This is a genomic window from Shinella sp. HY16 (assembly GCF_028534175.1).
Taxonomy (GTDB): Bacteria; Pseudomonadota; Alphaproteobacteria; order Rhizobiales; family Rhizobiaceae; genus Shinella.
In genome coordinates this window covers 1,939,269-2,162,853 of sequence record NZ_JAHYXL010000001.1, presented here as the reverse complement: position 1 = coordinate 2,162,853, position 223,585 = coordinate 1,939,269, and the positions used below count along the sequence as shown (strand labels likewise).

Below are 223,585 nucleotides of genomic sequence, written 5' to 3'. Positions count from 1 at the left end.
CACCTTCTGGGGCGCGGGCCTGTCGGCCTGCCTCCTTCTGCCGCTGACACCCTGGCTGCTCGGACCGGTCGATCCCACCCTGTGGAAGACGGCAACCTGGATGGCGTTGGCCTATCTCGCCTTCGGCGTCACCATCCTCGGCTATGTTCTCTGGTATTGGGCACTCGGCCAGGGCGGCGTCGGCCGCATGAGCCTCATGCAGTTTCTTCAGCCCGTATCCGGATTGACGCTGTCTGCCGCCCTGCTGGGCGATCGGATCGGCTTTTCCGTGATCATCGCCTCCGCCCTCATCGTCGCCGGAACCTTTGTCGCGACCATCGGGGCGCGGTCGGGTTGAGGGCGCCGAGATCGCTGAAGAAAGGACTGGGTCCCATGCGAAAACGATCCTCTGCCATCCGCACGGTTCGTGTCGCGGCGGAGGTCTTCGGGAGTGTGACGACGGAAAATGCCCGGGTGAACTCAGCGGGTGATGCGTTCGCCAGAGGCGCGGCGAGGGGAGAAGGTATTGATGGAACTGTCTCAAAACACAGATACGCTTGACGGGAGCTTGCGGTTTTCGGCGCATACGAGGGCAATCGCCAGCGAAGGGGCGGCCGGCTGGGCCATCGCCGATGCCGCGGCGGATGCGTTGGACCGCGGAGAAGATGTGGTCAGTCTTTGTCTCGGCGACACCTCCTTCGACACGCCCGTCAGGATTACCGATGCCGCGATCCGAAGCCTTCGGGCGGGGCGGACGCACTATGCACCGGTTCCGGGGACGCCGGAGCTTCGCAGGAACGTCGCCCGTGCCCAAAACCGTTTCGACCTTCAGGATTGGTCGGCCGATCAGGTGACGGTTTTCGCCGGCGCCCAGAACGCGCTTTTCGCCGCCATGATGACCGTCGCGGGGGCGGGGGACGAAGTGCTCTACCTGGAGCCCTGGTATGCGACCTACGAGGCAACCATCCGTGCCGGTGGCGCCATGGCGCGCCCGGTCAAACTATCCATGGACGCCGGCGGCGCGCGGCTTTCGAAGGAATCGATCTTGGCCCAGGTGACGGAGCGGACCCGGGCGGTCCTCCTCAATTCTCCCAATAATCCCGGCGGCTACGTGCTCGATCGCGCTGAACTCGAAGCCGTCGCCTCCGTTGCGGAACGGCACAACCTGTGGATCATCAGCGACGAGGTCTACCGGAATGCCGTCTTCGACGGGGCGTTCCTTTCCGCCGCGTCGCTGCCGGAGATCCGGGAGCGCACGATCATCGTGAACAGCCTGTCGAAATCCCATGCGATGACCGGCTGGCGCGTGGGGTGGACGCTGGGCCCATCCTCGGCCGCCGCCCATCTCCAGAACATGGCCCAATGCATGCTGTTCGGCTCGCCGACCTTCGTTCAGGATGCGGCGGCGGTCGCACTGGAGGCGGCGGGCGATGAGGACGTGTTGTTTTTCTCCAACGAACTGCGCCGCCGTCGCGACCTCATGAGTGCCGAACTTTCGCGGCTGCCGCAGCTGCGTTTCGTCCGGCCCGTGGGCGGAATGTTCTGTTTCGTCGATGTCTCTGCGACCGGGCTTTCGGGGACGCAATTTGCTGAACGCCTGTTCGCTGCGGAAGGCCTTGCTGTCGTGCCCGGCGTCGCATTCGGGCCCAACATGCACAGCTTCATTCGCCTCTCCTTTTCCGGATCAGAGGACCTGATTGCGAAGGGGCTGGGGCGTCTTCGTCGTTTTTGCGAGGCGCTTTGAGAACGCGGGATTCCGTCCGGATTTGCGTGGAATCCAGGCCCAGGAACCGTTTGACCCGGCCTCTCGCGGAGAATATCAGTCCGACGTGCCGAATCTGCGCAGCAGACCTGCCGTCGCGGAGAACAGAACGATCAGCGTGCCGTAGCCCAGCGTCGTCGCCGTCAGCCCGAACATGCCGACGGCGATGCCGGCGAGCAGGGTGGGGAGGCCGAAGGCGAGATAGCTCAGCGTGAACAGTGCGGCGAAGAGCTCACCGCGCTCGTCCGGCCGCACGACCGGGACGATCGACCGCAGCACGCCGTAGAAGCAGGTTCCGAAACCCGTTCCGGCGATCACCAGAGCCACAAGATAGGCGGGCAGCGATTGCCAGTTGATCGCCGCAAGCGTCAGCGCCGTTCCGATCGAAAGCGCCGAGGTTCCGTAAAGCGTCACCCGCCGCGAGGAATGTCCGCGTGCGATGTAGCAGGCAACCGCGCCGGCGGCGCAGAGCAGCACGATCACGCTCGCCTGCGTCACATGATCCTTCGCGCCGAAGACGTGCCGGACGATCGGTGCGCCGAGCGAGAGATAGAGCCCGCCCGTCGCCCAGCCCGCGATAACGGCGGGGGCGCTCCGCCAGAATGGTCTGGCGGCGGCGGCGGGTATGCCGACCCGCGGGCGAAGCGAGGCCCAGACACCTTCATGCCGTGGCGCGGTCTCCGGGATGAGCCAGATCGCAGCGGCAAACAGCGCATAGGCGACGACCAGCGTGCCAAACACATCCGCCTCCGCCATGTCGGTCGCATCCATCAGAATGCCGGCCGCAAGAGCCCCCACGGCGAGCCCGCCCAGCGGAACAACCGAGTTCCAGACCGCGGCGCTGCCCGGCCTGTCCCTCGGTTCGAGATCGACCACGGTTGCCGACAGCGCGGAGAGCAGCAGCCCCGCCGCGATGCCCTGCAAGGCGCGCGCCAGGATCAATCCGCCCACGTCGCCCGCCTGCCAGAACAGCAGCAGGCTCAGCGCCATCAGCGCAAAGCCGCCGGAGATCACCGGCCGCCGGCCGACATGGTCGGACAGCGATCCCGTGACGAGCAGCGAGGCCAGCAGCGCGACGGTGTAGACGGCGAAGATGCCGGTCAGCGTGGCCGCCGAAAAACCGATCTCCTGCTGCAGCAGCGGATAAAACGGCGAGGGCGCGCTGGCGCCGGCCATCATCACCGCCATGCCGGCAAGCGTGATGCGGAAGCCGGTTCGGCTGCGTAGCGGCGTGAAGAGCGTCGCATCGGTCACGGGGCACCTGATTGTTCGAATAATTTCGAACCAATATCTACTATCATTTCCACCATGGTTCAACTAAATTCGAACCATGGCGCCCGAGATACCAGAACTCCCGCATCCCGCCCGCAAGGATATGCGGCTGACCGACGTGCTCTTCGCGTTGAGTGATCCCGAGCGGCTGGCCATCGTGCGCCAGCTCGCCGACGGCCCGCTCGAGATGGCCCAATGTCATCTTTCCGACCCCTCGATGCCGAAGTCGACCAAGTCGCATCTGATGAAGGTGCTGCGCGAGGCCGGCATCATCCGCAATGAGCCATTGGGCCGCGGCCGCCGCCTCAGCCTCCGGCGCGACGACCTGGAGGCGCGGTTTCCGGGATTGATCGGTTCGGTGCTGTCCGCCTCCGCCGAGACATAGCCGACTATCCGGGACGGCGGCGCGAGATCCTCACGGTGTCCTGGTTCAGCGCAAACGCTCAGGGATTGCGGAGAATGCCCCGCAGGATCGTTTCGGTGATGGTGGTCGCTGCCTTTTCGTAGTCCTCGGCTTTCAGGCGCGACTTCTTCAGGGCGTCGGCGGCGACGGGTTCGAAGTCCGCGTAGAACTGCGTCGATGCCCACAGCATGACGAAGAGGTGGCGGGGATCGACCGGCAGCATCTTGCCGGCGGCAATCCAGCCCTCGACGACGGCCACATGCGCATCCGTGATCTGGCGCATGTGGTCGCGATCCTTCTTCTTCAGGAACCGCGCGCCCTGGATGATCTCGCTGGCGAAAAGGCGGGATTCCGCGATGTTCTTGCGCGTGTATTCGAGCTTTGCCTTGATGTAGAGCCGGAAGGCCTCCGCGGGCTCGCGTTCGGGCGAGATGTATTTCAGCGCATCGTCCCAGCTGGCGATGAGATGCGCGATGATCGCGGTGTAGATCTCCTCCTTGGAGGAGAAGTAGTAGTAGACATTGGCCTTCGGCAGGCCTGAAGCCTCCGCGATCTCGGCGATGCGCGTGCCGTCGAAGCCCTTGCGCGCGAAGACTTCGATCCCCGCCTTGATGATGAGGCGCATGTTGCGCTCGCGGATGCGCTCCTCGGGATCTTTAGCTGACCTTGCCATGTCGTTCCGCCTCCATCTCGCCGTCGCTTCGTACCAGGCAATCGTGCGTGGTGGCGGGATCGTCTGCGCAATTGCCGCGTTTTCCGGCGAAATGCAAGCGTTTCGATCTTTGCCAAAAGCTGACGTATTTGTCAGGAAAAATTGACCGAGTCGTCATTTTTTAACTTTTAGAAAGTTGACACTTTGGTCAAGTTTTGTCTAGTCTCCCCTTCAGTGGACGGAAGGGGAGGCCGAGATGTCGATGCGGTTGAGGGAGGCGATGGCGCAGACGCTTGCCGGCTGGGAAGGCGACCTGCCGCAGCTCTGGCGTGCCGCACTCGGCTCCGTCGGCGCGGATTTCGATCGTGTCGGCGGCGATCTCGAGCTGGAGGCGTGGGAGCCGATCTTTCCGGCCCGCCGTGGCAAGGTTTTTCCCGGCCAGCCGCCGGGGGCGCATATGCTCGCCGCCTTTGACGGCATTGCGCCGCGGGATGTGCGCTGCCTGATCCTCGGGCAGGATCCTTATCCTGAACCCGGTTTCGCAACGGGCCGCGCCTTCGAGGCCGGCAATCTTGCTGGCTGGGGTGAGCTGGACAAGATGTTCTCGAAGAGCATCCGCGCCTATATGCAGCTCATCGCGGCCGCGCGCCTCGGCGATGAAAGCCTCGCACGGGATTTCGGCCGATGGCCGGATGTGCGCCATCTGCTGTGTGATCCGGCGGGGGTGTTCGAGGCACCCAGCCTGATTGCCGACCGCTGGGTGAGGGAGGGTGTCCTCCTGCTCAACGCATCGCTGACGCTCTCCCGTTTTCGCGTCGATATCGATCCGCACCAGTCGCGCGGGCATCTGCCCTTCTGGCGGCCGTTGATGCTGCGCGTGGTCGAAACGCTTCTGGCGCGGGACGCGCCCGTCGTCTTCCTGGGTTTCGGCGCGGCTGCCGCCGATATCTTTGCCGCGGCCGGTGTCGGTGAGGGGCGTGAGGGCCATGTCGCCTATGTCCAGCGCGCGCATCCCGCTTTTGCCGATGATGTGCTGGGCCGGGAAAATCCGTTCCTTCTGTGCAATTCCTACCTGGAGGCGATGGGCGGCCAGCCTGTCGCATGGTGATCCATGGCGTCTGCCCCGGAATATGATTTCATCATCGTCGGCGCGGGGTCGGCCGGCTGCGTTCTTGCGAACCGCCTGTCGAAGAACCCGGCGAACCGTGTGTTGCTGATCGAGGCGGGCGGCAAGGATCGTAATCCGCTGTTCCGGCTGCCGATGCTGATGGGCAAGCTGTTCCATTCGGGCATCTACAACTGGCATTATCACACGGAGCCCGAGCCCTACCTTAACGGCCGCTCGCTCTACTGGCCGCGCGGCAAGGTGCTGGGCGGGACCTCGACCATCAACGGCATGATCTACGTGCGCGGCAATCGCCACGATTATGACCGCTGGTCGCAGCTCGGCTTGCCCGGCTGGTCCTATGACGAGGTGCTGCCGGCATTCCGGCGCTCCGAGACCCATATCCAGCGCAAGGATGCGTTCCACAGCGCAGACGGCGAACTGACCGTCTGCCGGGCCCGTGGCCACAATCCGCTGATGGACGTGTTCTGCGAGGCGGGCCTGCAGGCCGGCTACCCGGACAACGACGATTTCAACGGCGCCACCCAGGAAGGGTTCGGCCGCTACGACTTCACCATCCGCAAGGGAAAGCGCTGGTCGACGTCCTGGGCCTTCCTGCGCCCCGCGCTCGATCGCAAGAACCTGACCGTGCTGACGGGGGCGGAAACGACGCGCCTCGTCATCGAAGACGGCCGGGCATGCGGCGTCGACTATGTCAGGGACGGTCGGTCGGGGCGCGCCCATGCGGGGCGTGAGGTCATCCTGTCCGCGGGCGTCGTCAATTCGCCCAAGGCCTTGCTCCTCTCGGGCATCGGGCCGGCCGACGAGCTGCGCGCACTCGGCATCAAGCCCGTGCTCGATCTTCCGGGTGTCGGCAAGAACCTTCAGGATCATGTCGACTGCGTCATGAGCTGGGAATGCCGGGAGCCGATCACCCTGTTCGGCGACCTGCGTGCCGACAAGCTCATACCGGCCGTTGCCCAGGGCATGCTGTTCGGGGAAGGCATCACGACGACCTTTCCCTACGAGGCTGGCGCTTTCATCCGCTCGAACGATGGTCTCGTCGCGCCGGACATCCAGCTGCATTTCATGCCGGCGCTGGAAAAGACGGCCAACCTGCACTTCCCCAATCCGTTCCGCAAGAAACAGGCGGTGGAAGCCAACCACGGATTCACGATCCGTGTCGGCCCCGTCAATCCGGTGAGCCGCGGCGAGATCACGCTGCGGTCGGCCAATCCCGCCGACAAGCCGAAGATCCTGGCTAACTACCTGCGCGACGAGTTCGACATTCGCACGATGATCGACGCCATCCGGCTGACCCGGGACATCGTCGGCCAGAAGGCTTTCGACCGATACCGCGGCAAGGAGCTCGCGCCCGGGCCGGAGGCGCTTGACGATGCGGCGCTGACACGCTGGCTTCGTGCAACGGCCATGACGACCTTCCATCCGGCGGGAACGGCGAAGATGGGCAACGATCCCATGGCCGTGGTGGACGCGCGGCTCAAGGTCCGCGGCATCGAGGGGCTGCGCGTCGCCGACGCCTCGATCATGCCGATCATCTCGAGCGGCAACACCAATGCACCGGCCATCATGATCGGCGAGAAATGCGCCGAGTTCATCCTGAACGCAGAAGGAGCGATCCGATGATCCTCGAACACCGCACCTATACCTTCAAGCCCGGTACGGTCGATAAGTGGATGAAGAAATACGAGGCTGACGGCCTGCCCGTGCAGAAGCGCCACCTCAACACCTTTGTCGGCCTCTATTCCTCGGAACTCGGCACCCTTCACACCACGGTTCTGATGTGGGCCTACGACAGTCTCGCCGACCGCGAGGCGCGCCGGACGGCGATGTATGCCGACCCCGACTGGCAGACGTTCATCTCCGAGGTCTGGGCGCTGGACGCGATCCAGAAGCAGGAGGTGATGATCATGAACCCGGCCTCCTACTCGCCTCCTCTTTGAGGCGGCAACCGATGCGCAGCAGGGCCTGCGCGTCGGTGAATGCGCATGCGAAACGACAATCGATAAAAGAGGGAACCACCATGACAGACAAGACTGGGGCCAATGCACAGCACAGGATGCATCGCCGCACATTCCTGCAGGCGAGCGCAGGCGCCGCGGCGCTTGGCTTTGCAGCCAGCATCGTGCCCGAATTCGCCCGCGCCTCCGGCGGACTGGTCGCGCTCGTTCATACGCAGGCGGCCGGCGACAACGGTCCGGTGGACCAGATGATCGCCAAGCTCAAGCAGCTTTCGGAGGAAAAGGGCTTCGAGTACCGCGCCATCTACGCGCAGGATCCGGCGACCTACGAGACCATCTACCGCACGCTTGGCGATGCAGGAGCTGCGATCATCGTCTCGACCTTCAACGAAGTGGCCGAGCCCTTCAAGGCGCTGGCGCCGTCCTATCCCAACACCAAGTGGATCCAGCTTTTCGGCGACCCCTTCGAACCGGCGATCCCGAACGTGGTGACCGTTTCCTACGACTACTATCTCGGTTGCTATCTTTCGGGCGTCTTTGCCGCCAGGATGACCTCGACCGGAAAGACCGGCTTCATTGGCGGCGTCTCGATTCCCCCGCTCAATGCCGATTTCAACGCATTCAAGGCTGGCGTGCACTCCATCCGGCCGGATGCCAGCGTCGTCGCCGCCTTTGCGGGCTCGTTCCAGGATCCCGCCAAGGGGCAGGAAATCGCCACCCAGATGTACAATGACGGCATCGACTACATCCAGACCGATGCGGCGGCCACTGATGGCGGCATCATCGCTGCGGCCAATGAAAAGGAAGGTCGCATGGTGAGCTGCCTTGCGCCCGGGCAGTACGAGCTCGGTCCGAAGTCGCTCATCTCCATCGTCAGCCTCGATTTCGGCGTCTCGCTCTACAATGAGGTCACCAAGGCCGTCGGCTCCGACTGGAAGGGCGGCACGCATGAGCATACGGGCCTCGGCACCGGCGTCATCGATTTCATTCCTTCGCCTGTTTTCGCCGAGCAGGGACCGGCAGATCTCAATGCGAAGGCGAAGGAAGCGCTCGTTGAGGTCGACAAGGTTCGGGCGGGCATTCTGGACGGATCCATCAAGGTCCCGTTCAACACAACGCTTTGAGCCTCCGGCGCCGGCCCATCGGGCCGGCGTGGAGCCTTGACGGACAATCGGCATCGGCCGTCCCCGAGGGATGGTCGCGGGAGGTTCGCGGCTCGTCTCCAGCCCTGTTGACGGACGTGAACCTCTGCTCTCGTTGGGAACCGTATCATGCCCAATCTTCCGAAGTCGGCCCTGGAGTGCCGCGACGTCACCGTGAAGTTCGGTGACGTGACGGCTCTGTCGGAGGTTTCAGCCTCCTTCGCTCCGGGCCAGATCCATGCCGTCGTGGGCCAGAACGGCGCCGGCAAGACGACCTTCGCCCGTGTCGCCGCCGGCCTCGTGCGGCCGACTTTCGGTGCCGTCGACGTGATGGGGCAGGAAATCCGCACGGGGCAGGTCAGGGAAAGCCGCGCCGCGGGCGTGGAACTCGTCCACCAGAGTTTTGCCCTGCCGCCGTCCTTCACCGTTGCCGAGGCCATGGAGTTCGGGGCGACGGGCAAGGGCGGCATCTACAGCCGCAAGGCGCTTGCGGAGAAATGGCGGCCGCATCTTGCCGGGCTCGACGTTCAGGTCGATCTCAACCGGCGGATCCGCGACCTGCCGATCGAGACGCAGCAGGGCATCGAGATCGCGCGTGCGCTGGTGACGGATGCGCGCGTGCTCATTCTCGACGAGCCGACGGCGGTGCTGTCGCCGGCGGGCATCGACATGCTGTTTTCCCGCGTTCGACGCCTCAAGGCGCGTGGTGTCACCGTCATCCTCATTCTGCACAAGATCCGTGAGGTGCTCGGTATCGCGGATACGGTCACGGTGCTGCGCGGCGGCCGGAAGGTGGAGGGGCCGCTTCCGATCGCCGAGGTCCCGGCCGAGCGGCTGGCCAACCTGATCGTCGGCGATGCGGTGGCCAGGACGCTCGATGGGCACGACCGCGACGCCCTGGTCGGAACGAAATCCCCGGCCGGCGGGGATGCCGACCAGCCGTCCCAGGCAAAAGGCCCTGCCGTCTTGTCGATGAAGGCCGTTTCCACCCGGCCGGACAGCGAGGGCATCGCACTCGACACGATCGACCTTGATATCCGTCCGGGCGAAATCGTCGGCATCGCCGGTGTTGAAGGCAACGGGCAGAAGACACTGGTCCGGGCGATTTCCGCCCTCGCGGACCTCGACGGCGGCTCGATCGCTCTCGCCGGGCAGGACGTGACCCGCCAGCCGCTTGCCGCCCGCCGTGCGATCGGTCTCAGGATCATTCCCTTCGAGCGCAACGTGGAAGGCCTCAGCCTTACCAGTTCGCTCTGGCAGAACTGGAGCGCGCGGGACCTGCTGCAGGGCAGTCTGCTCAAGGTCATCCGGCCCGCGGTCATCCGCGAGGCGTGCGACCGCTCGCTCAAGGCATGGAGCGTGCACTACCACAATTGCGGGCAGAGGGCCGGCTCGCTCTCCGGCGGCAACGCACAGAAGGTGATCCTCGCGCGCGAGGTCGATCCGGCCGCGCGGCTGATCATCGCCGCCCAGCCGACACGCGGCCTCGACATCGGCGCGACCGCCTTCGTGTGGCAGGCGCTGAGGCAGGCCCGCGACCGCGGTGCCGCCATCCTGCTCATCTCGTCGGATCTCGATGAGCTGTTCGATATTTCCGACCGCGTCGTGGTGATGTTGTCGGGACGGCTGAATGGGGAGTTCCGCGCGCCCTTCGACATCGGGTCGGTGGGGGCTGCCATGACCGGCGCTGCTGTGAGGGCAAACGCATGAAAGACAGCCTTATCACCGTCCTCCGCAGTCTGGTCTTCGTCATCTTCGCGCTCGTGCTCTGCGCACTCGTCTTCCAGCTTGCCGGCTACAACGCACCCGTCATGCTCTGGGCGGTGCTCGACGGGGCGTTCCTGCGCAGTGGCGCGATCGAACAAAGCCTCCGGTGGGCGCTGCCGCTGTTCATCACGGCAGTCGGCGTCGGCATTTCCTTCCGGGCGGGGTTCTTCAACATCGGCGCGCAGGGCCAGTTCTATGTCGGCGCGATCTGCGCCGCGTTTGCGGCCGAGGCGCTGAAGGGCGGGCCTGCCGTCCTGGTCATTCCCGCACTGCTGCTTGCCGGCATGCTGGGCGGCGCCCTCTGGGCTCTCTGGCCGGGTCTGCTGCGCCTTCGCTCCGGCACCGACGAGGTCATCACCACGCTGATGGGCAACTTCATGGCAGGCCTGCTTCTGGTCTATGTCACCGCGGGACCGCTCAAGGATCCCTCGGGTTCCGGCCAACAGGCATCGAGCCGGCCGCTCGATGCGGCCTACCGCATTTCCGATTCCCTCGGCCTCTCCCCGACCATCATTGCCATCGCGGCCATCGTCGGCATCCTGATGTGGCTGCTGGTGAACCGGACCGCCTTCGGGGTGCTGGCGAGCCTTGCCGGCCGCAACGGCACGATGGTCGAGTGGCAGGGGGCACGGCTCTGGAAGCTCGGCCTGTCCAGCTTCCTCATTTCCGGGGCGCTGGCGGGCCTTGCCGGCACGATCGAATTCATGGGGCCGAACGGCCGTATCGCTTCGGGCTTCCTGCCGGCGCATGGCTTCACGGCGATCCTCATCGCGCTCGTCGCCAATCTCTCCGTTGTCGGAACGGCGGTGGCAGCCGTGTTCTTCGGCGGCCTTGCTTCCGCGGCGCTCTACCTGCCGATCATGGCGGGGCTGCCAGCGGCGGCCATCGACATCATCAATGCAGCGATCGCGCTGTTCATTACGGCACGGTCGAAGCTTGTCGACAGGGTGCTGCGTTTTGGAGGGCGTTCGTCATGAACGAGATCATCATCGCCATCCTGCGTTCCGGAACGCCGCTGATCTACGTCACGCTCGCCGGCGTCATCGCCCAGCGGGCAGGGGTCTGGAACCTCGGCCTTGAAGGCCTGATGATCATCGGCGCCTGTGCCACGATCCTCGGCATCATGCTTACCAAATCCGTGGCGGCGGCCATCCTCATCGCCATCCTTGCCTGTGTGCTGGCGTCGGTGCTTCTCTGGTTCGTCATCGACAGGCTGAAGGCCAACCCCATCATCGCCGGCCTCGGGTTGACGGGGCTCGGTGTCGGCGGCACGGCACTCGCCGTCCAGTCGATCTTCGGCAGCCAGGCGACCGTTACGGCCCCGTTCGGCATTCCCAAGCTCGGGCCGGCCTTCGGCACCTACGGAGTGCTGTCGATCTCTGTGGCCGCCATGCCCTTCGTCGTCTTCGCCATGTGGGTCCTGCTGCGGCGAACACGTTTCGGCCTTCGGCTCGCAGCTTGCGGCGAGCACCCCTTTGCCGCCCGTGGGGTCGGCGCCAACCCGTCGCGCATGCGGCTCGTGGCGCTTTCGATCGGCGGGGTTCTGTGCGCGATCGGCGGTGCGGAACTTGCCGCCGGGAGCCTGCAGTTCTTCGCCCAGGGCATGACCGCCGGGCGTGGATTCATGGCCTTCGCCGCGGTCATCTTCGGAGCCGCTCATCCGGTGGGCGCGACCTTCGCCGCGCTCTTCTTCGCGGTGGTCGGGGCGATCGGCATCCGCGCCCAGCTCATGTTCGGCGACAGGATCCCGCACGATCTTCTGCAGGCGCTGCCCTATCTCGCCACCGTCTTCGGCGTCTGGCTTTCCGGCAAGCTGCGCGGCGGGGCGAAAGCGGCAAGTTCCTTCGCCGAACTGCGGGACCAATAGGAGGCATCATGATGTTCGCACAACGCCATCCGATCCGGGACGTCTGTATCCTGGTCACCGATCTCGAGGCATCCATCCGCTTCTACACGCAGAAACTCGGCTTCAAGCTCCAGCATCGCGCGCCGGGCTTCGCCGACTTCATCGGTGCGGGCCTGACGCTTGCGGTGTGGGACCGGGCGCATATCGAGACGCATGCCAATGTGTGCGTGCCGAAAGGGTCGGCCTCGGCCGTGCTCGTCGCGGTAAGGCTCGACAGCCCGGCCGATATCGATGCGCTCCATGCGGACCTTGCGACGGAGGGCGTGGTCTTCGTCGGGCCGCCGGCCGACTATCCCTGGAATGCTCGCTGCCTCTATTTCCACGGGCCGGACGGCGAGACCTGGGAGCTTTACGCGTGGCTGGAAGGCGGCGCGCCGGGCAAGGTGGCGGCATGATGCGCAAGCTCATCATCCTCACCGATCCCGGGCAAGACCAGGCCGCTGCAATCCTGATGATTCTCGGCCAGCGGCAGGCCTTCGACGTGCTCGGCCTCGTCGCGACGGCCGGCAACATCAATCTGGAGCATACGGTCACCAATTGCCTGAAGCTGATGGAACTGGCCGGTCGGCCGGATGTTCCTGTCTTCGCCGGTTGCCCGCATCCGATCATCCGCCCGCTGGTCATGGCCGAGCATGTGCATGGTCCGACGGGTCTTGATGGCCCGGACCTGCCGCCGCCATCCATCAAAGCCCGGGAGAAACACGGTGTCGATTTCATCATCGATACCGTCCGCGCCCATCCCGGGGAGATCACCATCTGTGCGCTCTCGCCCGTGACGAACCTCGCGATGGCCCTGCGCAAGGCGCCTGACATTGCCGGAAAGATCCGCGAGGTCGTCGCGATGCTCGGCGCTTATTTCGAGGTCGGCAACATAACCCCGACCGCGGAGTTCAATTGCTATGTCGACCCCGAAGCCGCCGATATCGTGCTGAGGGCCGGCATCAGGACGACGCTGCTGCCGCTCGACGTGACGCACCGGATGCGCTCGACGCGTGCGCGGCTCGATGCGATGCGGGCGCTTGCCAACCGCTGCGGGGTGGCGACGGCGGAGATGCTGGAATTCTCCGAGACCTTCGATCTGAAAAAATATGGCTGGGACGGCGCGCCGCTGCATGGGCCCTGCGTGCCCGCTTTCATGCTGGCGCCGGAGATGTTTTCGGGGCGTCAGATCAATGTCTCCGTCGAACTCAACGGCACTTTGACGGCCGGCATGACGGTCGCCGACTGGTGGCAGATCACCGACCGGCCGAAAAACGTGTTCTATGTCCGCGACGGCGATCCCGCCGCCTACTACGATCTCCTGCTGCAATCCCTCGGAAACCTGCCATGAGCGAGACGCTGATCCGCAACGCGACGATCGTCGCCATGGACGCAGAGCATGGTTCGGCTCCCTTTTCCGGCGATATCCTCATCGACGGTGCGACCATCAAGGCGGTCGGCGGAACGATCGCCGCTGGGCCGGGCGCACGCATCGTCGAGGGGCGCGGCAAGCTGGTCATGCCCGGGCTCGTCAACGCGCACACCCATTCCAGCGAGACTTTCCTTCGCGGTCGCTACGAGCGCATGCCGCTCGAGATCTGGCTGCTCTATGCCTATCCGTTGCTGATGAACGACCCGATCGGCGAGCGGCTGCTCTATCTGCGCAGCCTGCTGCTGGCGATGGAATCGCTGCGCAACGGCGTCACCACCTTTTGCGACGACTTCTTCGACCCGCCAAGGCACGACCTAGACCGGCTTGCCACGGTGTTCCGGGCCTATGAAGATGCCGGCATTCGCGCCAATGTCTCGAGCGCCGTGATGAATGTGCACACGCTCGACGCCTTGCCCTTCGCGCGCGAGGTGATGCCCCCTGAACTGCAGGCGCGTCTCGATTTCGGGCCCCCGATGACTGCGGGCGCCTATATGGATTACTGCCGTTCCGCCTTCTCCAGCCTGCACGGCAAGGCGGGCCGATTGAACTTCATGATCGCCCCCTCGGCGCCGCAGCGCTGCACGCCCGATCTCATGGCCGCCTGCATGGACCTTGCGGTCGCACGGCATGTGCCCTTCCATACCCATATTCTCGAGACGAAGACGCAGGCCGTGACGGGCCCGGTGCTGCATGGCAAGTCTCTCATCGCCTACATGCACGATCTCGGTCTCCTGAAGCGCAACACGACCATTGCACACTCCGTCTGGGTCAGCGACGAGGACATGCGGCTGATGGGGGACGCGGGCGTCTCCGTCGCGCACAATGCCGTGTCGAACCTGAAGCTCGGCGCAGGCATCGCCCCGATCCGCCGTCTGCTCGATGCCGGTGTGACGGTCGGGCTCGGCACCGATGGTGTTTCCTCGAACGACACGTCGCGCATCTTCGACGTCATGCGCGTTGCCGGCCTCGTGCACAGTGCCGCCGGACCCGACCACGAGAAATGGGTGGCGGCGCATGAAATCCTGACCATGGCGACGATCGGTGGCGCGAAGACGGCCATGCTGGAGGAGGTGACGGGCTCGCTGGAGGTCGGCAAGGCGGCCGATCTCCTGATTCTCGATCTGAAGACCTACCCCTTCATGCCGCTCAACGATGTCGCCAAACATCTGGTCTATTCGGAAAACGGATCCTCGATCGAAACGGCGATGGTCGCCGGACGGATCGTTATGCAAGGCGGACGTCTGACCACGGTGGATGAAACGGCCGTCTTTGACGAGGTTGCCGCGCTGGTGCCGGCCTATCTTGCCGAGCATGCCGAGCTCGAGCGTCGCAACGCGGTCTTCGAACCTGTTATGGCCGAAATCCATCGTAGGGCGACGGGGATGGACATTGCCATCAACCGCTATCAGGGCGATGGCGGTTGATCAGCGCTTCGAGCCGACAGGGCTGAGCTTTTGCAAGATCTCCCGTAGTGCCGGCATGCGCCAGACCGGCTCGAAGCATTCGCCGACATTGGCGGTGACGGGCAGGGCGACACGGCAGCCGGTGCTGACGATGGTCAGCGAGATGGTGTGCTTTCACGCCGTAGGAAACGTCTCTTCCTTTTCGGAGAAAAGCCGGGAAGCCCGCCCGCGTGGCGGAGCCGCACGGGCGGGGTCTGAGAGGAGGCGGAGCCTGCCTCGCTAGAGCGTTTCCGCTTTTCTTCGAATTGCGAAAACGCACTATCTGTTTGTTTTTACGCAATTCCTGACGCAAGAACGCTACGCACTTTTGCTGGAATTGCTCTAGATCCCAGATCCGTCGAGCTGTTGGGCGTCTTCGCCCTCCCAGGGCGCGGGTGCGGAGGCCCGGCTGAGGCTGGCCGAGGGCATCGGCATCCAACACTTCAGCTCCGGTTCGGCATATTCGATGACGCGGCCGGGGGAGGAGTCGGAGGCGCGCCAGCCTTCTGCGCCGAAGCGGTCGCCATTCGCCCAGTAGGCGACGTCGACTTCCGCCGGTCCCTGTTCGGACGAGCGCACGGTGACGAGAATCCGGCTACCGTCTCGCGGCGCGCTTGCCATGTGGCGCCACCGGTCTGGTTCGTCCATTGGTTTTCCTCCTGCCTTCTCAAGGACTGAAGTGTCGCTGCGCCGTCGAAAGCGGTCAACCCAAACTTTGCACAACCCTGCCTCTTTCCATCGGCAATTGGGGTTGCCGCGCGCAGCGATAAACTGGTTGTGATATGAAACCGGTTAGCCTAGTCTGTCGTTGATTGCCAGTGCGATCGGAACCAGGCGAACGTGCCGATCGGCAGAGGAGGCGGCAGTGGCGAAGCTGGTGTTTGGAATGAACCAGTCCCTGGACGGTTATGTCGATCATACGGCCTTCGCGCCAAGCCCAACGCTCTTCCGGCACTTCATCGAAGAGGCCCGCGGGCAGACCGGCAGCATCTACGGCAGCCGCATATACGAGATCATGCGCTACTGGGATGACGAACACCCCGAATGGGGCGCGGACGAGCATGCCTTCGCCGTGGCATGGCGGAGGCAGCCGAAATGGGTCGCGTCGCAGTCGCTGCAGTCTGTCGGGCCCAATGCTGCACTTCTCGGCGATGACCTTGAGGCGGCGATCCGTGCCTTGAAGGCCGAACATGAAGGGGAGATCGAGGTGGCCGGTCCGCATCTTGCAAAGAGCCTCGGCGACCTTGGTCTGATCGACGAATACCGTATCTACCTGCATCCCGTCGTGCTCGGTCGCGGCACGCCCTATTTCGCCGGTCCCCGGCCACCGCTCCGCTTTGTGGCGAGCGAGAGGATTTGCGAGGACGTGATCCGGCTGACCTACGTTCCTGCCTGATCGGGGATATGCCGGAGGGGAAACGCGTCCGGCAACCGACACCAACGCGTGCCCCGTCAGGGGCACGCGCGCGTCCGGTCCCGGTGGTTCGGGCCTACTTGCTTGCGCCAAGAACCGCATCGACATTCTCCGCGGTGACGGCGAGCCACGGCACATAATAGTGTTGCTCCTTGCCGCCGTTCCAGGCGAGCTTTCCACCATTCACATCCCAGACGGCGGCGCGGGGCTTGTAGCTTTCCCCGGCCAGCTTGCTGAGGGCGAGGTCGATGGCACCCTGGGCCTGACCGCTGGCATCCTGAAGGATGGACATCTGCTGTTCGCCGCGCTTCACGGCCTCCAGCGCGTCCTTGATGCCGTCGACGCCGGCAACGGGGACGCTCTTGGGATCGAGGCCATGGTTGCGGATGCCTTCGATGGCGCCGACGGCCATCTCGTCATTTTCCGCCAGAACGCCCTGTACATCCTTGCCGTGCGCGGTGAGCACGTTTTCCATGAGCGTGATGGCCTCCGCGCGCGACCAGTTGGCCGTGTTCTGCTCCAGGACGGTGACGCCCGGATTGTCCTTCAGCACCTTCTGAATGCCTTCGAGGCGCTGGACCTGTGCAGACTGGCCGAGCATGCCTTCCAGGATGACGATCTTGGCGTCCGGTCCGGCCTTGTCGATCACGGCCTTTGCCAGAAGCTCGCCCGCCTCGACGTCGTTCGAGTTGATATAGGCGTCGTAGAGCGCGGTGTTGGAGACGACGGTGTTCGAGCCGAACACCGGAATTCCGGCGGCCTTCGCGCGCTCGATCGGTTCGTTGCCGGCATCGATGTCGACGGGGATGAAGACGATGGCGTCGTACTTTTCCGTAATCGCCGTGTCGAACAGGTTGGACTGCGTCAGCACGTCCTGGCGGCCGTCGAGGATCGTCAGCGTCGCCGTGCCGTCGGAAAGGGCGGGATGCGCCTTGGCGGCGTCGGCCCAGAGCACGTTGTATTCGGTGTTGAGGCTCTGAACGATGGCGGCGATCTTCAAGGCTTCGGCGTGAGCGGCCGAACTGGAAAAGCCGGTGGCAAGGCAAAGGCCTGCTGCGGCGCCAAAAAGCGAACGTCGGGTCATTTTCATAGTGCAATTCCTCCAGTTGCAGGCGGCGATGGCCGCGTTCCAGGTGTCATTCGCTCCGCGCGCGGGAGCGGTCGATCAGCACCGCGAGGACGATGATCGAACCCTTGATGATCTGCTGGTAGTATGAGGACACCCCCATCAGATCGAGACCGTTGCTGATCATGCCGATGATCAGCACCCCGACGAGCGTGTAGCCGATACGGCCGATGCCCCCGGTGAGACTTGTTCCGCCGATGACGACGGCGGCGATGGCGTCGAGTTCGTAGCCGATGCCGGCTTGCGGCAGGGCCGAGGTGGTGCGTGCGGTCAGCATGACGCCGGCAAGACCCGCGAGTGCACCCATGATCACGTAGACCGAGAAGACGATGCCGTTCGTGTTGATGCCGCTGGTCTTGGCGCTGCGCGGATTGCCGCCGACCGCATAGATCCGGCGCCCGTAGACCGTGTAGCGAAGCACGATCGCGGCAATGGCGAAGACGATGGCGAAGATGATGACCGGCACGGGAATGCCGAAGACCAGGCCCTGGCCGAGCCAGCGGAATTCTGGGCTGAGATTGGGGATGGGGCGGCCGCCGCTGTAAAGCAGCGTCGCGCCGCGCGCCACGCTCAGCATGCCGAGCGTGGTGACGAATGCCGGCACCTTGAAATAGGCGATGATGCCGCCGTTGACGACGCCGCAGGCGGCGCCGGTGGCGATGCCGGCAAGCACCGCGATTGCCGGGTTGAACGCATCCGCGCCGGTAACCAAGCTTGCGGCCACCGCGCCGGCCAAGGCCAGCAGCGAACCGATCGACAGGTCGATCCCCGCGGTGAGGATGACATAGGTCATTCCGACCGCCAGCACGCCGTTGATCGACACCTGCCGAAGGACATTGAGCAGATTGTTCGTCGACAGGAAGTTGGACGAGGCTAGGGACAGGATGATGAAGAGCAACACGAACGAGATCACGATGCCGTAGCGGGCGATCAGCGTTCCGATCTGGATATCGCGCTTGAGAGCGTCGGTGGAATTCATGGTGGTCTCCTCCACGAGCGATGCGTCCGGTCAGGATGCCAGGTGGACTAGGGTTTCTTGGGTGGCGTCGGGGCCGGAGACTTCGCCCGCGATCCGGCCGCGGTGGAAGACGATGATGCGGTCGGCATTGCCCAGGATCTCGGGCACTTCCGACGAGATCATCAGCACCGCGTTGCCCGCTTTGACGAAGCTTTCGAGGAAGGCGTAGATTTCGCGCTTGGCGCCCTCGTCGACGCCGCGGGTCGGCTCGTCGCAGATCAGGATGCGCGGATCGGTATCGATGCAACGCGCCAATACGACCTTCTGCTGGTTGCCCCCGCTCAGCGATTGCACCGGCAGGTCGGCGGAAGCGGTCTTGATCGAGAAGCACTTGATGTGCGCGCGGACGCTGCTAGCCTCCGCCGCACCTTTCAGGAAGCCGCCGCGCGTATAGTGCGGAAGGTTCGCCACGGTGATGTTGTGCGCGACGGAGGCGGTCAGCGACAAGCCCGTCTGCTTGCGGTCCTCCGTCACCAACGAGATACCGGCACGGATGGAATCGGCCGGCGTTCGCAGGTCGGTCGGTTTGCCGTCGATCAGGACCTCGCCCGCATCGCGCGGTTCGTTGCCGTAGAGGGCGTTCACGAACTCGCTGCGACCGGAGCCGAGCAGGCCGTAGAGGCCGACGATCTCGCCGGCATGCAGGGTCACGTTGATATCGCTGAACCGGTTCTTTGCCGAGAAACCGCGGGCCTCCAGCAAGGGTTTTTCGGTGTCGAAGGATTTTGGCTCACGGCGGTGATCCAGCAGGTCCCGGCCGACGATCGACCGGATGAGACCCTTGCGGTCGATATTCGATATGGCTCCGCCCTCGACGAAGCGGCCGTCGCGGAAGACGGTATAGTCATCAGAGATTTCGAAGATTTCCGTCAGGCGATGGGAAACGTAGATGATGCCGACGCCCTCGGCCGTCAGGGTACGGATCGCGTCGAAGAGCATCTGCGTTTCGCGTTCGCCGATGGCCGATGTCGGCTCGTCCATGATCAGGATGTCGCTGCGCCGGCTGATCGCCTTGGTGATCTCGACGAGTTGCGACTGGGCAACGGAGAGATCGCGCAGCCGGGCGCTGGCCGGGATGTCAAACTTGAGGCGCGCGAGGATATCCTCGGCCTCCGCGCGCATGCGCCGGTCGTCGACGAAGAAACGGCCGCGCCGCTGCTCCCTGCCGAGATAGAGGTTCTCGGCCACGGTCATGTCGAGAAACGGGCTGAGCTCCTGTGTGATGATGGCGACGCCTGCATCGAGCGCGTCGGCCGGCGATCCGAATTCGACCTCCCTGCCGCGGATGGAGACCCTTCCCGAATCGCGTCGCAGCAGCCCCATCAGAATGCCGAGGAAGGTCGATTTGCCGGCGCCGTTGCCCCCGCAGAGCGCGTTCACGGTGCCGGCCCGCAGCGTGATCCGCCCATCGATGAGGGCGGGAACCTTGTTGAAGGTTTTTGAGAGGTTCAGGGCCTGCAGCAAGGGCGGCGGTGTGTCGCCCCCGTCTTGCAAAGTCGGTTCATTCGCAACCATTGCGCTCCTCCTGCATGGTCGCCCGCCTCAAGGGCGGGAATTTGTCGATGTGTGGGGAGAGGCCGGCCTTCGGGCGGCAGAAGCGGGGGCGCTTTAACGCGCCCGCTGATGATGTCAGCCCTCCCGGCAGCCGGCGAAATCGCGCTCGCCATGCACACCACCTAACGCAAAAAAATTGGCGACGCAAGGTTTGTTGCTTAAACATGCAAATTATATCGGATGAATGACCGTTTTGGTTGTTGCGTCTGGTGGTCTTTCTCGATCATGAAGGTGGATTTTATGATTTTTACGCACTTTCCAGGATATTGAACCGCTTTTAGGCATTTTTATCCCAAAAATATTTGTTGCGTAAAAATACTAATAGAGATAGCCATGTCGCCAACGAAGCGACTTTGCGGAGGAAATTGTGATGCGTCGACTGGGTATTCATTCATTTGTTTGGACGGGCGGCCAAACCCAGGAGGGGCTTGAGATGGCCCTGCGCAAGACCGCCGAGCACGGCTATCGCGCGATCGAATTCGCCTATCTGCGACCGGAGAAGTTCGATCTCGATCACCTGGCGAAGCTCGCTCAGTCCCTCGATGTCGAGATCGGCGTGACGATGGGGCTTCCGATCGATCGCGACGTTTCGAGTGAGGATCAGGCCGTCGTTGCCGGCGGCAAGGCGATGCTGGCGGACGCCGTGCGCGCCGTGCGCGACATCGGCGGCACCAAGCTTGGCGGTATTCTCTATTCCGCGCACACCAAATACGGTCGGCAGCCGACGAAGCGCGGCTGGGACAACAGCGTCGCGGCGATTGCCGGAACGGCCGAGACAGGCAAAGCCGCAGGCGTCGATATCGTTCTCGAGATCGTCAACCGCTTCGAGACCAACCTTCTCAACACGACCGCCCAGGGCCTGAAGTTCATCGCGGACACCGGCTCGGATCATGTGCGCCTGCATCTCGACACGTTCCACATGAACATCGAGGAGGCCAATCCCGCCGCAGCCATCCGGCTTGCAGGCGACAAGATCGGGTACTTCCACATCGGCGAAAGCAATCGCGGCTATCTTGGGGACGGTGTCATCGATTTCGATGCGATCTTCGACGCGCTCCTCGACATCGATTACAAGCGCGACATCGTGTTCGAGAGTTTTTCCACAGCGGTGGTCGATGAGGGGCTGTCGCTCGTCTGCGCCATCTGGCGTGATACCTGGACACAGAACGACCCGCTGGCGGCTCATGCCAAGGGTTTTATCGAGATGAAGCTCGAAGAGGCCAAACGCCGCCGGGCAACGAACGCCCGGCCCTAAAGGCTCTTCTAGCAACGTGCTTTGTCCGTGTAGGGTCGAGGCGGGTTCATTCGGGGGGATCGGGAGATGAGCGACATCGTTTCCATCGGCAGCACGCCGCGCCGCATTCGGCAGAACAACATCGTGGCCGCGCTGCAGGCGATCTACAGCAACCGCTGCATGAGCCGGGCGGAGCTGGCGCGGCAACTTGCCATGAACCGCTCGTCCTCGGGGCAGATCGTGGCGGAGCTGACGGGAAGCGGTTTCGTCGAGGAGATCGATGGCGACGGCCCCGACCGCGCCGGCCAGGCCCGTGCCGGGCGGCCGGGGATCATGCTCCAGCTCGTGCCCGATGCCGCCTTCTTCATCGGCGTCGAAATCGGTGTCGAGCACATTTCGACGACCGTCGTCGACCTTGCCGCCCAGGTTCGGCTCTATCGGAGCGAGGCGTTTGACACGGTCTCCTCGACCGTCGAGGCTGCGATGCAGCAGGCGATCGAGATGGTCGTCGGTGCCATGGACCCGGGCATGCTTGCCCGGTGCAGGGGGCTCGGGATATCGACCCCCGCGCATATCGGACCGGACGGGGTCGTTGCGCTGGCGCCGATCATCGGATGGCGAAACGTGCCGCTCGGGCAGATCGCCCGCGATGCCGTTCCGGTTCCCATGCCCGTTGCGGTCGAGAACGATGCCAATGCCTTTGCGATCGGCGACAGCTACCGGAACGGCCGGGCGGGCGTCACGCTCTTCCTTTCGATGGAGACCGGCATCGGCGGCGGGATCATGATCGATGGCAAGCTCTTTCGCGGCGGCCATGGCCTTGCGGGCGAGATCGGTCACATCCTGGTGCCCGGCAGCGGCGGGCAGAAGTTCGAGCAGCTGATCGGGCGTGAGGCACTCGTGGCACGCTATCGCGCGGCGACCGGTTCGGCGGCGCCCGGACTGCACGCTTTCATCGCGGATGTGCGCGACCGTGTTCCCGCCGCCGTGAACATTGCCGAAGACTGGTCGCGGTATCTCGCCTGCGCCCTGCTGCAGGCATGCCGCCTCATCGATCCCGAGCGGATTGTGCTCGGGGGATCGGTGGCCGGGCTCTATCCGCTGGTCGCGGCCCGCGTAGCCGCGCATATGGCGGAGGGGCAGAGCACGCTGTTCCCCGCGCCGGAGATTTCCGTCGACGACACGGAAATCGGCCCCGCCTTCGGGGCGGCCTGCATGCTGCATCAGCGCTTCCTGTCGCTCGAAAATGAAGACCTCGGTGCCGATGATCCGGCGCTGCAACGCTCAACCGCCACCTAGGCGTGGCCCCCAGCATCAAAGCGAGGTATCCCTCATGACGTCTGCACTGGCACCGGATGCGCTCGGCCCCACGATCTGCGTGGGCGAGATCCTTGTCGAGATCGTCGCGACGACGGTCGGCACGGGATTTGTCGAGGCCCAGCCGCTGATCGGCCCCTTTGCCAGCGGTGCTCCGGCGATCTTCATTTCCCAATGCGGGCGCTTCGGCGGCCAGGCCGCGATGATCGGTGCCGTGGGCGATGACGATTTCGGGCGCGTGAACGTCGAGCGCCTAAAGCACGATGGCGTCGATGTCTCGGCCATTTCCATCGATCCCGAATTCCCGACGGGCAGCGCCTTCGTCCGCTATCGGGACAACGGCTCGCGCGACTTCGTGTTCAACATCGCGCGGTCTGCCGCGGCGCGTTTCGGATGGAGCGTACCTGTGAGCGACCTTGTCGGGCGGGGCGGGCACCTGCACGTCATGGGCTCGGCGCTGTCGATGCCCAGTGCCATTGCCGTCATCGACAAGGCGGTCGATATCATCAAGGCCCGTGGCGGTACGTTGTCCGTCGATCCGAACATCCGCAAGGAGCTGAAACTCGACGCGGAAACCGAGCGCCGTTTCGATCGCCTCGTCTCCGCCGCCGATCTGCTCCTGCCGTCGGGGGAAGAGCTGGAGCGGGCGGCCGGCGTGGATGGCGAAACGGCTGCGGTTCGCCGCCTGTTCGAGCGCGGCGTGAAGGAGGTCGTCCTGAAGCGCGGCGCTGATGGGGCCAGCTATTTCAACGGTGACGGAACGCGGGTCGACGTGCCGGCCTTCGTGGTCGAGGAGGTCGATCCCACGGGTGCCGGCGATTGTTTCGGCGGCGCCTATGTCGCCGGCCGCCGCCTTGGCCTGACGCCGCAACACGCCCTGACCTATGCCGCCGCCGCAGGTGCCCGCAACGTGACCCGCCTCGGCCCGATGGAGGGCGCGGGAACGCGGGACGAACTCGACGCTTTCATCGCTTCGACGGGGAGGTATTCGTGATGGGGGTCGCGCTGGGGGAACTTGCGGCGCTGCGGCGCCAGGGCACGCCGAAGGGCGTCACATCGGTCTGCTCGGCCCATCCGCTGGTCCTGCGGGCGGCGCTGCGGCATGGCGCAAAGACCGGACGTACCGTGCTGATCGAGGCGACGTGCAATCAGGTCAACCATCTGGGCGGCTATACCGGCATGCGGCCGGCGGATTTTGCCCGCCTTGTGCACGAACTGGCCGTGGAGGAGGCCTGCCCACGGGAGCTTATCGTCCTCGGGGGGGATCATCTCGGCCCCAATCCATGGCGCGAGCGGCTGGCCGAAGAGGCGATGGCCGAGGCGGAGGCGATGGTCGCGGCCTATGTCGATGCCGGCTTCCGCAAGATCCACCTCGATGCCTCCATGGGGTGCCGCGGCGAGCCGGCGGCGCTGGATGACGAAACGACGGCGCGTCGTGCCTGCCGGCTTGCCGCCGTTGCGGAAGCGCGTGCGGCTGCTGCCGGCGGCGCCATGCCTGTCTATGTCATCGGAACGGAGGTGCCGCCGCCGGGCGGCGCCGATCACGCCCTGACGTTGATCGAGCCGACGGACGGTGTGTCTGCCCGCAAGACCATCGAAATCCATCGACGGGTCTTCACCGAAGCCGGGCTGTCGGCGGCCTTCGAGCGTGCAATCGGCCTCGTCGTGCAGCCGGGCGTCGAATTCGGCAACCACAATGTGATCTTCTACGACCGGACAAAGATCGCCGGGCTTGCGCAGGTTCTCGACGCGGAACCGCAATTCGTCTTCGAGGCGCATTCGACCGACTACCAGGGAACCGGTTCGCTCGCCGCGCTTGTCGAGGATGGCTTCCCCATTCTGAAGGTCGGCCCGGAACTGACATTCGTGCTTCGCGAAGCGCTCTATGCACTGGATGCTATCGCGTCGGACCTGGTCCCCGACTACGGGGAGCGCCCCCTCATGGCGGCCATGGAGGCCGTCATGCTGCATCACCCCGAGCACTGGTGCCGGCACTATCATGGCGTGAAGGAGGAGCGGCTGCTGCGGCACTATTCGCTTTCCGACCGCATTCGGTACTACTGGGCGACCCCGGAAGCGGGGGCCGCCGTCGGGCGGCTGTTTACTGCCTTGAAGGACCGCACCGTGCCGCTCCCGCTGTTCTGGCAGCACATGTCTCCGGCGGGCCGGTTCGCCGACAGGCCGCTGGACCCGGAGGCCGTCGTCATCTGGCGGATTGCGCAAACGCTCGCCGCCTACGCCGCCGCCGGCAACCGATAGATCGATTTTCCGGCGCAAGGAAACCCGTCGTGCTCTTCAGCATGGAAAACGCCACCCCGGCTTCTGGGCCGGGGTGGTGTTCGCGTTGCTACTCGATGACGGTGATCTTCGAGCCGTTGAGGAATTTTGCAGGCTCGAAGCCGCGCGCGACGGCCATCGGGACCATCAGAAGCTGGATGGGGAGGATTTCCAGCACAGGCAGAAGCCCTTCCGCAACATCGGGCAGGGACAGGACCGGTTCGTTCCCCGCAACGGCCGCTGCCGTGGCTTCCGGCGCGATGACGAGGCACCGGCCGCCGAAGCGGGTGATGTCGGCGACGGTCTTCAGGTTGAGGTCGAGCGTCGCACCGGCGCCGCCGAGGAACAGCAGGCTGCGGAACCCGTCGCGCACCAGTTCCAGCGGACCGTGTCGGAACTGGCCGCCGGACAGTGCCTGTGTCGGTGCTTTTGCGGCCTCAGCCGTCACCAGCGCGGCCATCTGGGCGCTGGCATAGCTTGCGCCGCGGCCGATGAAGGTCAGCGGCCTGTCGTGACCGAGCGTGGCCAGCGTTTCGCCCATCCGCGCGGGCAGGGTGGAGAGCAGGGTTTCGGCGGCATCGGCGAGCGTGGCGATGTCTGCTGCCAGGGTGTCGCCGTCGCCGGTCAGCAGGCGCTCCAGGATATAGAGGGTGGCAAGGCCGGCGGTATAGGTCTTGGTCGATACGGTCTGCTCGGGGCCGACCTCCGTCGCCAGCGCCAGCGTGGCCCAGCGGGCGAGGGTGTTGTCGCTGGGATTGGTGATCGCAACCTTGACGGTGACGCCGGCGTCCAGTTCCGTCATGCGGCGCAGTTCGACGCTTTCGCCCGACTGCGAGATGGCGATGACCATGGTGCCGGCCCGCAGCAGCGCCGGCGCCTGCTGGATCAGTTCGGACGTATCCCAGAGCGAGACCGGGACCGGCAGTGCCTGGCTCAGCCGCAGCCAGGTGCCGTAGGCGCTGAACAGGGAGCCGCCCATGCCGGTGAGAAGGACATGCCGCACATCGCCGTTGTCGATCGCGGTGCGGATCGCCTTGGCCTTGGCAATCAGGTCGGGCGTGACGAGCCGGCCGAGCTTGCGGATTGCCGCCGGCTGTTCGGCGATTTCGTCGAGATAGGACTGGGACACGGAAACTCCATCATGGCTTGGTGGTGGGAAAGATCTGCGCTGCCGCACCGATGATGCCGGCGTCGTTGCCGAGAGAGGCAAGCGCGAAACGGACCGGTGCGAGATAGAGGTCGAGGCCCGAGAGCCGCGCCTCCCGCTCCAGCGGGGCGAGCAGCAGGTCGCCGGCCGCGCTCAACCCGCCGCCGAGCAGAATGACGTCGGGCGCGAAGATCTGCGCCCAGGTCGCCGCACCGCGGCCGAGCCATCGCCCGACATCCGAGAGCATCGCCTTTGCGGCCGCATCGCCGGCAAGCGCTGTTGCGATGACATCGGACGCATCGGCCTCCCGTCCGTGGTCACTTGCTCTTCTGGCGAGTGGACTGTCCGGCACCTCGACGCAATAGCGCCGCGCGATGCCGTTCAGGGCGTCGCCGGACGCCAGCGATTCCAGGCAACCGACGCATCCCTGGCGGCAGGGGCGGCCGTCGCTGCCGTGGATGATGAGCTGCCCGGCATTGCCGAGGCCTCCGCCCGACGTGATGAACGGCTTTCCGTCGATGGTGAGCGCAACGCCGATGCCGGTCCCTGCCGCGATCAGGAGAAGGCGGCGGGCAGCGCGATCCTTGCCGAACATCGCTTCCGCAAGACCGGCTGCGGTTCCGTCGTTCTCCATCCGTGCCGGAAGGGAAAACAGCCCGCCGATCCGCTCGGCCAGCGGGAAGTCGTCGAGGGCAGGGATGTTGCCGAGATCGCCGGACAGGTTGTCCGGATGGATGCGGCCCGGGAAGCCGATGCCGATCCCCAGCACCCTCGCCGCCGGATGTGCGCCCAGGATGTCGCGAACCGTTTCGGCATACTGCGCGACGATCGTGTCCGCATCGTCGGTATCGCCGACGACCACGCGCCGTCGCTCGATGATCTCGCCCCCAGTCGAGACGAGGCCGATCTTCGTGCTGCCGCCGCCGATGTCGATGCCGATTGCGAAATCCTGTTGCGACACGGGTGCTCCTAGAGGCGATATCGATTGACGTTCAGCATGAAGCCGTCGCCCTTGTAGACGGACTTCACATATTCGACGGCCTGGTCCGTATCGGTGACCGTGACACGCCAGACGGTGAGAACCGGTGCGCCGGGCGCGATCTTCAGATGGGCGGCCTCTTCGTCCGTGGCCGCTGCCGGCTCGAACAGCGCGTCCGTCCAGGTGGGCACGATGCCCCAGGTCGATGCCATCTCGGCATAAAGCGAAGCACCCTCGAACATCGCCCGCGTTGCCGAAGGATAGAGCGCGGCAGGCAGGTATGCGTCCTCCAGCGCCACCGGATCGCCGTCGATGCTGCGCACCCGGCGCAGAAAGAGGAAATCCGGGCCGCTTTCGCTCTCGGTCTGGAGATGCTTGCGGAAGGCGGGCGACAGAGGCTGTCCTTCCGCGAAGGCGACGACCACAGAGCCGGGCTCGGCGCCAAGCTTGCGCACTTCCGTCGTGAAACTGTGGAAGCCCGAGACGCCCTTCATGCGCGAGGCGGTGCTGAAGTAGCCGCGGCCGTGCTCGCTATAGATGACGCCGCGGGTTTCGAGCTGCTTAAGCGCCTGGCGGATGGTGACGCGGGAGACGCCGAATTCCCGCGACAGTTCACCTTCCGAGGGCAGGGCGAAATGCGCACCGTTGCGCGCCTTCACCGCGCCGTCGAGGATTTCGGCCACCTGCGCATACATCGGGACAGCGCCGCTCTTGCGGATCGGTTTCTTCTTCAGCCATGTCTCGGTCATCGGTTTTCCTTTCTCGTGAGGCGGTCAAACCAACAGTCTCTAACATGTCGAGACAAGTCGGCAAGCGCACCTTGAGAATGTTCCCTTCGCCGTCAGCGCCGCGTCATGGTTGCGGCGATCTTTTCCGCGACCATGATGATCGGGGCGTTGATGTTGGCGGAGGGCACGCGTGGCAGGATGGAGCCGTCGACGATGCGCAATTTTTCCAGCCCGTGCACCCGGCCGGCGGCGTCGGTGACGGCATGGTCGTCCGCGCCCATGCGGCAGGTGCTGGTCGGGTGGTGTTCGGTGTTGGCGACGGTGCGCAGCCACCCTTCGATCTCGGCGTCCGAAGCCTTGAGGCCGGGCGTATCGACCGGCTGGCCGCGATAACGATCCCAGGACGGCTGGTGCGCCATGTCCAGCGTCTTGCGGATGCCGTCGATCATTTCGAGCGTGTCGCGCCGGTCGGTGAGATAGTTGAAGCGGATGGAGGGTTTTGTGGCGGGGTCGGCGGATTTTAGCGCGATCCGGCCGCGGCTGTAGGGCCGCATCTGGCTGACGAAATACTGGAAACCATCGGAGATCGTCACCTTGCCGGATTGGAAATCGGCGAGGAACGGCAGGAATTCGTGCTGCATGTTGAAATAGGGCACGGTCTCGCTGCTCTTGAAGAAAGCGCCGACCTCGAAGAAATTGGTCGCGCCGAGGCCGCGCTTGAACAAAAGCCATTCGATGCCGAGCTTCAGCCGGCCGAGCATGTTGAGCTGCCGGCGGATCGAGACGCCGCCCGGCGAGGTGAAACGCAACGGGGCAACGACATGGTCCTGTAGATCGGCCCCGACGCCGGGCAGGTGGGCGGCGCTGGCGATGCCGTGCTCCTTCAGGGCCTCACGGTCGCCGATGCCGGAGAGCATCAGCAGATGCGGCGAGCCGACCGTGCCGGCCGACAGGATGGTTTCGCGGGCGGCGCGCAGCGTCTTGCGCTCGCCGCGCTGCAAGAGCGTGACGCCCGTCGCTGTGCGGCCGTCGAGAAGGATCTTTTCGACGAGGCAGCCTGTCATCACGGTGAGGTTGGGGCGATTTTTTGCCGGGGTGAGGTAGGCGAGACTGGTGCTGCAGCGCACGCCGTCGCGGATGGTCGCCTGGGTGATGTGGACGCCGTCTTGCGCGCCGCTGTTATAGTCGCCGGCATCGGGCAGGCCGAACTCCTGCCCAGCCTTCAGGAAGGTGCGGTAGAGCGGGTGGTCGGCCTTGCTGCGCACGACATCGATGGGCCCTGCACCACCGCGCATCGGGTCGCGGCCGCCCTCGAAGTTTTCCAGCCTCTTGAAGAAGGGCAGGCAATCCTCGAAATCCCAGCCATCGACGCCGAGTTCGCGCCAGCCGTTGTAGTCCTCTTTCGCGCCGCGCACGAAAACCATGCCGTTGATCGAGGAGCTGCCGCCGAGGCCGCGTCCGCGCGCCTGACCGATGCTGCGGCCATGCAGTTCCGGCTCCGGCTCGCTTTCGAATTTCCAGTTGTAGCGGTCGCTTTCGATGGGGAAGGTCAGCGCCGCGGGCATCCGGATGAAGAGGCTGCGGTCGCTTGGCCCAGCCTCGACGAGGCAGACGGAAACGGCCGGGTCGGCGCTCAGCCGGTTGGCCAGCACGCAGCCCGCCGAACCGGCGCCGACGATGACATAGTCGAATTCCTGGGGGCTCTTGCGCATCGCATCCTCTTCGTCTCGGCCTGTCGCCGGATAGTCTGACCGTTCTCGTCCGCTGGCAAATCCATCGATGGTGGGCTTTCCGCCGTTCGATGCGTCTGCTCGGGCACTAGACAGGGCTTCAAGCCTGTGTTAGCTGGTCTTTAACATGTAGTAACAAGTTGTCAAGTGAACAACTTACTGCGTGGGGATCAAAACCAACCGGGAGCATGATCATGAAACGAAGGGCATTTCTCGCGCTGACGGCCGCCTCCGTCGCCTTCACGCTGTCCACCAGCGCTCACGCCATCGACTGGAAGCAGCAGTCCGGCAAGGAAATCACGGTGCTGCTCAGCGAGCACCCGTGGACAGCCGAGCTGCGCAAGCATGTCGGGGAATTCGAGGCGGAGACCGGCATCAAGGTGAAGATCGATGCCTTTGCGGAGGACCTTTATTCGGACCGCATGAACCTTGCCGTCCGCTCGGCCAATTCCGTTGCCGACGTCTACATGATCCAGATGGACTCGGCGCTCTATACGCAATGGGAAGCCGGTGTCGTCGAGCCGCTGACGCCCTATCTGAACGATGCCGCCAAGACGGATGCCGACTACAATCTCGCCGACTACCCAGAAGGTTTTCGCGCCGGTGCGTCTTTCCCGGTCGGCAAGCCCGATCCGCAGCTCTATGCGATCCCGATCTCGTTCGAGGCCTATACGCTCTTCTACAACAAGGCGCTGGTCGACACATATCTCGGCGGCAAGGTGCCGGCGACGATGGACGAATTGATCGCCGCTGCGAACGAGATCAGCGCCAAGGGCGAGGGCAAGATTTTCGGCGCCTCGATGCGCGGCAAGCGCTCGGCCGAACTGGTCGATACGATGACGGGTATCGTGCTCGACGCATGGGGCAACGAGCCGGCCGACCTTCCCTACAACATCTGGTTCGATGGAGACTGGTCGAAGCCGCGCTTCGACGATCCGCGCATCGCCAAGGGCCTTTCCTACTATGCCGGCCTCCTGAAGGCTGGTCCGCCGAGTGCTTTGTCCTATGGCTGGGAGGATGCCAGCCGCTTCTTCTCGCAGGGCAATGCCGCCTTCTTCGTCGATGCCTCGGTCTTCGGTCCGAGCTTCGAGGATGCGAAAACCTCGGCCATCGCGGGCAAGGTCGGCTATGCGCCGCTGCCGGCCTCGACGGGTGATATCGGCTATAGCGGCCATTGGTCCTGGGGCATTTCCATCGCCAAGAACTCGCCGAAGAAGGATGCCGCCTGGCTCTTCGTGCAATGGGCGACGAACAAGAAGATGACGGCGGCGCTGGGTGTGGCGACAGGCGGTGCGCCGCGCGATTCCGCATGGGCTGATGCCGACTACGTCAAGGCACTTGATGCCGGCTATGTCGCGGCCGTGAAGACTCAGATGCAGCACACCCGCCCCACCTCGGTGTTCCGCCAGGGCTGGAACGACGTCGTGCTCATGATCGTCGACGCCATCCACCAGATCTACCAGGGTACGTCGCCGGAGGATGCGGTGGCCGAACTCCAGACCAACGTTCAGGACACGCTCGAATAGACCGTTTCTCCCGCGGGGCCGGCCTGTCCGGCCCCATTTTTCCCGAAAGCAGGATCGTATCGACCATGCGCCGAGACAAACATATCCGCTGGCTGATCGCGCCGGCCCTCGTGCTTCTGGCCGCCGGAACGCTCTACCCGGTCGTCTATGCCGGCTATCTCTCGCTGCTCCAATGGAACTGGGGTTCGGAGGCGAAATTCGTCGGGCTGCGGAATTTCGTGCGTATCCTGTCGGGCAGCGGCTTCTCGAAGGCGCTGTTCAACACCTTCTATTTCGCTGTCTTCGCCGTGGTCATCGAGACCCTGCTCGGCCTCGGCCTGGCGCTCGCCATCAACCGTATCCGCATCGGCGCGGGCCTGATCCGCACGCTGATGATCCTGCCGCTGATGGTTTCTGGCATCGCCGTGTCGCTGATCTGGAAGGTCATGCTCGATCCGACGCTCGGCATCGTCAACTACCTTCTGTCGCTCGTCGGCATTCCCGGTCCCGCCTGGCTCGGCACGGTGCCGACCGCCATGCCCTCGATCATCATGATCGACACCTGGTGGCAGACGGCCTTCACCTTCATCATTCTGTCCTCTGCGCTGAAAAGCCTGCCGGCCGAGCCCTTCGAGGCAGCGCGGCTGGAGGGGGCGACACCCTTCCAGACCTTCCGCCACGTCACGTTGCCGATGCTCAAACCGGTGCTGATCACCATTGTCATCTTCCGCACCATCGACACGCTGAAAGTCTTCGACATCATTTTCGGCACGACCGGCGGCGGGCCGCTCAGGGCCACCGAAAGCGTGCAGACACTCGCCTACCAGACGGCCTTCAAGTCCTACAAGTTCGGCGAGTCCGCGGCCATCGCCGTCGTCTTCTCGCTGATCATCCTGACGCTTTGCATCATCTACCTGATGATCGACACCGATGAAGGAGAAAAGGCATGAGCGCTTCCACCCGCCGCGCCCTCTGGCCCTATGCGGTCGCCGTCCTCGCCGTCGCCGTCTCGCTGTTTCCGATCTTCTGGATCCTGACCATCGCGCTGAAGACGCAGGTCGACGCCTTCGCCATGCCGCCGGTCTGGTTCTTCACGCCGGTCTGGGAGAATTTCGTCAAGGCGTGGTTCTCGACGGGTTTTTCCGGCGCGTTCCTCAATAGCTTGATCGTCTGCGCCATCGGCAACGTGCTGGCTCTCGCCGCCGGCATTCCGGCCGCCTATTATCTCAACAAGAAGCATGTGCCGGGACGCCGTACGATCCTGATTTGGCTGCTCGTTTCCTACATGCTGCCGGAATTCCTGTTCATCGTGCCGATCTATGTGCTGTTCCAGTCCATCGGGCTCTACGACACGGTGATCGGCCTGGCGCTGATCTACCAGGTCTTCACGCTGCCCTTCACGATCTGGCTGCTGCGCGCCTTCTTCGCCGATATTCCCGAAGCGCTTGCCGAAGCGGCGCGGCTGGAGGGCGCGAGCACGTTGCGCATCGTCTGGACGATCTACGTGCCGATCGCGGCACCGGGCATCGCCGCCACCGTCATCCTCAATTCCATCAAGATGTGGAACGAGCTGACCATCGCGCTCGCGCTGACCTTCGAGAAGGCGCAGACCGTGACGCTCGCCGTCGCCGGTTTCCGTGGCTACGCCTCCATTGACTGGGGCGCGATGTCGGCTGCCTCCATCATCATCATCCTGCCCATGGCTCTGTTCGCCATTCTGGCGCAACGGCGCATCGTCCAGGGTCTCAGCCTCGGCGCGGTCAAGTAAGCCCCCGATCAATCAAGGAAAAAAGCCATGTCCGCCGTTTCCCTGGAAGGCATCGATATCTCCTACGGCTCCGTCGATGTCGTGCGCAATCTCGATCTCGACATCAAATCGGGCGAGTTCGTCGTCTTCGTCGGCCCCTCCGGCTGCGGCAAGTCGACGACGCTGCGCCTGATCGCCGGGCTGGAGGAGGGCCGCTCCGGCAACATCTCCATCGGCGGCCGCGTCGTCAACGAGGTCGATCCGGCCCGGCGCGACGTCGCCATGGTGTTCCAGAACTATGCGCTCTTCCCGCATATGTCGGTTGCCGACAACATCTCCTTCGGCATGCGGCTGCGCGGCGAGGCGAAGGACAAGATCGCGGCGAGCGTGGCGGAGGTGGCGCGCATGGTCGGTCTTCAGGATCACCTGCACAAGCGGCCGGGCGCGCTTTCCGGCGGCCAGCGCCAGCGCGTGGCGCTCGCCCGCGCCATCGTGCGCAAGCCCGCGGTCTTCCTGTTCGACGAGCCGCTCTCCAATCTCGACGCCGAATTCCGTGCTGCCATGCGCCACGAGCTGAGCAAGCTGCACCGCGAGCTCGGCTCAACCATGATCTACGTGACCCACGACCAGGTCGAGGCGATGACGATGGGCGACCGCATCGCCGTTCTCGCCCCGCTGAAGCAGGCGGGTCGTTCGAACCTCATGCAGTTCGGCACGCCGGAAGAGGTCTATCATCGCCCCGCCAACCTTTTCGTCGCCAAGTTCATCGGCTCGCCGCCGATGAATTTCTTCGAGGGCCGGGCGGACGGCGGCGACATCCGTATCGGCGGTCTGACCCTTCCCGGCGCGCGCCATCTTCCCGCCGTACTGACCGTCGGTGTCCGCCCGGAACACGTTCGCCTTGGCGCGGGCGAGGGGGCGTCCATCACCGGCACGGTCGAGGGCGTCGAAAACCTCGGGCACGAAAAACTCTGGTTCCTGTCCACCCCGGAAGGCCGCATCATCGCCCGTACGCCCGATGGGGTCAGCCATGCGGTTGGCGAGCGTGTCGATGCGCATTTTGCAACGGACAAGCTGCACCTCTTCGACCGCGCGACGGGCGGGCGGGTCGAGATAGAGGGGTAGCGACGCGCCATCAACCGCCCGGTCACCGCGAGTGGTTGTCATCGGGGTGCCGGCAGTGCTCGCCTGTGGGGTTACGAATTCACCACCGTGCGAAACGCCTGGGCGAGTTTCCGGACTGCGACGTCCATCTCCGCCGGCGTATAGGCGGCAAAGCCCATCAGGAAGCCCGCCTTGCCATGGCCGCCTGCGTGAAGCGACGACAGGCCCAGCAACTCGATACCGGTCCGGCGGGCTGCCTCGACAGCGGCATGTTCGGAGAGGTTGCCGGTCAGCACGCACGGCATCTGCAGGCCGCCGATGGGAACGCGCGGTTCCACGAACTCGGACAGATGTGTCCGAACGAGACCGACCAGCACCTCCAGGCGTGCGGCATAGACGCTGCGCATCGTGCGGACATGCGCACCAAAATGCCCACCTTCCATGAAGCGGGCGAGCGTCAGCTGCGCAAGCGGCGCCGAATGCCCGTCGAGCAAGGTGCGCGCGACGGTCATCGGCTGCACGAGCGCGGGCGGCAGCAGTGCATAGCCGATCCTCAGGCCCGGAAAGAGCGATTTGGTGAAGGTGCCGATATAGATGGTCCGCTCGTGCGGATCGAGGCCCTGCACGCAGGCGGTCGGTTTGCCGGCATAGTGAAACTCGCTGTCATAGTCGTCCTCGATGATCCAGCCCTCGTGGCGGGCCGCCCATTCGATGAGGGCGAGGCGGCGGTCGAGCGCCAGCGTGGCGCCCGTCGGGAACTGGTGGGAGGGCGTCAGGAAGACAGCCTTGGCACCCCGGGGCTCGGCCATGATCTGTTCGGCCATCAGCCCCTGGCGATCGAGGCGGACGGGCACGCAGTCGAGTGCCGCTGCTTCGAAGGCCCTGCGCGCGCCATAATAAGCCGGGTCTTCGATGAAAATGCGGTCCCCGGGATCGAAGAGCATCGTCGCGCACAGCGTCAGGGCCTGTTGCGAACTGGTGAGAACCAGCACCCGGTCGGCTGTGGCGCGGGCACCGCGCTCGAGGTTGATGTAGTCGGCAATGGCGCGTCGCAACGGTTCGGTTCCCTGCGGATCGCCGTGAAGCAGCGCGCCGGTGCCGACCTCCTTCAACACCTGCCGCTCGAGGCGTTCCCACAGATGCAGCGGTAATGTGCGCGTCTCCGGCACGCCGGGTGCGAAAGGTCTCGGTGCGAGCGGTTCGCGAACGCCGCCGCTGCGGAACATGGCTTCGCCGCGCTTGCTGAGGGCGGGCGCCTGTTTGCGCACCCGCCGGTCGCGCGGTGCGGGCCGGCGCGGTGGCGAGAACTCGGTCATCTCGGATACGAAGCTGCCGCTGCCGACCCGGCGCTCGATGAAGCCCTCGGCGTGAAGCTGGGCGTAGGCCGCCTCGACAGTGTCGCGCGAGACACCGAGCGACCCGGCAAGCGCCCGCGAGGCGGGCAGGGGCTTTCCCGCGCCAAGTGCGCCGTCGAGAATCAACTGCCGGATCGCCCGCTGGATCCGCGCGTGAAGCGGCAGGGCCGCATGGGCGGGCTGGGCAAGCCAGGCCTTTACGGTTTCCAGTTGGGAATGCTTGAACAATTGGTCTGAGCCTTCTTGACGAAATGGATGGGATAATCCGGCCATTTGCCGGCTAGATGTCAAGCCCTTCGTCGGCCATGCGCCGTCGCGTCCAGGAGCTTCGTCACAACATGTCCCCCGTACCATCGCCCATCCGCCTCCATGATCTGACGCATCCCGTCGTTGCCGGGCTGATCTCCGTCATCGTCAATTATGGCGGCACCTTCATTCTCGTCTTTCAGGCCGCCAAGGTCGCGGGCCTCGGCCCGGACCTGACGGCGTCCTGGGTCTGGTCCGTTTCCATCGGCGTCGGCGTGACCGGGCTTGTTTTGAGCTGGCACTATCGCGAACCGATCATCACCGCCTGGTCGACACCGGCGGCGGCGTTCCTCGTCACCGCGCTCGCCACCACGCCCCATGCGGAAGCGGTCGGTGCCTATATGGTTTCGGCGGCTGCCTTCGTCGCGCTCGGTCTTTCGGGTTGCTTTGAGAAGGTCATCCGGCTGATCCCGCCGGGCATCGCATCCGGCCTGCTCGCCGGTATCCTGCTGCAGTTCGGCATCGGCGCGTTCAGCGGCGCGAGCGTCGATCCGTTGCTGGTCGGTCTGCTCATTCTCGCCTATGTCGTGTTGAAGCGGTTCTGCGCCCGTTATGCCGTGGTCGGCATCCTCGTGCTCGGGCTGGTCTTCCTGCTTGCGCAGGGCAGGGTCGAGCTGTCAGGCCTTGCGCTGAAATTTGCCGCACCGGTCTTTACCATGCCAGAATTCTCGCTGAATGCGCTGCTGTCGGTCGCGTTGCCGATGTTCCTCATCACATTGACCGGCCAGTACATGCCCGGAATGCTGGTGCTCCGCAACGATGGCTTCAGGACGAGCGCCAATCCGATCCTTGCCGTGACGGGGCTCGGTTCCCTCGTCATGGCGCCCTTCGGATCCCACGCCTTCAACATCGCGGCGATCACGGCTGCCATCGCCACCGGCCGGGAAGCCCATGAGGATGGTCGCAAACGCTGGATCGCCGGGATTGCCGCAGGCTGCTTCTACGTGCTCGTCGGGGTGTTCGGCGTGACGCTTGCGGCCGTCTTCATGGCCTTTCCCGCAACCTTCATCACCACGCTCGCCGGTCTCGCCCTGCTCGGCACGATCGGCGGCAGCCTTGCGGGGGCGATGGCCGATCCGTCCTCCCGCGAGGCTTCGCTCATCACCTTTCTCGCCTCCGCCGCGAACATCAACCTGCTTGGCATCGGCGGGGCCTTCTGGGGGCTGGTCATCGGACTTCTTGCCTATGGCGTGCTGAACGGCCGGGTGCGTCTGCCCCGGCCTACGGGGCCTGTCAGCCCCGGAAAGGTGGCGGACAGGCAATGGCGGCCATAAGTTTGTGCTCCTAGAACGTGGTTTCAAGCTCGGCCACGAGACGCGCCAGTGCCGTATCGCAACGCTCGAGCTGGGCGCGGCTGACGAATTCGTCCGGCTTGTGGCCCTGCTCCATCGAGCCGGGGCCGCAGATCGCGGTGGAAAGGCCAAGCCCCTGTTCGAAGAGGCCGCCCTCGGTGCCGAAGGCGACCTTGTGCGTGCTCTCGTCGTCGAGGATCCTCTTCAGGAGACCTATGGCGGGCGCGTCGGTTCGGGTGTTGAGACCGGGATAGTCCGAGACGGGCTCGATCTCGATACAGGCCATGGGAAACCGATTGCGATAGGGGCTCGCGATGGCCTCGGCATCGGCCGCGATGGCGGCGAGGATGGCGTGCGGGTCGTCCTCGGCGATGGTGCGGATCTCGAAGTCGATCTCGCAGCGGTTCGGCACGATGTTGAGCGCGGTGCCGCCATGCATCATGCCCGCGTGGATGGTCGAATAGGGAACATCATAGTCGGGGTCGCGCGCACCGTTTTCCGCAAGCGCCTCTTGCCGCGTCTGCAGCGCCTTTATGAAGGCAGCGCCGAGATGCAGCGCGTTGAGGGCGTTCGGGGCGAGGGCGGAATGGCCTTCCTGTCCGTGGCAGCAGGCGCGGAGCGCCTGCTTGCCCTTGTGGCCGGTGGCGATGCGCATCTCCGTCGGCTCCCCGACGATGCAGAGCGCCGGCCGCTCGGCGCGCCCCGCCAACGCCTCGATCATGCCGCGCACGCCCATGCAACCGATCTCCTCGTCATAGGAAAGCGCGAGATGCAGGGGGCGTTTCAGCGGCCGGCCGGCAGCAAGGAGCGCGGCGCGAAGGCTCGCCGCGACGAAACCCTTCATGTCCGCCGTACCGCGGCCGTGGAGACGTCCGTTGCGCTCGGTCAGCGTAAAGGGATCGCTGCTCCAGGCCTGTCCCTCCACCGGCACGACGTCCGTATGGCCCGACAGGACAACGCCGCCCGGCCCCTCGGGACCGATGCTGGCCCAGAGGTTGGCGCGGCTGCCGTCCGGATGGGCGAAACGCTCGATGCGTGCGCCTGCCGGGCGCAGAAGCCCTTCCACATGGTCGAGCAGCGCAAGGTTCGAGCGGCGCGAGATCGTCGGCTCTGCGACGAGGCGGGCGAGAATGTCGGGCGTCGAGGGGATCATGGTTCAAAGATCGCCCGGCACGCCGTAACTCGGCGCCCCCGAAGGATTGAGCGCACGCGTCACATAGGCGTCCATCTCGCCGCGCCAGCGCTCCCACAGCGCCGCGCAATCTTCGATCGGGTCGCCGTCGGTCCAGTCGACGCGCAGGTCCGCAACGTTCCAGGAAACCTTGTCGACCATGACGAGGCCCATGGAATGGACCGGTCCTTCCTCGCCGCCGGCTGCGACGGCCGCACGCATCGCTGCAATCAGCCGGTCGCCGAGATGCTTTCCGGCGGCGGCTTCGAAGGCCTCGACCATCGTCTGCGGGATAGCCGTCGTCGTCAGCATGTTGCCGGCGGCGATCACGTTGTTGCCGCGCGCCGTCGCATGGGTGCCGAGGGTTCTCGCGCCCGAATAGGCGGCCGTGCGGCCCGCCGCATCGACGAGGGCGAGCTGGCGGTATTCGATATGCGGGGCTTCCGCAACGAGGCGTTCGAGTGCGGCCTCAGCCGACAGTCCGCCCGCCATCAGCTCAAGCCCCTTCGGGCCGAGCCGGGGATCGGTGACGTTCTGCGTCGAGACGGCGCCGACGCCAGCGCGCACATGGGCGCAGCGCGCCGCAACGCTCGGCGAGGACGAGGACACGGCGATGCCGAACATGCCGGTATCGGCGCAGCGGCCCGAGACGGAAAAGGTCATGCGGTCCTCCTTCACGCTTCGTCGGGAATGACGGCGGTCGCCTCGATCTCGACCAGCCATTCCGGACGGGCGAGCGCCGAGACCACGAGGCCGGTGGAGACGGGGAACACGCCCTGGAGATACTTGCCCATCTCCGTATAGACGGCCTCGCGATAGCGGATGTCGATGAGATAGACGACGACGCGGCAGATATGGCTGAGGTCGGAGCCCGCCTCCTCGAGCAGCATCTTGATGTTTTCCATGGCCTTGCGGGCCTGCGCGCCGGCATCGCCGATATGCAGGCTCTCGCGCGTGTCGAGATCCTGCGCGATCTGCCCGCGCACGAACACCGTCGCCCCGCGCGCCACCACCGCCTGGCAGAGGTCGTTGTTCAGCTTTTGCTCGGGGTAGGTTTCCTTGGTGTTGAAGGGGCGGATGCGGGTGTGCACGGGCATGGATGTCTCCTTGACGATGGCGGGGAGCGCCGCGGTTACCCGCGGCGCCATGGCGAACTATTGCAGAAGCTGTGTCCAGACGCGGGTCACGAGGTCCTGCGCGGCGGCCGAGCAGGTGCGCGAGAAGGTGATCGGCACGTCGGGATAGAGCTCGGGTGCCTTGTCCTTGGTGTAGGTGACCTTCGCCTGCACGACCTTCATCGGCGAGGAATGGGCGTAGAAGTTCATCTGCTCGGTGGCGTTTTCCTGTGTGGAGAGGAACTCGATGAACTTTACCGCATTGTCGCGGTTCGGCGCGCCCTTGGGGATGACGAGGCTGTCCATCCAGCCGACAAGCCCTTCCTTGGTCATGGCGAGGCTGACGGGCGAACCGGCCTTGCGCGCCTTCAGCGAATCCCCGTCCCACCAGAAATGGGCCGAGACCTCGCCGGAGGCGAGACGGCTTGCGATATTGTCGGAGGAGTAGGCGGCGACAGCCGGCTTCTGGGCCATCAGCAGATCCAGAACCTTCTTCATCTCCGCCTGGTCCTCCGAGCAGAAGGGCACGCCGAGATAGAGCTGGGCCGCGCCGATCACCTCGTCGGGATAGGAGAGCAGGGCGATCTTGCCCTTCAGCTCACCGTCCGGCTCAAAGAAGTATTTGAAGCTGTCGGTCGGTCCCTTGTACTGATCGGTGTTCACCACGAAGCCGGCAGTGCCGTAGGCGAGGGGGATCGAATAGGCCTGTTGCTCGTCCCACCACTGGTTGCGCCATTTCTCCTCGATGTTCTCGTAGGCCTTCAGCTTGCTGGCCTCGAAATTCTCGATAAGGCCCTCGTCGATCATGACGCGCAGGAAATGCTGCGACGGCGTGGCGATGTCGTAGCCGGAAGAGCCGGCCTGCAACTTGGTGAGAAGGTCCTCGTTGGAGGTGAAGCTGTCGACATTCACCTTGACGTCGTTCTCCTTGGAGAACTTTTCGATGAGGGCCGGCGAGATGGATTCGGCCCAGGCATAGATGTTCAGTTCTCCCGCGGCCTGTGCGCCGGTGGCGAAGCAGAGGGCAAGGGCCGTGGCTGCAAGATAGGTCTTCATTGTCTGTTCCTCTCTTTGATTATGGTTCGGCGTTCTCACGGGCGCCGCGCGCCGCGACCAGGAGCGCGACGGTGGCAAGGATGAGCGAGGCAAGGATCAGCAGGGTCGCGATGGCGTTCAGCTCCGGCGATGTGCCGGCGCGGATCAGCGAGAAGATGTAGACGGGCAACGTCGTCGAGCCGCCCGTGGCAAGCAGGTTCGAGGTGATGAAGTCGTCCATCGAAATGAGGAAGGCGAGCATCGCGCCGGAGAAGACACCGGGGAAGATCAGCGGCAGCGTCACCCGGCGGAAGGTCGTCCAGCGATCCGCATAGAGGTCGGCGCTTGCCTCCTCGAGATCGAGCGACATGCCCTGCAGGCGGGCGCGGATCGGCAGGAAAGCGAAGGGCGTGCAGAAGGCGGAATGAGCGACGACGAGCCGCAGCATGCCGTTCTGGATGTCGAGCAGCGAGAACAGGATGAGCGTGGCGACGGCGAGCACGATTTCCGGCAGGAGCAGCGGCAGGTTGACGATCGTCTCGGAAAGCTTGCGGAAGCGCAGGTCCTTGCCGCGGATGATCGCGAGCGCGGCGGAAAGCGCGATGAGGGTGGAGACGGCGGTCGCGATGGCGGCCACCGTCAGCGAGGTCCTGAGTGCGTTCATCAGGGCGGCATTGTTGAGTGCCGAGCCGTACCAGTCGAGGGAAAAGCCCGTCCAGACACCCGCAACGCGGTTGGCGTTGAAGGAGTAGACGACGATGATGGCGAGCGGGGCGTAGAGATAGAGGAAGAAGACAGCGGTGAGGGGCCCGAGGCCCGGGTAGTGCTTGACGTCGTGGCGAATGTTCATGGCGTCACCTCCCGGCGGGCGGCGCGCAGCGCGGTGACGATCAGGAAGACCATGACGAGCGCCATCAGCGCCATGGCGATCGCCGCGCCGAAGGGCCAGTTGCGGCCGCCGCCGAACTGCAGCTGGATCAGCGAGCCCATCATCATCTGCTTGCCGCCGCCCATCAGCGTCGGCTCCAGCACCGCGCCGAGCGAGGGCACGAAGACGAGGATGGCGCCGGCCGTAAGGCCAGGGGCGGTCAGCGGCAGGATCACCCGGCGCAGCGTCACCCAACGGTCGCCGTAGAGATCGTGCGACGCCTCGATCAGTGTGCCGTCGAGCTTTTCGATGGAGGCGAAGACCGGCAGGACCATCAGCGGCATGGCGGTATAGACCATCGCCGTCAGCGTCGCGCCGTCGTTGAACATGAAGCTCATGCCGGAAGAGAACCCGAAGGCTTCGAAGAGGCGCGGCAGGGTGCCGTCCTTGCCGAGAATGATCATCCAGGCATAGACGCGCAGGATCATCGAGACCCAGAACGGCAGCGTCACGAGATAGACGAGGATTGCCTTGCGGCCGGGCGGCTGGCGCGAGATGAAATAGGCGACCGGCACGGCGAAGAGAAGGCAGATCAGCGTCGTCGCGCCGGCCAGCAGGAAGGTGCGGCCGATGATCATAAGGTATTGCGGGGTGAACTCCAGCTCGCCCGTCCAGCCCTCGTTGAAGAGGATCTGGCGATAGCCCGCGAGGTTGAGGTCCCAGGCAAAGCCGCCATGGGCGCCGCGCGTGGAGAGCGAGACGGCGGCGATGATGAAGATCGGCAGGATCAGCGCAAAGCCCATCAGCAGCCGTGACGGCAGCAGGCCCCAGAAGGAGAGGTCGTGCCAGAAGCGGGTGCGCGGGGCGCGCTCCGTTCCGGCGGGGGCGTGGAGGGCGGTGTCGCTCATGCCGTCAGCACTCGCGCCGAAGCCACGACGAAGCCGACCGGAACCTTTGCGCCGAGCGGGATCGTATCCCCCTCGCGCGAGGCGTTGCGGCGCGAGGCGCGCAGTTCGGTGCCCGCGACGTCGAGCGTGTAGTGGGTGTAGCCGCCCATATAGTTCTTGTTGGTGATGCGCCCCTCGAAGGTGACGCCGTCCGTCGCCCCCTGGGCCTGATTGCCGAGGTTGATCTTTTCCGGACGCACGGAAAGCGTCGCACGCCCCCGGGCGGTGGGGCCGGTGGCCGGTACGGTGATCGACAGGCCGAAGGGCGTGCGGACGGTCGCTTCCCCGGCCGCGGTTTCCAGCACTTCGACCTCCAGAAAGTTCGTTTCGCCGACGAAATCGGCAACGAAGCGGTTGACGGGCTCCTCGTAGATTTCCGTTGGCGTACCGATCTGCTGCACCTCGCCGCCACCGAGAACGGCGATACGATCGGACATGTCGAGCGCTTCTTCCTGGTCGTGGGTGACGAAGACGAAGGTAATGCCGGTGTCGCGTTGCAGGGTGCGCAGTTCGTCGCGCATCGCCTGGCGCAGTTTAAGGTCAAGGGCGGAGAGCGGTTCGTCGAGCAGCAGCACTTCCGGCTCCGGCGCAAGCGCGCGGGCGAGTGCGATGCGCTGGCGCTGGCCGCCGGAAAGCTGGGCGGGCTTGCGCTTCGCCATCGCGCCCATGTGCACGCGTTCCAGCATCTCGCCGACGCGGCTCTTGATACGCGCCTTGTCCCAGCCGAGGTTTTCCAGGCCGTAGGCGACGTTCTGCTCCAGCGTCATGTGCGGGAAGAGGGCGTAGCTCTGGAAGACGGTGTTGACGCGGCGCTTGTGCGGCGGGATGGCGACGACCTCCTTGCCGTTGAGCAGTATCGAGCCGGTGTCCGGGCTTTCGAAGCCGGCCAGCATGCGCAGCAACGTGGTCTTGCCGCAGCCGGAGGGGCCGAGCATGGTAAAGAACTCGTTGCTGCCGATGTCGAAGCTGACGGATTTCAGCGCCTGATAGGCCCCGAAGGACTTCGAGACCGATTTCACTTCGATGGCCTTGGGCTGCTGGGTCATGCCGTGCTCCTCACGCCGGTTCGAGCTGGGTGACTTCGCGGCGGAAGGGCAGGTCGTCGCCGATATCGGGCGTGTCCAGTTCCCGCGCGTAGCGATGGCCGGCATAGGTCGCCCAGGCGATGGGGGCCGGCGCCGCGGCGTCGCCGATGATCTTGATGCTCTTGATGCCGGCGTCGGCCCAGTCGGCTTGGCGGGCGATCAGGTCGTTGTAGAGCGCATCTTCCGAAAGGCGCGAGGCAACCATGACGACGGCGTCGCAGCCGATGGTCTTGCTGCGGCCGGTATAGGTGCAGTTGGTCTCGACCTCGCCGGCGCGAATGGCGGTGACGCCGCGGTTGAGGCGGATGTCGACGCCGAGATCGTCGAGGCGCACATGGATCGCGCCCTGTTCCAGCGTGTTGCGCGTCCAGTCGGAGACATAGGCCGAGGGCGTGACGAGGATGACGCTCGCACCGGCCTTGGCCATCACCTCGGCCATCACGCCGCCCATGTAGTAGTGGTCGTCATCGTAGACCACGACGGTCTTGCCGACGAGGTTTTCCGGGTGGACCTTCGCCATGATGTCGTCGGGCGTCCAGACGGTCATGGCGGGATCGATCGGCATGGGCACGACATGCTGGCGGGCGACGCCATCGCGCCGCCAGCGCGAGCCGGTGGCGATGGCGACGTGCTCGAAGCCGAAGCCGAGCACGTCCTCGGCGGTGAGGCGGCTGTCGAAATAGGTTTCGACATTGGTGCGCTGGGAAATCTGGTACTGGCGGTAATCGACCACGCGGCCCCAGGCGGAAAGGCCGGGCAGCAGCCGTTCGCGCGAGACACGGCCGCCGAGCGTCGTGGTGGCTTCGGCCAGCGTCACGTCATAGCCGCGCAGCGAGAGGGCGCGGGTGGCCTCCAGCCCGGCGGGGCCTGCGCCGACGACGAGCACGGTCTGGCTCTCGCCCTTCTCGTTCATGCGCTCCGGGTGCCAGCCCTTGCGCCATTCCTCCATGAAGGTCGGGTTCTGCGTGCAGCGGCTGATCGACATGGTCATGTCGCCGGTGATGCACATGTTGCAGCCGATGCACTCGCGGATATCCTCGATGCGGCCTTCCTCGATTTTCTTCGGCAGGAAGGGATCGGCGATGGAGGGGCGGGCGCAGCCGATGAAATCCAGCACGCCCTGACGGATCATGCGTGCCATCACATCCGGCGAGGTGAAGCGGCCGACGCCGACGACGGGTTTCGAGGACAGTTCGCGGATGCCCTTCACCAGAATTTCCTGCGCGCCCTCCTCCTTGAAGCGGGAGGGCCCGGAACAGTCTTCCCATGCGCCGTGCGCGAGGTCCCAGAGATCCGGCAGGTCGGCGTTCATCTCGACGAATTCGCGCACCTCCGCATTGGAGAAGCCGAGTTCGCCGATGGTCTCGTCCAGGCTGACGCGCATGGTGATCGCCGTCGTGTCGCCGACGGCATCGCGGATATCGGCCACCACCTCGCGGGCGAAGCGCGAGCGGTTTTCCAGGCTCCCGCCATAGTCGTCGGTGCGCTGGTTGGTGGCGCGCGACAAGAAGTGCTGGAAGATGCCGAACCCGTGCGCGCCGTAAAGACAGATCAGGTCGAAGCCGGCGATCTTCGAGCGCTTGGCGGCGTTGACGAACCAGCGGCGGAGATTCTTGATGTCGGTGAGGTCGAGCGCGCGGGCCTGCACCGGATCGTTGGTGAAGGTGCGGATCGGCAGCGCGGAGGGCGCGAGCGGCACTTCCTTGGTATAAAAGTTCGGGCCGTTGATGCCGGAATAGGCGAGCTGGATGCCGGCGAGCGCGCCGTGCACCTTCATCGCGTCGGACATGCGGCGAAGGCCGGGAATGTCCTTGTCCTCCCACAGGCGCAGCTCGATGAAAGGCGTGATTTCCGAGGTGTGGTGCATCTCGGTCTGCTCGGTGAAGATGACGCCCCAGCCGCCCTCGGACTTGATGCCGCGCATCGCCGCCGCCGCCGAGGGGTCCCGGTAGCCGCCGCCGTTGCAATGCGGCACCTGGTAGAACCGGTTTTTGGCGACGTGCGGGCCGATCGCGCGGGGTTCGAACAGGATGTCGTATTTGGCGTCACGCATGGCAATCCTCAGGGTTTGTGAGGCTATAGGATTGGGGGAAGGGCTTCGGGTAAATGATGCGTTCCGGAAGCATGGATTAGGTTCAGGCTAATCGAGACTGTTTGCCGGACGGCCCGATATCCTCGATCGATGCGAGAATATTCAGTCTCTTGGAAAATATCTTTTGATTTCAGTCAATTATGAAAAATTTGGCGCCGGCCCCCCCGCAATGCATGTGATCGCGGCGGGAGCCGGCGCCCTGATGGTCGATGGCCGGGCGGCCGATGCCTAGTATTTCACCCACACGGTTTTGAGCGCGCAGTACTTGTCGAAGCTGTGAAGGGAGAGATCGCGACCGAAACCGGACTGCTTCATGCCGCCGAAGGGTGTCATCGCCGAGAGCGCGTCGACCGTGTTGACCGAAACCGTCCCAGCGTGGAGACGGTCGGAGACGGAGAGCGCACGCGAAAGGTCCTTCGTCCAGACGGATGCGGCAAGCCCGTATTCGCTGTTGTTCGCCATGCGCAGCGCCTCTTCGTCGCTGTCGAAGGGCGTGATGGCGAGGACGGGGCCAAAAATCTCCTCGCGGGCGATGCGGGCATCCGGCGCGACGTCGTTGAAGATCGTCGGCTGGATGTAGCAATCCGAGCCGTTGCGTGTCTCGCGTTCGCCGCCATGGGCGAGGCGGGCTTCCTTGCGGCCGATGTCGATATAGGAGGCGACACGGTCGGCATGGGCCTTTTCGACGAGCGGGCCCATGCGGGTTGCGGGATCGAGCGGATCGCCGAGTGGCCAGGCGGCGGTGGCGGCGATGACCTTCTGTGTGAACTCCTCCTGCACGGAGCGGTGCACCAGCAGGCGCGAATTGGCCGAGCACACCTCGCCGGAGTTGAACAGGATGCCGAAGGCCGCCATCTCGGCCGCCTTGTCGAGATCGGCATCGGCGAAGACCAGACTGGGCGACTTGCCACCGGTCTCCAGCCAGACCTGCTTCATGTTGCTTTGCCCGGCATAGGTCATGAAGAGCTTGCCGACCTTGGTCGAGCCGGTAAAGACGAGCGCGTCGACATCGCCATGCAGGCCGAGCGCCCGGCCGGCATCCTCGCCATAACCGGGCACGACATTCAGCACCCCGTCCGGCAGGCCGGCCTCGGAGGCGAGTTCGGCCAGCATCAGGGCGGAGAGCGGCGATTGTTCGGCCGGTTTCAGCACCACGGAATTGCCCGTGGCGAGCGCCGGCGCGAGCTTCCACGTCGCCATGTCGAGCGGAAAGTTCCACGGCACGACGGCGCCGATGACGCCGAGCGGCACGCGGCGGATCAGGGCGAGATCGCCGCGGCCGGTGGGCGCGATCTCGTCGTAGAGCTTGTCGATGGCCTCCGCATGCCACTGGAAGAAGTGGGCGGAGCCGGGCGCGTCGATGGTCGAGCTGTCGGTGATCGGCTTGCCGACGTCGAGTGTTTCGAGAAGGGCGAGTTCCGGGATGTTGTCGCGGATGAGCGCGGCGAGGCGCAGCAACACCTCCTTGCGCTCGGCCGGCGACTTGCCCGACCAGCGGCCGTCGTCGAAGGCGCGGCGGGCAGAGGCCACTGCAACATCGATATCGTCAGCGGTGCCGCGGGAAACCGCCGTCAGCACTTCGGCATTGGCCGGGTTCACGGTCTCGAACCGGCCGCCTTTCGCCGCCTCGCGAAAGCTTCCGTCGATGTAGAGGCCGTTGCGGAACTTCAGGCGTGCGGCTCGCTCGCGCCATTCGGTCGTCGTCGTCATGAATTGCCTTTCTCTTGCTGGGCGGCATCGGCGCAAACCGGCAGGTCCATGCCCATGCCGCGGATCGTCTCGCCGCAGAAATCGATGAAGCGCCGGACGGTGAGTGCCGGGGTCGAACCGGCCATCGACAGGATGCCCATGCGCATCGGACGCAGGTTTCCCGTCAGCGGCACAAAAGTCAGCCGGCCGCCATCCAGCGCATAGGTGGAAACCGGCCGGATATTGGCGATGGAATAGCCGAAGCGGTTGGCGACCATGGCGCGCATCACGGACATGTCGCGTGTGCGCTCGGCGATATGCGGTGTGAGGCCGGCCTCGCGGAAGAGCGACAGGAAGTAGGCCGAGCTGTGCGGCAGGTCGAGCAGGATCATCGGATGGGGTGCAAGATCCTCCACCGTGACACCGCTGCGGCCGGCCAGCGGATGATCCTCGTGCAGCACCGCATAGGGCGGCAGGACCGCCAGCTCGTGGAAGGTCACGTCGGCGGGAATGTCGAGGTCGTAGCTGAGTGCGATGTCGAAGCGCGCCATGCGCAAGCCTTCGAGAATGCGCGCCTGGTCGCGCTCGTACTGGAAGAAATCGACGTCGGGATAGGCGTCGGAAAAGGCGCGGCGCAGCGAGGGGATGACGGCCTGCGCAAAGGTGACGAGGCAGGCGACATGCAGCGGCCCGCGCACCTGGCCCGTCAGTTCGTTGGAAAGGGCGTTGAGCTTTGCGGCCTCTGAGAGGATCTGCCGTGCCTGCGCGACGAAGCTGTGGCCGGCCTGGGTCAACGACAAGCCATGTGCGTGACGGCGCACGAAGAGGTTGATGCCGAATTCCTTCTCGAGCTGCGAGATCGCGGCCGAGACGGATGGGGCCGAGACGTTGACCCGTTCGGCCGCCTCGGTGACCGAGCCGAATTCCCCGACCGCGACGAGATATTCCAGTTGCCGGAGCGTGAAGCGCAACACCATGTCTGTTCCCCTGTTGAGGCGCCAATTAAGGAACAGATTCGCACGCGCGGAAAGGGCACGCTCCTCGGGATTGTGAATGACGGGCTCGTCTTCGGGGGCTGGATGTCGGTTCATGGCATGCTCGCTTCCTCCTTGCGGGCTTTTGGCGCCGTCGGATTTCAGGAGGCCGCGGCGATCCGCTCCGTACCGCGGTGCTCGGCGATGTAGCCGGCGAGGTAATCCGCATCGTGCCAGCAGCCCCAGATGAAGGAGGAGGCGCGGCGAGAGAGCCACGGCAGGCCGACGAAGAAGAGACCCGGCACCCTGGAGACGCCGCGGTCGTGGACGGGGCGGCCCTTTTCGTCGAGGGCGTCGAGCTTCAGCCAGCCGTAATCGACCGCATAGCCCGTCGCCCAGATGATGGTGCTGATCCCGGCTTCCTTGAGGTCGAGCGCGAGGATCGGGTCGGTCAGGCAGGCCGGATCCGTCTCACGACGGCGCGCTTCGGGATCCTCCGGCAGGTCGAGATGGTTTTCGGCGGCATAGGCGTCGGCGCGATCGAGCAGGGAGAGGTGGTTGGCATCGCCCCGTGCAATGTTGTCGGCAAGGTCTGGGGCGACATGCAGCACGCCGCCGGAAAAGCTTTCGGCCCGGCCGAGCAGGGTCATGCCTCGATTGCCGAGGCGACGGAAATCGACGGTGTTGCCGCCATAGGCACCGCTGACGGCGATGGTGACGTGTTCGGTGTTCGGCGCGGGCACCTTGAGGTCCCAGATGCCGAGCACGCCGAGCCACCAGCAGAAATCCTTGCCGCGGTAGCGCCGCGGCGGCCGGTCGTGCGGGCCGATGGAAAGATAGACGCGTCGGCCGGCCCGCAGCAGCTCATCGGCGATCTGCGTGCCGGAAGAGCCGGCTCCGATCACCAGCACTGCGCCCTCGGGCAGCTGACCCGGATTGCGGTAGGTGTTGGAATGGATCTGCGTGAGGCCCTGTTGCGCCGGCACCAGGGCGGGCATGACCGGGCGCTGGAAGGCACCCGTTGCGGAGACGACGTTTTTCGCCTCGATCACGCCGTCGGAGGTCTCGACGCGGAAGATGTCTCCCTCCTTGCGCACGGACCTGACCTCGACGCCGCAGCGGATCGGCGCCTTGATCTTCTCCGCATAGGTGACGAAGTAGTCGGCCACCTGTTCCTTGGGGGCGAAGGCGTCGTCGTGGAGGTCGACAAAGGTCAGGCCGGGGAAACGGTCGTGCCAGGCCGGGCCGTTGGCAACGAGGCTGTCCCAGCGGGCGGTGCGCCAGCTTTCGGCGATGCGGGCTTTTTCGAGAACGAGATGGGCAAGGCCGCGTCTGCCGAGGTGCTCGCTCATCGCAACGCCCGCCTGACCGGCACCGATGACGAGCGTATCCACTTTTTCCACTGCCATGCCGCTTTCCTTCCCGTTTCCGGAGCACCGGCCCCTGCTGCTGTATCGGGGTCGATGTGTAGTGGAAGGCGGAAAGCGCCGACATGAGCGTTTGATTCAGCGCTGATTAGGCGGCCGCTAAGCTGGCCGAATTCTGCGGGCGCGCGCAGGGCATGCCGGTGGATCGGGAAGGGATGAGCGGCCCCGGCGGGTTCGCCGGGGCTTGCCGTCAGATGCCGCCCATGCAGAGATATTTCATCTCCAGATAGTCCTCCAGGCCATGGCGGGAGCCCTCCCGTCCCATGCCGGACTGCTTGACACCGCCGAAGGGGGCGGCTTCCGAGGACATGCGGCCTGTGTTGATGCCGACCATGCCGTATTCCAGGGCCTCCGCCACCCGCCAGACGCGGCTGAGATTGGAGGCGTAGAAATAGGCGGCGAGGCCGTAGATCGTGTCGTTCGCCTCGCGCACCACCGCATCGGCATCCGTGAAGCGGATGATCGGGGCGAGCGGGCCGAAGGTCTCCTCCTGTGCGATGCGCATGTCGCGCGAGATGCCGGTGAGCACGGTCGGTGCAAAAAAGGTGCCGGCGCCCTCGATGCGTTTCCCGCCGCAATGGATGCTGCCGCCACGGTCGACCGCATCGGCGACATGGGCCTCGATCTTGGAGAGCGCCCGGGTGTCGATCAGCGGGCCGAGCGCGACATCGGGGTCGAAACCGTCGCCGACGGAGAGCGTGCGCACCCGCTCGGTGAATTTCCGTGCGAATTCGTCGTGCACGCCGGCCTGCACATAGAGCCGGTTCGCGGAAACGCAGGTCTGGCCGGCATTGCGGAACTTCGCCTGGATGGCTCCGTCGACGGCAGCATCGACATCCGCGTCGTCGAAGACGATGAAGGGGGCGTTGCCGCCGAGCTCCAGGCTGAGCTTCTTCACCTGGTCGGCGCATTGCCGCATCAGCAGCCGTCCCACTTCCGTGGAGCCGGTGAAGCTGATCTTGCGCACCGTCGCATTGGAACAGAGTTCGCGGCCGATGGCGTCGCCCTCGGCGGCATAGATCAGGTTGACGACGCCCGGCGGAAAGCCGGCCTTTTCCGCCAGCGCGAACATCGCGCCAGCCACGAGGGGTGTCTGTTCTGCCGGCTTGAGAACGACCGTGCAGCCGGCGGCAAGCGCCGGCGAGATCTTTCGCGCGACCATCGAGGCAGGAAAGTTCCAGGGCGTGATGGCGCCGACGACGCCGATCGGCTGCTTGATGACGATCATGCGCCGGTCGCGGGAGGGGGCGGGGATCGTTTCGCCATAGACCCGGTTCGCTTCTTCCGCATACCATTGCAGATAGGCCGCGGCATGCGAGACCTCGGACTTCGCCTCGGCAAACGGCTTGCCCATCTCTGCGGTCAGAATCGTCGCAAGGTCGTCCGTGTGCTGCACGATCAGCTGGTGCCAGCGCCACAGTGTGTCGGACCGCTCGCGCGCGGTGCGCGCGGCCCATTCGGTCTGTGCTTCGCCGGCCCGCTCGATCGCCGTGCGTGCTTCGACGACGCCCATGTCGGGGATGTCGGCCAGATGTGCGCCGGTGGCGGGATTGAAGACCGCGAAGGTGGGGTTGTCGGCGGCAAGGCCGAGCCAGGCGGGATCGCCGATCGCTTCGAACAATGCCGGGTTCTTCAGGCGGCTGATGAGATTGCGAGACAGGGCCAAACGGTGTCCTCCCGATGAGACGTCCTCGAAGATGCAATAGGCGAGCAACCGCGCGCCTGCAATCGGGATGATGCCGCATGCTCCGGCCACCCTTTTCGGCCGGCTCCTTCCTGTGATCGTCGACCCTGCGTCTTGGCGATTGCGGCGGCCTGAGAACTGGCGGTTTGCGCATGAGGGAGCCGCAGGGCCGGCGCCCGACGGCGGCAAAAAGCGGCGGGGGATTGTTGGTGTGGCACTTTGACCTCACGCCGGCTTTCGGCGATGAATGGGCATGCGGGACGCGGCGGGCACCCGATCCAGTCGCGCAGGGCAACACATCAATCGCCGGTGCCTTCGAGACGTTCGTCAGCCGGCGCATACCAATAGGTGACGGAGCATGGAAATTCTGACAGCGGCCGGACTGACGGCGCTCTTGCAGGTCATTGCAATCGATCTCGTCCTCGCGGGCGACAATGCGGTGGTCATCGGTCTTGCGGCGGCGGGTCTTCCGGCCGAGCAGCGCAAGAAGGCGATCCTCGTCGGCATCCTGGCGGCGACCGTGCTGCGCATCGCCTTTGCGACGGTCGCGGTGCATCTGCTTGCGATCATCGGCCTCCTGCTCGCCGGTGGCCTGCTGCTGCTCTGGGTGTGCTGGAAGATGTGGCGCGAGCTGCATGCCGGCCATGGCGGGGAAGAGGAGGCGAGCCTGCAGGACACGCCGAAAAAGACCTTCCTTCAGGCCGCCACGCAGATCGTCGTTGCCGACGTTTCCATGTCGCTCGACAATGTGCTTGCCGTCGCCGGCGCCGCGCGCGAGCATCCGAGCGTGCTGATCATCGGCCTTGCGCTCTCGATCGCGCTGATGGGCATCGCGGCCAATTTCATCGCCAATCTGCTCAACAGGCACCGCTGGATCGCCTATGTCGGCCTTGCGATCATCCTCTATGTCGCGCTCGACATGATCTATCGCGGCGCGCTGGAGGTGATGCCCTATCTGGCCGCTGGTTAGGCGTGACGTCTTCGCGGCAGCCGCCGTTGCTGCCTGCCTGAAAAGGGATTGCCCGGTTGCGATAGACGGCCGCGCCGGGCTAGCCTGCAGGCAAAGTGCAGGAGATTTTCATGACGCGACGGTTGATTCTCACGGTTTCCCTCATTGGCTTGATTGCCGGCCTTGCCTCATCCGCTGGCGCGGTGGAGCTGGAAAAGATCGCGGGCCGCACGATCGAGATCAAGGAGCGGGATTTCGAGAAGGTGCTCACCGTCGACGGCCGGGAACTGCACACCAATGCGCTCATCTTTCTGGACGACGTCTACGCCTTCGGCGGCACGGTCGTGGTCGTGGGCACGAGTTCGGTCGGGGGCAATGCCTGTGAAGGTTCCCCCTTCGTGCTGTCCTTTCCCGAAAAGGGGGCGCCGCGCATAGACGGCCCCCTCGACAGCTGCACGCCCGTGTCGCATTCGGTGGACGGCCCGGCACTGCTGTTCTCGACGGCGAGCGTTCCCGGGCGCGATACCGAGCGCTGGCAATGGACCGCCGACCGGGGCATGACGCCGCTTGCGCCGGTGGCCTTCCAGCTGGACGAAACGCGCGGCTGGGGCAATCTGCGGGAGCGCACCTTCGCGCATCCCTCTGACGCCTTTGCCAATGCCGAGATCGCCGCCAGCCTGAAGATGGTGCTCGGCTCGGATTTCTCGCAGTTCCAGCAATTGATGAGCGGCGTGGGAAGCGGTGAGTTCAAGGGAGACGACTTCGTCGGCACCGCGTGCCGCCCGCATGCATGCCTTGACGAGGCGGGGCTGGTCTTCCTCTCCTCGAGCGACCGTCGCGCCTATGTGGCCTGGAAGCCGGACGGCGAAAAGATCGCTGTCTTTCCCGCCCCGGTGACGGGCTGGCCGGAGAAGGCAAGGGCGGAGCTGAAGGAATGGGCAAAACAATGGCCGTAGGCACTGCGAAGCACGGCCTGCGAAACGCAACAGGGAGGCAGCGATGCCGCATGTGATACTCAAGATGGTCGAAGGGCGCACGGAAGAGCAGAAGAAGGCACTTTCCGACGCCCTTACCCTGGCCGTCACGACCACGCTTGGTTGCGGCGAGGACCTCGTGTCGGTCGCGATCGAGGACGTCAAGGACGAGGAATGGATGGCCAAGGTCTATGTGCCGGATATCCAGAGGCAACCCGACAGGATCTACCGGATGCCGGGCTACGGTCCCGAAGACTGAGGCCGCAGGTGCCGGTTCCGCGGGTCCCTCCGTATGTTTACCTTCGGTCGGTGCCAGGCGGGGGAGGTAGGCCGGTCGGCACGGATTGCAGCCGAACCGCGAGGAGGCCGGGCATGACATCGATGGGCAAGGCGGGCTTCGTGTCGGGGATGGTTTTCACCTGGTCCGCCGCAACGGCGATGGCAACGCCGCCGGACGCGCTCTCGGTGCGCGACGAGGTGTTTGGGGTCGGTGCCCGCGAAATTCTCGTCCTGCGCACCGTCAGCGACAATCTCGGATCCTACAACGCGACCGTCAGCACGGTTTTCGTCGTGCTCATCGATGCGGCTACGGCGCAGGAGGCACTTTGGCCGGTCTACAGGACACGGCTGGTGCCGGACTATGAGAGCGATCCATCCGGCCTGACGCCGAGCATCCGGAACGAGGCGCTGGCCCAGCGCCGGGATGCCTTCGACCTTCTGTCCGAGCGAAAGGCCCTGCCGGCGGGCGGCGTATCGGCCCGGGACGAAACGCCGGATGTCATGACCTATTCCATGCAGGCCGGCATCGATGTTCGCTACCTGGACGGAACCCGCTACGGGCTGACGGCCGGGGAACTGCGCCGGCGGTGGGAGATTGCAGCCGACCAGCTGGCCGCGGCGATGGAGCCCTATGACCGGCTTGGCCCGCTTGCGGCGGTGGACCTGATCGATGACGGAGCGCTCGACCTTTCCGCATGCACGCTCGCGGATCCCGCAACATGGCGCCTTCCCGTCGGGGCCGGCTCCATGCAGGTCCTGCGCATCACCTGTGAAGGGGAAGGTCTCTCCTGGTCGCGACTGCTCGTCGTGCCGTCTCGGCAGAAATGAACAGGCTCGGGGATTTTTGGCTCGAAGCCTTCGGCGATGAGCGGGGCCGGCTCTGGCGGTATCGGCGGTGACATCCCGAAGTGTTCCCGCCGCGGCGCACGCTGCTCCTACATGAAGATCAGAGCCATGCCGGCGACCACCAGGAGGGCGCCGGCCCAGGCGCCGCCGGCGGGCCTTTCGCCGGTCTTCAGCCAAAGCATGGGCAGGATCATCACCGGCGAGGTGGCCGACAGGGTAGAGACGATGCCGACCTTTCCGCCGGAAAGGGCAAACAGCAGCAGCGTCATGCCGATGGCGAGCGCGAGGATGCCGGTCAGGGCGGTGAGCGCAGCGACCTTCAGCGTCAGCGGTCCCTTCGGCTTGACGGAGGGAATCGGTAGCTGGATCAGGATGCTGAGGCAGAAGGCGGCGACGCCGACGCGCAGCAGCGAGGCCAAGAAGGGATCGATCCCGGTCGCCATGACCGGTCGGGCGAGGATGGAGCCGATAGCCTGACCTGTCGCAGCGCCGATACCGAGCAGCACGCCGATGGAAAGCGGTCCCTTGATCGTTTCCCATTGATGCATCTGCGCCCGGCGCTTGCCGAAGACGATGGCGAGCAGCACGCCCGACGCGGTCATCAGGATGCCGGCCACTGCGAAGGGCGACAGGGTCTCGCCGAGAACCAGCCACCCGAGCAGCGCGGCAATCGGCGCATTCAGCGCGAAGAGGATGCCGGATCGGCGCGGGCCGAGGCGGTTGAGCGTTTCGAAGAGCAGCGTATCGCCGATGAAAATGCCGATCAGGCCGGACAGGAGCAGCGGGCCGGCGCTTGCCATGTCCAGGTCGCGCCAGACTCCGGTGGCGAGGACGTAACATGCCAGGAGCGCGGTGACGAAGATCTGGCGCGCCCGGTTGAAGGCTGGCGCGCCGAGATGCCCGGCGGGGCCTGCCGAGATCAATCCCGTCAGGGCCCAGCAGGTTGCCGCGCCGAGTGCTGCAAGTTCGTGGATTGGCATCGTCTTCCGATCGCTACATGTCGTGCCGGGACGTTAAAGCGGGATCGGACGGCCTTCGTCCAGCGCTGCTTGCATCCGTCAACAGGGACTTTCGGTTCCGGTGCGATCGGTATGACCTCCAGCGGCAAGCCCGGTACGCTGCGCCATCGATGGAAGGTCTTCCGGTGGTCGAAGGGCGCAGGTTCAAGGTGTTTTACAATGATGGAAAATCCTTAGCTGGCTATTTTTCTCCTGGATGTGCTGCTGAACATAGGCAGGTCGTCCGCCAGTCAGGGCAGGGCAACGCTCCATCATCATGCGGCGTGTTCGCAGGGTGCCGGCCGTCGCCACGGCGCAGGCGGCGGTGTCACATAGGTGTCAAGCGACCGGGGTAGGGAGCGATGACGTTCCCGGAAGGATGCTCCCATGAAAACCCTTGTTTCCGCCGCCGCCCTCCTCGCCGCCAGTTTCGCCGCCCTGCCGGCCTCCGCCGCAAATCTCGTGCTCTACACCAGCCAGCCGAACGAGGACGCGCAGGCGACCGTCGATGGCTTCATGGCTGCCAATCCCGATATCAAGGTCGACTGGGTGCGCGATGGCACGCCGAAGATCATGGCCAAGCTCCAGGCCGAGATCGCAGCCGGCAATCCGGTTGCCGACGTGCTGCTGATCGCCGATACCGTCACGCTCGAACGGCTGAAGCAGGACGGCAAGCTGCTCGCCTATGCCTCGCCGGAAGCCGGAAACTACGATGCCAGCCTCTATGACAAGGACGGCTATTATTACTCTACCAAGCTGATTACCACCGGCATCGTCTACAACACCGCGGCCGCCATGAAGCCGGCAAGCTGGCAGGATCTCACGAAGCCGGAGGCCAGGGGGCTTGCCACCATGCCGAGCCCGCTGACGTCGGGCGCCGCCCTCATCCACACCCAGACGCTGGCGGCCGTCGATGGCCTCGGTTGGGATTACTACAAGGCGCTCGCCGAAAACGGCGTCACGGCGGCGGGTGGCAACGGTGCGGTGCTGAAGGCGGTTGCCTCGGGCGAGAAGGCCTATGGCATGGTCGTCGACTACATGCCGATCCGCGAGAAGGCGAAGGGGGCACCTGTCGCGTTCGTCTTCCCGGCCGAGGGCGTTTCCGCCGTGACCGAGCCTGTCGGCATCCTCGCATCCTCGAAGAATGCCGAGGCGGCCAGGAAGTTCGTCGACTACGTTCTTTCGGTCGAGGGGCAGGAAGGCTTCGTCAAGCTCGGCTACATCCCGGCACGCAACGGCATCGCCATGCCCGAAGGGTTTCCCGCACGCGAGACCATCCGCGTTCTGCCGCTCGATGCGGCGACCGCGCTGAAGAACGCGGATGCGGACCTGAAGACGTTCTCCGGTTCCTTCGGCTCGAACTGAGGCGCGCCGCGACGTTCATGTACGGTTATGTTCGTCCGGGAAGCAGCCAGCCGATCTGGCTGCTTCCGCTTATCGCAGGCGTGGTTGTCGTCCTCAGCGTGCTGCCCCTGGCGCGGCTGGCGGTGACCGGCATCATCGCCTTCGCCGATGGCGGCGCCTTTGACGTGCTCACCGATCGCGCGCTCTGGTCGGCGACTTACTTCACGCTCGTCACCGCCGTTCTGGGCACGGTCATCTCGCTGGCGATCGGCTCGCTCTTCGCTTTCCTGCTGACCTTGACCGACATGCCGGCCCGGGGAACGCTCAGCTTTCTCTTCGTGCTGCCGATGATGATCCCGCCGCAGGTGACGGCGCTGGCCTGGGTGCAGATGTCCGGCCCCGCAAGCCCGCTCCTGAAGGCCTTGCACATCGCGCCGCCGCTCGGCTCGCCGCAGCCGCTTTATTCGGTCGGCGGGATTGCGCTGCTCTACGGGGTGCAGCATGCGCCGCTCGTCTATCTGGCCCTGCGGGCCGGGCTGATGAACATGCCCCGCGACGGGATGGAGGCGGCGCGCCTTTCCGGCGCCTCGGCCCTGCGCACGTTCCGGGATATCGTCCTGCCGCTTGCGTTGCCTGGCATGATCGCCGGCGCCGCCATCGCCTTCGTCTCCTGTATCGGCAATTTCGGCATTCCTGCGATCCTCGGCATCCCGGCATCGATCTACACTCTCTCGACCCTTGTCTTCACCAAGTTCGCCGCCTTCACGGATCGCACCTTCGGCGAGGTCGCACTGCTTTCGGGTGTCATCGTGCTGATTTCGGTGGCCGGGCTTGCCGTGCAGGAGCGTGCACTCGGCGGCCGGGACTATCGCATTCTCGGCCAGGCCGGTACGGCGGCATGCCTTCCCGTTGGCCGATGGCGCTTCGTCTTCCTGCCCCTGCTGGTGGTCCTCCTCTTCGTCATGCTGGTCGCGCCCTTTCTCGCACTCGTGGCCGGTGCGCTCGTGCCGGCCTATGGCGTGCCGCTGACAATCGACACCCTGTCCTTCCATGCTTTCGAGGAGGTCCTGCTGCGGCAGGCGATCACCCGGACCGCCTTTGCCAACTCCCTGTTCCTTGCCGCCGCCACCGCCATCGGCCTGCTCGCCCTGTCGGTGCTTGCAGGCTACCTGCTGACGCGCCGGCGGGGTGCGACGGTGCGCGTCCTGGCGAACCTGATCGAGATTCCCTATGCGCTGCCCGGCATTGTGATTGCCGTCGCCTTCATCCTCGTTTTCGCAGCGCCCCTGCCGGTCTTCAACGTGACGCTCTACGGCACGATCTGGATCATCCTCATTGCCTATTTCGCGAGCTTCTTCGCGGTCAGTCTGAAACCCGTCGTCAGCGCCTACCGCCAGCTCGATCCGGCGCTCGAGGAGGCGGCGCGCCTGGCCGGCGCCAGCTTTTTCGCGCGTCTGAGGGATATTATGATCCCGCTGGTGGCGCCCGCCGCCGGCGCGTCCGTCATCCTCGTCTTCCTCATCGCCTGCAACGAGCTGACGGTTTCGGCGTTGCTCTGGTCCGCGGGTACGCAGACGCTCGGCGTTGTGATCTACAATCTCGACGACAGCGGTGGCTCGGATCTCGCTTCCGCCCTCTCGGTGCTCGTGGTGTTCATGGTCGTCGCCCTGATGCTGCTGCTGGAAACGATGGCGAAGCACCTGCCGAAAGGAGTGGTGCCGTGGCGAAGCTGATCCTCAACAATGTCAGCAAGGATTTCGGCACCGGCCGGCCGGCGGTGAAGGGCGTCTCGCTCGATGTGCGCGACGGGGGCTTCCTTGCGCTGCTCGGCCCGTCCGGCTGCGGCAAGACGACGGTGCTGCGGATGATCGCCGGTTTCGAAGCGCCGAGCGACGGCGCGATCTTCCTCGGCGAGCGGCTTCTGGCCGATCCCGCGCAGTCCCTGCCGCCCGAGCGGCGCAACATGGCGATGGTGTTCCAGTCCTATGCGCTGTGGCCGCATATGAGCGTCGCCGACAATGTCGGCTATCCGCTGAAGGTGCGCGGCGTTTCGAAGGATGCTTATCGCCGCGGGATCGTCGAGGCGCTCGAGACCGTGCGCCTTGCCGACCTCGCCGAGCGCCGTCCGGCGGACCTCTCCGGCGGCCAGCGCCAGCGTGTCGCGCTTGCACGCTGCCTCGTTACCCAGCCGGATGTCGTGCTGCTCGACGAGCCGCTGGCCAATCTCGACAGGCACCTGCGACAGGAGATGGAGGAGACCTTTCGTGAGTTCCACCAGCGCTCCGGCGCGACGATGGTCTATGTCACGCACGACCAGAGCGAGGCCATGGCGCTCGCCACCGACATTGCGGTCATGTCCCGGGGCGAGCTGCTGCAGGTTGCGCCGCCCCAGGAGATCTATGCCCGCCCCGAGGGGCGGCTTGTCGGCAGCCTGATCGGCCGCGGCGCCGTTCTTTCACTTGCGGTGACTGCGGGAATGCCGCGAAAACTCGACTGGGAGGTGCTGCGGACCTTGCTGGCGTCGGCCGTGTCCGACGGCGGCATGGTGGCCGATGTTCTCGTCCGGCCGGAGGATGTGGTGCTGGGCGGCGAGGGGATCGCGGCACAGGTCCGCTCATCGCTCTACGAGGGAGAGCGCTACAGCCTGACGCTGGCGCTGGCGGACGGCCAGATCCTGCGCGCCTTCAGCCGTGAGAAACCGGCACCGGGCGACACCGTATCCGTGACGATTGCTTCCGGATGGCGGCTCTAGCCCTGGAACAGGGCAGGTGACATGTGGATTTTCGGGGAACCAGGGACCGGCGGCTTCGTTAGGCCTCTGATCGTTCAACGGAGAACAGCAAGCCATGGACAAGATCTCTGACGTTGCCAGGTCGAAGGAAGACAAGCGCCGGGAAAAAAAGAAGCCGGGCGTGATCGTTGCCGGACCGGAGGCCCATGCCCGCGAGCGCGCCGGAAAAGCGCCGTCTGGCCGTAAGCCCAAATCCGCGGATGGGGTTTCCAAGGGAACGGCAGACCCCTCGTAGTTCGACGGTGCCAGGGCCGATTGGGCCTTTCGGCAGGCCTTCCCCCGCCGAAGCGGGGGAAGGGATATGCGTCGCTCCCGGATACCGGGCTGGTCTTTTGGTCAGGCGGCCAGATCGAAGCGGTCGGCGTTCATGACCTTGACCCAGGCGGCAACGAAGTCCTTCACGAACTTCTCCTTGTTGTCGTCCTGAGCATAGACCTCCGCATAGGCGCGCAGGATCGAGTTCGAGCCGAAGACGAGGTCGACGCGCGTCGCGGTATACTTGGCGGCACCCGTCTTGCGGTCGCGGATCTCGTACAGGTTGTTGCCCGTCGGAACCCACGAATAACCCATGTCGGTAAGCGTGACGAAGAAGTCCGTCGTCAGTGCGCCGACCTTGTCGGTGAACACGCCATGAGCGGTGCCGGCATGGTTGGTGCCGACGACGCGCAGGCCGCCGACGAGTGCCGTCATTTCCGGCGCCGTCAGGCCCATGAGCTGGGCGCGGTCGAGCATCAGCTCTTCCGGGCTCACCACATAGTCCTTCTTCTGCCAGTTGCGGAAACCGTCGGCGAGCGGTTCGAGCGGGGCAAAACCGTCCGCATCGGTCTGCTCGGCCGTCGCATCGCCGCGGCCCGGTGCGAAGGGCACCGTGACGTCGACGCCTGCGGCCTTCGCCGCCTGCTCGACACCCCAGTTGCCGGCGAGAACGATGACGTCCGCAAGGCTTGCGCCCGACGCGGCCGCAATCGGCTCCAGGACGGCGAGGACCCGGGCGAGACGCGCCGGCTCGTTGCCTTCCCAGTCCTTCTGCGGAGCAAGGCGGATGCGGGCGCCGTTCGCGCCGCCACGAAAGTCGGAACCGCGGAAGGTGCGGGCGCTGTCCCAGGCGGTGGCGACGAGATCTGCGGCCGGAAGGCCGGAGGCGGCGATCTTCGCCTTGACGGCAGCGACGTCATAGTCCGTGCGGCCGGCAGGGATCGGATCCTGCCAGACGAGCTCTTCCGTCGGCACGTCCGGGCCGAAGTAACGCGACTTCGGGCCCATGTCGCGGTGGGTCAGCTTGAACCAGGCGCGGGCGAAGGCATCGGAGAAGGCGGCGAAGTCGTTCTTGAAGCGCAGCGAGATCTCGCGGTAGATCGGGTCCACCTTGAGCGCCATGTCCGCGTCCGTCATCATCGGGATGGTGCGGATGGAGGAATCCTCCACGTCGACCGGCTTGTCTTCCTCGGCGATGGTGATCGGCGCCCACTGGGACGCACCGGCGGGGCTGTGGGTCAGCGTCCACTCGTGCTTGAACAGCATTTCGAAGAAGCCGTTGTCCCACTTCGTCGGTTCGGAGGTCCAGGCACCTTCGATGCCCGAGACGACCGTGTTGCGGCCGATGCCGCGGCCCTTCGTGTTCATCCAGCCAAGGCCCTGGAATTCCGGGCCGGCGGCTTCCGGATCCGCGCTGAGATCACCCGCGCTGCCATTGCCGTGCGACTTGCCGATCGTGTGGCCGCCGGCGGTCAGCGCGACGGTTTCCTCGTCGTCCATGCCCATGCGGGCGAAGGTCTCGCGCATCTGCGCGGCCGTCGCCAGCGGATCGGACTTGCCGTTCACGCCTTCCGGATTGACGTAGATGAGACCCATCTGCACGGCGGCGAGCGGGTTTTCCAGCGTTTCCGGCTTGGAGACGTCGCCATAGCGGCCGTCGCTCGGGGCGAGCCACTGCTTTTCGTCACCCCAGTAGACGTCCTTTTCCGGCCCCCAGATGTCTTCGCGGCCGAAGGCGAAACCGAAGGTCTTCAGGCCTGCGACGTCATAGGCGATGGTGCCGGCGAGCGCGATCAGGTCGGCCCAGGAGATCTTGTTGCCGTACTTCTTCTTGACCGGCCAGAGCAGGCGGCGGCCCTTGTCGGTGTTGACGTTGTCCGGCCAGGAGTTAAGCGGGGCGAAACGCTGGTTGCCGGTGTTGGCGCCGCCGCGGCCGTCCGCGGCGCGATAGGAGCCGGCGGCATGCCAGGTGACGCGCGCCATCATGCCGACATAGCTGCCCCAGTCGGCCGGCCACCATTCCTGGCTGTCGGTCATCAGGGCGCGCAGGTCCGCCTTCAGCGCTTCCACGTCCAGCTTCTTGAGTTCTTCGCGGTAGTTGAAGCCCTTGCCCAGCGGATTGGTCTTCGCGTCGTGCTGGTGCAGGATGTCGAGGTTGAGCGCATTGGGCCACCATTCCATGACGGAATTGTTGAGGGCGGTGGCGCCGCCGTGCATGACCGGACACTTGCCGGTCGTCGTCGTCTTCGTATCCATTTGGTCCTCCAACGGATTTTCTTGATTCGACAGAACACCGGAAGGGTACTTGCAGGCGCGCCTCTTGGGTCGGCGCCGCAGCGAAGCGTCTTCCGGGTTGCCAAGGCGTAGCAAAGGCCACTCATAAACTCCAATTGTAAAAACTAAATGCTCCGATATGCTCAGGTTATGAATGGCCTGACCATGAAACATTTGCGCTATTTCGAGGCGCTTGCCCGCATCGGTCATTTCGGCCGGGCGGCGGAGAGCTGCGCGATATCGCAGCCGGCGCTCTCCGTGCAGATCCGCGAGTTGGAGGACCTGGTGGGCGTGCCGCTCGTCGAGCGCGGCGGGCGGCGCATCCGGCTGACGGGGCTGGGCGAGGAATTTGCCGAGCGGACGCGGGCGATCCTGCGTTCGGTTGACGAATTGGAGGATCTCGGCCGGGCAGCGCATGGGCCGATTGCCGGCCGCCTCCGTCTCGGCGTCATCCCGACGGTCGCGCCCTATCTTCTGCCCGACATCATCAAGGCGCTGGCGACGCTCTATCCCGGCATCGATCCCCGGCCGCGCGAGGCGATCACGCAGCGGCTGATCGAGGACCTGACGGAAGCCAAGCTCGACGCGGCCATCGTCGCCCTGCCGATTTCGGAGCCGGCCCTCAAGGAAATCGCGCTCTTCGACGAGGAGTTCGTGCTGGTGCGTCCTCTGGAGGACGCCGGAAAGCCGGTGCCGAGTTCCGACCGGCTCCATGAAATGCGGCTGCTGCTGCTGGAGGAGGGGCATTGCTTCCGCGACCAGGCCCTTTCTGTCTGCAATATCGGGGCGTCGTCGGTGCGTGACCTGATGGAGGGAAGCTCGCTGTCGACGCTGGTGCAGATGGTCGGGGCGGGCATCGGCGTGACGCTTATTCCGCAGATGGCCGTCGACACGGAAACCCGGTCCGCCTCGGTTTGCATATCGTCGCTGGCCGAGCCCCGGCCGACACGAACGATCGGCATGGTCTGGCGCAAGAGCAATCCGCTTTCGGCCCAGTTCGCCACGATCGCGGAAATCGTGCGCGATGCCGGCCTGAAGAAGCAGGGGTGAATGGGCGCGGAACGGGATCCCGTCCCTTCACGGCATGATCAGCACCACGCTGATGATCAGCCAGATGAGCTTGCACAGCAGGTGCAGGGTCTGGTCCTGCGCAAAGCTGATCTTCCCGCGGATCTTCGCCTCGTCGATCACGACATGCACGACCCATTCGGCAAGGCCGAGCAGGGCGCTTCCCGTCACCAGCAGCACCACGGCGCCGTGGATGCCGGCATGGGCGATGAGATGATAGGCCCGCAGGGGGCCCTCGACCTTGGCCCTCACCAGGAAGTCGGATTGCAGGGGATAGTCGGCGAGCCAATGCCCGGCGCACAACAGCAGACCCATGGTCAAAATTTCGTTCGTCATCGAATGAACTGTGCAGGTTGGGCGTTATGGTCGTGCCGCCGGCGGCCGGGGTTCCATGCGATCGGCGGGGTGAACCGTTGTTTTATTGCACCATCTGCGCCGCGCTGTTCCCTGGGGAACAGGTTGCCCGCCTCGGCTCGTGTTTGCGTTCTGTAGATTCGCTGCAGCGCGCCTTCCGGTGCACCCGCGTTTGAGCGCCGGCCATTGCAGTGTTTCAATGAAGAAGCGGCGCCGGTGTGACGCTGTGACAAAGCTGCAAGGCGGTTTTGCGTCCGCTGCGGTGGCGAACGATTGTCAGAGCAGGAAGTCGCCCTTGTTCAGTGCCAGCTTGCCGTCGAGGTCGAGGCGGAAATCGGCGGTCTTGTCGCCGTCGATATCCCCTTCGACGATGGTGACGGCCTTGCCCTTTGCTGTCGTCGTATACCAGCGCAACTCGCCGGAATCGCCCGTGAAGGCCTTGCCCCGCGCAAGAAGAGTGAAGCTGTGGCCCGCCTCAGAGCCGTTGGCGTCGATGGCCGAAAGGTCGATGCGGTCGCGGCCGGGCTCGAAATCCGCGATGCGGTCGCGCGTCGCAAGGCCGATATCGGCGGCGCTGTGGAAGACGAAGGTGTCGGCGCCAGCGCCGCCCGTCAGCCTGTCCGCGCCGGTGCCGCCGCTCAGCCAGTCGTTTCCCGCACCGCCATCGAGCCTGTCATTTCCGGCAAGGCCGACCAGCGCGTCGTTGCCGCGGCCGCCGGAAAGCGTGTTGGCGTGCGAGGATCCAACAAGGAGATCGGCATCGTTGGAGGCCGTGTCGTGGGCCGTCCCGTCGCCCGAGAGATTGCGGAGAGTGGCGGAGGCGACCTGCAGTTCCTCCAGCGCCATGCCCTTGGCTATGCCATAGGCGGCCTTCAGCCTGACGATGGCGGGGGCATATTCCTCGAAGATCGCGTCGATGCCCGAAAATCCCTTGATGCGGCCGGCGGTATCGGCATCGAAGCGGCCTTCATAGGAGAGAATCTTTTCCCGGTGCGCGGCATACATGCGGCCCGCATCGAGCGCTTCCTCGGTCGTCGCCGTGCCCTCTCTGGCGAAGAGCTTGAATTGTTCGGCCTCGACATAACGCCGGTTGGCGATGCCGGCATGGCCGCTGCCATTGGAATTGTAGCGGATCTCGTACCAGGCCTCCGCCCGGTCGCCGGCCAGGATGGCAGCCTTCAGCTTCGGCCCGAGCAGGGACGGTGCGTTGTAGGCCATGCTGAAGAGTACGGCGCGCTCGGTGGAGTTGGGAATGCCGGCGAGCCACGTGTCGATCGCCCTCTCGTAGCGAGGCGAAAGCGCGGTCAGCGCCGCCTGGATTTCGGCATCGGACGAGAAGGCGAAGGTTTTCGGCACGGCTGGATCGCGCGTCGCATTCCAGTCGGCCATGACCTTGTCGAGCCGGCCGTTGAGCAGCGCGGTCTCTCCCCTGGAATAGCTCTGGTCGATGACGGCCTTCAGCCTGGCCTGCAGCGCCGTGCTCCAGCCGTTGCCGGCGATTGCCTTCAGCACGGGTTCGAGATTGTAGCGCAGGTTGAAGCCGATGCCGATCGTCGGCGCCGGATCGGCCGCCGTGTCGAGATAGGCGCGCCGCGTCGAGCCCTCCAGGGCGAGCAGCAGGTCGAAACCCGTCTTCCGGTAGGCGGAGGTGGAAAGACCGGTGAATTTCAGCATTGTTGGCCCTGCTTTCGTCGCGTGTGCGCAGGCTAGCGCGGGCGAGGTAAAGGCGGCGCTCACGAAAAGGGCAAACGCTTTGCTAACGCCGCCCCCTTGCAACCCGGGCGCACCCCGCCATATTGCGGCGAAGACGAACGGAGACAGACGGCATGAGCGAGAACAGGATCAGGACACCGCAGGAGGTCGTCGACTTCTGGTGCGAGACGCTGACGGCAAAGGACTGGTGGCAATCGACGCCGGGGCTCGACGCGCATGTGCGCGAAACCTTCGTCGAGACGCATTTTGCCCTCTCGCAGACGGTGACGGCGCCATGGCGGGCGAGCCCGGAGGCGCGGCTTGCCGCCATCATCGTTCTCGATCAGTTTCCCCGCAATATGTACCGCGCCTCGCCGTTGGCCTTCGCCACCGACTGGATCGCCCGGCGCGAAGCGCGCCTTGCGCTGGAGGTGGGCGCCGACAAGGCGGTTCCCTATGACCGGCGCCATTTCTTCTACATGCCGCTCGAGCATTCCGAAGCGCTGGCCGACCAGGACCTCTCCGTCGAACTGTTCGAGGCGCATGGCGACGAGATGTATCTCGACTATGCCGTCCGCCACCGGGACGTCATTGCTGAATATGGCCGCTTTCCGCATCGCAACGCTTTCCTCGGCCGCGTCTCCACGCGGGAGGAGGAGGCCTATCTCGCCGAGCCGGGTGCCGGATTCTAGCATCGCGGGCGGGCCGGTTTAAAATGGCCGCATTCGTGGGTAGAAGGGGCGCAATCGCATGCCTGCGCTGCGTCGTCTGTTTCCGTTCAATTGAGGATGGCCTGTTGCCGACCTTCCGCCTTCTTTCCGTCCTTTTCACCGTTCTCCTGCTCGCGGCGGTGCCCGCCCGCGCGCAGACGCCCGCCGCGCCCGCCATTGTCGATGCGACCCAGCTCGAGCAGGCGAGCAACGACCTCGATCGTGCAGCCGGTCAGCTCAATGCGATTCGCGAGCGGGTGGACCGTTTCAAGGACGACGATGCGCGGCTCGTCGAACTGAAGGTCGAGGCCGAGGCGCTGAACCGGACGATCCTTGCCATCTCCGTCGCGACGCGGCCGCGGCTGGAGGCGATCAAGGCGCGCCAGACCGAGCTGGGCGATCCACCGGCCGAGGGGGCACCGGCCGAAGCTGCCGTCGTGGTGGAGGAGCGCAAGAAGCTTGCCGGGGAGCGCAACGAGATCAATGCGTTGACCGGGGAGGCGGAGAACCTTTCCATCGAGGCGACGAAGCTTTCCAACCGTATCACGGAAATCCGCCGGCAGCTTTTCACCGACGCGATCCTGAAGCGTACGGATGTCAACACCGCGCTCTTCACAGAGGCCACCGGTGCGCTCAGCAACGAGACGGCGACGCTCGGGCGTACGGTAACGGCCTGGCTGCAGTTCGTCTGGAAGTTCAAGCGCATGCAGCTTCTGGGCGCCGTCGGGCTCTCCCTGATGGCGGCGCTGGTGTTGCTGTCCGGCGGCTACCGGCTGTTCTCACCCTTCATCACGCGCGCCGTGCAGCAGCAGAAGCCGCACTATATCACCCGGCTTTCCGTCGCCTTCTGGTCGACGATCCTGCCGAGCATCGCCGTCGGCGCCTTTGCCGGTACCAGCTACTTTTTCCTCGACACGTTCAACGTGCTGCGCTCCGACATCGCGCCGATCGCGTCGGTGGCGCTTGGGGTCATGGTGGCGATCTTCTTCGTGGCGCAGCTTGCCAATGCGGTCCTGTCGCCCGGCGACGGCCACTGGCGACTGGTGCGGGTCTCCGATCGTGGCGCGCAGCTTCTGTGGCTGCTGATCTTCAGCATGGCCCTCGTCAACGGCGCCGACTATTTCCTCGGCACGATCAGTGAAACACTGGGCTCTCCGGTCGTGCTAACGGTGGTGAAGAGCTTCTTCGCCTCGATCGTCATCGGTGCGTTGCTCGTCGTCACTGCCTTCATCAAGCCGGTGCTGCACCAGGGGGAAACGCCCGATTCGCAGGGGCGCCCCTGGCCGCGATCGATCTTCATCCTCCTGATGCTGACCGGCCTCGGGCTCATCTTCGCCTCGCTGTTCGGCTATGTCGGCATGGCGCGCTTCATCGCCACGCAGATCGTCGTCACCGGCGCGATCATCGTAACCATGTATATCGGCTTCCTTTCCGGCCGCGCCGTTTCCGCGCCCAATGCCTTTGCCGAAACGGCGGTGGGCAAGCGGCTGGAAGCGCGCTTCGGCCTCGGGCAGGTGTCGCTCGACCAGGTGGGGCTTGCCGCGGGCCTGAGCATCTATCTGCTGATCTTCGTCTTCTTCGTGCCGCTGGTTCTCCTGCAATGGGGCTTCCAGATCGCTGACATCGAATCCTGGGCCTACCGCATCTTCACGGAGATTCGCATCGGCAGCATCACGATCTCGCTGATCGGCATCCTTGCGGGCATCCTGCTCTTCGTCGCCGGCCTCGTCATCACGCGCTGGTTCCAGAAATGGGTGGACGGCAACGTCCTGGCGCGCAGTCAGGTCGATGCGGGCGTGCGCAACTCCGTGCGCACCGCCGTCGGCTATGCCGGCGTGGCGCTGGCCGGCCTTGTCGGCATATCGGCGGCGGGTATCAACCTGTCCAGCCTCGCGCTCGTCGCCGGTGCCCTCTCGCTCGGTATCGGTTTCGGCCTGCAGAACATCGTCTCGAACTTCGTTTCGGGCCTCATTTTGCTGGCGGAACGTCCGTTCAAGGTGGGCGACTGGGTGGTGGCAGGCACGACCGAGGGCTTCGTGCGCCGCATTTCCGTACGTGCCACCGAGATCGAGACCTTCCAGCGCCAGACGGTGATCGTGCCGAATTCGGTGCTGATCAACGGGCAGGTCGGCAACTGGACGCATCGCAACAAGCTCGGCCGTGTCGACCTGATGATCAGCGTACATGGCAGCAACGACCCGCGCAGGGTGCAGGAAATCCTCGTCGAGGTCGTGCGTGCGCAGCAGGGGCTTCTGCGCAATCCGGAGCCGATGGTGGTCTTCCAGGCCTTTTCGTCTTCGACGCTGGATTTCGAGGTCCGTGCCTTCCTTGCGGATATCCTCAACGGCACGGGCGTGAAATCCGATCTGCGCGCCGCCGTGCTCGAACGGTTCCGGACCGAGGGCGTCGCCATCGGCGCGCCGGCGTCGGCGGAGGTGCCGATCAAGATCTCGCCGGAAGGGGCCGATCTCATCACCACGCTGCTCGATCAGGCCACGCAGAAGATGCGCCCGCAGGTGGCGGGCCGGCGCGGCAAGGCCGCGGACGAGGTGCCCGAAACCTGATCGGAGCGCCTGATTTGCGGCACATGAACGCCGCATTCACGCTGCATTCAGCCGTTTCCCCATAAAACACATGCAAATCCCGACGAGGAGCGATAGTGTTCCTCCAGGGCTTGTGAAACAGGGGCGGCGCTGCGGCGCCGGGCAATGATGAAGCGAATGATCATGATGCTGCTGGTATCGGCTGCGATGTCCGCTCCGGCCATGGCTGCCTCGGTGACCAACAAGGACGGTGACACCCAGGTGCTCGTCATCGTCGAGGGCGGCAGCCGTATGGAGGTCGCGCTCGAGCCCGGAGCGACGGAAACGATCTGCCCGACCGGCTGTTTCGTCACCCTGCCGAACGGCGACCGTATCGCGCTGAACGGCGGCGAGAATGTAGAGATCCAGGGCGGCTCGGCCTCGGTCAAGTAAGCTTTCGGATGGGGCTTTGCTGCGGCGCGGAAGATGAACCGCGCCGCTTTGCTTTTGGGCGACGGGTTTTGCGCGGTGAGGCGGAGAATCGCTTCCCGCTTTTTGATGCCCTCTAAATTTAACGCTTTCGCAAAGGGTTGCCGCTAGGTCTTAACCTGGGGAACATTCATACCACGAAGGCATATCATGGCATTTATCGGCATTTCCGGGATGCAGTATTCCGGCGCGTCTCTCTCGCATCACCGTATTCTTGTTGCCGAGGACTCGAATGTCTTCACATCCATGATCTCAAAGCGCCTGAAGGAACTTTTCGACATCGATGTCGAGATATGCCGCAGCTTCGAGGAGCTGGAGCTTGCCTATGACAAGTCCAGTGACAAGATCACGCTCGCGATCTCGAACATCAACCTGCCGGGCGCCGAGAACGGCGAGGCGTTGAACTATCTCGTCGATCTCAGCATTCCGACGATCGTCTTCACCGGCACGTTTCAGCAGAAGACGCGCGACCAGCTGCTCTCCAAGGAAATCGTCGATTATATCCTGAAGGACAACATCTTCGCCGTCGATATGCTGGCCGAATCGGTCTGCCGCTTCCTGACCAATCACAATCACCACGTCCTGATCGTCGATGACAGCGCGACGGCCCGGGCGCTGCTGACGACGCGCCTCAAGCGCTACAATTTCCGCGTCAGCACGGCGGAGAACGGCTCGGCTGCGCTTGCGCTGCTGAAAGCCAATCCCGATATCGGCCTGATGATCACCGACTACAACATGCCCGACATCGACGGTTTCGAGCTGACGCGGCGCATTCGCGGTACGATCGGATCGCACAAGCTGCGCATCATCGGCGTGTCGTCCTCGACCGATCGCCTGCTTTCCGCGCGCTTCCTGAAGGCCGGCGGGAACGACTTCATCATGCGTCCGTTCATCGATGAGGAATTCTACTGCCGCGTTAATCAGAATCTGGACACACTGACCCAGATCAAGACGGCTCAGCAGCGCCTTACGGCCTGATTTTCCTGACATTTCCGTGATCCACCCGGATATGTCCCTTACGTAGCGTAAGATATTTCTTTCCGGATTAACCAGTTGGTAAAACCGGTGGTTTGTAATGCGTTTCAGACCGGAACATCATCAGGGTACTGGACGACGTGGGAGTGGATCCAAATCCGCAGCGAGGGCCTGCATTTCTGCGCCATTCTGGCCAGCAGGTGCTGCTTGTGGAAGACTCGCGCATGTTCTCCACCGCGCTCAGGTACAGGCTTGAGCGGGAGCTTGGGCTTGCCGTCACCCATTGCTCCAGCATGGCTGCCGTCCGGGCGATTTTCCAAGGCGATGCGCCGGAATTCGTGCTGGCCGTGCTCGACCTCAATCTTCCCGATGCGCCGAACTGCGAAGCGCTCGACTATGTGATCTCGAAGGGGATCGCGCCGCTGGTCTTCACGGGTTCCTTCAGCGATGCAACCCGCGATCATATCCTCGCCAAGAACGTGCTCGACTATGTCGTCAAGGACAATCCGGCGGCGATCCAGCAGCTGGTGCTGGCCGTCGACCGCATCCTGACGAGCGGCAAGACGCAGGTGCTCGTCGTCGATTCCGATCCGGAAAGCCTGCAGCGGCAGGTGAGCCTGATCGCCAAGCAGCGCTTCCAGATCATTGCGGTCGAAAGTGGTGCGGCGGCGCTCGATGCGCTCGATTCGCACGGCGGCATCGACATGGTGGTCTGTGATCTCGCGCTCTCCGACATGAACGGTTTCGATCTCCTGGGCGAGATCCGCCAGCGCCACGGCGACGATGCCGTGCGGGTCGTCGGCCTGTCGACCTCCGAGGACCGCATGGTCGCCGCCCGCTTCCTGCGTGCCGGCGGCGATGAATACATCCAGAAACCCTTTCTTGTCGAAGAGTTCAACAGCCGGATCTTCCACGTCGCCGCGATCCAGAAGCGCGTGCAGTCGCTGCACCGTATCGCGGCGCGGGACTATCTCACCGACATCTACAACCGGCGTTACTTTTTCGAGGCGGGGCCACGGCTCGTCGACCAGGCGCTGCGCCGGGGCGAACCCATGTCGATCGCCATCCTCGACATCGACCATTTCAAGCGCCTCAATGACACCTATGGCCACGAGGTCGGCGATATCGTGCTGAAGGCCATCTCGCGCCGGCTCAAGCACAGGGTCGGCGATCGCCATCTTCTGGCGCGACTCGGGGGCGAGGAGTTCGGCATCATTTTCAACGGCTTGCCGCTGGAGGAAGCGCTGGATTACTGCGAGCGGCTTCGCCAGGAACTGGCGGCCCAGCCGATCAACGCGGACGGCGAACCCCTGACGATCACCGTTTCCGCCGGCCTTGCGGCGATTTCCGGCCGGGAGACCTTCGACAACTACCTGAACGCTGCCGACCAGTTCCTCTACATGGCCAAGCATGCCGGCCGGAACCGGGTCTTCTCAGAGCTGTCGCTGATGAGCGCCTTGGCAAGCTGAGCCACGCCGAGGCGGGGCCGGAGCCAGCATTTTCCGGTTCAGCGGGCGATGGCCGAAAGCGTCAGCTTGCGCTCGGCACGTTCCTGCTGGGGCGAGCGGTTGTAGAGTTCGCGATAACACTTGGAGAAGTGTGAGGCGGAAACGAAGCCGCAGGCGACCGCGACCTCCACCACCGGCATCGAGGACTGCACCAGCAGATGGCGCGCGCGGTCGAGCCGGATTTCGAGATAGTAACGGGCGGGCGAACGGCCCATCTCCTGGCGGAACAGGCGCTCGATCTGGCGGCGCGAGAGATCGGCGCTGTCGGCGATCTCCAGCAGGGACAGCGGCTCGGAGAGATTGCTTTCCATCAGTTCGATGATCGACAGAACCTTGGCGTTCTGCACGCCGAGGCGGGCGCGCAGCGGCAGGCGCTGGCGGTCGTGCGGCCCGCGCACGCGGTCGGTCAGCGCCTGTTCGCAGACGCGGTTGACGAGGTTCTCGCCAAAATCCTGGTCGATGAGGTTAAGCATCATGTCGAGCGAAGCAGTGCCGCCGGCACAGGTATAGATGTTGCCGTCGATCTCGTAGAGGTCGGCGTAGACATCGACCTGCGGAAAGGCCTCGGCAAAGCCCGGCAGGTTTTCCCAGTGGATGGCGCAGCGCTTGCCCGAGAGGAGGCCGGCCTGGGCGAGAACATGGGCGCCGGTGCACAGCGAACCGACGGCGATGCCGCGGTTGTAGACCTCACGCAGCCACGCATTGACCGATTTGTTGGAGAAATCCTCCACATAGATGCCGGAACAGACCAGCACCATGGAGGGGCGGCTCTCGCCGCCGAGGTGCTTGCGCTCGTCGGTGAGCGAGGAATTCACCTCGATGCCGATGCCGCTGGAGGACAGAACCTGTTGGCCGTCCGTCGAGGCGAGGCGCCAGGTATAGGCCTCGTAGCCGAGCATGCGGTTGGCGATGCGCAGGGTCTCGATCGCCGCTGAGAAGGGCAGCATGGAGAAGTTGGGCACCAGGAAGAAAACGAGAGAGCGCTTCTTGACGTTTTGCTTGTTCATCGAAGTGTCCATGCTGGGGGCGCGATGTCGCAATCGTCGCAGGCAGGCCGGCAGGTGCGCTAGTATTTTTGCGACACCGAAAGGGATGGTTACGACTGAGGCACGCTGCGTATCGCTGAAATGCCAGCGTCTTCCGGCGGAATTGTGTCTTTGCCTCCGCACTTGCACATTTGCGACCCTGTCGCCGGCATCGTCCGATTGCGACAGCATGCGCCGACGCAAGGAGGTCGCGCCGTTCCGTTTGACAAGTGTCCCCGCCACGCGACATAGGGGAGTGAACTCTTGCAAGGTGAAATCGATGCTGCCAGATGGATATTCGGATGTGCCGGCTGGAAAGCTCGCTGCCGTGGTGACCTGTCTTGAAATGCGGGCACCGCCAGCCGGACGCGCCGATCCCGAACAGGCTGGAATCGTGCTCCAGCACATCGCCCGGCCGGAGATCGCCTGGTATCGCGACCTCTATGGCCGCATCGGTGCCGAATGGCTCTGGGCCTCGCGCCTCGCCATGGCGGAGGCCGATCTCAAGGCGATTCTCCATCATCCCGACGTCGAGGTTTATGCCGTGATGAAGGACGGGCAGGGCGAGGGCCTGCTGGAACTGGATTTTCGCGAGGAGGGTGTCTGCGAACTTGCCTTCTTCGGCCTGACGCCGGCGACGATCGGCAACGGAACGGGGCGCTGGCTGATGAACCGGGCGATCGCACGCGCCTGGTCGCGGGACGGGCATCCGCCGATCCGCCGCTTCTGGGTGCATACCTGCACGCTCGACGCGCCGCAGGCTCTGTCCTTCTACATTCGCTCGGGATTCACGCCGGTCAAGCGCCAGGTGGAGGTCTTCGACGATCCGCGGGTGACGGGCGTCCTGCCGGAAACGGTGGCGCCGGCGGTGCCGATCCTGCGGCCCTGAGGCGCGGCATGCTATAAAAGAAAACCGCCGGAGGGACGTTTGACGGTCAGCTCCGGCGGTGTTCGGCGTCGTCTTTCTTCGGCGGATTGCCGCTACAGTCATCCGTCATCGTGTCGTCTTGTCCCACGAACGGAAGCCGATATCCTTGCGCTGGTCGAAGGACAGGCCTTCCAGCTCCCGCTCGGTGCGATACCGCCGCCAGGCGGATACGATCCGTTCGAAGGCATCCCGGAGGGGATGAGACAGGCTGCCGGTGTGACGGGTGCCAGACGCACGCCGTACCGGACGATGTTCCAATGCTATTGCCATTTCAGGGTCCTTTCGAGCTTGGGAGGTTTCGAAAGGTCGCGACCTTGATCGTGACTATGTCGCAACCTTATGCATCAATCAAACGAATATATTTGATTGAATTTATCAGTGTTCTTCATGATTGATGGCGGCCGGCCAGTTGATGTCGTCCTTGAGGTAGGATGGCAGCTGTGCCAGTTCTTCGGCTGTGTGGCGGGCGGCATTGCGCCGGCGGCGGGCTTCTATCGCGTCGCCCACGAAGCGCCGTATTGCGTAGTAAAATCCGTTTCCACGAACCGCAACGGCGAGATCGGCGCCGCTTGCGTACGATTTCTGCGTATCCATGGCGTTTTTCCTTCCACTCGGTGGCTTGTGAGGTTGACTATCCGCCCATCTCGGTTTTCAATCAAACGAAATGAAGTGACAGTTTGCTTCAGATTTTCTGATCCATGGAGGTAGGCATGAACCTGCTGATGCGCCAGACGCTCCCCTTGCTGGAACTCGACATCCTCAGAACCTTCGTGGCGATCGCCGAGACTGGCAATTTCACCACGGCCGCCGAAACGGTGCACCGCACGCCCTCTGCCGTTTCCATGCAGATCAAGAAGCTGGAGGAACTGCTCGGCTGCACGCTGTTCCGCCGCGATGCGCGTTCCGTGGTGCTGACGCATCATGGTGAAGTGCTGCTGTCCTATGCGCGCCGGCTGATCGCGCTCAGCAACGAGGCGGTGTCACGCTTCATGATGCCGGAAATGAACGGTGTGGTGCGGCTCGGTGCGCCTGACGATGTCGGCGAGCTCATCCTGCCGGAAGTGTTGCGCCGCTTTGCCGAGACCTATCCGTCGATCGCCGTCAATGTATCGATCGAGACGAGCGGCAATCTGCGCCGCGCCGTCGCCGAACGCCGGCTCGACCTTGCCATCTTCAATGCCACGGACGGCACCATTCCCGTTCCCGGAGAAATCCTGCTCAAGGAGCAGCTCGTCTGGGCCGGCAAGAATTGCGGCAATGCGCATCTGAAGAACCCTCTGCCGGTATCGGTCTGGGAAGAAGGCTGCATCTGGCGGGCGCGGGCGCTCGAGGAGCTGAGCCGGTCGGGTCGTGATTTCCGCGTCGCCTATTTCTGCGCCCATCACATGGGCCAGCGCGCCGCCATCCGGGCGGACCTTGCGGTTGCGCCACTCGCGCGCTTCCTGGTGGGGGACGACATGGTGGCGCTCGGCGAGAAGGACGGCCTGCCGGATCTCGGTCATTACCTGATCGGCCTCGTCGTCAACGAGGAGGCGGAAACGCCGGCGCTCGCCGTCGCGGAATATATCCGCGCCGCCTTCGCCCGCATGGAGCGCCGGCCGATGGATATGCTGCAGGTCGCCTGCTGAACCACGGCGGGCCGGCGGTGCCCGGCCTACCGGCCGCCTACTCGTAGGTATAGGACGCGCACATCTGCGCGTCGCTTTCCGGCATGTCCTGCGTTGCGAAGACGGCGACGGTCGTCGTATCGGCATCGCCCCAGGACGCGACATAGGTGACGGGCTCGCCGCACAGCCGGTTGCCGTTGTTGAGGACCGGATCCGATGCCTCCTTGAGGCTGTAGACTGACGCTGCCACCGTCTCGCCGCCCACCACGAACGTATCGCCGACAAGTTCGTCGAAGGTGATCTGCTTGCCGTTCTCGAAGGTGATGCCGAAATCGTCGAACTCGATATCCCCTGTAATGGCCATCGCCGTGTTGCTGATCGCCGCATAGGTATCGGCAAGGGCAGGCGAGGCGATGCCGAGGCAAAGGGCAAGGGCGAGAAGGCGGGCGCGGTTCATCGGGACACTTTCTGTCAGTAGCGGCGGCAGCTCAGCGTACGGCTGCTTTCGGAAGAGGAGAAATCGAGCGTGTCCGCGGTGATCGCGGACAGGTAGATGTAGACCTCGTCGGAGAGGAACAGCGTGTAGGAGCCGTCCGACCCCTCCTGTACCTCCTGGACGTCGTAGGTGTCGTCGCCGATGCTGTAGGCCGTGACGGTGAAGACGAAGGGCGCGCCGTCGCATTCCCATTCGCCGGTGAAAGGGTAGTCCTCCTGGGCGCGCGCCGGCAGGCTGCTGGCGACAAGAAGAAGGCTGGCGGCGACGAGGCGGGCAAGCGTCATGGACGAGGCTTTCACACGCTGTGAATTGCGGGAGGTTACGCGGTCGATATGGCAATCAACGGGCGAGACCGTCGCCCTATTCTCGGATCATGCCGATGAACCGCCGAAAACAAAACGGATTTTTTGCGGGGTGGTTTATGGGGGAGCGGTTCGGCAGTGGTGGGGTGGCTTGTGCGGCGTCCTGCCTGGATGCGGAGATGCCGGGCGCCCCCTTACTCCCGGCTGCGCCGCCGCCGTCGTCCGCCACCTTCGCCGCCGCCATCGTCGGCCAGCACCTTGCGCTCCGGCAGGGTGACGACCTTGGCGAGTTCCGGGAAGGGATCCACCTTGTTCGGCAGTGCCATGGCGTTGACGAAAAGCTGCTGGAAGTTGGGCTCCAGCGCCGTCTCGATCTTCTCGATATGGGCGACCGTCCTTTCGATCTCGCGGCGGTGGTCGCGGTTGAGAAGCGCCATGAGCGCGCCCGTGCCGGCGGCGTTGCCGACGGCCTTCACCTCGGCAAGGTCGCAATCCGGGATGAGGCCGAGCACCATGGCGTATTTCGGATCGATGAAGGAACCGAAGGCGCCGGCAAAGCGGATCGTGTCGACATACTCGATGCCAAGCTTTTCCATCAGGAGCTTGATGCCGGCATAGAGCGCCGACTTGGCGAGCTGGATGGCGCGGATGTCGTTCTGCGTCACCGTGATGCGCGGCTCGCCGTCATGCAGCAGGTAGGAGAAGGTGCGCCCGTTCTGCAGGATGCGCGGGCTTTTTTCCACCATGGAGCCATCGACCACGCCGTCCTCGGAGATGACGCCGGCGAGGTACATCTCCGCGACGACCTCGATGATCGCCGAGCCGCAGATGCCGGTGACGCCGACGCTCTTGGCGGCTTCGGCAAACCCCTCTTCGTCCGACCACTTGTCGACGCCGATGACGCGGAAGCGCGGCTCCAGGGTCGCGGGATCGATGCGCACGCGCTCGATCGCGCCTGGAGCAGCGCGCTGGCCAGAGGAGATTTCCGCGCCTTCGAAGGCAGGCCCGGTGGGCGAGGATGCGGCGACGACACGGTCCTTGTTGCCGAGCACGATTTCCGCATTGGTGCCGACATCGACGAGCAGCATCATGCGATCCTGCCGGTAGGGGCCTTCGGAAAGTGTCGCGCCCGCCGCATCCGCGCCGACATGGCCGGCGATGCAGGGCAGCGTGTAGAGCCGCGCACCGCGGTTCACGTCGATGTCGAGTTCGTGCGCCCAGTATTGCAATGCGCCCGACACGGCGAGCGCGAAGGGCGCCTGGCCGAGCTCCGTCGGATCGATGCCGAGGAAGAGGTGGTGCATGATCGGGTTTGCCACGAACACCATGTCGAGGATGTCGTGCCGGTCGACCTCGCCTTCGCCGCAGACCTTGCCGATCAGGCTGTTGACGGCCTCGCGCACGGCCTTGGTCATGGCTTCCCGGCCGTCCGGGTTCATCATGACGTATGAGACGCGGCTCATCAGGTCTTCGCCGAAGCGGATCTGCGGGTTGGACGTGCCGGAAGAGGCGACGATGCGGCCCGACAGCAGCGACACGAGATGCATGGCGATGGTCGTCGAGCCGATGTCGCAGGCGATGCCATAGGCCTCGTTCTTCAGGCCGGGATAAAGGGCGACGATGAAGGGGCGCGAAGAATCCATGTCGCGGTGGATGGCGGCGGTGACGCCCCAGTTGCCCTTGCGCAGGATCGACTGCACCTGCGGGATGAGATGGGGGGCGATCAGGAGATCCTTCCAGCCCCAGTCCTTTTCCAGCATTACCTTCAGGCGGTCGAGATCGCCGAGCGGCTTGTGCATGTCTGGCTCGTCCACCTCGACATAGCAGAGCTGGACCGCGGCGTTGCGCTCGATCACACGGTCGGTCGCGGCCTTGCGCACGACCTGTGCGTTGATCACGGTGTCCTGCGGCACATCGACGACGAGATCGCCGAGGATGAGGGCGGAACAGGAGAGGCGACGGCCATCAGGCAGGCCACGGATCTTTTCGTAGCGCTCTTCCTTCGGGCCCTTTTCCGAGATGTGGTCGAGGGAGGAGACGATCTTGTGTTTTGCGAAATTGCCTTCCTGCACCTCGATCTGACAGCGCCCGCAGGTGGCACGGCCGCCGCAGACGCTTTCGACATAGACGCCGAGTTTGCGCGCAGCTTCAAGAACGGGCGTGCCCACCGGGAAGCGGCCACGCTTGCCCGAGGGCATGAAGAGGACGAGCGGCTCCTTCACCGAGGCTTCGGTCATGTTGATCTCGTTCTCACCTTCGATGCGCATCGGTCGTACTCTCTTTTCGGCGTGAAACGACGCATCTCAGCCCTTTCTGGCCGAGAGACGCCGCACATTGCGGCGCACGCGCTTGCCATAGGGCTTCAGCGCGGCTTCCGAGACGGCGCGGGCCGCAGCTTCGGGCGATGCCGCCGTCATCATGGCCTTTGCAACAGCAAAATTGGCCGCCACGACGCTTTCCGCCGTGGCAGCCATCTTTTCGGTGACCATCCGGGTCATCTCGGCCGTGTTCTGGGTCGAGCCCGTCATCGCCGCCATGCCCATCTCGTGGCAGCGCATGGCGATCACGAGAGGCGCCTCCAGCCAGAGGCTGAAGGCGTCGCGACGGAGCTGTCGCCCGCCGGCCACGTTATTCCCGGGCCGCGCCGGCGCCGGCGCGGGCTGCACGGCCGCCACGGCGGCCGCCACCGGCTGCCGGAGCTGCGGACGCGGCGGCAACGCCGCCGCCTTCGGCAGGCTTGTGGTCGCGGTAGGTCATGATCCAGTTGGTGCAGTTGGCGTCGGTGCCGTTCAGCACGTTGGCGGCGCGCACGGCTTCCATTTCCTGCGGGCGGCAGGGGTTCATGATGGCGGACGTCATGCCGGCGCCGATGACCATGGGGATGAAGCCGGCATTGATGCCGTGGCGGTGCGGCAGGCCGAAGGAGATGTTGGAAAGGCCGCAGGTCGTGTTGACCTTCAGTTCGTTGCGCAGGCGATAGAGCAGCTGGAAGACCTGGCGGCCGGCATCGCCGAGCGCGCCGATCGGCATGACGAGCGGGTCGACGACGATGTCATGCGGCTTGATGCCATGGTCCATGGCGCGCTCGACGATCTTCTTGGCAACGGCGAAGCGCACGTCCGGGTCCATCGAGATGCCGGTCTCGTCGTTCGAGATGGCGACGACCGGAACGTCGTACTTCTTGACGAGCGGCAGGATGGCTTCGAGCTTCTCTTCCTCGCCGGTGACGGAATTGACCAGCGGGCGGCCCTTGGCGACCTTCAGGCCGGCCTCGATGGCGGCGGTCACAGAGCTGTCGATGGCGAGCGGAATGTCGACGAGGCCCTGGACGATTTCCAGCGTCTGCACCAAAAGGCCCGGCTCCGTCTCGTTCGGGTTGACCGAGGTTACACCTGCATTGATGTCGAGCATGGTGGCGCCGGCGGCGACCTGTTCCAGCGCGTCCTTGATCACGGTCTCGAAGTTGCCGGCCTGCATTTCCGCGGCCAGCTTCTTGCGGCCGGTCGGATTGATGCGTTCGCCGATGACGCAGAAGGGCTGGTCGAAACCGATGATGATTTCGCGGGTGGCCGAGGCGACGATGGTGCGTGTCATATAGGGTCCTCTGGGGCGGGGCGCCGGGTTTGATCTAGCGCGCGATTTCCGGTGTTACAAGCGGCATGCCGGCGGTGGCAGGCATGGGGATCAATGGGGGTGATGGGCAGCGATCTCCGCCATCTGCTGCTGGTTCTGCTCGACGCCCTCGCGGGTTCTTTCGATGCGTTCGGCAACGAGCTGGTCGACCGGGTTCGGTTCCCGCTTCCAGGGGCGCCGGCCTTTCAGCACGCCGGAATCATGCACGATCTCTGCGACATATTCTTCCTGTCGGTACGCCATGACGTGAATGCCGGAAACGCCCTCGATCTCCTTCACCTCGTTGATGATGTCGATGCAGAGCTGCTTGCCTTCCTTCTTCTGGTCCTGGGCGCCCTCGAGCCGCGCGATGACGGAATCGGGAATGTGAATGCCGGGCACGTTGGAGCGGATCCACTTCGCCGTTTTGGCCGAGGCCATCGGGCCGACGCCGACGAGGATGTAGCACTTCTCGTGCAGGCCGAGGTCGCGCACCTTCTTCATGTATTCGCGGAACATCGGTACGTCGAAGCAGTACTGGCTCTGCACGAACTGTGCGCCAGCCTCGATTTTCTTCCCGAGGCGATAGGGGCGGAAGTCGTAGGGCGGGGCGAAAGGGTTGATCGCCGCGCCCAGAAAAACCTTCGGCGGCGAGGTCAGCTTGCGGCCGGAGAGGAACTTCGAATTGTCGCGCATGATGCGCACGGTTTCGAGCAGCGACATGCAGTCGAGGTCGAAGACCGGCTTTGCGCCCGGCTGGTCGCCGGCCTGTACGCCGTCGCCGGTGAGGCACATGATGTTGGTGACGCCCATAGCCGCGCCGCCGAGCACGTCGCCCTGGATGGCGATGCGGTTCTTGTCGCGGCAGGCGATCTGCATGATCGGCGCATAACCCATGCGGGTCAGGAGCGCGCAGATGCCCACGGAGGACATGTGGCAGTTGGCGCCGGACGCATCGACCGCGTTGATGCCGTCCACCCAGCCGTCGAAGATCGCGGCGCGCTCGTAGACGTCTTCCGGGTTGGCGCTGTCGGGCGGGTTGAGTTCCGTCGTGACGGCGAATTCGCCGCGGCGCAGCACGCGCTCCAGCCGGCCGAGCGAGGAATGACCGGGCAGGGGATCGAGCGGCAGGTGGGGGCCGAGCGGGTTTTCGTCGATATGCGCCATGGATCAGGCGTCCTTTCCGGCAGCGGCGGCAGCTTCCTTGGCCGCGGCGGCTTCGGCCGTCACGCGCAGCCAGGAGGAGGTTTCGCGCAGCGACTGGTTCACCGGCTTCTGCACGTTCATGATGGCATCTCCCTTGGCCATGTTCTGGGAGCCCTTCCAGGCCTGGACCCAGACGCAGGGCATGTCCGGTTCCACTTCGCAATTGCCGTTGGCGCGCACGCCGCCGCAGGGGCCGTTGCGAAGCTGCTTGGGACAGTTCATCGGGCAGGACATGCCCGTGGACGACAGTGCGCACTGGCCGCACATGCGACAGTCGAAGAGAAAGCCCTTCACATGCTTTTCGACAAAGGTGATCGGCCGTTCGACGCGCTGGTAGCCGAACAGCTTCCAGACGGGATGGAGGAGCAGGAAAACCTCGGCGAAGCGGTGGTAGAACCACTCGAAGAAGCGGGAGTTGCGCACGGCCCACAGGCGGATCGTGTATTTGCGGCGGGCCCGGCGGCTCGGCGAGACGCCGGCCGGCGTGAAGGCGCCGGTGGCGGCCTTCTTGGCGGGTGCGGCATTGCCCGGTTTCTGGATGGCGTCAGCCATTGTCGCGGCCTCCGGCCTTGACGAGGGCGACGAGCCGTTCACGGTCATAGGCGGCTTCCAGCTCGGCCGCGGCCTTGTCGGCTTCCGTCTCCAGATCGTCGGAGACCGGGATGGGGTCGGCCTTGCGCCATTCGGCGAGATAGTCGTCCGTCTCGGCGGCGCCCGTGCGCATGGCGCACATGTCGATCGCCTCGGTGAAGCGCAGCGACAGTTCCCGCTTGGCGCTCGTGCGGCCCTTCTTGATGATGACCTGGGCGGGGATGTCGCGCCAGTAGACGATGATGCGGTCTGCCATGTCGAAAATTCTCCCAGAGCGTCTGCGTGTTTCTTCGGATCGCGAAAACGCTCTTCCTCCTATTGCGCAAATCCGGACGGAAAACCGTGGCACACTTTTCCTGGAATTGCTCTAGCGCTGACAATGCGGTTTGGCCGCGTCGCGGGCTTCACTCGCCACGACTGCCCCATGTTCAAAAACGACGTGGGATTCGACTATACAGAAGGAATTACCAGATGCCGCGGGTCACGCCGTTCAAGAGCCATGTCCAGATCGGCGGATGATACCATTGCCGCGAGGGCGCCGCTATTTTCAAGGGCTTGAGATTGCCGGTCACCGCATCGCGCATCGCCTTGACGATGATGCCCGTCGAGGCCGCCGTCTGGAGCAGCGGATAGGTGTGCATCGTGTCGCGTTTGGAGGGGGTGACGCGCTGCTGGTAGAGCACGTCGCCTGTATCGACGCCGGGATCGACGAGGTGCACGGTGCCGCCGAAATTCGCCTCGTCGCGCTCGATGCGTGACCAGTAGCCACCTTGCAGGCCGCGATATCGCGGATTGATGCCGGCGTGGAAATTGAGGACGGGGCAGGCGATCGCCGCGAGCGTCCCGGCCTTCATCATGCGGCAGCTGACGAGAAGCAGTGCGGCCGGCCGCACCTCTTCCAGCGCTGTCAGCAGTTCGGGGCCGTTGGCCGAGGGGATGGCGATGCGGCGGATTGTCGAGTCCGTCGAGGGGTTTGCGCCGTATTCTTCGAGGATTTCCTCAGCGCGTTTTGCGGTGAAGCGCTTGCCGTATTTGGAAACGACCATGGTGGCGAGCTGGCCGAGGGCCTGCATCCAGCCAAGCTTTTTCGCGCGCCGCCGGATGAACAGCTTTTTCGATTCGGGTTGCTCCTCGATGACGACAAGGTTCGGGAAGGTGGTCTTGACGGCGTTGACGACGATTTCCGGGTTGGGGCCGGGCTGGATCAGCATGGCCACCGTTTCCATCCGTATGTCGCGTTCCGTCATGTCCCAGGCCTCGCCAGTCTTTTGCGGCATCTTCGTCGCGATGGCTTAGGAAGCGGTAACTGCGTTGGGGATTTGCCGGGCAGGGCTAAGGATTGGTTAGCGGGCGCGTAAAAGCTCGCCCGTCAGGTCGCCGTAACCGGTGAAGCGATACTCGTAGGCAAGGCCGAGATAGTCCGCCGCCTCTTTCGCCTTCTGCTTCAAACCCTCGTCCTCGACCTGCGAGAGATAGACGAGCTTCCTGTAATTGCCGAAGTACATGTCCTTAAGCTGGGGATGGCGATCGAGACCGAGCGGTTCGATGACGAAGGCGCGGAACTGGCGGGCGAGGAAATCGGTGAGGAAGAAGGAGGTGACGTCGTCGTCCTTGGCCGCGAAGGCGGCGTTGCCGGCGAAGAAGGAATAACAGTGCGGCCCGGCGATGCGCTCGACGCCCTCGCGCTCGCAGAGCCGGTCGAGCAATCCGCCCGTGCCGCAATCCGCATAGCCGACGAAAATGCGGGAAAACCCCTCGGCCCGCGCCTCGGCGATCGCCTGCTCCACGCCGGGCGTGATCTTTTCCGGATGGGCGTGCCAGATCGCGGGAAGACAGAGCAGGTCGATATGGGAAAGACCGTTCGCCTCGCGGATGGCAAGGACTTCACGGGCGATGGCGCCGCAGGCGATGACGCGAACTTTTTCCGCGCTGCCACGTTCCGCTTCGTCGCCGGCTGGTCTAATTTCCGAGTCGAGTGCATTCATGAGAGGATCCCGCCATGACCGCGAAAAATCTTGCCCGTCTCGGCATTGTCTTTACCGCGCTGCTGGTGCTCAGCGCCTGTGGCAACACCATCCGCGGCCTCGGCCGTGACACCGCCAACGCGGTGGATGCGACCCAGGATGCCGGTCGCCGGGTCGTGCATTCCGTCAATTGATAGATCATGGTGAAAGGGCGCCGGTGCAAGACCGGCGCCCTTCAAAAATCAGCCGGCAAGCATGTTGTGCTTGCGCTTCATGAATTCCTTGGCGGTTTCCACGGCGACGGCCGCATCGCGGCAGTAGGCGTCGGCGCCGACGGCCTTGCCGAATTCCTCGTTCAGCGGCGCGCCGCCGACGAGAACGACGTAGTCGTCGCGCAGGCCCTTTTCTTTCATCGTGTCGATGACGACTTTCATGTAGGGCATGGTGGTCGTCAGCAGCGCCGACATGCCGAGGATGTCCGGCTGCTCGCGTTCGATGGCCTCGAGGTAGTTTTCGACCGGGTTGTTGATGCCGAGGTCGATGACGTCGAAGCCGGCGCCTTCCATCATCATGCCGACGAGATTCTTGCCGATGTCGTGGATGTCGCCCTTGACGGTGCCGATGACCATCTTGCCCTGCTTGGGCGCGCCGGTGGCGGCGAGCAGCGGACGCAGGATCGACATGCCGGCCTTCATCGCATTGGCCGAAAGCAGCACTTCCGGAACGAAGAGGATGCCGTCACGGAAATCGACGCCGACGATGCGCATGCCTTCGACGAGTGCCTGGGTCAGGACGTCGTAGGGGGCCCAGCCGCGCTCGAGAAGGATGTTGGTGCCTTCCTCGATTTCCTCCTTCAGGCCGTCGTAGAGGTCGTCGTGCATCTGCTGCACGAGCTCTTCGTCGGAGAGATCGGCGAGAATGATTTCGTCGTCAGACATTGTGTTTCCTCGTCTCCAGTGGCGCTGCGGCGGCAGGCTCTCACCATAAGGAATAGCGTTCCTCTTGCGCGAACCTGATTTTGAAAGCGACGTCGCATATGGCGAAAAGCGACCCGTTTCCCGCTTCTTGCATGAATAGCCGGTAAAGCCGTGAATTGACAGTGCAAACACGTCAATGCCGCTACGCTGCCCGTCGCAATCCCGCTATAGTCTCGCCCATGCCGGTATCCCGCGTGCGCCACCGCTTGGCGCATTGAGAACCGCCCCGCCCCGGCGGCTTGCTAGCATAGAACGAGAGGCGCGTTCGGGCGCCGGAAAGAACAAGGCCCGTGGTGCTTTTCTGCACCGCGACAACAAGGAAAGACGGATCATGAGCGAGGACATTCAGCAGGTGGCAGGCGAGGGCGCCGGTGAAGGCGGCGGTCGCCGTTCGCGTGAGGGTCGGGGTGCGGCCGCGCGGCGCGCCTCGCGCACCGGGGGCGGCCCGGGCCCGTCGCTGCCCTACATCACCCGCAAGATCAAAGAATACGAAGTCCTCGACGAAGAAGGCCTGCAGCTCATCGAGGCGAATGCCGACCGGGTGCTGGAAGAGATCGGCATCGAGTTCCGCGAGGACCCCGAAGCTCTCCAGCTCTGGCGGGACGCCGGCGCCGACGTGCGCGGCGAGCGCGTGCATTTCCCCAAGGGCCTCTGCCGAGAACTCCTGAAGACCGCGCCGTCGAACTTCACCTGGCATGCCCGCAATCCCGAGCGCAGCGTGCATATCGGCGGCAAGGCCACCGTCTTCGTGCCGGTCTACGGCCCGCCCTTCGTGCGCGACCTGGAAGGCAACCGCCGCTATGCAACGATCGAGGATTTCCGTAATTTCGTGAAGCTCGCCTATATGGCGCCGTCCATGCATTCTTCCGGTGGCACGGTCTGCGAGCCGGTGGACGTTCCGGTGAACAAGCGTCACCTGGACATGGTCTACAGCCACATCAAATATTCCGACAAGCCGTTCATGGGCTCGGTCACCGCGCCGGAACGCGCGGAAGATTCGATCGCCATGGCCAAGCTCGTCTTCGGCGACGAGTTCGTCGAAAACAACACGGTCATGATGAACCTCATCAACGCCAACTCGCCGATGGTCTTCGACGAGACCATGGTGGGCGCGCTGAAGGTCTATGCGCGGCATAACCAGGCCTGCGTCGTTTCGCCGTTCATCCTGTCGGGCGCGATGAGCCCGGTGACGGTCGCCGGCACGCTGACGCAGATCCTTGCCGAAGTCCTCGCCGGCGCCGCCTTCACACAGCTCATCCGCAAGGGTGCGCCGGTGCTGTTCGGCACCTTCGCGGCCTCGATCTCCATGCAGTCGGGCGCGCCCACCTTCGGCTCGCCGGAGCCGTCGCTGGTGTCCTACGGCGCGGCGCAGCTCGCCCGCCGTCTCGGCATTCCGTTCCGGACCGGCGGCTCGCTCTGCGGCTCGAAGATCCCGGATGCGCAGGCCGCCCACGAATCGGCCAATACGTTGAACATGACGCTGCTCGCCGGCACGAACTTCGTGCTGCACGCCGCCGGTTGGCTGGAAGGCGGCCTCGTTGCCTCCTACGAAAAGTTCATGATCGATCAGGACCAGCTCGGCATGCAGCAGAAATTCGCCGAGGGCATCGACCTCTCGGAGAACGCCCAGGCGCTCGATGCGATCCGCGAAGTCGGCCCGGGCAGCCACTATCTCGGCTGCGCCCATACCCAGGCCAATTTCCAGACCGCCTTCTATCGCTCGCCGCTTGCCGACAACAATTCGTTCGAGCAGTGGGAAATCGAGGGACAGAAGCGCATTGAAGACCGCGCCAACGCGCTCTGCCGCACCTGGCTCGAGCACTACGAGGCGCCCTATCTCGATCCGGCGATCGACGACGCGCTGCTGGCCTATATGGCGGCCCGCAAGGATTCGATGCCGGACGCCTTCACCTGAAAGGGTCCCGATCGCGCCAGGGAGCAAGGCGGAGCAACGCGGGTGGCGGACATGATCCAGAAGGACGTCTGGCGTCCCCACTATGAAATCAAGGGAGACGTGACCCGGTGAGGGCGCGTCGTCCCGATCTCGATATGATCCGTGCGGCTCTCCAGCCGCACGGTCTTTTTTTGCGCGGTGCCGTGAATTTTCGTGAGGGCGAAACACCGCCTGAGCTGGCGGATGGCCGCCCGGCAGCAAGCGTCGCGCTCATCGGCAATATTGGCAGCTCTCTCTGGCCGGCCTTTTCCCGTTGGCGGAAAGGGCGATCCGGCCCCGATCCGCTCGACACCTGGTCGAAGGCGGTGATAGAGCCCGTTGCCGCGGCGGCAGGGGCGACCGCCTGGTTTCCCTCCGATCCGCCCTGGCAGCCGTTTCAGCAATGGGCTATGCGGGCCGAGGGCCTGAAAGCCTCGCCGCTCGGGATCCTCATCCACCCCGTCTACGGCCTTTGGCACGGCTATCGCGGCGCACTCGGCTTTGCCGATCCGATCGGGGACGCGCCGTCGCGGGCATCGCCGCATCCCTGCGACCACTGTCCGGACAAGCCCTGCCTCACCACCTGTCCCGCTGCAGCCGTTCGCCCGGATCTGTTCGACGTCTCCGCCTGCCGTGCCTATCTGCGCGCGCCCGCGGGGCAGGGCGGCTGCATGTCGGCCGGCTGCCTTGCCCGTGCCGCCTGTCCCGTGGGCGCGGCCTATCGCTATGATGCCGCGCAGCTTCGATTCCACATGGCGGCGCTCTCGCTTTGACGCCGACCCGCCGCTAAATTCGCCGCAATGCCAGTCGAGCCAAACGCCATGCGCGTCCTTCCCATTCTCCTCCTGTTCCTCGCTCTCGGGAGCCCCGCCATGGCCGAAGCGCCAAAATGCACCGAGATCGACCACCTTGCCGGCCGCTATACCGTCTGCACCTTCGATCCGAAGACGGACACGATCCGCCTCTACGGCACGGCGACGCTCGGAAAGCGCGGGGCGACCTACGACCAACTCAACACCCATCTCCTCCGCAACAACCAGCACATGCGCTTTGCGATGAACGGCGGCATGTATCATCCGGACTATGGTCCGGTGGGGCTGCTGATGGAAAACGGCAGGGAGACGGGCGCGCTCAACCGCGGCGACGCCTTCGGCAATTTCTTCATGAAGCCGAACGGCGTTTTCTGGGTGGGGGATGGCGAAGCGGGCGTGATGGAGACGGACGCCTATGCGAAGGCCGGGCTGTCGCCGGTCGCGGCGACGCAATCGGGACCGATGCTGGTCATCGACGGATCCATCCATCCGCGTTTCCTGCCCGATGCCAGCAGCCTGCAGATCCGCAACGGCGTCGGCATCCTGCCGGACGGGCGGGTCGCCTTCGCAATCTCGAAAACTCCGGTGCGCTTCCACGATTTCGCGACGCTCTTCCGTGACCGGCTGCACAGTAAAAATGCGCTCTTTCTCGACGGCAGCATTTCCAGCCTCTACGCCCCGGAAATCCGGCGCCACGACCGGGACGCCGTGATGGGTACCATCATCGCCGTCGTAAAAAATCTGCCCTGGTGAGATTTTTTTGAACGCAGGCCCAAGGATCGCCGCCCGAGACACGTCTGAAAGGATAGTGCACAGCAATCGGGATGGACCCGTGGAAACAGAACTCGTCGAAAAGGCGGCCTCAGGCGACAGGCAGGCGTTCGCCGCGCTTGTCGAAGGCCGCTATGATTTTATCCATGCCGTCGCCTGGCGATGGTGCGGCGACCGGCAGGATGCCGAGGACGTGGCACAGGAGGTGTGCATACGCCTTGCCAGCGCCATCCGCGGTTTCAAGGGCGCCAGCCGCTTCGGGACCTGGCTCTATTCGGTGACGCTGAATGCGGCGCGCGACCAGCTGCGCAAGCGGCGCCGGGCCGAATGGCGCGACGCCGCCTATCTGCGCGAACAGGCCGTGCTGGACGATGCCCCCGCTGACGACGGCAATGAGGAGCTCTGGCAGGCGGTGCGGCAGTTGCCCGACAAGCAGCGCGACGCCGTGCTGCTGATCTACGGCGAGGGGCTCAGCCATGCGGCGGCGGCCGATGTGCTCGGCTGCGCCGAAACGACGATTTCCTGGCATGTGCACGAAGCCCGCAAGCGCCTGAAGGTGCTTTTGCGCGATGCGGCCGCGTGACGGAAGGACAGACGATGAGCGATCTCGACCTCGAAAAACTTGCCCGCAACAGGGCTCCCGCCGCCGACCCCGCGGCCCGTGCCCGCGCGCTTGCCGCCGCCATGGAGGCGTTCGACGGCGCGGAAAAAAATGCGACCAGCCCCCAAGGATCGTGCTCGGGCGGGCGTCAAAGCTCCATCTTCAACCGGATATGGAGCCCCATCATGAACCGCAAATTTCTCGCCGGCTCGGCCCTTGCCACGCTGCTCGTCGTGCCCGTCGCTGGTCTTGTCAGCTATGAACTGGTGCGCTATGGCACCGTGCCGCTGACCACGGAGACGGAGGTCGTAGAAAAGCCGGTCGATGCCGATCTGCGTGCGCGCAAGCTGGAAGCGAAGGCGGGTGAATTCAATGCGGAAGACGTTTCAGCCGCGTTGAAGGAGAGCGGCCAGGGCGGCAGTGCGAAGCGGTCGTCCGATGCGAAAGCGAAGGCGGACGCCACTCAGACGACCACGGTGTTCTCTACCGAACCTGCCCCGCTCGCTGAAAGCCGTCAGGAGGAGGTGGTCGCCACCGTCCCGGATTCATCCTTGCTCGGCGGGGTTGTTCCGACGCCGGAACTGAGCCAGACCACTGCCGAAACGTCCGTTGGTCATATCGATCTCAGCGGACACGAATCTGCTGTCGTCGAGGGTGCCGCCAACATGCAGGCCCTGAGCCGCGCCATAACACAGCCCTCCGCGGCAGCTGATGCCATCGCGATGCCCGTGCCCGAGGAGGACCGCGAGCGTTTCGCTTCGGCCGATCCCAATCCGGTCAAGAGCGTCACCACCGATCCGGTCTCGACCTTTTCGGCTGATGTCGACACGGCCTCCTATTCCTATGTGCGCCGCGCGCTGCTCGGCGGCAGCCTGCCGGATCTCGAGGCAGTGCGGGTGGAGGAACTGGTCAACTACTTCCCCTATGACTGGAAGGGGCCGGAGACCGCGGAAAAGCCGTTCAACGCCACCGTCACGGTCATACCAACGCCCTGGAACAAGAACACCGAGCTGCTGCATATCGGCATCAAGGGGTTCGAGACGGTGCCGACGGCGCAGCCCGCCGCCAACCTCGTCTTCCTCATCGACGTCTCCGGCTCAATGGACGAGGCGGACAAGCTGCCGCTGCTGAAGGGCGCCTTCCGCTTGCTGGTCGGCAAGCTGAAGGACACGGACACCGTTTCCATCGTCACCTATGCCGGCAATGCCGGCGTGGTGCTGGAGCCGACGGCAGCGAAGGACCGCCAGAAAATCCTCGACGCCATCGACACGCTCCAGCCGGGCGGCTCGACGGCGGGCGCCGAGGGTATCGAGGCGGCCTATCGGCTGGCGGAGAAGGCCTTCAAGAAGGATGGCGTCAACCGCGTCATGCTGGCGACGGACGGCGATTTCAACGTCGGCCCGGCCAGCGACGAGGACCTGAAGCGCATCATCGAGGAGCGCCGCAAGAGCGGTATCTTCCTTTCGGTGCTTGGTTTTGGCCGCGGAAACTACAATGACGGCATGATGCAGACGCTAGCGCAGAACGGCAACGGCACGGCAGCCTATATCGATACGCTGGCCGAGGCACAGAAGACGCTGGTGGAGGAGGCGGGTTCCTCGCTCTTCCCCATTGCCAAGGACGTCAAGTTCCAGATCGAGTTCAATCCCGACCGCATCGCCGAATACCGCCTGATCGGCTACGAGACCCGCGTGCTCAACCGCGAGGATTTCAACAACGACAAGGTGGATGCCGGCGACATCGGCTCCGGCCATCGGGTGACGGCGATCTACGAGGTGACGCCGAAGGGCAGCCCCGCCGTGCTGAACGACCCGCTGCGTTATGGCAAGGCACAGCCGGCGGCCGAGAGCGGCAGCGGCGAACTCGCCTTCCTGAAGATGCGCTGGAAGAAGCCGGGCGGCGAGACGAGCGAACTGGCAACCCTGCCGGTGACGGATGCGAATGCCGTCGCCGATGTGAGCGCCGCCTCGACGGATGTACGCTTCTCGGTCGCCGTCGCCGCCTTCGGGCAGAAGCTGAAGGGCGTGACGGCCCTGCAGGACTATGCCTATGGCTCGATCCTCGGGCTTGCAGAGGCAGCGAAGGGCAACGACCCCTTCGGCTATCGCGCCGAGTTCCTCAAACTCGTCCAGCTCGCCGGCGGCCTTTCCGGCGAAAAGGCGGAGTAGGGCTGGTCGCCCTTCATTCGGCCTGCCGAAACGTCTCCCCCGCATTGGGGGGAGACGGGCTAAGCGGCGGGTTTTTCCGCCGCCTTGCAACTGTTGTTTGCGGCCGCCGGCGCCACATCGCCTTCGCTCCACGTGCTGGGTGGCAGCAGTCGCAGCCGGATGAGGGGCGCCGTCCAGCGGCGCTCCTTTGCTTGTGGCAGCGTCTCGTAGCCGCGCGCGGTGCCTTCGGCCAATGTCAGCCCGACATCGCGCAGCAACCGTGTATCGCGCCTAGCAATGAGCAGCCGCAAGGCCTCCCGCTCCGCCTGCCTCCGGCGAAACCGCATCCATTCTTCTCGTAGTTTTCCGATGATTCCCATGGCCTTGCCTTCTCTTTCACGACAAAGCCAAGCAAAACCGTAGACATTTCACAAACGAATAGCGATTATGGCAGGCATCAGAAAAAGCGATGGCGCCATGTATCCCCCTCTCGAAAGCGATCTGCTCCGTATTTTCGTCGCCGTCGCCCAGGCCGGCAATGTCACCCATGCCGCCGACAGGCTCGGGCGCACGCAATCGGCAATCAGCATGCAAGTGCGCAAGCTGGAGGATTCGGTGGGGGCGATGCTCTTCGAGCGCGGCCCGCGCGGTGTTGCCCTGACGCGGGAAGGCCAGCGGCTGCTGCCCTATGCGCGGCGCATCGTCGGGCTCGTCGACGAGACGACGGCGGCGATGCGCACCGTGCCGCTCGACGGCCCGGTGCGCGTGGGCATTCCCGAGGAATACAACCAGACGGTCTTGCCCAATGCGCTGGCGGCGTTTGCGGAAATCCATCCGGATACCGAGGTGACGGTGCTCTGTGGCTACACCGCCCAGCAGCTTGCGGCACTGGAGGCCGACGAGCTCGACCTCGCCATCATCTTCGACTGGTGCGACGGGGTCTCCGGCGAGCTTCTGGCGATCGATCCGACGGTCTGGGTCACCTCCGTGGCGCACAACCGGCATCTGGAACGCCCGATGCCGGTGGCCGTCTACTGGCGCTCGAGCTGGTGCCGGGATTTCGCCCTGCGCTCGCTGGAGCGGCACACGATCCCCTATCGCATCGCCTATACCTGCGACACCAGCGGGGGCCTGCGATCGGCGGTCATGAGCGGGCTGACCGTCGCGCCGCTGTCGCGCAGCAACATCCCGCCCGGCACGCGCGAACTGACCGCGGCGGACGGTTTTCCGCCGATCGATTCGTCCCGCGTCGTGCTGAAGCGCAATCCGCGGCGCAGCGGGCCGACGATCGACGGCATGGCCGACATGATCCGCAAATCCTTCGGGCCGCTGGCGGTGCCGGCCGATCAGGCCTTCGGATAGGCGCGTTCGAGGCCGCCCGAGCGGGTGAGGCCGGCGCGGAAGGCGGCATAGGCGGCGTGCTGGCTGGAGCGGGCGGCTTCAGTCAGCCGCATCTGCAGGCGCGCCGGCGCCGCCTCGCCCAGCCATTCGCCGAGCTTTTCCAGCTTCAGGGAGTTGAGAAAGCGGGCAGCGGCGGCGCGGTTGAGATACAGGTCGAGGCCTCCAAGCAGGTTCTCGTCCTGCTTGGGGTTTTCCATCAGCAGGCGCAGATAGGCCTGCTCGGTTTCGCCGAGGGCACCCAGCTTGTCGGCCACGGTCTCCCGGTCGGGAAAGGCTGCAAGATCGGCACTCATGATGGTCTCCCAAGAATCACGTCGTCTTAAATAGGACAGGGAAAAAGCGGGTCGCAAGCCGGTCGGTGAATGTTTGGACTAAAAATCCAATATTGACAAATTATCTATCTTTGGGTTGTTTGTCCGCATGTACGACTCATCGAATGCCGACCTGCTGCTTCGCCAGCACACCGCGACGGCCGCGGCCATCTCGACCCTGTTCTATCCCCATGCCGAAGTCGTGCTGCACGATCTCGAGACGGGTCTGATCGCCGGCATCTGGAATGCCTTTTCCGGCCGCAAGGCGGGCATGGAATCGCTCGTCGAGGAGGAGTTGGAGGAAGCCGGCGAGGGCGGCATCTACGGCCCCTACGAGAAGACCGGCGAGGACGGGCGGCGCCTGAAGTCGGTGACGGCGGTGCTGAAGGACGATTTCGGCCAGGCGCTCGGCCTCTTCTGCATCAACATGGATGTCTCGCATTTCGATGCCGCGGCAAGGCTGCTTTCGGCCTTTACCGGTGCAGCAGCCGCCCGCCCGGCCTCGCTTTTTGCCGGCGACTGGCGCGAGGAGATCAACACGGCGCTGCACGACTGGCTGCGCACCCGCGGGCTGGCGCTGACGGCGCTGAAGAAGGGCGACCGGGTGGCGCTCGTCGCCGCGCTCGACGAACGCGGCCTGTTCCAGACCCGCAATGCCGTCGATCATCTCGCCGGCCTCATCGGCGCCTCGCGCGCTTCGATCTACAACTATCTCGCCGATGCCCGGCGCCAGAACCAGAAGGACAGGACCCTGTGACGACGCTGCCGGATTTCCGCCTCGAAACCCATTTCTCGCGCTGGGAATTCAAGGCGCGCCACCACATGACGGCAAGCGATGCCGAGACGATGACCATGTCGGACCTCCTGGCGCTGGCGGGACCCGCGGATCGCGAGGCCTGGGAGCGCGTGGCGCTCGGCTATACCGAAACCTGGGGCGCGCCGGAGCTGCGCGAGACCATCGCAACGACCTATGACACGCTGTCGGGCGCCGACATCCTGACCTTCGCCGGCGCGGAGGAGGGGCTGTACTGCGCCATGCTGGCGCTGCTTTCAGCCGGTGACCATGCCATCGTCACCGTGCCGAACTACCAGTCGATGGAGACCATGCCGGTCACCATATCAGGCAACGTCACGGGCATTGCGCTCCGGCCGGAAAACCGCTGGCAGCTCGATCTCGACGACGTGCGCGCCGCGTTGCGCCCCGAAACAAAACTCATCGCCGTCAATTTCCCGAACAATCCGACGGGCACCATCGCCGATCAGGCGATTTTCCGTGGACTGGTCGATCTTTGCGCCGAGCGCGGCATCCATCTCTTTTCCGACGAGGTCTATCGCGGACTGGAGATCGACGCGGCAAAGCGCCTGCCGCAGGCGGCCGACCTGTTCGACAGGGGTATTTCACTCAATGTGATGTCCAAGGCCTATGGCCTGCCAGGCCTGCGTGTTGGCTGGATCGCCAGCCGTGACCATGCATTGCTGTCGCGCATGGAGAAGATGAAACACTATCTTTCCATCTGCAATGCGCGCCCCTCCGAGGTGCTGGCCGGTATCGCGATCAAGGCACGCGAAACGATCTTCGCCCGCAACCGCACGCTCTGCGCGGAGAATATGGCCAAGCTCGGTGCCTTTTTCGCCGATTATCCGGATCTTTACGACTGGGCCGAGCCGGACGGCGGCTGCGTCGCCTTCCCGCGCTATCGCGGTGCGGATGGCGTCGAGGAGCATTGCCGCCGGCTGGTCGAGGAGAAGGGCGTGCTGCTGCTGCCTTCCAGCCTCTATGTCTCGGACCTTCTGCCCGTACCGTCGGATCGTTTCCGTGTCGGCGTCGGTCGGCGCAACATGGAGGCGGGACTTGCAGCATGGCGGGCGTTTTTGGAAGCGTCGTAAGCTCCTCCCGACGGTCCGGCAATCGGGGTCCGGTGCTGCCGCCGCCTCTCTCGAAGCGTGCGGTGGCTTCCTTCATGCGTGATCGTCCTCCTCTCGACAGAGCAGACGCGCTGCGGCAGTGTACAGCGGCACGCCCAGCGAAAGGAGACACTATGACTGCTCCGCCGATACCGGCACTGGTCGCCGTGGTGTTCGACCGCTATCCGGCGGCGGTGCGGGCACGATTAATGGAAATCCGTGAGGCGATCTTCGCGGTCGCCGCGGAAACGCCGGGCGTCGGCGCCCTTGTTGAAACGCTCAAATGGGGCGAGCCGGCCTATCTCACGCAGGAGAGCCGGTCGGGCAGTTCCATCCGGCTGGGCGTTTCCCGGCAGGCGGCGGATTGCGGCGCGGTGTTCTTCAATTGCCAGACCACGCTCGTGCCGACGTTCCGGATGCAGTTTGAAGGGGTTTTTGGCTTTGAGGGCAATCGTGCGATCCTCATTCCCGCGGGTGAACCACTGCCACGGGCGCCGCTGGCCTTCTGTCTCCACGCCGCCCTGACCTATCACCGGCGAAAATCGGGTGCCTGAACGACAAAGGGCGCCCACCGGGCGCCCTTCTGGCCTCAGCCGCGACGGCGGCCGCGTTCGCGGGCAGGTGCGGCGGCGCTTTCGTCGGCGGTCTTGTTGCGCAGCGGGCCGATCTTTTCGATGATGGTTTCCAGCGTCGGACGTTCGCGCGGCTCATGCGCGTCGAGCGCAACGCGCATGGCTGCGAGGTGCTCGCAGGACGTGCCGCAGCAACCGCCGATGATGCGCGCGCCGGCATCGCGGGCAAGGCGGGCATATTCGGCCATCAGCGGCGGCGTGCCGGAATAGTAGATTTCCGCACCGCGATATTCCGGGATGCCGCAATTGCCCTTGACGACGACGGTCGCGGACGGGTCGGCGCCGGTCATGTCGAGCAGCGAGGACAGGATGTCGGACGCGCCGACGCCGCAATTGGCGCCGACGGCGAGCGGGCCCGCGCCGATATCGCCGGCAACGCCATGGATGTCCCGCGGATGCAGGCCCATCATGGTCTTGCCGGCCGTGTCGAACGAGCCGGTATAGACGAAGGGCATGCCGGTCTTGGTGGCCGCTTCGGCCGCGGCGCGGATTTCCTCCGGCGAGGACATGGTCTCGATCCAGGCGACATCCGCACCACCGGCCTTCAGACCTTCGATCTGTTCGGCGAAGGCGGAAACGGCATCGTCATAGGTCATCGCGCCGAGCGGCACGAGCAGTTCGCCCGTCGGGCCGACGGAACCGGCGACGATCACCTTGCGCGGTGCCTTGTCGGCGACGGCACGGGCGATCTCGGCGGCCTTCTTGTTGAGGTCGAAGACGCGGTCCTGCGCATGGTGCAGCTTCAGGCGATGGCGCGTGCCGCCGAAGGTGTTGGTGAGGATGATGTCCGCGCCGGCATCGACGAAGTCCTGGTGCAGCTTCGTGATGTTCTCGGGTTTGGCCTCGTTCCACAGCTCCGGTGCTTCCCCGGCTTCGAGGCCCATGGCGAAGAGCGAGGTCCCGGTCGCGCCATCGGCGAGCAGGAAGGGCTTTTCGGCAAGAAGCTGGGCAAGCGGGTTCGTCGCGGTCATCGGTGGATCCTTCTGTTTGTCACATCATATAAAGATTTCTTTATGTGATTGCAACGGCGGATTGGCGGCTCGTTCGCGGAAGGTCGCAACCCTTGCCTCGATCATGGCTGGGCTTGCCCCGATCATCCACAGCTCCGGATGCCGCGTGGACCCTCGGGTCAAGCGCGAGGGTGAGGAAGGAGAGCGGGGGATCCCGAGGAAAGGCAAGAAAGGAAGGAGACGGCGGTGTGTAGGGTGGGGAGGAACGGGGCGAAACGAAGCCGGCCCGTTCCCAAACGGGAGGAGGGCGCTCGGGAGCGCCCTCTCAGTCCGTCTGCGGTGCGGTTCAGGCCGCCTTCGCCTCGTGGCTGGTCGGCGTCACCATCGAGGAGATGATGGCGCTGAGGCTGATAGCGCCGATCGGTCGGCCCGCCTCGTCGACCACATGGGCGAGCGTCTGGTTGGCGGCCGTCATGGCGCGGGCGGCCATTTCGAGCACCGTGCCCGTGGTGATCGGCATGCCCTCGGGATTGCCCGAGAGCGGCGCCATGATCGTCTCGACATTCACCACCCGGCCGCGGTTCACCTCCTTGACGAAGGCGGTGATGTATTCGTCCGCGGGGTTCAGCACGATCTCCTGCCCGGTGCCCTGCTGCACGACCATGCCGTCGCGCAGGATGGCGATCTTGTCGCCGAGGCGCAGCGCCTCGTCGAGATCGTGGGTGATGAAGACGACGGTCTTCTTCAACTCCTTCTGCAGGTCGAGCAGCACGGTCTGCATGTCGACGCGGATCAACGGGTCGAGCGCCGAATAGGCTTCGTCCATCAAGAGGATGTCCGCGTCGTTGGTCAGTGCCCGGGCAAGGCCCACGCGCTGCTGCATGCCGCCCGAAAGCTGGTTCGGATAGTGGTTCTCGAAGCCGGCAAGGCCGACGCGGGCGATCCACTGCTTGGCGCGCTTTTCGCGCTCCGCCTGTGCCACGCCCTGGATCTCGAGGCCGTAGACGGTGTTTTCGAGGACCGTGCGGTGCGGCAGCAGCGCGAATTTCTGGAACACCATCGCCGTCTTGTGGCGGCGGAATTCGCGCAGGTCGTTCTCGTTCATCCGGCACACGTCGACGCCGTCATAGAGCACTTCGCCGGCAGTCGGGTCGATCAGCCGGTTGATGTGGCGGATCAGCGTCGACTTTCCCGAGCCGGACAGACCCATCACCACCATGATGCCGCCGGCCGGCATGGAGATGTTGATGTCGCGCAGACCGAGCACATGGCCGTATTTCTGGTTCAGCTCGGCCTTGCCGAGGCCGTTCTTGACCGCATCGACATAGTCGCCGCCGCGGGGTCCGAAGATCTTGTAGAGATTGCGGACCTCGATTGCATGACTAACCATGAATTACCTCCGAATGCTTCTGCAGCCGCTTGCCATAGGCCTGGCTTGTGCGGTCAAAGATGATGGCGATGGCCACGAGCGCGAACCCGTTGAGGAACCCGACCGTGAAGAACTGGTTGTTGATGGCCTGGAGCACGTTCTTGCCGAGCCCCCCGACGCCGACCATGGAGGCGACGACGACCATGGCGAGCGACATCATGATGGTCTGGTTGATGCCGGCCATGATGGTGGGCAGGGCAAGGGGCATCTGCACGTTCTTCAGCTTCTGCCAGCCGGAGGAGCCGAAGGCGTCGGCCGCTTCCAGCACCTCCTTGTCGACGAGGCGGATGCCGAGATTGGTGAGGCGGATCATCGGCGGCACGGCATAGATGACGACCGCGATGAGGCCCGGCACCTTGCCGATGCCGAAGATCATGACGACAGGGATGAGATAGACGAAGCTCGGCATCGTCTGCATCACGTCGAGGATCGGGTTGACGAAGGCCTGCACCCGATCCGACCTTGCCATGAGAATGCCGATCGGGATGCCGACGATGACGGCGATCAGCGTACAGACCGTCACCATGGCGAGCGTCACCATCGTGTCGTTCCACAGGCCCAGAAGGCCGATGGCGCACATGGAGATGGCCGTGCCAATGGTAATCTTGATGTTGCGGCTGCCGAAATAGACGATGGCCAGCATCGCGATCAGGATGATCGGCCAGGGCGAACTGACGAATAGCCGCTCCAGATAGTTCAGGAACCATTGCAACGGCTGAACCATTGCATCGATGATGTTGACGTAACTTCTGACGAGGCTCTTGAAGCCGTCGTCGATGACTTTTCTTGCTCCGCGGATACTGGTGTCACTGAAAGCCGGAAACTTGCAAAGAAAGCCTGGCAATAGTTCGCATAGGCCTGCCATCCTCTTCCCCTCTTCTACCGGAAGTTATTGTCCCGCTCCGCAAGGGCATGTTCTTGCCTTGCGAACGAAACGGCGCGCACAGGGATATTCTTGTTCTGGTTCCCGGCTTGCAGTCCGTCTTCGCACGAACTGCCGCTTGATACTGTGCTGTTTGCGACCTCTGCAGTTTCTTGGGCGGGCGTCGGGCGGTTTGCCTGCACCCTCGTTCAGGTCGCTGGAAGGCCGGCAGCCGGAAAGGGCTGCCGGCGGACCGTCGTCAGAGTGCGGCCTTGACCTTTTCCGCGATCTCCGGTGCGACCCACTTGGTCCACATGTCCGGATAGGTTTCGAGGAAGTGCTTTGCGGCGTCCTCGTTGGTGCCCTGGTTGGCATCCATCCAGGCAAGCACCTTGCCGACCGTGCCGTTGTCCCACTGGCGCGTCTTCATATAGTCCATGGCAACGCCGGCCTTTTCGGAGAAGGCCTTGGTCACGACGGTGAAGACGTCGGAGGTCGGATAGGAATTGACCTTCGGGTTGGGGCAGTCCGGCACGGCGGTGCAGGCATCCCAGTCGGCCTTGTTGTGCTCGACGCCGAAGGAGAGCTTGGTCATCTCGTACTTGCCGAGAATGGCGGTCGGCGCCCAGTAGTAGCCGAGCCAGCCGCTCTTCTTCTCGAAGGCGTTGGCGATCGAGCCGTCGAGGCCCGCTGCCGAGCCCGTATCGACGAGCGTGAAGCCGTCCTTGTCGGCGTCGAGTGCGCGATAGAGGTTGTCCGTCGAGACCTGGCAGTTCCAGCCCGAGGGGCAATTGTGCACGGCGCCCTTGGAAGCGTCTTCCGGCGCGGGGAAGAGGTCCGGGTGTTTCAACGCATCCTGAACGGTCTTGATGTCCGGATGGGCATCGGCGAGGAATTTCGGAATCCACCAGCCTTCGACGCCGCCTTCCGAAAGCAGCGGTGCAAGCTGGATCAGGCGGCCTTCGGCGATCGCCGTGTCAAGCGGCGTGCGCACGGCATTGACCCACATTTCAGGCGCGACGTCCGGCTCGCCCTTTTCGTTCATGGAGGTAAAGGTCGGCATCGTGTCGCCGGTCACCAGCGTGACCGTGCAGCCATAGCCGTTTTCGAGGATGAGCTTGTCGACATGCGCGGCGACGCCCGCCGAGGCCCAGTTCATTTCGGCGATCGAGACCTCGCCGCATTCTGCCGCCTGGGCAGAACCGGCAAAGCCGTAAAGGCCGGCAGCAAGGATGGTGGAAGCAAGGAGCTTCTTCATGGATAAGACCTCCCAGTCTTGGATGCAGCGATCAACCCGGAGGGCAGCGCAGGTTACTGCGTTATCCCGACTGCCCGAAAGTTTTGCGACAGCCACGGGGATCCGATGCCAGGTGAGGCGAGCCAATCCCCCTGCTGCAGCGACGCCGAGCTTTTTTTGACTTGCCGGCGGAACCCTGTCACCGGCAACCTGTCTTCGTGCGTCACGAGGGGTAGCCTACGGGTTCCCATAGAGAAATCAACCTCCTGCGCGCCCGGTGGCCGCCGTCGAGCCCTTTGCCGGAGGGCAAAAGGCTGAAATACCGGCAACCCTGTGGTGGAAATTTTGGGCGTTTGCTCGCGTCAGGGCAAATGATCGAGCGCCCTTTTGCGTGGCGTGCCGCGATGGTCGCTGAAAGCGGACAAATCCTGTTCCGAACGCGCCGCTTCGGGCCTTTTGAAAATAATCGCAAAAATATTCAAAAAAGAGCGCGATTCATCTTTGCTTAAGGTCCCGATAACGGTCCGGTAAGGATGTGCCGCTATTTGTTCTCTCACGGCGGGGGACATCGCCGCCTGCTCCGGAAAGGTATTGCGTACCGGGGTGCCTGGCTCTGACGCGTATTTGTCAGATGCCGCCATGCGTATTTTGGCAAGCCGTGTATCACCGGAAGGGATGCACGGCTTTCGCCGTTCAAGGGCCCTGAAAGGCAATAAAAAACGCCGCCTCCCGGAGAGAGACGGCGCCGTAGACGAGCGGACCTGACGTCACGCTCGAAAGATCAGCCGACGTTGCGCGTGCGGATGAAGCCGAGGGGACCGAGCGGCGCATCCATCACGACGTTGCGCACGCGGGACTGGCTCTGGGGGGCTTCGCCGTTCCAGGCGATCTGTACGAAATTCGGCTTGCTGAAGATGAACAGCATTGTCTTTGTCCTTGAAACCCGAAGCCACGCGCCCCGGCTGTGTGATGACGCTGATATAGGCACTCCCGGGAGCGAAAACCATGGTCGTTCACGGCGGAATATGTCGCAAAGGGAACAGCATGACAGCCATGCTCGCGGTGCATGGCGAAGCCGTGGAAAAATGCGTCGCCGGCCGGGCAGAGATTGCGGCAAGATTGCGGTAAGTCAGGGCTTTTCGGGAATGTATGGGAATGCTACGAGAGCCGCATGACCAGAACGATCATGTTGCAGGGCACCGGCTCGGATGTCGGAAAAACGGTATTGGTGGCGGGGCTTTGCCGCATTGCCGCCAACCGCGGGCTGGCGGTGCGTCCGTTCAAGCCGCAGAACATGTCGAACAATGCCGCCGTCTCGGCGGATGGCGGCGAGATCGGCCGGGCGCAATGGCTGCAGTCGCTGGCTGCCCGCGTGCCGTCCTCCGTGCACATGAACCCGGTTCTCCTGAAGCCGCAATCGGATGTCGGCAGCCAGATCATCGTGCAGGGCAGGGTGTTCGGGCAGGCGAAGGCGCGCGACTACCAGGCGCTGAAGCCGCAGCTGATGGGCGCCGTCATGGAAAGTTTCGAGACGGTTGCCGCCGGCGCCGATCTCGTCGTTGTCGAGGGCGCGGGGTCGCCGGCGGAAATCAACCTCAGGGCCGGGGACATCGCCAATATGGGCTTTGCCACGCGCGCCGGCGTGCCGGTCGTGCTGGTCGGCGATATCGATCGCGGCGGCGTCATCGCCTCGCTGGTCGGCACCCATGCCATCCTGCCGGAGGAAGACCGGCGCATGGTCACCGGTTATCTCATCAACAAGTTCCGGGGCGACGGGACGCTGTTCGACAGCGGCATTGCCGAGATCGCCCGCTTCACCGGCTGGCCCTGTTTCGGCGTCGTGCCGTGGCTGAGAGAGGCCGCGCGCCTGCCGGCCGAAGATTCGGTCGTGCTGGAGCGCCTCGCCAGGGGCGGTGGCGGCGCGTTGAAGGTCGCCGTGCCCGTCCTCTCGCGCATCGCCAATTTCGACGACCTCGATCCGCTCAAGGCCGAGCCGGAGGTGGACCTCGTCTTCGTGCGGCCGGGCGAGCGGCTTCCGGCCGATGCAGGCCTCGTCGTCCTGCCGGGCTCGAAATCCACTATCGCGGATCTTGCGGATTTTCGCGCTGCCGGCTGGGACCGAGACCTTGCCCTGCATATGCGGCGCGGCGGCCGGGTCATCGGCATCTGCGGCGGCTACCAGATGCTCGGCAGCCGCGTCGCCGATCCGCTTGGCATCGAGGGCAGCGCGCGCGCGGTCGAGGGCCTCGGCCTGCTGGCGGTCGAGACCGAGATGGCGCCGGAAAAGACCGTGCGCAACAGCGCGGCCCGCTCCCTGCAATATGATGTGCCGCTCGAGGGCTATGAGATCCATCTCGGCCGCACCACCGGGCCGGATACGCTTCGCCCCTCTGTCCGTATCGACGGGCGGCCGGACGGTGCGGTCTCGGCCGACGGGCGGGTGATGGGCACCTATCTGCACGGCCTCCTGTCGAGCGACGCCTACCGTGCGCGGCTGCTGGCCGATTTCGGCATTGAGGGCGGCGGCTTCGATTACCGCGAGAGTGTCGATGCGGCGCTCGATGGTATTGCGGCGGAGCTGGAGGCCGTTCTCGATCCGCACTGGCTCGACGGTCTTTTAAGCCGGGACTGATTAAACCGCCCATCTGAAACGTACAGCCATCGGGTTCCTACGCTGCCGGCCTGCCGCACCAAAGTTGCGCCAGAATTCGGTGCGAGGAGTGACGGAAATCCGCCCGGGATCGCCGGGTGCTGGCGCCTTCGCGCGATCCGAAAGGGTGAGATACATGGGTTCTGGACCTCTCGCACGCTCCGTTCTGGTGCGGCTCGGCATTGCCGGCATCGTCGGGCTGTCGCTCGCCGGCCAGCCGGCGGCCGTCTTTGCGCAGAGCGCCACCGGTAAGGAGGCCGGCAGTGCCGGCAAGCGCTGGGAAGAGGAGTTTTCCCTCTGGCAGAAGGTCTCTGCGGGCAGCGATGTCACGCAGTATGAAGGCTATCTGAAACAGTATCCGAACGGCACCTTCGCCTCGATGGCGCGTCTGCGCATTGCCGAGTTGCAGGCCGCCGCCAAGGCGAAGCCGGCGACGGGCACGGCACAGCAGGCCGAGGCGGACGCCAAGGCGAAGGCCGACGAGGCTGCTGCGGCCGAGAAGGCGAAGGCGGAAGAACAGGCCGCAGTGGAAAAGGCCAAGGCTGAAGAAGCGGCGCGCAAGACCGCCGAGGCTGAAAAAGCAAAGGCCGACGCCGAGGCGGCCCGTTTGAAGGCCGAGGAGGATGCGCGCAAAACGGCGGAGGCGGAAAAGGCGAAGGCGGACGCGGAAGCCGCGCGCCTGAAGGCGGAAGCGGACGTGAAGAAGGCCGAAGAGGCTGCGGCGGCGCGCAAGCTTGCCGAAGAGAAGGCTGCGGCCGACGAGAAGGCGCGCGTGGAAGCCGCAGCGGCGGAGAAGGCCCAGGCCGAAGAGGCTGCGCGCCTGAAGGCGGCGGCGGATGCGAAGAAGGCCGAAGAGGCCGCAGCAGTGCGCAAGCTTGCCGAGGAAAAGGCTGCGGCCGACGAGAAGGCGCGCGCGGAAGCCGCAGCGGCGGAGAAGGCCCGGGCCGAAGAGGCCGCACGCCTGAAGGCGGAGACGGAAGAGAAGGAAGCGGCTGCCCGCAAACGCGCCGAAGAGCAGGCTGCCGAGGCCAACCGGCTGAAAGCGGAGGCCGCGGCTGCCGCCGACAAGGCCAAGGCGGAGGAAGCGGCCCGGCTGAAGGCGGAAGCCGAACGACGAAAGGCCGAAGAGACGGCCGCTGCGGAAAAGGCGCGTGCGGAAGAGGAAGCCGCGGCCCGGCGCGAAGCCGAAGCCAAGCGCGTCGAAGCGGAGAAGGCGGCTGCGGCCGAGAAGGCGCGGATCGAGGAAGAGGCCGCCGCTGCACGCAAGCTTGCCGAAGAAAAGGCGGCCGAGGTGGAGCGGCTGAAGGCGGAAGCCGCGAAGGCGGCTGCCGATGCCGAGGCGAAGGCTGCCGAGGCGGCCCGCCTTGCAGAAGAGGCTGAAAAGCGCGCCGAGGAGGCGGCCGCCGCCGAGCGTGCCGCGCAGGAGAACGACACGGCGACTGCCGCCCGTGAAAACGAAGCGCAGGGCGCCGACAGGAAGGACCGCGGCCTTGCCGTCGAGCAGGCCGACGATGCGGCCAAGCGCGAGGAAGAGACTTTCCAGAAGGCCGTGCTCGACGGCTCGGAAAAGGCTTTCCGCGCCTATCTCGACGAATATCCGGACGGCCGCTTCGTCGCCGATGCGCGCGAGCGCCTGTCGGCGCTGTCAAACACCGCCCGGCAGGAAGCAAAGCCCAGGACGGACAGTGAAACGGCGATTGTCGAGACTGAGCGCAAGGCCGAGCAGCCGATCGTCGACCGGCGCGAGGCCTATATGGAGCGCTCGACCCGCGCCCAGGCGCAGCGCTGGCTCAGCATGCTCGGCTTCAACACCTACGGCGTCGATGGCGTCTTCGGTTCGCGCACCCGTTCGGCGATCGCCGCCTGGCAGGGCTCGTCGGGCTACCGCGCCGATGGTTATCTTTCCCGCCAGCAGTACCGTGCCCTTCGGCAGGCTGCGCAATATGCCGAGGCCCGGCAGAATCGCCAGCGCCGCTACCAGCAGGACTATGACGTGCTGGAAGGCCCGGTCGATGGCTACTACGAGCGCTACTACCGCGACGACGGCTACTACAACGATGGCGGCGGTCTGGTGATCATCCCCGGCTATTGAGAATACGACGGCCGGGCGGCGGTTTCAGCACAGGTGATGACGCTGCCGGTCGATTGACTTCCCGGGGGTGGAAGCATAATCATCCAGACTATTGGATGGTTCCCGGATCCGGAAACGGATCGGGGAGTAAATGGGAATGTGACGCGGCGGACCCAATCAGGGCGCTGCAATCACGGCCGACCCCGCGACTGTAGAGTGGCGAGGGACGCCCATCCGGATGGGAGGATCTGCGGGGAGCGGGGCGATGGTGCCTTGGTTTCGCGCTGTGAGAACCAGACGGAAAAGCCACTGGGTGGCATCGCGATCAGCAGGGGTTGGACGCCTCTTCTTCTACGAATCGTCCGCCTTTTCGCGATGCCTTAGCCTGGGAAGGCGAGGGGGCCCCGCAGGCGTTTTCAACGCCCGACGCTGCGAGCCAGGAGACCTGCCAGCCAATGTGAAGGACATTTCGTCCGACCTGGGGAGGTTTCCCCGCTGCCTGCACGGAGGTTGTCATGGCTGTTTCGACTACGTCTTCTGTTACCCTTTCCGCAAACGACCGTCTCGTCGCCGGTGTTTTCGCTCTTCTGCTCGGCGCCTTCCTGGTGTTCGGTGCGGGCCTTGCGAATTCCGCCGTGCTGCACGACACGGCACACGATACGCGTCACTCCTACGGCTTTCCCTGCCACTAAGGAGTTTTCGACATGATCGTTCGTTATCTCCTGGCCGCCCTGGTGGCCGGGCTGTTCTCCGGCGTGCTGATGACAGCCGCCCAGGAGGCTCGAGTCGTGCCGCTCATCCTGCATGCCGAGGAGTTCGAAGGCGGCGATGGAGCCGCACCCGCAACCGAAGGCACGACGCCGGCCACGGGCACGGAAGGCGCTGCACAGACGCAGGAGCATTCCTCGCTCGGCGCGGTCATCCTCGACATGGCCTCTGCGCTCTCGCCGGTCTCCGTCGCCTATGCCCATGAGGGCGAGGATCACGAGGAAGGCGGCATCATGTTCGGCATGAGCCGGTTCTCCGGCACGCTTTTGGCAAACCTCGTCACGGGCGCCGGTTTCGGCCTGTTGCTTGCCGGTTTCAGCCTCGTGTCCGGCCATCCGATCACGGTGGCGAACGGCGCGCTCTGGGGCGCGGCCGGCTGGCTTGCCGTGCACATGCTGCCGGCCATCGGCCTGCCGCCGGAGCTTCCGGGCTTCCCTGCCGCCGATCTCGGCGACCGCCAGGTGTGGTGGATCGCAACCGTCATCCTGTCGGCGGCCGGCCTCTACCTGCTGTTCCTCAAGCCGAACATCGTCGCCAAGGTCATCGGCATTGCGCTGATCGCGGCGCCACAGGTCTATGGCGCCCCGCAGCCCAGCGACATTTCCAGCAACGTTCCGGCCGTGCTCGGTGCGGAGTTCGCCGTCGCTGCCCTTGCCACGACCCTGTTCTTCTGGATCGTGCTCGGCCTCTCGCTCGGCTTTGCCAACGAGAAGATCGCCAAGGCAGCCTGATATGACAGTGACATCGCCCGGAGCCGTCCTGGTTCTGGGCGGCGCGCGTTCCGGAAAATCCGCTTTTGCCGAGAGGCTGGTCGCCGAGACCGGCCTCTCGCGTCATTACATCGCCACGGGCCGCGCCTTCGACGACGAGATGCGCGAGCGCATCGCAAGGCACCGGGAGGATCGCGGCGACGGCTGGCAAACCCATGAGGAGCCGCTGGCGCTTGCCGCGCGCATCGCTGACGTCGCCCGGGCCGACAGGGCCGTGCTCGTCGACTGCCTGACGCTGTGGGTGACGAACCTGATGCTGGAGGAGCGCGACATCGCCGCCGAATGTTCGGGCCTCCTGGAGGCTCTTCGACAGGCGCCGGGGCGGATCGTGCTCGTCTCCAACGAGGTCGGCCTCGGCATCGTGCCTGAAAACCGCATGGCGCGCGAATTCCGCGACCATGCCGGGCGGCTGCACCAGAAGGTCGCCGCCCTCGTGCCTGAAGTCTATTTTATCGCGGCCGGTCTGCCGCTGAAAATGAAGGGTTGAGCCATGCTGCAACAGAAGATCCCCGCCACCGTCATCACCGGCTTCCTCGGCGCGGGCAAGACGACGCTGATCCGCAACCTCCTGCAGAATGCCGGAGGAAAACGCATCGCGCTCATCATCAACGAGTTCGGCGATCTCGGGGTCGACGGCGACGTGCTGAAGGGCTGCGGCGCGGAAGCCTGCACCGAGGACGACATCATCGAGCTGACCAACGGCTGTATCTGCTGCACCGTCGCCGATGATTTCATTCCCACCATGACGAAGCTGCTGGAGCGGGAAAACCGCCCGGACCACATCGTCATCGAGACCTCGGGTCTCGCCCTGCCGCAGCCGCTGGTCGCCGCCTTCAACTGGCCGGAAATCAAGACACAGGTGACGGTGGACGGCGTGGTGACGGTTGTCGATAGCGCCGCTGTTGCCGCCGGCCGCTTTGCCGACGACCACGACCGGGTGGATGCGCTGCGCGTCGAAGACGAGAACCTCGACCATGAAAGCCCGCTCGAGGAACTGTTCGAGGACCAGCTTACCGCCGCGGACCTTATCGTGCTCAACAAGACCGACCTGATCGATGCCGAAGGCCTCAAGGCGGTGCGCGACGAGGTCGCCTCTCGCACGGAACGCAAACCCTCGATGATCGAGGCGAAGAATGGCGAGGTCGCCGCCGCCGTACTGCTGGGCCTCGGCGTCGGCACGGAGGACGACATCGCCAACCGCAAGTCGCACCACGAGATGGAGCACGAGAACGGTGAGGAGCACGACCACGACGAGTTCGACAGTTTTGTCGTCGAGCTGCCCGCCATCGTGGATCCGGCCGCCTTCATCGAGCGCCTCAAGGGCGCCATCGCCACGCATGACGTCTTGCGCGTCAAGGGTTTTGCCGATGTGCCCGGCAAGCCGCTGCGCCTGCTCATCCAGGCCGTCGGCAGCCGTATCGACCATTATTTCGAGCGTGCCTGGGCCCCGGGCGAGGCCCGCGGTACCCGCCTCGTCGTCATCGGCCTGCATGACATGGATGAAGTTGCCGTGCGTGCGGCCATCGCCGCGGCGGTGTGAGTTCCGGCATGAGCATGCAGCAGTCCCTCCCTTCGGCGTTTCAGGTGCGGCTCGGCCTTTTTGGGCGTGCCGCGTCGATGGATCCTCGGGCCAAGCCCGGGGATGACGGAGGGGAGGAGAGGCTGCAAAGCCCATCAATCGGCGCGGGGGGGATGATCGTTGCCCACTGTCCCTGCCGTCCATCGCCATCTTCGGGCTTGACCCAAGGGACCACCGGCTCGATGTGCCGGCAGAAGGGAGGCGCTGTATGCATCTCCTTCTAGCCCAGAAGGGCACCATCGCCGATGGCAAGGAGGCGATCGACCTCGGCCAGACGCCGGGCGACATCCTCTTCCTTTCGGCCGCCGACACGGAGCTTGCCTCCATCGCCGCCGCCCACCGGGCGCGCGCGACGCAAACGCGGCTGCGGCTCGCCAGTCTCGCCACGCTCTCCCACCCGATGTCGGTGGATACCTATATCGAGCGTACGGCGCGCCACGCCAAACTCATCGTCATCCGCGCCCTCGGCGGCGCCAGCTACTTCCGCTATGTGCTGGAAGCGCTGCTTGCAACCGCTGTCGCCAATGGCGTCCGGCTCGTGGCGCTGCCCGGCGATGACCGGCCGGACGAGGGCCTCGTGCCCTTCAACCGCATAGACGACGCCGACCGCCAGAGCCTCTGGGCCTATCTCAACGAGGGCGGCGCGGACAACGCGGATCGTTTCCTCGCCTATGCCGACGCGCTGGTGTTGGGCGGCAGCAAGCCGGAACCCGCAACGCCGCTGGAAAAGGCCGGCATCTGGTGGCCGGGGCGGGGTGTGGTCGATATCGAGACCTGGCAGGGGCTGGCGGGTGTCGCGTGCCCCGCCTTAGAGGAACACGCTCCTCCGACCGCTGCCATCTGCTTCTACCGCGCCTATGTACAGAGTGGCGAGACGCGCCCGGTCGAAATGCTGATCGAAGCCTTGGCGGCCGAAGGTGTTCGGGCCCTGCCGCTCTTCGTCTCCAGTCTCAAGGAGCCCGTCTCCATCGAGACGGTCCGCGCCGCCTTCGCGGATGTCCAGCCCGAGGTGGCGCTGAACGCCACCAGCTTCGCCGTGTCCGCGCCCGGTGCCGGCCGAAAGCCGACGGTGCTCGACGAGACCGGCGCGCCGGTTCTGCAGGTCGTCTTCTCCGGCTCTTCGCGCGAGGCCTGGGAGGCATCGGGGCAGGGGCTGACGGCGCGCGATCTCGGCATGAACGTCTCGCTGCCGGAGGTCGATGGCCGCGTGCTCGCCCGTGCCGTCTCCTTCAAGGCGGCCGCACGCTATGACGAGCGCGTCGAGACGAACATTGTCAGCCTCGATCCGGTCGAGGACCGCATCCGCTTTTCCGCCCGGCTGGCCGCCGGCTGGGCGCGGTTGCGGCGGGCAGTGCCGGCGGAACGCCGCATCGCCCTCGTCATGGCGAACTATCCGAACCGCGACGGGCGCCTCGGCAACGGCGTCGGCCTCGACACGCCCGCCGGCACGCTGGAGGTCCTGCGCGCCATGGCGGCGGCGGGCTACGCGGTCGACGGTCTGCCGGCCGATGGCGACGCGCTGATCGCCCAGCTGATGGCCGGCCCGACCAATGCGGCGAGCGACGGGCGCGAAATCCGCGAAACGCTTTCCCTGAATCATTACAGGGCTTTCTTTGCCTCTCTTCCGACGCAGATTCAGGCGGAGATGACGGCCCGCTGGGGCGCGCCGGAGGACGATCCCTTCGTCACCGGCGATGTCTTCGCCCTGCCGCTCGCCCGTTTCGGCGAGACGCTGGTCGGCATCCAGCCGGCGCGCGGATACAATATCGATCCGAAGGACACCTACCACTCGCCGGACCTCGTGCCGCCGCACGGCTATCTCGCCTTCTACGCCTTCCTGCGCCGGCATTTTGGCGCGCATGCCATCGTGCATATGGGCAAGCACGGCAATCTCGAATGGCTGCCCGGCAAGGCGCTGGCACTGTCGGAGGCCTGCTATCCGGAGGCCGTGCTCGGCCCGGTGCCGCATCTCTATCCCTTCATCGTCAACGATCCGGGTGAGGGAACGCAGGCCAAGCGCCGCTCCGCCGCCGTCATCATCGACCATCTGACGCCGCCCTTGACCCGTGCCGAGACCTACGGCCCGCTGAAGGATCTCGAAGCGCTCGTCGACGAGTATTACGAGGCTTCCGGTGGAGATCCGCGGCGCATCAAGCTGCTGACGAAGCAGATTCTCGATCTTGTGCGCGACATCGGCCTCGACCGCGACGCCGGCATCGCCCGCAGCGATGGCGAGGAGACGGCGTTGCAGAAGCTCGACGCCTATCTCTGCGACCTCAAGGAAATGCAGATCCGCGACGGCCTGCACGTCTTTGGCGTCTCGCCCGAGGGCCGGCTCCTGACCGACCTGACGCTGGCGCTCGCCCGCGTGCCGCGCGGCCTTGGCGAGGGCGGCGAGGCGAGCCTGCAGCGGGCGATCGCTGCGGATGCGTTTGCGATACCCCCCTCTGCCTTGCCGGGCGTCTCCCCCTCAAGAGGGGATATCCCGCGGCAAGACTTCGACCCGCTCGACTGTATCTCCTCCGACCCGTGGACCGGCCCGCGCCCGCAAATCCTCGAAGCCCAGTCCGACGCCCCATGGCGCAGCAATGGCGACACCGTGGAGCGCGTCGAGCTGCTCGCCGCAAAGCTGGTGGACGGCACGTTCCCTTGCCCGGGAGGTTGGCACGCCACCCGCGCCGTGCTCGACACGATCGAAAGCACCATCGGTCCGGCCATTGCCGCCTGCGGAGCGGCGGAGATCACGGCGCTCATGCGCGGCCTCGACGGCCGCTTCATCGAACCCGGCCCCTCGGGCGCGCCGACGCGCGGGCGGCCGGACGTGCTGCCGACCGGGCGCAATTTCTACTCCGTCGACAGCCGGGCCGTGCCGACGCCGGCGGCCTGGGAGCTTGGCAAAAAATCTGCCGAGCTGCTCGTAACCCGCTATGCGCAGGACCATGGCGAATGGCCGACCTCCTTTGGCATCACCGCCTGGGGCACCTCCAACATGCGCACCGGCGGCGACGACATTGCCCAGGCCATGGCGTTGATCGGCGTCAAGCCGACCTGGGACATGGCCTCGCGCCGTGTCACCGGCTTCGAGATCATTCCGCCCGCCATGCTGCGCCATCCACGCGTGGACGTGACGCTGCGCATCTCCGGTTTCTTCCGCGATGCCTTCCCCGAGCAGATCGCGCTGTTCGACAGGGCCGTGCGTGCGGTCGGCGCGCTGGACGAGGACGATGCCGACAATCCGATCGCTGCGCGCATGCGGGCGGAGGCGGCAGCGCTGGCGGCGAAGGGTACGTCCGAGGATGAGGCGCTGAAGCAGGCCGGTTTCCGCATCTTCGGCGCGAAATCCGGCGGCTACGGCGCCGGCCTCCAGACGATGATGGACGAGGGGCTGTGGATGGAGCGCGGCGACCTTGCCGAAGCCTGGCTCGCCTGGGGCGCGCATGCCTATGACGGGACGAGCGACGGCGTGCCGATGCGCGAGCGGCTGGAGGCACGCATGAAGAGCCTCGAGGCCGTCGTGCAGAACCAGGACAGCCGCGAGCACGACCTGCTCGACAGCGATGAATACTACCAGTTCGAGGGCGGCATGGCGGCTGCAGCGGAGCATCTCTCCGGCAGGCAGCCCGTCATCTACCACAACGACCTGTCGCGGCCTGAAAAGCCTGTCGTGCGCACGCTGGAGGATGAGATCGGCCGCGTCGTGCGCGCCCGTGTCGTCAATCCCAAATGGATCGACGGCGTCATGCGCCATGGCTACAAGGGGGCCTTCGAGATTGCCGCGACGGTCGATTTCATGTTCGCCTTCGCCGCGACGACCGGTGCGGTGAAGGACCACCATTTCGAGGCGGCCTACCAGGCCTATGTGCTGGACGAGCGGGTGCGCGATTTCCTCATGGAGAAGAACCCGGCGGCGCTTGCCGAACTGGCGGCGCGGTTTGCCGAGGCGATCGACCGGGGCTTGTGGACGCCGCGCTCCAATTCCGCGCGCTTCGACCTGGACATGCTCGGCGCGCGCAAGGCCTCCTGATTGCGAATGAGACGAAGGGAAGAACGATGAGCGACAACCACGACGAAACCGCCGGCATGAGCGAAGCCGAGCTTGCCCGCCACTCGGAGAAGATGGCGAAGAAAAAGCAGGCGCGCGAAAAGATCATGGCGACCAAGACGGACGAGAAGGGTCTCGTCATCGTCCACACCGGCAAGGGCAAGGGCAAGTCCACTGCCGGCTTCGGCATGATCTTCCGCCATATCGCGCACAAGAAGCCCTGTGCCGTCGTGCAGTTCATCAAGGGCGCCATGGTGACGGGCGAGCGCGATCTCATCGAGGCGCATTTCTCCGATCTCTGCCAGTTCTTCACGCTGGGCGAGGGCTTTACCTGGGAAACGCAGGACCGCGCGCGCGATGTCGCAATGGCCGAGAAGGCCTGGGAGAAGGCGAAGGAGCTGATCCGCGACGAGCGCAACTCGATGGTGCTGCTCGACGAGATCAATATCGCGCTGCGCTATGATTACATCGACGTCAACGAGGTGATTGCGTTCCTGAAGACGGAGAAGCCCTACATGACGCATGTCGTTTTGACGGGCCGCAACGCCAAGGAAGAGCTGATCGAGATCGCCGACCTTGCCACCGAGATGGAGCTGCTGAAGCACCCCTTCCGCGCCGGCATCAAGGCGCAGCAGGGCGTGGAGTACTAAACCCCGGGGGCGTTGCCCCCATCCTCCTGTGCCGAGACCTTCTCCCCGCAGGCGGGGAGACGCAGGAAAACGACGCGCAGATCGTTCCTCGCCTTGCTTGCGGGGAGAGGATGCCGGCGGGCAGGTGAGGGGCCCCGCGCCTCTTACCAACCCAGCCAGACGCGGAGCGGATGGCTGGGATCGGCCATCAGGCGGATGGCAAGCGCAATCGAGGTGACGACGAGCAGCGGCTTGATGATCTTCGCGCCGACCCTCATCGCGACGCGCGAGCCCGCCTGCGCGCCGAGGAACTGTCCGACGCCCATCACGAGGCCGACCTTCCACAGGACAACGCCATAGGCGAGGAACACGGCGAAGGCGCCGACATTCGAGCCGAAATTCAGGAGCTTGGTGTGCGCCGTCGCCTTCAGCACGCCAAAACCCGCCAGCGTCACGAAGGCCAGCATGAAGAACGATCCGGTGCCCGGGCCGAACACGCCGTCGTAGAAGCCGATCGCCGGCACGATGGTGGCGGTGAACAGGAAAACGCTCATGCGGCGGTGCTTGTCGACATCGCCGATATTCGGCTTCAGCCCGAAATAGACGGCGATGGCCACCAGCAGGAAGGGCAGGATCGCCTTCAGCACGTCGCCGGGCACCACGGTGGCGAGCAGGGCGCCGAAGGCCGATCCCACCGCCGAGACCACGGCCATCGGCATCTGCTCGCGAAGCCGGACATGGCCGGCGCGGGCATAGGCGAGCGTCGCCGAGCCGGAGCCGAAGAGGGATTGCAGCTTGTTCGTGCCGAGCGTTTCGAGCGGCGGTATGCCGGCGATCAGCATGGCCGGAATGGTGATCATGCCGCCGCCACCGGCGATGGAATCGATGAAACCGGCAAGGAAAGCAGCGAAGAACAGGAAGACGAGGATATGAAGGGCGATGTCGGCCAAGGCGGGACTCGGACTATGCGAGGAGAGGATTTTCCGCACTTCTGTCAGACTGCGCCGCAAAAGCAAAGCCCAGGGTGCCCGCAAGCCGGGAAGGCGCTTGCGCCGGCCATGCAAGACGGGTCAAACAGGCTTAATGGCACCACGAGGAGAGGTGAGGATGAGCAAGGGTCTGGACACGGGCAGCGAATGGGAGCGGGCGTCCGCCGCGGAGCAGGGCTTCGATCCGCGCCTCGAACGCAAGCTGCTCGCCGGTATCGAAGCCGGCCTCATCCGCGACGTGCATGCGGTGCTGGTCAGCCGGCGCGGCAAGCTGGTGCTGGAGCACTATCGCACCGCGGTCGACGAAAGCTGGGGCATGCCACTTGGCACGGTCGCCTTCGATGCCACAACGCTGCACGATCTGCGGTCGGTGACGAAGAGCGTGGTGGGGCTGCTCTACGGCATCGCGCTCGACCGGGGTCTCGTCCCCCCGCCGCAGGCGCCGCTTCTGGCGCAGTTTCCGGACTATCCGGATCTTGCCGCGGACCCGGCCCGCGCGGGCCTGACGATCGGTCATGCGCTGACCATGACGCTGGGGCTGGACTGGGACGAGTACCGCTCCTACGCCGATCCGCTGAACAGCGAGATCGCCATGGAGAACGCCCCGGATCGCTATCGCTTCGTACTGGAGCGGGCAGTGCTGCAGGCGCCCGGCACGCACTGGGTCTATTCCGGCGGGGCAACCGCGCTGGTTGGGGCGATCATCGAGCGGGGCAGCGGCCAGCGGATTGAGGATTTCGCCCGAGAGGCGTTGTTTGCGCCGCTCGGCATTTCACGGTTCGAGTGGCTGAGCGGGGCGGACGGCGTCGCTTCGCCGGCCTCCGGCCTTCGCCTTTCCGCGCCGGATCTTCTGCGCATCGGCCGCCTCGTATTGGAGGGCGGGCGTATCGACGGGCGGCAGGTCGTGTCGAAAGGCTGGCTCGACGTGTCGCTGGCGCGGGCCGTTTCGACTGACGACGGGCTCGACTACGGCCACTTCTGGTTTCTCGGCGCGGCACCGGTGCCGGCCTTCGGCGCGGAGCGGCCGTGGATGGCCGGTTTCGGCAATGGCGGCCAGCGGCTCTGGCTGATGCCGGAGGCGGATCTTGCCTGCGTCATCTTTTCCGGCAACTACAATGCGCCGGACGCCTGGGTGTCGCCGACACGCCTGTGGCGGGAGATCGTGCTCGCCAATCTCGTCTCTGCATGAGGCGTGGCGCAACCGGTGCGGATCATGCCGCAATCCGGTTTGACCGGCTTCCCGCCCTCCGGTACTAAGAAACCAGCGACGGTGCCCGCGGGGCGGGCCGAGCGGTGTCCGGTGCGGCTGACCCAGAGGGGCTTCATCCGGAACTGTCGGTGGACGGCAAGGCCGGGTCCTTTCGCGTGGAATTTTGCGAGAGACCGTCATGCGCGCTGAGGCCCCATCTCCTGATACCGGACGACGTATGCTCGTCCTCGGCCTCGGCTGCGAACGCGGTACGCCGCCGGCGGAACTCCTCGATCTTGCCCTGTCCGTCATCCCTATCCCCGATGATGTCGCCTTCGTCGCGACGCTGGATGCCCGCGCGGAGGAACCGGCCATGCATGCCGTCGCCCGGCATTATGCCGTTCCGCTCGTCACTTTTCCGGCGGCCCGGCTGGAAGCGGAGACAGCCCGTCTTGCCAATCCCTCGGAGCGTGTTTTCGCCATCACCGGCTGCCACGGCGTTGCGGAGGCGGCGGCGCTGGCGCTGGCCGGCGGCAGCGGCAGGCTCGTCGTGGAGAAGACGAAATCGGCCCATGCCACCGTGGCGATCGCCGAATCTTTCCAGTCGCTTGCGGCGCTTTCCTTCGGGATTGAGTCCGCGCCTTCGCATTCTGATTCAAGTCGGGAACCCGCCTGATGCAAACCCTCTTCGCCGCCCTCCCGCCCATGGAAAAGGGCAGTGTCTGGCTCGTCGGTGCCGGCCCTGGCGATCCTGGCCTTCTGACCCTGCATGCCGCCAACGCGCTCCAGCAGGCGGATGTCATCGTGCATGACGCGCTGGTCAATGCCGAGTGCCTGTCGCTCGCCCGGCCGGGCGCCGTACTGGAATTTGCCGGCAAGCGCGGCGGCAAGCCCTCGCACAAGCAGCGGGACATTTCGCTGCGGCTCGTGGAGCTGGCGCGCGCCGGCAATCGCGTGCTGCGGCTGAAGGGGGGCGATCCCTTCGTCTTCGGCCGCGGCGGCGAGGAGGCGCTGACCCTCATCGAACACGGCGTTCCCTTCCGCATCGTGCCGGGCATCACGGCCGGCATCGGCGGCCTTGCCTATGCGGGCATTCCGGTAACGCACCGCGAGGTCAACCACGCCGTCACATTCCTCACCGGCCATGATTCTTCCGGCCTCGTGCCGGACCGCATCAACTGGGAGGGCATCGCCAAGGGCTCGCCGGTCATCGTCATGTACATGGCGATGAAGCATATCGGCCAGATCGCCGCCAATCTCATCGCCGCAGGCCGCGCGCCGGACGAACCCGTCGCCTTCGTCTGCAATGCCGCGACCGCCCAGCAGCAGGTGCTGGAGACGACGCTTGCGCGCGCGGAGGTCGATGTCACAGCGGCCGGTCTTGAGCCGCCGGCCATTGTCGTCGTCGGCGAGGTGGTGCGCCTGCGCGCCTCGCTCGACTGGCTCGGTGCGCTGACGGAGGGGCGCGTTCTGGCGCCCGATCCGTTCGGCTCCCGTGGACTGAAGGACCCGGCATGAGCGGATTGCTCATTGCTGCGCCCGCGTCCGGCTCCGGCAAGACGACGGTGACGCTGGGGCTCGCGCGTGCCCTTGCCGATGCGGGCCTTGGCCTCGTTTCCGGCAAGGCGGGGCCGGATTACATCGATCCGGCTTTTCACGCCGCCGCCAGCCGCAAGGCCTGTCTCAACTACGATCCCTGGGCGATGCGGCCGGGCCTCATCCGCGCCAATGCCGCCGAGCAGGCCGGTGCAGGGGATTTCCTGCTCGTCGAGGCGATGATGGGCCTTTTCGACGCCGCGGCCGACGGCACCGGCGCACCGGCAGACCTTGCGGCGACACTTGGCCTGCCTGTCGTGCTCGTCGTCGATTGCAGCCGCATGTCCCAGTCCGTCGCCGCGCTGGTGAGGGGCTATCGCGATTATCGCAGCGATATCCACCTTGTCGGTGTCATCCTCAACAAGGTTGGCAGTTTGCGGCACGAGGCCATGCTGCGCGGCGCGCTGGAGGCCAGTGGCATCGAGATCTTCGGCGTGCTGGAGCGTGATCCGCTTCTTGCCTTGCCGGAGCGGCATCTCGGCCTCGTGCAGGCCGGCGAGCATGGCATGCTGGAGAATTTCATTGCCCATGCGGCCACGGTGGTGACGCGGTGCTGCAATCTGGAGCGTCTGATTGCGGTTGCCGCACGGCAGGAAAGGGGGTGGCCGGAGACGGCCGTGCCACGCTTGCCGCCGCTCGGCCAGCGCATTGCGATCGCCCGCGACGTCGCCTTCGCCTTCACCTACGAGCACCTCCTGATGGGCTGGCGCATGGCGGGAGCGAGCCTTTCCTCCTTTTCACCGCTGGCTGACGAAGCGCCGGCGGTTGACGCGGATGCCGTCTATCTGCCCGGCGGTTACCCGGAACTGCACGGGGCTGCTCTTGCCAATGCGGATGTCTTCCGTCTAGGCATGCAGGCGGCAGCGCGCCGGGGGGCGCGCATCTATGGCGAATGCGGGGGCTACATGGCGTTGGGGGAGGCTCTGGTTGCGGCGGACGGATCCCGCTATGGCATGCTCGGCCTCCTGCCGCTCGTCACCAGCTTTGCCGAACGTCGGCGTCATCTCGGCTACCGCCGCGTGGTGCCGCTTGCCGGCTCGGGATTTTCAGCACCGATGACCGCCCACGAATTCCATTACTCGACCGTCGCCAGCGAAGGTGCGGCGGAGCGCCTCTTTTCCGTCACGGACGCGATCGGCGAGGATCTCGGCGAGGCGGGCCTGCGTCGCGGAAGCGTCAGTGGCTCCTATATGCACCTCATCGATCTCGCACCGGAGGCGGCATGACCGCGCCGCGTATCGTTCATGGCGGCGGTATCGCCGCTGCCGCCGGGCGTTTCGGCGGCCGGCCGGAGGACTGGCTGGATCTTTCGACCGGTATCAACCCCAATCCCGCAACCCTGCCCGAAGTGGATGTTGCCGCCTGGCACCGGTTGCCGGATCGCCACCGCCAGGACGCGACCCGTGCCGCCGCCGCCCGCTATTATGGCGCATCGGGCGCGCTGCCCTTTCCTGTGCCGGGAACGCAGTCCGTCATCCAGCTGCTGCCGCGGTTCGTCGCTGCCGGCCGGCGTGCCGCCGTCATCTCGCCGACCTATGGCGAATATGCCCGCGTGCTGGAAAATGCCGGCGTGGCGGTGGACCGCGTCGCCGGCCTTGATGCGGTGAGCGATGCCCATGGCCTGGTCGTCGTCGTCAATCCGAACAATCCGGACGGCCGGCTGTTTTCGCGCGACGCGTTGCTCGACCTTCACCGGCGCATCGCCGGCCGCGGCGGCCTTCTTGTCGTCGATGAGGCTTTCGCCGACATGCGTCCCGAAGCCGCCGTCGCGCCGCTCGCCGGCGATGGCATGCCGGGCCTTCTCGTCTTCCGGTCCTTCGGCAAGTTCTTCGGCCTTGCTGGCCTGCGCCTTGGTTTCGTGATCGGTGAAACGTCGATCGTCGAGCGGATCGAGGACGGTCTAGGTCCCTGGGCCGTGTCGGGCCCGGCACTCACCATCGCCACCGGCCTGATGACCGCCGATACGGCCGCCATTCGCCGGTCAATCGAGGCGCGCAAGGCCGCGCTTGATGCGGTCCTTGCCGATGCGGGCCTTTCTGTTGTCGGCGGCACCGGCCTGTTCTCGCTGGTCGACCATATGGATGCGGCGGGCCTCCAGGAAGGGCTCTGCCGCCAGCACATCCTCGTGCGCCCCTTCGACTACAATCCGCGCTGGCTGCGCTTCGGTCTTGCGCCTGATGCGGCCTCGGATGCCCGGCTGGCGGCGGTGCTGGCGGCGGTGATGGCCGGACGATGAGCGAAACGCTTCTCCTGCTTCTGCTGGCGCTGTTGCTCGACCGCGTCGTCGGCGATCCGGACTGGCTGTGGCGGCGCGTGCCGCACCCGGTCGTGCTGTTCGGCTGGGCGATCGGGCTGATGGACAAGCTCTTCAACGGCAAGCGCCTCTCGGCGGACACCAAGCGCTTCAACGGTGCCGTCTGTATCGCGGTGCTGCTTGCCGCCAGTGCGCTTTCCGGTTTCGTGGTGCACCGGCTGCTCGCACCGCTCGGCATTCTCGGTGCTCTCGTCGAAATCATCATCATCGCGATCTTCCTGGCGCAGAAGAGCCTTTACGATCATGTGCGTGCCGTCTCCAGCGGCCTGAAGCGCGACGGTCTTGCGGGCGGGCGGCAGGCCGTGTCGATGATCGTCGGCCGCGACCCGGCGACGCTCGACGAGCCGGCCATCTGCCGTGCCGGCATCGAAAGCCTGGCGGAGAATTTTTCCGATGGCGTCGTCGCTCCGGCGCTCTGGTATGCGCTTCTCGGCCTGCCGGGCCTGTTCGCCTACAAGATGCTGAACACCGCCGATTCGATGATCGGCCACAAGAACGCGAAATACCTCGATTTCGGCAGGGCTTCCGCCCGGCTGGACGATTTCGCCAACTGGCCCGCCGCACGGTTCTCCATCTTCCTTATCGCTGTGGGTGCCTGGGCGGTGAAGGGCAGGGCGGCGGCGCGCCATGCGGTCGGCACGGCGCTGCGCGACGCCGGCCTCCATCGCTCGCCGAATTCCGGCTGGCCGGAAGCGGCCATGGCCGGGGCGCTCGGCATCGGCCTTGCCGGCCCGCGCATCTATGGCGGCACACGCGTCGACGAACCGATGATGAATGCCAGCGGGCGCACCGTGGCGACAGTCGCCGATATCGATCTGTCCCTGCGGATATTCTCCGGCGCCTGCGCCGCACTCGCTGCTGCTGTATTGCTGGCGATGCTTCTTGTCGCTTTGCTGTGAGCGCGCTGCACAGCGTTTGATAAAATTTTACGCCTTAACTTCGTTTTCTTTTCGTCACCCCCGTCAATATTGTGGAAGTCTGAAACGTCTATATTCTGTCTCGCTGTGAGACATGGCGTGGAAGCCGTGCGCAATCGAATAGAGGGGAAGTCATGCGTATCTTGTTTGCGACCGCAGTCGCATTCCTTCTTGTATTGTTCCAGACCCAGACCGCTCTGTCTGCCAACCTTATCGCCCAGATCAGTCTTTCTTCGCAGACCATGGTCGTTACTCAGAACGGCGCGGTGAAGTATCGCTGGCGCGTCTCGACCGGCCGCAAGGGGTACGGCACGCCGACGGGAGCCTGGTCGGCGAAGTGGGCCTCGCGCAACCATCGCTCGCGCAAGTACAACAATGCGCCGATGCCCTATGCGATCTTCTTCAAGGGCGGATATGCAGTTCATGCGACCTACGAGACGAAGCGCCTCGGTCGTCCCGCGTCGCATGGTTGTGTACGCCTCCACCCGAACAATGCGGCGACCTTCTTCCAGATGGCCAATCGCCACGGGCTGTCCAACACACGCATCGTCATCACGCGTTGAGCATTTTGCTCAATCGTTGCCGGCGTAGCGCATCAACCGGTCCATGTCGGGAACGGTGACATGGCGGTTGTTCTCGATGCGGATGACGTTTTCCTTGCGCAGCTTGGTGAACTGCCGGCTGACGGTCTCGATCGTCAGCCCGAGGAAATCGGCGATGTCGGCGCGTGAGAGCGGCAGGTCGAAGGTCGACATGTCGACGCATTCCGGGTCGATATGGGTGGCGATGAGGTAGAGGAAGCTTGCCACCTTCTCCTGCGCCGTCTTGCGGCCGAGGGTCAGCATCCAGTCGCGGGCTTCGTCCAGTTCCTTCAGCGCCTGCCGGTGCAGCTTGTGTTCCAGTTCCGGCGTCTTCTTGACGAGACGGTCGAGCACATGGCGGGGGAAGTTGCACACTTCGCTTTCCGTCGCCGCTTCCGCGGTGATGGCGCTTTCCTCAAGGAAGGGCCGGCCGAGGAAATCGGGGGCGAATTGCAGGCCGACGATCTGCTGGCGGCCGTCCGCCATGACCTTGGTCAGCTTCACGACGCCGCGCATGATGTTGGAATAGTTCACCACCGTCTCGCCCTGGCCGATGACTTCGGCGCCGGTGTCCAGGCGGTTGCGGAACGAGTGCTTGTTGAGTTCGGAAAGCTGCTCGGAGGTCAGCGCGCCGCACACGCCGCCATGGCGGGCCTCGCAGGCGCGACATACGACCGGAATATCGGAGTTATGGATATCTTGGCGGCGAATTTCCATATCGGCTTTCCTTTCGCCCGGCGGGTGCTGCGGCGCAATAATGCCGTGCTACCGCACGTGGTTCTGAACATAAAGCGTGCCGCCTAGCGGCAAAATAGCGCTTCCTGACTATTGTCAAATCCTAGCGCACTCATTCCGGCTTTCACTTGATCAAAATCAAATGGCGACGGCCATTTCGTGTTTATTTGCTATGTGAGCAAGGAGATGACCATGCAGCACACCCTCGTAGAACGCCTTTCGTCGCCGGTTCCCCGCTATACGAGCTATCCGACCGCGCCGCATTTCGACGAAAGCATCGGACCGGACGTCTATGCCGGGTGGCTGGGGCGCCTTACGGCGGAGAATCGCCTCTCGCTCTACGCCCACATTCCCTATTGCGACCGGCTGTGCTGGTTCTGCGCCTGCCACACCAAGCAGACGCTGCGCTATGAACCCGTCGAAGCCTACCTCAAGGGGCTGCATGCGGAGATTGCCGCCATCGGAGGACGCGTGTCACGGGAGGTCCCCGTCACGGCGCTGCATTTCGGCGGCGGTTCGCCGACCCTCCTGCGGCCGGATGACATGCGGACGCTGAAGACCTGTCTGGAGGCGAGTTTTTCCTTCGTGACGGATGCGGAAATCTCCGTAGAGATGGATCCGAACGATCTCGATGACGCCAGGCACGATGCGCTGGCCGATATCGGCATGACCCGCGCCAGCCTCGGCATCCAGGATTTCGACCCCACGGTGCAGAAGGCGATCAACCGCATCCAGACCTTCGAGCAGACCCGCGGCGTGGTGGAGGCCGCACGGGCGCGGAACGTGCGCTCGGTCAATTGCGACATCCTCTACGGCCTGCCGCACCAGACGCTGGAGACGCTGGCCGAGACGGTTCGCGCGGTCCTGTCGCTTGCGCCCGACCGTATCGCGCTCTTCGGCTATGCCCATGTGCCATGGATGAAGAAGCACCAGACGATGATCGACGCGGCGGTGCTGCCGGGCGTGGTCGCGCGGTTCGAGCAGATGGCGCTTGCGGCCGACATGCTGGTCTCGGCCGGCTATGAGGCGATCGGCATCGATCATTTCGCGCTTCCCGCCGACGGGCTCGCCGTGGCGGCGCGGCAGGGCACGCTCCGGCGCAATTTCCAGGGCTATACCGACGACCAGGCGGACGCGCTGGTCGGGCTCGGTGCATCGTCGATCGGCCAGCTTCCCGAAGGTTACGTGCAGAACATGCCGGCGACGGGCGAATACCTGCGCCGGGTGGAGGAGGGTGGCCTTGCCGCCGTCCGCGGGTACGCGCTGACCGGGGAGGACCGCGCCCGCGCCTTCGTGATCGAGAAGATCATGTGCGATTTCGGCTTTTCCTTCACGGCGCTTGCCGCAAGCCATCCCGCCTTCTCCGGCATCATCCGGGCCGAGGCGATCGGTTTTGCCGCTGCCGACCGGGACGGGCTTGCCCGCATCGACGGCGACCGTTTCGTCCTCACCGCGGCAGGGCGACCCTTCGCCCGCACCGTCGCTGCGGTCTTCGATGCGCATCTGGCGAGCGGACGCGGGCGGCATTCCATCGCGGTCTGACCGGCGGCCCGTGGCCATGCTGTTTGCGCAACACAGCATCGCCGACTGCGCAGGGCCCTCATCAAACCCATTGGCAATTGCGTCTTATTTCCATATAGGATCGCCCGACTATAGATTCATGAGGTATGGGCGTGACTGCTACATTCGACAAGGTTGCCGACATCATTGCTGAGACGAGCGAGATCGATCGCGAGACGATCACGCCGGACAGCCACACGATCGACGATCTCGGCATCGACAGCCTCGACTTCCTCGACATCGTCTTTGCGATCGACAAGGAATTCGGCATCAAGATCCCACTGGAACAGTGGACCCAGGACGTCAACGAGGGCAAGGTCGCGACGGAAGAGTATTTCGTCCTGAAGAACCTCTGCGCCAAGATCGACGAACTGCGGGCTGCCAAGGCCTGAGGTAACAGCGCCGGCCGGTTTGCGGCCGTGTTCCTGACGATCCCGGTGCTTGTGGTGCACGGCCTGCCGTTTCCGGCAGGCCTTTCGATTTCCGGAACCTGCCGGAGGTATCCCGATGCTGCTCGAATATTTCCAGATGATCGATCGCGTGGAGGCCGTTGACGGCGCGCGCCGCGTGTTGAAGGCCCGCTCGGTCGTGCCGGCGAAGAGCCCCGTTTTTGAAGGCCATTTTCCCGGCATGCCGCTCGTTCCGGGCGTGCTGCTCATCGAGACGATGGCGCAGGCCTCCGGCTTCCTCGTGCTGGCTGCGACGGATTTTGCCGCCATGCCCTTCCTGATGACCGTCGACGGCGCGAAGATGCGCACCTTCGTCGAGCCGGATGCCGTGCTCGACATCGAGGCGGCACTGGAGCATGACGGGTCGGGTTATGCCGTGACCAAGGCGAAGATCACGTCCTCGGGCAAGAAAGTCTGCGATGCGCAATTGAAGCTGCGCACCATGCCGTTTGCCGAGGTGCCGCTCGCCGATATCGTGCGCAAGCGCGCCGTCGAGGTGGGTTTGTTCGAGGCGCTCGAAGCGTCTGCGGAAGGGAAATGAGCATGGCGAACAACGATGTGGTCATCACGGGCGTCGGCATCGTCACCTGCCAGGGTGTCGGCGCCGCGGCGCATGTGGAAATCCTTGGTGGCGCGAGCGCGCCGGCGCTGAAGATCGAGACAGAGCGTTTTGCGCCCTATCCGGTGCATCCGATGCCCGAGATCGACTGGAACCAGCAGATCCCCAAGCGCGGCGACCAGCGCCAGATGGAGAACTGGCAGCGCCTCGGCGTCTTCACCGCCGGCCTCGCGCTCGACGATGCCGGTTTCAAGGACGATGCGGATGCCTGCGGCACGATGGATATGATCGTTGCGGCCGGCGGCGGCGAGCGCGACATCGCGGTGGATTCGCTGATCGTCGACGAAGGCCTCAAGCGCAATGACCGCGAGCATCTGCTCAACGAGAAGCTGACGACCGAACTGCGCCCGACACTCTTCCTTGCCCAGCTGTCCAACCTGCTCGCCGGCAATATCTCCATCGTGCACAAGGTCACCGGTTCCTCCCGCACCTTCATGGGCGAGGAGGCGGCTGGCATTTCCGCCATCGAGACCGCTTTCCACCGCATCCGCTCCGGCCAGTCGACGCATACGCTCGTCGGCAGTGCGCTGGTGGCCGAGCGGCAGGATGTCATCATGCTCTACGAGGCCATGCAGGCGCATGCGACGGGCGGCTGGACGCCGCTCTGGTCGCGCGATGAAGCGGCTGGCGGTGGCATCATCACCGGCACGGCCGCGGCCTTCCTCGTTCTGGAATCGCGTGCCCACGCCGAGGCGCGCGGTGCGCGCATCTATGCGACCATCGACGCCATCGGCGGCGATCGCGGCTCGCGGGACGAGGGCCGGCTGGAAGCCCGCCTCGAGCGCTTGGCCGACGGGGCTTCGGCCGGTGCCGAGACCTTGGTCTTCTCCGGCGCTTCCGGCCAGCACGGCCCGACGGCGCGTGAAAAGGCCTGGCTCGACACGCGTTTTGCCGGCAGCCCGGTGCGCGGCTTCAGCGCGGTCACCGGCCAGGCGCTGGAAGCGCAGTTTCCGCTCGGCCTTGCCATTGCCGCCTTGACGCTCGGCGCGGGTGTCAAGGTCGCGCCGTTCGATACGAAGGCCGAGACCGTGATGACCGCAGCGGCGAAAAGCGCCGTCGTCACCACGGTCGGCCATGCCCGCGGCGAAGGCGTCGCAATCCTTGTCGCAGAGAAGTAGGAGCCGGCCATGACGAATGCCGCTTACAGGGATCATCTCGGCCGCCCGATCGTCGCCGTCACCGGAATGGGCGTCATCACCTCGCTGGGGCAGGGCCTCAAGGACAACTGGACCGCGCTCGTCGGTGGGGTGTCCGGCATCCATGGCATCACGCGCTTCCCGGTGGACGGGCTCAACACCCGCATTTCCGGCACGGTGGATTTCATCGACCTGCCCGTCGAAAATCCGGTCGAGCGCTCCTACGCCTATGCCCGCGAGACGACGGACGAGGCACTGGCACAGGCCGGCCTTTCCGGCGAATTTGGCGGTCCGCTCTTCCTCGCGGCTCCCCCGATCGAACCGGACTGGCGCGACCGTTTTGCGCTCGCCGACCGCGCTCCGCCGTCCGAGCGTCCGGGCGATGCCTATGACCGCTTCCTTTCGGCCTTGCGCGAGAAGGCCGAACCTGCCCTGCATGAGGCCTGGGCCTTTGGCTCGATCTCCGAGCGGCTCGCGGATCGTTTCGGTACGCGCGGGCTGCCCGTCACGTTGTCTACCGCCTGTGCCTCCGGCGCCACCGCCATCCAGCTCGGCGTCGAGGCGATCCGCCAGGGCCGCACCGACCGGGCATTGACCGTTGGCACCGACGGCTCGGTGACCGCCGAGGCGCTGATCCGCTTTGCGCTTCTCTCCGCGCTTTCCACCCAGAACGACCCGCCGACCAGGGCCTCAAAACCCTTCAGCAAGGACCGCGATGGTTTCGTCATCGCCGAGGGCGCGGCGACGCTCGTGCTGGAATCGCTGGAATCGGCCATTGCCCGCGGCGCGAAGGTACTCGGCATCCTCAAGGGGTGCGGCGAGAAGGCGGACCATTTCCACCGCACCCGTTCCTCGCCGGATGGCGGCCCCGCCATCGCGACGATCCGTGCTGCGCTGGAAGACGCCGGCATCGACGAGAGCGGCATCGGCTATATCAATGCCCACGGCACCTCGACGCCGGAAAACGACAAGATGGAGTATCTCTCCATGTCGACGGTCTTTGGCGACAAGCTGGCGAACATCCCGGTCTCCTCCAACAAGTCGATGATCGGCCATACGCTGACGGCGGCCGGCGCGGTCGAGGCGGTGTTCTCGATCCAGACCATGCTGACCGGGACCCTGCCGCCGACCATCAACTACACGAACCCCGACCCGGCGATCGTGCTCGACGTCGTGCCGAACGTGAAGCGCGATGCGCGCGTTTCCGCGGTCCTCTCCAACTCCTTCGGCTTCGGCGGCCAGAACGCCAGCCTCGTCATGACGGCCGAACCCGCCTGATAGGAATCTTGATATGCGCGCTCTCCAGCTTCTCGACGACCGCAAGCTTGAACTCACCGATATCCCGGAACCGGACGCTCCCGGCCCCGGCGAGGTGACGCTGCGCGTCAAGGCCGTTGCCCTCAACCATATCGACGTCTGGGGCTGGCGCGGCATGGCCTTTGCCAAGCGCAAGATGCCGCTGGTCATCGGCGCGGAAGCGGCCGGCGTCGTCGAAACGCTCGGCCCGGGCGTCTCCAACGTGCTGCCCGGCCAGCTCGTCTCGATCTATGGCGCGCGCACCTGCGGCCTCTGCAAGCCCTGCCGCGAAGGCCGCGACAATCTCTGCGAACATGTCGGCGGCGTACACGGCTTCCATCTGGACGGCTTCGCTCAGGAGAAGGTGAACCTTCCCGCCCGCCTGCTCGTGCCGGCTCCGCCCGGTGTCGATGCGGTTGCGGCGGCGCTCGCCCCCGTCACTTTCGGTACCGTCGAGCACATGCTGTTCGACAATGCCAAGCTTGAGCCCGGCGAGACGATCCTCGTGCATGCCGGCGGCTCCGGCATCGGCACGGCGGCGATCCAGCTTGCCAAGAAGATCGGCTGCACCGTCATCACGACCGTCGGTTCGGACGACAAGATCGAGAAGGCGAAGGCGCTCGGCGCGGATCATGTCATCAATTACCGCGAGGACCGTTTCGAGGGCGTCGTGCGCAAGCTGACGAAGAAGAAGGGCGTCGATGTCGTCTTCGAACATGTCGGCAAGGATACCTGGGCCGGCTCCATGCTTTGCATGAAGCGCGGCGGGCGGCTCGTCACCTGCGGCTCCACTTCAGGCGTCTCGACCGACCTGAACCTGATGATGCTCTTCCAGCAGCAATTGAAGCTGCTCGGCTCCTTCGGCTGCCGCATGGAGAACATGGCGAACGCCATGCAAAAGATGGCGCGCGGCCTCGTCCATCCGGTCATCGATACGGAAGTCACCTTTGACGGTATCGCGACGGCTCTGGAGCGCATGGAATCGCGCCAGATCTTCGGCAAGATCGTCCTGAAGCTGGATTGATATCGTGCGGATGATCGTCACACGCCTCGTCCTGGCGCTCAGGAAGTTCAAGCAATGGTCGGTGGCGCAGCTCGTCTTCGGCCTGCTCAGCCTCCTGAAGCTGCTGCCTGCAGACGGTGCGATCAATTTCGCCGATCGCGTGGCGCGCTGGATCGGGCCGAAGACGAAGCGCCACACGCTGACGCTCACCAATCTGCGCAATGCCTTTCCGGAGAAGCCCGAGGCCGAGATTTCTGAAATCGCGCTCGACGCCTGGGGAAACATGGGCCGGCTTGCGGCCGAATATGTTTTCCTCGACCGTCTCTTCGACTTCGATCCCGCGCGTCAAACGGCCGGCCGCATCGAGGTCTCGGGCATTCCGCTTTTCGTGGACCTGCGCGACAATCCGCGGCCCTTCATCGTCTTCACCGCCCATACCGGCAATTTCGAGCTGCTGCCGGTCGCCGGTGCCTCCTTCGGCCTCGACGTGACGGTGCTCTTCCGCCCGCCGAACAATCCTTACGTTGCCGACAAGGTTTTTGAATTCCGCCGCGCCCGCATGGGCGATCTCGTGCCGTCCCATGCCGGCTCGTCCTTCACGCTTGCCCGCAAGCTGGAAGCGGGCGGTCCGGTTGGCGTGCTGGTCGACCAGAAGTTCAACAAGGGTCTGCACACGGAATTCTTCGGTCAGAAGGTGCAGACCAACCCGCTGCTGGCCAAGCTCGTGCGCCAGTTCAACTGCGAGGTCTATCCCGCGCGCTGCATCCGCCTGCCGGGCAACCGCTACCGGCTGGAACTGGAGCCGGCGATGCACATTCCCCGCAGGGAAAACGGCTCCGTCGATGTGGATGCGACCGCACAGATGCTGAACGACAAGGTCGAGCAGTGGGTGCGGGAATATCCCGGCCAGTGGCTCTGGTATCATGACCGCTGGAATATCAAGCGCGGCCTTATTACTTGACTGCTTACTATTGTTTCTTTCAATCGCGATTTTGAACACGTTCAGTTTCGCGAAATATTCGACTTTCGTCGAATTTGGGGTTTGACATCCTCTCGTTCGCTGTTACCATTTTGCTAATGTAAGCGCTTTGGGCAGCATATTTGGAGGGGAACGATCAAAGCTGTATCTCATTTCTGAACATTTCAAATAGTGTAGTGATGCAATTGCTGTAATTTTCAGCAATTCGGGGAGCATGCATTGAAAGCTCTTGTAGAGTTGTTCTGGTTTAAGTATTCACAACTCCAGCATGCGGTGAAGACCGGAAACGAACGGCTCGTTTCCATGCTGGACAGGGAAATCGAACCGGCCCTGGCGGCCGTGTTGCAGAAGGAGGCGAGCGACGCCTCCGAGTTTCGCTCCCAATTCCAGTTCGTGGTGGATCTCCTTCGGGAAGAGGCGGATGACAAGGCCTGCGTGCTCCGGCAGGCGCATCATTTCAAGCTGCTGCTGGACCGGTATTTCGGGACGGAAGAGGGTGTCGCGCCGTTCCGGGTGGAGATGCTCGAAGCCGGGCGTCCCGTTTCCACGCCGCGCGTGGTGGAGGATGGACTGCTCAACGAGGCGATTCTCGACAGCCTTCCGGACCGCGTCGCCGTCATCACGACGGACTATCGTTATCTCTACTCCAATCCGCTCAATGCCGAGTGCTTCAGCGAAAAGCCCATCGATCTCGTCGGCCGGCATATCGTGGAGTTCATCGGCGTGCAGCGTTTCGAGAGCCGTGTGAAACGCAATCTCGATCACTGCTTTGCCGGGGACGTGGTGGAATACGACTATGTTTCCCCGCGCCGGGGGCAGGCGATCACGCGTTGCCGCATGACGCCGTGCCTGTCGGCGGCGGGTAATGTGCTCGGCGCCATCCTGGTTCTGCAGGAAACGGCGCAGCAGGGGCCGCTCGCCGCCTGAGCGGTCAGGAGGAAAGGCCGGTGCCCCGCAGCATGAACTGCTGCTCGAAGGCGATGTGGCGCCGGATCGATTCGAAGAAGCCGCGGAGCATGTAGCCCGCGGCTTCCGCGTTCACGGTGTCATCGCCGCTGCCGAGCCGGTTCAGCGTATCGGTCAGCTCTTCCGCAAAGCACTCGTCCTCGACATGCTCGAACTTCAGCCGGGCAATGGAATCGATCAGCTCCCGGTCGCCGGAGGCCTTACGCTCCAGGAGCGGAAACACCGCCTCTTCCTCGTAGCGGTGGATGCCGTTCACCAGCGGCATCAGCGATTTGGCCGCATACATGCACTTCTGCCGGTTGACGTTTGCCGGCAGGCTGTCGGCGATATCCTCCAGCGCTTCGCAGAGTGTCAGTTGCGCGCTATGGGCCTTTTTCAGCCAGTCCAGTGAAACGGCGTCCGTCGGGGTATCCGAAAGCAGCCGGGCGATCCCTGTATAGTCTGTCATGTCGTGTTCCCTCGGTTCGAGAGTGCCGCGAGCGTTTCGACGCGCGGCTGCGTCAACCTGTCCCTTGATGCCGCTGGCAACCGCGCTTCGCCTTGATCCATGTCAAGGATGCTTCCGGCCGCATCTGCGAAGGCTCAGTCGAGCGCAAGGGCCGATTCCGCGAGGGAACCGGTGTTTGCGGGAAATTGACGAGTTGGGGGATGCCAACGATGAAATATGTAACGGAAACGATCGTCCTGGCCGTGGGGGCGTTCATCGCGCTGCTCGGCGCAGCCTTTGCTCAGGACAGGTTCTTCGAGGCCCACATGTGGGTTCTCTTCTTCGTGCTGCTCGCCAGCACGCTCTTCATGATCCGGCGCATCTCTTTCGCGCCGGCTGTCGCGGTCAAGTCCTCGCAGGACGACGAGGGCTACTTCGACGAGGTCGTCAAGTACGGCGTCATCGCGACGGTGTTCTGGGGCGTCGTCGGCTTCCTGGTTGGCGTCGTCGTGGCGCTGCAGCTGGCCTTCCCCGACCTCAACATCGAGCCCTGGCTGAATTTCGGCCGCACGCGCCCGCTGCACACATCCGCGGTGGTCTTCGCTTTTGGTGGCAATGCGCTGATTGCGACCTCCTTCTACGTGGTGCAGCGCACGTCGCGTGCCCGCCTCTTCGGCGGCAATCTCGGCTGGTTCGTGTTCTGGGGGTACCAGCTCTTCATCGTCATGGCCGCCACCGGCTACCTGCTCGGCATCACGCAGAGCCGGGAATATGCCGAGCCGGAATGGTATGTCGATATCTGGCTCACCATCGTCTGGGTCGCCTATCTGATCGCCTTCCTCGGCACGATCATGACGCGCAAGGAGCCGCATATCTATGTGGCGAACTGGTTCTTCCTGTCGTTCATCGTGACGATAGCCATGCTGCACATCGTCAACAACCTGGCTGTCCCGGTCTCGTTCCTCGGCGTGAAGAGCTACTCGGCCTTCTCCGGCGTGCAGGATGCGCTGACGCAGTGGTGGTACGGCCACAACGCCGTGGGCTTCTTCCTGACGGCCGGCTTCCTAGGCATGATGTACTACTTCATCCCGAAGCAGGTGAACCGTCCGGTCTATTCCTACCGCCTGTCGATCATCCACTTCTGGGCCCTGATCTTCATGTATATCTGGGCCGGCCCGCACCACCTGCACTATACGGCGCTGCCGGACTGGGCGCAGACGCTCGGCATGGTCTTCTCGATCATGCTCTGGATGCCCTCCTGGGGCGGCATGATCAACGGCCTGATGACGCTCTCGGGCGCCTGGGACAAGATCCGCACCGATCCGATCGTGCGCATGATGGTCATGGCCGTCGCCTTCTACGGCATGGCGACCTTCGAAGGCCCGATGATGTCGATCAAGTCGGTCAACTCGCTCAGCCACTACACGGACTGGACCATCGGCCACGTGCATTCGGGCGCGCTCGGCTGGAACGGTCTCATTACCTTCGGCGCGATCTATTTCCTCGTTCCGAAGCTGTGGAAGCGCGAGCGGCTCTACTCGATCCGCATGGTCAACTGGCACTTCTGGCTGGCAACCCTCGGCATCGTCGTCTACGCCGCTGTCATGTGGGTCGCCGGCATCCAGCAGGGCCTGATGTGGCGCGAATACGACGAGCAGGGCTTCCTGGTCTACTCGTTCGCCGAAACGATCGCCGCCATGTTCCCCTACTACGTGCTGCGTGCCGCCGGCGGCGGGCTGTTCCTGCTGGGCGCACTCATCATGGCCTACAACGTGACCATGACAATCCTCGGTTACCAGCGCGACGAGGCCCCGATCCCGGGTGCCGCGCCGAAGCTGCAGCCGGCCGAATAGGAGGGACCCGATGTCCATTCTTGACAAACACGCGATCCTCGAGCGCAACGCGACGCTTCTCCTCGTCGGCTCGCTCTTCGTGGTCACCATCGGCGGCATCGTCGAGATCGCCCCGCTGTTCTACCTGGAAAACACCATCGAGAAGGTGGAGGGCATGCGGCCTTATTCGCCGCTGGAGCTCGCCGGCCGGGACATCTATGTCCGCGAGGGCTGTTACACCTGCCACAGCCAGATGATCCGGCCCTTCCGCGACGAGGTGGAGCGCTACGGGCATTATTCGCTGGCGGCGGAATCGATGTACGACCATCCGTTCCAGTGGGGTTCCAAGCGTACCGGCCCGGACCTTGCCCGCGTCGGCGACCGCTATTCGAACGAATGGCACGTCCAGCACCTGATCGAGCCGCGCTCGGTCGTGCCGGAATCGGTCATGCCGAGCTATTCCTTCCTCAAGGAAACGCCGCTGGAGGTGAAGAACGTCTCGATGCATCTCGAGGCCAACCGCGCCGTGGGCGTGCCCTACAGCGATGAGATGATCGCCAACGCTGCGGCCGACATCAAGGCGCAGGCCGACCCGAATGCCGACACGTCGGGCATCGAGGCCCGTTATCCGAAGGCCAAGCTCGGCGATTTCGATGGCGACCCGGCCAAGCTTACCGAAATGGATGCGCTCGTCGCCTATCTGCAGATGCTCGGCACGCTGGTGGACTTCTCCACCTATGACGATGCCAGCGGCTACCGCTGAGGAGGAAGCCCATGGAAACCTACACCGCCATGCGGCACTTCGCCGACAGCTGGGGACTGCTCGCCATGACGCTGTTCTTCCTCGCCGTCGTCGCCTTCACCCTTCGCCCCGGCGCCCGCAAGGCTGCCGAACGGGCCGCTGAAATCCCTCTCAAGGAGGACTGATCATGGCCGAGAAGCATATTGACGAAATCTCGGGCGTCGAAACCACCGGCCACGAATGGGACGGCATCCGTGAATTGAACAACCCGATGCCACGCTGGTGGGTCTGGTCGTTCTACGCGACGATCGTCTGGGCGATCGGCTATACGATCGCCTTTCCGGCCTGGCCGCTGATCTCCGATGCCACGACCGGCATGCTCGGCTGGTCGAGCCGCGCCAATGTTGCCATCGAACTTTCCGAGGCAAAACAGGCGCAGGCCGGCATGGTCGACCGCATCGCGAAATCGTCGCTGCAGGAGATCATGGCCGATCCGCAGCTCTCGCAGTTTGCGATTGCCGGCGGCGCCTCGGCCTTCAAGGTCAATTGCGCCCAGTGCCATGGTTCGGGCGCGGCCGGTGCCGCGGGTTTCCCCAACCTCAACGACGACGACTGGGTCTGGGGCGGCACGGTGGACGACATCTACCAGACGATCGCCCATGGCATCCGCCATCCGGGCGACGACGAGACCCGCATCTCGGACATGCCGGCCTATGGCGAAATCCTCCAGCCGGAGGAGATCAAGCAGGTCGCGGCCTATGTGGTCAGCCTGACGGGCACGCCGTCGGATGCCGGCCTCGTGGAACCCGGCAAGCAGATCTTCGCCGACAACTGCGCGGCCTGCCACGGTGAGGACGCCAAGGGCAACCGTGAAATGGGCGCCCCCGACCTTGCCGACGCCATCTGGCTGAAGGGCGAGGGCGAGGCCGCCATCGCCCAGCAGGTGCGTGCGCCGAAACATGGTGTCATGCCCGCCTGGCTTCCTCGTCTCGGCGATCCGTCCGTCAAGCAGCTTGCCGTCTTCGTACACTCGCTGGGCGGCGGCGAGTAGGCGCCAGGATCACCAAACGACGAAGGCCGCGGTTTCCGCGGCCTTTTTTTGGTCAGGAGCTTGCCCGGCGGAACAGCCTTCAGGCGACGACCGTGTTCCGGCCCATCGATTTTGCCCGGTAGAGGTTGCGATCGGAGGCGGCGAGCGCCTCGGCGGGATCGAAGCGCGGCGCGCAGTGGAAGACGCCGATGCTGATGCCGAGCGCGATGCGCATACCTGACGGCGCGCGGAGGTCGATTGCCTCCACCGCCTCGCGGATCGTCTGCGAATGGCCCAGCATGTGGTCGGGTGAGGCGGCGTCGAGGAAGACGGCGAACTCCTCGCCGCCCAGCCGGCCGATGAGGTCGTCCTCCCCCGAAAGCTTGCCCAAAAGCGCCCCAACGAGGCGCAGCGCCTCGTCACCCGCGGCGTGGCCGAAGCGGTCGTTGACGGACTTGAAGTGGTCGAGGTCGAGGAAGAGCAGGCCGCCGGAGCGGCCATTGCGGCTGCGGGCTTCAAGTTCGGCCAGAAAGGTCGCGCGGTTGAGCACGCCCGTCAGCGCGTCGCGCTGCGCCTGGTGTTTCAGGCGGGCATAGGCCTCAGCAAGCTGGTCCTTTGCACTGGCGAGGGCGGCATTGGCGGCGCGCAGCCGGTCCGCCTGGTAAAAATGCAGGATCGAGACGGGAATGGAGATGGCGATCGGACAGACGATGGTCATGACGAGGCCGGCGCCCGCCACCTGGCCGCCCATGAGCGGCACGAAGGCGAAGCTGATGGCGAGGGATGCCAGCGTCGAAAGAATGCCGACCGCCAATGCCTTGCCGAGGATTTTGTACATGGAAAAAGCCCGCGTCCGTATTGATCGCGGGCCCTGACTAGGAGCGTCTTATTGAGAAAGCCTGAATACCTTCGGTAAAAGGCGTTCGGCCGTTCACATTGACGTTACGGCAGGCAAATCACTGGTCGGACCAGACCGCGAGCTCGTAGCCGTCGGGGTCGGTGAACTGGAAGCGCCGGCCGCCGGGAAAGTCGAAGATCGGCTTGACGATCGCTCCGCCCGCCGCCGTCACCCGTGCCAGCACCTCTTCCAGCGCATCGGCAAAGAGGATGACGAGCGGGCCGCCCTTGGCGCTGACCGGGGCAAGCGTCGTGAAGCCGCCGGTGAGGCGGCCGTCCTGGAACTCGCAGTACTGCGGGCCGTAGTCGGTGAAGGTCCAGCCGAAGGCCGCGCCGTAGAAGGCCTTGCTTGCCGCGATATCCGCGACGTTGAACTCGATGTAGTCGATCTTGCGATCTGCGCCTCTGGTGCTCATTCCTGTCCGTCCTTTTCTTCCATCAGTCTCGCCAGCGTTTCGAGATCACGCGCCACATGGGCCGCGTCCCGCTCGAAGGCTGCGTCGTCCATATCCGGTTGCCGCAGCAACAGGAACATCACCTCCGCGCCATCGCCGTTCGGCGCGACGCGCAGCGCATTGTCCACCACCCGCCCGTCCGGCAGCGTCACCCGATGGTCGATGATGCCGAAATCGTTCGGCGGGGCGAAGCGCACCCGCACATCGCCGATCGGCCCGCCGTGGGCGATCCAGTCTTCGCCGTCGCGCGTCAGCCCGGCGGCAAGGCCCGAGGCCCAGAGCGGCATGTTTTCCGGCCGGGCGGCAAAGGCGTGCACCGCACGCCAGTCACGCCGGATGGTGCGGTGGATGATACGAGCGGGCAGGGTGGTCATCGGTTTCTCCATTCGGCGCCACGATACGCGGTCCCTTGCCGAAGTCTTGAACAAAACGGACATGTCAGACGCGCATCTGCCTCTGGATCTCGCCGGGCGTTAGGCTGGTCAATGCCAGCACGTCCCGGTTCATGTGCGCCTGGTCGGCAAAGCCCGTGTCGGCGGCAAGGCCGGCGAGGGAGGTGCCCGGCCCGGCGACCCGGTCGAGCAGGCTCTGCAATCTGAGGATACGGGCCAACGCCTTCGGCCCGTAGCCGAACTCGGCGGCGCTGATGCGCCGGAGCGTGCGCGTCGTCACGCCGATTTCGGCGGCGATGACCTCCGGAGGCCGACGAGCGCTCAGTGCATACAGGGCCGCTGCATCGGGCCGCAGGTCGGGAATTTCTCCCATGCCGGTGGCGAAAATCGCCTGGAGCAGCCGCAGTCTCTGCCGGGGGCCAGAAGTTGCAAGCAGGCGCTCGTGCTGGGTGACCAACCCGTGCAGGCCGATGTCTGCAAGGGGCACGACCTTGCCGGTCAGCGCGTCGAGGTCGCAGCGCAAGAGGTGGCGGGCGATGCCGGGTCGCAGGCGCAACCCGAGAATCGCCTCGCCCGGCCGGAGTTTTGGAAAGGCGGCGGTACGATCAGGCCCGGCAAAGCGAAAACCCTGTTCCGTCCACAACAGGTCGACGCAGCCATCCGGCACGACAGCAATGCGTGCGGCCGGCGGGTTTTCAGGCGCACGATGCATCCAGGCGCAGCGAATGACGGCCGAGAGCGCGTCCGCAGGTGCGTATTCGCGGTAGTCGCCGTAGCGCTTGGCCAGGATGGTGCCCGTCATTGTCCGTCCTCTGTGCGGCAACCCGCCACGCCCTGCTATGTCCAAAACTTGACGTAGATCAACGATGGAGACCGTCGTTGGCGTCATTGTGCCGGCACAACGACAGGTGCGGCCGACAGACATGCAACAGAATACCACGACGATCTACAATTCCATCGAGCGCCATGAGGCGGAACCCGTCAATTCGGCGAAGGTTCGAAAGCCGCTTTACGAAAAGCGCAAGAAGATCTTCCCGAAGCGTGCGGAAGGCCGCTTCCGGCAGTTCAAGTGGCTGGTGATGCTGATCACGCTCGGCATCTATTACCTGACACCCTGGATTCGCTGGGATCGTGGGCCGCACGCGCCGGACCAGGCGGTGCTCATCGACCTGGCCGGCCGTCGTTTCTATTTCTTTTTCATCGAGATCTGGCCGCAGGAATTCTTCTTCGTCGCCGGTCTGCTCGTCATGGCGGGCTTCGGGCTGTTTCTCGTCACCTCGGCGGTAGGGCGCGCCTGGTGCGGTTATGCCTGTCCGCAGACCGTCTGGGTCGATCTCTTCCTTGTCGTGGAGCGGGCGATCGAAGGCGACCGCAATGCGCGGATAAAGCTCGACACCGGGCCGTGGACGCTCGACAAGATCTGGAAGCGTGTCAGCAAGCACGCCGTCTGGCTGGTGATCGCGGTTGCGACCGGTGGCGCCTGGATCTTCTATTTCGCCGATGCGCCGACGCTGCTCGTCGACTTCGCGATGCTGAAAGCGCCGCCCGTCGCCTACATCACCGTCGCCATCCTGACCGCGACCACCTACATTTTCGGTGGGCTGATGCGCGAGCAGGTCTGCACTTATATGTGCCCCTGGCCGCGCATCCAGGCGGCGATGCTCGATGAGAGTTCGCTGGTCGTCACCTACAACGACTGGCGCGGCGAGCCGCGCACCCGCCATGCCAAGAAGGCGATCGCCGCCGGCGAGAGCGTCGGCGATTGCGTCGATTGCAACGCCTGCGTCGTCGTCTGTCCCATGGGCATCGACATCCGCGACGGCCAGCAGCTCGAATGCATCACCTGCGCGCTGTGCATCGATGCCTGCGACAATGTGATGGACAAGATCGGCAAGGAGCGCGGCCTCATCGCCTATGCGACGCTGTCGGACTATTCGGCCAACATGGCGCTCGCCACGGCCGGCGGCACGGAGCCGGTCGATCCGAAGCGCGTGCGCGGTGCCGACGGCGCCTTCGACGGCAAGATTCGGCATTTCGACTGGCGCATCATTTTCCGCCCGCGCACGCTGCTTTATTTCGGCGTCTGGTCGCTGGCCGGCTTTGCGCTGCTCTTCGCGCTCCTTTCGCGCGACCGGCTGGACCTCAACGTCATCCACGACCGCAATCCGCAGTTCGTCGTCGAATCGGACGGTTCGGTCCGCAACGGCTATGCGGTGAAGCTGCTCAACATGATCCCCGAGCCGCGCGTCATCACCGTGTCGATCGAGGGCATGCCGGGCGCAACGATGAAGATCGCCGGCCATGAGAGCGCCGACGGCCGCAGTGTCGATGTACCGGCCGATCCGGACAAGGTGACGGCGCTGCGTGTTTTCGTCACCCTGCCGAAGGATCGGCTTGCAGAAGCCGCCGAAGGCTTCCAGATTATCGCGGAAGACCGGCAGGGCCACGAGCGCGACGTCTATTCCGCCAATTTCAACACGCCGGGAGCAAAGTGATGGCCATGGAACGCAAGGAACAGGGGTTTGTCTTCACCGGCTGGCATATGGCGGGTGTCATGGTGCTGTTCTTCGGCACGATCATCACCGTCAACCTGATCATGGCGTGGAATGCCTCGAACAGCTGGAGCGGCCTCGTGGTGCCCAACACCTATGTCGCCAGCCAGCAATTCAACGGCAAGGTGGCGGAAGCGCGCGCGCTTGCGGCCAGCGGCATCGAGGGTGACCTCACCGTGAAGGATGATCGCATCGTCTACCGTGTCACCGATGCGAACGGCGCTCCCGTTGTCGCCAACGACGTCTCGGCGGTGTTCAAGCGGCCCGTCGACGAGCGCAAGGATTTCACGGTCGCTCTTCAGCCGGCGGGCGAGGGGCTGTTCGCGGCGGACCGCGCGGTGCCGGCCGGCCAGTGGGTCGTCGATATCAGCACGAGGCGCGATGGCGAGAAGGTCTTCCACCAGACCGTGCGCACCGTTGTTGCGGGAGGGGCGAAATGAGCTGCTGCGCACCCGGTACGGAGGGCGCCCTCGATGCACAGCGTGCCGCGCTGCCTTCCTCGGAAGAACTGATGCTGGCGAGCCGCCCCGTCGGCGAAGGCCTGCGCCAGAACGACCTCAGCGTGCCGGGCGTCTATTGCGGCGCCTGCATCACCACGGTCGAGGGCGCGCTGAACGCGCTGCCCGTCGTGGAACGGGCGCGCGTCAACCTCTCCACCCGCCGCGTTTCGGTGGTCTGGAAGGAGGAAGTCGAAGGCCGGCGCACCGATCCGCAGGAGATCGCCAGCGCCATTCGCGCCACGGGTTATGACACGCATCTCTTCTCGCTCGCGGCGGAAGGCGACGACCGCCTGCGCAACCAGCTGATCCGCGCCGTTGCTGTATCCGGCTTCGCCGCGATGAACATCATGCTGCTCTCGGTCTCCGTCTGGTCGGGCGCGGAGGCCGCGACGCGCGACCTCTTCCACTGGATCTCCGCGCTGATCGCCGGCCCGACGCTGATCTATGCCGGCCGCTTCTTCTACCAGTCGGCCTGGAATGCGGTGCGTCACGGCCGCACCAACATGGATGTGCCGATTGCGCTCGCCATCACGCTCTCCTACGCCGTTTCACTCTGGGAGACGCTGCACAGCGCCGAGCATGCCTGGTTCGACGCGACGGTGAGCCTGCTTTTCTTCCTTCTGATCGGCCGTACGCTGGACCACGTCATGCGCGACCGCGCCCGCTCGGCCATAACCGGCCTTGCCCGCCTTTCGCCGCGCGGGGCAATGGTCATCCGGCCGGATGGCAGCCGCGACTACCGGCCTGTCGAGGAGATCGCCGTCGGCGAGCACCTTTCCATCGCCGCCGGCGAGCGTATCCCGGTCGATTGCCGCGTGCTTTCTGGCGCAAGCGACATCGACCGCTCAATCGTCAACGGCGAAAGCGATCCCCTGGCCGCCTCGCCGGGCACGCGGCTGGAAGCGGGTGCGATGAACCTCACCGGCTCGCTGACCGTCGAGGCTGTCGCCACGGCGCGCAATTCGTTCCTGTCGGAGGTCATCGGCCTGATGGAGGCCGCGGAAGGGGGCCGGGCCCGCTATCGCCGCATCGCCGACCGCGCCGCGCAGATCTATTCGCCGGCCGTGCACCTGCTGGCGCTCGTCTCCTTCCTCGGTTGGGGTTTCTACGATGGCGACTGGAAGCATGCCATGCTCGTCGCCATCGCCGTGCTGATCATTACCTGCCCCTGCGCGCTCGGCCTCGCGGTGCCGGTGGTGCAGGTCGTTGCCGCAGGACGCCTGTTTGCCGGCGGCGTGATGGTCAAGGATGGGTCGGCCATGGAACGCCTTGCCGAGATCGACACCGCCGTCTTCGACAAGACCGGTACGCTGACGCTCGGCAAGCCGCGCCTCGTCGATCGCGAAAAGGCCGATCGCACCCATCTCGCGCTGGCGTCGGCGCTCGCCGCCCATTCGCGCCATCCGCTGTCGATGGCGCTGGCGAGCGCCTGGGCAGGGCCGATGCCGCTCTTTGAAAGCGTGACGGAAGTTGCTGGCGGCGGCCTGGAGGCGGAGACGCCCCAGGGCCTCTATCGCCTCGGCAACCGCGCCTTCGCCAGCGGCAGTGCCGCAGCCGGTGACGAGGAACACGGGCTTTCGGAAGTCGTGCTCTCGCGCAATGGCAAGGTGCTGGAAACCTTCCGTTTCGAGGACACCCTGAGGGCTGGGGCGGAGGATGCCATCGCCACGCTGAAGCGGGCGCAGATCGATATGGCGATCCTCTCGGGTGACCGGGCGCCGGCCGTTGCCCGCATCGCGGGCCTTCTCGGCATCGCGCGCTGGCGCGCTGCGCTGTCGCCCCGGGAAAAGACGGAAGCGGTCACCGAGCGGGCGGCGGCCGGCCACCGCGTGCTGATGGTCGGTGACGGCATCAACGATGCGCCGGCGCTCGCCGCCGCCCACGTCTCCATCGCCCCGGCCACGGCGGCCGATGTCGGCCGGCAGGCGGCGGATTTCGTCTTCCTGCACGAGAGCCTTGAGGCCGTGCCCTTCGCCCATGCGACCGCCAGCCGTGCCGGCCGTCTTATCCGGCAGAATTTCGCGCTCGCCATCGGCTACAATGTCGTCGCCGTGCCGATCGCAATCCTCGGCCACGCCACGCCGCTGATCGCCGCCATCGCCATGTCCACCTCGTCGATCATCGTCGTGGTGAACTCGCTGCGCCTGCGCGGCCAGATGCCGGCCTTCGCCATGCGGGCGGCGGACGAGGCCCGCCCGGTCAATCCGCTGGTGCGCGCGGCATGAACACACTGGTCTTTCTCATTCCCATCGCGCTCTTTCTCGGCGGGCTCGGGCTTGCCGCCTTCCTCTGGTCGTTGAAGAGCGGGCAGTATGACGATGTCGAGGGCGCCGCCTGGCGCGTTCTCGACGATGGCGACGACAAGCCGAAGCGCTGACGGAGCCGCCGCAGGCGGGTGAATTATGGGACCTGAATCGCCATGCAGATGGCGGTGAAAATCCCGCCAAAGGCAAACAATCCCTTGTCGTAAATCGATTTGAATGCCAAAACACCACCGCTGGAGCAGAGCTCCTCACTCTCTTTCTGCGCGGCGTTTCCGGCATGGGTCTGGAAGTATCCCACGCCGCGCCATCCTACGGAGGTATGAACGTGGCACAGGCGGAAATCGGTCTCATCGGTCTCGGCGTGATGGGGTCCAACCTTGCGCTCAATATTGCTGAAAAAGGCAACAAGATCGCAGTCTTCAATCGCACGGTGGCGCGCACGAAGGAGTTCTACGAGGAAGCCGGCGACCTCAAGGGGCAGATCGTCCCTTGCGAGACGATCGAGGAATTCGTTGCCGCCATCCGCCCGCCACGGCCGATCATCATCATGATCCAGGCCGGTGCCGCGGTTGACCAGCAGATGGATCTGCTGCGTCCCTATCTCGAACAGAACGACATCATGATCGATGCCGGCAACGCGAACTTCCGCGACACGATGCGCCGCTTCGATGCGCTGAAGGACAGCGGCCTTACCTTTATCGGCATGGGTGTTTCCGGGGGCGAAGAGGGCGCGCGTCACGGCCCCTCCATCATGGTCGGCGGCACGGAAGAGTCGTGGAAGCGCGTCGAGAAGGTGCTGACCTCGATCGCCGCCACGTACAAGGACGAGCCCTGTGTCGCCTGGCTCGGCGAGAACGGCGCCGGTCACTTCGTCAAGACCATCCACAACGGTATCGAGTATGCCGACATGCAGATGATCGCCGAGATCTACGGCATCCTGCGCGACGGCCTGAAGATGAGCGCGTCGGAAATCAGCGCCGTCTTCGGCGAATGGAACAAGGGCCGTCTCGAATCCTATCTGATCGAGATCACCGAGACGGTTCTTGCCGCCAAGGACCCGATCGGCGGTGGACCGATGGTCGACATGATCCTCGACAAGGCCGGCCAGAAGGGTACGGGAAAATGGTCCGCCATCGAGGCGCAGAACATGGGCGTTCCGGCGACCGGCATCGAGGCCGCCGTCGCCGCCCGCTCGATCTCCTCGTTCAAGACGGAGCGCGAAGCCGCTGAAAAGATCCTCGGCCTGCCGGACGTGCCGGCACTCGCCGTGGCCGACAAGGCCGCCTTCATCAAGGACCTCGAAAGCGCGTTGCTGGCTGGCAAGATCGGTGCCTATGCGCAGGGCTTTGCCGTGATGTCCGCCGCCTCGAAGGAATATGGCTGGAACCTGCCGATGCCGACCATCGCCAAGATCTGGCGTGCCGGCTGCATTATCCGCTCGCAGTTCCTCGACGAGATCACCAGCGCCTTCACCAAGGCGCCGGATGCGGCGAACCTCATCGTCACACCGGCCTTTGCGGCCATGGTCAAGGAAACCGACGGGGCGCTGCGCCGCGTCGTCTCCGCTGCCGCGCTGCACGGCCTGCCGGTCCCTGCGCTCGCCTCTGCGCTCGGTTATTTCGACAGCTACCGCCGCGCGCGCGGCACGGCCAACGTCATCCAGGCCCAGCGCGACTTCTTCGGCGCCCATGGCTTCGACCGCGTCGACGGTGCCGACAGCCATCACGGTCCGTGGGGTTCCGGCCTCAACGCCTGAGATCCGGCGGCACGATGAGAAAAGGCCCGGTCGCAAGACCGGGCCTTTTCGTTTGCGGGTGTTTTGCGGCTGCGTCAGGCATAGACGCCGCGAAGATGCGGGCCGATGGCGCCGTCCGACAGGGCTGCGAGTGCAGGTTTCGCCGAGGCTTTGGGCGGGGGCATTCTCGTGCCGATTGCAAACAGGATGGCACTGGCCACCGAGAAGCCCGCGAACAGAAGGAACATGCCGGGGCCGCCGAAGGCGCCGAGCATGAGGCCGCCGAAGGTCGGGCCGACGAAATTGCCGAGGGTCGAGAACGAGTGGGCGCCGAAATAGCTGCCCCTGTTGCGGTCGTTCGCGATGCCGTCGACCAGCATGTATTCCGACGGGACGACCAGGATTTCGCCGATGGTGAAAACGACCATCGAGATGGCAAAGCCCCAGAGGCCGCCGGAGAAGAGGAAGCCGAGCTCGCCGGCAAGGAACAGCAGGCAGCCGACGATGAGGGCATTGAGTGCGCCGGCGCGTTCGATGAAGCGGCGGGCGAACGGGTTTCCGATCAGGACGACCGCGCCGTTGATGGAGACGATGTAGGCAAAGATCTCCACGCCACCGGGTATGCTGCCGGAAAGATAGGGGGCGAGCGTGGCCGACCATTGGCCGTATACGGCGATCAGCAGGGTGCCACCGCCGACGAAGAAGGCAAGGCGCGGATCGCGGGCCGCGGTCTTGATGCTCTGAAGCACCGACAGTCTCGGTGTGGAAGCCTGCTCCACCGCGCTGCGGTGCAGCGGCACGGCCAACAGGTAGAGCGCAAACGCGAACATCGCATAGACGGCGCCGGCGATGATGAAGAGCGTCATGGACGCGGCGCCCGCCGCAATGCCGATCAGCGGGCCGACGGCAAAGCCGAAGTTGATCGCCATATAGCGCCAGGAGAAATATTTGAGACGCAGCGGTTCGGGGCACACGTCGCTCATCAGCGCGCGGGAAACCGGTTCGTTGATCGCAACCGCGACGGCCGCGACGACCTGGGCGATGCAGAAGGCGAGCACCGTCTCGGCGATCCCCATGCCGACCATGGCCAGGGCCATGGACAGCAGCGTAAGCGTCAGCACGGCCTTGCGGCCCACCTTGTCCGACAGCGAACCCGCAAAGGGGGCGGCGACCGCGCCGACGAGCGGACCGATGCCCAGCAACATGCCAATCATCGCCGGTCCGAGGCCGAAGGTCTGCTGCAGCTTGATGGCGAGGAACGAGAGCGTCATTGCCCTTGCGATGTTGACAAGGCCGGCGCCCGCGATGAGGAACAGCACATAGTTCAGTCGTTGTTTCTCGTCGGCCATCATCGCTCCTTGCCCGCCTGCCGTGATGATTCACGCGACCGCTCTGCGGTGCCGTAAAAACGAGCGATCCGCAACGGCCAGAAATGACCACAGCAGGGCTCCGGCCAGCCGGGGCAGGGGGCGTGTGTCAGGTGTCGTCCGTCGGGATCGGATAGCTGAGGGTCTGCAGGTCTTCCGGCGCCGCTCCCTCGATGCGGCCGATGACGGCCTTGGCGAGCTCGCGGCCGGCAAGGCGGATGTCCTCGCGCATGGTCACGACCTCGGGCCGCAGCCATTGCAGGAACATGTGCGGCTCCTTCGACACCATGTCGATGTCCTCGCCAAGCTTGCGGCCGTTGGCCTCCAGCGCGGCGATCAGTGCCACCGCGCCGCCGCCGCTGCCCGAGACGATGCCGTCGGGCCCGTCCGGTGCGCTGAACAGCGCTTCCGCGGCCCTGCGGATATCGACGAGATTGTTGTCGAGGTTCACCTGATTGAAGGGCAGTGCCATCGCGCCGAAATCGCGAATGCCCTTTTCGAACCCTGCCCGCATATGCAGGTAGAAGGTGAGGTAGGGTGGCGGCTGCAGCAGGATGAGCCGCTTGCGGCCGCGCTCGACGAGCTTGCGGACCGCCTCGTAGGCAAAACGCTCGTTGTCGAAATCGTGGTAGGGATGGGTGAGATCCATTTCCGTGCGCCCGTGCGTGGCGAAGGGAAAGTTACGCTCCATCATCAGTGCGACGCGCGGGTCCTTCGGTTCGGTGCGCGAGATGATCACACCGTCGGCCGCGCCCGTTTCCAGCACGTAGCGCACCGGATCCAGCGCATTGCCCTGCGCCCTGTAGGGTGTCACCACGAGATGGTACTGGGTCGTCGCGAGGACTTCCGAAATGCCGATGACCATGGGGCTTGTCAGGCCCATGATCTCTTCCTCCAGGCTGAGGATCAGGCTGATGACATTCGTCTTGCCGGTTCTCAGACGCACGCCGGCGCGGTTTGGCTGGTAGCCGATCTGGCGCGCGACGAGGCGCACGCGCTCCTTCGTCTCCGCACCGATATCGGGCGCGTCCTTCAGCGCCCGCGAAACCGTGGTGATGCCGAGGCCCGTCATGAAGGCGATCGTCTTCAGCGTCGGCCGCTCGCCCGGTTGTGGAAGCGCTCCGGCCGGGCCCTCGCTCTTCGTCTTGTCCATCCCCAGCCTGCCACCTCTACGCCCTTGGACCGGTTATACATTTTTTACCTTGGCCCGCCACTCCCTCGCGACGGGTTGCCTCAAGCTGTAACGATACAGGTTCTTTGTCGAGCAAAAAATACACCGTTGGTGGCCCAGGTAAGTCGGAGGGTTCGTTTTGCACCGCAAAGCCATAAAGTATGCGCTTGCGAAATTTTCCGTATGCACCAGTTTTCAAATATTCGTTTTTTTGTAATACAAACAATTATTTGATCTCATTCTGCGTGGTTTCCGTTGCGACCCTTCTCGCCAGAAATACGGTATTCTCTGGTCGGTAAATTTGCGCGGGGAGGAAAAGCCGCTTTTGTCTTTCACTCCTGTTGCGTGATGAAAACGATTAGGCTACGTTTTTACTGCAACGTTTCAGTGAGGGAGGAGACTCATGAAAATGCGCTTTATGGCTGCTGCGCTGGCAGCGACCGCGGTCCTGCCGTTTGCCGTCGCCAACGCGACCGATCTGGAGGTGACCCATTGGTGGACGTCGGGCGGGGAGGCTGCGGCGGTCGCGGAATTTGCAAAGGCCTTCGATGCGACGGGCAACAAATGGGTCGATGGCGCGATTGCAGGTGCCGGCGGCACGGCGCGCCCGATCATGGTCAGCCGCATCACCGGCGGCGACCCGATGGGGGCGACCCAGTTCAATCACGGGCGCCAGGCGGAGGAGCTGATCGAGGCCGGCCTCCTGCGCGACCTCACGGATGTGGCGACGCGCGAGAACTGGAAGGAGATCGTCAAGCCCGCCAGCCTGCTCGACAGCTGCACGGTCGACGGCAAGGTCTATTGCGCGCCGGTCAACATCCATTCCTGGCAATGGCTGTGGCTGTCGAACGCCGCCTTCGAGACGGCGGGCGTGCCTGTTCCGAAGAACTGGGACGAGTTCGTTGCCGCCGCGCCCGCGCTGGAAAAGGCCGGCATCGTTCCGCTCGCCCTCGGCGGCCAGCCCTGGCAGGCGGCCGGTGCCTTCGACGTGCTGATGGTGGCGATCGCCGGCAAGGACACGTTCAACGCGGTGTTCAAGGACAAGGACGCCGAGGTGGCGGCCGGTCCTGACATGGCAAAGGTCTTCAAGGCGGCCGAGGATGCGCGGCGCATGTCCAAGGGCACGAATGTGCAGGACTGGAACCAGGCGACCAATATGGTGATAACGGGCAAGGCCGGCGGCCAGATCATGGGCGACTGGGCGCAGGGCGAGTTCGCGCTCGCCGGCAAGGTGGCCGGCAAGGATTATACCTGCCTTCCAGGCCTCGGCGTGAACGAGGTCATCTCGACCGGCGGCGATGCTTTCTATTTCCCGGTTCTGGCGGATGCGGAGAAGTCCAAGGCGCAGGAAGTGCTGGCCTCCACGCTGCTCTCCCCGGTCACCCAGGTGGCGTTCAACCTCAAGAAAGGCTCGCTTCCCGTTCGGGGCGACGTCGATCTTGCGGCGGCGAACGACTGCATGAAGAAGGGCCTCGACATCCTCGCCAAGGGCAATGTGATCGAGGGCACAGACCAGCTTCTGACGGCCGACAGCCAGAAGCAGAAGGAGGACCTCTTCTCCGAATTCTTCGCCAATCCCGCGATGACGCCGGAAGACGCGCAGAAGCGGTTCACCGACATCATCGCTTCGGCGGACTGATCGGGTGGGCAATTCCGGCGGGTCTGCCTCCGGAATTGCGGGTGAATGCATCGGCCGGTGGCTTGCCGCTGGCCGATGGCGCCCCTCGCGGGGCACATCCCTGATCGAGACCAAGGAGGAAGTGACCCATGACGGGCCAGGCACACACCGGTCGTCCCCGTAAACTGCTGCGCAATCTCAGTTCCAAGATTGCCTCCATTCCCATGATGCTCACCGCTGTCGTCATCTTTCTCGGCGGCACGATCTGGACGGTCGTCTATTCGTTCACCAATTCGAAGCTGCTGCCACGGGCGAAGTTCGTCGGCCTCGACCAGTACGAGCGCCTGTGGGATGCGCCGCGCTGGATCGTCTCGATCCAGAATCTCGCGATCTACGGCGCGCTGACACTGGTCTTCAGCCTCGTCATGGGGTTCGTGCTGGCGGCGCTGATGGACCAGAAGATCCGCTTCGAAAACACGTTTCGCACGATCTTCCTCTTTCCCTTCGCGCTGTCCTTCATTGTCACCGGCCTCGTGTGGCAGTGGATCCTCAATCCGGAATTCGGCGTGCAATCCGTCGTGCGTTCGCTCGGCTGGGAAAGCTTTGCCTTCGATCCGCTCTACGATGCGCAGATCGTCATCTATGGCGTGCTGATTGCCGGCCTCTGGCAGGGCACGGGGCTTGTCATGTGCCTGCTGCTTGCGGGGCTTCGCGGCATTGACGAGGACATCTGGAAGGCGGCACGCGTCGACGGTATCCCGATGTGGAAGACCTATCTCTTCATCGTCATCCCGATGATGCGCCCCGTCTTCATCACCACTCTCGTCATCATCGCCAGCGGCATCGTCAAGGTCTATGACCTCGTGGTGGCGCAGACGAGCGGCGGGCCGGGTATCGCCTCGGAGGTGCCGGCGAAATACGTCTACGACTACATGTTCCAGGCCCAAAATCTCGGGCAGGGCTTTGCCGCCTCCACCATGATGCTCGTCACGGTCGCCATCATCATCATCCCCTGGGCCTACCTCGAATTCGGAGGGCGCAAGCGTGTCTGACAGCGTCATTCTTTCCGCTCCCGCAGCCGCTGCCAAAGCCGGTGCGGAGCCCTGGGGCGCCAAGCCTCGCCGTGCCCTTTCCGGCCGCAACATCATGCTCTACGGCACGCTCTTCGTCGCCGCGCTCTACTATCTGCTGCCGCTCTACGTCATGATCGTCACCTCGCTGAAGGGCATGCCGGAAATCCGCCTCGGCAACATCTTTTCGCCGCCGCTGGAAATCACCTTCGAACCCTGGGCGAAGGCCTGGGCCAGCGCCTGCACCGGCCTCAACTGTGATGGCCTGTCTCGCGGCTTCTGGAATTCCGTGCGCATCACCGTGCCCTCGACGCTGATCTCCATCCTCGTCGCCTCGGTCAACGGCTACGCGCTCGCCAACTGGAAGTTCAGAGGCGCGGATATCTTCTTCACCATCCTCATCGTCGGGGCCTTCATTCCGTATCAGGTGATGATCTATCCGATCGTCATCGTGCTGCGCGAAATGGGGATCTACGGCACGCTGACCGGCCTCGTCCTGGTACACACCATCTTCGGCATGCCGATCCTTACACTGCTCTTCCGAAACTATTTTTCCGCGCTTCCGGAGGAACTGTTCAAGGCGGCGCGCATCGACGGGGCAGGGTTCTGGCAGATTTACCTGCGCATCATGCTGCCCATGTCGCTGCCGATCTTCGTCGTCGCGATGATCCTGCAGATTACCGGGATCTGGAACGACTTCCTCTTCGGTGTCGTCTTCACCCGACCGGAGGTCTACCCGATGACCGTGCAGCTCAACAACATCGTCAACTCCGTCCAGGGGGTGAAGGAATACAACGTCAACATGGCCGCGACTTTGCTCACCGGCGCGGTTCCGCTCATCGTCTATTTCGTGTCGGGGCGTCTCTTCGTCCGCGGCATCGCCGCCGGCGCCGTGAAGGGTTAAGCCATGCAGAACTCCGTATCGATCAAGGACCTTTCGCTCAGCTTCGGCGCGGTCAACGTGCTGGAAAACCTCAATCTCGACATCGGCGACGGCGAATTCCTGGTGCTTCTGGGTTCGTCCGGCTGCGGGAAATCGACCCTGCTCAACTGCATCGCCGGCCTTCTGGAGCCGACCGGCGGGCAGGTCTTCATCAAGAACAAGAACGTCACCTGGGAGGAGCCGAAGGACCGCGGCATCGGCATGGTGTTCCAGTCCTACGCGCTCTACCCGCAGATGACGGTGGAGAAAAACCTCTCCTTCGGTCTGCAGGTCGCCAAGGTGCCGAAGCCGGAGATCGACAAGCGCATCGCCCGCGCCGCCGAAATCCTGCAGATCGGTCCGCTCCTCAAGCGCAAGCCCTCGGAACTCTCCGGTGGCCAGCGTCAACGCGTGGCGATCGGCCGGGCGCTGGTGCGCGATGTCGACGTCTTCCTGTTCGACGAGCCGCTCTCCAATCTCGATGCGAAACTGCGCTCGGAACTGCGTGTGGAAATCAAGCGGCTGCACCAGTCGCTGAAGAACACGATGGTCTACGTCACCCACGACCAGATCGAGGCGCTGACGCTCGCCGACCGCATCGCCATCATGAAGAGCGGTGTCATCCAGCAGCTCGCCGATCCCAACACAATCTACAATGCGCCAAAAAACATGTTCGTCGCCGGCTTCATCGGCTCCCCGTCGATGAATTTTTTGCGCGGCGAGATTGCAGCGCGGGACGGCAGACCGGTCTTCGCGACCAATGGCGTTGATTTCGCGCTCGACGGCTATCGCGCGTTGGACCTGCTCCAGCCCGGCCGGAACGTCGTGCTCGGCGTGCGGCCGGAACATGTCGCGGTCAATGCCGAGGGCATCGAGACCCACAAGGCGACCGTCGACATCGAAGAGCCGATGGGGGCCGACAACCTGCTCTGGCTCAGACATGCCGGTCATACCCTTTCCGTCCGCGTCGGTGGGGCGCGGCGCTTTGCGCCGGGAACCGCTGTCACGCTCGCCTTCGACATGGGGCTCGCCTCGCTGTTCGATGCGCAGACGGAGGAGCGGATCTAGGGCCGGCACGGCTTGCCTCCCTTCAAGCCGGTTTTCCACTTTCAGCAAGACGAGGATTTCTTGATGCAGACAGTCAGCTTCCAGCTTTACAGCGCCCGTGACTTCCAGCCTTTTTCGGCGGTTTTCCGCATCCTTGCCGAGGCAGGCTACAAGCAGGTGGAGGGGTATGGCGCCCTCTATGCCGCGCTCGACGATGCGGCGATCCTTGCGGTGAAGGCCGATCTCGATGCGAACGGCCTCACCATGCCGACCGCCCATTTCAGCCTCGATATGCTTGAGAGCGAGCCGGAACGCGTGCTTGCCATCTGCCGCACGCTCGGCATCGTCGCTGTCTACTGCCCTTATCTCCTGCCGGAGGACCGTCCGACGGATGCTGCCGGCTGGTGCGCCTTCGGCGAGCGCCTGCAGAAGGCCGGCGAGCCAATCCGCAAGGACGGTCTCACCTTCGGCTGGCACAATCATGACTTCGAGTTCTTCACGCTGTCCGACGGCGCCGTGCCGCTGGATCACCTCTTTGCCGGTGGTCCGGACCTCGCCTGGGAGGCGGATATCGCCTGGATCATCCGTGGCGGTGCGGATCCCTTCGCCTGGATCAGAAAATACGGCGATCGCATCACCGCCGTGCACGTCAAGGACATCGCGCCCAAAGGCGAGAATGCCGACGAGGACGGCTGGGCGGATGTCGGCCACGGTATCGTGCCCTGGGCGGATCTGGCCAAGGCGCTCGCCGGCTCGCCCGTGCGGCATTTCATCGTCGAACACGACAACCCCAAGGATATCGCACGGCTCGCCACGCGTTCGATCGCGACCATCAAGGCATTTTAAGGACTGACCGCCATGAGCAAGGAATACGGAGTCGGCATCATCGGCTGCGGCAACATTTCGAGTGCCTATTTCAGGCTGATCCCGACGTTCAGGAACCTGAGGCTCGTCGCCTGCGCCGACATCAACCCTGCCGCATCCAGAGCGCGGTCGGAGGCGTTCGGCGTGGAAGCGCAGGAGATCGAGGCGCTGCTCGCCAACCCTTCCGTCGATGTCGTCGTCAACCTGACGGTGCCGGAGGCACACTACCCGGTCTCGGAAAGGGCGCTGGAGGCCGGAAAGCACGTCTATTCCGAAAAACCGTTCGTGCTGACGCTGGAGCAGGGCGAGGATCTCCGTCGCATCGCCGATGCCAGGGGGCTGAAGGTCGGTTCGGCGCCGGATACCTATCTTGGCGGCGCGCACCAGTTCGTGCGCCATCTCATCGACAGCGGCAGGGTCGGCAAGATCATGTCCGGCACCGCGCATGTGCTGGGGCCGGGCATGGAGAGCTGGCATCCGAACCCGGACTTCTTCTTCGCGCCGGGTGGCGGGCCGGTCCTCGATATGGGGCCTTACTACGTCAACAACCTCGTCAATCTCGTCGGGCCGGTGCGGCGCGTCGTGGCGCTCGCAAACCGGGCGTATGAGGCGCGCACCATCGGCAACGGTCCCCGTCTCGGCGAGAAGGTGCCGGTGGCCGTCGCGACGAACATCCATGCCATCCTCGACTTCGTCAGCGGCGCGCAAGTCTCGCTGATGGCGAGCTGGGACGTCTGGGCGCATCGCCACCAGAACATGGAACTCTACGGCACCGAAGGCGCCGTCTTCGTGCCTGATCCGAATTTCTTCGGCGGCACGGTGGAGGTCGCCGGCACGGACCGCGAGCCTGTCGCGGTGGAGGTTTGGGACCACCCGCTGACGGCGCAGAACTACCAGTTCGACTGGGGCCGACAGGCGAACTACCGCGGCATCGGCCTTGCCGACATGATGGAGGCGGTGACGACCGGCCGCGACTATCGCTGCTCGCTCGACCGCTCGCTGCACACGATCGACGTCCTGACCGCGATCCTGCATTCGGCCGAGGAGGGCAGGGCGGTGGATATCGTGACGACCTGCACGCAGCCTGCGGCGTTGGGCATCGAGGAGGCGCGGGCGCTTTTGCGGTAATATTGTCCGCGGCCGCCCCTCATCCGGCCTGCCGGCCACCTTCTCCCCGCAAGCGGGGCGAAGGGGACATGCCGTACCGTTTTCCCCAACCAATACCCGTTCGTGGGGCAAGTCCCCTCTCTCCGCTTGCGGGGAGAGGGGGGAAAAGCCTCTTGTCGCGATGCGCAGGAGAGCGGTATTGAGACTCGCCCCGAAAGAACGAAGGAATTTATCATGGCCTGGCAGCCTGCGGAAAACCGTTACGACACGATGACCTACAACCGGCTGGGACGGACCGGCCTGAAGCTGCCGGCGATCTCGCTCGGGCTCTGGCACAATTTCGGCGACGACACGCCGCATGACCGTAAAGTCGATATGTGCCGCACTGCCTTCGACCTCGGCATTACCCATTTCGACCTCGCCAACAATTACGGCCCGCCGCCCGGCACGGCCGAAATCGCCTTCGGCGAGATCCTGCGCACGGATTTCGCCCATCTGCGCGACGAGCTGATCATTTCCTCGAAGGCCGGTTACGACATGTGGCCGGGTCCCTATGGCGAGTGGGGCAGTCGCAAGTACCTGATCGCCTCCTGCGACCAGAGCCTGAAGCGCATGGGTCTCGACTATGTCGACATCTTCTATTCCCACCGCTTCGATCCGGAGACGCCGCTCGAAGAAACCTGCGGGGCACTCGACCATATCGTGCGCTCCGGCCGCGCGCTCTATGTCGGCATCTCCTCGTACAATTCGCAGCGCACCCGCGAGGCGGCGGCGATCCTGAAGGACCTCGGCACGCCCTGCATCATCCACCAGCCGAGCTATTCCATGCTCAACCGCTGGATCGAGACGGATGGCCTCGTCGATACGCTGGACGAACTCGGCATCGGTTCCATCGTCTTTTCGCCGCTGGCGCAGGGCATGCTGACCGCGAAATATCTCGGGGGCATTCCGGGTGACAGCCGCGCGGCGCTGAACCACTTCCTCAAGGCGGACTTCATCCGCCCCGAGATCATCGACAATGTCCGCAAGCTGAACGAGATCGCCGAGCGGCGCGGCCAGACGTTGGCCCAGATGGCGATCGCCTGGGTGCTGCGCGGCGGACGCATCACCTCCGCGCTGATCGGCGCCAGCCGCTCCGCGCAGATCGTCGACTGCGTCAAAGCACTGGAAAAGCCGGACTTTACCGCGGAAGAACTGGCTGCGATCGACACCTATAGCCAGGGTGCGGACATCAACCTCTGGAAGAAGTCCGCCGAACTCGACTGACGGGATGGCTCGCCCGGCCGCAAGGCCGGGCGAGCACCTCATCCGCTTATCCCGCCTTGCGGGCCCAGAGCGGGAAGGGGTCCGGCAGGTTGGCCCAGCGGGCGGGCTCGAATGTTTCCGCCTCGACAAGACAGGCGTCCAGCCGGCGGCGGAGCGCGGCTTCATCCATCGGGTCCGCGCCGATGAAGACGAGCTCCTGCCGCCGGTCGCCCCAGACGGGATCCGAGGCGCTGGCAATGGCCTCCACTGCCGCCGGATCCTGCGGCCAGTGCTGGCGTGGCACGGCGGCCCACCAGAGACCGAGCCGGCCGCTCCGGACCAGCGCGCCCGCCTGGCTCAGCTCGCCGACATGGTGCGGCCGGGTGGCAAGCCAGAAGAAGCCCTTGGCGCGGACGACGCCGGGCCAGGTCTCGCCGAGGAAGGCCTTGAAGCGGGCCGGATGGAAGGGTTTCTTCGCACGGTAGACGAAGGAGCGGATGCCGTATTCTTCGGTCTCCGGCACATGGTCCCTGAAGCCGTGCAGTTCCTTGAACCAGAGCGGGTGTTCGCTCGCCTTCTCGAAATCGAAGCGGCCGGTGCCGAGGATGTCGGCAAGCTCGACGCGGCCGAAATCCGTTTCGACGATGCGGGCGGAGCTGTTGAGGCTGCCGACGATCTGGCGTGCCGCGCGAAGGTCGTCGGGGCTCGCCGCGCCGGTCTTGTTGAGCACGATGACATCGGAAAATTCGATCTGTTCGACGAGCAGTTCCACCAGCGTGCGCGTGTCGCCTTCGCCCGCCGTTTCGCCGCGATCGGCGAGAAAGTCCTCGGACGCATAGTCCTTCAGCAGGTTGGCGGCATCGACGACCGTCACCATCGTGTCCAGCCGGGCGACATCCGACAGGCTCAGGCCGTTCTCGTCGCGGAAATCGAAGGTGGTGGCGACGGGCAGCGGCTCGGAAATGCCGCTCGATTCGATCAGCAGGTAGTCGAAGCGGTTCATCTCCGCCAGCCGGCGGACCTCGGCGAGGAGGTCGTCGCGCAGCGTGCAGCAGATGCAGCCGTTCGTCATCTCGACGAGCTGTTCGTCGGTGCGCGAAAGGTCGGCCCCGCCGTCGCGGATGAGGGCGGCGTCGATGTTGACCTCGCTCATGTCGTTGACGATGACCGCGACACGCAGGCCGCTGCGGTTGTTCAGAACATGGTTGAGCAGCGTCGTCTTGCCGGCGCCGAGGAAGCCGGAGAGGACGGTGACGGGAAGGCGGTTGTCCATGGGCGATTGCCTCTTAATGTTATACTATTACATTTTTGGGGCCGAAAAAGGCGGGGTGCTCCCGCCTCGTTCGTGTGTTCATCCTATCGACCGGTTCGCACCGCATTTCCGGGCTTGCCCCGGCTATCCGGCCGGCATGCCCGGTCTTGGATGCCCGGATCAGGCCCGCGCATGACGGAGGAAGGTGAGCGTGCCGTGCTCACCGGTCGGGGAGCGGATCACGGGTCCATCCCGGGTCGCACTCAGCCTTTCTGACCGAGGCAATCGCGCAGCGACGTCGCAATGCTCCGCATCAGGGTGAAGTAGAGGTCCGCGCCGGGCTCCAGCGTGGCGGCTTCCGGGTCGAGCGTGCCGGATTTCGCGTCGGTGCCTTCGATGACGACGTTCACCAGCTTGGGTTCGAACTGCGGCTCGGCGAAGACGCAGGTTGCGCCGAGCGTCTTCACCTTCTCGCGGATTTCCGTGAGGCGGGCGGCGCCGGGCATGGTTTCCGGGCTGACGGTGATGGAGCCGGCGGTTGCCACGCCGTAATGGTGCTCGAAATACTGGTAGGCGTCGTGGAAGACGATGAAGGGCTTGTCCTTCACGGGGGCGACGGTTTCCGCGATCTCCTTGTCGAGCGCGCCGAGCTTTTCGGTGAGCGCCGCAAGGTTCGCCTGATAGGCGGCGGCATGGTCGGGATCCTTTTCCGACAGGACACGGGCGGCTTCGGCGGCGATGGCGCGGGCATTGTCCGGGCTCAGCCAGAGATGCATGTCGAAGGCGCCGTGTTCATGCCCTTCGTGCCCGGCTTCCCCGGCATGGCCGCCGTCTGCCTCCTTGCCGTGGTCGTGGCCTTCCTCGCCATGGGCGTGATCGTGTCCGTCCTCGCCCTCATGGTCATGTGCCTCGAACGGGCCACCTTCGCGGAAGGGCAGCTTTTCGAGGCCGGGCGCATCCTCCAGTTCCACGACGGTCGCCTTGCCGCCGAGCGCTTCAAGCGGCTTTTCGAGGAAGGCTTCGAGGCCGTGCCCCACCCAGAAGACCACGTCCGCATCCTGCAGGGCAGCCGCATTGGACGGCTTCAAGGCATAGGTATGCGGCGAGGCGCCGCCCTCGACGATCAAGGCCGGCTCGCCGACGCCCTGCATGATCGCGGTGACGAGCGAATGGATCGGCTTGATCGACACGACCACGTCAGGCGTCTCGGCCCGCGCGGCGATGGTGCCGGCGGAAAAAAGCGCTGTGGTGAGGAGGAGGGTGCGAACGGCCTTTTGCATGGGGATCTCCGTCTTGAATTGCAATGTAATGTTATTACATCAATTGCGTTATGCTATAACGTGTGCCATACCCTGACGCAACAGGCTTTTGGAAAAATGATGCTGCAGACCCCCACCAAGACCGTCCAGCCGCTCGTCTCGCTTGCGGGCGTCGGCGTTCGTCGCCAGGGCCGCTGGCTCGTGCGCGGCGTGGAGTTCTCCATTGCACCGGGCGAGATCGTCACATTGATCGGCCCCAACGGGTCCGGCAAGTCGACGACGGCCAAGACGGCGATCGGCGTGCTGAAGGCCGACGAGGGCCGGGTGGAGCGCAAGGCCGGCCTCAAGGTCGGCTACGTGCCGCAGAAGCTGTCGATCGACTGGACCATGCCGCTCACCGTTGACCGGCTGATGACGCTGACCTCGCCGCTGAAGGGCGCGGAGATCGATGCCGCGCTGGAGGCGACCGGCATCCGGCATCTCGCGCGCGCAGAGGTGCAGCACCTGTCGGGCGGCGAGTTCCAGCGTGCGCTGCTGGCCCGGGCGATCGCCCGCAAGCCGGACCTCCTGGTGCTCGACGAGCCGGTGCAGGGCGTCGATTTTTCCGGTGAGATCGCGCTCTACGACCTCATCAAGACGATCCGCAACACCACGGGCTGCGGCATCCTGCTGATCTCGCACGACCTGCATGTGGTGATGGCGGAGACCGACACCGTCATCTGCCTCAACGGCCATGTCTGTTGCCGGGGAACGCCGGAGACCGTCAGCCAGAGCCCGGAATATCTGAAGCTGTTCGGCGCCCGTGCCGGCCAGACGCTCGCTTTCTACAACCACAACCACGACCATACGCACCTGCCGGACGGCCGGGTGCTGCATGCCGATGGCTCGATCACCGACGATTGCCGGCCAGAAGACGGGCGCCCCGTCGATATCCTGCCGACCGGCGGGCGGGCGGGGCCGATGCGCATCGGCCATGTGCATGGCCCGAACTGCGGCTGCGACCACGGACCGGCGCCGGCCCGCAGCGGCGAGGAGCGGCGCGATGCTTGACGATTTCTTCATCCGTGCCCTCGTTGCCGGCGTGGGACTGGCGATCACCGCCGGGCCGCTCGGCTGTTTCGTCGTCTGGCGGCGCATGGCCTATTTCGGCGACACGATGGCGCATTCGGCGCTGCTCGGCGTCGCGCTGTCGCTGCTGATGGAGTTCAACCTCCTGCTCTCCGTTTTCATCGTCGCCGCGTCCGTCTCGCTTCTCCTCCTGCTGTTGCAAAGGCGTGGCACGCTTTCCACCGACGCGCTGCTCGGCATCCTCTCGCATGCGACGCTGGCGATCGGCCTCGTCATCGTCTCCTTCATGACCTGGGTGCGCATCGACCTCGTCGGCTTCCTGTTCGGTGACATTCTCGCCGTCACGCGCGCCGACGTGGACCTCGTCTGGGGCGGCGGCGTGCTCGTCACCTTCGCCATTATCTGGTTGTGGCGCCCGCTGATCGCCTCGACGGTGAACCCGGAACTGGCGGAGGCGGAAGGCCTGCAGCCGGAACGCACGCGGCTTGCCTTCATGCTCCTGATGGCACTCGTCATCGCCATCGCCATGAAGATCGTCGGCATCCTGCTGATCACCTCGCTGCTGATCATTCCCGCGGCCACGGCCCGGCGCTTTTCCACGAGCCCGGAGATCATGGCGGTGCTCGCCTCGGTCGTCGGGGCACTCGCCGTTGTCGGCGGGCTCTTCGGTTCCTTGAAATTCGACACGCCCTCCGGTCCCTCGATCGTGGTTGCAGCATTGGCTCTGTTCATTCTAAGCCTGCTCACCAGGCCGAGGACGAGCGGAGCGGCTCATTCGCCAGCAAGCCAGGGAGGTCGGGCATGACCACGCAACCATTGACGCGCAACCAGGGCCTCGTCTTCGACGTGCTGTCGCATTCCGAAGGCCCGCTGAGCGCCTATTCGATCCTCGACAAGCTGCGCGACAACGGGTTTCGTGCACCGCTGCAGGTCTACCGGGCCCTCGACAAGTTGCTGGAATTCGGCCTCGTGCACCGGCTCGAAAGCATCAATGCCTTCGTCGCCTGCGCCCATCCGGAGGACGGCTGTCACGCCCACGGCATCACCGCCTTCACGATCTGCGAGACCTGCGGCAAGGTCACCGAGTTCCACGACCACGTCATCGAGGACCGGCTGAAGGGCTTTGCGATGGACCGCAACTTCAAGACCGGCAAGACGACGATCGAGATTCGCGGCACCTGTGCGGGCTGTGCCTAGAGCGCTTCCGCCGAAGCGTGAGCGCTTCGGCTGGCTCGGCTAGAGGTCTCAACCCGCCTTCTTGTCGAAGATCGCCTCGACGGCGCGGATGGTCGAGGGGCCGAACTGGCCGTCGATCGCGCCGGAATAGACGCCCGCCTCGACCAGCCGCTGCTGGAGGGCCTTGCGGAACTTGAGCGACCAGGCCGTGGTGTTGTCCTTCATCTGGTAGCGCGCGCCCTGGTGGCCGAGGCGAAGGGCTTTCTCCATCCAGGCCGCTGCCGTGACGGGATCGTTTTCCGTGTCGATGCCGTCGAGAATGGCGGCGGCGTTCTGGGCGCCCTGGCCATTGCCGTTCTCCGCGGCCTTCGCATACCATTTCAATGCTTCCTGCTTGTCCTTGCGCACCGCGCGGCCGCGTTCGTACATGGTGCCGATGTTGTTATAGGCCTGCGCGTTTCCGGCATCGGCGGCTTTCCGGTACCATTCCAGGGCCAGCGCATGGTTCTGCTTGACCCCGTCGCCGTTGGTCAGTGCGAAGCCGAGGCTGGTCATGGCTTCGGCGTTGCCGGCCTCGGCGGCCTTGCTGAACCAGCGGTAGGCCTCCTTCTTGTCCTTGGCGACACCCAGCCCTTCATCATAGAGGAGGCCGACCTTGTTCATCGCGAAGGCATTGCCGAGGTCCGCGGATTTGCGGAACCAGCGCATGGCCTCGGCGCGATCCTGCGCCGTGCCTTCGCCATTCTCGTAGAGAATCGCAAGATTGCGCATCGCCTGGTGGTTGCCGAGATCGGCGGCCTTGCGATACTGCGCCAGCGCTTCGGCAAAGCGGCCGCCATTGTCCAGCGCCCGGCCGAGCTGGTAGGCGAAGCGCTTCTCGCCGGGATTTTCGCGTATCGCCGCCTCGCAGGCCGGTATCGCGCGGGTGAAATCGATCTTGTAGAAGTCGACGCCCTTGGCGGCGGCCAGCTTGAACGGGTCGTTCTCGGCGGCCGCCAGGCGGTCGCATTCGGTTTCGCCGGACGTTTCCTGGCGGCTGACGGCGGGGGCGAGCGCGGCCATGCGCTGGCGGGCGATGTTGGCAAAGGCGCAGGCCGGGAAAAGGCGCAGATGATCCTCGAACATCGCCTTGTCCTTGCTCTCGCGGATTTCCGCCCAGTGCGCGCTCGCATCCCGGCAGGGATCGCCCTGGCCGATGGCGCTGCCGGCGGCGTCGGGCGCAAGGCCTTCGCCCAGCATGACCGTCTCGAACAGCGAGCCGGTCTTGAACGGACGCTGCTTGCCGTCCGTCGCCTCGAACACGTCCTTGGCGACCGCGCGCAGCGCCGCTTCGATCTCCAGCCCCGGTGTGACGAGGTGGCGGGAAAGCGCCGCGGCATAGGGGCTCATCGCGCCGTCGCCGTCGAGCGCCACGTCGCCGGGCGCAGTGGCATAGCCGATCAGCATGTTGCTTTCGGCGCTGTCGACGCGGGCGAGGCCCCGGGTGGGGATGCCGCGGGTAGAAAGCCGCTTCATGGAGGTGAGGAACGGATTGTCGCGACAGGCGTCGAGCAGCACGAGCTTCAGCTTCGTGGCGCCGGCCAACGCATGCAGGAGGTCGTCGAGCAGGATCGTCTCGTATTTGACGTCGCGGTCCGAGGCGAGCTTCGCATCGACGGGGATGAGGAAATTGTCGCCGTTCACCTCGATGCCGTGGCCGGAATAGTAGATGAGGCCGATATCGGCGCCGGCGACCTTTTCCTCGAAGCCGGCAAGGGCTTGCGACATCGCCGCGCGGCCGGCGTTCTCGAGCACCGTCACCTCGAAGCCGGCCGTCTCCAGCGTCGCCTTCATCGCCGTGATGTCGTTGGGCGGGTTCTTCAGCACTGTCGCCGGCGCGGCATAGGTGGCATTGCCGATCAAAAGGGCGGCCTTGCGCGCGGCAACGGCCGGCTGGCCGATGACGACGGCAAGAAGCAGGATGGCGAGACGAAGCAGCATGGTCCCCTCACGCGGCCTTCATGGCGAGGAGAAGTATGCCGCAACCCTGTCGGGCGGGGAAGTTTTTCCGGTGGATTTTTCCGGTCGAATACCGGGATCAGAGCGCCTTGAGGCCGATCTTGAAGCGCTGCCAGTTGCGCACATAGCTTTCGGCGGAGCGCTGGAGCCCGGCGACCGCCTCGTCGTCGAGCGTGCGGATCGCCTTGGCGGGCGCGCCGACGATCAGCGAATTGTCCGGGAAAACCTTGCCTTCCGTCACCAGCGCATTGGCACCGACGAGGCAGTTCTTGCCGATGACCGCACCGTTCAGCACCGTCGCACCCATGCCGATCAAGGAGTTGTCGCCGATGGTGCAGCCGTGGATGATGGCGCTGTGACCGATCGTGCAGCCTTCGCCGATCGTTACTGGTCTGCCGGGGTCGACATGCACGACGACGCCCTCCTGGATGTTCGAGCGCGCGCCGATGGTGATCGGCTCGTTGTCGCCGCGCAGCGTCGCGCCGAACCAGATGCCGACATCCTCGCCGAGGACGACCCTGCCGATGACGTTCGCATCCGGCGCCACCCAGTAGCGGTCGCCTTGGGGAAGGCTCGGGGCGTGGTCGTCGAGGGCGTAGAGCGGCATGGTTTCCTCCGGCAGGTCTGATTCCTGTCCTCACTCTAGCACCGGTGAAGGAGGGCGGGGAAAGGCCAGGGTGGTTTTTCCGGGCCATATGGAGTATGAGCCGCGCCATGACGAACGCAGCCACATTCTACCACCAGGCCGTGACAACGGGGACGAAGATTTTCGCCACCGCGCCGATGATCGACTGGAGTGATCGCCACTACCGCGTCTTCGCGCGCCAGCTCACGACGAATGCGCTGCTCTTCACCGAGATGATCGTCGCCGATGCGATCCTGCGCGGCGACCGCGAGCGACTGCTCGGTTTCGACGCCGTGGAACAGCCCGTCGCGCTCCAGCTCGGCGGCAACGATCCGGCAAAACTGGCCGAGGCGGCGCGGATCGGCGAGGGGTTTGGCTATGCCGAGATCAACCTCAATGTCGGCTGTCCTTCGGACCGGGTCCAGTCCGGCACGTTCGGGGCCTGCCTGATGCGCGAGCCGCAGCTCGTCGCCGATTGCGTGGCGGCGATGAAGGCGGCGGTTGCCATTCCTGTCACGGTCAAATGCCGCATCGGCGTCGACGACCAGGATCCGGAGGTGGCGTTGCGCGATCTCGTTTCGCGCGTGAAGGCCGCCGGGACGGATGCCGTCTGGGTCCATGCGCGCAAGGCGTGGCTGCAAGGGCTCTCGCCGAAGGAGAACCGGGACATTCCGCCGCTCGATTACGGTCTGGTGCGCCGGCTGAAGGCGGAGAACCCGGACCTTTTCGTCGGGCTCAACGGCGGGCTTCACACCCTGGGGCAGGCGCTTGAAGAGATGACGGGGCTGGACGGCATCATGCTCGGGCGGGCTGCGTATCAGGATAGTGGCATCCTTGCGGGCGTGGATAACCTTTTTCCGCATCCGCATCCGCATCCGCATCCGCATCCGCATCCGCATCCGCATCCGCTCCGGACGGGCGGCCGGCTGTCGGATCCGAAGGTGCTTTCCACGGAATATTGGGAAGCGGTGCGGGATGCGATGATGGCCTATGCGGGCGGGGTGATCGCCCGCGGCGGACGGGTGGCGCATGTCACGCGGCACATGATCGGGCTCTTCCAGGGCTTTCCGGGCGCGCGAAAATACCGGCAGATCCTGTCGACCGACGCGACGAAGCCGGGGGCGGGGCCGGAGGTGATCGCGGCGGCCTTCGCGGCGGTGCTGTCCGCAAGGGCCGAGACGGCCGCGGCGGCGGAATAGCGCTTTCTGTGCATCGCCTTGCGCCGACCACAATTTCGTCCCCTCGGGGTCGGAGAGTTTGCTACAGAGACGACGCAGTGCAAAAAGACGGACAGGTGGCCGCGTGATCGATCCCTACGCCATGCTCGGAATAGAGCGCGATGCCGACGACAACCAGGTGAAGGCGGCCTATCGCAAGGCCGCCAAGGGCATGCACCCGGATTCCGGCGGCGACGCGGACCAGTTCGCCCGCCTGCAGACCTGCTACGACCTTTTGCGCGACCCCGTGCGCCGAAAGGTCTTCGACGACACCGGCTTCGACCCGCAGCTCGCCGATCCGCGCGACCTCAAGGGCCTGATGCTGCTCGAACCGCTGGTCAACGACGTGATCCTCGACGAGCGCGAGCCCGGCAGCTTCGATCCGCTGGCGGCGATGCGCCGCAAGCTCTCCGACGACATCGTCAAGAGCCGCTTCCACATCCTCGAGCTGGAGCGCCACCGCAACCGCGTGCGCCAGCATATCGACCGGCTCGGCCGCAAGCCCGGCACGGACTTTCTGGGCTCCATGCTGCGCGCCCGCTCGCAGTCGATCGCCGAGGCGATCCGCAATGCGGAGGGGCAGATTGCGGTCATCGAGCAGGCCTATTCCATGCTGGAAGGCTACTCCTACGAGCTGGCGGCGGCGCTCGAACCGCTGCCGGTCGAGGTGAAGGGCGAGGCGGCGGAATAGGCCGCCCGCGCCGTCTCAACGGGGTAGCGGCGGCTCGTCGCCCTCATATCGCACCGGCAGCCTGTTTTTCACCCGCGCGTTGGCGAAGGCGCGGTACTCCGCGAGCGCGGCGCCGCGCAGGAGCGGCCGGGCGGCCTCCACCGCGGCGTCCTGAAGGGCGCGGGTCTCGCGCCAGGGCGAGGCGAAGGCAAGCTTTCCGCGGGAATTGCCGAAATCCCTGACATTGCGCACGATCTGGACGAAATCGTCGAACAGGCGGCGCTGCTCCGCATCGAGATGGCCGAGGCAGCAGGGTTCCTGCGTGTCGTGAAAGAACCAAGCGCAGTACCCGCGGCGGCGGCAGCTCCGGATGCGGCAGACGCGCTGCGGCAAGGCCAGCATCTCAGCCGCGCGCACGAGGAGGGCAAGGTCGGACGGGGGAGGCTGGGGGCGATCGGCCATCTGGGCTCCTGTCGGGGTTGGGCGGATGCCGCGCCGGCCCGCGCCGGTTGCGCGCTGCGCGGGACTGCGGTCCTGCCGAGGGGGTGTGCCGGGGGATCCGGTTCACCGGAAAGGCTTTCCGATCCCGTTTCCATCGCATCGTCCGGCGGCGAAGCGGTCTCGTTTCAGCCGGACGGGCTCTTGTGTCCGTGTCCCGGCTGCGCCGCCGTCTGCGGCGCGGAAAGGGGCGTCCCGGCCGGGCGGGCGCGGGTGGCGCGCCGGTTCCGGGGAGCGTGCGCACAGGCGTTCGCCTGCCCGCGCGCAAAAAATACGCCGGGGTGCGGGCATCAGGCTTCGGACGGGGCGCTGGAAGCCGCCTTGTCAGAAGAGTGTATATGACGCCTTTCAGCGCCCCGTTCGGCGGTTTTTGCCCGCGACTTGGGTCTCTCTGCAAAGGCTGGGCGCAAGAACGTTCGTCGCCGGTTTCCGGGGCGGTTTTGTCCGGTTTTGCGCGCCGGGCGGGCTCACCTTGAGCCTCACCCGGACGGAAAGGTTTTGACGCCTTTCCCGGGAAAACGCCGCTCCGGCGGACGATGCCGACGCATCCATCACGCCCGGCCTCCTTGTGTGCCGCACAGGCACGCCCGGCGCGCCGTTCGAGGCATGAAGCGGAGGGCCTGGTCCGACGCCCCGCCGCTTTCCCCGTGTCGCCGGAGGGAGACCATTTTCCGCGAGCCCCCTTGGCGACGGCTTACGTCCGTCCCCCGCCAAAAGCGCCGACCCCGCCTCGTCGCAACGCCTTGCGGTGTATCCGCGGCGGGATGAGGGGAGTATGGCATGGGGTGGTGGGGCGGGGAAAAATGTAACCTAAAGCGATTATTTATGGGGCACTTAACACCAAGGCGCAAACGTGAGAGCCACGAGCTATCCGCGCGTGTTTCAATGATTTGACCGCAATTCTAAATCAAGAATTGTTGCTCTTTTTTTTATCATTGTGAGGAGGAACACGTTGAGTATCCTCCTGCTTGCCAGCAGGCCTATCGAATTTATCGCTACGCCAGTCGGAAAAATATGAACGGTGTGATTCAATCACTTTTTCCAATCGCCGCGTTGCCGCAAGAGTTGCATTGGTGGTGTTTGATTTTACAACCATTTTGTGCCCTCCTGATAGTCGCATTGCATCCTCGCACGATTCGAAATGTAGTTCTATGACATCTCTAATCCCCCGACTTGAATTTCCCGAAATTGTTATCGGTCTGGTTGCGCCGATCGGAACAGCATTGGGAGAGACCATAGCGGGAACGCGCAGCTACTTTGCCGCGAACGGATACACGACTCACGAAATTCGTGTAACGGATGTTTTCAAGCAAATGGAAAAAATTGTTCCTCCCGAACGGCCCTTGACAGAGAGGCCGCTCGCTCAACGCTACGACACGTATATCAACTACGGGAACCAGTTGAGAAATTTCTCGAAGGATCCGTCCGTTCTGGCTGCTTTAACGATTCAAAGTATAGTGGAGACGAGACTTAAGTCTAGTTCGAGCGAGAATGAGAGATTTACAAAGAATGTTTTTATCGTTCACCAATTTAAGAGGCCTGAGGAAATAGACCTTCTGAGGGCGGTGTATGGGAAAATATTCTTTCAAATATCTGTGTATTCGATGCGATCATCAAGAGTTGATTATCTCTCTCGAAAATTTGCTGAAGACGCGGGCGAGGCGGCCCATAGTTCATTTCGCTCTTCGGCAGAGCAGCTTATTGATATCGATGAAAATCAAGTTCGCGAAAAGTATGGGCAGCGCGTAGCGAAGATATTTCATGACGCTGATTTGATCATAAATCGAGATATTCGAAAGCCAGCAGCAAATGAACAGCTTTATCGTTTTTTGGAGCTACTATTTTCTTCGAATACAATTACACCTACTAAAATAGAATATGGAATGTTCGCGGCAAAGTCTGCGGCATTGCGCACGTCAGACCTTTCTAGGCAGGTGGGAGCGGCGGTTTTTAGCAAAAAAGGAGAGGTTATTTCACTCGGGTCAAACGAGGTGCCTAAAGCAGGTGGAGGAACTTATTGGCCAGATGAAGATTTTGACGATAGGGAATTTCGTCGAAAGGTCGACTCTAACGACAAGAGAAAAAGAGAGATACTTGAGGATATTGTAAAAAAACTCGGATTTGCTTGGGATTCATTAACAGAGGCGCAAATTGACGCGCTCAATGAATCGAGTTTCATGGATGCGCTTGAGTATGGACGAATAGTTCATGCAGAGATGTCGGCTATTTCTGATGCTGCAAGATTAAGAGGATCTCTGTCTGGAGCGGTACTATATAGCACAACGTTTCCTTGCCACATGTGTGCGAAACACATTGTATCAAGCGGGATAGATAAGGTTTTTTATTTGGAGCCATATCCAAAAAGCCTAGCTTCACGCCTGCATGCAGATTCTATTGATATAGATAGCCAAGATAGAGGGGAGTATAAATCATTTCCGGCTGTCGACTTTACGCATTTTTATGGAATTACTCCTCGCCGTTACAGAGAGCTTTTCCAGAGAGCTAAGCGAAAAGATAAAGAAGGCCGCTTGCAAGATTACAATGAGGGTAAAAAAATACCATTTGTCGACTTGAAGTCACCATTTTATGCTCAGCTAGAAGACACCGTCTTAGAGAGTCTGAAATCTGCACTTATAAGATTGGGTGAAAAGGGGTCACTCGACTGAGCGATGCTGTTGTTCGGTCGTCACCGCCCCGGCCGCCCCGTTTTCCCCTTCGTCCGCCCTTTGCGCTTCGCCTCCGCGGGGTCCTCATAACTCCCCGCCCCGATCTTCCCCCGCCGCACCGGTTTGGCGTCCTCCGCGCCGTTCGCACGCTCGGGCTGGCCTTCGAGGAGGGGGGAGGCGCGCTTCTTGGTGCTGAGGGTTTCCGGGGGGCGGTCCGGCAGGTCGCCGGTCACGGGCTTTTCGGTGCGGCCGACGGTCATTTCGTCGAGCGTGTTCTTGCGGAAGAGGGATTTGCCCGCCGGCGTCGCGACGTCGCGGCCCATCTCGTCCAGATCAGGCTTGCGGAAGAGCGGTCGCTCGGTGTCGGTGCCCGGGCCCATGTCGTCGAGCGAGGGTTTCTGGAAGAGGGATTTTGCGGAGGGCTTGCCGGAAGGGACGCCATCCCCCTCCGTCCTGCCGGGCATCTCCCCCTCAAGGGGGGAGATCGACTCGTGGTCGGTGCCGGTTTTCCTCTTTCCGCTCCCGGCCTGGGCCTTCGCCGAGCCCTTTCCATTTCCCCTTGCGCCTTCGGCGCCTGACGCCTCCTGCCTTGCCATCGGGTCGTCCATGACGGCGAGTTCGGCGGCCTTGAGGCGCTTGATCTCGTCGCGGATGCGGGCGGCGGCTTCGAAGTCGAGGTCGGCGGCGGCGTCGCGCATCTGCTTTTCGAGCGCTTCGAGATGGGCCTTCAGGTTGTTGCCGACGAGGTGGCCGGCATCCGCAAAACCCTTGCCTGAGACGCCGGAAATGTCGGCGCGGACGTGGTCGCGCTCGTAGACGCTGTCGAGGATGTCGGAGATCTTTGCCTTCACCGATTCCGGGGTGATGCCGTTGGCCTCGTTGTAGGCCACCTGCTTCTCGCGGCGGCGGGTCGTCTCGTCCATGGCGCGCTGCATGGAGCCGGTGATCTGGTCGGCGTAGAGGATGACCTTGCCGTCGACGTTTCGCGCCGCGCGGCCGATGGTCTGGACGAGGGACGTCTCCGAGCGCAAGAAACCTTCCTTGTCGGCGTCGAGGATGGCGACGAAGCCGCATTCCGGGATGTCGAGGCCTTCGCGCAGCAGGTTGATGCCGACCAGCACGTCGAAGGCGCCGAGGCGCAGGTCGCGGATGATCTCGATGCGTTCAAGCGTGTCGATGTCCGAGTGCATGTAGCGCACGCGAACGCCCTGTTCGTGCAGGTATTCGGTGAGGTCCTCGGCCATGCGCTTGGTGAGCACGGTGACGAGCGTGCGGTAGCCGGCCTCGGCGGTCTCGCGGATTTCGCCCAGCACGTCGTCGACCTGGCTCTTGGCCGGGCGCACCTCGACGGGCGGGTCGATGAGGCCGGTCGGGCGGATGACCTGCTCGGCGAAGACGCCGCCGGACTGTTCCAGCTCCCAGCCGCCGGGTGTCGCCGAGACGGCGACGGTGTCCGGGCGCATGGCGTCCCATTCCTCGAAGCGCAGCGGGCGGTTGTCCATGCACGAGGGCAGGCGGAAACCGTATTCGGCCAGCGTCGCCTTGCGGCGGAAGTCGCCGCGGTACATGGCGCCGATCTGCGGGATGGTGACGTGGCTTTCGTCGATGAAGATCAGCGCATTGTCGGGCACGTATTCGAAGAGCGTCGGCGGCGGCTCGCCGGGGCGGCGGCCGGTCAGGTAGCGCGAATAGTTCTCGATGCCGGCGCAGGAGCCGGTTGCCTCCAGCATTTCGAGGTCGTAGCGCGTGCGCTGTTCGAGGCGCTGGGCTTCCAGCAGGCGGCCGGCCTTTTCCAGCTCGGTCAGGCGGTGTTTCAGCTCCTCGCGGATGCCCTTGATGGCGCCGTTCAAGGTCGGGCGGGGGGTGACGTAGTGGCTGTTGGCGTAGATTTTTACCGATTTCAGGTCGCCGGTCTTCTGGCCGGTCAGCGGGTCGAACTCGGTGATCGCGTCGATCTCGTCGCCGAACATCGAGATGCGCCAGGCGGCATCTTCCAGGTGGGCGGGGAAGATTTCGATCGTGTCGCCGCGCACGCGGAAGGAGCCGCGCTGGAAATCCATCTCGCGGCGCTTGTATTGCTGGGCGACGAGGTCGGCGAGGAGCTGGCGCTGGTCGAGCCGTTCGCCGACCTCCATCTGGAAGGTCATGGCGGTGTAGGTCTCGACCGAGCCGATACCGTAGATGCAGGAGACCGAGGCGACGATGATGCAGTCGTCGCGCTCCAAGAGCGAGCGCGTCGCGGAGTGGCGCATGCGGTCGATCTGTTCGTTGATCGAACTCTCCTTCTCGATGAACGTGTCGGAACGCGGCACGTAGGCTTCCGGCTGGTAGTAGTCGTAGTAGGAGACGAAATACTCGACCGCGTTTTCCGGGAAGAAGTTCTTGAACTCGGAATAAAGCTGGGCCGCCAGCGTCTTGTTCGGCGCGAGGATGACGGCGGGGCGCTGCGTCTCCTCGATCACCTTGGCCATGGTGAAGGTTTTGCCCGAGCCGGTGACGCCGAGCAGGACCTGGCTGCGCTCGCCGTCCGACAGTCCCTCGACGAGGTCCCTGATGGCCGTCGGCTGGTCGCCGGCGGGCTTGTATTCGGTGACCATGCGGATCGGGATTCCGCCTTCCGACTTGGCCGGCCGGGCGGGCCGGTGCGGCGTCCAGAGCTTGCCGTCCTTGAACAGCGGGTTGCCGCTCTCGATGAGTTTCGACAGCGCGTCCACCGTCGCGGTGACGGCCGTGCCGGCGCTGAGGGACGCGGCGTCTTCCAGGGAGACGTCGAGGCCGGAGACGGGCATGAGGCCGGCGGCGGCGCGGGTCTTCGGGTCGGAGGAAGCGCCGATCGAGACGCCGCGGGAGGTTTTCGTCGCCGTGACCTGCTCGGTGTGGCGGCGGGCGGCGTTCTCCACGGTCTTGCGGTGCTTGCCGGCCTTCGAGGCGACCTCGCGGCGGCTTTCGACGCTGGCGGCCTCCGCCTCGGCTTCGAGCTGCTTCACCCAGTCGGAGACGCTGCCCGAAAGCGGCGCGCCTTCGAAGTCGGACTGCGGGGCTTCCTCGAAACCGGGGTTCGAGGGCGAGGATTTTTTCGGGGTTCTGGCCATGCGGGGAATATGGCGAGAGTCATCCGGAAAGGGAAGGGGTGAAGAGTACAAAAGGGAAACGAATTTGCGGGGCGCTCCGGCCGTTATCCTCGAAACGGGGTTGGGGGCGCGCATGAGCACGGTGGACGAGGCGGCGCTGATGCCGAAGGAGGGGGCGCTCGAGGAGGTGCGGGCGGCGGTGGCGGCCTACAATGCGGCGCGGCCGAAGGTGGCGCGCGACATGTATCTCAACCTGACGCTGGTGCTCGGCGTCTACCTGCTGTTTTCGGCGCTGCTGCTCTATCTCGTCGCCACGCAGATCGAGGAGGACTGGACCTTCGTCACGCTCGGCGTGCTGGTCTTCGGGGCGACCCTCGCCTGGAAGTTCGCGGTGGGGCCGGCGACGCGCTTCCAGCAGGGCCTGCGCGACCGCATGCTGCCGCTGGTCTTCGGCTTCGTCGACGAGGTGCAATATGTGCACGGCGCGACGCCGCGGTTCCTCTCGGGCATGCCGGACAAGGAGTTCGCGCTGCGCGACCGCTCCGAACACGGCGACATGATCGCGGGCGTGCACGAAGGGCTGGCCTTCACGCTCTCCGAGACGGAGCTCAGCACCGGCAGCGGCAAGAGCCGGCAGACGACCTTCAAGGGCGTGATCTTCCATTTCGAGCGGGAGGAGGCGTTTCCCGGCCTTCTGGTCGCGGTGCGGAAACCGAACGCCGTGCATCGCTTCATGCGCGACCTCTTCGGCGGCGGGGTGCTGGCGCTCGTCACCAGCGGCAACCCTGACGTCGACGCCTATCACGAGTTCCGCACCGACCGGGCGGAGGCGGCAACGCCCATCGTGCAGGGCACGCTCGCGAAGGCGCTGGATTACCTCGCGAGCGTGTGGCGGGACGACGTGGTGCGTCTCGCCCTCAAGGGCCGGGACTGCTACCTGCTGGTGCCGACGAAGAAGGACTTCTTCGAGCTGCCGCCGGTCGACACGCCGATCGACTTCGACCGTTATATCCGGCCGATGATCCGCGATCTCGTGACGCTGCTGGCGACGGCGCAACTGGTGCGCAAGATCGGGTAGAGGGTGTCGCCTCCGGGCTCGGCGGACCTGTTATCCGGCGATTTGCCGCGCGAGTTTCTTGCGCTGTTCGACAAGGAAGTCCACGAGCGCGCGGATCTTGGCGGGCATCTGGGCGCGCGACGGCACGTAGAGGAAAAAGCTGGGGCGAGGGTGGGCCCAGGGCAGCAGGACCCGAACCAGCGAGCCATCCTGTAGATAGGGACGGACGCACAGGTCGAGGTGCTGCACCAGGCCGACGCCCTGCAGCGCGGCACGCAGCATGCTGTCATCGTCGTTGAAGATGGCGTTGCCGTCGGGCTCGTAGACCACGGTGCGTGCCTCGGCGTCGGGCGTGATGAACGACCAGCGGTCGATGGTGCCGCTTGAGGTGAAGCGGTAGGACAGGCAGTTGTGATGCTTCAAGTCCTGCGGCGTCTCGGGAATGCCGTGGCGCTCGAGATAACCGGGCGAGCCGACGATGGCCATCTGCATCGGCGGCGTGATGGGCACCGCGATCATGTGCGCGTCCAGACTTTCCCCCAGCCGGATGCCGGCATCGAGCCCGTCGGCGACGATGTTGGAGAAACCGTCGTCCGTCACCAGTTCCAGCCGCAGCTTCGGGTAAAGCGCCAGGAACGCCGCCATATGCGGCTCGATCAGCGACCGGGCGGCGACGCGGGAAACGGACAGCCGGATCATGCCCGACGGCTCGGCGCCGGCCTCCCCGAGGTCGGTGACCGCGCCCTCGATCGCGGCAAAGGCGGGCTGCAACACGTCGAACAGACGCCGGCCCTCTTCCGTGAGCGACATGTCGCGTGTGGTGCGGTGCAGCAGCCGCACGTTCAGGTGCCGCTCCAGCGATTTCAGATGCTGGGACACGGTCGCGCGCGTCACCTCCATTTCCGTGGCCGCCTTTGTGAAGCTGCGGCGGCGGGCCACGTGGACGAACCACGCCATGGCGGGGAGCAGGGAGGGATCAAGCGACATATTGTCAGTTATGACTAAACACTGATGTCGTGTCCAGGCGGTTTATCCGATCCATTCCCCCGTTTAGCATGCGCCCTATATCCACGGACATCATGCTTCGGCACACCAGCATGGTCTCGATCGGATACCCCATCTTCGGACAGACAAAGGAGTCATGTTGTGACCGGAATTTCAAAGGAAAGAATGCGGACGGCGCTGGAGCAGGAAAAAACCGTCTCCCCGGAGGATCACGCCAAGGTCAAGGCGCTGGCTGGCATGGTGAAGATGCCGCGCAGCTTCATCTTCAAGAACCCCGACGAATACGGCATGGAAGGCTGGCACGACCTGTCCATCCCCTCGGACGACGGCACGCCGCTCGAAGCCTGGTACATTCCGGCCAAGGGCGGCGAGAGCAACAAACTCGTCATCTTCAACCACGCCCTTCCGATGTGCCGTGCCGGCTATCCCGGCCATATGGGCAAGCCCTGGGCCGACTTCATCGAGCCGGTCGAGATCGACTTTGTGATCCAGTACAAGCATTTGACCGATGCCGGCTACAACGTTCTGACCTATGATTTCCGCAACCACGGGCAGAGCGGTGCGGCCAATGGCGGGGTCTGCGGCGTCGGCCAGTGGGAATGGCGCGACTGCGTCGGTGTGAAGACGTTCGTCGATGCCCATCCGCGCCTGGGCAAGATGGATGTCGCCTTGTTCAGCCAGTGCCTGGGCGGCGTCTCGCAATATGCGGCGATCAGCAAGCGTCCCGAGCTTTTCGAGAACGTCAGATGCCTGCTCAGCCCGCTGGTGCCGAACATGACGTCGGTCTTCACCAAGCTCAGCGGCTACCAGGGTATCGCGCAGTATCAGGAACTGATCGATCTGGAACTTCTCAAGCTGGGTGGTTTTGCCGCTGCGGACATGTCGGGCAGGCTTTGGGCGCCGAACATCAAGCTCCCCGTCCTGATGTGGCAGGTGAAGGACGATGCGATCATCAACAATCCGAGCGACGCGCAGAGCACATTCGACGCGCTGGCAAGCACTGACAAGGAGCTTCACTGGATCGAAGGCACGACGAAGCGCTTCGAAGACGGCTACAACTGGTTCGGCCGCCATCCCGAGAAGGTGCTGTCGTATCTGGCCCGGTACATGAACTGACGCCTTGAGGCGGATAGAAAACAAAACGCCGGCGAAGCCGGCGTTTCGCGCCGCTTGGGAGGAGCGATCAGAGGATGAAGTCACCCTTGTAAAGGTCGCTGAAGGAATCGACTTCCAGGATGAAGTCGGCCTTCTTGTCGCCGTTGACGTCGCCGAGGACGAGCTTGGTGTAGTGGCCGTTGTTGAGCTGGGTCTCGGTCCAGGTCAGTTCGCCCTTCTTGCCGCTGAAGGCAGCGCCTTCCTTGGCGACCCAGGTGAAGGCGTCGTTCTTCTTGGTGCCGGCGATGGCGTCGATGGCGGACAGGTCGATCTTGTCGCGGCCGTCGAAGGTGTTGGACTTGAACTGCTCGATCACGTCGCGGCGGCCTTCGGCCTTGCCGATCTCCGAGATGCTCTTGAAGACGAAGCGGTCCCCGCCGTCGCCGCCCCACAGCTTGTCGACACCGGCGCCGCCGATGATGACGTCGCGGCCGTCGCCGCCATGGATCTGGTCGTTGCCCTTGCCGCCCTCGATCGTGTTCTTGTAGTCGCCGCCGTAGATGATGTCGTTGCCATCACCGCCGTAGATCTTGTTGTGGGCACTGGAATGGCCAAAAATCCGGTCGTTGCCGCCGTAGCCATAGATCTTGTAGACGGAATCACCGTTCATCGGGTCCGCCATCAGGAAGTTGTTCTTGTTGTCACCTTTGAGGGTAGCCATAGAATATCTCCGGAATCATGAAACATCGGCGGCCTTTCAGCCAACCGGTGCGCATGAATGGTCGGGAGCGGGCCGGCTTGTGAAGCGCGGGGGCGGCGAAGGGGCGCAAAGCGACAGCCGAACGGTCGCACTTTCGACGAACGGTTGATTTTCGTCGGTGAACGGCACTCGACAGTTTTCCGGGAAAAAACGATTATTCGCGAAATGAGCACGGTATCGAGTCTGCCATTTGTTTTTCACGCCGACCAGAGCGAATCGCAGCTGCAACGGGCAACGTTGCGCTTCGGCGGGCTGTATCTCGTTGCCGTTTTTCTGAGCTCCAGCCTGTTGTGGGGGCTGGCGGGCACGGACCCGATCGAATCGGCGATCGGCAAGCTCTTCCTCCTGTCGGGCGCCGCTCTGCTGGCTGTGGTCCTGACGATGGTGCTGATCCGGCTGAAGGCGCTGGCGCTGCCGGTCAAGGCCGTGCTGTGCTTCGTGCTGTCGCTCGTCGGCGGTGTGCTCTATTGCGGCATCGACTATGCGATCTACACGATCTGCGTCTATCCCGAGGCGCCGGTGTGGGACATGACGAGCATCGCCTACAACGTGATCTACGGGACGTCGCTCTATTTCGGCTGGAGCTGCCTGTTCCTCGCCCTGTCCTACAGCTTCGACCTGCGCGACCGCGAGCGGCGGCTGGCGCAGATGCGCGAGGAGGCCATGGCGGCGCAGATGCGGGCGCTGCGCTACCAGCTCAACCCGCATTTCCTGTTCAACACGCTCAATTCCATGGCCGGGCTGATCGAGGAAGGCGAGCGCGACGACGCACGCGACATGGTCTTCTCCCTCTCGGCCTATCTGCGCACGACGCTGGCGCTCGATCCGCTGCAGGACCTGTTGCTGGAGGAGGAGGTCGCCTTGCAAGCCGGTTACCTCACCATCGAGCAGCGCCGCTTTTCCGACCGTATGGCGGTGGAGATCGACCTGCCGGAGGAGCTGCGAAAGGTTCCGGTGCCGAGCCTTATCCTCCAGCCGCTCGTGGAAAATGCCGTCAAGCACGGCGCCTGCCGCAAGACGGGGGGTGTGACCATTGCCATCCGTGCCAGGCAGGAGGCGGGCCGCCTGTGGCTCTTCGTCGAGAACGACATGGCGCTTGCCGACCAGCAGCCCGGCGGGGCGAGTTTCGGTATCGGCCTCAGAAATGTCGGCGAGCGCCTGTCACGGCGCTTTCCCGACGCAAGTGGGTTTCACTACGGCCGGACCAGCGATGGCCGATTCCGGGTGACCCTGACCATGCCTATCAGGACCGCATGAACGCATGACCGAAATTTCCGTCCTTATCATCGATGACGAACCGATCGCCCGGCGTCGCATGGTTCGCATGCTCGCCACCATCGAGGGGGTGAGCGTTGCCGGCGAGGCCGGCGACGTGCCGCAGGCGCTTGAACAGATCGCCGCCCTGACGCCCTCCGTGTTGCTGCTCGATATCCAGATGCCTGGCGGCAGCGGGTTCGATGTGCTCGAACAGGCCGGTACGCATGCCCCTCTGCCGATCTTCGTCACCGCATTCGACCACCACGCCATCCGTGCCTTCGAATGCAACGCGGTGGACTATCTGACGAAACCGGTGACGCCGGAGCGGCTGCGGCAGGCGCTCGACCGGGCGCGCGAGATGATCCTTGCCCGCGAGAACCGGGACACGGTGGTGGAGCTGCGCGAGACTGTCGCGGCTTTGCGCAAGGCGCTGCGCGATCAGGCGACGCGGCCGACGCAGTTCTGGGTGAAATCGCGCCGGGAGACGATCCGCATTCCGGCCGAAAGGGTGACGCGTTTCCAGGCGGACGGCGACTATGTGCAGCTGCACGCCGACCAGGGCAGTTTCCTCTACAACGAGAGCCTTTCGGCGCTGGAGCGGCGCTTGCCGACGGAGGATTTCCTGCGCATCAGCCGCAGCGCGATCGTGCGGCGCGACCAGGTGGCGCGGGTGAAGCGCGGGCCGCTGAACGTGCTGCACGTCGTGCTGCGCGACGAGACCGAGATCAAGGTCGGCCGGACCTATCTGCGGGCGGTGCGGGACGGGCTCATGCAGGGGTGAAGGCGGGCGCTTCGGCGCTGGCCAGCAGCGCGCGCAGCACGCCCGCGACATGCCGGACGGCGCGATCCTTGTCGCGGCGGCGATGCCAGGCGATGTGCAGCGGAAAGCCGGGAACGGGGATCGGCGGCCGGGCGATGTGGAAGCGCGCCGCCGCGTCCGCCGGCAGGCAGTGGCTCGGCATCATGGCGATGAGATCGCCTTCCTCCAGCAGCGGCGGCACCATCAGGAAACTCGGCACGACGATGCCGACGCGCCGGCTCCGGCCGAGGGCGGACAGCTGGTCATCGAAACCGCTGCGCGTGTCGCCGCGACCGGACACCAGGATGTGCGGATAGGCGAGCCAGCGGTCGAGCGAAAAGCCGGCCGCGGCGGGATGGTCCCGGCGCATCGCCACGACATAATGTTCCTCCAGCACCGTCTCGCAATGGAAGGCGGCCGCATCGACGCTCGGGAAGACCGAGACCGCGATGTCGCTCGCCCCGCGCGCCAGGGATTCGAGCGCCGCCGGCGCGCCGTGCCAGGGCTGGATGACGATGTCGATGCCGGGGGCGGGGCCGGCGAGCGCCTGGTGCAGCGGACCGGCGATCAGGATGCCCGGATGGTCTGCCGTGACGATGCGCACCGTCTGGCGGATGTCTGCCAGCGGTTCCTCCGGCGCATCGACGACGGCGGCGATGCCGGCGAGAAGGGTCTTCAGCGGGTCGCGCAGCGCCTCCGCCCGCGGCGTCAGGCGCAAGCCGCCCTTGCCGCGCTCCAGAAGCGGATCGCCGAAGAGGTGGCGGCAGCGGTCGAGCGCGCTCGACGTCGCCGGCTGGGACAGGTTCAGCTTGACGGCGGCGCGCGAGACATGCGCCTCGTCGAGCAGGGCGTCGAGCACGACGAGCAGGTTGAGGTCGACCGAGCGCAAATTCATGAAGCCGATAATAGCATATACAAATCATCCATTGGAGTGATTTTGCTGTTCGCGGCATCCTGATGGCGTCAACACAGGAGACGACGCCATGAGCAAGACACTGATCCTTCTCTTTCACCCCGATCTCGCCCGCTCGCGCGCCAATGCCGTGCTTGCTGCCGCTGCCCTGCGGCTGCCGGCGGTCGAGCTCATCGATGTGCATTCGCTCTATCCGGACGGCGGGGTCGATGCCGGCGCGGAGGCGGCCCGGCTGCTTTCGGCCGACCGCATCGTGCTGCAATTCCCGATCCAGTGGTATTCCACGCCGCCGCTTCTCAAGGCCTGGCAGGACGCCGTGTTCACCCGCATGGTCTATGTCCACTACGAGACGGAGGGCCGTCTGCTGGCGGGCAAACCGCTGCTCGTTGCGGCGACGGCGGGCAATGTGCCGGAGGCCTATGCGCCCGGCGGTGCCAACCGGTTCACCATGGCGGAACTGCTGCGCCCGCTGGAGGCGAGCGCCCATCGCTGCGGCCTGTCCTGGCAGCCGCCCTTTCTCGTCTACCGGGCGGACAAGCGCGACGAGCTCTCGCTGTTTTCAGCGGGCCGGGACTATGCGGCGAGGCTCGACGCCTGGGGCAGGGCAGGCGAGGCGGAGGAAGACCCGCGCCGCTATCTCGTCGAGGCCTGGGGTTGAGGCGGAGGCGTGTCCCGCGATCGGCCGGCGGTCCGCGGCGGCGAGGGTCGCGATTTCAGGGAGCGGTCTTGACGGAGCAGGCAAGTGGGCTATTCCCTTGTCGCAGCTCCTCAGGAATCAGGATTCGTGATGCCCTTCAGCCTCTCTCCCGCGGCCGTCTGGCCGATCGTGCTGCTCTGCCTCTCCAACGTCTTCATGACCTTCGCCTGGTACGGGCACCTCAAGTTCAAGTCGGCGCCGCTCTTCATCGCGATTCTTGCCAGCTGGGGCATCGCCTTATTCGAATATTGCCTGGCGGTGCCGGCCAACCGCATCGGTCACGAGGTTTACTCGGCGGCCCAGCTGAAGACGATCCAGGAGGTGATCACCCTGCTCGTCTTCGCCGGTTTTTCGGTTTTCTGGCTCAAGGAGAGCCTTACCTGGAACCATGCCATCGGCTTCATGCTGATCGCCGCCGGTGCGGCCTTCGTCTTCAAGGGATAGGCCTTTTCCCGTAAAATAGTCGCAATCGGGGGTAAGCCTTCGGGCGATGGATGAGGTTCGCGTGACGACAAGCTTCGCTACCATGGCGTCCCTGCGCTTCGGCTATGGCCGGAGGCCGGGGGAGGCTGCGCCTGACAGCGTCGCGGCGCTGCTGCGCCAGGTGGAGCGCGGCGGCCGGGACCCCTGTCTTTTTCCGGCGGAGGGCATTGCCGGCCGCCGGGCGCGGTTTGCCGCCTATCGCGACCTCGACGCGGCCTACAAGGCGGCGCGCGACAAGAAGACGCTGATGACCGTCGGCACGCGCACCATCAACCCCTATGCCATAGCGCTTGCCAACACCTTGCAGCGCGACCGGCACCTGAAGGTGCGGCAGGCGGTCCTTTCGCCGAACGGCTTCTACGAGCGGCTGGTCGCCTTCTGGTGCGATCATTTCGCCATCGACGCGCGCAAGGGCGGTGCGATGCGGCTTCTGGCGCCGCTGCACGAGGCGGAGGCTATCCGCCCGCATCTTGCCGGCTCCTTTGCCGATCTCCTGAAGGCGGCGGCCCTGCATCCCGCCATGCTCGCCTATCTCGACCAGACCCGCTCCGTCGGGCCGAACTCGCCGGTGGGGCTGAAGTCCGGCCGGGGGCTCAACGAGAACCTCGCGCGCGAGCTCATCGAGCTGCACACGATGGGGGCCGGCAGCGGCTACAGCCAGAAGGACGTGCGTTCGGCGGCCTATGTGCTGACCGGGCTTTGGTATCGCGCACCGGTCTACGAGACCGCCTTTCGCCCGCGCTCGGCCGAGCCCGGCACCTACCGGGTTCTCGGGCGGGAGTATGGCGGCAAGCGGCGGGACATGACGCATATCCATGCGCTGCTCGACGACCTTGCCGCGCGCAAGGAGACCCGTCGCCACATCTGTCGCAAGCTCGTCGTGCATTTCATCGCCGACGACCCGCCGCAGCCGGTGGTGGACGCCATGGTGACGGCGTGGAAGCGCAGCGGTGGTGCGCTGCCTGCGGTCTACCGGGCGATGCTCGACCATCCTCGAAGCTGGGAGGACGGCGGCCGCAAGGCGCGCCAGCCGTTCGATTTCGTCGTTGCCGCGCTGCGTGCGCTGGACGTGCCGGCCGAAGCGCTTGCGCCGGGCGACGGGGCGAAGAAGGGCGGCGGCCGTCCGGCGGCCGATGTCGCGGCGCTTGCGGACGTGATGATGATGACCGCCGAGGGCAAGCCGGCGCTGACGGCCAATCCGCTCTCCGTCGGCATCATCGACCGGCTCGGCCAGCCGATCTGGTCGGCGCCGAGCCCGGCGGGCTGGGAAGAGGGGCTTTCGGCCTGGATCACCGCCAGCCAGCTTACCGAGCGCATCGCCTGGGCGCGGCGCCTGGTGGCGCGTTTCGGCGACAAGGCCGATCCGCGCGCCTTCCTGGAGGCGACGATGGCGGATGCGGCGCGGGCGGACACGATCGAGACCGTGGCGCGCGCGCCGAGCCGTGCGGTGGGGCTGGCAATGGTGCTGGCATCCCCCGAATTCAACCGGCGTTAGGAGAAGGCATGGCCAGCGACTTCAACCGTCGAGCCTTCCTGTCCGGGGCCTGCTGCCTGGCAGCCGCGCCGCTCGTCACGCCCGTCAGCTTTGCGGCCATGCCCGGCGACAACCGGCTGGTGACGATCGTGCTGCGCGGGGCGATGGACGGGCTTGCGCTGGTGCAGCCCTACGGCGACCCGGCGCTGAAGGTGCTGCGGCCGAAGCTGGCGCTTGGTGCCGACAAGGGGCTCCTCGATCTCGACGGCTTCTTCGGCCTGCATCCCGCGGCGGCGGACCTGATGCCGCTTTGGAAGGCGGGCGAACTGGGTTTCGTACACGCCATCTCCACGCCTTATCGCGACGGCCGCAGCCATTTCGACGGGCAGGACATGCTGGAAAGCGGCGGTGCGGCGGTGCGCGGCGAGCGCACCGGCTGGCTCAACCGGGCGATCGCCAGCATTCCGCGCCCGGCAGATCGCCGGGCGATCGATGTCACCACCACGGCCGAGCTGATCCTTACGGGCGGCAATCCGGTCGATGTCTGGTCGACGCGGGCCGATCTCGCGCTTGCCGAGGACGAGCAGGCCTTCTTTGTCCGGCTCTACCGCAACGATCCGCTCTTTGCCGCCGCGCTGCGCGAGGCGACGGCGACCGACATGCTCTCGGACACGATCCATGGCACGGAAGGCAAGCGCGCGGCCGGTATTGCTTCGGTCGCGAAGCTGACGGCGGGCATGCTGGCAGCCGACCACCGGATCGCCAGTTTCTCCATTAACGGCTGGGACACCCATCTCAACCAGGCGCGCAGCTTCCGGAGGCCGGTCAAGGACCTCGCGACGGCGATCACCACCCTGAAGGCGAGCCTTCCGGCGGATGTCTGGCGCAAGACGGCGATTCTCGCCATCACCGAATTCGGGCGGACGGCGCGGGAGAACGGTTCTGACGGCACCGACCACGGCACGGGCGGTCTTGCGATCCTGTCGGGCGGCGTAGTGGCGGGCGGCAAGGTTTATCGCGACTGGCCTTCGCTTTCCGAAGGCGACCTGCTCGACGGGCGCGACCTCAGACCCACCACGGACCTGCGCCAGCTGGCAGCCGCCATGCTGCGCCAGCAGTTCGGCATTTCGGCGCGCGACCTCGAGACCGCGGTGTTTCCGGGATTGAGTTTCGACAGCCGGGCGGCCTATCTGCGCGGCTGACCTTTGGCCCGGCAGGTCGAGGCGGTGGCTGGCTGTTGCATCGCGGACGGCTTCCCGGCGGCTACTCGACCGGAACGGGGGTCGGGTGGCCGTCCTTGTCGAGCGCGACCATGACGAAGGTGGCGCCCGTGACCTTTTCCAGCGTGGTGGTGAGGTAGCGCTGTGCCCAGGCCTCGACGGAGAGCGTGATCGAGGTGCGGCCGACGCGGACGATGTCCGTATAGATGCTGAGCGTGTCGCCGATCTTCACCGGCAGGTCGAATGCCATCTCCTTGACGGCGGCGGTGACGACGCGGCCGCGCGCGCGCTCGGCGGCGCGGATGCCGGAGGCAAGGTCCATCTGCGCCATGACCCAGCCGCCGAAAATATCGCCCGCGGCATTGGCGTCGCCCGGCATGGCGAGCGTGCGAAGGGTGAGTTGTCCGTTCGGCGTGCTGTTGCTGGTCATGCGCATCCTCTCCTTGGCTGATACCGGTCTAGCGGAATGCGTGCAGCGGCGGAAGAGGGCTTGTCTGCGGCGCGCCGAACCGGTTTTTGGTATTTCCGAGTATTTTCAAACTCTAAAAATTGATGATTGCAATTTTAGGCGATTTTAAAGGGTTTCCCGGACCTTCGGAAAGGTTGGAGTACCGCGTTCGTTCGTGTTGAGGAGACCCGATGAAGAATTTCAGAATATCCACACGCCTGTCATTGCTCGTCGGTCTGGCCCTGACCATCATCGCCGCAGCACTTGTCTACAGTCTCTACCATTCTCAGGACGCGATGGTTGCCGAGCGCAAGTCGAAGCTGGCGGCGATGGATCAGAGCATGCTGACGCTCTTTGAGTATTATCATGCACTTGAAACCGCCGGCACGCTGACGCGCGAAGAGGCGCAGACACGGGCGAAGGACGCGGTGCGGGCGCTGCGCTACGAGGACAGCGGCTACTTCTGGATCAACGACATGAACGCCGTGATCGTCATGCATCCGATCAAGCCGGCGCTCGATGGCACCGATCAGTCCGGCATGGCCGACCCGACCGGCAAGAAGATCTTCGTCGAATTCGTGAAGGCGGTGAAGGCAAGCCCGACCGGTCAGGATTTTGTCGACTATCTGTGGCCGAAGCCCGGCTTCGAGGAGCCGGTGCTGAAATATTCGCACGTCGCCGGCTTTGCGCCCTGGGGCTGGATCGTCGGCACAGGCGTCTATGCGGACGACCTTGCCGCCATGTTCCGCCGCAACGCCGTCGAAACGGCGATCATCCTCGCCGTCGGGGGGCTTGCCATCATCCTTGCCGCCTACGGCATCGTGAAGAGCGTGACCGGCCCGGTCTTACGTCTGAAGACTTCGATGCAGGCGATTGCCGACGAGGATGTGTCCAGCGACGTGCCGGAAACCGACCGCAAGGACGAGATCGGTGAGATGGCCAAGGTCGTTTCCATCCTGCGCCAGTCGGTCGCCGAGCGTGCGCAGCTTCGTCTTCGCGAGGGCGAGCAGCAGGGTCGCCTTGACGAGGAGCGCAGCGAGGGCGAGCGCCGCCAGCGGGCGGTCAGCCAGGGGCAGATGGATGCCATGAACACCGTCGGCCAGGCGCTGGAGCGTCTTGCCAACGGCGACCTGACGGTCTCGATCCAGGCGATCGCGCCGGAATACGCCAAGTTGCGCGACGACTTCAACCGCGCCGTCGATGCGTTGTCCAGCGTCATCAACGCCATCGCCCGCTCCACCGATATCGTGCACGGCAGTGCCGGCGGCATCGCGGAAGCGGCCAACAACCTGTCGCACCGCACGGAACAGCAGGCAGCCTCGCTCGAGGAAACCGCCGCCGCGCTCGACGAGATCACCGCGACGGTGCGCAACGCCTCCGACCGCGCCGCCGAGGCGAGCCGCATGGTGGCCGAGACCAGGCAGTCGACCGGCCGCTCCGGCACGATCGTGCGCGATGCGGTCGCCGCGATGAGCCGCATTGAGGACGCCTCCAGTCGCATCAGCCAGATCATCGGCGTCATCGACGAGATCGCCTTCCAGACCAACCTTCTTGCCCTCAATGCCGGTGTCGAGGCGGCGCGGGCAGGGGAGGCCGGCCGCGGCTTTGCCGTCGTGGCGCAGGAGGTGCGCGAGCTTGCCCAGCGTTCGGCCAATGCGGCCAAGGAGATCAAGGGACTGATCAGCAATTCGGCGACGGAGGTCGGCACCGGCGTGGCGCTGGTGCGCTCGACGGGCGATGCGCTGAACGAGATCGAGGCGCTGGTCAACAAGGTGAACGACCAGGTGACCTCCATCGCCACCGCGGCACGCGAGCAGGCGACCGGCCTTGCCGAGGTGAACACCGCGGTCAACCAGATGGACCAGATGACCCAGCAGAACGCCGCCATGGTGGAGGAAACCAATGCGGCCGGCCAGACGCTGACCCAGGAAAGCGAGCAGCTGAAGACCCTGCTCGGCAATTTCCGGCTGAACGCAGCCGGAGCGGCGGACAACCGGCGCCGCGCGGCATAACGCAAAAGACGATCTCCGGACGAACTTGCCCCGGCGCCCCAGGCGCCGGGGTTTTTCGTTGGGGTCGGTTCGGCAAGGTGTCTGCAATGCAGAGGGGGAGATCGGCCATGAAGACCGGCCTGCGTGTGTCTCCCGACAAGAGCAGCGTTGTTCTGTGCGGCTGGCTCCCCCCACTAATCTCGCGGGGTGTCTGAAAACGGTTCCTTTACCCTGTTGCGCGAAAATCCTCTGGAAATGCAGGACGATCGCTTTCGCGTCCGGTTTCGGGCTTTTCCCGTCCGAATGCGGACAAAAGCGACCTGCACCATGACCGGACAACAATGTGCGCAACCGGGACCCGCAGGGCGCGGGGCAGGGCTGGCGGAAGTGACAATGGGTATAGCGTTTGTTTCTCGTCTGCGCCGGCCGCTCGGGCTGTTCCTGATCCCGGCGATGCTTGCCGCCTGTTCCGGGGGCATGACCCCGCCCGACGACATCGTCGGCGCCATCCGACCCTCGGAGGAAGTCTCGCAGCGCCCTGCCGCCGATATCGGCGACACGGGCGGCGATCTCACCGACTATCCGGTCGAGACGACGACCGCGGCCGATACGGCGATGGTCACGCCGCTTGCGGAGAAGAAGCGCCTGCCGATGATCGACAGCGACGAGGCGATGGGCATCACCCAGCCCGTCCAGGCCTCCTCCGGCGTGCTGACGGTGCCGGAAGGCGGCGTCAACATGGACGAGGGGCTCGGCGTCGCGCGTGTCGAGGGGCTGGCGGAGGCGCAGGCGAACGAGATCGCGGAAGGCAACGCCACCCAGGTCGTCGTCGATGGAATCGGCTCGGACACGCCGCAGCAGATCGGCCAACCGGCGACGATCCCGATGTCGGAGGCAGGCGTCGAGCTCGGCGAAGTGCCTGACGGCGGCGATTACCTCCAGGTGCCGGACAAGGCGACGACCCGCCGCCGGCAGACGAATGAGGGCGAACAGGTCGCCTTCCTGCCGCGCCTCAACAATCCGATGCAGATGCCGGAAACCATGGGCGGCATGCCGGCTTCGGAAAAGGCCTGCCGCCAGCGGCTGCAGAAGCTCGGCGTCAAGTTCCGCGACGTGCCGCGCATTTCCCGCGGGCGCTCCTGCGGCATCGCCTGGCCGATCGAGCTGTCGGGCCTTTCCGGCGGCATCCAGATCAAGCCGGCGGCCCAGGTCAACTGCCAGATCACCGAGGCCTTCGCGCGCTGGGTGAGGAACGAGCTCGTTCCGTCCAGCCGCACCCGCTATCTCTCGGGCGTTTCGGCCATCCACCAGATGTCCTCCTATTCCTGCCGCACCATGAACTCGCAGCGCGGTGCTTCCATGTCGGAACACGCCAAGGGCAACGCCATCGATGTCGGCAAGATCGTGCTGAAGAACGGCAAGGCGATCGCCATCGAGAAGAAGGGTTTCTTCGCCTTCCGCGAAAAGGGCCTCCTGAAATCGGTGCGCGGGGACAGCTGCAAGTATTTTTCCACCGTGCTCGGGCCGGGCAGCGACCGCTTCCACAAGGACCACTTCCATTTCGATCTCAGGGCGCGCAAATCCGGCTACCGGCATTGCAGCCTGTAACGGCCTGATCTGAGGGCAAAAAAAGACCGGCGGGGCGCCGGTCGAAAGAAGGGGTGGCAACCCGTAGGGTGGGGCCGCCTGGAACGTCACATTCCATCACCGTCGCCGGCGCGGACCGGCGAGGATGTCAGGCGTGCTTCCGCGGGGGAAGCGGGCGGATGGGGCCGCCGAAAACTCCCTCAGGGTCCGGGAGCAAGGCCGCTGCGCGAGGGCAGGGGAACGCCTGGTGAGCGGGGTGCGTGTCGTTCCTGCCGGCCTCGCGTCAGACAATGGTTGAAATGGGTCACGGTTTGATGACAGTGCGCACTTCGCAAATGCGAAATTCCCGCGAGTCGCCGCCGTCCTGGCGGATCCCCAGGAGCCTGCCATGCCCCCCGTCGCCGATCTTGTTCTCTTCGCGCTCGCGCTCGTCGCGGCGGGCGTCGTGTCCGGCCTGCTTGCCGGCATTTTCGGCATTGGCGGCGGGGCGATCCTCGTGCCGGTCTTCTACCAGGTGTTCGGCTATCTCGACGTGCCCGAGGCGGTGCGCATGCACCTGTCCATCGGCACCTCCATCGCCATCATCGTGCCGACCTCGATCCGCTCCTTCACCTCGCACCGGCTGCGTGGCGCGGTGGATGTGGACCTTCTGAAGAGCTGGATCGTCGCGCTGCCCTTCGGCGCGATCCTCGCTTCGGTCATCGCTGCGCTGATCTCCAGCGTCGGCCTTCGCCTCATCTTTGTCGGCATCGCGCTGCTGGTGGCGCTGCGCATGCTGTTCAACCGCGATACATGGCGCGTCGGCAACGATTTGCCGACGGGCATCGCCAACCAGGTGGCAGGCGTCGTCATCGGCACGCTTTCTGGCCTGATGGGGATCGGCGGCGGCGTGCTGAACAACACCTACATGACCTCCTTCGGCCGGCCGATCCACCAGGCGGTGGCGACGTCCTCCGGCGTCGGCGTGCTGATCTCCATTCCCGGCATCGTCGGCTACATCTGGGCCGGCTGGGGCGAGCCGGGCCTGCCGCCGTTCTCCACCGGTTTCATCAACTGGGTGGCCGTCGCGCTCATCGTGCCGATCGCCCTCGTCGTCACGCCCTGGGGTGTCCGGCTGGCGCATTCGATGAGCAAGCGGCAGCTCGAGGTCGGCTTCGGCATCTTCCTCATCCTCGTTTCGCTGCGCTTCCTCGCGAGCATCTACGGCTGAGCGACTTTTTTGCGCCCTCAGGGTGAAAATCGACGAGGGGCACGCCATATAGGGTGTCCTTCCGCATGAAATCCCTCTCTCCGGACCCTCCCATGGCGCCCATCGTTTCCATCCGCAATCTCACCAAGAGCTACGCATCGGGGTTCCAGGCGCTGAAGGGCGTCGACCTCGACATCGAGGAGGGCGAGATCCTGGCGCTGCTCGGGCCGAACGGCGCGGGCAAGACGACGATGATCTCGATCATCTGCGGCATCGTCACGCCGTCGGGCGGCTCGGTGACGGTCGCCGGCAGCGACATCCTCACGGACTATCGCAAGACCCGCGCGATCATCGGCCTCGTGCCGCAGGAGCTGACGCTCGATGCCTTCGAGACGGTGTGGAACACGGTCGCCTTCTCGCGCGGTCTGCACGGCTGTTCGCCGAACCCGGCGCTCATCGAGCGCATCCTGCGCGACCTCTCGCTCTACGACAAGAAGGACACGGTGCTGCGCCACCTCTCGGGCGGCATGCGGCGGCGCGTCCTGATCGCCAAGGCGCTCTCCTACGAGCCGAAGGTGCTGTTCCTCGACGAACCGACGGCGGGGGTCGACGTTTCGCTGCGCAAGGACATGTGGCAGCTCGTCGAGCGCCTGCGCGCCTCCGGCGTCACCATCATCCTGACGACGCACTATATCGAGGAGGCCGAGGAGATCGCGGACCGCATCGGCGTCATCAACCAAGGCCAGATCCTGCTGGTCGAGGACAAGAAGGCGCTGATGGCGAAACTCGGACGCAAGCAGATGACGGTGGAACTCGCCGAGCCGCTTGCGGCCGTGCCCGATACGCTGTCGTCCTACGGACTGACGCTTGCCGAGGGCGGCGAGCGGCTGGTCTACGAGTTCGACAGTTCCGGTGAGCGCACCGGCATATCCTCGCTCCTCTCCGCGCTGTCGCAGGCGGGGCTTCGGGTCAGGGACATCTCCACCGAGCAGAGTTCGCTGGAAGACATTTTCGTGGAACTGGTGGGAGAGGGCCGATGAACATCGAGGCGATCAAGTCGATCTACGCATTCGAGATGGCGCGCACGCGCCGCACGCTGCTGCAGAGCATCGTGTCGCCGGTCATCACCACCTCGCTCTATTTTATCGTCTTCGGCGCGGCGATCGGCTCGCGCATGCAGGAGGTGCAGGGCGTTTCCTACGGCGCCTTCATCGCGCCCGGCCTCATTATGCTGACGCTGCTCAACCAGTGCATCGGCAACGGCTCCTTCGGCATCTATTTCCCGAAATTCACCGGCACGATCTACGAGATCCTGTCCTCACCCATCTCGATGATCGAGATCGTCATCGGCTATGTCGGCGCGGCGGCCACCAAGGGACTGATCGTCGGCACGATCATTCTCGTCACGGCTTCGCTCTTCGTCGACATCTCGATCAAGCACCCGTTCATGATGGTGCTGTTCTTCGTGCTGACGGCCGTCAGCTTCAGCCTGTTCGGCTTCATGATCGGCATCTGGGCGAAGGACTTCGAGCAGCTCAACCTCTTCCCCATGCTGATCATCCCGCCGCTCGTCTTCCTCGGTGGCAGCTTCTATTCGATCGACATGCTGCCGCCCTTCTGGCAGGCGGTGAGCCATTTCAACCCGGTGCTCTACCTCGTCTCCGGCTTCCGCTGGAGCTTCTACGAGATCGCCGACGTCAACCCCATCGTCAGCCTCGTGACGGTGCTGGGCTTCCTGGCGGTATGCCTTTCGATCACCGCCTGGATCTTCAAGACGGGGTACAAGCTGAAGAACTGAGTCTGCCGGGGCGCCGGGCGGTCACGCGCCGTCGAGATAGTAGGCCTTCTGCGACGGGTAGTAGTCCGCAAAGGACGGCAGCGCCTTGCCCTCGCGCGATGCGACCAGCATGTCGAGGTAATACTCCCAGCCCGGCCCGACATCGCCGGCAAGCTTCCGGTCGCTGAGCGGCTGCACGAAACGCAGCTCGGTCGTGTCGTCGTCCGTCTGCGTCAATGTCAGCGCGATGCGCCAGTCGCCGTAGTCATCCTTCATGGCGACGACCAGCCGGTGCGGCGCTTCGCATTCTTCGATCACGACATCCGACCACGGCTGGTCCTTCTCGTGGGTGAGTTGCAGCCGCACGGTCTTGCCGGGGCCGGCGTCGCCTTCCCAGCGGCCGAACCAGAGGGCGGTGCGCTCCGATTTCGTCACGCTCGCCCAGACATCGTGGATGGGCGCGCGGAACGTCCGCGTGAGAACGAGGTCATTGCCAAGAACGTGGCCGGTGGGTTTCGGGCTCATGCCGTCTCCTTTTCCGTGTCGTTCGCGTGCCGCCGCGACCCGTATATGCGAATAGCGGCTTTCTCTGCGAGCGCCTGCAACGGGCGGGCGCGCTGCCTCAATCCTTCAGCCGCAATTCGTCGCGCGTGATCTCTATCGAGCCGAGCGTTTCGAGGAAGCTCATGCCGAGCAGGCTCTGTTCCAGCCGGCCCTGTTCGGTGACCATGCCGCGGATGGTGCCGCGCAGGATGGGGCCGATGGCAACCTGGCGCAGCGTGACGGGAGCGGCGAGCGCCCGGCCGTTGGCGGTGGACACGTCGATGGAGAAGACGAGGTTGTCCGGGTTGATGCCGAGGCGCATGGCGTCCTCGTAGGACAGCACGACGGAGCTGGCGCCGGTATCGACCAGCATGCGCAGCGGCGTGCCGTCGATCGTTACCTCGGCCTCGTAGTGGCCGGACACGCCCTTGTGGATGACGAGGATCTGTTCGCCGCTGGCGCTGGTCGTCACCACGGCGCGGCCGGGAATGAGGCCGGCGGTCAGGCGGTTGCCGACCTCCTGCAGGTCGAAGCGATAGAGATAGCCGGTGGCGAGCACGAGGATGATCACCAGCCAGATTCCGGCCTGGCGTATGCTTTCGCCCCATTGCCGTCGCCCGGCGAGCACGCCGGCCGCCATCATGGTGGCGATCGCCGACAGCGTGACGAGACGGCCGAAATCGTTGTTGTCCATGCCCATGGTGCGGCCGCTGTCATGGTTGAGGATCAGGGCGCCGAGGCCGATGGCGAGGATGCCGAGAAGGATGTACAGCCTCATGCTTCGCCGCGCTCCCGGGCCATGCGGGTGCGGCGGGTCTCGCGCCGCGGTTTGCGTTCGACGGTGGCAAGGCGAGCGGGTAGCTCGGCCATGATGGCGCGGCGCTGGTCTGACGAATAGAGCGTCCAGGCGCCGATTTCATCGCGCGTGCGACCGCAACCGAAGCAGTAGCCGGTCACCATGTCGATCGAACAGACGAGGATACAGGGCGATTCCATCGCGGCTCCCGAAAATTGTTTTTCCTATATCGGCAGCTCAGAGCGTCAAGGCAAGGGCGAAGAGCACTGACATTTCCGCGAGCTGCTGCGTGGCGCCGATCGTATCGCCCGTATGGCCGCCGATCTTGCCGAGCGCGGCACGGTTGAAGGCGAGGACGGCGACCACGGCGAGGAGGAGTGCGAGCACGAAGGACAGCACGCTGCCATGCGGCAGCAGGAGCGCGGCGGCAAGGAGGATGCCGCTTGCGAGTGCGACGATCGTCGCGCCGCTGTCCGGCTCGCCGACCGAGGCTGCGACACCGTCGCGCCGGGCGGGCGGCAGCAGCGACCAGTGCCAGACCATCGCGGTGCGGCTGGCGGCGGCGGCGGCGAGCAGCACCATGCCGAGCCCGGACGGTGTGAGGACGGCGGCAAGGGCCGCGATGGCCGCGGCCCGCAGCCCGAAGGAGAGGATGAGCGCGACCGCGCCGTAGGAGCCGATGCGGCTGTCCTTCATAATGGCGAGCGCGCTCTCCCGGTCCCGCCCGCCGCCGATGCCGTCGGCGCTGTCGGAAAGCCCGTCCTCGTGCAGGGCGCCGGTGAGGAGGGCCTGTACGGCGAGCGTGGCGAAGGCGATGAGCAGCGGCGGTGCGGAGAGCGCAGACAGCAGTGCGGCGAGGGCGGCAGCGGGCAGCACGATCAGCACGCCGGCCAGCGGGAAGGCGCGTACAGCGCGCGACAACCGTCCGTCATGGCCGATGAAATGACGCTGCGGCACCGGCACCCGCGAGAGGAAGGCGACCGAGCGTGCGGTGTCGTCGATATAGTCCTGAATGGCCAAGTCTGGTCCTTTCCGAAGGCGGTTCGGCTTGTGACGCACCCCTCATCCCCCTGCCGGACCTTCTCCCCGCAAGCAGGGAGAAGGGGAAAACGGTGAGGTTTTCCTTCCTCGCCCCGCTTGCGGGGAGCGGATGCCGGCAGGCAGGTGAGGGGCTTTTTGCAAACCGCGCCATCCTACCCGATTGCCCTGTGACGAAAGGGCGACGAAGGCCGCCGCAAATGCGGTTGTCGGATTCGCGCCCTGCCTCTATTAGGAGACACCAAACACACGCCTTTGAAAGCCGAAACTTAAGGAATTCCCCAAGATGAGTGCCAGCGGCCTGCCGTTCGATGATTTTCGTGAATTGCTGCGCAACCTGCCCGGCCCCGATTCGGCTGCGCTGGTGGCGGCGCGCGAACGCGACAAGCAGCTCACCAAACCGCCGGGCGCGCTTGGCCGGCTGGAGGAGATCGCCTTCTGGCTCGCCGCCTGGACCGGCCGGCCGCCGGCCGTGACGCGGCCGCTGGTCGCCATCTTCGCCGGCAACCACGGCGTCACCCAGCAGGGCATCACGCCCTATCCGTCCTCCGTCACCGCGCAGATGGTGGAGAATTTTGCGGCCGGCGGCGCGGCGATCAACCAGATCTGCGTGACGCACGATCTCGGCCTGAAAGTCTTCGACCTGGCGCTCGACTATCCGACCGCCGACATCACGCAGGAGGCGGCACTGTCCGAGCGCGATTGCGCGGCCACCATGGCCTTCGGCATGGAGGCGGTTGCCGGCGGCACGGATCTCCTGTGCATCGGCGAGATGGGCATCGGCAATACGACGATCGCCGCGGCGATCAACCTGGCGCTCTATGGCGGCACGGCGGAGGAATGGGTCGGGCCCGGCACCGGCTCGGAAGGCGAGGTCCTTCAGCGCAAGGTGGCGGCGGTGAAGAAGGCCGTCGAGCTGCACCGGGCGCATCTTTCCGATCCGCTGGAGGTGCTGCGCCGCCTCGGCGGCCGCGAGATCGCCGCCATGGCCGGCGCGATCCTCGCTGCCCGCATGCAGAAGATTCCCGTCATCCTCGACGGCTATGTGGCGACGGCGGCGGGCGCTATCCTGCGCGCGGCCAATCCGGCCGCACTCGACCACTGCCTGATCGGCCATGTCTCGGCCGAACCGGGGCACCTCAAATCGATCGAGAAGCTCGGCAAGACGCCACTGCTCGCGCTCGGCATGCGGCTCGGCGAGGGCACGGGGGCGGCGCTTGCCGCCGGCATCGTCAAGGCGGCGGCGGCCTGCCATTCCGGCATGGCGACCTTCGTTCAGGCGGGCGTCAGCAACCGCACCTAACGAGCGGCCGGCAAAAAGCCTCAATGGCATGGATTGAGAGCGCGAAACACGCCCGTCATGCGGGCGTGTTTCATGAGAGCGGCGAAAACGGGATTGCGGGAATGGGTCAGGGACCAATCGAGAAGAAGACGGGCATCAGCCACCTGTTTGCGGCAGCGACCTATTCAGCCGCCGGCGCGCGCCGCCTGCTCGGCGAATCCGCCTTCCGCCACGAGCTGATCGCCTTCGGCGTCGCCATGGTGCTCTTCACCCTCGTCGGCGCATCCTTCTTCCAGTATGTCGCCATGGCGATCCTCTTCCTCCTGATGATCGCCTTCGAGGCGCTCAACACGGCGATCGAGGAGATCGTCGACCGTGTCTCGCCGGAGATTTCCGAGATGGGCAAGCACTCGAAGGACCTCGGTTCCTTCGCCGTCTTCTGCCTGATCATCGCCAACGCCGTCTATGCCGGCTATGTGGTGGCGTCGAAGTTCATCTGAACGGTTTCGGGCCCGACCCGAGGACCCGGACGGCAAACGTTTCAGGCAAAACTTTTCCTGCGCGGCGCGACGGCCTGGGTCTCGGTGACGGCGGGCAGGCTTTGCAGCACACGCTTGGCCGGCAGGATGGCGATGGCCTCGGTGCCTTCGCGCAGCTTGGATTTCAGGATGAACTCGCCATTGTGCTTGGCGAGGATCGCCTGGACGATCGGCAGGCCGAGGCCGGTGCCTTGCTCGGCGCTCTTGATGGCGATGGAGCCCTGGCCGAAGGCGGAGAGCACGACGGGGATTTCCTCCTCCGGGATGCCGGGGCCGTTGTCGCGGATCGAGATGTACTGTCCGCCGCCGGCGGTCCAGCCGGCCTTGACGAAGATCTCGCCGCCCTGGGGCGTGAATTTCACGGCATTCGACAGGAGGTTCAGGACGACCTGGCGCAGTGCCTTCTCGTCTGCCCAGACGGCCGGCATGTCGCCTTCGACCTGCTCGGAAATGGTGATGTTCTTCGCCCGCGCCCGCAGCTGCACCATGCCGATGCAATCTTCGGCGATATCGACGAGATGCACGCTGTCCTCCGACAGGTCGTACTTGCCCGCCTCGATGCGCGAAAGATCGAGAATCTCGTTGATGAGGTTGAGCAGGTGCTGGCCGGAGCGGTGAATATCGGAGGTGTATTCCTTGTAGACGGGGTTGTTGAGCGGCCCGAGCACCTCCGTCGACATCACCTCGGAAAAGCCGAGGATGGCGTTGAGCGGCGTGCGCAGCTCGTGGGACATGGAGGCGAGGAAGCGGGATTTGGCGAGATTTGCCTCTTCGGCGCGCCGGCGGGCCTCGTCCGACATGGACTTGGCCACTTCCAGTTCGGCGATCAGGTCGTCCTTTTCCGATTGGGAGGAGAGCAGCTGCGCGCTGGTGTGGCGCAGGCGGTTCGTCATGAAGATGAGGAAGATCAGCGCGGCGGAGATGATCGTCACCATGCCGAACGTCGCCGGATTGGGGCGCAGCAGGGCGGAGATGGAGAGCGCGACGACCGTGGGCAGGAAGGCATAGAGCACGGCATGGCGCAGCATCAGCGTGCTGATGGCCGTGACGGCGAGCGCGACGAGCAGGGCGGAGCCCTTGTAGAAATCGAAGGTGGCGTTGCCGCAGGGGCCGCAGGTCTGCAGGGAGAAGGCAGCCCAGGCGAGGCCCATCGCGACCTGCGCGGCGAGGAAGATGCGCTGCCAGCGGCGGGTGTTGTCGGCGGTGATTTCCTGCTTGTGCGCCCGGCGGGCGACGATCATGCCGAGTGCATGCACGCTGAGCGCAAGGATCGCCCAGGCGAGAAGGCCGATCTCCTGCGTGAGATAGACGCCGACGGCGGCAATCAGCACGACCACGACGGGTACGGCGAGCGCATTCTGGGCGGCCGAGGCGATGTGCAGCTGCAACATCTCGCGCTCGAAGCCGGGCGCGATGCCGGTGGCGGTCTGCAGGCGTTCCCGGGTCGCGCGAACGGTCCGCGAGACAGCCTTGTTTCGATGGCTGCGCGACTTGTCGACGATGATCTTGTCGGTCGAGGTACTGACGCCGGTACTCATCACGATTGCAACTGTTGCGGACAGGATTGAAGTCTAGGGGGGAATCCTTAAGAAGATGCTGCCGCGCATAAACCATTTGCGAACCATTCCGGCATTTTCCGGAACAACCTGCCGGCAGCGCGCCACCATCGTGACGTAGCGGCATGACGCTGGGGTATTTCCGCCTTTCTCCGAATCGCGAAAACACCCTATCTCTTTCATTTTACGCAGTTCCGCCTGCAGGCGCCCGCGCGGCTCTGCTGGAACTGCCGGGGCAAGGACGGGACTCCATGGGGCTTTCCAGGCGGGCGCGCGATGTCGGTGTGGCGATGGCGATCCTCGCGCTGACGGCGTTGATCGTGGCGCGCGTCGGCGGCGGGGGCGGCGAGACCTTCACCGGTGCGGCGCGGGCGGCGGACGGTGATACGCTGACGCTCGACGGCCACCGCATCCGGCTCGTCGGCATGGACACGCCGGAGCTGACGCAGATCTGCCGGCGCGACGGCGCGGACTGGCGCTGCGGCGTCGCCGCGCGCTCGCGGCTTGCGGAGTTCCTGCGGGCCGGGCCCATCACCTGCCGCACGCAGGGCACGGACAAGTACGATCGCTGGCTGGCGCGCTGCGAGAACCCGGCGGGCGATCTCGGAGCGCGCATGGTGCGCGAGGGGCTGGCGGTCGCCTATGGCGGCTATGAGGACGAGGAGCAGTTCGCGCGAGCCGAGCGCAAGGGGCTGTGGGGTGCCGATTTCGACATGCCGCAGCTATGGCGCAAGACGAACGGCCGGCCGCAGGAGGATGCGCATGATGCGGAGCCGGGTATGCTCGGCGGCATTCTGGGGGCGTTCGGGCTTTAGGTCGCGCACTCATTGACTGCTGGCGGTCGCTGTTCTGGTCAGGCTTCCTGAAGGGAGCTGCGGATCGACGGATTTCGAGTGCCAGGTGATCGAAGCGCCGCTACCGAGCAAGCCGCGCGGTGTGCCTCGGGTTGATGGCTGGCCCGTATGCGACCTGCTGCAACCGCTTCAAAATGCACGGCGAAAACTGCTTTTCTCCCGTCAAACCGCTCCAGCCAAAATCTGGATGCGCTTTGCGGGTCGGTGCGCTAGAAAGGCCCCTCCGACGCTCGGAAAGGCGTTCAGGCAGGAGCCCACCATGATCAAGATGAGTGTCTACTATCCCGCCGATGGCGGTTCGAAGTTCGATCACGACTACTACCGCACCCGCCATATGCCGCTGCTCCGGGAACGGCTCGGCGATGCCTGCCTGCGCTACGAGATCGACAGGGGCCTTGCGGGTCGCGAACCTGGAAGCGCGCCGGGGTTCGTCGCGGCGTGCCATGTCTACTCGCCGGATCTGGCGACATTCCAGGAGGCATTGGGTCCCCACCGCACGGAGATCGCCGCGGACGTTGCCAACTATACGGACATCGCCCCCGTCGTGCAGATCAGCGAAGTCGTTGAAGGGTAGGGCTTCAGCGTAGGCGTCGCGTTGAATTTTCCGGGACCGGCGTCGTGCCGGTCGATCTGATCCATTGCGGGAAGGCTCAAGGAGGGGCGGTCGATGGACGAGACAGGGACCGAAGAGATCGCCGCCCTTCGCGCGGCGATCGCGGCCTGTCGGGTCTGTCGCGACACGCCGGCGAAGGGACCGGCAGACCGGCTTCCGCACGAGCCGCGGCCCGTCGCCGTCCTCTCCGACAGCGCGCGCATCCTGATCGCCGGCCAGGCACCGGGGCTTCGGGTGCATGAGAGCGGCCTGCCGTTCAACGACGCTTCCGGCGACCGGCTGCGCGACTGGCTCGGCGTCACGCGCGACGGGTTCTACGATCCGCGGAACTTCGCCATCGTGCCGATGGGCTTCTGTTTTCCCGGCTATGACGCCCATGGCAGCGATCTGCCGCCGCGCCGCGAATGCGCGCCGCTGTGGCGCGTCCGGGTGATTGCCGCCATGCCGCAGATCGAGCTGGTGCTGGGGATCGGGCAATATGCGCAAGCCTGGCATCTGGGTGCGACGAAGGCCGCCAGCATGACCGAGACGGTGCGCGACTGGCGCCGGCACCTTCACCGCAACGAGGGGCCTTCCGTGCTGCCGTTGCCGCATCCGAGCTGGCGCAACACCGGCTGGCTGAAGCGCAACCCATGGTTTGAGGCGGAAATTCTACCCGAGTTGCGAAAGCGGGTGAAAACCCTTACGGAGTGAAATGCAATTCTTTCAATTTGTCGCCATCGCGGTATATGAGGGAATTAAATTTCGTAGGGGAAATCAATGGACCGTCTGGACCGCAAAATCCTGCGCCTCTTGCAGGAAGATTCCACGCTCGCCGTGGCTGATCTCGCCAAGAAGGTGGGGCTCTCGACCACGCCCTGCTGGCGGCGCATCCAGAAGATGGAAGAGGACGGCGTGATCCGCAAGCGCGTCGCGCTGCTCGATCCGGTCAAGATCAACACCAAGGTCACGGTCTTCGTGTCGATCCGCACCAACGCCCATTCGACGGAATGGCTGAAGCGCTTTTCCGAGGTGATCGTCGAATTCCCCGAAGTGGTGGAATTCTACCGCATGAGCGGCGAGGTCGACTACCTGCTGCGCGTCGTCGTGCCCGACATTGCCGCCTACGACGCCTTCTACAAGCGCATGATCGCGCGCATCGAGATCCGCGACGTCTCCTCGGCCTTCGCGATGGAGCAGATCAAGTACACGACCGAGCTGCCGCTCGACTACATGATGGTGGACAACCAGAAGAGCGGCGAGGAATAGGCGGCCTTGCGCTGCTGCGGCCGGGTTTTCACAGATCCGGCCGCCTGAAGGTCACGACGACCGTTTTCCAGGCATCGTAGGGCGCAAGCTCCGCCAGCCCCGCAAAGGGTGCGCAGCGCACGACCGCCCGCACCGCGCTGGCGGCAAAACCCTTCGTCGCCGCATCGCCGCCGATCGGGCCGTCGATTGCCGGCGAGCCGATGAGTTCGCCTGCCCCCGTCAACGAGAAAGTCACGCGGACCGTCTGCACATGGCCCGGCAGGTCCGCCGGCACCGACCAGCATCGGGCGATCTTGCCGTTGAGGGCGGTGGCGAGCGCCAGCCGGCCGGCATCGTCCGCCTGTGCCGGAGCGGCAAGCACGGCTCCGGCGGTGAGGGCGAAGAGGGCGCGGCGGAGCGCCACCTTACTTCCTCTCAAGGCGCGCGAGCAGCGAGGACGTGTCCCAGCGGTTGCCACCCATGTCCTGCACGTCGCCGTAGAACTGGTCGATCAGCGCGGTGACGGGCAGTTTCGCGCCGTTGAGGCGGGCTTCCGACAACACGATGCCGAGGTCTTTGCGCATCCAGTCGATGGCGAAGCCGAGGTCGTATTTACCGGCGATCATCGTCTTGTGGCGGTTGTCCATCTGCCAGGAACCGGCCGCGCCCTTGGAAATGACCTCGATGACCGCCTCCATGTCGAGTCCGGCCTTCTTGCCGAAATGGATGCCCTCGGCGAGCCCCTGCACGACGCCGGCAACGCAGATCTGGTTGACCATCTTGGCAAGCTGGCCGGCGCCGGCCGGGCCCATCAGGCCGACCATGCGCGCATAGGCGTCGATGATCGGTCGTGCCTTGTCGAAGATATCCTTCTCGCCGCCGCACATGACGGTCAGGACGCCGTTTTCCGCGCCGGCCTGGCCGCCGGAGACGGGGGCGTCGACGAAGGCAAAACCCTTTTGGCGCGCGGCGGCGTCGAGTTCGCGCGCGACTTCCGCGGAGGCGGTGGTGTTGTCGATGAGGATGGCGCCGGGCTTCATGCCGTCGAAAACCCCGTCTTCGGCGATGGTGACGGAACGCAGGTCGTCGTCATTGCCGACGCAGGTGAAGACGAAGTCGGCATCGGCAGCCGCTTCCGCCGGCGTGCGAAACGCCTTGCCGCCGAATTCGGCCGCCCATTTTTCCGCCTTGGCGAAGGTGCGGTTGTAGACCGCGACCTCATGGCCGCCCTTGACCTTGAGGTGCCCAGCCATGGGATAGCCCATGACGCCGAGACCGATGAATGCAACCTTTGCCATGCTGTAACCTCCTGCAATCGTTGGCAGGAGGTGTAGCGGATCATCGGTTTTTGCGAAAGTGTTTCTCGTCAGCCGCGGTATTTCGCCAGCACGAGATGGCCGAGGATCGGCTCGCCTTCTTCAAGGCGTACCGTGATGTCGGTGATCTCGACGATGTCGAAGCCCGTCTCTTCGAGGCGCTGGCGCACATAGGCGGCGGCGTGGGCGAAACGCTGGTGCGGACCGACCATGAAGGGGCGGCCGGCAAAGGTCTCCTCGGACAGCGTTTCGGAGGAGAAGATGAAATGGCCGCCGGGCACGAGGTTTTCGGCCACACCGAAGAACAGCGGTTCGAGCGCGCCGAGATAGGGCAGCACGTCCGTCGCGGTGATGAGGTCGAAAGGCTCGTCGTCGTTGTCGTCGAGGAAGTCGACGGCCTCGGCGACATAGAGCGTCTCGTAGAGATCCTTGTCGTGGGCGATCTCGACCATGTTTTCCGACAGGTCGATGCCGGTGATGTCTTCCGCCATGTCGCGCAGCGCGCCGCCGGTCAGACCCGTGCCGCAGCCGAGGTCGAGCACGCGCTTGAACGGGCCCATGCCAAGGGCCTGGAAACGCTGGCGCACGGTGAGCGGCACGCAATAGCCGAGCTGGTCGACGAGCACGTTGTCGAAGACCTCGGCATGCTGGTCGAAGAGCGTGGTGACATAGGCGTCGGGCGCCTTTTCCGGCGTGTCGCCGCGGCCCATCGAGGCAAGGCGCACCGCGGCGCCGCCGTGATCTTCCGGGTCGAGCGCCAGCACTTCGGCATAGGCCTTGGCGGCAGCATCGAAATCGCCGGATTTTTCCAGCGAAAGGGCGCGGTTGTAGGCTTCCGCGAGCGCATCTTCGTCGATCTTGGTCATGGAGGCGTCTCTTACGGCCCGGGCCAGGCTTTGGCAATGGCGCCATTCACCTGCAAATAGGCATTTATCAATCGCCGAAAGAGGCGCATGATCCTCCTCCCAAAACCAAAAAGACCATTGGGAGGAATGACATGCCCGCCGATACGCCCCCCTTTTCGCCCGCTGCCGAGACCAGGCGGACCGGCAGCCCGGCGCTGCCGGCAACGCCGATGGAGACGATCAACACGATGGTGCACTACTATCGTGGCGAACTCGGGCGCATGGCCGGCTGGCGCGACCGCATCGACCGCACCTCGAACTGGGCGATCACGGTGGTGGCGGCACTGTTGTCCGTTTCGCTGTCGACGCCCACCTCGCATCACGGCGTTCTGCTCTTTGCGATGCTGCTCGTCTCGCTGCTGTTGATGATCGAGGCGCGGCGTTACCGGTTCTTCGACGTCTACCGCGCACGGGTGCGCCAGCTCGAGCGGTTCTACTTTGCCGAAATCCTCAATCCGCGCGCCGCGCTCGATCTCGACTGGGCGGCGCCCATCGCCAAGAGCTTGCGCAAGCCGGAGTTCCTGATCAGCTACCGCGATGCGGCCTGCCGGCGGCTGCGGCGCAACTATTGCTGGCTCTACCTGATCCTCCTGCTCGCCTGGGCGCTCAAGATCTCGTCATCGATGATGCAGCGGCCGGCGACGGCGGGCAAGGACATGACGCTTGCCTTCGAGCATGTGGTCGCCAATGCGGCGCTCGGGCCGGTACCCGGCAGCGTGGTGATCGCCTTCGTGCTGCTGCTCTATGCCGTGATCCTGTATTTCTCGCTCAAGGTGGACATGTCCGACACGGAGCTGGCGCACGGATCCGTGCACGTCTGATCACGGCCGGGCCTCAGTTGATGACGAATTCGCCCTTCAGCGCCCGCCATTCCGTCGCCGAGATCAGCCGGCGATGAACGTAGCGGACGGAATGGAGGGGGCCGTCCAGCTTTTCCTGCCAGAATTTCAGGAAGCCCTTCATCTCCGGGAAGTCCGGGGCGAGATCGTAGTGCTGCCAGATATAGGTCTGCAGAAGCTGGGGGTGATCCGGCATGCGGTAGAGGATCTGGGCCGTGGTCATGCCGTAGCCCTTGAGCTGCATTGCCATGTCGTTCGTCATAGGGACCTCATTGCGTGTGAATGATGGTCCTTATGATTGAGCGCCCGCGAGGTTAATGAACTCTTTAAGTTTGGCCCGTATCGGGATTTTTTTCTTTGCAATCAGGTATTTGGCAGCACTCATCCGTGAGTGCTGCCAAAAGGCGTCACCGCTTCAGGTGGCGCGTCAGACGCGTTTCCAGCCAGGCCCAGAGGTTGCGCAGCAGCTCCACCATCAGGAGATAGAGCAGTGCCGCCCAGAGATAGGCCTGGTAGTCGAAGGTGCGCGAGAAGGTACGGCGGGTCTCGCCCATCAGGTCGAAGACCGTGACGATGGCGACGATGGCAGACCCCTTGATCATCAGGATGATCTCGTTGCCATAGGGGCGCAGTGCGACGATGAGCGCCTGCGGCAGGATGACCTTGAAGAAGGCGACCTGCTTCGGCAGGCCGAGCGCGGCGGCGCCCTCATGCTGGCCGCGCGGCACGCTTTCGATGGCGCCGCGCAGGATTTCGGCCTGGTAGGCGGCGGTGTTGAGCGTGAAGGTCAGGAGCGCGCAGTTCCAGGCGTCGCGGAAGAACCACCAGAGGCCCCAGGCCTTCAACTCGGCGGAGAAGCTGCCGAGGCCGTAATAGACGAGGAAGAGCTGCGTCAGCAGCGGCGTGCCACGGAAGAAATAGACGTAGCCGTAGGCGATCCACGAGAGGACCGGGTTCTTCGACATGCGCGCGAAGGCGAGCGGCAGAGAAATGAGGCCGCCAAGCACGACGGAGAGGATGACGAGCAGCAGCGTGACGCCAAGGCCCGAAAGGTAGCTCGGTCCGTATTTCGTGAACTTGTCGGGATCCCAGCCGTTGACGATCATCAGGAAGACGCCGACGGTGAGCGCCAGCCAGACGCCCATGAAGATGTTGCCGAAGAAACGGCCCGCGGTGAATGGCTTCGGCGGGGCTTCCGGCGGGGCCTGCGGCGGGATGAGGGTGGTGACGACGCTCATCGGGCGACCTCCGAACGTTTTGCCCAGCCTTCGATCGCCGAAAAGACCAGCGAGGAGAGGAAGGCGAGGACGAGGAAGAGCAGGCAGGCGATGGAGTAGAACTGGAAGGCTTCCTTCGTCACGCGGGCAGCGACGCCCGTCTGGCGCAGGATATCCGGCAGGCCGATGACCGAGACGAGCGCGGTGTCCTTCAGGAGCGCCATCCAGAGATTGCCGAGGCCGGGCAGGGCGACGCGGATGAGCTGCGGCAGCACGATGAGGCGCATGGTGCGGCCATGGTGCAGGCCGAGGGCGTAGCCCGCCTCGTACTGGCCGCGCGGAATGGCCTTGAAGGCCGACAGCAGCACTTCCGAGCAATAGGCCGAGAACACGACGCCGAGTGCGATCATGCCGGCGAAGAAGGCGTTGATCTCGACCGCACCCTCATAGCCGACGGCGGTCATCAGATTCTGCACGAGGATCTGCAGGCCGTAATAGACGATGAAGAGCGTCAGGAGCTCCGGCAGGCCGCGGAAGAGCGTCGTGTAGATGTTGGCCGACATCCGCAGAGACTTTTCTTCCGACTGCTTTGCCAGCGCGATGAAGAAGCCCATGACGAGGCCGACGGGCAGGGTGGCGACAGCAAGGCTTGCCGTCACCAGGAAGCCGAAGGCGATCTCGTCGCCCCATCCGGCATTGCCGCAGGCAAGCAGCGTGTCGCCGGCAAAAAGAGTGAAGATGCCGATCGGCCCGCAGAGGGGATCGATGATCCCGAGAAATGCGGATACCGCCTCGACGATGGCGGTGAAGAACCCGCTCATGCCAGAAGAACCCCCGATGCGCCTTGCGCTTGTTGTCCGGGCGCGTGATGCACCCGTCTTTTCTTATGTGCAAGTTCTCAAACAAAAGGAGCGGGAGAGCAAGCCCTCCCGCCCGTGCATTCTGGTGATGGGGTCAGAAAAAACCCGCATGACACAGAGGTGTTGCGGATCAATCGCCGTAGACGTCGAACGGGAAGTACTTGGCGTTGATTTCCTGGTACTTGCCGTTGGCGCGGATCGCCGCGACCGCTGCCGTGAACTTGTCGGCGAGCGCGGTATCGCCCTTGCGCACGGCAACGCCGGCGCCTTCGCCGTTGATGACCGGGTCGACCGGTAGCGTGCCGAGCAGCTTGCAGCAGGCGCCGTCGTCGGTCTTCAGCCATTCGGAGAGTACCACCACGTCGTCGATGACGGCGTCGATGCGGCCATTGGCGATGTCGAGCTTGTACTCGTCGGCCGTCGGGTACATCTTGACCTCGGCATCCTTCATATGCGCTTCGGCATAGTTGGAATGCGTTGTCGAGCCCTGGGCGCCGAGCGACTTGCCGGCCAGCGCTTTCGGGGTGGCTTCCTTGATCTCGCTATCCTTCGGGACGACGATCGCCGGCGGCGTGTTGTAGTACTTCTTGGAGAAGTCGACCTGCTCCTTGCGCTCGGCGGTGATCGACATGGAGGCGATGATCGCGTCGAACTTCTTCGCGATGAGCGCCGGAATGATGCCGTCCCAGTCCTGCGTGACGAAGGTGCACTCGGCCTTCATTTCCTCACACATTGCCTTGGCGATATCGACGTCGAAGCCGGTCAGCGTGCCGTCGGATTCGAGATTGTTGAAGGGCGGGTAGGCGCCTTCCGTGCCGATCACGATCTTCTCGCCTTCTGCCATCGCGGAGGTCGCGAAGAGGGCGATGACTGCAGCGGACGCTGCGAGCGTGAAACGTTTGGAAATACGCATATTGATCCTCTCTGTTGAAGGCTCTCGGGTTTTTCTTGTTGTCCGGGCCTCGAATTGAAGCGGGCAGGGCTGCCCGCTTGGCGCCGATAATCGACCGGTTTTCGCCAAAAAATCAACTGGATTCGCGCCGTCTTTCCGCCCGGTTTCCCCGACAATTTCATGGCGCCCCCCTGGCAGGGCTGCGCACGCGGCCTATCTCGCGTCGCAACGGACGCCGTTCAGGCGGGGTTAAGGCGGCGAATGCCAGACCTTTGGAGGATTGTGACGGGGACGTAAACGGCCGGAAGGGCCGGGCGTCCCTCTCTTGAGAATAAGACGGGACACCGTGAGGACAAAACGATGACTTTCCGCTCCAGACTTTTTGCAACCGTGGCGCTGCCGGTCCTGTCGACCGCGCTGATTGCGACGCCGACGCTGGCCGATGCCCTGATGAAGCCGTTCGAGGTCGCCCAGGAAAGCACCGGCGAAAGCCAGCCGAGCGAAAAAGAACTGCTGCTCCAGCAACAGCAACAGCAGCAGGACGACGAGGCACAGCGCGCTGCCGAGGACGAGCAGCAGCGCCAGGCCGAGGAACAGAAGGCCGCCGAAGAGGCCGAGAAGGCCGCGGCCGAGCAGCAGGCGGCCGAGGAAGAAGCCCAGCGTGCCGCCGCGGAAGCCGAGCAGCGCCAGGCCGAGGAACAGAAGGCCGCGGAAGAGGCCGAGAGGGCCGCGGCGGAGCAGAAGCCGGCTGAAGACGAAGCGCAGCGCGCTGCTGCGGAAGAGGAGCAACGCCAGGCCGAAGAGCAGAAGGCCGCGGAAGAGGCCGAGAGGGCCGCGGCGGAGCAGAAGGCGGCTGAAGACGAAGCGCAACGGGCGGCCGCCGAGGCGGAGGCGCAGCGGCAGGCGGACGAACAGAAGGCCGCCGAAGAGCAGAAAGCTTTGGATGAACAGAAGCCGGCCACTGAGGAGCAGGCTGAACAGCCCGTGCAGCAGCAGGATGGCGGCACGTCGGAGACGACGGCCGGCGAAAGCGAGCAGCCGGCAGTGGGCGAGGGTGAGCAGCCGGCGGTTGCCGGCGAGGAAAGCCCGGCGGATACCGGCACGGACCAGCCCGCCACGGCCGAGACCGGCGAGACGCCGGTAACCGAGCCGGTGCCCGAGGTTGTCGACACGATGACCGAGGCGGAAAAACAGGAAATCGCCGAGGATCCGGCCAAGACCGACGAGACCGTCGTTCTGCCCGTCGAAAACGGGGCTGCTGTGCTCGACAGCGACAAGGACGCCGACAATGCCGGTGGCCAGGAGAGCCGCGAGCAGCGTCGCAAGAAGCGCGAGGAGCTGCGCGCGCAGGAAGAGGACGTGCCGGTTCCCGAAACCGACGACGCTGCCCAGGCGACGATCTCCGAAGAGGTGCGCGAGGCCGTGCCCGGCAGGATCGAGGCGGCGATCAAGGAAGAAGGCAAGCGCGTGAAGGAGGCGCCCGACTTCGCCGTGCCGGAGACGACCAACATCATCAACAACACCGTGATCAACAACACGATCATCAACAACAACACCGTCAACAACACGACGATCGACAACAGCGTCACCGAGGTGAACATCGTCGAGCGCGTCGAGAATCGCACGGTGCTGGAGGTCGGTGACCAGCTGATCGTGCGCGGTGACGATCGCCCGCGCCTGCGGCGTGATTCGGAGGAGGTCTATTACGACAACCTCGCCCGGGGCCGCGTGCGTGAGACGATCGTGCGTCCGGGCGGCGTCGAGATCGTGACGATCTACAACCGCTACGGCGATATCATCCAGCGGTCGCGCGTCGGCCGGGACGGGCGGGAATACATTCTCGTCTATGCGCCGGAGCTTGAGGACGATTCGCCGCGGCCGGGCCTCGTCGACGTCGGTTACGAGCTGCCGCCGATGCGCCTGCGCATTCCCGTCAGCGACTACATCATCGACACGTCGAGCAACCCGGACCGGGATTATTACGACTTCCTCGCCGAGCCGCCGGTCGAGCGCGTCGAGCGGGTCTACACGATCGACGAGGTGAAACATTCCGCCCGCCTGCGCGACAAGGTACGCCGTATCGACCTCGACACGATCACCTTCGCCACCGGCAGCGCCGACGTGCCGATGTCGCAGGCCCGCACATTGCGGTCCGTCGCCGAGGCCATGCAGAAGGTTCTGGACAAGGATCCGGGCGAGACCTTCCTGATCGAGGGCCATACGGATGCCGTGGGGTCCGACAAGTCCAACCTCGTCCTTTCGGACGAACGGGCCGAATCGGTCGCCAGCCTCCTGACGGATGTCTATGGCATTCCGCCGGAAAACCTGCAGACGCAGGGCTATGGCGAGCGCTTCCTGAAGGTGAAGACGCAGGTCGCCGAACAGCAGAACCGCCGCGTCACCATCCGCCGCGTCACCACGCTGGTGCGCCCCATGGCGCGGGCGAACTGATCGTATCTTCATGCGTTTAGGCAAGGACCGCCGGTAGCCGCCGGCGGTCCTTGTGCATTCAGCGCGAATTCATCCGCCATGAATTAGCGTCTGATATCGACGGCGGGCGGCTTGCGCGGAAACACAAATTCGCCCCAAACCCTGATGCAATAGCGTTCGAACGCTGGCAAACGAGGAAACGCCAATGCTTAAGAGAACAAGACTTCTGGCAACGGTGGCCCTGCCCATCGCTTCGCTGTCGTTTATCTGGCAGCCGGTCGAGGCCGCCATGATGCGGCCGGTGCTGCCGCTCGTCGAAAAATCCGATGTGACGGTGGTGCAGTCCGAGGAAGAGGAACTCATCCGCAAGAAGCGCAATCGCGAGGAGCAGGGAGGCGGTGAAGAGCGCCCGCGCAACCGGGAGCGGAACAACCGCGATGCCGACGGTCAGGGTGAGGAACGCCGCGAGCGCCGCAAAGAGGAGCGCCGCCAGGAAGAGGGCGGGCAGAATTCCCGCGAGGAGCGCCGCCAGCGCGACGCGGAACGCCAGCAGGAAGAACAGCAGCCGAACCGCGAGGAACGCCGCAAGAAGCAGCGTGAGACCGAGGGCGAAGGTCAGCAGCAGCAGGACCGTCAGAAGGCGCGCGAAGAGCGCCGCCAGCGCCAGCGCGATGCCGAACGCCAGCAGGAAGAGCAGCAGCCGAACCGCGAGGAGCGCCGCAAGAAGCAGCGTGAAGCCGAGGGCGAAGGCGAGCAGCAGCAGGATCGCCAGAAGGCGCGCGAAGAGCGCCGTCAGCGTCAGCGCGATGCCGAACGCCAGCAGGAAGAACAGCAGCAGAACCGCGAGGAGCGCCGCAAGAAGCAGCGCGAGGCCGAGGGCGAGGACCAGCAACAGCAGGACCGCCAGAAGGCGCGCGAGGAACGCCGCCAGCGTCAGCGCGATGCCGAACGCCAGCAGGAAGAGCAGCAGCAGAACCGCGAGGAGCGCCGCAAGAAGCAGCGTGAAGCCGAGAGCGAGGACCAGCAGCAGCAGGATCGCCAGAAGGCGCGCGAAGAGCGCCGCCGGCGCGAGGCGGATACGGACCAGCAGCAGGAAGGGCGCGAAAAGACCCGCGAGGAACGTCGTGAGGAGCGCAAGCGCGAGGCCGAGCGGGAGCGCAAGCGTCCGGACGAGACCGCGGGGCGTCCGCGCCGCGAGCGCGACAAGGACCGTGAGCGCATCGCCCGCGACCCGTCGCGCACCACCGAGACGATCGAGCTGCCGTTCATCGACGGCGCTGCCGTCCTCGACAGCGACAAGGACTGGGACAACCGCCGTGACCGCTCGCGCGAGGAATTGCGCCGCGAACGCGAGGAGAAGCGTCGCGACGTGCGCGTGCGCGTTCCCGAATCCGACCGCGATGCGCAGGTCGGATGGGAAGGCCGCGATCGTATCCGCTACGAATCGGGCGACCGTGAACGCGGCGAGCGCCGTGACCGCCGGCCGCGCTACGAGGATCGCGACGGCTGGCGCGTCGAGCGCGAGGTCGACGACCGCTTCGTGATCAATTTCGGTGACCGGATCATCGTTCGGTCCGACGATGGCCGCCGCCTGTCGCGCCGCGCCACGGAAACCTATTACGAGGACCTGCCGAACGGCCGCGTGCGCGAGGTCATCGAGCGGCCGAACGGCGACCGCGTCGTCACCATCCGCAACCGCTACGGCGAAATCATCCAGCGTTCGCGTATCGACGGCGACGGCCGGGAATATGTGATGTTCTATGCGCCGGAAATCGACCGGGACAGCCGGCCGACCTTCGTCGATCCCGGCGAGCGGCTGCCGCCGATGCGCCTGACGATCCCGGTCGATGAATACATCATCGACACGTCCGCCGAAGACCGCGCCGACTATCGCGACTTCCTGGAGCGGCCGCCGGTCGAGCCGGTCGAGCGTGTCTACACGCTGGACGAGGTGAAGTACTCGGCTCGTATCCGTGACAAGGTGCGCCGCATCGACCTCGATACGATCACCTTCGCGACGGGGTCAGCGGACATCTCGATGAACCAGGCGTCCACGCTGCGCAAGGTGGCCGAGGCGATGAACGAGATCCTCGACAAGGATCCCGGCGAGACCTTCCTGATCGAGGGCCATACGGATGCCGTCGGTTCGGACGAATCGAACCTGGTGCTCTCGGACGAGCGCGCCGAGGCCGTCGCCAACATCCTGACCGACGTCTACGACATCCCGCCGGAGAACCTTGCCACGCAGGGCTATGGCGAGCGCTTCCTGAAGATCGACACGGACGCCGCCGAACAGCTCAACCGCCGGGTCACCATCCGCCGCGTCACACCGCTGGTGAAGCCGGTGGCGATGGCCGAGTGATCGACCACGCCTCGAACAGAGAAAGGCCGCGGATCCCTCCGCGGCCTTTTTCATTTCACACACGTTCGGTGGCGAGCGACCAGTTGTAGATGCAGCGGTCGAGGCCGATGGCGATTTCCAGCACGCGGACCTCGTGTTCGTGTACTTCACCCTTCCTCGTCTGGGTGCGATAACGCACCGGGAAATCGGTGCGCCGCGAGATCGAGCAGACCTCCATCCACTTGTCGCCGTTGTCGACCTCGACATCCATGGTGGTCTCGGAATAGGCGGGCAGCCGGTCCGAGGGCACGATCCGCGTCGGCAGATGGATGAGCGCGGCAATCATGCGGCGGACCGGCTCGAGCGCGGCGGCATGATAGTCGTTGCCGGTATCGGCCGAGTAGGCACACTGGAATTCGAGCTGCCAGAACTCCTTCAGCCGCATGTGCTTCGTCGCCTGGTCCTGCTCGCGCCGGTACGACCGACCGGCCTGCCAGACGCAGAGCGGCAGGCGCGTGCCGGTATGGGTCGTCAGGAGGTGCTGCATGTAAGCGTAGGTCGACGGCGTGGTCTCCGGCCGCAGAACCAGCTCGGTCTCGCCGGATGCCAGCCGTTCCTGCACCCAGATATCGGCATTGGAATAGGCGTCGGATATCAGCGCCCGCGGCGTCAGCACGGGGGCCTCCACGCGGCGCATGTCCCAGGCGGGATTGACGGACCGCAGGAAGCTGCGCACCTCGCCGGAGAAGAAGCGGACCATCTGGTCGCGCAGCTCGATGTCGCGCTCTTCCCAGTGGACGAGCGCATTCACGTTAAAAAGATTGAGCACGGTGCCTGTCTCCCTGGCATCGTTGAAGGAAGCTGTTGGGGGGGCTTTACGTCCAGCCGGTCGCCGGACGCGTGCAGCGATCCGGTCGTTACGACTGGACGCGGAGACCTCGGCCGTTGGCGCGCAGAACGGCGACCTGCGGGCAGGTGCGGAGACGTTCGGCAAGGGGCGCGCGTGCGGTGCTCATGGCAACGCATCTAAGGGCAGCGGCAAAAATTGTCAAACGGCGGGCGGAACGGGCAACCCGGTCACAGTGACGACGAAATCGGCGATGGTCGCGGTGTCGTCGAGGTCGAAGACGGGCAGGGCCGTGTCTGTGACGGGATGATCGGCGGCGATGGCGGCGATGTGAGGGTCTTCGGGGGCGAGCGGCATGCGGTTGGCGGCCTCCAGCCGCCGGGCCTCGATCTTGGGGATCGGTTCGCGCTTGTACCCCTCGATCAGCACGAGGTCGCAGGGCGCAAGGCGCGCGAGGATTTCCTCGAAGCTCGGCTCAGGAGCGCCGCGCAGCTCGTGCATGATGGCATAGCGCGTGCCGGAAACGATGGTGACCTCGTGCGCGCCGGCCTGGCGGTGGCGGTAGCTGTCGGCGCCGACCTTGTCGATGTCGAAGTCGTGGTGGGCGTGCTTGATGGTGGAGACGCGGTAGCCGCGGGCGACGAGCTCGCTCACCAGGCGCACGGCAAGGCCGGTCTTGCCGGAGTTCTTCCATCCGGCAATCCCGAAGATCTTCGGTCGTGTCATCGTTCCAGCACCCAGAGCCAGTTTTCCGCCTCGTCGAGATCGTCGGGCGTATTGATGTTGAAGAAGGGATCGAACTCGCCGCGCGAGGTCTCGAGCAGCGGAAAGGTGATTTCGCGGGCCTGGTGGCGCTCGAGGTAGCTGCGCACGCGCAGCGCCCCGCCGCCGGCCAGCCATTCGCCGAGATCCTCGGCAAGCGTCACCGGCCAGAGGGCGAAGACGGGGTGGAGACCGCTGACGGAGCGGGCGACCGCCATGCGCTCCGGCGTGTCGATGACGCGCGACAGGCGCGCGACGAGATCGGTCGGGAAGAAGGGGCTGTCCGTCGGTACGGTGGCGACGTGGCTCGCCTCGGGATGATGACGCCGCGCATAGTCGAGCGCGGCGAGCACGCCGCCGAGCGGTCCGGCGCGGGCGGCATCGAGGTCGGCGAAGACCGGCAGCTCCTCGCCGCGTTCGAAGAGCACCGGGCCATTGGCATTGACGGCGATGGCCGAGACCTGCGGCCGGAGGCGCCGCGCCGCACGGTCGATGAGAGCCGTGCCGCCGAGGCGGATGCGCGCCTTGTCCTGGCCCATGCGGGAGGAAAGGCCGCCGGCAAGGATCACTCCCACTATCGCATGCGTTGCTGTCATCTCGCTTCCATCGGAAGGTCTTTCCGTCTTCGTCTAGAGCATTTTGCCGCCGGGCGTAATCACCTTACCGTGCGCACCCGCGGCACAAACGACCAGATGGAGTGGCGGCGCGCAAGCCTGTCAGGGGGATTCCGGTTTCGATTCCTGCGCCACGGCCTCCGCGTCCCGTCGGCGGTTCTCCCGATAGAAGGTGTAGAGGCCGGAGGCGACGATGATGAGGACGCCGACGGTCATCCAGAAATCCGGCACTTCGCCGAAGAACAGGAAGCCGATGGCGATCGCCCAGATGAGGCTCGTATAGCGGAAAGGCGCGATGAAGGAGATCTCGCCGGTGCGCATGGCGATGACGATGGTCTGGTAGCCGACGAGCAGCAGCACGCTGGCTGCGGCAAGACGGGTGAAAGCCTCGCCGGAAACCGGCTGCCAGCCGCCCAGCGGCACGATCATCACGGCGCCGGTGACGGTGATCGACACCGCCGTGATGACGCTGATGAAGAGCGTCGGCACGGACGGGTCGATCCGCCGGGTACAGAGGTCGCGTGCCGCCGCGCCGACAACCGAGGCGATGACATAGACGGCCGCGAGCGAAAAACCCTCCGGGCCGGGGCGGATGACGATAAGCACGCCGACAAAGCCTGCGACGATGGCCAGCCACCGCCGCCAGCCGACCGTTTCGCCGAGGAACAGCGCTGCACCGAGCGTGACGGCGAGCGGCAGGGCCTGGAGGATCGAGGCCGTATTGGCAAGCGGCATGGCGCCGAGCGCCGAGACATAGGCGAGCGAGGCTAGGATTTCGGCAGCGATGCGCAGGGCGACAGCCGGCTGCAGCACGACCCGCCAGGAACCGAGCGCGCCCATCCAGCGGGCGATGGCGACGACGAGTAGTGTCGTCATCAGGCCGCGCACGAAAAGGATCTGGCCGGTGTTCATGCCGCCGGTGACGGACTTGACGAGTGCGTCGTTGCAGGTGAAGCCGACCATGGCGATGGCCATGAACAGGGCACCCTTGGCGTTGGCGGAGGCGGTCATGCGGATGATTCCAGGCGTGTCTTTCTCCTTCTTAGGCACAATGCCCACCGCATTCCATCACCCCGGCGGTTGGAACAAACGGGGTGGTTGCCGCATCGAGCGGCAATTGCGCGAAATCCGGGCAGAAAAGTATGATGATTCCGGCGCAAAGGCTTGAATTCCTGCCGCTTTACCGAAGGATTTCATTAAGCTTCCCCACCTATCGTTGCGTCATCCCAATGAGCGATCGCATGATGCGACGGGTGGGGGCGCGCCGCCTGATGCAAGGCCGGCCGATGCCCCGATATCGGATACCGGCCGCGCTCCGACAACGAGCCTGAGCGGCCGTTTCGGCTTTGAGGAACACCCGACGGGATCTTGGTCGTCATAAAAAACGTCGGGGAACCCATGTCCTTCATCGACCGCCTGCTCCAGCAGCGCCGCATCGTCACCAAGGTGCTGCTGTTCGTCATTCCTCTCGTCGCGCTGATCGCGGGCATCGGCCTTGTCGGTTATTTCACCGCGAGCACGCTGAACGGTCACATGACGGTGACGCGCGAGACGATCAACAGCCTGTCGCATTTCCAGAACCTGCGCACCGGATTGCAGGACTTCGTCGACAAGCCGGGCGAGGCGACGCGCACGGCGCTCGGCGAACGCATCGACGAACAGGAGGCCGGCATCAACGATCTCGACGCCCTTCTGCCCGATGCGGCCGAGAAGACGAAGATCGCGTCCGTCGCGGCACTGGCCGGCACCATGCGCGGGCAGAGCGAAACGCTCTGGTCGATCGACCAGAAGCGCAACGCCGTGACGGCGGGTCTGGAAGAGGCGCTGGCGGCGATGGCCAAGGACGGTGCCTTCGCCGAAAAGCAGATCGGCGTCATCCGCAACGAATCGGGCGAGAAAGAAGCCTTTGCCAAGGCGCTGCTGTTCGACGCCGCGGCCTATCAGGGGCTTGCCGAGCGCATCGGCAAGTTCCGCAAGCCCGTCGCGCTGGCGATGAAAGCGGAGGACAAGGTCAAGGCGGCCGAGACCTACCTGCCGCAGCTCCTCAAGCAGCTCGCCGAATCCAAGGCGATCGCCTCGCCGAAGGCGCTGGAGCAGATCAAGCCCTTCGAGGCGGAGGTCGCCAAGGTCAAGGACATCCTTGCCGGCAGCGACGACGTGGAGGCCAAGAAGACGAAGTTCGTGCCCGTCCTGACCAAGCTTGCCAAGTTCGATGCCGACTTCCTCAAGGAGGCCGGCAAGAACTCCGACACGGCGGCGAAGCGTTTCGTCGGCATGGATGCGGAGATCGTGCTCCTGAAGACGCTGATCACGCTGATGGGCGATACGTTCAAGGGTATCGACGAGACGCGCCTGCACATCAGCGAGTTGCACCGCAAGCTCGATCAGCCGAGCCGCGATGCCGTGCTGGCGGATGTGAAGGCCGTTGCCGGCAGCGCCGCCGAACTTGCCAAGCTCGGCACGAAGAACGCCGCCCTGCGCGATCTCGCGCAGAAGCTCGCCCCGTCGCTTGCAAGGATCGAGCAGGGCACCCAGGACCTCATCTCGGTCGGCGAGACATGGCAGGCCGCGCGCGTCGCCGCCTACGCCTCCGTCGCCGATGCCAGCCAGACACTGGAACAGTTCGTCTCCAGCGCCCAGGAGGCGGGCAAGACGGACAGCCAGCGTTCGGCCAATGTCTCGATCATCGCCATGGTCGCCGGCACGCTGCTCGCCATCATCGGCGGCCTGATGCTGGTGGAAACGCTGCGCGGGCCGCTGAAGCGGGTGACAGAAGCCATGTCGCGGCTGGCGAGCGGCGACCTCGACATCAGCATCGACGGCCGCAACCGCGGCGACGAGATCGGCGACATGGTCCGCTCGGTCGCCGTCTTCCGCGATGCGGCGCGGGAAAACGTCCGGCTGGAGCAGGAGGCCGAGGCCCAGCGCCAGACGACGGCCGAGGAGCAGGCCCGCCGGGCCAGCGAACAGGCCCGCATCGAGGCGGAGCAGACCGAAGCGCTCACCGCGCTTTCCGACGTGCTTGGCCAGCTGGCCGCCGGCAATCTCGAAGAGAGCATGACGGAAGCGCTCGCGGCCGAATATGTCGCGATGGCGCGCACCTACAACAACGCCGTCGAGGCGCTGCGCGTGACCCTGTCGGACGTGCGGGCGACGACGATGGAGATCAATGGCGGCACGGGCAACCTTGCCACCTCCGCCGACGATCTCGCCCGCCGTACCGAACAGCAGGCGGCGGCGCTGGAGGAAAGCTCGCGGGCGCTGCGCCAGCTCACCGACATCGTGCGTTCGACGGCCGAAAGCGCCCAGAAGACGGCGGTGTCCGTCGACGAGACGCACAGCTATGCCCGGCGCTCCGGTGAGGTCGTGGCCAAGGCCGTGGACGCCATGGGCGAGATCAACCGGTCGTCGGAGAAGATCAGCACGATCATCGGCGTCATCGACGAAATCGCCTTCCAGACGAACCTCCTGGCGCTCAATGCCGGCGTCGAAGCGGCGCGGGCGGGTGAGGCAGGTCGCGGCTTTGCCGTCGTCGCGCAGGAGGTTCGCGAGCTAGCCCAGCGTTGTGCCGGCGCCGCTCGCGAGATCAAGGGCCTGATCTCCGACAGTTCGGCACAGGTGCGCAACGGCGTCGCGCTCGTCACCGAGACCGGCGAGGCGCTGACGGTCATCAACGAGCATATCTCCTCGATCCACGCGCTGGTCGGCAAGATCGAGGCGGCCGCGGCCGCCCAGTACGACGGCATCAACGAGGTGAACCAGGCGGTGCACCAGGTCGAGCTCATCACGCAGCAGAACGCGGCGATGGTGGAGGAGAACACGGCCGAGATCCACGGCCTGCGTCACCGCGTTCAGGTGCTCAACCAGAAGATCGACCACTTCAAGACGCGCGACCTCGATACGCGGCAGGGCGGCTATTTCGGGCAGCACCACGCGGCTTGAAGACTGTTTGAAAAACGCGTCTCACGAGCATGGAACGGCTGGGCAGGAGCCCGGCCGTTTTGTTGTGGGAAGAGAGATCTTGCCTACCCGTAGAGGCGGTGGCGTGCTTGCTGGATCCGGCGGCGCGGGCGTTGTTTTGCACCGACATCCACGCGGCGGTTTTCCGCCCGTGGTTTTTTCAAGGAGCATCGGACGGGGCGCTGGAAGGTGCCGCATCTGAAGGTATGTGTATGGCGCCTTTCAGCGCCCCGTTCAGCGGTTTTTGCCCGCAACTCTGGTCCCTCTGCAAAAGCCGGGATGATGGATGGTGTTCGCCGGTTTCCGGGAGGAGGCCGTTTCCGTTCTGTCATCCGCCATCGCTCGCCATGGCAATCACGGACGGAAGGTTTTGCCTTCCGGACGGTCTCATCCCGGCGGACGATGCCGACGCATCCGCCAGACCGGCCCCCTTGTGTGCCGCACAGGCACGCCCGGCGCGCCGTTCGGGGCATGAAGCGGAAGGCTCGGTCCGACGCCCGCCGCTTCCCCCGTGTCGCCGGAGGGAGACCATTTTCCGCAGGCCCCTTGGGCGACGGCCTACGTCCGTCCCTCGCCAAAAGCGCCGACCCCGCCTCGCCACGACGCCTCGCGGTGTATCCGTGGCGGGATGGGGGATTGTAGGCATGAGTGAAGGAGGCGGGGAAAATGCGGGGGCGGGTTTTCGTGCAATTGGCGTTCATGGGATGGGTGAGACAAGCGCTGCCGCCTGCGTTTACACACAACTCTTCTCCCGTCATACCGGACGTTATGCGGGGGCCCGCGGCGCCGCGTTTGCGGCGCGGAAGGGGGGGCGTCAACGGGTTGGGTGAGTCTTCTAGCTGTGCGAACGCGCGTCAGCTGGACCCCGGATCACGTGCGCGGCGACGGGAGATAGGTGGGAGGAGCGTCTCTTGGGCTGAGTAGGCCGCGCCCTTGATCCGGCATGGCGGAGGCGTTGGTGGCGGGTGCGGATGCGCCGGAAATCGGAAGCGCCGCCGTTACTTGCCGGCTTCGTAGACCACATAGCTTTCCGGCACCGCAGGGTCCGGGTCGCCGTAGGTCGGGTCGAACTCGAAGCGGGTCAGCATGAAATTGCCGTTGCGGAAAACCCAGTCGCCGCTGTCCCAGGCATCGCCGATGCCGCGCCAGGCGGCGTGGCTGGTGATGGTGCGGGTCTTCTCGTTGAAGCTGGCATTGACCAGAAGGGTGGTGGCGCGGAAGCCGTTGATCTTCGGCTCGGCAGTCAGTCGGCTGTTTTCCTCGTTTGCATAGGCATAGGCAAGATCCGGCGTGGCGAAGGCGATGAGCTTCGGCGTGTCGGTGTCGCTTGTCTGCAGGACGAAAGCGTTGCGGATGTTGTAGGCGCCCGAGCCACAGAACAGCTGGTAGAGCGTGGCCTCGACACCGGGGCCGTTCGGGTCGTAGTCGGGTTTGTAGGTGAAACGGTAGAGGGCGTGTCCGAACCCTTCTGCCTCCGGTCCGACCATCGGCACCTCCTCCATGCCGTTCATGTCGCAATCCGCGCCAAGGGCGGCTTTGGCGATCGCCTCAGCGGCGGCGATGCCCTCCGGCCGCTCGGCGGCAAGGCCGAGGGAAGGAATGGCGGCGGCAAGGAAAAGGGCGGGCAGGGCGGGCGGAAGGATTTTCACCAAAACCTCGCTTTCGGTGGGGATCAGCCGCCGGTGACGCTCATGTGACGGGCAACGGCCGGTCGGTTGCGGCGGTCGATGACGAAATCGTGGCCCTTCGGCTTGCGGGTGATCGCCTCGTCGATCGCCTGCGAGAGCAGGGCGTCGTCGTCGGAGGCCCGCAGCGGAAGGCGCAAATCGGCCGCATCGTTCTGGCCGAGGCACATGTAGAGCGTGCCGGTGCAGGTGAGGCGCACGCGGTTGCAGCTTTCGCAGAAATTGTGCGTCATCGGCGTGATGAAGCCGAGGCGGCCGCCGGTCTCGGCGACCGTGACATAGCGCGCCGGCCCGCCGGTTCTGTAGGCATTTTCCGTCAGGGTGAAGTCGCTCTCGAGGCGGGCGCGCATTTCCGACAGCGGCATGTAGCGGTCGGTGCGGTCTTCCTCGATCTCGCCCATCGGCATGGTCTCGATGAGGGTGAGGTCCATGCCGCGGCCGTGCGCCCAGCGCATCAGGTCGGGGATCTCGCGGTCGTTGAAATCCTTCAAGGCGACGGCGTTGATCTTGATGTGCAGGCCGGCGGCCTGCGCGGCGTCGATGCCTTCCAGAACCTTGGAGAGCTCGCCCCAGCGGGTGATGGTCCGGAACTTCTGCGCATCGAGCGTGTCGAGGGAAACGTTGATGCGGCGCACGCCGCAATCGGCAAGTTCGGCCGCGTGCCGGGCGAGCTGCGAGCCGTTGGTCGTCAGCGTCAGTTCGTCGAGGCGCCCATCATGCACCTGGCGGCCGAGTTCGCGCACGAGATGCATGATGTTCTTGCGGACCAGGGGTTCGCCGCCGGTCAGCCGCAGCTTTCGCACACCCTTGGCGATGAAGGTGGAACAGAGCCGGTTCAGCTCTTCCAGCGTCAGGAGGTCCTTTTTGGGCAGGAAGGTCATGTTTTCCGCCATGCAATAGGTGCAGCGGAAATCGCAGCGGTCGGTCACCGATACACGCAGATAGGTGATGGCGCGGCCGAAGGGATCGATCATCGGTGCGTCGGACTGCGCGATTAGGTTCGCGCCACCCAGCGGGCCTGCATACGAATTCAAGACACGTCCTCCATTGCCGACATGTCGTGCGCCGGAAGCGCAGCGTCAAGCCGGTCACGGGATTATGACAGCATTTTCCGCCTTGCGCATCCTTGATCTGGCGCATAGTCCTTCGCGAAAACAGACGGAAAGGAAACGGGATGAGCGATCTCTGGCCGACCGAACTGCGTGTGTCGAAGGACCGCCAGCGCCTCGTCGTGACCTTCAACGACGGTGCCAGCTTCGATCTTTCGGCCGAACTCCTGCGTGTGCTCTCGCCCTCGGCGGAGGTGCAGGGCCACGGGCCGGGCCAGAAGGTGACGGTACCGGGAAAACGCAATGTAGCGATCATCGCCATGACGCCGACCGGCAACTATGCCGTGCGCATCGGCTTCGACGACCTTCATGATACCGGTATCTACACGTGGTCCTATCTGCGGGAACTCGGGGAAAAAGGCGCGGAACTCTTCGCCGCTTATGAGCGTGAGCTTGCGGAGAAGGGCATGAACCGCGATATTTCGCAGAAACCGCGGTAACATATCGGACTGCCTGTCGAGGGTAGCGTCCACCCAGAAGCGAACGGGAGATGCCCCTTGGCAGCCGAAGCGAATGCAAATGATCTCACCCAGGTCGTCGTGCTCCTGGCGGCAGGCGTCGCGGCCGTGCCGATCTTCAAGAAGATCGGGCTCGGCTCGGTGCTCGGCTATCTCGCCGCGGGGCTCGCGATCGGTCCCTTCGGCCTCGGTTTCTTCGCCGATTCGCAGGCGATCATCCATGTCGCCGAACTCGGCGTGGTGATGTTCCTCTTCATCATCGGGCTGGAAATGCAGCCTTCCCGGCTCTGGGGCATGCGCAAGGACATCTTCGGGCTCGGCGCGATCCAGGTGATGGGCGCGATGGCGGCGCTGACCGGCATCGGCGTATCGCTGGGCTTTCCGCTCGTTCCCTCCTTCGTCGCCGGAACGGGCTTCGTCCTCACCTCCACCGCCATCGTCATGCAGATGCTGCAGGAGCGGGGCACGATGTCGACCCTGAAGGGGCAGCGCATCATAGCGATCCTGCTCTTCGAGGACCTTGCCATCGTGCCGCTGCTTGCCATCGTCACGCTGCTCGGCACGGGGGCGGCGGCGACGGATGCCTCCGACCGCTGGCTTTCCATCGGCATCGCCATCGGCGCCATCGTGGCGCTGGTGCTGGCCGGGCGCTACCTGCTCAATCCGCTCTTCCGGGTGCTCGCGGCCTCCGGCGCGCGCGAGGTGATGACGGCCGCGGCGCTGCTCGTAGTCCTAGGCTCGGCGCTTGCCATGCAGGTTTCCGGTCTTTCGATGGCCATGGGCGCGTTCCTGGCGGGGGTGCTGCTTTCCGAATCGAGTTTCCGTCATCAGCTTGAAGCCGACATCGAGCCGTTCCGCGGCATCCTGCTCGGCCTCTTCTTCCTCGGCGTCGGCATGGCGATCGACCTTGGCGTCATCGCCGCCAACTGGCAGCTCGTCGTGGCGAGCGTCGTCGGCTACATGGTCGCCAAAACCCTCTTGATCTATGTGGTCGCCCGGCTGCTCGGGACGTGCCATGCCGAAAGCCTGGAACGGGCCGTGCTGATGGCGCAGGGCGGCGAGTTTGCCTTCGTGCTCTACGCCGCCGCCGTTTCCGCCGGCATCTTCAACGGCGAGGAGAATGCCATCCTGACGGCGACGATCATCATCTCGATGATCCTGACGCCGCTGATGGTCATCCTGCACGATCGCATCGTGCCCAAACAGCAGCCGTCTACCGAGGGGCTGACGCTGCCGGAGAATGTCGAGGGCACGGTGCTGATGATCGGCTTCGGCCGCTTCGGCCAGATCGTCAGCCAGCCGCTGCTCGCCCGCGGCTACACGCTGTCGCTGATCGACAAGGATGCCGAGTTCGTGCGCGATGCCGCGGAGTTCGGCTTCAAGGTCTATTATGGCGACGGTGCGCGCATCGACATCCTGCACGCCGCCGGCGCGGCGACCGCCAGGGCGATCCTCATCTGCCTCGACGACAAGGCGGCGGCGGTGAAGATCGCCGAGGTGGTGCGCGAGGAATTCCCGCTCGTGCCGATCCTGGCGCGAGCCTACGACCGCGGCCATGCCGTCGACCTCGTCCATGCCGGCGTCGACTTCCAGATCCGCGAGACCTTCGAATCGGCGATGGTGTTCAGCCGCGAGACGTTGAAGGTTCTGGGCGAGGACGAGGACCTTGCCGCCGAGGTGGTGGAGGAGTTCCGCGACGTCGACCGCGAGCGGCTGGAGCTGGAAACGGTCGGCGGCATCTATGCCGGCCGCCAGCTCATCCGCGGCAACGCCCAGCCGGCCGACATCGTCGCGGCGCGCACCGGGCGCCAGCGTGCGGCGGCGGAGGAGGAACGCCAGCGTCACGAGCAGGAAGAGGCGGGCTGACGCCGAAAAATCCGCTGTAGCGACTCAGCGCAACTTGCTTCATGTCTAATAAAGACAGGGGTGTGAGGCGCGCGTGAACAAGGGACGGCTCGAAGCCTTCAGCGATGGCGTGATCGCCATCATCATCACAATCATGGTCCTGCAGCTCACCGTGCCGGCCGAGCCGACGCTGGCTGCCCTCATGCCATTGATGCCGGTCTTTCTCGGCTATCTCCTCAGCTTCGTCTATGTCGCGATCTACTGGAACAACCACCACCATCTCCTGACGGTGTGCGGCAATGCGAGCGGCGGCGTGTTGTGGGCGAACATGCACCTCCTGTTCTGGATGTCGCTCATTCCCTTCGTCACGGCCTGGATGGGCAACAATCCGGCCGCACCGCTTCCGACCGCGCTCTATGGCGCGATCCTGCTGCTCTCCGCCGTCGCCTACGAGATCCTGCAGGTGCGCATCGTTGCCGTGCACCCCGATGCCGAGCGGCTGCGCGAGGCCTTCGGGCGCGATTTCAAGGGGCGCTTCTCGCCGCTCTTCTATCTCGCGGCGATCGGGCTTGCCTTTGTCTCGCCGGTGATTTCCCATGTCATCTATGCCGCGGTCGCGCTTCTGTGGATCGTGCCCGACCGGCGGATCGAGCGCCTGTAGAAAAAGGAACGCCAGCCATGACGGCGACGACCGACGACCGTTTCGCCAATTCCGCCTGCCTCAGGGCGCGCGGCACCGCCCAGGAAGGCAAGGTGGCCTTCGCCGAACTCTTCTTCGACCTCGTCTTCGTGCTGACGATCATCCAGCTTTCCCATTCGCTGGCGGCGCATTACTCGCTGCTCGGCCTCGTCGAGGCGGCGATGCTGACCATGGCCATCTGGTGGGTGTGGATCGACACGACCTGGGTGACGAACTGGCTCGATCCGGACAAGGCGCCGGTGCGCCTGTTGCTCTTCGTGCTGATGTTCCTCGGCCTGATGCTGTCGATCGCCATTCCGACGGCCTTCGGCGCGGGCGGGCTGCTCTTCGCTCTCGTCTTCGTCACCATGCAGGTCGGCCGCGCGGCCTTCACCGCCTATGTGATGCGGCGCGAATGGCCGCAGAACAGCCTCAACTTCACGCGCATCACGATCTGGGCGGTGTTTTCCGGCGTGTTCTGGCTGGCGGGCGCCTTTGTCGAGGGCGAGGCACGGCTGGGACTGTGGCTGGTCGCGCTCGCTATCGAATATGCCTCTCCGGCGCTCGGCTTCGTCGTGCCCGGCCTCGGTCGCTCGACGGTGGGGGACTGGCAGGTTTCCGGCGAGCACATGGCGGAGCGCTGCGCGCTTTTCGTCATCATCTGCCTTGGCGAAACGATCCTCGTCACCGGGCGGACGGTTGCCGGCATGGAGCTGCTCGACGGCTTCACCATTCTCCTGCTTGCCGTCGCGTTCCTCTCGACCGCCACCATGTGGTGGATCTATTTCCGCTTCGGCCATGGCGAGGCGGCGCATCTCATCGAGCATTCGGCGACGCCGGGCCGCATCGCGCGCATGGCCTTCACCTATGCCCATATCCCGATCGTCGCCGGCATCATCCTCTCGGCGGTGGCGGAGGAGTTCGCGCTTGCCCATCCGCATGGCGCGGTCGATTTCAAGACGGCGAGTGCGATCATCGGCGGGCCTGTGGTCTTCCTTGCAGGCAACATCTGGTTCAAGGCGGCGATCCGCGGCCGCTCGCCGCTGTCGCATATCGCCGGCATCGCCGCGCTGCTTGCGCTCTCGGTGGCCGTACCCCTCGTCGAGCCCTACCAGCTCTTCATGGCCGCGGCCGCCGTCCTGTTCGGTGTCGCGCTCTGGGAGTTCCTGTCGCTGAAATCGACGCGGGCGGATCACGTCGCCACGGTCTAGACCGGGTCTTCCGGTTCCATCGCCTGAAGGATGCGGATGATGTCCTCCATCGCCTCGGCGACCTCCAGGCATCGCTCGGCCGGTGCCTGCGAGAGGGTGCGGTCGATGAGGCCGGTCTGCAGGGTCATCGCCTCCTCGGTCAGGCTGCGGCCGGCCTCCGTCAGCGACAGGCGCAGCACACGCTTGTCCTTGGCGTCGGCCCGCCGCTCGATCAGGCCGCGCTTTTCGAGCTGCGGCAGCAGCATGCTCATGTTGGAGCGGCCGACGAGCAGCTTGCGGGCGAGGTCCTGCTGGGAAATGCCGTCGAAGCGATAGAGATTGATCAGGATGTCGAGATGCGGCGGCTTGATGCCGAGATGGGCGATCGCCCGGCTCATCGCCTGCTGCATCAGCTGGCAGGCACGCCCTACGCCGATCCAGCTGCGAAAGCGCGGATGATCCCAGGGGAAGGCTTGATTTTTGTTCATCGTTGCACTTTATTGTTCAGCATTGAACATCTTTTTTGGATTCCCACTATGGCATCCTTTGGCTTGAAGGTCATCCGGCTGGCGCTGTCCGGCGTCGCGAGGATCTCCCCCGATGCGGCCGGTCGCGCCGCCTTCCGTCTCTTTGCGACGACGCCCGGCCGCCGGCCGCGCACGGCGAAGGAGAAGGACCTTTTCGCGCGTTCGGCCGGCTGGATGCGGCAGGCCGAACGCGTGCCGCTCGCCTTTGCCGGCGGTCGGGCCGTGGCGCACCGTTTTGCCGCACGGCCATGCCAGAATTTTGCCGGCCGCGTTCTCGTGGTGCATGGATGGGGCTCGCGCGCGGCCTATCTTTCGGCGCTGACGGAGGCACTGGTCGCTGCCGGCCATGAGGTGGTGGCGCTCGACCTGCCGGGGCACGGCGCCTCGGGCGGGCGCACGCTGACGCTGCCGATGGCCGTCAGGGCGATCGACGCGGCGTGGCAGCGTTTCGGCGGCTTCGACTATTTCTGCGGGCATTCCTTCGGCGGGGCGTCGCTCGCCTGCGCGGCGAGCGGCCTCGTGCCGTCGGTGCCGGCGCACCGGCCGCGCCGGCTGGTGACCATCGGCTCTCCAAGCGAGATGACCTGGCTGTTCAAGGACCTCGGCCGTTTCCTGAAGCTCGGGCCGAAGGCGCAGGGCGCGCTGGAGAGCCATGTCGAGCGCATCGCCGGCGCGCCGCTTTCGGCCTTCGACGCGGCGAATGGGGCCGGCCGGCTGAAGTCTCCCATGCTCGTCCTTCATGCCGAGGACGACAAGGAGGTGCCGGCGCTGCACGCCCGGCGCTACGCCGCGTCCGGGCCGAATGTCACGCTCGAATGGGCGAACGGGTTCGGTCATCGCCGCATCGTCTCCGCCGAGCCTGTCATCGACCGGATCGTGCAGTTCCTTGCGGAGGATCGGGAGCGCATCGCCGCCTGACGGGCTTTCCGTCACGCGCCTGTCATGCAAGGGTGCGAAGCGCGGCAGCGGTCGCACAGCACAGGAGACAGGCATGAGCATCGTCACTTCGGTCGAGGAACTGAACGCGCTTTACGGGGTGCCGGGCGAAGCCTCGCTCGCCAAGGTGACGGACTATCTGTTGCCGGAATACCGCACGATGATCGAGGCCTCGCCCTTCATGGCGCTTGCCACGGTCGGACCGGAGGGGCTCGATTGTTCGCCGCGCGGCGATGCCGGCGCCGTCATTCATATCGAGGACGAGCGTACCCTGATGCTGCCGGACTGGCGCGGCAACAACCGCATCGATTCGCTTTCCAACATCGTTCGTGACCCGCGTGTCGCGCTGATGTTCCTCATTCCCGGCTCCAACACGACGATGCGCCTCAACGGTCGCGCCGTGGTGCGCATTGACGCGGAGATCACCGGACGCTTCGTGATGGACTGCAAACACCCGCGCTCCGTCGTCGTCATCACCATCGACGAGGTCTATTCGCAATGCGCCCGCGCGGTGCTGCGCGCCGACCTCTGGAATCCGGAAAAACACCGCGATACGGCCTGCCTGCCGACGGTCGGGCAGATGCTCGCCTCGGCCAAGAAGGGCTTCGACGGCGCCGCCTACGACCGGGACTGGCCCGGCCGTGCCGCCACGTCCATGTGGTAGGCGTCGGCGAATATCCCGCCACCGTCACCCGTCTTGTCTTCGATGATGATCGGCTTTGGCCGGAAAGTGGAGCAGGGAATGCAAAAAGGACTTTTTGCAGCGGCTTTCGCCGCTGTGCTCGCGGTTTCGGCCGGTGCGGCCAGGGCGGATGAGCTGATCGAGAGCTACGGCGCCTATATCGGCCAGGACGATCTCTACAACTCCAACAACGAACGCCTGACGCAGCCCTGGCAGGTCCTCCGCCAGGACCGCGCCAATGTGCATCGCTTCGGCGTGCGCCAGCCCGGCGACGACCTCGACAGTTTCTTCGCTTCCGCGCGCAACCGCGAGCTTGCCGAGCGCATGATCCGCGCCGGCCGTATCGAGCGCAGCGCCGCCCGCCGTCTGCTCGACGGCGACGTGCAGATCTATGTCGAAATCTGGCGCGGTGCGGGAGGCGACTATATCAACATCTCGGTCAACTAGCCGGCGCCTCGCGGCCGCTGCGGCGATGCTGGTCGTCGCCGCGTCCCCGGCCGGTGCTGCGGAACCCGACCTTGCGGCCCGCCTGAAACTGCTGGTGGCCGCCTATCCGGAAAGCCTTGCCGGCATCGAGGGAAACACGCTTGTCTTCAAGGACGGCGGGCCACCGCTAGAGATCGACGACGGCAAGGCGAAGGATCACCAGGCGGCGCTTGCTGCCGGCGACGTCGAGGACAGCCTGCGGCAGATCTATCCGCTCGGGGCCTGCGAGGCGAAACCCGCCGTCGACTTCGACCCCGGCCGCATCCGCAGCGATGCGCTGATGATGCGGCTTTATGGGAAATCCGCCAAGGCGGTGCAGGCGGATCTGGTGCCGGTCAAATGGTTCGGCGAGACGCTGCGTGTGACGAAGCGGCAGGGTGCGGCGGCGGCGCTGGAGAAGGTGCGCGATGCGCTCATGGCCAAACCGGAGTTGAAGCGTTATCTCGCGCCCTCCGCCGGTGTGTTCAACTGGCGAAAAGTGTCGGGTGCGAAAAACATGTCGGTGCACAGTTTCGGCGCTGCCATCGACCTCAACACCAAGTTCGCCGACTATTGGATCTGGTCGGGCGGCAAGCCCGGCAAGGTGCCGAAATATGCCAACAAGTATCCGCTCGAGATCGTCGCGCTCTTCGAGCAGCACGGCTTTGTCTGGGGCGGGCGCTGGTATCACTACGATACGATGCACTTCGAGTACCGCCCGGACCTCATCGCGATCGCAAAAGCGGCAGGCGCTTCCGCCTGCCGCTGAGGGTTGGGCGATGGCTCTCGAAATCAATCGCGAACGATGACCGTGACGCCCGTCGTGACCTGGGCATAGAGGTGTTCGACGTCTTCGTTCGCCATGCGGATGCAGCCGGAGGACTGCGCCTTGCCCAGCGAGGACGGCTGGTTGGTGCCGTGGATGCGGTAGATGGTCGAGCCGAGGTAGATGGCGCGCGAGCCGAGCGGGTTTTCGAGGCCGCCTTTCATGGAGACGGGCAGGATCTTGCCTTTCTTGGCTTCACGGGCGCGCATGTCTTCCGGCGGCGTCCAGGTCGGCCATTCGGTCTTGCGCGTCACCTTTTCCGAGCCGGTCCAGATAAAACCGTCGCGGCCGACGCTGATGGCGTATTTCATGGCGAGGCCCGAGCCGAGGACGTGGTAGAGGCGGCGTTCGGAATTGTCGACGATGATGGTGCCCGGCGCGACCTTCTCCGTGAAGGCGACCAGTTCGCGGGCGATCGGCGCGCGGGAGACGGCGGCGATCTTCTTTTCCGACTTTACCGGCTTGCCGCCCGAAAGCACCTGCAGCCAGCCGGTCTTCTGGGTGGAGGAGGAGAGCGAGGCGACCTCGACCGGATCGACCGTATTGTCGGCGGCAACGGCGGCGCCTGCGGTGGAGAGGAGGCCTGCGAGAAGTGCGATGGCGAGCGTTTTCATTGTCCTGGTCCCTGTCGTCGGCCGTCGGCTTCGTGCCCGGCGCCTTGTTCTGATGGGGACGTTGTAGGACAGCGCTGCCGGCCACGATGTTCCGGCGGGAACAGGCCTCCGGCCGCTTCAGAAGGGCTGGATCCAAATGAGACTGCTCAACATCAGGGCGGTCAGCATCGTCAGCTCGAAAAATCCCGTTTGCATGGCGCGTTCCTCCTGCGCCTGGAACGCGCGATGGCGGCCGGGGTTCCATCGGGGAGCGCAAAATGCAGAACGGCGCCCGAAGGCGCCGTTTTCGAAAGGAGTTTTGGCCGCCTACTTCCGGTAGATCAGCCAGCTCTTGGAGAAGTCCTTCTTCATGCCGTCCTCGAAGGGCATGGTGCGGTTGCGACCGCCGTTCTTGGCGCAGTAGAGGGCGATGTCCGCCTTGGAGTAGAGTTCGCCCGGGCCTTCCGCCCAGGAGGCCATGCAGAAGCCGAGCGAAATGGTGATGGGGCCGTAGTTGACGCCGGTCTTGGAGTTCTTGAAGGGCGTGTGCTCCAGCGCGATGCGGATCCGCTCGGCGATCGCCATCGCCTCTTCCTCGGTGTTGCCCTCGACGATCATCGCGAATTCCTCGCCACCGGTGCGGGCGACGAGGATGTCCTTGCGCACATTGGCGCGGATCAGGCTGCCGACGGAAGCGAGGATCTTGTCGCCGACGGGGTGGCCATAGGTGTCGTTGATCTTCTTGAAGTGGTCGATATCGGCGAGGATCAGCGCGGTCACGTTGCGCGACATCGTCGAATTGTAGATGGCGGAGAGCTTGTCGTCGAAGGCGCGGCGGTTGGAAAGCTGCGTCAGCGAATCCGTGTTGGCGATGCGCTTGTACTCGTCGAGCTCCTTGCGCACATTGTCCATTTCGATCGACTTCTGTGCGACGTTCTGCACCATCTCCTTGCCCTGGTTGATGGTGTCGCCCGTCGCTTGCGTGAGCACGCCGATGACGCTTCTGATGATGTCGACGCTCGTGGCGTTCTTGCCGGTGATGCGGACGACCGTTTCGTCGAGCAGCTTGTTGTAGCTTTCGAGCGAGGTCTGCTCCTGCTTGAGGAGGCGCAGCAGGCCCTCCAGTTCACCGACGATCCGCGTGTGCGCGCCGTCGATGGCGGTGGCGCCATGGTGGTGGCCGAAATATTGGGCGCCGATCTCGTCCAGCTCCTCCTGTGAGGCCTTGCTGCCGAGTGCCGCGAGTTCCCGCGTCAGCTTGGGGTTGGAGCCGATATAGGCCTCATAGAACAGCTCGTAGTTCCGCGGGATGGGAGAGACACCCATTATGCGCATGGCATAGGTCACCTGCGCGGCGATATCCGGCACCTGGACCTTTTGCGCAACGGCCGTGTTCATGTCGGCTGCTCCTGATTTCCTTCATTGGCTCCCATCCCGCAAAATAATACCCAAATGCTTTGGGAATGATTAACGGTTGTAGCTGCCGCAACGGAAAGCAGTCAGAAAAAAGGCCGCAGATTCAATGATCTGCGGCCTCCGTAGTAGAATATTCGAAAATTCTGCCTCAACCCGGCATAATCATCTTCTCAGGGCGCACAACCGCGTCGAATTCTTCGTTGGTGACGTAACCGCCGCCGACGGCCTCCTCACGCAGCGTCGTGCCGTTCTTGTGGGCGGTCTTGGCGATCTTGGCGGCGTTGTCGTAGCCGATCTTCGGGGCGAGTGCGGTGACGAGCATCAGCGAGCGGTCGAGCGCCGCCTTGATGTTGTCCTCGCGGGCCTCGATGCCGGTGACGCAATTGTCCGTGAAGGAGATCGCGGCATCGGAGAGGAGCTGGACGGACTGCAGGAAGTTGTAGGCCATCAGCGGGTTGAAGACGTTGAGCTCGAAATGGCCCTGGCTGCCGGCGAAGGTGAGCGAGGCGTGGTTGCCGAAGACCTGGGCGCAGACCTGGGTGAGGGCTTCGCACTGGGTCGGGTTGACCTTGCCGGGCATGATGGAGGAGCCGGGTTCGTTTTCCGGCAGCGCCAGTTCGCCGAGGCCCGAGCGCGGGCCGGAGCCGAGGAAGCGGATGTCGTTGGCGATCTTGAACAGCGCTGCGGCGGCCGCATTGATCGCGCCGTGCGAGAAGACCATGGAATCGTGGGCGGCCAGCGCCTCGAACTTGTTCGGTGCGGTCACGAAGTCGATGCCGGTGATCGCGGCGATGTGCGCGGCGACCTTTTCGGCAAAGCCGACCGGGGCGTTGAGGCCCGTGCCGACGGCGGTGCCGCCCTGGGCGAGTTCGCACAGGCCCGGCAGCGTCAGTTCGATGCGCTTGATCGCGGAAGCGACCTGCGCGGCATAGCCGGAGAACTCCTGACCGAGGGTGAGGGGCGTTGCATCCTGTGTGTGCGTACGGCCGATCTTGATGATGTGGTCGAAGGCCTTGACCTTGGCTTCGAGCGCGGCGTGCAGGTGCTTCAGCGCCGGCAGGAGGTCGTGCACGATGCGCTCGGCGCAGGCGATGTGCATGGCCGTCGGATAGGTGTCGTTCGACGACTGGCTCATGTTGACGTGGTCGTTCGGATGCACCGGCTTCTTGGAGCCCATCACGCCGCCGAGCATTTCGATCGCCCGGTTGGAGATCACCTCGTTGGCGTTCATGTTCGACTGGGTGCCCGAACCCGTCTGCCAGACGACGAGCGGGAAATGATCGTTGAGCTTGCCGTCGATGACTTCCTGCGCGGCCTCGGTGATGGCCTTGCCGATTTCAGGGTCGAGGCGGTTCAGTTCCATGTTGGCGCGGGCGGCAGCCTGCTTGACGATGCCGAGGGCACGCACGACCGACAGCGGCTGCTTTTCCCAGCCGATCTTGAAGTTGCCGAGCGAGCGCTGGGCCTGCGCGCCCCAATAGCGGCTGTTGTCCACTTCGATGGGGCCGAATGTATCCGTTTCCGTGCGCGTCGATGTCATTGTGCTTCCCGCTAAATACCCATGCGCTTCGGTGAGCCGCCGGCGGTGCCGCCGCATGGGAAGCGGCAGGCCGGGCACGCGCGGACCTTCCGGGGCCCCGCGCTGGCGCGAAAAAATCGCGCAAATCTCTGGCCCATCTGCGACGGGGTTGCAAGGGGCGGATTGGCGGGGCGCACGAGACTTTCGGTTAAAATCGATTAGGCCGGCGCAGGGGCGCCGACAGGTCCGGCCGGGGCTTTCGGCGCTGTGCCTTTTCCATCACAACCGCCCGCTTGTTTTTTCGCGCTCTCAAGGCGGATTTTGCGGAATTTGTGTTTCCTGCAGGAAAAATCGACGCCAATTCAAATTTTTACGGGGCTTCATCCGTCTGGCTTGCCAGGGTCTGGCGTCACGGATTCGTGAGGTT

The 223,585-nt window shown here is 64.9% G+C and carries 218 protein-coding genes and 1 riboswitch (1 of these 219 running past the window's edge); of the genes, 126 read left to right on the top strand and 92 right to left on the bottom strand.

Annotated features, from left to right (window positions below; genetic code table 11):
- On the top strand, positions 1-337 hold the 3' end of the coding sequence (locus K0P03_RS10895; RefSeq protein ID WP_272789582.1) for a DMT family transporter. It extends 566 nt beyond the left edge of the window; only the last 337 of its 903 coding nucleotides appear in the window; the start codon falls outside the window, past its left edge; its stop codon occupies positions 335-337.
- Positions 338-508: 171 nt separating this feature from the next.
- Positions 509-1,723 (top strand): pyridoxal phosphate-dependent aminotransferase, encoded by a 1,215-nt coding sequence (locus K0P03_RS10890; protein ID WP_272789581.1) that lies wholly within the window; start codon positions 509-511, stop codon positions 1,721-1,723.
- Positions 1,724-1,798: 75 nt separating this feature from the next.
- Here the strand turns inward: K0P03_RS10890 and K0P03_RS10885 are convergent, their stop codons facing one another.
- A complete protein-coding gene (locus tag K0P03_RS10885) occupies positions 1,799-2,995 on the bottom strand; it encodes an MFS transporter (RefSeq protein ID WP_272789580.1) in 1,197 nt (398 codons plus the stop codon).
- A 121-nt stretch (positions 2,996-3,116) separates the two neighbouring features.
- On the opposite strand from K0P03_RS10885, the gene K0P03_RS10880 reads away from it, so the two are divergent.
- Positions 3,117-3,398: an ArsR/SmtB family transcription factor gene (locus tag K0P03_RS10880; RefSeq protein WP_272816000.1), complete on the top strand. Its 282-nt coding sequence runs from the start codon at positions 3,117-3,119 to the stop codon at positions 3,396-3,398.
- 58 nt (positions 3,399-3,456) lie between these two features.
- Here K0P03_RS10880 and K0P03_RS10875 read toward each other — a convergent pair whose 3' ends face one another.
- On the bottom strand, positions 3,457-4,089 hold the full coding sequence (locus K0P03_RS10875) for a TetR family transcriptional regulator C-terminal domain-containing protein (protein ID WP_130515480.1): 633 nt from the start codon (positions 4,087-4,089) through the stop codon (positions 3,457-3,459).
- 259 nt (positions 4,090-4,348) lie between these two features.
- Between K0P03_RS10875 and K0P03_RS10870 the strand changes: the two genes are divergently transcribed.
- The 10 genes from K0P03_RS10870 to K0P03_RS10825 all read left to right on the top strand — a co-directional run bounded on the left by K0P03_RS10870 (position 4,349) and on the right by K0P03_RS10825 (position 14,805).
- Positions 4,349-5,176: a uracil-DNA glycosylase gene (locus K0P03_RS10870; protein ID WP_050743345.1), complete on the top strand. Its 828-nt coding sequence runs from the start codon at positions 4,349-4,351 to the stop codon at positions 5,174-5,176.
- A 3-nt stretch (positions 5,177-5,179) separates the two neighbouring features.
- Positions 5,180-6,820, top strand: a complete 1,641-nt coding sequence (locus K0P03_RS10865; RefSeq protein WP_272789578.1) for a GMC family oxidoreductase — start codon at positions 5,180-5,182, stop codon at positions 6,818-6,820.
- The gene (locus K0P03_RS10860) at positions 6,817-7,137 is read left to right on the top strand and encodes an NIPSNAP family protein (RefSeq protein ID WP_023512230.1); all 321 of its coding nucleotides are present in this window, start codon (positions 6,817-6,819) and stop codon (positions 7,135-7,137) included. Before K0P03_RS10865 ends, K0P03_RS10860 begins: the two co-directional genes overlap by 4 nt.
- A 116-nt stretch (positions 7,138-7,253) precedes the next feature.
- A complete protein-coding gene (locus K0P03_RS10855) occupies positions 7,254-8,279 on the top strand; it encodes a BMP family ABC transporter substrate-binding protein (RefSeq protein ID WP_037407166.1) in 1,026 nt (341 codons plus the stop codon).
- A gap of 147 nt (positions 8,280-8,426) precedes the next feature.
- Entirely contained in the window at positions 8,427-10,007 is a 1,581-nt protein-coding gene (locus K0P03_RS10850; RefSeq protein WP_272789576.1) for an ABC transporter ATP-binding protein, read from the top strand.
- Positions 10,004-11,041: an ABC transporter permease gene (locus K0P03_RS10845; RefSeq protein ID WP_023513622.1), complete on the top strand. Its 1,038-nt coding sequence runs from the start codon at positions 10,004-10,006 to the stop codon at positions 11,039-11,041. Before K0P03_RS10850 ends, K0P03_RS10845 begins: the two co-directional genes overlap by 4 nt.
- Complete coding sequence (locus tag K0P03_RS10840) at positions 11,038-11,931, top strand: ABC transporter permease (protein WP_023513621.1); 894 nt, start codon at positions 11,038-11,040, stop codon at positions 11,929-11,931. The genes K0P03_RS10845 and K0P03_RS10840 overlap by 4 nt, the downstream gene beginning before the upstream one ends.
- 8 nt (positions 11,932-11,939) lie before the next feature.
- A complete protein-coding gene (locus K0P03_RS10835; RefSeq protein WP_023513620.1) occupies positions 11,940-12,365 on the top strand; it encodes a VOC family protein in 426 nt (141 codons plus the stop codon).
- The gene (locus tag K0P03_RS10830; RefSeq protein ID WP_272789575.1) at positions 12,362-13,300 is read left to right on the top strand and encodes a nucleoside hydrolase; all 939 of its coding nucleotides are present in this window, start codon (positions 12,362-12,364) and stop codon (positions 13,298-13,300) included. Before K0P03_RS10835 ends, K0P03_RS10830 begins: the two co-directional genes overlap by 4 nt.
- A complete protein-coding gene (locus K0P03_RS10825) occupies positions 13,297-14,805 on the top strand; it encodes an amidohydrolase family protein (RefSeq protein WP_272789574.1) in 1,509 nt (502 codons plus the stop codon). The genes K0P03_RS10830 and K0P03_RS10825 overlap by 4 nt, the downstream gene beginning before the upstream one ends.
- 360 nt (positions 14,806-15,165) lie before the next feature.
- On the opposite strand, the gene K0P03_RS10820 is transcribed toward K0P03_RS10825, so the two are convergent.
- Positions 15,166-15,471 carry a hypothetical protein gene (locus K0P03_RS10820; protein ID WP_023513617.1) on the bottom strand — a complete coding sequence of 102 codons (306 nt, stop codon included), beginning with the start codon at positions 15,469-15,471 and terminating at the stop codon, positions 15,166-15,168.
- A 217-nt stretch (positions 15,472-15,688) separates the two neighbouring features.
- Between K0P03_RS10820 and K0P03_RS10815 the strand changes: the two genes are divergently transcribed.
- Positions 15,689-16,219: a dihydrofolate reductase family protein gene (locus K0P03_RS10815; protein ID WP_272789573.1), complete on the top strand. Its 531-nt coding sequence runs from the start codon at positions 15,689-15,691 to the stop codon at positions 16,217-16,219.
- Positions 16,220-16,313: 94 nt separating this feature from the next.
- Here the strand turns inward: K0P03_RS10815 and K0P03_RS10810 are convergent, their stop codons facing one another.
- Genes K0P03_RS10810 through K0P03_RS10800 form a run of 3 tightly spaced genes read right to left on the bottom strand, consistent with a single transcriptional unit; the run spans position 16,314 to position 19,896 of the window.
- Positions 16,314-17,327 (bottom strand): substrate-binding domain-containing protein, encoded by a 1,014-nt coding sequence (locus K0P03_RS10810; protein ID WP_272789572.1) that lies wholly within the window; start codon positions 17,325-17,327, stop codon positions 16,314-16,316.
- Positions 17,328-17,373: 46 nt separating this feature from the next.
- Complete coding sequence (locus tag K0P03_RS10805) at positions 17,374-18,342, bottom strand: ABC transporter permease (protein WP_130515494.1); 969 nt, start codon at positions 18,340-18,342, stop codon at positions 17,374-17,376.
- Between the two features lie 30 nt (positions 18,343-18,372).
- Positions 18,373-19,896, bottom strand: a complete 1,524-nt coding sequence (locus K0P03_RS10800; protein WP_272789571.1) for a sugar ABC transporter ATP-binding protein — start codon at positions 19,894-19,896, stop codon at positions 18,373-18,375.
- Positions 19,897-20,305: 409 nt separating this feature from the next.
- On the opposite strand from K0P03_RS10800, the gene K0P03_RS10795 reads away from it, so the two are divergent.
- From K0P03_RS10795 to K0P03_RS10780, 4 genes are all read left to right on the top strand, one after another.
- The gene (locus K0P03_RS10795; protein WP_037409430.1) at positions 20,306-21,190 is read left to right on the top strand and encodes a sugar phosphate isomerase/epimerase family protein; all 885 of its coding nucleotides are present in this window, start codon (positions 20,306-20,308) and stop codon (positions 21,188-21,190) included.
- A gap of 66 nt (positions 21,191-21,256) precedes the next feature.
- Complete coding sequence (locus K0P03_RS10790; RefSeq protein ID WP_272789570.1) at positions 21,257-22,468, top strand: ROK family protein; 1,212 nt, start codon at positions 21,257-21,259, stop codon at positions 22,466-22,468.
- Positions 22,469-22,502: 34 nt separating this feature from the next.
- Positions 22,503-23,480: a tagatose kinase gene (locus tag K0P03_RS10785; RefSeq protein WP_272789569.1), complete on the top strand. Its 978-nt coding sequence runs from the start codon at positions 22,503-22,505 to the stop codon at positions 23,478-23,480.
- On the top strand, positions 23,480-24,745 hold the full coding sequence (locus tag K0P03_RS10780) for a class II D-tagatose-bisphosphate aldolase, non-catalytic subunit (RefSeq protein ID WP_272790472.1): 1,266 nt from the start codon (positions 23,480-23,482) through the stop codon (positions 24,743-24,745). The genes K0P03_RS10785 and K0P03_RS10780 overlap by 1 nt, the downstream gene beginning before the upstream one ends.
- A gap of 88 nt (positions 24,746-24,833) precedes the next feature.
- Here the strand turns inward: K0P03_RS10780 and K0P03_RS10775 are convergent, their stop codons facing one another.
- From K0P03_RS10775 to K0P03_RS10760, 4 genes are all read right to left on the bottom strand, one after another.
- Positions 24,834-25,892, bottom strand: a complete 1,059-nt coding sequence (locus K0P03_RS10775; protein ID WP_272789568.1) for an SIS domain-containing protein — start codon at positions 25,890-25,892, stop codon at positions 24,834-24,836.
- Between the two features lie 10 nt (positions 25,893-25,902).
- Positions 25,903-26,871 (bottom strand): ROK family protein, encoded by a 969-nt coding sequence (locus K0P03_RS10770; protein ID WP_272789567.1) that lies wholly within the window; start codon positions 26,869-26,871, stop codon positions 25,903-25,905.
- A gap of 8 nt (positions 26,872-26,879) precedes the next feature.
- Entirely contained in the window at positions 26,880-27,638 is a 759-nt protein-coding gene (locus K0P03_RS10765; protein ID WP_272789566.1) for a GntR family transcriptional regulator, read from the bottom strand.
- Positions 27,639-27,730: 92 nt separating this feature from the next.
- The gene (locus K0P03_RS10760; RefSeq protein WP_272789565.1) at positions 27,731-29,329 is read right to left on the bottom strand and encodes a GMC family oxidoreductase; all 1,599 of its coding nucleotides are present in this window, start codon (positions 29,327-29,329) and stop codon (positions 27,731-27,733) included.
- A gap of 212 nt (positions 29,330-29,541) precedes the next feature.
- Between K0P03_RS10760 and K0P03_RS10755 the strand changes: the two genes are divergently transcribed.
- From K0P03_RS10755 to K0P03_RS10740, 4 genes are all read left to right on the top strand, one after another.
- Positions 29,542-30,873 carry an ABC transporter substrate-binding protein gene (locus tag K0P03_RS10755; RefSeq protein WP_165909318.1) on the top strand — a complete coding sequence of 444 codons (1,332 nt, stop codon included), beginning with the start codon at positions 29,542-29,544 and terminating at the stop codon, positions 30,871-30,873.
- 65 nt (positions 30,874-30,938) lie between these two features.
- Complete coding sequence (locus K0P03_RS10750) at positions 30,939-31,802, top strand: carbohydrate ABC transporter permease (RefSeq protein WP_023516777.1); 864 nt, start codon at positions 30,939-30,941, stop codon at positions 31,800-31,802.
- Entirely contained in the window at positions 31,799-32,620 is an 822-nt protein-coding gene (locus K0P03_RS10745) for a carbohydrate ABC transporter permease (protein ID WP_024271533.1), read from the top strand. Before K0P03_RS10750 ends, K0P03_RS10745 begins: the two co-directional genes overlap by 4 nt.
- A gap of 27 nt (positions 32,621-32,647) precedes the next feature.
- Positions 32,648-33,724 carry an ABC transporter ATP-binding protein gene (locus tag K0P03_RS10740; protein ID WP_272789564.1) on the top strand — a complete coding sequence of 359 codons (1,077 nt, stop codon included), beginning with the start codon at positions 32,648-32,650 and terminating at the stop codon, positions 33,722-33,724.
- Positions 33,725-33,795: 71 nt separating this feature from the next.
- Here K0P03_RS10740 and pdxR read toward each other — a convergent pair whose 3' ends face one another.
- A complete protein-coding gene (gene pdxR, locus K0P03_RS10735; RefSeq protein WP_272789563.1) occupies positions 33,796-35,286 on the bottom strand; it encodes a MocR-like pyridoxine biosynthesis transcription factor PdxR in 1,491 nt (496 codons plus the stop codon).
- Positions 35,287-35,396: 110 nt separating this feature from the next.
- On the opposite strand from pdxR, the gene K0P03_RS10730 reads away from it, so the two are divergent.
- Complete coding sequence (locus K0P03_RS10730; protein ID WP_272789562.1) at positions 35,397-36,638, top strand: benzoate/H(+) symporter BenE family transporter; 1,242 nt, start codon at positions 35,397-35,399, stop codon at positions 36,636-36,638.
- A 10-nt stretch (positions 36,639-36,648) separates the two neighbouring features.
- Here K0P03_RS10730 and argE read toward each other — a convergent pair whose 3' ends face one another.
- The 12 genes from argE to K0P03_RS10670 form a co-directional block, all read right to left on the bottom strand.
- The gene (gene argE / locus K0P03_RS10725) at positions 36,649-37,809 is read right to left on the bottom strand and encodes an acetylornithine deacetylase (protein WP_272789561.1); all 1,161 of its coding nucleotides are present in this window, start codon (positions 37,807-37,809) and stop codon (positions 36,649-36,651) included.
- Positions 37,810-37,812: 3 nt separating this feature from the next.
- Positions 37,813-38,490 carry a DUF1028 domain-containing protein gene (locus tag K0P03_RS10720; RefSeq protein WP_272789560.1) on the bottom strand — a complete coding sequence of 226 codons (678 nt, stop codon included), beginning with the start codon at positions 38,488-38,490 and terminating at the stop codon, positions 37,813-37,815.
- Positions 38,491-38,501: 11 nt separating this feature from the next.
- The gene (locus tag K0P03_RS10715; protein ID WP_050743390.1) at positions 38,502-38,924 is read right to left on the bottom strand and encodes a RidA family protein; all 423 of its coding nucleotides are present in this window, start codon (positions 38,922-38,924) and stop codon (positions 38,502-38,504) included.
- A gap of 57 nt (positions 38,925-38,981) precedes the next feature.
- Entirely contained in the window at positions 38,982-39,998 is a 1,017-nt protein-coding gene (locus tag K0P03_RS10710) for an extracellular solute-binding protein (protein ID WP_130515522.1), read from the bottom strand.
- A 19-nt stretch (positions 39,999-40,017) separates the two neighbouring features.
- Positions 40,018-40,827 (bottom strand): ABC transporter permease, encoded by an 810-nt coding sequence (locus tag K0P03_RS10705; RefSeq protein WP_272789559.1) that lies wholly within the window; start codon positions 40,825-40,827, stop codon positions 40,018-40,020.
- The gene (locus tag K0P03_RS10700; protein ID WP_272789558.1) at positions 40,824-41,753 is read right to left on the bottom strand and encodes an ABC transporter permease; all 930 of its coding nucleotides are present in this window, start codon (positions 41,751-41,753) and stop codon (positions 40,824-40,826) included. The genes K0P03_RS10705 and K0P03_RS10700 overlap by 4 nt, the downstream gene beginning before the upstream one ends.
- On the bottom strand, positions 41,750-42,838 hold the full coding sequence (locus tag K0P03_RS10695) for an ABC transporter ATP-binding protein (RefSeq protein ID WP_272789557.1): 1,089 nt from the start codon (positions 42,836-42,838) through the stop codon (positions 41,750-41,752). Before K0P03_RS10695 ends, K0P03_RS10700 begins: the two co-directional genes overlap by 4 nt.
- A 10-nt stretch (positions 42,839-42,848) precedes the next feature.
- Positions 42,849-44,930, bottom strand: coding sequence for an oxidoreductase (locus K0P03_RS10690; protein ID WP_272789556.1), 2,082 nt, complete (start codon positions 44,928-44,930; stop codon positions 42,849-42,851).
- A gap of 267 nt (positions 44,931-45,197) precedes the next feature.
- Positions 45,198-46,679, bottom strand: coding sequence for an aldehyde dehydrogenase (locus tag K0P03_RS10685; protein WP_272789555.1), 1,482 nt, complete (start codon positions 46,677-46,679; stop codon positions 45,198-45,200).
- Entirely contained in the window at positions 46,676-47,635 is a 960-nt protein-coding gene (locus tag K0P03_RS10680; RefSeq protein WP_130515534.1) for a LysR family transcriptional regulator, read from the bottom strand. Before K0P03_RS10680 ends, K0P03_RS10685 begins: the two co-directional genes overlap by 4 nt.
- A gap of 158 nt (positions 47,636-47,793) precedes the next feature.
- The gene (locus tag K0P03_RS10675; protein ID WP_272789554.1) at positions 47,794-49,041 is read right to left on the bottom strand and encodes a flavin-containing monooxygenase; all 1,248 of its coding nucleotides are present in this window, start codon (positions 49,039-49,041) and stop codon (positions 47,794-47,796) included.
- A 208-nt stretch (positions 49,042-49,249) separates the two neighbouring features.
- Positions 49,250-50,725, bottom strand: a complete 1,476-nt coding sequence (locus K0P03_RS10670) for an NAD-dependent succinate-semialdehyde dehydrogenase (protein ID WP_272789553.1) — start codon at positions 50,723-50,725, stop codon at positions 49,250-49,252.
- 376 nt (positions 50,726-51,101) lie between these two features.
- Here K0P03_RS10670 and K0P03_RS10665 point away from each other — a divergent pair, with 376 nt between their 5' ends.
- The 4 genes from K0P03_RS10665 (at position 51,102) to K0P03_RS10650 (ending at position 53,773) form a co-directional block, all read left to right on the top strand.
- Positions 51,102-51,713, top strand: coding sequence for a TerC family protein (locus K0P03_RS10665; RefSeq protein WP_050743316.1), 612 nt, complete (start codon positions 51,102-51,104; stop codon positions 51,711-51,713).
- A 110-nt stretch (positions 51,714-51,823) separates the two neighbouring features.
- A complete protein-coding gene (locus tag K0P03_RS10660) occupies positions 51,824-52,648 on the top strand; it encodes a hypothetical protein (protein WP_272789552.1) in 825 nt (274 codons plus the stop codon).
- Between the two features lie 43 nt (positions 52,649-52,691).
- Positions 52,692-52,925 (top strand): tautomerase family protein, encoded by a 234-nt coding sequence (locus K0P03_RS10655; protein ID WP_272789551.1) that lies wholly within the window; start codon positions 52,692-52,694, stop codon positions 52,923-52,925.
- A gap of 113 nt (positions 52,926-53,038) precedes the next feature.
- On the top strand, positions 53,039-53,773 hold the full coding sequence (locus K0P03_RS10650; protein ID WP_272789550.1) for a hypothetical protein: 735 nt from the start codon (positions 53,039-53,041) through the stop codon (positions 53,771-53,773).
- 107 nt (positions 53,774-53,880) lie between these two features.
- Here K0P03_RS10650 and K0P03_RS10645 read toward each other — a convergent pair whose 3' ends face one another.
- Positions 53,881-54,771 (bottom strand): DMT family transporter, encoded by an 891-nt coding sequence (locus K0P03_RS10645; RefSeq protein ID WP_272789549.1) that lies wholly within the window; start codon positions 54,769-54,771, stop codon positions 53,881-53,883.
- A gap of 405 nt (positions 54,772-55,176) precedes the next feature.
- Between K0P03_RS10645 and K0P03_RS10640 the strand changes: the two genes are divergently transcribed.
- The 4 genes from K0P03_RS10640 (at position 55,177) to K0P03_RS10625 (ending at position 59,159) form a co-directional block, all read left to right on the top strand.
- Positions 55,177-56,154, top strand: a complete 978-nt coding sequence (locus K0P03_RS10640; RefSeq protein WP_272789548.1) for an ABC transporter substrate-binding protein — start codon at positions 55,177-55,179, stop codon at positions 56,152-56,154.
- Between the two features lie 17 nt (positions 56,155-56,171).
- Positions 56,172-57,866: an ABC transporter permease gene (locus K0P03_RS10635; protein ID WP_272789547.1), complete on the top strand. Its 1,695-nt coding sequence runs from the start codon at positions 56,172-56,174 to the stop codon at positions 57,864-57,866.
- Positions 57,854-58,885: an ABC transporter ATP-binding protein gene (locus K0P03_RS10630; protein WP_272789546.1), complete on the top strand. Its 1,032-nt coding sequence runs from the start codon at positions 57,854-57,856 to the stop codon at positions 58,883-58,885. The genes K0P03_RS10635 and K0P03_RS10630 overlap by 13 nt, the downstream gene beginning before the upstream one ends.
- Before the next feature lie 94 nt (positions 58,886-58,979).
- Positions 58,980-59,159: a hypothetical protein gene (locus tag K0P03_RS10625; protein ID WP_272789545.1), complete on the top strand. Its 180-nt coding sequence runs from the start codon at positions 58,980-58,982 to the stop codon at positions 59,157-59,159.
- A 101-nt stretch (positions 59,160-59,260) separates the two neighbouring features.
- Here K0P03_RS10625 and katG read toward each other — a convergent pair whose 3' ends face one another.
- Positions 59,261-61,435 (bottom strand): catalase/peroxidase HPI, encoded by a 2,175-nt coding sequence (katG, locus tag K0P03_RS10620; protein WP_272789544.1) that lies wholly within the window; start codon positions 61,433-61,435, stop codon positions 59,261-59,263.
- Positions 61,436-61,603: 168 nt separating this feature from the next.
- On the opposite strand from katG, the gene K0P03_RS10615 reads away from it, so the two are divergent.
- Positions 61,604-62,503 carry a hydrogen peroxide-inducible genes activator gene (locus K0P03_RS10615; protein ID WP_023514135.1) on the top strand — a complete coding sequence of 300 codons (900 nt, stop codon included), beginning with the start codon at positions 61,604-61,606 and terminating at the stop codon, positions 62,501-62,503.
- Positions 62,504-62,530: 27 nt separating this feature from the next.
- Here K0P03_RS10615 and K0P03_RS10610 read toward each other — a convergent pair whose 3' ends face one another.
- Together K0P03_RS10610 and K0P03_RS10605 are read right to left on the bottom strand one after the other, a co-directional pair.
- Positions 62,531-62,836, bottom strand: a complete 306-nt coding sequence (locus tag K0P03_RS10610; protein WP_272789543.1) for a DUF3307 domain-containing protein — start codon at positions 62,834-62,836, stop codon at positions 62,531-62,533.
- Positions 62,837-63,151: 315 nt separating this feature from the next.
- Complete coding sequence (locus K0P03_RS10605) at positions 63,152-64,549, bottom strand: M10 family metallopeptidase C-terminal domain-containing protein (RefSeq protein ID WP_272789542.1); 1,398 nt, start codon at positions 64,547-64,549, stop codon at positions 63,152-63,154.
- A gap of 152 nt (positions 64,550-64,701) precedes the next feature.
- Between K0P03_RS10605 and K0P03_RS10600 the strand changes: the two genes are divergently transcribed.
- The 5 genes from K0P03_RS10600 to K0P03_RS10580 all read left to right on the top strand — a co-directional run bounded on the left by K0P03_RS10600 (position 64,702) and on the right by K0P03_RS10580 (position 70,732).
- Positions 64,702-65,259 (top strand): DUF924 family protein, encoded by a 558-nt coding sequence (locus K0P03_RS10600; protein ID WP_272789541.1) that lies wholly within the window; start codon positions 64,702-64,704, stop codon positions 65,257-65,259.
- A gap of 104 nt (positions 65,260-65,363) precedes the next feature.
- Complete coding sequence (locus K0P03_RS10595; RefSeq protein WP_430439343.1) at positions 65,364-67,841, top strand: mechanosensitive ion channel domain-containing protein; 2,478 nt, start codon at positions 65,364-65,366, stop codon at positions 67,839-67,841.
- A 147-nt stretch (positions 67,842-67,988) separates the two neighbouring features.
- Positions 67,989-68,252, top strand: coding sequence for a hypothetical protein (locus K0P03_RS10590; RefSeq protein WP_037409439.1), 264 nt, complete (start codon positions 67,989-67,991; stop codon positions 68,250-68,252).
- A 186-nt stretch (positions 68,253-68,438) separates the two neighbouring features.
- A complete protein-coding gene (locus K0P03_RS10585) occupies positions 68,439-69,266 on the top strand; it encodes a response regulator (protein WP_024271529.1) in 828 nt (275 codons plus the stop codon).
- Between the two features lie 221 nt (positions 69,267-69,487).
- Positions 69,488-70,732 carry a GGDEF domain-containing response regulator gene (locus K0P03_RS10580; protein ID WP_024271528.1) on the top strand — a complete coding sequence of 415 codons (1,245 nt, stop codon included), beginning with the start codon at positions 69,488-69,490 and terminating at the stop codon, positions 70,730-70,732.
- A 38-nt stretch (positions 70,733-70,770) separates the two neighbouring features.
- Here the strand turns inward: K0P03_RS10580 and K0P03_RS10575 are convergent, their stop codons facing one another.
- On the bottom strand, positions 70,771-71,778 hold the full coding sequence (locus K0P03_RS10575) for a GlxA family transcriptional regulator (RefSeq protein ID WP_023516966.1): 1,008 nt from the start codon (positions 71,776-71,778) through the stop codon (positions 70,771-70,773).
- A 298-nt stretch (positions 71,779-72,076) separates the two neighbouring features.
- Between K0P03_RS10575 and K0P03_RS10570 the strand changes: the two genes are divergently transcribed.
- Complete coding sequence (locus K0P03_RS10570) at positions 72,077-72,685, top strand: GNAT family N-acetyltransferase (protein WP_272789540.1); 609 nt, start codon at positions 72,077-72,079, stop codon at positions 72,683-72,685.
- A gap of 105 nt (positions 72,686-72,790) precedes the next feature.
- On the opposite strand, the gene K0P03_RS10565 is transcribed toward K0P03_RS10570, so the two are convergent.
- Together K0P03_RS10565 and K0P03_RS10560 are read right to left on the bottom strand one after the other, a co-directional pair.
- Entirely contained in the window at positions 72,791-72,994 is a 204-nt protein-coding gene (locus tag K0P03_RS10565) for a hypothetical protein (protein ID WP_272789539.1), read from the bottom strand.
- Positions 72,995-73,099: 105 nt separating this feature from the next.
- Entirely contained in the window at positions 73,100-73,318 is a 219-nt protein-coding gene (locus tag K0P03_RS10560; RefSeq protein WP_024271527.1) for a hypothetical protein, read from the bottom strand.
- A gap of 116 nt (positions 73,319-73,434) precedes the next feature.
- On the opposite strand from K0P03_RS10560, the gene K0P03_RS10555 reads away from it, so the two are divergent.
- A complete protein-coding gene (locus K0P03_RS10555; RefSeq protein WP_023517077.1) occupies positions 73,435-74,352 on the top strand; it encodes a LysR family transcriptional regulator in 918 nt (305 codons plus the stop codon).
- A gap of 37 nt (positions 74,353-74,389) precedes the next feature.
- Here K0P03_RS10555 and K0P03_RS10550 read toward each other — a convergent pair whose 3' ends face one another.
- The 10 genes from K0P03_RS10550 to K0P03_RS10505 form a co-directional block, all read right to left on the bottom strand.
- Positions 74,390-74,788, bottom strand: a complete 399-nt coding sequence (locus K0P03_RS10550) for a hypothetical protein (RefSeq protein ID WP_245290145.1) — start codon at positions 74,786-74,788, stop codon at positions 74,390-74,392.
- Positions 74,789-74,802: 14 nt separating this feature from the next.
- Complete coding sequence (locus K0P03_RS10545; RefSeq protein WP_272789538.1) at positions 74,803-75,111, bottom strand: hypothetical protein; 309 nt, start codon at positions 75,109-75,111, stop codon at positions 74,803-74,805.
- A 212-nt stretch (positions 75,112-75,323) separates the two neighbouring features.
- A complete protein-coding gene (locus tag K0P03_RS10540) occupies positions 75,324-77,396 on the bottom strand; it encodes an ASKHA domain-containing protein (RefSeq protein ID WP_272789537.1) in 2,073 nt (690 codons plus the stop codon).
- Between the two features lie 36 nt (positions 77,397-77,432).
- Positions 77,433-77,756, bottom strand: a complete 324-nt coding sequence (locus tag K0P03_RS10535) for a hypothetical protein (protein ID WP_037409419.1) — start codon at positions 77,754-77,756, stop codon at positions 77,433-77,435.
- A 1-nt stretch (position 77,757) separates the two neighbouring features.
- Entirely contained in the window at positions 77,758-78,723 is a 966-nt protein-coding gene (locus K0P03_RS10530) for a methyltetrahydrofolate cobalamin methyltransferase (protein WP_272789536.1), read from the bottom strand.
- A 90-nt stretch (positions 78,724-78,813) separates the two neighbouring features.
- On the bottom strand, positions 78,814-79,908 hold the full coding sequence (locus K0P03_RS10525) for a methylenetetrahydrofolate reductase (RefSeq protein ID WP_023514487.1): 1,095 nt from the start codon (positions 79,906-79,908) through the stop codon (positions 78,814-78,816).
- Between the two features lie 3 nt (positions 79,909-79,911).
- A complete protein-coding gene (locus K0P03_RS10520) occupies positions 79,912-80,499 on the bottom strand; it encodes a methylenetetrahydrofolate reductase C-terminal domain-containing protein (RefSeq protein WP_023514486.1) in 588 nt (195 codons plus the stop codon).
- Positions 80,492-80,794 (bottom strand): virulence factor, encoded by a 303-nt coding sequence (locus K0P03_RS10515; protein ID WP_023514485.1) that lies wholly within the window; start codon positions 80,792-80,794, stop codon positions 80,492-80,494. The genes K0P03_RS10520 and K0P03_RS10515 overlap by 8 nt, the downstream gene beginning before the upstream one ends.
- Positions 80,795-81,002: 208 nt before the next feature.
- A complete protein-coding gene (locus tag K0P03_RS10510) occupies positions 81,003-81,785 on the bottom strand; it encodes a formyl transferase (protein WP_023514484.1) in 783 nt (260 codons plus the stop codon).
- Between the two features lie 96 nt (positions 81,786-81,881).
- Complete coding sequence (locus tag K0P03_RS10505; RefSeq protein WP_272789535.1) at positions 81,882-82,523, bottom strand: DUF1638 domain-containing protein; 642 nt, start codon at positions 82,521-82,523, stop codon at positions 81,882-81,884.
- Between the two features lie 14 nt (positions 82,524-82,537).
- Here K0P03_RS10505 and K0P03_RS10500 point away from each other — a divergent pair, with 14 nt between their 5' ends.
- Entirely contained in the window at positions 82,538-82,696 is a 159-nt protein-coding gene (locus K0P03_RS10500) for an entericidin A/B family lipoprotein (RefSeq protein WP_023514482.1), read from the top strand.
- A 48-nt stretch (positions 82,697-82,744) separates the two neighbouring features.
- Here K0P03_RS10500 and K0P03_RS10495 read toward each other — a convergent pair whose 3' ends face one another.
- Positions 82,745-83,440 carry a corrinoid protein gene (locus K0P03_RS10495; RefSeq protein ID WP_023514481.1) on the bottom strand — a complete coding sequence of 232 codons (696 nt, stop codon included), beginning with the start codon at positions 83,438-83,440 and terminating at the stop codon, positions 82,745-82,747.
- A 370-nt stretch (positions 83,441-83,810) separates the two neighbouring features.
- Between K0P03_RS10495 and K0P03_RS10490 the strand changes: the two genes are divergently transcribed.
- The 5 genes from K0P03_RS10490 (at position 83,811) to K0P03_RS10470 (ending at position 89,764) form a co-directional block, all read left to right on the top strand.
- Positions 83,811-85,394, top strand: coding sequence for a trimethylamine methyltransferase family protein (locus tag K0P03_RS10490; RefSeq protein ID WP_023514480.1), 1,584 nt, complete (start codon positions 83,811-83,813; stop codon positions 85,392-85,394).
- A 134-nt stretch (positions 85,395-85,528) separates the two neighbouring features.
- On the top strand, positions 85,529-86,185 hold the full coding sequence (locus K0P03_RS10485; protein WP_272790471.1) for a ferredoxin: 657 nt from the start codon (positions 85,529-85,531) through the stop codon (positions 86,183-86,185).
- 99 nt (positions 86,186-86,284) lie between these two features.
- Positions 86,285-86,977 carry a phosphodiester glycosidase family protein gene (locus K0P03_RS10480; RefSeq protein WP_272789534.1) on the top strand — a complete coding sequence of 231 codons (693 nt, stop codon included), beginning with the start codon at positions 86,285-86,287 and terminating at the stop codon, positions 86,975-86,977.
- Between the two features lie 79 nt (positions 86,978-87,056).
- Positions 87,057-87,578, top strand: coding sequence for an RNA polymerase sigma factor (locus K0P03_RS10475; protein ID WP_050743294.1), 522 nt, complete (start codon positions 87,057-87,059; stop codon positions 87,576-87,578).
- A 14-nt stretch (positions 87,579-87,592) separates the two neighbouring features.
- Positions 87,593-89,764 carry a vWA domain-containing protein gene (locus K0P03_RS10470; protein WP_272789533.1) on the top strand — a complete coding sequence of 724 codons (2,172 nt, stop codon included), beginning with the start codon at positions 87,593-87,595 and terminating at the stop codon, positions 89,762-89,764.
- Positions 89,765-89,823: 59 nt separating this feature from the next.
- On the opposite strand, the gene K0P03_RS10465 is transcribed toward K0P03_RS10470, so the two are convergent.
- Positions 89,824-90,090, bottom strand: coding sequence for a hypothetical protein (locus K0P03_RS10465; RefSeq protein ID WP_272789532.1), 267 nt, complete (start codon positions 90,088-90,090; stop codon positions 89,824-89,826).
- A gap of 130 nt (positions 90,091-90,220) precedes the next feature.
- Between K0P03_RS10465 and K0P03_RS10460 the strand changes: the two genes are divergently transcribed.
- Entirely contained in the window at positions 90,221-91,105 is an 885-nt protein-coding gene (locus K0P03_RS10460) for a LysR family transcriptional regulator (RefSeq protein WP_037409434.1), read from the top strand.
- On the opposite strand, the gene K0P03_RS10455 is transcribed toward K0P03_RS10460, so the two are convergent.
- Complete coding sequence (locus tag K0P03_RS10455) at positions 91,090-91,437, bottom strand: hypothetical protein (RefSeq protein ID WP_024271524.1); 348 nt, start codon at positions 91,435-91,437, stop codon at positions 91,090-91,092. The two genes, K0P03_RS10460 and K0P03_RS10455, sit on opposite strands and share 16 nt — an antisense overlap.
- Before the next feature lie 127 nt (positions 91,438-91,564).
- Between K0P03_RS10455 and K0P03_RS10450 the strand changes: the two genes are divergently transcribed.
- The 3 genes from K0P03_RS10450 (at position 91,565) to K0P03_RS10440 (ending at position 93,914) form a co-directional block, all read left to right on the top strand.
- On the top strand, positions 91,565-92,212 hold the full coding sequence (locus tag K0P03_RS10450) for a helix-turn-helix transcriptional regulator (RefSeq protein WP_023515531.1): 648 nt from the start codon (positions 91,565-91,567) through the stop codon (positions 92,210-92,212).
- Complete coding sequence (locus K0P03_RS10445; protein ID WP_272789531.1) at positions 92,209-93,342, top strand: pyridoxal phosphate-dependent aminotransferase; 1,134 nt, start codon at positions 92,209-92,211, stop codon at positions 93,340-93,342. Before K0P03_RS10450 ends, K0P03_RS10445 begins: the two co-directional genes overlap by 4 nt.
- Before the next feature lie 188 nt (positions 93,343-93,530).
- Positions 93,531-93,914, top strand: a complete 384-nt coding sequence (locus K0P03_RS10440; RefSeq protein WP_272789530.1) for a DUF1801 domain-containing protein — start codon at positions 93,531-93,533, stop codon at positions 93,912-93,914.
- Positions 93,915-93,949: 35 nt separating this feature from the next.
- Here the strand turns inward: K0P03_RS10440 and bmt are convergent, their stop codons facing one another.
- The 6 genes from bmt to K0P03_RS10410 all read right to left on the bottom strand — a co-directional run bounded on the left by bmt (position 93,950) and on the right by K0P03_RS10410 (position 99,395).
- Positions 93,950-94,963 (bottom strand): betaine--homocysteine S-methyltransferase, encoded by a 1,014-nt coding sequence (gene bmt, locus K0P03_RS10435; protein ID WP_272789529.1) that lies wholly within the window; start codon positions 94,961-94,963, stop codon positions 93,950-93,952.
- A 325-nt stretch (positions 94,964-95,288) separates the two neighbouring features.
- Positions 95,289-96,332: a quaternary amine ABC transporter ATP-binding protein gene (locus K0P03_RS10430; protein ID WP_023515527.1), complete on the bottom strand. Its 1,044-nt coding sequence runs from the start codon at positions 96,330-96,332 to the stop codon at positions 95,289-95,291.
- Positions 96,325-97,236, bottom strand: a complete 912-nt coding sequence (locus K0P03_RS10425) for an ABC transporter permease (RefSeq protein ID WP_130515587.1) — start codon at positions 97,234-97,236, stop codon at positions 96,325-96,327. Before K0P03_RS10425 ends, K0P03_RS10430 begins: the two co-directional genes overlap by 8 nt.
- A gap of 256 nt (positions 97,237-97,492) precedes the next feature.
- Entirely contained in the window at positions 97,493-98,491 is a 999-nt protein-coding gene (locus K0P03_RS10420) for an ABC transporter substrate-binding protein (RefSeq protein WP_023517381.1), read from the bottom strand.
- Between the two features lie 341 nt (positions 98,492-98,832).
- Positions 98,833-99,111 carry a hypothetical protein gene (locus K0P03_RS10415; RefSeq protein WP_156032029.1) on the bottom strand — a complete coding sequence of 93 codons (279 nt, stop codon included), beginning with the start codon at positions 99,109-99,111 and terminating at the stop codon, positions 98,833-98,835.
- A gap of 140 nt (positions 99,112-99,251) precedes the next feature.
- Positions 99,252-99,395, bottom strand: coding sequence for a hypothetical protein (locus tag K0P03_RS10410; RefSeq protein ID WP_023517380.1), 144 nt, complete (start codon positions 99,393-99,395; stop codon positions 99,252-99,254).
- A 246-nt stretch (positions 99,396-99,641) separates the two neighbouring features.
- On the opposite strand from K0P03_RS10410, the gene K0P03_RS10405 reads away from it, so the two are divergent.
- The 8 genes from K0P03_RS10405 to cobO all read left to right on the top strand — a co-directional run bounded on the left by K0P03_RS10405 (position 99,642) and on the right by cobO (position 111,000).
- A complete protein-coding gene (locus K0P03_RS10405; RefSeq protein ID WP_272789528.1) occupies positions 99,642-101,102 on the top strand; it encodes a cobyric acid synthase in 1,461 nt (486 codons plus the stop codon).
- 154 nt (positions 101,103-101,256) lie between these two features.
- Entirely contained in the window at positions 101,257-103,212 is a 1,956-nt protein-coding gene (locus K0P03_RS10400) for a peptidoglycan-binding domain-containing protein (RefSeq protein WP_272789527.1), read from the top strand.
- Positions 103,213-103,291: 79 nt separating this feature from the next.
- Positions 103,292-103,658: riboswitch (cobalamin riboswitch) on the top strand.
- Between the two features lie 48 nt (positions 103,659-103,706).
- The gene (locus K0P03_RS10395) at positions 103,707-103,883 is read left to right on the top strand and encodes a CbtB domain-containing protein (protein WP_050743285.1); all 177 of its coding nucleotides are present in this window, start codon (positions 103,707-103,709) and stop codon (positions 103,881-103,883) included.
- 12 nt (positions 103,884-103,895) lie between these two features.
- Positions 103,896-104,690, top strand: a complete 795-nt coding sequence (locus tag K0P03_RS10390; RefSeq protein WP_272789526.1) for a CbtA family protein — start codon at positions 103,896-103,898, stop codon at positions 104,688-104,690.
- A gap of 1 nt (position 104,691) precedes the next feature.
- Positions 104,692-105,216 (top strand): bifunctional adenosylcobinamide kinase/adenosylcobinamide-phosphate guanylyltransferase, encoded by a 525-nt coding sequence (cobU, locus tag K0P03_RS10385; protein ID WP_272789525.1) that lies wholly within the window; start codon positions 104,692-104,694, stop codon positions 105,214-105,216.
- Positions 105,217-105,219: 3 nt separating this feature from the next.
- Positions 105,220-106,269 carry a cobalamin biosynthesis protein CobW gene (gene cobW, locus K0P03_RS10380; RefSeq protein ID WP_272789524.1) on the top strand — a complete coding sequence of 350 codons (1,050 nt, stop codon included), beginning with the start codon at positions 105,220-105,222 and terminating at the stop codon, positions 106,267-106,269.
- A gap of 247 nt (positions 106,270-106,516) precedes the next feature.
- Entirely contained in the window at positions 106,517-110,332 is a 3,816-nt protein-coding gene (cobN, locus tag K0P03_RS10375; RefSeq protein WP_272789523.1) for a cobaltochelatase subunit CobN, read from the top strand.
- A gap of 26 nt (positions 110,333-110,358) precedes the next feature.
- The gene (gene cobO, locus K0P03_RS10370) at positions 110,359-111,000 is read left to right on the top strand and encodes a cob(I)yrinic acid a,c-diamide adenosyltransferase (protein ID WP_023516634.1); all 642 of its coding nucleotides are present in this window, start codon (positions 110,359-110,361) and stop codon (positions 110,998-111,000) included.
- A gap of 143 nt (positions 111,001-111,143) precedes the next feature.
- Here the strand turns inward: cobO and K0P03_RS10365 are convergent, their stop codons facing one another.
- Positions 111,144-111,929 (bottom strand): TSUP family transporter, encoded by a 786-nt coding sequence (locus K0P03_RS10365; RefSeq protein ID WP_023516633.1) that lies wholly within the window; start codon positions 111,927-111,929, stop codon positions 111,144-111,146.
- 157 nt (positions 111,930-112,086) lie between these two features.
- Here K0P03_RS10365 and K0P03_RS10360 point away from each other — a divergent pair, with 157 nt between their 5' ends.
- From K0P03_RS10360 to K0P03_RS10330, 7 genes are all read left to right on the top strand, one after another.
- The gene (locus tag K0P03_RS10360; protein ID WP_272789522.1) at positions 112,087-113,157 is read left to right on the top strand and encodes a serine hydrolase domain-containing protein; all 1,071 of its coding nucleotides are present in this window, start codon (positions 112,087-112,089) and stop codon (positions 113,155-113,157) included.
- Between the two features lie 199 nt (positions 113,158-113,356).
- Positions 113,357-113,833, top strand: coding sequence for a cobalamin biosynthesis protein (locus K0P03_RS10355; RefSeq protein ID WP_272789521.1), 477 nt, complete (start codon positions 113,357-113,359; stop codon positions 113,831-113,833).
- Positions 113,833-114,675: a uroporphyrinogen-III C-methyltransferase gene (cobA, locus tag K0P03_RS10350; protein ID WP_023516630.1), complete on the top strand. Its 843-nt coding sequence runs from the start codon at positions 113,833-113,835 to the stop codon at positions 114,673-114,675. The genes K0P03_RS10355 and cobA overlap by 1 nt, the downstream gene beginning before the upstream one ends.
- Positions 114,672-115,979, top strand: coding sequence for a cobyrinate a,c-diamide synthase (locus tag K0P03_RS10345; RefSeq protein ID WP_272789520.1), 1,308 nt, complete (start codon positions 114,672-114,674; stop codon positions 115,977-115,979). The genes cobA and K0P03_RS10345 overlap by 4 nt, the downstream gene beginning before the upstream one ends.
- A complete protein-coding gene (gene cobD / locus K0P03_RS10340) occupies positions 115,976-116,989 on the top strand; it encodes a threonine-phosphate decarboxylase CobD (RefSeq protein WP_272789519.1) in 1,014 nt (337 codons plus the stop codon). Before K0P03_RS10345 ends, cobD begins: the two co-directional genes overlap by 4 nt.
- Positions 116,986-117,966, top strand: coding sequence for an adenosylcobinamide-phosphate synthase CbiB (gene cbiB, locus K0P03_RS10335; RefSeq protein ID WP_272789518.1), 981 nt, complete (start codon positions 116,986-116,988; stop codon positions 117,964-117,966). Before cobD ends, cbiB begins: the two co-directional genes overlap by 4 nt.
- Before the next feature lie 152 nt (positions 117,967-118,118).
- A complete protein-coding gene (locus K0P03_RS10330) occupies positions 118,119-118,547 on the top strand; it encodes a L,D-transpeptidase (RefSeq protein ID WP_024270883.1) in 429 nt (142 codons plus the stop codon).
- A gap of 9 nt (positions 118,548-118,556) precedes the next feature.
- On the opposite strand, the gene K0P03_RS10325 is transcribed toward K0P03_RS10330, so the two are convergent.
- Positions 118,557-119,282, bottom strand: a complete 726-nt coding sequence (locus tag K0P03_RS10325) for a Crp/Fnr family transcriptional regulator (protein WP_023515613.1) — start codon at positions 119,280-119,282, stop codon at positions 118,557-118,559.
- 210 nt (positions 119,283-119,492) lie between these two features.
- Here K0P03_RS10325 and hemN point away from each other — a divergent pair, with 210 nt between their 5' ends.
- From hemN to K0P03_RS10285, 8 genes are all read left to right on the top strand, one after another.
- Entirely contained in the window at positions 119,493-120,842 is a 1,350-nt protein-coding gene (gene hemN, locus K0P03_RS10320; protein ID WP_272789517.1) for an oxygen-independent coproporphyrinogen III oxidase, read from the top strand.
- Positions 120,843-120,967: 125 nt separating this feature from the next.
- Complete coding sequence (locus K0P03_RS10315; protein WP_088016464.1) at positions 120,968-121,252, top strand: acyl carrier protein; 285 nt, start codon at positions 120,968-120,970, stop codon at positions 121,250-121,252.
- A 115-nt stretch (positions 121,253-121,367) separates the two neighbouring features.
- Positions 121,368-121,850: a 3-hydroxyacyl-ACP dehydratase FabZ family protein gene (locus K0P03_RS10310; protein ID WP_023515662.1), complete on the top strand. Its 483-nt coding sequence runs from the start codon at positions 121,368-121,370 to the stop codon at positions 121,848-121,850.
- Positions 121,847-123,046 carry a beta-ketoacyl-ACP synthase gene (locus tag K0P03_RS10305; protein WP_130515615.1) on the top strand — a complete coding sequence of 400 codons (1,200 nt, stop codon included), beginning with the start codon at positions 121,847-121,849 and terminating at the stop codon, positions 123,044-123,046. The genes K0P03_RS10310 and K0P03_RS10305 overlap by 4 nt, the downstream gene beginning before the upstream one ends.
- Before the next feature lie 9 nt (positions 123,047-123,055).
- Positions 123,056-124,342, top strand: a complete 1,287-nt coding sequence (locus tag K0P03_RS10300; RefSeq protein WP_023515660.1) for a beta-ketoacyl-ACP synthase — start codon at positions 123,056-123,058, stop codon at positions 124,340-124,342.
- Between the two features lie 13 nt (positions 124,343-124,355).
- Positions 124,356-125,384 (top strand): zinc-binding dehydrogenase, encoded by a 1,029-nt coding sequence (locus tag K0P03_RS10295; protein ID WP_272789516.1) that lies wholly within the window; start codon positions 124,356-124,358, stop codon positions 125,382-125,384.
- 10 nt (positions 125,385-125,394) lie between these two features.
- On the top strand, positions 125,395-126,324 hold the full coding sequence (locus K0P03_RS10290) for a lipid A biosynthesis lauroyl acyltransferase (RefSeq protein ID WP_130515698.1): 930 nt from the start codon (positions 125,395-125,397) through the stop codon (positions 126,322-126,324).
- A 237-nt stretch (positions 126,325-126,561) separates the two neighbouring features.
- Positions 126,562-127,269: a PAS domain-containing protein gene (locus tag K0P03_RS10285; protein WP_024270885.1), complete on the top strand. Its 708-nt coding sequence runs from the start codon at positions 126,562-126,564 to the stop codon at positions 127,267-127,269.
- A gap of 4 nt (positions 127,270-127,273) precedes the next feature.
- Here K0P03_RS10285 and K0P03_RS10280 read toward each other — a convergent pair whose 3' ends face one another.
- Complete coding sequence (locus K0P03_RS10280) at positions 127,274-127,756, bottom strand: hemerythrin domain-containing protein (RefSeq protein WP_130515618.1); 483 nt, start codon at positions 127,754-127,756, stop codon at positions 127,274-127,276.
- Positions 127,757-127,965: 209 nt separating this feature from the next.
- Here K0P03_RS10280 and ccoN point away from each other — a divergent pair, with 209 nt between their 5' ends.
- Genes ccoN through ccoP form a run of 4 tightly spaced genes read left to right on the top strand, consistent with a single transcriptional unit; the run spans position 127,966 to position 131,360 of the window.
- Complete coding sequence (gene ccoN / locus K0P03_RS10275) at positions 127,966-129,588, top strand: cytochrome-c oxidase, cbb3-type subunit I (RefSeq protein WP_024270886.1); 1,623 nt, start codon at positions 127,966-127,968, stop codon at positions 129,586-129,588.
- Between the two features lie 10 nt (positions 129,589-129,598).
- Entirely contained in the window at positions 129,599-130,330 is a 732-nt protein-coding gene (gene ccoO, locus K0P03_RS10270; RefSeq protein ID WP_023513313.1) for a cytochrome-c oxidase, cbb3-type subunit II, read from the top strand.
- Positions 130,331-130,341: 11 nt separating this feature from the next.
- Positions 130,342-130,494, top strand: coding sequence for a CcoQ/FixQ family Cbb3-type cytochrome c oxidase assembly chaperone (locus K0P03_RS10265; RefSeq protein WP_023513312.1), 153 nt, complete (start codon positions 130,342-130,344; stop codon positions 130,492-130,494).
- A gap of 2 nt (positions 130,495-130,496) precedes the next feature.
- Positions 130,497-131,360 (top strand): cytochrome-c oxidase, cbb3-type subunit III, encoded by an 864-nt coding sequence (gene ccoP / locus K0P03_RS10260; RefSeq protein ID WP_023513311.1) that lies wholly within the window; start codon positions 130,497-130,499, stop codon positions 131,358-131,360.
- 79 nt (positions 131,361-131,439) lie between these two features.
- Here the strand turns inward: ccoP and K0P03_RS10255 are convergent, their stop codons facing one another.
- The 4 genes from K0P03_RS10255 to K0P03_RS10240 form a co-directional block, all read right to left on the bottom strand.
- Entirely contained in the window at positions 131,440-132,177 is a 738-nt protein-coding gene (locus K0P03_RS10255; RefSeq protein ID WP_272789515.1) for a GGDEF domain-containing protein, read from the bottom strand.
- A gap of 118 nt (positions 132,178-132,295) precedes the next feature.
- The gene (locus K0P03_RS10250) at positions 132,296-132,652 is read right to left on the bottom strand and encodes a VOC family protein (RefSeq protein WP_023513309.1); all 357 of its coding nucleotides are present in this window, start codon (positions 132,650-132,652) and stop codon (positions 132,296-132,298) included.
- On the bottom strand, positions 132,649-133,065 hold the full coding sequence (locus K0P03_RS10245; RefSeq protein ID WP_272789514.1) for an SRPBCC family protein: 417 nt from the start codon (positions 133,063-133,065) through the stop codon (positions 132,649-132,651). The genes K0P03_RS10250 and K0P03_RS10245 overlap by 4 nt, the downstream gene beginning before the upstream one ends.
- A 64-nt stretch (positions 133,066-133,129) precedes the next feature.
- Positions 133,130-133,885 carry a helix-turn-helix domain-containing protein gene (locus K0P03_RS10240; protein ID WP_272789513.1) on the bottom strand — a complete coding sequence of 252 codons (756 nt, stop codon included), beginning with the start codon at positions 133,883-133,885 and terminating at the stop codon, positions 133,130-133,132.
- 121 nt (positions 133,886-134,006) lie between these two features.
- Here K0P03_RS10240 and ccoG point away from each other — a divergent pair, with 121 nt between their 5' ends.
- Genes ccoG through ccoS form a run of 4 tightly spaced genes read left to right on the top strand, consistent with a single transcriptional unit; the run spans position 134,007 to position 138,512 of the window.
- Positions 134,007-135,578 carry a cytochrome c oxidase accessory protein CcoG gene (gene ccoG / locus K0P03_RS10235; protein ID WP_272789512.1) on the top strand — a complete coding sequence of 524 codons (1,572 nt, stop codon included), beginning with the start codon at positions 134,007-134,009 and terminating at the stop codon, positions 135,576-135,578.
- Positions 135,578-136,075: a FixH family protein gene (locus tag K0P03_RS10230; RefSeq protein ID WP_130515626.1), complete on the top strand. Its 498-nt coding sequence runs from the start codon at positions 135,578-135,580 to the stop codon at positions 136,073-136,075. The genes ccoG and K0P03_RS10230 overlap by 1 nt, the downstream gene beginning before the upstream one ends.
- A complete protein-coding gene (locus tag K0P03_RS10225) occupies positions 136,072-138,360 on the top strand; it encodes a cation-translocating P-type ATPase (RefSeq protein WP_272789511.1) in 2,289 nt (762 codons plus the stop codon). The genes K0P03_RS10230 and K0P03_RS10225 overlap by 4 nt, the downstream gene beginning before the upstream one ends.
- Positions 138,357-138,512, top strand: a complete 156-nt coding sequence (ccoS, locus tag K0P03_RS10220; RefSeq protein WP_023513303.1) for a cbb3-type cytochrome oxidase assembly protein CcoS — start codon at positions 138,357-138,359, stop codon at positions 138,510-138,512. The genes K0P03_RS10225 and ccoS overlap by 4 nt, the downstream gene beginning before the upstream one ends.
- A gap of 23 nt (positions 138,513-138,535) precedes the next feature.
- Here ccoS and K0P03_RS10215 read toward each other — a convergent pair whose 3' ends face one another.
- Positions 138,536-138,697: a hypothetical protein gene (locus K0P03_RS10215; RefSeq protein ID WP_272789510.1), complete on the bottom strand. Its 162-nt coding sequence runs from the start codon at positions 138,695-138,697 to the stop codon at positions 138,536-138,538.
- A gap of 27 nt (positions 138,698-138,724) precedes the next feature.
- Here K0P03_RS10215 and gndA point away from each other — a divergent pair, with 27 nt between their 5' ends.
- Entirely contained in the window at positions 138,725-140,155 is a 1,431-nt protein-coding gene (gene gndA, locus K0P03_RS10210; RefSeq protein WP_272789509.1) for an NADP-dependent phosphogluconate dehydrogenase, read from the top strand.
- A 74-nt stretch (positions 140,156-140,229) separates the two neighbouring features.
- On the opposite strand, the gene K0P03_RS10205 is transcribed toward gndA, so the two are convergent.
- Both K0P03_RS10205 and K0P03_RS10200 read right to left on the bottom strand, forming a co-directional pair.
- On the bottom strand, positions 140,230-141,483 hold the full coding sequence (locus K0P03_RS10205) for an MFS transporter (RefSeq protein ID WP_272789508.1): 1,254 nt from the start codon (positions 141,481-141,483) through the stop codon (positions 140,230-140,232).
- Positions 141,484-141,610: 127 nt separating this feature from the next.
- Positions 141,611-142,654, bottom strand: a complete 1,044-nt coding sequence (locus K0P03_RS10200) for a LacI family transcriptional regulator (protein ID WP_050743264.1) — start codon at positions 142,652-142,654, stop codon at positions 141,611-141,613.
- Positions 142,655-143,075: 421 nt separating this feature from the next.
- Here K0P03_RS10200 and K0P03_RS10195 point away from each other — a divergent pair, with 421 nt between their 5' ends.
- The 7 genes from K0P03_RS10195 to mgrA all read left to right on the top strand — a co-directional run bounded on the left by K0P03_RS10195 (position 143,076) and on the right by mgrA (position 150,566).
- On the top strand, positions 143,076-144,311 hold the full coding sequence (locus K0P03_RS10195; protein ID WP_037408037.1) for an ABC transporter substrate-binding protein: 1,236 nt from the start codon (positions 143,076-143,078) through the stop codon (positions 144,309-144,311).
- Positions 144,312-144,439: 128 nt separating this feature from the next.
- Entirely contained in the window at positions 144,440-145,342 is a 903-nt protein-coding gene (locus K0P03_RS10190; RefSeq protein ID WP_050743263.1) for a carbohydrate ABC transporter permease, read from the top strand.
- Positions 145,335-146,264 (top strand): carbohydrate ABC transporter permease, encoded by a 930-nt coding sequence (locus K0P03_RS10185; protein ID WP_430439313.1) that lies wholly within the window; start codon positions 145,335-145,337, stop codon positions 146,262-146,264. The genes K0P03_RS10190 and K0P03_RS10185 overlap by 8 nt, the downstream gene beginning before the upstream one ends.
- A gap of 3 nt (positions 146,265-146,267) precedes the next feature.
- Entirely contained in the window at positions 146,268-147,350 is a 1,083-nt protein-coding gene (locus tag K0P03_RS10180) for an ABC transporter ATP-binding protein (protein WP_272789507.1), read from the top strand.
- 63 nt (positions 147,351-147,413) lie between these two features.
- Entirely contained in the window at positions 147,414-148,175 is a 762-nt protein-coding gene (locus tag K0P03_RS10175) for a sugar phosphate isomerase/epimerase family protein (protein WP_272789506.1), read from the top strand.
- A 12-nt stretch (positions 148,176-148,187) separates the two neighbouring features.
- The gene (locus K0P03_RS10170) at positions 148,188-149,321 is read left to right on the top strand and encodes a Gfo/Idh/MocA family protein (RefSeq protein ID WP_272789505.1); all 1,134 of its coding nucleotides are present in this window, start codon (positions 148,188-148,190) and stop codon (positions 149,319-149,321) included.
- Between the two features lie 213 nt (positions 149,322-149,534).
- The gene (mgrA, locus tag K0P03_RS10165) at positions 149,535-150,566 is read left to right on the top strand and encodes an L-glyceraldehyde 3-phosphate reductase (protein ID WP_272789504.1); all 1,032 of its coding nucleotides are present in this window, start codon (positions 149,535-149,537) and stop codon (positions 150,564-150,566) included.
- A gap of 46 nt (positions 150,567-150,612) precedes the next feature.
- Here the strand turns inward: mgrA and zigA are convergent, their stop codons facing one another.
- Positions 150,613-151,818 carry a zinc metallochaperone GTPase ZigA gene (zigA, locus tag K0P03_RS10160; protein WP_050743259.1) on the bottom strand — a complete coding sequence of 402 codons (1,206 nt, stop codon included), beginning with the start codon at positions 151,816-151,818 and terminating at the stop codon, positions 150,613-150,615.
- 242 nt (positions 151,819-152,060) lie between these two features.
- Positions 152,061-153,077, bottom strand: coding sequence for a zinc ABC transporter substrate-binding protein ZnuA (gene znuA, locus K0P03_RS10155; protein WP_050743258.1), 1,017 nt, complete (start codon positions 153,075-153,077; stop codon positions 152,061-152,063).
- Positions 153,078-153,176: 99 nt separating this feature from the next.
- Here znuA and K0P03_RS10150 point away from each other — a divergent pair, with 99 nt between their 5' ends.
- The 3 genes from K0P03_RS10150 to K0P03_RS10140 are packed head-to-tail and all read left to right on the top strand — an operon-like array spanning position 153,177 to position 155,321.
- Positions 153,177-154,106, top strand: coding sequence for an ATP-binding cassette domain-containing protein (locus K0P03_RS10150; protein WP_130515650.1), 930 nt, complete (start codon positions 153,177-153,179; stop codon positions 154,104-154,106).
- Complete coding sequence (gene znuB / locus K0P03_RS10145; protein WP_050743256.1) at positions 154,099-154,929, top strand: zinc ABC transporter permease subunit ZnuB; 831 nt, start codon at positions 154,099-154,101, stop codon at positions 154,927-154,929. Before K0P03_RS10150 ends, znuB begins: the two co-directional genes overlap by 8 nt.
- Positions 154,926-155,321 (top strand): Fur family transcriptional regulator, encoded by a 396-nt coding sequence (locus K0P03_RS10140; protein WP_023515521.1) that lies wholly within the window; start codon positions 154,926-154,928, stop codon positions 155,319-155,321. Before znuB ends, K0P03_RS10140 begins: the two co-directional genes overlap by 4 nt.
- A gap of 48 nt (positions 155,322-155,369) precedes the next feature.
- On the opposite strand, the gene K0P03_RS10135 is transcribed toward K0P03_RS10140, so the two are convergent.
- Together K0P03_RS10135 and K0P03_RS10130 are read right to left on the bottom strand one after the other, a co-directional pair.
- On the bottom strand, positions 155,370-157,280 hold the full coding sequence (locus tag K0P03_RS10135) for a caspase family protein (RefSeq protein WP_272789503.1): 1,911 nt from the start codon (positions 157,278-157,280) through the stop codon (positions 155,370-155,372).
- Between the two features lie 97 nt (positions 157,281-157,377).
- Complete coding sequence (locus K0P03_RS10130; RefSeq protein ID WP_272789502.1) at positions 157,378-157,905, bottom strand: gamma carbonic anhydrase family protein; 528 nt, start codon at positions 157,903-157,905, stop codon at positions 157,378-157,380.
- A 107-nt stretch (positions 157,906-158,012) separates the two neighbouring features.
- Between K0P03_RS10130 and dusA the strand changes: the two genes are divergently transcribed.
- Positions 158,013-159,122 (top strand): tRNA dihydrouridine(20/20a) synthase DusA, encoded by a 1,110-nt coding sequence (gene dusA / locus K0P03_RS10125; protein ID WP_272789501.1) that lies wholly within the window; start codon positions 158,013-158,015, stop codon positions 159,120-159,122.
- Between the two features lie 121 nt (positions 159,123-159,243).
- The gene (locus tag K0P03_RS10120; protein WP_130515702.1) at positions 159,244-159,831 is read left to right on the top strand and encodes a J domain-containing protein; all 588 of its coding nucleotides are present in this window, start codon (positions 159,244-159,246) and stop codon (positions 159,829-159,831) included.
- 15 nt (positions 159,832-159,846) lie between these two features.
- On the opposite strand, the gene K0P03_RS10115 is transcribed toward K0P03_RS10120, so the two are convergent.
- Together K0P03_RS10115 and K0P03_RS10110 are read right to left on the bottom strand one after the other, a co-directional pair.
- Positions 159,847-160,272 carry a hypothetical protein gene (locus K0P03_RS10115; protein ID WP_272789500.1) on the bottom strand — a complete coding sequence of 142 codons (426 nt, stop codon included), beginning with the start codon at positions 160,270-160,272 and terminating at the stop codon, positions 159,847-159,849.
- Between the two features lie 943 nt (positions 160,273-161,215).
- Positions 161,216-161,404: a hypothetical protein gene (locus K0P03_RS10110; protein WP_272789499.1), complete on the bottom strand. Its 189-nt coding sequence runs from the start codon at positions 161,402-161,404 to the stop codon at positions 161,216-161,218.
- 55 nt (positions 161,405-161,459) lie between these two features.
- Between K0P03_RS10110 and K0P03_RS10105 the strand changes: the two genes are divergently transcribed.
- A complete protein-coding gene (locus K0P03_RS10105; protein ID WP_272789498.1) occupies positions 161,460-162,974 on the top strand; it encodes an anti-phage dCTP deaminase in 1,515 nt (504 codons plus the stop codon).
- Between the two features lie 20 nt (positions 162,975-162,994).
- On the opposite strand, the gene uvrB is transcribed toward K0P03_RS10105, so the two are convergent.
- Complete coding sequence (gene uvrB / locus K0P03_RS10100) at positions 162,995-166,066, bottom strand: excinuclease ABC subunit UvrB (RefSeq protein WP_272789497.1); 3,072 nt, start codon at positions 166,064-166,066, stop codon at positions 162,995-162,997.
- 112 nt (positions 166,067-166,178) lie between these two features.
- On the opposite strand from uvrB, the gene K0P03_RS10095 reads away from it, so the two are divergent.
- Complete coding sequence (locus K0P03_RS10095; RefSeq protein ID WP_272789496.1) at positions 166,179-167,123, top strand: DUF3137 domain-containing protein; 945 nt, start codon at positions 166,179-166,181, stop codon at positions 167,121-167,123.
- Positions 167,124-167,153: 30 nt separating this feature from the next.
- On the opposite strand, the gene K0P03_RS10090 is transcribed toward K0P03_RS10095, so the two are convergent.
- Positions 167,154-168,089, bottom strand: coding sequence for a LysR family transcriptional regulator (locus K0P03_RS10090; protein ID WP_272789495.1), 936 nt, complete (start codon positions 168,087-168,089; stop codon positions 167,154-167,156).
- Between the two features lie 183 nt (positions 168,090-168,272).
- Between K0P03_RS10090 and K0P03_RS10085 the strand changes: the two genes are divergently transcribed.
- Positions 168,273-169,223: an alpha/beta hydrolase family protein gene (locus tag K0P03_RS10085; protein WP_037405545.1), complete on the top strand. Its 951-nt coding sequence runs from the start codon at positions 168,273-168,275 to the stop codon at positions 169,221-169,223.
- Between the two features lie 67 nt (positions 169,224-169,290).
- On the opposite strand, the gene K0P03_RS10080 is transcribed toward K0P03_RS10085, so the two are convergent.
- The gene (locus tag K0P03_RS10080) at positions 169,291-169,923 is read right to left on the bottom strand and encodes a M10 family metallopeptidase C-terminal domain-containing protein (RefSeq protein ID WP_023513405.1); all 633 of its coding nucleotides are present in this window, start codon (positions 169,921-169,923) and stop codon (positions 169,291-169,293) included.
- 204 nt (positions 169,924-170,127) lie between these two features.
- Between K0P03_RS10080 and K0P03_RS10075 the strand changes: the two genes are divergently transcribed.
- Positions 170,128-171,219, top strand: a complete 1,092-nt coding sequence (locus K0P03_RS10075; RefSeq protein ID WP_023513406.1) for a sensor histidine kinase — start codon at positions 170,128-170,130, stop codon at positions 171,217-171,219.
- Between the two features lie 4 nt (positions 171,220-171,223).
- Positions 171,224-172,000: a LytR/AlgR family response regulator transcription factor gene (locus K0P03_RS10070; RefSeq protein ID WP_023513407.1), complete on the top strand. Its 777-nt coding sequence runs from the start codon at positions 171,224-171,226 to the stop codon at positions 171,998-172,000.
- Here K0P03_RS10070 and K0P03_RS10065 read toward each other — a convergent pair.
- Positions 171,987-172,913: a LysR family transcriptional regulator gene (locus tag K0P03_RS10065; protein ID WP_272789494.1), complete on the bottom strand. Its 927-nt coding sequence runs from the start codon at positions 172,911-172,913 to the stop codon at positions 171,987-171,989. The two genes, K0P03_RS10070 and K0P03_RS10065, sit on opposite strands and share 14 nt — an antisense overlap.
- Positions 172,914-173,001: 88 nt before the next feature.
- Here K0P03_RS10065 and K0P03_RS10060 point away from each other — a divergent pair, with 88 nt between their 5' ends.
- The 4 genes from K0P03_RS10060 to K0P03_RS10045 all read left to right on the top strand — a co-directional run bounded on the left by K0P03_RS10060 (position 173,002) and on the right by K0P03_RS10045 (position 176,787).
- A complete protein-coding gene (locus K0P03_RS10060) occupies positions 173,002-173,589 on the top strand; it encodes an NAD(P)H-dependent oxidoreductase (protein ID WP_130520710.1) in 588 nt (195 codons plus the stop codon).
- Positions 173,590-173,718: 129 nt separating this feature from the next.
- Positions 173,719-174,072, top strand: coding sequence for a DMT family protein (locus K0P03_RS10055; RefSeq protein WP_272789493.1), 354 nt, complete (start codon positions 173,719-173,721; stop codon positions 174,070-174,072).
- A gap of 61 nt (positions 174,073-174,133) precedes the next feature.
- Positions 174,134-175,606: a DUF1800 domain-containing protein gene (locus K0P03_RS10050; RefSeq protein ID WP_272789492.1), complete on the top strand. Its 1,473-nt coding sequence runs from the start codon at positions 174,134-174,136 to the stop codon at positions 175,604-175,606.
- An 8-nt stretch (positions 175,607-175,614) separates the two neighbouring features.
- A complete protein-coding gene (locus tag K0P03_RS10045; RefSeq protein WP_272789491.1) occupies positions 175,615-176,787 on the top strand; it encodes a DUF1501 domain-containing protein in 1,173 nt (390 codons plus the stop codon).
- Positions 176,788-176,848: 61 nt separating this feature from the next.
- Here K0P03_RS10045 and K0P03_RS10040 read toward each other — a convergent pair whose 3' ends face one another.
- Positions 176,849-177,235, bottom strand: a complete 387-nt coding sequence (locus tag K0P03_RS10040; RefSeq protein ID WP_023513210.1) for an acyl-CoA thioesterase — start codon at positions 177,233-177,235, stop codon at positions 176,849-176,851.
- Positions 177,236-177,444: 209 nt separating this feature from the next.
- Here K0P03_RS10040 and K0P03_RS10035 point away from each other — a divergent pair, with 209 nt between their 5' ends.
- From K0P03_RS10035 to K0P03_RS10015, 5 genes are all read left to right on the top strand, one after another.
- Positions 177,445-179,265, top strand: a complete 1,821-nt coding sequence (locus K0P03_RS10035; RefSeq protein ID WP_272789490.1) for a methyl-accepting chemotaxis protein — start codon at positions 177,445-177,447, stop codon at positions 179,263-179,265.
- Between the two features lie 432 nt (positions 179,266-179,697).
- A complete protein-coding gene (locus tag K0P03_RS10030) occupies positions 179,698-180,852 on the top strand; it encodes an extensin-like domain-containing protein (RefSeq protein WP_443020576.1) in 1,155 nt (384 codons plus the stop codon).
- A 367-nt stretch (positions 180,853-181,219) separates the two neighbouring features.
- Entirely contained in the window at positions 181,220-182,041 is an 822-nt protein-coding gene (locus K0P03_RS10025) for a sulfite exporter TauE/SafE family protein (protein WP_023513213.1), read from the top strand.
- A gap of 92 nt (positions 182,042-182,133) precedes the next feature.
- A complete protein-coding gene (locus K0P03_RS10020; protein ID WP_272789489.1) occupies positions 182,134-183,060 on the top strand; it encodes an ABC transporter ATP-binding protein in 927 nt (308 codons plus the stop codon).
- Entirely contained in the window at positions 183,057-183,818 is a 762-nt protein-coding gene (locus tag K0P03_RS10015) for an ABC transporter permease (protein ID WP_023513215.1), read from the top strand. The genes K0P03_RS10020 and K0P03_RS10015 overlap by 4 nt, the downstream gene beginning before the upstream one ends.
- 21 nt (positions 183,819-183,839) lie before the next feature.
- On the opposite strand, the gene K0P03_RS10010 is transcribed toward K0P03_RS10015, so the two are convergent.
- From K0P03_RS10010 to K0P03_RS09995, 4 genes are all read right to left on the bottom strand, one after another.
- Positions 183,840-184,322, bottom strand: a complete 483-nt coding sequence (locus K0P03_RS10010) for an SRPBCC domain-containing protein (RefSeq protein WP_272789488.1) — start codon at positions 184,320-184,322, stop codon at positions 183,840-183,842.
- 97 nt (positions 184,323-184,419) lie between these two features.
- A complete protein-coding gene (locus K0P03_RS10005) occupies positions 184,420-185,118 on the bottom strand; it encodes a retropepsin-like aspartic protease family protein (protein WP_023513217.1) in 699 nt (232 codons plus the stop codon).
- A complete protein-coding gene (locus K0P03_RS10000; protein WP_023513218.1) occupies positions 185,115-185,336 on the bottom strand; it encodes a DUF1289 domain-containing protein in 222 nt (73 codons plus the stop codon). Before K0P03_RS10000 ends, K0P03_RS10005 begins: the two co-directional genes overlap by 4 nt.
- Before the next feature lie 37 nt (positions 185,337-185,373).
- Positions 185,374-186,156, bottom strand: a complete 783-nt coding sequence (locus K0P03_RS09995) for an adenosylcobinamide-GDP ribazoletransferase (RefSeq protein WP_272789487.1) — start codon at positions 186,154-186,156, stop codon at positions 185,374-185,376.
- Positions 186,157-186,460: 304 nt separating this feature from the next.
- Between K0P03_RS09995 and cobT the strand changes: the two genes are divergently transcribed.
- Both cobT and K0P03_RS09985 read left to right on the top strand, forming a co-directional pair.
- Positions 186,461-187,477 (top strand): nicotinate-nucleotide--dimethylbenzimidazole phosphoribosyltransferase, encoded by a 1,017-nt coding sequence (gene cobT, locus K0P03_RS09990; protein WP_050743240.1) that lies wholly within the window; start codon positions 186,461-186,463, stop codon positions 187,475-187,477.
- Positions 187,478-187,578: 101 nt separating this feature from the next.
- The gene (locus tag K0P03_RS09985; protein WP_023512825.1) at positions 187,579-187,956 is read left to right on the top strand and encodes a diacylglycerol kinase; all 378 of its coding nucleotides are present in this window, start codon (positions 187,579-187,581) and stop codon (positions 187,954-187,956) included.
- Positions 187,957-187,997: 41 nt separating this feature from the next.
- Here K0P03_RS09985 and K0P03_RS09980 read toward each other — a convergent pair whose 3' ends face one another.
- Positions 187,998-189,533: a sensor histidine kinase gene (locus K0P03_RS09980; RefSeq protein ID WP_023512826.1), complete on the bottom strand. Its 1,536-nt coding sequence runs from the start codon at positions 189,531-189,533 to the stop codon at positions 187,998-188,000.
- A 269-nt stretch (positions 189,534-189,802) separates the two neighbouring features.
- Here K0P03_RS09980 and K0P03_RS09975 point away from each other — a divergent pair, with 269 nt between their 5' ends.
- The 4 genes from K0P03_RS09975 to K0P03_RS09960 all read left to right on the top strand — a co-directional run bounded on the left by K0P03_RS09975 (position 189,803) and on the right by K0P03_RS09960 (position 192,266).
- On the top strand, positions 189,803-190,366 hold the full coding sequence (locus K0P03_RS09975; protein ID WP_023512827.1) for a thermonuclease family protein: 564 nt from the start codon (positions 189,803-189,805) through the stop codon (positions 190,364-190,366).
- A 298-nt stretch (positions 190,367-190,664) separates the two neighbouring features.
- Entirely contained in the window at positions 190,665-190,979 is a 315-nt protein-coding gene (locus K0P03_RS09970) for an EthD family reductase (RefSeq protein WP_023512828.1), read from the top strand.
- Between the two features lie 93 nt (positions 190,980-191,072).
- Positions 191,073-191,711 carry a uracil-DNA glycosylase family protein gene (locus K0P03_RS09965; protein ID WP_272789486.1) on the top strand — a complete coding sequence of 213 codons (639 nt, stop codon included), beginning with the start codon at positions 191,073-191,075 and terminating at the stop codon, positions 191,709-191,711.
- 66 nt (positions 191,712-191,777) lie between these two features.
- Positions 191,778-192,266: an Lrp/AsnC family transcriptional regulator gene (locus tag K0P03_RS09960; protein WP_024270142.1), complete on the top strand. Its 489-nt coding sequence runs from the start codon at positions 191,778-191,780 to the stop codon at positions 192,264-192,266.
- Positions 192,267-192,294: 28 nt separating this feature from the next.
- On the opposite strand, the gene K0P03_RS09955 is transcribed toward K0P03_RS09960, so the two are convergent.
- Genes K0P03_RS09955 through K0P03_RS09945 form a run of 3 tightly spaced genes read right to left on the bottom strand, consistent with a single transcriptional unit; the run spans position 192,295 to position 194,427 of the window.
- Positions 192,295-192,669: a hypothetical protein gene (locus tag K0P03_RS09955; protein ID WP_272789485.1), complete on the bottom strand. Its 375-nt coding sequence runs from the start codon at positions 192,667-192,669 to the stop codon at positions 192,295-192,297.
- Between the two features lies 1 nt (position 192,670).
- On the bottom strand, positions 192,671-193,561 hold the full coding sequence (locus K0P03_RS09950) for an NAD(P)-dependent oxidoreductase (protein ID WP_272790468.1): 891 nt from the start codon (positions 193,559-193,561) through the stop codon (positions 192,671-192,673).
- Positions 193,562-193,611: 50 nt separating this feature from the next.
- On the bottom strand, positions 193,612-194,427 hold the full coding sequence (locus tag K0P03_RS09945; protein ID WP_023516749.1) for a methyltransferase: 816 nt from the start codon (positions 194,425-194,427) through the stop codon (positions 193,612-193,614).
- A gap of 131 nt (positions 194,428-194,558) precedes the next feature.
- Here K0P03_RS09945 and K0P03_RS09940 point away from each other — a divergent pair, with 131 nt between their 5' ends.
- A complete protein-coding gene (locus tag K0P03_RS09940; protein WP_023516750.1) occupies positions 194,559-195,287 on the top strand; it encodes a DUF2270 domain-containing protein in 729 nt (242 codons plus the stop codon).
- 13 nt (positions 195,288-195,300) lie between these two features.
- On the opposite strand, the gene K0P03_RS09935 is transcribed toward K0P03_RS09940, so the two are convergent.
- The 4 genes from K0P03_RS09935 to K0P03_RS09920 all read right to left on the bottom strand — a co-directional run bounded on the left by K0P03_RS09935 (position 195,301) and on the right by K0P03_RS09920 (position 198,295).
- Positions 195,301-195,567 (bottom strand): usg protein, encoded by a 267-nt coding sequence (locus K0P03_RS09935; protein ID WP_024270141.1) that lies wholly within the window; start codon positions 195,565-195,567, stop codon positions 195,301-195,303.
- Between the two features lie 145 nt (positions 195,568-195,712).
- Entirely contained in the window at positions 195,713-196,543 is an 831-nt protein-coding gene (locus K0P03_RS09930) for an ABC transporter permease (protein ID WP_050743235.1), read from the bottom strand.
- Complete coding sequence (locus K0P03_RS09925) at positions 196,540-197,343, bottom strand: ABC transporter permease (protein ID WP_023516004.1); 804 nt, start codon at positions 197,341-197,343, stop codon at positions 196,540-196,542. The genes K0P03_RS09930 and K0P03_RS09925 overlap by 4 nt, the downstream gene beginning before the upstream one ends.
- 169 nt (positions 197,344-197,512) lie before the next feature.
- On the bottom strand, positions 197,513-198,295 hold the full coding sequence (locus K0P03_RS09920; protein ID WP_272789484.1) for an ABC transporter substrate-binding protein: 783 nt from the start codon (positions 198,293-198,295) through the stop codon (positions 197,513-197,515).
- Positions 198,296-198,634: 339 nt separating this feature from the next.
- On the opposite strand from K0P03_RS09920, the gene K0P03_RS09915 reads away from it, so the two are divergent.
- Both K0P03_RS09915 and K0P03_RS09910 read left to right on the top strand, forming a co-directional pair.
- Positions 198,635-200,725, top strand: a complete 2,091-nt coding sequence (locus K0P03_RS09915; protein WP_272789483.1) for an OmpA family protein — start codon at positions 198,635-198,637, stop codon at positions 200,723-200,725.
- 184 nt (positions 200,726-200,909) lie between these two features.
- Positions 200,910-203,066, top strand: coding sequence for an OmpA family protein (locus tag K0P03_RS09910; protein WP_272789482.1), 2,157 nt, complete (start codon positions 200,910-200,912; stop codon positions 203,064-203,066).
- A 55-nt stretch (positions 203,067-203,121) separates the two neighbouring features.
- Here K0P03_RS09910 and K0P03_RS09905 read toward each other — a convergent pair whose 3' ends face one another.
- The 4 genes from K0P03_RS09905 to K0P03_RS09890 all read right to left on the bottom strand — a co-directional run bounded on the left by K0P03_RS09905 (position 203,122) and on the right by K0P03_RS09890 (position 206,279).
- A complete protein-coding gene (locus K0P03_RS09905; RefSeq protein WP_272789481.1) occupies positions 203,122-203,874 on the bottom strand; it encodes an aminoacyl--tRNA ligase-related protein in 753 nt (250 codons plus the stop codon).
- 219 nt (positions 203,875-204,093) lie between these two features.
- Positions 204,094-204,618, bottom strand: coding sequence for a molybdopterin-guanine dinucleotide biosynthesis protein B (gene mobB / locus K0P03_RS09900; RefSeq protein WP_050743231.1), 525 nt, complete (start codon positions 204,616-204,618; stop codon positions 204,094-204,096).
- Positions 204,615-205,250, bottom strand: a complete 636-nt coding sequence (gene mobA, locus K0P03_RS09895) for a molybdenum cofactor guanylyltransferase MobA (RefSeq protein ID WP_023516027.1) — start codon at positions 205,248-205,250, stop codon at positions 204,615-204,617. The genes mobB and mobA overlap by 4 nt, the downstream gene beginning before the upstream one ends.
- 120 nt (positions 205,251-205,370) lie before the next feature.
- Positions 205,371-206,279, bottom strand: coding sequence for a DMT family transporter (locus tag K0P03_RS09890; RefSeq protein WP_272789480.1), 909 nt, complete (start codon positions 206,277-206,279; stop codon positions 205,371-205,373).
- Between K0P03_RS09890 and K0P03_RS09885 the strand changes: the two genes are divergently transcribed.
- The gene (locus tag K0P03_RS09885; protein WP_272789479.1) at positions 206,278-206,436 is read left to right on the top strand and encodes a hypothetical protein; all 159 of its coding nucleotides are present in this window, start codon (positions 206,278-206,280) and stop codon (positions 206,434-206,436) included. The genes K0P03_RS09890 and K0P03_RS09885 overlap by 2 nt on opposite strands.
- Before the next feature lie 230 nt (positions 206,437-206,666).
- A complete protein-coding gene (locus K0P03_RS09880) occupies positions 206,667-209,210 on the top strand; it encodes a methyl-accepting chemotaxis protein (protein ID WP_272789478.1) in 2,544 nt (847 codons plus the stop codon).
- 1,016 nt (positions 209,211-210,226) lie between these two features.
- Here the strand turns inward: K0P03_RS09880 and K0P03_RS09875 are convergent.
- Together K0P03_RS09875 and moaA are read right to left on the bottom strand one after the other, a co-directional pair.
- Positions 210,227-210,877, bottom strand: coding sequence for a DUF1176 domain-containing protein (locus K0P03_RS09875; RefSeq protein WP_272789477.1), 651 nt, complete (start codon positions 210,875-210,877; stop codon positions 210,227-210,229).
- Between the two features lie 23 nt (positions 210,878-210,900).
- On the bottom strand, positions 210,901-211,887 hold the full coding sequence (gene moaA / locus K0P03_RS09870; RefSeq protein ID WP_088016467.1) for a GTP 3',8-cyclase MoaA: 987 nt from the start codon (positions 211,885-211,887) through the stop codon (positions 210,901-210,903).
- A 200-nt stretch (positions 211,888-212,087) separates the two neighbouring features.
- Here moaA and K0P03_RS09865 point away from each other — a divergent pair, with 200 nt between their 5' ends.
- The 4 genes from K0P03_RS09865 (at position 212,088) to K0P03_RS09850 (ending at position 216,215) form a co-directional block, all read left to right on the top strand.
- A complete protein-coding gene (locus tag K0P03_RS09865; RefSeq protein ID WP_024269945.1) occupies positions 212,088-212,462 on the top strand; it encodes a gamma-butyrobetaine hydroxylase-like domain-containing protein in 375 nt (124 codons plus the stop codon).
- A gap of 57 nt (positions 212,463-212,519) precedes the next feature.
- Positions 212,520-214,346, top strand: a complete 1,827-nt coding sequence (locus K0P03_RS09860; RefSeq protein WP_023516542.1) for a monovalent cation:proton antiporter-2 (CPA2) family protein — start codon at positions 212,520-212,522, stop codon at positions 214,344-214,346.
- 73 nt (positions 214,347-214,419) lie between these two features.
- A complete protein-coding gene (locus K0P03_RS09855; RefSeq protein ID WP_023516543.1) occupies positions 214,420-214,986 on the top strand; it encodes a TMEM175 family protein in 567 nt (188 codons plus the stop codon).
- Between the two features lie 17 nt (positions 214,987-215,003).
- The gene (locus K0P03_RS09850) at positions 215,004-216,215 is read left to right on the top strand and encodes a low temperature requirement protein A (RefSeq protein ID WP_272789476.1); all 1,212 of its coding nucleotides are present in this window, start codon (positions 215,004-215,006) and stop codon (positions 216,213-216,215) included.
- Here K0P03_RS09850 and K0P03_RS09845 read toward each other — a convergent pair.
- Complete coding sequence (locus K0P03_RS09845) at positions 216,212-216,682, bottom strand: MarR family winged helix-turn-helix transcriptional regulator (protein ID WP_272789475.1); 471 nt, start codon at positions 216,680-216,682, stop codon at positions 216,212-216,214. The two genes, K0P03_RS09850 and K0P03_RS09845, sit on opposite strands and share 4 nt — an antisense overlap.
- A 48-nt stretch (positions 216,683-216,730) precedes the next feature.
- Between K0P03_RS09845 and K0P03_RS09840 the strand changes: the two genes are divergently transcribed.
- The 4 genes from K0P03_RS09840 to K0P03_RS09825 all read left to right on the top strand — a co-directional run bounded on the left by K0P03_RS09840 (position 216,731) and on the right by K0P03_RS09825 (position 219,573).
- Entirely contained in the window at positions 216,731-217,639 is a 909-nt protein-coding gene (locus K0P03_RS09840) for an alpha/beta hydrolase (protein WP_272789474.1), read from the top strand.
- A gap of 73 nt (positions 217,640-217,712) precedes the next feature.
- Complete coding sequence (locus K0P03_RS09835; RefSeq protein ID WP_272789473.1) at positions 217,713-218,321, top strand: pyridoxamine 5'-phosphate oxidase family protein; 609 nt, start codon at positions 217,713-217,715, stop codon at positions 218,319-218,321.
- Positions 218,322-218,399: 78 nt separating this feature from the next.
- Positions 218,400-218,786 carry a hypothetical protein gene (locus tag K0P03_RS09830; protein WP_272789472.1) on the top strand — a complete coding sequence of 129 codons (387 nt, stop codon included), beginning with the start codon at positions 218,400-218,402 and terminating at the stop codon, positions 218,784-218,786.
- A 25-nt stretch (positions 218,787-218,811) separates the two neighbouring features.
- A complete protein-coding gene (locus K0P03_RS09825) occupies positions 218,812-219,573 on the top strand; it encodes a M15 family metallopeptidase (protein ID WP_272789471.1) in 762 nt (253 codons plus the stop codon).
- Positions 219,574-219,596: 23 nt separating this feature from the next.
- On the opposite strand, the gene K0P03_RS09820 is transcribed toward K0P03_RS09825, so the two are convergent.
- The 3 genes from K0P03_RS09820 to fumC form a co-directional block, all read right to left on the bottom strand.
- Complete coding sequence (locus K0P03_RS09820) at positions 219,597-220,244, bottom strand: L,D-transpeptidase (RefSeq protein WP_272789470.1); 648 nt, start codon at positions 220,242-220,244, stop codon at positions 219,597-219,599.
- 306 nt (positions 220,245-220,550) lie between these two features.
- Positions 220,551-221,621, bottom strand: a complete 1,071-nt coding sequence (locus K0P03_RS09815) for a GGDEF domain-containing protein (protein ID WP_023515086.1) — start codon at positions 221,619-221,621, stop codon at positions 220,551-220,553.
- Positions 221,622-221,787: 166 nt separating this feature from the next.
- Positions 221,788-223,179 carry a class II fumarate hydratase gene (fumC, locus tag K0P03_RS09810; protein WP_023515087.1) on the bottom strand — a complete coding sequence of 464 codons (1,392 nt, stop codon included), beginning with the start codon at positions 223,177-223,179 and terminating at the stop codon, positions 221,788-221,790.
- Positions 223,180-223,585 lie beyond the last annotated feature (406 nt).

What these genes read in the sequence shown, in the direction of transcription:
- K0P03_RS10890 (WP_272789581.1), top strand. Translation starts at nt 509, where the DNA reads ATGGAACTGTCTCAAAACACAGATACGCTTGACGGGAGCTTGCGGTTT.
- K0P03_RS10880 (WP_272816000.1), top strand. Translation starts at nt 3,117, where the DNA reads ATGCGGCTGACCGACGTGCTCTTCGCGTTGAGTGATCCCGAGCGGCTG.
- K0P03_RS10875 (WP_130515480.1), bottom strand. Translation starts at nt 4,089, where the DNA reads ATGGCAAGGTCAGCTAAAGATCCCGAGGAGCGCATCCGCGAGCGCAAC.
- K0P03_RS10870 (WP_050743345.1), top strand. Translation starts at nt 4,349, where the DNA reads ATGGCGCAGACGCTTGCCGGCTGGGAAGGCGACCTGCCGCAGCTCTGG.
- K0P03_RS10865 (WP_272789578.1), top strand. Translation starts at nt 5,180, where the DNA reads ATGGCGTCTGCCCCGGAATATGATTTCATCATCGTCGGCGCGGGGTCG.
- K0P03_RS10860 (WP_023512230.1), top strand. Translation starts at nt 6,817, where the DNA reads ATGATCCTCGAACACCGCACCTATACCTTCAAGCCCGGTACGGTCGAT.
- K0P03_RS10855 (WP_037407166.1), top strand. Translation starts at nt 7,254, where the DNA reads ATGCATCGCCGCACATTCCTGCAGGCGAGCGCAGGCGCCGCGGCGCTT.
- K0P03_RS10850 (WP_272789576.1), top strand. Translation starts at nt 8,427, where the DNA reads ATGCCCAATCTTCCGAAGTCGGCCCTGGAGTGCCGCGACGTCACCGTG.
- K0P03_RS10845 (WP_023513622.1), top strand. Translation starts at nt 10,004, where the DNA reads ATGAAAGACAGCCTTATCACCGTCCTCCGCAGTCTGGTCTTCGTCATC.
- K0P03_RS10840 (WP_023513621.1), top strand. Translation starts at nt 11,038, where the DNA reads ATGAACGAGATCATCATCGCCATCCTGCGTTCCGGAACGCCGCTGATC.
- K0P03_RS10835 (WP_023513620.1), top strand. Translation starts at nt 11,940, where the DNA reads ATGATGTTCGCACAACGCCATCCGATCCGGGACGTCTGTATCCTGGTC.
- K0P03_RS10830 (WP_272789575.1), top strand. Translation starts at nt 12,362, where the DNA reads ATGATGCGCAAGCTCATCATCCTCACCGATCCCGGGCAAGACCAGGCC.
- K0P03_RS10825 (WP_272789574.1), top strand. Translation starts at nt 13,297, where the DNA reads ATGAGCGAGACGCTGATCCGCAACGCGACGATCGTCGCCATGGACGCA.
- K0P03_RS10820 (WP_023513617.1), bottom strand. Translation starts at nt 15,471, where the DNA reads ATGGACGAACCAGACCGGTGGCGCCACATGGCAAGCGCGCCGCGAGAC.
- K0P03_RS10810 (WP_272789572.1), bottom strand. Translation starts at nt 17,327, where the DNA reads ATGAAAATGACCCGACGTTCGCTTTTTGGCGCCGCAGCAGGCCTTTGC.
- K0P03_RS10805 (WP_130515494.1), bottom strand. Translation starts at nt 18,342, where the DNA reads ATGAATTCCACCGACGCTCTCAAGCGCGATATCCAGATCGGAACGCTG.
- K0P03_RS10800 (WP_272789571.1), bottom strand. Translation starts at nt 19,896, where the DNA reads ATGGTTGCGAATGAACCGACTTTGCAAGACGGGGGCGACACACCGCCG.
- K0P03_RS10795 (WP_037409430.1), top strand. Translation starts at nt 20,306, where the DNA reads ATGCGTCGACTGGGTATTCATTCATTTGTTTGGACGGGCGGCCAAACC.
- K0P03_RS10790 (WP_272789570.1), top strand. Translation starts at nt 21,257, where the DNA reads ATGAGCGACATCGTTTCCATCGGCAGCACGCCGCGCCGCATTCGGCAG.
- K0P03_RS10785 (WP_272789569.1), top strand. Translation starts at nt 22,503, where the DNA reads ATGACGTCTGCACTGGCACCGGATGCGCTCGGCCCCACGATCTGCGTG.
- K0P03_RS10780 (WP_272790472.1), top strand. Translation starts at nt 23,480, where the DNA reads ATGGGGGTCGCGCTGGGGGAACTTGCGGCGCTGCGGCGCCAGGGCACG.
- K0P03_RS10765 (WP_272789566.1), bottom strand. Translation starts at nt 27,638, where the DNA reads ATGACCGAGACATGGCTGAAGAAGAAACCGATCCGCAAGAGCGGCGCT.
- K0P03_RS10760 (WP_272789565.1), bottom strand. Translation starts at nt 29,329, where the DNA reads ATGCGCAAGAGCCCCCAGGAATTCGACTATGTCATCGTCGGCGCCGGT.
- K0P03_RS10755 (WP_165909318.1), top strand. Translation starts at nt 29,542, where the DNA reads ATGAAACGAAGGGCATTTCTCGCGCTGACGGCCGCCTCCGTCGCCTTC.
- K0P03_RS10750 (WP_023516777.1), top strand. Translation starts at nt 30,939, where the DNA reads ATGCGCCGAGACAAACATATCCGCTGGCTGATCGCGCCGGCCCTCGTG.
- K0P03_RS10745 (WP_024271533.1), top strand. Translation starts at nt 31,799, where the DNA reads ATGAGCGCTTCCACCCGCCGCGCCCTCTGGCCCTATGCGGTCGCCGTC.
- K0P03_RS10740 (WP_272789564.1), top strand. Translation starts at nt 32,648, where the DNA reads ATGTCCGCCGTTTCCCTGGAAGGCATCGATATCTCCTACGGCTCCGTC.
- K0P03_RS10730 (WP_272789562.1), top strand. Translation starts at nt 35,397, where the DNA reads ATGTCCCCCGTACCATCGCCCATCCGCCTCCATGATCTGACGCATCCC.
- argE (WP_272789561.1), bottom strand. Translation starts at nt 37,809, where the DNA reads ATGATCCCCTCGACGCCCGACATTCTCGCCCGCCTCGTCGCAGAGCCG.
- K0P03_RS10720 (WP_272789560.1), bottom strand. Translation starts at nt 38,490, where the DNA reads ATGACCTTTTCCGTCTCGGGCCGCTGCGCCGATACCGGCATGTTCGGC.
- K0P03_RS10715 (WP_050743390.1), bottom strand. Translation starts at nt 38,924, where the DNA reads ATGCCCGTGCACACCCGCATCCGCCCCTTCAACACCAAGGAAACCTAC.
- K0P03_RS10710 (WP_130515522.1), bottom strand. Translation starts at nt 39,998, where the DNA reads ATGAAGACCTATCTTGCAGCCACGGCCCTTGCCCTCTGCTTCGCCACC.
- K0P03_RS10705 (WP_272789559.1), bottom strand. Translation starts at nt 40,827, where the DNA reads ATGAACATTCGCCACGACGTCAAGCACTACCCGGGCCTCGGGCCCCTC.
- K0P03_RS10700 (WP_272789558.1), bottom strand. Translation starts at nt 41,753, where the DNA reads ATGAGCGACACCGCCCTCCACGCCCCCGCCGGAACGGAGCGCGCCCCG.
- K0P03_RS10695 (WP_272789557.1), bottom strand. Translation starts at nt 42,838, where the DNA reads ATGACCCAGCAGCCCAAGGCCATCGAAGTGAAATCGGTCTCGAAGTCC.
- K0P03_RS10690 (WP_272789556.1), bottom strand. Translation starts at nt 44,930, where the DNA reads ATGCGTGACGCCAAATACGACATCCTGTTCGAACCCCGCGCGATCGGC.
- K0P03_RS10685 (WP_272789555.1), bottom strand. Translation starts at nt 46,679, where the DNA reads ATGACGACGACGACCGAATGGCGCGAGCGAGCCGCACGCCTGAAGTTC.
- K0P03_RS10680 (WP_130515534.1), bottom strand. Translation starts at nt 47,635, where the DNA reads ATGGTGTTGCGCTTCACGCTCCGGCAACTGGAATATCTCGTCGCGGTC.
- K0P03_RS10675 (WP_272789554.1), bottom strand. Translation starts at nt 49,041, where the DNA reads ATGGCAGTGGAAAAAGTGGATACGCTCGTCATCGGTGCCGGTCAGGCG.
- K0P03_RS10665 (WP_050743316.1), top strand. Translation starts at nt 51,102, where the DNA reads ATGGAAATTCTGACAGCGGCCGGACTGACGGCGCTCTTGCAGGTCATT.
- K0P03_RS10660 (WP_272789552.1), top strand. Translation starts at nt 51,824, where the DNA reads ATGACGCGACGGTTGATTCTCACGGTTTCCCTCATTGGCTTGATTGCC.
- K0P03_RS10655 (WP_272789551.1), top strand. Translation starts at nt 52,692, where the DNA reads ATGCCGCATGTGATACTCAAGATGGTCGAAGGGCGCACGGAAGAGCAG.
- K0P03_RS10650 (WP_272789550.1), top strand. Translation starts at nt 53,039, where the DNA reads ATGACATCGATGGGCAAGGCGGGCTTCGTGTCGGGGATGGTTTTCACC.
- K0P03_RS10645 (WP_272789549.1), bottom strand. Translation starts at nt 54,771, where the DNA reads ATGCCAATCCACGAACTTGCAGCACTCGGCGCGGCAACCTGCTGGGCC.
- K0P03_RS10640 (WP_272789548.1), top strand. Translation starts at nt 55,177, where the DNA reads ATGAAAACCCTTGTTTCCGCCGCCGCCCTCCTCGCCGCCAGTTTCGCC.
- K0P03_RS10635 (WP_272789547.1), top strand. Translation starts at nt 56,172, where the DNA reads ATGTACGGTTATGTTCGTCCGGGAAGCAGCCAGCCGATCTGGCTGCTT.
- K0P03_RS10625 (WP_272789545.1), top strand. Translation starts at nt 58,980, where the DNA reads ATGGACAAGATCTCTGACGTTGCCAGGTCGAAGGAAGACAAGCGCCGG.
- katG (WP_272789544.1), bottom strand. Translation starts at nt 61,435, where the DNA reads ATGGATACGAAGACGACGACGACCGGCAAGTGTCCGGTCATGCACGGC.
- K0P03_RS10615 (WP_023514135.1), top strand. Translation starts at nt 61,604, where the DNA reads ATGAATGGCCTGACCATGAAACATTTGCGCTATTTCGAGGCGCTTGCC.
- K0P03_RS10610 (WP_272789543.1), bottom strand. Translation starts at nt 62,836, where the DNA reads ATGGGTCTGCTGTTGTGCGCCGGGCATTGGCTCGCCGACTATCCCCTG.
- K0P03_RS10605 (WP_272789542.1), bottom strand. Translation starts at nt 64,549, where the DNA reads ATGCTGAAATTCACCGGTCTTTCCACCTCCGCCTACCGGAAGACGGGT.
- K0P03_RS10600 (WP_272789541.1), top strand. Translation starts at nt 64,702, where the DNA reads ATGAGCGAGAACAGGATCAGGACACCGCAGGAGGTCGTCGACTTCTGG.
- K0P03_RS10590 (WP_037409439.1), top strand. Translation starts at nt 67,989, where the DNA reads ATGAAGCGAATGATCATGATGCTGCTGGTATCGGCTGCGATGTCCGCT.
- K0P03_RS10585 (WP_024271529.1), top strand. Translation starts at nt 68,439, where the DNA reads ATGGCATTTATCGGCATTTCCGGGATGCAGTATTCCGGCGCGTCTCTC.
- K0P03_RS10580 (WP_024271528.1), top strand. Translation starts at nt 69,488, where the DNA reads ATGTTCTCCACCGCGCTCAGGTACAGGCTTGAGCGGGAGCTTGGGCTT.
- K0P03_RS10575 (WP_023516966.1), bottom strand. Translation starts at nt 71,778, where the DNA reads ATGAACAAGCAAAACGTCAAGAAGCGCTCTCTCGTTTTCTTCCTGGTG.
- K0P03_RS10570 (WP_272789540.1), top strand. Translation starts at nt 72,077, where the DNA reads ATGCTGCCAGATGGATATTCGGATGTGCCGGCTGGAAAGCTCGCTGCC.
- K0P03_RS10565 (WP_272789539.1), bottom strand. Translation starts at nt 72,994, where the DNA reads ATGGCAATAGCATTGGAACATCGTCCGGTACGGCGTGCGTCTGGCACC.
- K0P03_RS10560 (WP_024271527.1), bottom strand. Translation starts at nt 73,318, where the DNA reads ATGGATACGCAGAAATCGTACGCAAGCGGCGCCGATCTCGCCGTTGCG.
- K0P03_RS10555 (WP_023517077.1), top strand. Translation starts at nt 73,435, where the DNA reads ATGAACCTGCTGATGCGCCAGACGCTCCCCTTGCTGGAACTCGACATC.
- K0P03_RS10550 (WP_245290145.1), bottom strand. Translation starts at nt 74,788, where the DNA reads ATGAACCGCGCCCGCCTTCTCGCCCTTGCCCTTTGCCTCGGCATCGCC.
- K0P03_RS10545 (WP_272789538.1), bottom strand. Translation starts at nt 75,111, where the DNA reads ATGACGCTTGCCCGCCTCGTCGCCGCCAGCCTTCTTCTTGTCGCCAGC.
- K0P03_RS10540 (WP_272789537.1), bottom strand. Translation starts at nt 77,396, where the DNA reads ATGCGCATCGAAGGTGAGAACGAGATCAACATGACCGAAGCCTCGGTG.
- K0P03_RS10530 (WP_272789536.1), bottom strand. Translation starts at nt 78,723, where the DNA reads ATGACACGCACCATCGTCGCCTCGGCCACCCGCGAAATCATCATCGGT.
- K0P03_RS10525 (WP_023514487.1), bottom strand. Translation starts at nt 79,908, where the DNA reads ATGGCGCATATCGACGAAAACCCGCTCGGCCCCCACCTGCCGCTCGAT.
- K0P03_RS10520 (WP_023514486.1), bottom strand. Translation starts at nt 80,499, where the DNA reads ATGGCTGACGCCATCCAGAAACCGGGCAATGCCGCACCCGCCAAGAAG.
- K0P03_RS10515 (WP_023514485.1), bottom strand. Translation starts at nt 80,794, where the DNA reads ATGGCAGACCGCATCATCGTCTACTGGCGCGACATCCCCGCCCAGGTC.
- K0P03_RS10510 (WP_023514484.1), bottom strand. Translation starts at nt 81,785, where the DNA reads ATGACGGAACGCGACATACGGATGGAAACGGTGGCCATGCTGATCCAG.
- K0P03_RS10505 (WP_272789535.1), bottom strand. Translation starts at nt 82,523, where the DNA reads ATGAATGCACTCGACTCGGAAATTAGACCAGCCGGCGACGAAGCGGAA.
- K0P03_RS10500 (WP_023514482.1), top strand. Translation starts at nt 82,538, where the DNA reads ATGACCGCGAAAAATCTTGCCCGTCTCGGCATTGTCTTTACCGCGCTG.
- K0P03_RS10495 (WP_023514481.1), bottom strand. Translation starts at nt 83,440, where the DNA reads ATGTCTGACGACGAAATCATTCTCGCCGATCTCTCCGACGAAGAGCTC.
- K0P03_RS10490 (WP_023514480.1), top strand. Translation starts at nt 83,811, where the DNA reads ATGAGCGAGGACATTCAGCAGGTGGCAGGCGAGGGCGCCGGTGAAGGC.
- K0P03_RS10485 (WP_272790471.1), top strand. Translation starts at nt 85,529, where the DNA reads ATGATCCGTGCGGCTCTCCAGCCGCACGGTCTTTTTTTGCGCGGTGCC.
- K0P03_RS10480 (WP_272789534.1), top strand. Translation starts at nt 86,285, where the DNA reads ATGGCCGAAGCGCCAAAATGCACCGAGATCGACCACCTTGCCGGCCGC.
- K0P03_RS10470 (WP_272789533.1), top strand. Translation starts at nt 87,593, where the DNA reads ATGAGCGATCTCGACCTCGAAAAACTTGCCCGCAACAGGGCTCCCGCC.
- K0P03_RS10465 (WP_272789532.1), bottom strand. Translation starts at nt 90,090, where the DNA reads ATGCGGTTTCGCCGGAGGCAGGCGGAGCGGGAGGCCTTGCGGCTGCTC.
- K0P03_RS10460 (WP_037409434.1), top strand. Translation starts at nt 90,221, where the DNA reads ATGTATCCCCCTCTCGAAAGCGATCTGCTCCGTATTTTCGTCGCCGTC.
- K0P03_RS10455 (WP_024271524.1), bottom strand. Translation starts at nt 91,437, where the DNA reads ATGAGTGCCGATCTTGCAGCCTTTCCCGACCGGGAGACCGTGGCCGAC.
- K0P03_RS10450 (WP_023515531.1), top strand. Translation starts at nt 91,565, where the DNA reads ATGTACGACTCATCGAATGCCGACCTGCTGCTTCGCCAGCACACCGCG.
- bmt (WP_272789529.1), bottom strand. Translation starts at nt 94,963, where the DNA reads ATGACCGCGACGAACCCGCTTGCCCAGCTTCTTGCCGAAAAGCCCTTC.
- K0P03_RS10430 (WP_023515527.1), bottom strand. Translation starts at nt 96,332, where the DNA reads ATGGTTAGTCATGCAATCGAGGTCCGCAATCTCTACAAGATCTTCGGA.
- K0P03_RS10425 (WP_130515587.1), bottom strand. Translation starts at nt 97,236, where the DNA reads ATGGCAGGCCTATGCGAACTATTGCCAGGCTTTCTTTGCAAGTTTCCG.
- K0P03_RS10420 (WP_023517381.1), bottom strand. Translation starts at nt 98,491, where the DNA reads ATGAAGAAGCTCCTTGCTTCCACCATCCTTGCTGCCGGCCTTTACGGC.
- K0P03_RS10415 (WP_156032029.1), bottom strand. Translation starts at nt 99,111, where the DNA reads ATGGCGGCATCTGACAAATACGCGTCAGAGCCAGGCACCCCGGTACGC.
- K0P03_RS10410 (WP_023517380.1), bottom strand. Translation starts at nt 99,395, where the DNA reads ATGCTGTTCATCTTCAGCAAGCCGAATTTCGTACAGATCGCCTGGAAC.
- K0P03_RS10405 (WP_272789528.1), top strand. Translation starts at nt 99,642, where the DNA reads ATGACCAGAACGATCATGTTGCAGGGCACCGGCTCGGATGTCGGAAAA.
- K0P03_RS10400 (WP_272789527.1), top strand. Translation starts at nt 101,257, where the DNA reads ATGGGTTCTGGACCTCTCGCACGCTCCGTTCTGGTGCGGCTCGGCATT.
- K0P03_RS10395 (WP_050743285.1), top strand. Translation starts at nt 103,707, where the DNA reads ATGGCTGTTTCGACTACGTCTTCTGTTACCCTTTCCGCAAACGACCGT.
- K0P03_RS10390 (WP_272789526.1), top strand. Translation starts at nt 103,896, where the DNA reads ATGATCGTTCGTTATCTCCTGGCCGCCCTGGTGGCCGGGCTGTTCTCC.
- cobU (WP_272789525.1), top strand. Translation starts at nt 104,692, where the DNA reads ATGACAGTGACATCGCCCGGAGCCGTCCTGGTTCTGGGCGGCGCGCGT.
- cobW (WP_272789524.1), top strand. Translation starts at nt 105,220, where the DNA reads ATGCTGCAACAGAAGATCCCCGCCACCGTCATCACCGGCTTCCTCGGC.
- cobN (WP_272789523.1), top strand. Translation starts at nt 106,517, where the DNA reads ATGCATCTCCTTCTAGCCCAGAAGGGCACCATCGCCGATGGCAAGGAG.
- cobO (WP_023516634.1), top strand. Translation starts at nt 110,359, where the DNA reads ATGAGCGACAACCACGACGAAACCGCCGGCATGAGCGAAGCCGAGCTT.
- K0P03_RS10360 (WP_272789522.1), top strand. Translation starts at nt 112,087, where the DNA reads ATGAGCAAGGGTCTGGACACGGGCAGCGAATGGGAGCGGGCGTCCGCC.
- K0P03_RS10355 (WP_272789521.1), top strand. Translation starts at nt 113,357, where the DNA reads ATGCGCGCTGAGGCCCCATCTCCTGATACCGGACGACGTATGCTCGTC.
- cobA (WP_023516630.1), top strand. Translation starts at nt 113,833, where the DNA reads ATGCAAACCCTCTTCGCCGCCCTCCCGCCCATGGAAAAGGGCAGTGTC.
- K0P03_RS10345 (WP_272789520.1), top strand. Translation starts at nt 114,672, where the DNA reads ATGAGCGGATTGCTCATTGCTGCGCCCGCGTCCGGCTCCGGCAAGACG.
- cobD (WP_272789519.1), top strand. Translation starts at nt 115,976, where the DNA reads ATGACCGCGCCGCGTATCGTTCATGGCGGCGGTATCGCCGCTGCCGCC.
- cbiB (WP_272789518.1), top strand. Translation starts at nt 116,986, where the DNA reads ATGAGCGAAACGCTTCTCCTGCTTCTGCTGGCGCTGTTGCTCGACCGC.
- K0P03_RS10330 (WP_024270883.1), top strand. Translation starts at nt 118,119, where the DNA reads ATGCGTATCTTGTTTGCGACCGCAGTCGCATTCCTTCTTGTATTGTTC.
- K0P03_RS10325 (WP_023515613.1), bottom strand. Translation starts at nt 119,282, where the DNA reads ATGGAAATTCGCCGCCAAGATATCCATAACTCCGATATTCCGGTCGTA.
- hemN (WP_272789517.1), top strand. Translation starts at nt 119,493, where the DNA reads ATGCAGCACACCCTCGTAGAACGCCTTTCGTCGCCGGTTCCCCGCTAT.
- K0P03_RS10315 (WP_088016464.1), top strand. Translation starts at nt 120,968, where the DNA reads ATGGGCGTGACTGCTACATTCGACAAGGTTGCCGACATCATTGCTGAG.
- K0P03_RS10310 (WP_023515662.1), top strand. Translation starts at nt 121,368, where the DNA reads ATGCTGCTCGAATATTTCCAGATGATCGATCGCGTGGAGGCCGTTGAC.
- K0P03_RS10305 (WP_130515615.1), top strand. Translation starts at nt 121,847, where the DNA reads ATGAGCATGGCGAACAACGATGTGGTCATCACGGGCGTCGGCATCGTC.
- K0P03_RS10300 (WP_023515660.1), top strand. Translation starts at nt 123,056, where the DNA reads ATGACGAATGCCGCTTACAGGGATCATCTCGGCCGCCCGATCGTCGCC.
- K0P03_RS10295 (WP_272789516.1), top strand. Translation starts at nt 124,356, where the DNA reads ATGCGCGCTCTCCAGCTTCTCGACGACCGCAAGCTTGAACTCACCGAT.
- K0P03_RS10290 (WP_130515698.1), top strand. Translation starts at nt 125,395, where the DNA reads ATGATCGTCACACGCCTCGTCCTGGCGCTCAGGAAGTTCAAGCAATGG.
- K0P03_RS10280 (WP_130515618.1), bottom strand. Translation starts at nt 127,756, where the DNA reads ATGACAGACTATACAGGGATCGCCCGGCTGCTTTCGGATACCCCGACG.
- ccoN (WP_024270886.1), top strand. Translation starts at nt 127,966, where the DNA reads ATGAAATATGTAACGGAAACGATCGTCCTGGCCGTGGGGGCGTTCATC.
- ccoO (WP_023513313.1), top strand. Translation starts at nt 129,599, where the DNA reads ATGTCCATTCTTGACAAACACGCGATCCTCGAGCGCAACGCGACGCTT.
- K0P03_RS10265 (WP_023513312.1), top strand. Translation starts at nt 130,342, where the DNA reads ATGGAAACCTACACCGCCATGCGGCACTTCGCCGACAGCTGGGGACTG.
- ccoP (WP_023513311.1), top strand. Translation starts at nt 130,497, where the DNA reads ATGGCCGAGAAGCATATTGACGAAATCTCGGGCGTCGAAACCACCGGC.
- K0P03_RS10255 (WP_272789515.1), bottom strand. Translation starts at nt 132,177, where the DNA reads ATGTACAAAATCCTCGGCAAGGCATTGGCGGTCGGCATTCTTTCGACG.
- K0P03_RS10250 (WP_023513309.1), bottom strand. Translation starts at nt 132,652, where the DNA reads ATGAGCACCAGAGGCGCAGATCGCAAGATCGACTACATCGAGTTCAAC.
- K0P03_RS10245 (WP_272789514.1), bottom strand. Translation starts at nt 133,065, where the DNA reads ATGACCACCCTGCCCGCTCGTATCATCCACCGCACCATCCGGCGTGAC.
- K0P03_RS10240 (WP_272789513.1), bottom strand. Translation starts at nt 133,885, where the DNA reads ATGACGGGCACCATCCTGGCCAAGCGCTACGGCGACTACCGCGAATAC.
- ccoG (WP_272789512.1), top strand. Translation starts at nt 134,007, where the DNA reads ATGCAACAGAATACCACGACGATCTACAATTCCATCGAGCGCCATGAG.
- K0P03_RS10230 (WP_130515626.1), top strand. Translation starts at nt 135,578, where the DNA reads ATGGCCATGGAACGCAAGGAACAGGGGTTTGTCTTCACCGGCTGGCAT.
- K0P03_RS10225 (WP_272789511.1), top strand. Translation starts at nt 136,072, where the DNA reads ATGAGCTGCTGCGCACCCGGTACGGAGGGCGCCCTCGATGCACAGCGT.
- ccoS (WP_023513303.1), top strand. Translation starts at nt 138,357, where the DNA reads ATGAACACACTGGTCTTTCTCATTCCCATCGCGCTCTTTCTCGGCGGG.
- K0P03_RS10205 (WP_272789508.1), bottom strand. Translation starts at nt 141,483, where the DNA reads ATGGCCGACGAGAAACAACGACTGAACTATGTGCTGTTCCTCATCGCG.
- K0P03_RS10200 (WP_050743264.1), bottom strand. Translation starts at nt 142,654, where the DNA reads ATGGACAAGACGAAGAGCGAGGGCCCGGCCGGAGCGCTTCCACAACCG.
- K0P03_RS10195 (WP_037408037.1), top strand. Translation starts at nt 143,076, where the DNA reads ATGAAAATGCGCTTTATGGCTGCTGCGCTGGCAGCGACCGCGGTCCTG.
- K0P03_RS10190 (WP_050743263.1), top strand. Translation starts at nt 144,440, where the DNA reads ATGACGGGCCAGGCACACACCGGTCGTCCCCGTAAACTGCTGCGCAAT.
- K0P03_RS10180 (WP_272789507.1), top strand. Translation starts at nt 146,268, where the DNA reads ATGCAGAACTCCGTATCGATCAAGGACCTTTCGCTCAGCTTCGGCGCG.
- K0P03_RS10175 (WP_272789506.1), top strand. Translation starts at nt 147,414, where the DNA reads ATGCAGACAGTCAGCTTCCAGCTTTACAGCGCCCGTGACTTCCAGCCT.
- K0P03_RS10170 (WP_272789505.1), top strand. Translation starts at nt 148,188, where the DNA reads ATGAGCAAGGAATACGGAGTCGGCATCATCGGCTGCGGCAACATTTCG.
- mgrA (WP_272789504.1), top strand. Translation starts at nt 149,535, where the DNA reads ATGGCCTGGCAGCCTGCGGAAAACCGTTACGACACGATGACCTACAAC.
- zigA (WP_050743259.1), bottom strand. Translation starts at nt 151,818, where the DNA reads ATGGACAACCGCCTTCCCGTCACCGTCCTCTCCGGCTTCCTCGGCGCC.
- znuA (WP_050743258.1), bottom strand. Translation starts at nt 153,077, where the DNA reads ATGCAAAAGGCCGTTCGCACCCTCCTCCTCACCACAGCGCTTTTTTCC.
- K0P03_RS10150 (WP_130515650.1), top strand. Translation starts at nt 153,177, where the DNA reads ATGCTGCAGACCCCCACCAAGACCGTCCAGCCGCTCGTCTCGCTTGCG.
- znuB (WP_050743256.1), top strand. Translation starts at nt 154,099, where the DNA reads ATGCTTGACGATTTCTTCATCCGTGCCCTCGTTGCCGGCGTGGGACTG.
- K0P03_RS10140 (WP_023515521.1), top strand. Translation starts at nt 154,926, where the DNA reads ATGACCACGCAACCATTGACGCGCAACCAGGGCCTCGTCTTCGACGTG.
- K0P03_RS10135 (WP_272789503.1), bottom strand. Translation starts at nt 157,280, where the DNA reads ATGCTGCTTCGTCTCGCCATCCTGCTTCTTGCCGTCGTCATCGGCCAG.
- K0P03_RS10130 (WP_272789502.1), bottom strand. Translation starts at nt 157,905, where the DNA reads ATGCCGCTCTACGCCCTCGACGACCACGCCCCGAGCCTTCCCCAAGGC.
- dusA (WP_272789501.1), top strand. Translation starts at nt 158,013, where the DNA reads ATGACGAACGCAGCCACATTCTACCACCAGGCCGTGACAACGGGGACG.
- K0P03_RS10120 (WP_130515702.1), top strand. Translation starts at nt 159,244, where the DNA reads ATGCTCGGAATAGAGCGCGATGCCGACGACAACCAGGTGAAGGCGGCC.
- K0P03_RS10115 (WP_272789500.1), bottom strand. Translation starts at nt 160,272, where the DNA reads ATGGCCGATCGCCCCCAGCCTCCCCCGTCCGACCTTGCCCTCCTCGTG.
- K0P03_RS10110 (WP_272789499.1), bottom strand. Translation starts at nt 161,404, where the DNA reads ATGGTTGTAAAATCAAACACCACCAATGCAACTCTTGCGGCAACGCGG.
- K0P03_RS10105 (WP_272789498.1), top strand. Translation starts at nt 161,460, where the DNA reads ATGACATCTCTAATCCCCCGACTTGAATTTCCCGAAATTGTTATCGGT.
- uvrB (WP_272789497.1), bottom strand. Translation starts at nt 166,066, where the DNA reads ATGGCCAGAACCCCGAAAAAATCCTCGCCCTCGAACCCCGGTTTCGAG.
- K0P03_RS10095 (WP_272789496.1), top strand. Translation starts at nt 166,179, where the DNA reads ATGAGCACGGTGGACGAGGCGGCGCTGATGCCGAAGGAGGGGGCGCTC.
- K0P03_RS10090 (WP_272789495.1), bottom strand. Translation starts at nt 168,089, where the DNA reads ATGTCGCTTGATCCCTCCCTGCTCCCCGCCATGGCGTGGTTCGTCCAC.
- K0P03_RS10085 (WP_037405545.1), top strand. Translation starts at nt 168,273, where the DNA reads ATGCGGACGGCGCTGGAGCAGGAAAAAACCGTCTCCCCGGAGGATCAC.
- K0P03_RS10080 (WP_023513405.1), bottom strand. Translation starts at nt 169,923, where the DNA reads ATGGCTACCCTCAAAGGTGACAACAAGAACAACTTCCTGATGGCGGAC.
- K0P03_RS10075 (WP_023513406.1), top strand. Translation starts at nt 170,128, where the DNA reads ATGAGCACGGTATCGAGTCTGCCATTTGTTTTTCACGCCGACCAGAGC.
- K0P03_RS10070 (WP_023513407.1), top strand. Translation starts at nt 171,224, where the DNA reads ATGACCGAAATTTCCGTCCTTATCATCGATGACGAACCGATCGCCCGG.
- K0P03_RS10065 (WP_272789494.1), bottom strand. Translation starts at nt 172,913, where the DNA reads ATGAATTTGCGCTCGGTCGACCTCAACCTGCTCGTCGTGCTCGACGCC.
- K0P03_RS10060 (WP_130520710.1), top strand. Translation starts at nt 173,002, where the DNA reads ATGAGCAAGACACTGATCCTTCTCTTTCACCCCGATCTCGCCCGCTCG.
- K0P03_RS10055 (WP_272789493.1), top strand. Translation starts at nt 173,719, where the DNA reads ATGCCCTTCAGCCTCTCTCCCGCGGCCGTCTGGCCGATCGTGCTGCTC.
- K0P03_RS10045 (WP_272789491.1), top strand. Translation starts at nt 175,615, where the DNA reads ATGGCCAGCGACTTCAACCGTCGAGCCTTCCTGTCCGGGGCCTGCTGC.
- K0P03_RS10040 (WP_023513210.1), bottom strand. Translation starts at nt 177,235, where the DNA reads ATGACCAGCAACAGCACGCCGAACGGACAACTCACCCTTCGCACGCTC.
- K0P03_RS10035 (WP_272789490.1), top strand. Translation starts at nt 177,445, where the DNA reads ATGAAGAATTTCAGAATATCCACACGCCTGTCATTGCTCGTCGGTCTG.
- K0P03_RS10030 (WP_443020576.1), top strand. Translation starts at nt 179,698, where the DNA reads ATGCTTGCCGCCTGTTCCGGGGGCATGACCCCGCCCGACGACATCGTC.
- K0P03_RS10025 (WP_023513213.1), top strand. Translation starts at nt 181,220, where the DNA reads ATGCCCCCCGTCGCCGATCTTGTTCTCTTCGCGCTCGCGCTCGTCGCG.
- K0P03_RS10020 (WP_272789489.1), top strand. Translation starts at nt 182,134, where the DNA reads ATGGCGCCCATCGTTTCCATCCGCAATCTCACCAAGAGCTACGCATCG.
- K0P03_RS10015 (WP_023513215.1), top strand. Translation starts at nt 183,057, where the DNA reads ATGAACATCGAGGCGATCAAGTCGATCTACGCATTCGAGATGGCGCGC.
- K0P03_RS10010 (WP_272789488.1), bottom strand. Translation starts at nt 184,322, where the DNA reads ATGAGCCCGAAACCCACCGGCCACGTTCTTGGCAATGACCTCGTTCTC.
- K0P03_RS10005 (WP_023513217.1), bottom strand. Translation starts at nt 185,118, where the DNA reads ATGAGGCTGTACATCCTTCTCGGCATCCTCGCCATCGGCCTCGGCGCC.
- K0P03_RS10000 (WP_023513218.1), bottom strand. Translation starts at nt 185,336, where the DNA reads ATGGAATCGCCCTGTATCCTCGTCTGTTCGATCGACATGGTGACCGGC.
- cobT (WP_050743240.1), top strand. Translation starts at nt 186,461, where the DNA reads ATGAGTGCCAGCGGCCTGCCGTTCGATGATTTTCGTGAATTGCTGCGC.
- K0P03_RS09985 (WP_023512825.1), top strand. Translation starts at nt 187,579, where the DNA reads ATGGGTCAGGGACCAATCGAGAAGAAGACGGGCATCAGCCACCTGTTT.
- K0P03_RS09980 (WP_023512826.1), bottom strand. Translation starts at nt 189,533, where the DNA reads ATGAGTACCGGCGTCAGTACCTCGACCGACAAGATCATCGTCGACAAG.
- K0P03_RS09975 (WP_023512827.1), top strand. Translation starts at nt 189,803, where the DNA reads ATGGGGCTTTCCAGGCGGGCGCGCGATGTCGGTGTGGCGATGGCGATC.
- K0P03_RS09970 (WP_023512828.1), top strand. Translation starts at nt 190,665, where the DNA reads ATGATCAAGATGAGTGTCTACTATCCCGCCGATGGCGGTTCGAAGTTC.
- K0P03_RS09965 (WP_272789486.1), top strand. Translation starts at nt 191,073, where the DNA reads ATGGACGAGACAGGGACCGAAGAGATCGCCGCCCTTCGCGCGGCGATC.
- K0P03_RS09960 (WP_024270142.1), top strand. Translation starts at nt 191,778, where the DNA reads ATGGACCGTCTGGACCGCAAAATCCTGCGCCTCTTGCAGGAAGATTCC.
- K0P03_RS09945 (WP_023516749.1), bottom strand. Translation starts at nt 194,427, where the DNA reads ATGACCAAGATCGACGAAGATGCGCTCGCGGAAGCCTACAACCGCGCC.
- K0P03_RS09940 (WP_023516750.1), top strand. Translation starts at nt 194,559, where the DNA reads ATGCCCGCCGATACGCCCCCCTTTTCGCCCGCTGCCGAGACCAGGCGG.
- K0P03_RS09935 (WP_024270141.1), bottom strand. Translation starts at nt 195,567, where the DNA reads ATGACGAACGACATGGCAATGCAGCTCAAGGGCTACGGCATGACCACG.
- K0P03_RS09930 (WP_050743235.1), bottom strand. Translation starts at nt 196,543, where the DNA reads ATGAGCGTCGTCACCACCCTCATCCCGCCGCAGGCCCCGCCGGAAGCC.
- K0P03_RS09925 (WP_023516004.1), bottom strand. Translation starts at nt 197,343, where the DNA reads ATGAGCGGGTTCTTCACCGCCATCGTCGAGGCGGTATCCGCATTTCTC.
- K0P03_RS09920 (WP_272789484.1), bottom strand. Translation starts at nt 198,295, where the DNA reads ATGCGTATTTCCAAACGTTTCACGCTCGCAGCGTCCGCTGCAGTCATC.
- K0P03_RS09915 (WP_272789483.1), top strand. Translation starts at nt 198,635, where the DNA reads ATGACTTTCCGCTCCAGACTTTTTGCAACCGTGGCGCTGCCGGTCCTG.
- K0P03_RS09910 (WP_272789482.1), top strand. Translation starts at nt 200,910, where the DNA reads ATGCTTAAGAGAACAAGACTTCTGGCAACGGTGGCCCTGCCCATCGCT.
- mobB (WP_050743231.1), bottom strand. Translation starts at nt 204,618, where the DNA reads ATGACACGACCGAAGATCTTCGGGATTGCCGGATGGAAGAACTCCGGC.
- mobA (WP_023516027.1), bottom strand. Translation starts at nt 205,250, where the DNA reads ATGACAGCAACGCATGCGATAGTGGGAGTGATCCTTGCCGGCGGCCTT.
- K0P03_RS09885 (WP_272789479.1), top strand. Translation starts at nt 206,278, where the DNA reads ATGCGGATGATTCCAGGCGTGTCTTTCTCCTTCTTAGGCACAATGCCC.
- K0P03_RS09890 (WP_272789480.1), bottom strand. Translation starts at nt 206,279, where the DNA reads ATGACCGCCTCCGCCAACGCCAAGGGTGCCCTGTTCATGGCCATCGCC.
- K0P03_RS09880 (WP_272789478.1), top strand. Translation starts at nt 206,667, where the DNA reads ATGTCCTTCATCGACCGCCTGCTCCAGCAGCGCCGCATCGTCACCAAG.
- moaA (WP_088016467.1), bottom strand. Translation starts at nt 211,887, where the DNA reads ATGATCGATCCCTTCGGCCGCGCCATCACCTATCTGCGTGTATCGGTG.
- K0P03_RS09865 (WP_024269945.1), top strand. Translation starts at nt 212,088, where the DNA reads ATGAGCGATCTCTGGCCGACCGAACTGCGTGTGTCGAAGGACCGCCAG.
- K0P03_RS09850 (WP_272789476.1), top strand. Translation starts at nt 215,004, where the DNA reads ATGACGGCGACGACCGACGACCGTTTCGCCAATTCCGCCTGCCTCAGG.
- K0P03_RS09845 (WP_272789475.1), bottom strand. Translation starts at nt 216,682, where the DNA reads ATGAACAAAAATCAAGCCTTCCCCTGGGATCATCCGCGCTTTCGCAGC.
- K0P03_RS09840 (WP_272789474.1), top strand. Translation starts at nt 216,731, where the DNA reads ATGGCATCCTTTGGCTTGAAGGTCATCCGGCTGGCGCTGTCCGGCGTC.
- K0P03_RS09835 (WP_272789473.1), top strand. Translation starts at nt 217,713, where the DNA reads ATGAGCATCGTCACTTCGGTCGAGGAACTGAACGCGCTTTACGGGGTG.
- K0P03_RS09830 (WP_272789472.1), top strand. Translation starts at nt 218,400, where the DNA reads ATGCAAAAAGGACTTTTTGCAGCGGCTTTCGCCGCTGTGCTCGCGGTT.
- K0P03_RS09825 (WP_272789471.1), top strand. Translation starts at nt 218,812, where the DNA reads ATGCTGGTCGTCGCCGCGTCCCCGGCCGGTGCTGCGGAACCCGACCTT.
- K0P03_RS09820 (WP_272789470.1), bottom strand. Translation starts at nt 220,244, where the DNA reads ATGAAAACGCTCGCCATCGCACTTCTCGCAGGCCTCCTCTCCACCGCA.
- K0P03_RS09815 (WP_023515086.1), bottom strand. Translation starts at nt 221,621, where the DNA reads ATGAACACGGCCGTTGCGCAAAAGGTCCAGGTGCCGGATATCGCCGCG.
- fumC (WP_023515087.1), bottom strand. Translation starts at nt 223,179, where the DNA reads ATGACATCGACGCGCACGGAAACGGATACATTCGGCCCCATCGAAGTG.